The sequence below is a fragment of the Klebsiella sp. A-Nf5 genome, from assembly GCF_002810545.1.
GTDB lineage: Bacteria > Pseudomonadota > Gammaproteobacteria > Enterobacterales > Enterobacteriaceae > Klebsiella > Klebsiella variicola.
Window position 1 is genome coordinate 1 of sequence record NZ_PIOG01000026.1, and the last position, 166,789, is coordinate 166,789.

At 59.0% G+C, this 166,789-nt stretch carries 159 protein-coding genes, 5 tRNA genes and 1 pseudogene; 94 read left to right on the forward strand and 71 right to left on the reverse strand.

Annotated features, from left to right (window positions below; genetic code table 11):
• Window positions 1-214: iron-containing alcohol dehydrogenase (locus CWM53_RS01470; RefSeq protein WP_133124333.1), on the forward strand; the 214-nt coding region annotated here is incomplete at its 5' end.
• A 72-nt stretch (window positions 215-286) separates the two neighbouring features.
• Here CWM53_RS01470 and xni read toward each other — a convergent pair.
• Together xni and CWM53_RS01480 are read right to left on the reverse strand one after the other, a co-directional pair.
• A complete protein-coding gene (gene xni, locus CWM53_RS01475; protein ID WP_004142871.1) occupies window positions 287-1,042 on the reverse strand; it encodes a flap endonuclease Xni in 756 nt (251 codons plus the stop codon).
• A gap of 96 nt (window positions 1,043-1,138) precedes the next feature.
• Entirely contained in the window at window positions 1,139-3,082 is a 1,944-nt protein-coding gene (locus CWM53_RS01480; RefSeq protein WP_074387722.1) for a sigma-54-dependent Fis family transcriptional regulator, read from the reverse strand.
• A 77-nt stretch (window positions 3,083-3,159) separates the two neighbouring features.
• Here CWM53_RS01480 and CWM53_RS30725 point away from each other — a divergent pair, with 77 nt between their 5' ends.
• From CWM53_RS30725 to CWM53_RS01525, 9 genes are all read left to right on the forward strand, one after another.
• Window positions 3,160-3,276 (forward strand): hypothetical protein, encoded by a 117-nt coding sequence (locus tag CWM53_RS30725; protein WP_165784156.1) that lies wholly within the window; start codon window positions 3,160-3,162, stop codon window positions 3,274-3,276.
• 77 nt (window positions 3,277-3,353) lie between these two features.
• Window positions 3,354-4,526, forward strand: a complete 1,173-nt coding sequence (ssuD, locus tag CWM53_RS01485) for an FMNH2-dependent alkanesulfonate monooxygenase (RefSeq protein ID WP_022065017.1) — start codon at window positions 3,354-3,356, stop codon at window positions 4,524-4,526.
• A 46-nt stretch (window positions 4,527-4,572) separates the two neighbouring features.
• Complete coding sequence (locus tag CWM53_RS01490) at window positions 4,573-5,970, forward strand: FAD/NAD(P)-binding protein (RefSeq protein WP_074387724.1); 1,398 nt, start codon at window positions 4,573-4,575, stop codon at window positions 5,968-5,970.
• A gap of 73 nt (window positions 5,971-6,043) precedes the next feature.
• Complete coding sequence (locus CWM53_RS01495; protein ID WP_070612707.1) at window positions 6,044-7,450, forward strand: LLM class flavin-dependent oxidoreductase; 1,407 nt, start codon at window positions 6,044-6,046, stop codon at window positions 7,448-7,450.
• Window positions 7,447-8,469: a methionine ABC transporter ATP-binding protein gene (locus tag CWM53_RS01500; RefSeq protein ID WP_032733728.1), complete on the forward strand. Its 1,023-nt coding sequence runs from the start codon at window positions 7,447-7,449 to the stop codon at window positions 8,467-8,469. Before CWM53_RS01495 ends, CWM53_RS01500 begins: the two co-directional genes overlap by 4 nt.
• Complete coding sequence (locus CWM53_RS01505) at window positions 8,466-9,164, forward strand: methionine ABC transporter permease (RefSeq protein WP_008806263.1); 699 nt, start codon at window positions 8,466-8,468, stop codon at window positions 9,162-9,164. Before CWM53_RS01500 ends, CWM53_RS01505 begins: the two co-directional genes overlap by 4 nt.
• Window positions 9,161-10,039 (forward strand): MetQ/NlpA family ABC transporter substrate-binding protein, encoded by an 879-nt coding sequence (locus CWM53_RS01510; RefSeq protein WP_100675832.1) that lies wholly within the window; start codon window positions 9,161-9,163, stop codon window positions 10,037-10,039. The genes CWM53_RS01505 and CWM53_RS01510 overlap by 4 nt, the downstream gene beginning before the upstream one ends.
• A 193-nt stretch (window positions 10,040-10,232) precedes the next feature.
• The gene (locus CWM53_RS01520; RefSeq protein WP_074387726.1) at window positions 10,233-11,654 is read left to right on the forward strand and encodes an MFS transporter; all 1,422 of its coding nucleotides are present in this window, start codon (window positions 10,233-10,235) and stop codon (window positions 11,652-11,654) included.
• 10 nt (window positions 11,655-11,664) lie between these two features.
• On the forward strand, window positions 11,665-12,888 hold the full coding sequence (locus CWM53_RS01525) for an acyl-CoA dehydrogenase family protein (RefSeq protein WP_100730288.1): 1,224 nt from the start codon (window positions 11,665-11,667) through the stop codon (window positions 12,886-12,888).
• A gap of 45 nt (window positions 12,889-12,933) precedes the next feature.
• On the opposite strand, the gene CWM53_RS01530 is transcribed toward CWM53_RS01525, so the two are convergent.
• The 5 genes from CWM53_RS01530 to queF form a co-directional block, all read right to left on the reverse strand.
• A complete protein-coding gene (locus CWM53_RS01530) occupies window positions 12,934-13,875 on the reverse strand; it encodes an aliphatic sulfonate ABC transporter substrate-binding protein (protein ID WP_002915261.1) in 942 nt (313 codons plus the stop codon).
• Between the two features lie 138 nt (window positions 13,876-14,013).
• Window positions 14,014-15,381: an L-serine ammonia-lyase gene (locus CWM53_RS01535; RefSeq protein WP_100750714.1), complete on the reverse strand. Its 1,368-nt coding sequence runs from the start codon at window positions 15,379-15,381 to the stop codon at window positions 14,014-14,016.
• 65 nt (window positions 15,382-15,446) lie between these two features.
• Entirely contained in the window at window positions 15,447-16,736 is a 1,290-nt protein-coding gene (locus CWM53_RS01540) for an HAAAP family serine/threonine permease (protein WP_061153488.1), read from the reverse strand.
• 508 nt (window positions 16,737-17,244) lie between these two features.
• Entirely contained in the window at window positions 17,245-18,612 is a 1,368-nt protein-coding gene (ppnN, locus tag CWM53_RS01545) for a nucleotide 5'-monophosphate nucleosidase PpnN (RefSeq protein ID WP_074387729.1), read from the reverse strand.
• 111 nt (window positions 18,613-18,723) lie between these two features.
• A complete protein-coding gene (gene queF / locus CWM53_RS01550; protein WP_061153490.1) occupies window positions 18,724-19,569 on the reverse strand; it encodes an NADPH-dependent 7-cyano-7-deazaguanine reductase QueF in 846 nt (281 codons plus the stop codon).
• A 68-nt stretch (window positions 19,570-19,637) separates the two neighbouring features.
• Here queF and syd point away from each other — a divergent pair, with 68 nt between their 5' ends.
• From syd to CWM53_RS01590, 8 genes are all read left to right on the forward strand, one after another.
• Entirely contained in the window at window positions 19,638-20,183 is a 546-nt protein-coding gene (gene syd, locus CWM53_RS01555; protein WP_100730286.1) for a SecY-interacting protein, read from the forward strand.
• A gap of 631 nt (window positions 20,184-20,814) precedes the next feature.
• Window positions 20,815-21,144: a YqcC family protein gene (locus CWM53_RS01560; RefSeq protein WP_008806255.1), complete on the forward strand. Its 330-nt coding sequence runs from the start codon at window positions 20,815-20,817 to the stop codon at window positions 21,142-21,144.
• Window positions 21,144-21,938 carry a tRNA pseudouridine(65) synthase TruC gene (truC, locus tag CWM53_RS01565; RefSeq protein WP_008806254.1) on the forward strand — a complete coding sequence of 265 codons (795 nt, stop codon included), beginning with the start codon at window positions 21,144-21,146 and terminating at the stop codon, window positions 21,936-21,938. Before CWM53_RS01560 ends, truC begins: the two co-directional genes overlap by 1 nt.
• A gap of 4 nt (window positions 21,939-21,942) precedes the next feature.
• Window positions 21,943-22,386, forward strand: a complete 444-nt coding sequence (locus tag CWM53_RS01570; protein WP_008806253.1) for a flavodoxin — start codon at window positions 21,943-21,945, stop codon at window positions 22,384-22,386.
• A 471-nt stretch (window positions 22,387-22,857) separates the two neighbouring features.
• Complete coding sequence (locus CWM53_RS01575; RefSeq protein WP_061153492.1) at window positions 22,858-24,216, forward strand: MFS transporter; 1,359 nt, start codon at window positions 22,858-22,860, stop codon at window positions 24,214-24,216.
• Window positions 24,213-25,553 (forward strand): enolase C-terminal domain-like protein, encoded by a 1,341-nt coding sequence (locus CWM53_RS01580; protein WP_100631340.1) that lies wholly within the window; start codon window positions 24,213-24,215, stop codon window positions 25,551-25,553. The genes CWM53_RS01575 and CWM53_RS01580 overlap by 4 nt, the downstream gene beginning before the upstream one ends.
• 17 nt (window positions 25,554-25,570) lie before the next feature.
• Window positions 25,571-26,911, forward strand: coding sequence for a glucarate dehydratase (gudD, locus tag CWM53_RS01585; protein ID WP_074387731.1), 1,341 nt, complete (start codon window positions 25,571-25,573; stop codon window positions 26,909-26,911).
• 72 nt (window positions 26,912-26,983) lie between these two features.
• Window positions 26,984-28,123 carry a glycerate kinase gene (locus tag CWM53_RS01590; protein ID WP_032731169.1) on the forward strand — a complete coding sequence of 380 codons (1,140 nt, stop codon included), beginning with the start codon at window positions 26,984-26,986 and terminating at the stop codon, window positions 28,121-28,123.
• Window positions 28,124-28,352: 229 nt separating this feature from the next.
• On the opposite strand, the gene barA is transcribed toward CWM53_RS01590, so the two are convergent.
• Window positions 28,353-31,103, reverse strand: a complete 2,751-nt coding sequence (barA, locus tag CWM53_RS01595) for a two-component sensor histidine kinase BarA (protein ID WP_100631341.1) — start codon at window positions 31,101-31,103, stop codon at window positions 28,353-28,355.
• 112 nt (window positions 31,104-31,215) lie between these two features.
• Between barA and rlmD the strand changes: the two genes are divergently transcribed.
• The 5 genes from rlmD to eno all read left to right on the forward strand — a co-directional run bounded on the left by rlmD (window position 31,216) and on the right by eno (window position 39,380).
• Window positions 31,216-32,520 carry a 23S rRNA (uracil(1939)-C(5))-methyltransferase RlmD gene (gene rlmD, locus CWM53_RS01600; protein WP_100730285.1) on the forward strand — a complete coding sequence of 435 codons (1,305 nt, stop codon included), beginning with the start codon at window positions 31,216-31,218 and terminating at the stop codon, window positions 32,518-32,520.
• Window positions 32,521-32,641: 121 nt separating this feature from the next.
• Window positions 32,642-34,879: a GTP diphosphokinase gene (gene relA, locus CWM53_RS01605; protein ID WP_061153497.1), complete on the forward strand. Its 2,238-nt coding sequence runs from the start codon at window positions 32,642-32,644 to the stop codon at window positions 34,877-34,879.
• A gap of 412 nt (window positions 34,880-35,291) precedes the next feature.
• On the forward strand, window positions 35,292-36,083 hold the full coding sequence (mazG, locus tag CWM53_RS01615) for a nucleoside triphosphate pyrophosphohydrolase (RefSeq protein ID WP_100730283.1): 792 nt from the start codon (window positions 35,292-35,294) through the stop codon (window positions 36,081-36,083).
• Window positions 36,084-36,363: 280 nt separating this feature from the next.
• The gene (gene pyrG / locus CWM53_RS01620; RefSeq protein WP_008806244.1) at window positions 36,364-38,001 is read left to right on the forward strand and encodes a glutamine hydrolyzing CTP synthase; all 1,638 of its coding nucleotides are present in this window, start codon (window positions 36,364-36,366) and stop codon (window positions 37,999-38,001) included.
• 80 nt (window positions 38,002-38,081) lie between these two features.
• Window positions 38,082-39,380 carry a phosphopyruvate hydratase gene (gene eno / locus CWM53_RS01625; protein ID WP_061153500.1) on the forward strand — a complete coding sequence of 433 codons (1,299 nt, stop codon included), beginning with the start codon at window positions 38,082-38,084 and terminating at the stop codon, window positions 39,378-39,380.
• Window positions 39,381-39,443: 63 nt separating this feature from the next.
• Here eno and CWM53_RS01630 read toward each other — a convergent pair whose 3' ends face one another.
• Window positions 39,444-40,553 carry an SDR family oxidoreductase gene (locus CWM53_RS01630; protein WP_074387736.1) on the reverse strand — a complete coding sequence of 370 codons (1,110 nt, stop codon included), beginning with the start codon at window positions 40,551-40,553 and terminating at the stop codon, window positions 39,444-39,446.
• Window positions 40,554-41,029: 476 nt separating this feature from the next.
• On the opposite strand from CWM53_RS01630, the gene queE reads away from it, so the two are divergent.
• Window positions 41,030-41,701 (forward strand): 7-carboxy-7-deazaguanine synthase QueE, encoded by a 672-nt coding sequence (queE, locus tag CWM53_RS01635; protein WP_008806241.1) that lies wholly within the window; start codon window positions 41,030-41,032, stop codon window positions 41,699-41,701.
• Window positions 41,702-41,742: 41 nt separating this feature from the next.
• Here the strand turns inward: queE and queD are convergent, their stop codons facing one another.
• On the reverse strand, window positions 41,743-42,108 hold the full coding sequence (gene queD, locus CWM53_RS01640; protein WP_012967329.1) for a 6-carboxytetrahydropterin synthase QueD: 366 nt from the start codon (window positions 42,106-42,108) through the stop codon (window positions 41,743-41,745).
• 316 nt (window positions 42,109-42,424) lie between these two features.
• Here queD and cysJ point away from each other — a divergent pair, with 316 nt between their 5' ends.
• The 3 genes from cysJ to cysH all read left to right on the forward strand — a co-directional run bounded on the left by cysJ (window position 42,425) and on the right by cysH (window position 46,769).
• Complete coding sequence (cysJ, locus tag CWM53_RS01645) at window positions 42,425-44,224, forward strand: NADPH-dependent assimilatory sulfite reductase flavoprotein subunit (RefSeq protein ID WP_074387737.1); 1,800 nt, start codon at window positions 42,425-42,427, stop codon at window positions 44,222-44,224.
• Window positions 44,224-45,936, forward strand: a complete 1,713-nt coding sequence (cysI, locus tag CWM53_RS01650) for an assimilatory sulfite reductase (NADPH) hemoprotein subunit (RefSeq protein ID WP_061153512.1) — start codon at window positions 44,224-44,226, stop codon at window positions 45,934-45,936. The genes cysJ and cysI overlap by 1 nt, the downstream gene beginning before the upstream one ends.
• 98 nt (window positions 45,937-46,034) lie before the next feature.
• A complete protein-coding gene (gene cysH, locus CWM53_RS01655) occupies window positions 46,035-46,769 on the forward strand; it encodes a phosphoadenosine phosphosulfate reductase (protein WP_008806238.1) in 735 nt (244 codons plus the stop codon).
• 72 nt (window positions 46,770-46,841) lie between these two features.
• Here the strand turns inward: cysH and CWM53_RS01660 are convergent, their stop codons facing one another.
• Window positions 46,842-47,888 carry an aminopeptidase gene (locus tag CWM53_RS01660; protein ID WP_100730282.1) on the reverse strand — a complete coding sequence of 349 codons (1,047 nt, stop codon included), beginning with the start codon at window positions 47,886-47,888 and terminating at the stop codon, window positions 46,842-46,844.
• A 246-nt stretch (window positions 47,889-48,134) separates the two neighbouring features.
• Between CWM53_RS01660 and cysG the strand changes: the two genes are divergently transcribed.
• The 13 genes from cysG (at window position 48,135) to rpoS (ending at window position 59,365) form a co-directional block, all read left to right on the forward strand.
• Window positions 48,135-49,541, forward strand: coding sequence for a siroheme synthase CysG (gene cysG, locus CWM53_RS01665; RefSeq protein ID WP_165785004.1), 1,407 nt, complete (start codon window positions 48,135-48,137; stop codon window positions 49,539-49,541).
• A gap of 9 nt (window positions 49,542-49,550) precedes the next feature.
• Window positions 49,551-50,459, forward strand: coding sequence for a sulfate adenylyltransferase subunit CysD (gene cysD, locus CWM53_RS01670; protein ID WP_061153518.1), 909 nt, complete (start codon window positions 49,551-49,553; stop codon window positions 50,457-50,459).
• Window positions 50,460-50,468: 9 nt separating this feature from the next.
• The gene (gene cysN / locus CWM53_RS01675) at window positions 50,469-51,896 is read left to right on the forward strand and encodes a sulfate adenylyltransferase subunit CysN (protein ID WP_100730280.1); all 1,428 of its coding nucleotides are present in this window, start codon (window positions 50,469-50,471) and stop codon (window positions 51,894-51,896) included.
• Complete coding sequence (gene cysC / locus CWM53_RS01680) at window positions 51,896-52,501, forward strand: adenylyl-sulfate kinase (protein WP_002915158.1); 606 nt, start codon at window positions 51,896-51,898, stop codon at window positions 52,499-52,501. The genes cysN and cysC overlap by 1 nt, the downstream gene beginning before the upstream one ends.
• A gap of 50 nt (window positions 52,502-52,551) precedes the next feature.
• Window positions 52,552-52,878: a DUF3561 family protein gene (locus CWM53_RS01685; RefSeq protein WP_008806224.1), complete on the forward strand. Its 327-nt coding sequence runs from the start codon at window positions 52,552-52,554 to the stop codon at window positions 52,876-52,878.
• A 140-nt stretch (window positions 52,879-53,018) separates the two neighbouring features.
• Window positions 53,019-53,336, forward strand: coding sequence for a cell division protein FtsB (gene ftsB, locus CWM53_RS01690; protein ID WP_002915156.1), 318 nt, complete (start codon window positions 53,019-53,021; stop codon window positions 53,334-53,336).
• 19 nt (window positions 53,337-53,355) lie between these two features.
• A complete protein-coding gene (ispD, locus tag CWM53_RS01695; protein ID WP_074387742.1) occupies window positions 53,356-54,066 on the forward strand; it encodes a 2-C-methyl-D-erythritol 4-phosphate cytidylyltransferase in 711 nt (236 codons plus the stop codon).
• Window positions 54,066-54,545 carry a 2-C-methyl-D-erythritol 2,4-cyclodiphosphate synthase gene (ispF, locus tag CWM53_RS01700; RefSeq protein WP_008806222.1) on the forward strand — a complete coding sequence of 160 codons (480 nt, stop codon included), beginning with the start codon at window positions 54,066-54,068 and terminating at the stop codon, window positions 54,543-54,545. The genes ispD and ispF overlap by 1 nt, the downstream gene beginning before the upstream one ends.
• Window positions 54,542-55,591 carry a tRNA pseudouridine(13) synthase TruD gene (gene truD / locus CWM53_RS01705; RefSeq protein ID WP_012540736.1) on the forward strand — a complete coding sequence of 350 codons (1,050 nt, stop codon included), beginning with the start codon at window positions 54,542-54,544 and terminating at the stop codon, window positions 55,589-55,591. Before ispF ends, truD begins: the two co-directional genes overlap by 4 nt.
• Window positions 55,572-56,333: a 5'/3'-nucleotidase SurE gene (gene surE / locus CWM53_RS01710; RefSeq protein WP_012540737.1), complete on the forward strand. Its 762-nt coding sequence runs from the start codon at window positions 55,572-55,574 to the stop codon at window positions 56,331-56,333. The genes truD and surE overlap by 20 nt, the downstream gene beginning before the upstream one ends.
• Entirely contained in the window at window positions 56,327-56,953 is a 627-nt protein-coding gene (locus tag CWM53_RS01715) for a protein-L-isoaspartate(D-aspartate) O-methyltransferase (RefSeq protein ID WP_002915108.1), read from the forward strand. Before surE ends, CWM53_RS01715 begins: the two co-directional genes overlap by 7 nt.
• Before the next feature lie 125 nt (window positions 56,954-57,078).
• Window positions 57,079-58,215: a murein hydrolase activator NlpD gene (gene nlpD / locus CWM53_RS01720; RefSeq protein WP_100730279.1), complete on the forward strand. Its 1,137-nt coding sequence runs from the start codon at window positions 57,079-57,081 to the stop codon at window positions 58,213-58,215.
• Between the two features lie 157 nt (window positions 58,216-58,372).
• Window positions 58,373-59,365 carry an RNA polymerase sigma factor RpoS gene (rpoS, locus tag CWM53_RS01725; RefSeq protein ID WP_002915106.1) on the forward strand — a complete coding sequence of 331 codons (993 nt, stop codon included), beginning with the start codon at window positions 58,373-58,375 and terminating at the stop codon, window positions 59,363-59,365.
• 52 nt (window positions 59,366-59,417) lie between these two features.
• Here the strand turns inward: rpoS and CWM53_RS01730 are convergent, their stop codons facing one another.
• Together CWM53_RS01730 and CWM53_RS01735 are read right to left on the reverse strand one after the other, a co-directional pair.
• The gene (locus tag CWM53_RS01730; RefSeq protein WP_074387745.1) at window positions 59,418-59,795 is read right to left on the reverse strand and encodes a DUF4440 domain-containing protein; all 378 of its coding nucleotides are present in this window, start codon (window positions 59,793-59,795) and stop codon (window positions 59,418-59,420) included.
• Window positions 59,792-60,994 (reverse strand): MFS transporter, encoded by a 1,203-nt coding sequence (locus CWM53_RS01735; protein ID WP_100730278.1) that lies wholly within the window; start codon window positions 60,992-60,994, stop codon window positions 59,792-59,794. Before CWM53_RS01735 ends, CWM53_RS01730 begins: the two co-directional genes overlap by 4 nt.
• 108 nt (window positions 60,995-61,102) lie before the next feature.
• Between CWM53_RS01735 and CWM53_RS01740 the strand changes: the two genes are divergently transcribed.
• The gene (locus tag CWM53_RS01740; RefSeq protein ID WP_074387747.1) at window positions 61,103-61,990 is read left to right on the forward strand and encodes a LysR family transcriptional regulator; all 888 of its coding nucleotides are present in this window, start codon (window positions 61,103-61,105) and stop codon (window positions 61,988-61,990) included.
• A gap of 8 nt (window positions 61,991-61,998) precedes the next feature.
• Here the strand turns inward: CWM53_RS01740 and CWM53_RS01745 are convergent, their stop codons facing one another.
• Window positions 61,999-62,406, reverse strand: coding sequence for a MarR family winged helix-turn-helix transcriptional regulator (locus CWM53_RS01745; RefSeq protein ID WP_061153525.1), 408 nt, complete (start codon window positions 62,404-62,406; stop codon window positions 61,999-62,001).
• Window positions 62,407-62,580: 174 nt separating this feature from the next.
• On the opposite strand from CWM53_RS01745, the gene CWM53_RS01750 reads away from it, so the two are divergent.
• From CWM53_RS01750 to CWM53_RS01770, 4 genes are all read left to right on the forward strand, one after another.
• Window positions 62,581-63,174: a non-oxidative hydroxyarylic acid decarboxylases subunit B gene (locus CWM53_RS01750; protein WP_074387748.1), complete on the forward strand. Its 594-nt coding sequence runs from the start codon at window positions 62,581-62,583 to the stop codon at window positions 63,172-63,174.
• Entirely contained in the window at window positions 63,174-64,601 is a 1,428-nt protein-coding gene (locus CWM53_RS01755) for a non-oxidative hydroxyarylic acid decarboxylases subunit C (RefSeq protein WP_100730277.1), read from the forward strand. Before CWM53_RS01750 ends, CWM53_RS01755 begins: the two co-directional genes overlap by 1 nt.
• A 10-nt stretch (window positions 64,602-64,611) precedes the next feature.
• Window positions 64,612-64,848 (forward strand): non-oxidative hydroxyarylic acid decarboxylases subunit D, encoded by a 237-nt coding sequence (locus tag CWM53_RS01760; protein WP_061153527.1) that lies wholly within the window; start codon window positions 64,612-64,614, stop codon window positions 64,846-64,848.
• A 338-nt stretch (window positions 64,849-65,186) separates the two neighbouring features.
• Window positions 65,187-65,339, forward strand: coding sequence for a Hok/Gef family protein (locus CWM53_RS01770; RefSeq protein WP_002915097.1), 153 nt, complete (start codon window positions 65,187-65,189; stop codon window positions 65,337-65,339).
• A gap of 118 nt (window positions 65,340-65,457) precedes the next feature.
• Here CWM53_RS01770 and mutS read toward each other — a convergent pair whose 3' ends face one another.
• The 9 genes from mutS to CWM53_RS01815 all read right to left on the reverse strand — a co-directional run bounded on the left by mutS (window position 65,458) and on the right by CWM53_RS01815 (window position 75,888).
• The gene (mutS, locus tag CWM53_RS01775) at window positions 65,458-68,019 is read right to left on the reverse strand and encodes a DNA mismatch repair protein MutS (protein ID WP_012967342.1); all 2,562 of its coding nucleotides are present in this window, start codon (window positions 68,017-68,019) and stop codon (window positions 65,458-65,460) included.
• A 268-nt stretch (window positions 68,020-68,287) separates the two neighbouring features.
• On the reverse strand, window positions 68,288-68,635 hold the full coding sequence (locus CWM53_RS01780; protein ID WP_100730276.1) for a DUF1493 family protein: 348 nt from the start codon (window positions 68,633-68,635) through the stop codon (window positions 68,288-68,290).
• On the reverse strand, window positions 68,620-69,069 hold the full coding sequence (locus tag CWM53_RS01785) for an STM2901 family protein (RefSeq protein ID WP_004188736.1): 450 nt from the start codon (window positions 69,067-69,069) through the stop codon (window positions 68,620-68,622). Before CWM53_RS01785 ends, CWM53_RS01780 begins: the two co-directional genes overlap by 16 nt.
• Before the next feature lie 11 nt (window positions 69,070-69,080).
• Window positions 69,081-69,563, reverse strand: coding sequence for an Hcp family type VI secretion system effector (locus tag CWM53_RS01790; RefSeq protein WP_002915094.1), 483 nt, complete (start codon window positions 69,561-69,563; stop codon window positions 69,081-69,083).
• A 278-nt stretch (window positions 69,564-69,841) separates the two neighbouring features.
• On the reverse strand, window positions 69,842-70,621 hold the full coding sequence (locus CWM53_RS01795) for a heme ABC transporter ATP-binding protein (RefSeq protein WP_100730275.1): 780 nt from the start codon (window positions 70,619-70,621) through the stop codon (window positions 69,842-69,844).
• Window positions 70,618-71,607, reverse strand: coding sequence for a FecCD family ABC transporter permease (locus CWM53_RS01800; RefSeq protein ID WP_100675842.1), 990 nt, complete (start codon window positions 71,605-71,607; stop codon window positions 70,618-70,620). The genes CWM53_RS01795 and CWM53_RS01800 overlap by 4 nt, the downstream gene beginning before the upstream one ends.
• Complete coding sequence (locus CWM53_RS01805; RefSeq protein ID WP_100730274.1) at window positions 71,607-72,425, reverse strand: heme/hemin ABC transporter substrate-binding protein; 819 nt, start codon at window positions 72,423-72,425, stop codon at window positions 71,607-71,609. Before CWM53_RS01805 ends, CWM53_RS01800 begins: the two co-directional genes overlap by 1 nt.
• Entirely contained in the window at window positions 72,422-73,453 is a 1,032-nt protein-coding gene (locus CWM53_RS01810; RefSeq protein ID WP_100730273.1) for a hemin-degrading factor, read from the reverse strand. Before CWM53_RS01810 ends, CWM53_RS01805 begins: the two co-directional genes overlap by 4 nt.
• 71 nt (window positions 73,454-73,524) lie before the next feature.
• The gene (locus tag CWM53_RS01815; RefSeq protein ID WP_100631355.1) at window positions 73,525-75,888 is read right to left on the reverse strand and encodes a TonB-dependent receptor domain-containing protein; all 2,364 of its coding nucleotides are present in this window, start codon (window positions 75,886-75,888) and stop codon (window positions 73,525-73,527) included.
• A gap of 215 nt (window positions 75,889-76,103) precedes the next feature.
• Between CWM53_RS01815 and CWM53_RS01820 the strand changes: the two genes are divergently transcribed.
• Window positions 76,104-76,397 (forward strand): SelT/SelW/SelH family protein, encoded by a 294-nt coding sequence (locus tag CWM53_RS01820; RefSeq protein WP_100730272.1) that lies wholly within the window; start codon window positions 76,104-76,106, stop codon window positions 76,395-76,397.
• A gap of 77 nt (window positions 76,398-76,474) precedes the next feature.
• Entirely contained in the window at window positions 76,475-76,819 is a 345-nt protein-coding gene (locus CWM53_RS01825; RefSeq protein ID WP_168432539.1) for a nitrous oxide-stimulated promoter family protein, read from the forward strand.
• Between the two features lie 69 nt (window positions 76,820-76,888).
• Here CWM53_RS01825 and CWM53_RS01830 read toward each other — a convergent pair whose 3' ends face one another.
• The 9 genes from CWM53_RS01830 to CWM53_RS01870 form a co-directional block, all read right to left on the reverse strand.
• Window positions 76,889-77,743 carry a metal ABC transporter permease gene (locus tag CWM53_RS01830; protein WP_012540752.1) on the reverse strand — a complete coding sequence of 285 codons (855 nt, stop codon included), beginning with the start codon at window positions 77,741-77,743 and terminating at the stop codon, window positions 76,889-76,891.
• Complete coding sequence (sitC, locus tag CWM53_RS01835) at window positions 77,737-78,585, reverse strand: iron/manganese ABC transporter permease subunit SitC (protein WP_023319000.1); 849 nt, start codon at window positions 78,583-78,585, stop codon at window positions 77,737-77,739. Before sitC ends, CWM53_RS01830 begins: the two co-directional genes overlap by 7 nt.
• Window positions 78,582-79,403, reverse strand: a complete 822-nt coding sequence (locus tag CWM53_RS01840) for a manganese/iron ABC transporter ATP-binding protein (protein ID WP_100631359.1) — start codon at window positions 79,401-79,403, stop codon at window positions 78,582-78,584. Before CWM53_RS01840 ends, sitC begins: the two co-directional genes overlap by 4 nt.
• The gene (locus CWM53_RS01845) at window positions 79,400-80,317 is read right to left on the reverse strand and encodes a metal ABC transporter substrate-binding protein (RefSeq protein WP_100631360.1); all 918 of its coding nucleotides are present in this window, start codon (window positions 80,315-80,317) and stop codon (window positions 79,400-79,402) included. The genes CWM53_RS01840 and CWM53_RS01845 overlap by 4 nt, the downstream gene beginning before the upstream one ends.
• Window positions 80,318-80,498: 181 nt before the next feature.
• Window positions 80,499-81,461: a LacI family DNA-binding transcriptional regulator gene (locus tag CWM53_RS01850; protein ID WP_002915031.1), complete on the reverse strand. Its 963-nt coding sequence runs from the start codon at window positions 81,459-81,461 to the stop codon at window positions 80,499-80,501.
• Window positions 81,462-81,517: 56 nt separating this feature from the next.
• Window positions 81,518-82,432, reverse strand: a complete 915-nt coding sequence (locus tag CWM53_RS01855) for an ROK family protein (protein ID WP_012540756.1) — start codon at window positions 82,430-82,432, stop codon at window positions 81,518-81,520.
• 50 nt (window positions 82,433-82,482) lie between these two features.
• On the reverse strand, window positions 82,483-82,797 hold the full coding sequence (locus tag CWM53_RS01860) for a PTS lactose/cellobiose transporter subunit IIA (protein WP_100631361.1): 315 nt from the start codon (window positions 82,795-82,797) through the stop codon (window positions 82,483-82,485).
• Between the two features lie 23 nt (window positions 82,798-82,820).
• Window positions 82,821-84,143 carry a PTS sugar transporter subunit IIC gene (locus CWM53_RS01865; protein WP_100631362.1) on the reverse strand — a complete coding sequence of 441 codons (1,323 nt, stop codon included), beginning with the start codon at window positions 84,141-84,143 and terminating at the stop codon, window positions 82,821-82,823.
• A 9-nt stretch (window positions 84,144-84,152) separates the two neighbouring features.
• A complete protein-coding gene (locus tag CWM53_RS01870; RefSeq protein ID WP_002914979.1) occupies window positions 84,153-84,467 on the reverse strand; it encodes a PTS sugar transporter subunit IIB in 315 nt (104 codons plus the stop codon).
• A gap of 177 nt (window positions 84,468-84,644) precedes the next feature.
• Between CWM53_RS01870 and CWM53_RS01875 the strand changes: the two genes are divergently transcribed.
• From CWM53_RS01875 to CWM53_RS01895, 4 genes are all read left to right on the forward strand, one after another.
• Window positions 84,645-85,916, forward strand: coding sequence for a PTS sugar transporter subunit IIC (locus CWM53_RS01875; RefSeq protein ID WP_004151052.1), 1,272 nt, complete (start codon window positions 84,645-84,647; stop codon window positions 85,914-85,916).
• A gap of 262 nt (window positions 85,917-86,178) precedes the next feature.
• Window positions 86,179-87,516: a maltoporin gene (locus CWM53_RS01885; RefSeq protein ID WP_008806192.1), complete on the forward strand. Its 1,338-nt coding sequence runs from the start codon at window positions 86,179-86,181 to the stop codon at window positions 87,514-87,516.
• Window positions 87,517-87,528: 12 nt separating this feature from the next.
• Window positions 87,529-89,727: a CBM35 domain-containing protein gene (locus CWM53_RS01890; RefSeq protein ID WP_100730271.1), complete on the forward strand. Its 2,199-nt coding sequence runs from the start codon at window positions 87,529-87,531 to the stop codon at window positions 89,725-89,727.
• Window positions 89,728-89,777: 50 nt separating this feature from the next.
• Window positions 89,778-91,178, forward strand: coding sequence for a glycoside hydrolase family 1 protein (locus CWM53_RS01895; RefSeq protein ID WP_032731143.1), 1,401 nt, complete (start codon window positions 89,778-89,780; stop codon window positions 91,176-91,178).
• 53 nt (window positions 91,179-91,231) lie between these two features.
• On the opposite strand, the gene flhA is transcribed toward CWM53_RS01895, so the two are convergent.
• From flhA to hypA, 6 genes are all read right to left on the reverse strand, one after another.
• Entirely contained in the window at window positions 91,232-93,304 is a 2,073-nt protein-coding gene (flhA, locus tag CWM53_RS01900) for a formate hydrogenlyase transcriptional activator FlhA (RefSeq protein ID WP_061153546.1), read from the reverse strand.
• A gap of 184 nt (window positions 93,305-93,488) precedes the next feature.
• Window positions 93,489-94,499 (reverse strand): hydrogenase expression/formation protein HypE, encoded by a 1,011-nt coding sequence (hypE, locus tag CWM53_RS01905; protein WP_008806188.1) that lies wholly within the window; start codon window positions 94,497-94,499, stop codon window positions 93,489-93,491.
• A complete protein-coding gene (gene hypD / locus CWM53_RS01910) occupies window positions 94,496-95,617 on the reverse strand; it encodes a hydrogenase formation protein HypD (protein WP_100730270.1) in 1,122 nt (373 codons plus the stop codon). The genes hypE and hypD overlap by 4 nt, the downstream gene beginning before the upstream one ends.
• On the reverse strand, window positions 95,617-95,889 hold the full coding sequence (locus CWM53_RS01915) for a HypC/HybG/HupF family hydrogenase formation chaperone (RefSeq protein ID WP_022064696.1): 273 nt from the start codon (window positions 95,887-95,889) through the stop codon (window positions 95,617-95,619). Before CWM53_RS01915 ends, hypD begins: the two co-directional genes overlap by 1 nt.
• Window positions 95,880-96,752, reverse strand: coding sequence for a hydrogenase nickel incorporation protein HypB (hypB, locus tag CWM53_RS01920; protein ID WP_008806186.1), 873 nt, complete (start codon window positions 96,750-96,752; stop codon window positions 95,880-95,882). The genes CWM53_RS01915 and hypB overlap by 10 nt, the downstream gene beginning before the upstream one ends.
• Before the next feature lie 3 nt (window positions 96,753-96,755).
• A complete protein-coding gene (gene hypA / locus CWM53_RS01925) occupies window positions 96,756-97,100 on the reverse strand; it encodes a hydrogenase maturation nickel metallochaperone HypA (RefSeq protein WP_100730269.1) in 345 nt (114 codons plus the stop codon).
• A 209-nt stretch (window positions 97,101-97,309) separates the two neighbouring features.
• Between hypA and hycA the strand changes: the two genes are divergently transcribed.
• From hycA to hycI, 9 genes are all read left to right on the forward strand, one after another.
• Window positions 97,310-97,759, forward strand: a complete 450-nt coding sequence (gene hycA / locus CWM53_RS01930) for a formate hydrogenlyase regulator HycA (protein WP_004205645.1) — start codon at window positions 97,310-97,312, stop codon at window positions 97,757-97,759.
• Between the two features lie 82 nt (window positions 97,760-97,841).
• Complete coding sequence (locus CWM53_RS01940; RefSeq protein ID WP_061153550.1) at window positions 97,842-98,450, forward strand: 4Fe-4S dicluster domain-containing protein; 609 nt, start codon at window positions 97,842-97,844, stop codon at window positions 98,448-98,450.
• Window positions 98,447-100,273, forward strand: coding sequence for a formate hydrogenlyase subunit 3 (hycC, locus tag CWM53_RS01945; RefSeq protein ID WP_100730268.1), 1,827 nt, complete (start codon window positions 98,447-98,449; stop codon window positions 100,271-100,273). Before CWM53_RS01940 ends, hycC begins: the two co-directional genes overlap by 4 nt.
• 2 nt (window positions 100,274-100,275) lie before the next feature.
• Window positions 100,276-101,199 carry a respiratory chain complex I subunit 1 family protein gene (locus CWM53_RS01950; protein ID WP_100730267.1) on the forward strand — a complete coding sequence of 308 codons (924 nt, stop codon included), beginning with the start codon at window positions 100,276-100,278 and terminating at the stop codon, window positions 101,197-101,199.
• 16 nt (window positions 101,200-101,215) lie between these two features.
• Entirely contained in the window at window positions 101,216-102,925 is a 1,710-nt protein-coding gene (gene hycE, locus CWM53_RS01955; protein WP_100675853.1) for a formate hydrogenlyase subunit HycE, read from the forward strand.
• 9 nt (window positions 102,926-102,934) lie between these two features.
• Window positions 102,935-103,477: a formate hydrogenlyase complex iron-sulfur subunit gene (locus CWM53_RS01960; protein WP_023290793.1), complete on the forward strand. Its 543-nt coding sequence runs from the start codon at window positions 102,935-102,937 to the stop codon at window positions 103,475-103,477.
• Window positions 103,477-104,244, forward strand: coding sequence for an NADH-quinone oxidoreductase subunit B family protein (locus CWM53_RS01965; RefSeq protein ID WP_002914891.1), 768 nt, complete (start codon window positions 103,477-103,479; stop codon window positions 104,242-104,244). Before CWM53_RS01960 ends, CWM53_RS01965 begins: the two co-directional genes overlap by 1 nt.
• Window positions 104,241-104,651 carry a formate hydrogenlyase maturation HycH family protein gene (locus tag CWM53_RS01970; RefSeq protein ID WP_008806180.1) on the forward strand — a complete coding sequence of 137 codons (411 nt, stop codon included), beginning with the start codon at window positions 104,241-104,243 and terminating at the stop codon, window positions 104,649-104,651. Before CWM53_RS01965 ends, CWM53_RS01970 begins: the two co-directional genes overlap by 4 nt.
• Window positions 104,644-105,114 (forward strand): hydrogenase maturation peptidase HycI, encoded by a 471-nt coding sequence (gene hycI, locus CWM53_RS01975; protein WP_061153555.1) that lies wholly within the window; start codon window positions 104,644-104,646, stop codon window positions 105,112-105,114. The genes CWM53_RS01970 and hycI overlap by 8 nt, the downstream gene beginning before the upstream one ends.
• On the opposite strand, the gene CWM53_RS01980 is transcribed toward hycI, so the two are convergent.
• The 3 genes from CWM53_RS01980 to ascF form a co-directional block, all read right to left on the reverse strand.
• Window positions 105,111-105,419, reverse strand: a complete 309-nt coding sequence (locus CWM53_RS01980; RefSeq protein ID WP_074387766.1) for a SymE family type I addiction module toxin — start codon at window positions 105,417-105,419, stop codon at window positions 105,111-105,113. The two genes, hycI and CWM53_RS01980, sit on opposite strands and share 4 nt — an antisense overlap.
• A 180-nt stretch (window positions 105,420-105,599) precedes the next feature.
• Window positions 105,600-107,024: a 6-phospho-beta-glucosidase gene (locus CWM53_RS01985; protein WP_100730266.1), complete on the reverse strand. Its 1,425-nt coding sequence runs from the start codon at window positions 107,022-107,024 to the stop codon at window positions 105,600-105,602.
• A gap of 26 nt (window positions 107,025-107,050) precedes the next feature.
• A complete protein-coding gene (gene ascF, locus CWM53_RS01990) occupies window positions 107,051-108,493 on the reverse strand; it encodes a PTS cellobiose/arbutin/salicin transporter subunit IIBC (RefSeq protein ID WP_016161696.1) in 1,443 nt (480 codons plus the stop codon).
• A 267-nt stretch (window positions 108,494-108,760) separates the two neighbouring features.
• Here ascF and CWM53_RS02000 point away from each other — a divergent pair, with 267 nt between their 5' ends.
• The 5 genes from CWM53_RS02000 (at window position 108,761) to CWM53_RS02020 (ending at window position 115,536) form a co-directional block, all read left to right on the forward strand.
• The gene (locus CWM53_RS02000; RefSeq protein ID WP_016161695.1) at window positions 108,761-109,774 is read left to right on the forward strand and encodes a LacI family DNA-binding transcriptional regulator; all 1,014 of its coding nucleotides are present in this window, start codon (window positions 108,761-108,763) and stop codon (window positions 109,772-109,774) included.
• A 135-nt stretch (window positions 109,775-109,909) separates the two neighbouring features.
• Window positions 109,910-110,437 (forward strand): electron transport protein HydN, encoded by a 528-nt coding sequence (gene hydN / locus CWM53_RS02005; protein ID WP_008806174.1) that lies wholly within the window; start codon window positions 109,910-109,912, stop codon window positions 110,435-110,437.
• A gap of 8 nt (window positions 110,438-110,445) precedes the next feature.
• Window positions 110,446-112,680, forward strand: a complete 2,235-nt coding sequence (hypF, locus tag CWM53_RS02010; RefSeq protein ID WP_100750715.1) for a carbamoyltransferase HypF — start codon at window positions 110,446-110,448, stop codon at window positions 112,678-112,680.
• The gene (locus CWM53_RS02015; protein WP_008806172.1) at window positions 112,677-113,690 is read left to right on the forward strand and encodes a HoxN/HupN/NixA family nickel/cobalt transporter; all 1,014 of its coding nucleotides are present in this window, start codon (window positions 112,677-112,679) and stop codon (window positions 113,688-113,690) included. Before hypF ends, CWM53_RS02015 begins: the two co-directional genes overlap by 4 nt.
• Before the next feature lie 511 nt (window positions 113,691-114,201).
• The gene (locus CWM53_RS02020) at window positions 114,202-115,536 is read left to right on the forward strand and encodes an MFS transporter (RefSeq protein ID WP_074387770.1); all 1,335 of its coding nucleotides are present in this window, start codon (window positions 114,202-114,204) and stop codon (window positions 115,534-115,536) included.
• Window positions 115,537-115,575: 39 nt separating this feature from the next.
• Here CWM53_RS02020 and CWM53_RS02025 read toward each other — a convergent pair whose 3' ends face one another.
• Window positions 115,576-116,292 carry an IclR family transcriptional regulator gene (locus CWM53_RS02025; protein ID WP_100730265.1) on the reverse strand — a complete coding sequence of 239 codons (717 nt, stop codon included), beginning with the start codon at window positions 116,290-116,292 and terminating at the stop codon, window positions 115,576-115,578.
• A gap of 166 nt (window positions 116,293-116,458) precedes the next feature.
• Between CWM53_RS02025 and CWM53_RS02030 the strand changes: the two genes are divergently transcribed.
• Entirely contained in the window at window positions 116,459-117,154 is a 696-nt protein-coding gene (locus CWM53_RS02030) for a methyltransferase (protein WP_100675857.1), read from the forward strand.
• The gene (locus tag CWM53_RS02035; protein WP_100730264.1) at window positions 117,151-118,098 is read left to right on the forward strand and encodes a hydroxyacid dehydrogenase; all 948 of its coding nucleotides are present in this window, start codon (window positions 117,151-117,153) and stop codon (window positions 118,096-118,098) included. Before CWM53_RS02030 ends, CWM53_RS02035 begins: the two co-directional genes overlap by 4 nt.
• A 190-nt stretch (window positions 118,099-118,288) precedes the next feature.
• Here the strand turns inward: CWM53_RS02035 and norW are convergent, their stop codons facing one another.
• Window positions 118,289-119,422, reverse strand: coding sequence for an NADH:flavorubredoxin reductase NorW (gene norW / locus CWM53_RS02040; RefSeq protein WP_100730263.1), 1,134 nt, complete (start codon window positions 119,420-119,422; stop codon window positions 118,289-118,291).
• Window positions 119,419-120,867: an anaerobic nitric oxide reductase flavorubredoxin gene (gene norV / locus CWM53_RS02045; RefSeq protein WP_100730262.1), complete on the reverse strand. Its 1,449-nt coding sequence runs from the start codon at window positions 120,865-120,867 to the stop codon at window positions 119,419-119,421. The genes norW and norV overlap by 4 nt, the downstream gene beginning before the upstream one ends.
• A 187-nt stretch (window positions 120,868-121,054) precedes the next feature.
• On the opposite strand from norV, the gene norR reads away from it, so the two are divergent.
• Entirely contained in the window at window positions 121,055-122,605 is a 1,551-nt protein-coding gene (norR, locus tag CWM53_RS02055; protein ID WP_100631379.1) for a nitric oxide reductase transcriptional regulator NorR, read from the forward strand.
• Here the strand turns inward: norR and gutQ are convergent.
• The 7 genes from gutQ to CWM53_RS02090 all read right to left on the reverse strand — a co-directional run bounded on the left by gutQ (window position 122,568) and on the right by CWM53_RS02090 (window position 127,551).
• Window positions 122,568-123,533, reverse strand: coding sequence for an arabinose-5-phosphate isomerase GutQ (gutQ, locus tag CWM53_RS02060; RefSeq protein WP_047044133.1), 966 nt, complete (start codon window positions 123,531-123,533; stop codon window positions 122,568-122,570). The genes norR and gutQ overlap by 38 nt on opposite strands.
• Entirely contained in the window at window positions 123,526-124,299 is a 774-nt protein-coding gene (gene srlR, locus CWM53_RS02065) for a glucitol operon DNA-binding transcriptional repressor SrlR (RefSeq protein WP_100730261.1), read from the reverse strand. Before srlR ends, gutQ begins: the two co-directional genes overlap by 8 nt.
• Before the next feature lie 67 nt (window positions 124,300-124,366).
• Complete coding sequence (gutM, locus tag CWM53_RS02070; protein ID WP_074387776.1) at window positions 124,367-124,726, reverse strand: transcriptional regulator GutM; 360 nt, start codon at window positions 124,724-124,726, stop codon at window positions 124,367-124,369.
• A gap of 125 nt (window positions 124,727-124,851) precedes the next feature.
• A complete protein-coding gene (srlD, locus tag CWM53_RS02075; protein ID WP_008806161.1) occupies window positions 124,852-125,631 on the reverse strand; it encodes a sorbitol-6-phosphate dehydrogenase in 780 nt (259 codons plus the stop codon).
• 12 nt (window positions 125,632-125,643) lie between these two features.
• The gene (gene srlB, locus CWM53_RS02080; protein ID WP_074387777.1) at window positions 125,644-126,006 is read right to left on the reverse strand and encodes a PTS glucitol/sorbitol transporter subunit IIA; all 363 of its coding nucleotides are present in this window, start codon (window positions 126,004-126,006) and stop codon (window positions 125,644-125,646) included.
• Window positions 126,007-126,019: 13 nt separating this feature from the next.
• Complete coding sequence (locus CWM53_RS02085; RefSeq protein ID WP_074387778.1) at window positions 126,020-126,991, reverse strand: PTS glucitol/sorbitol transporter subunit IIB; 972 nt, start codon at window positions 126,989-126,991, stop codon at window positions 126,020-126,022.
• The gene (locus CWM53_RS02090) at window positions 126,988-127,551 is read right to left on the reverse strand and encodes a PTS glucitol/sorbitol transporter subunit IIC (protein WP_061153569.1); all 564 of its coding nucleotides are present in this window, start codon (window positions 127,549-127,551) and stop codon (window positions 126,988-126,990) included. Before CWM53_RS02090 ends, CWM53_RS02085 begins: the two co-directional genes overlap by 4 nt.
• Window positions 127,552-127,828: 277 nt before the next feature.
• On the opposite strand from CWM53_RS02090, the gene mltB reads away from it, so the two are divergent.
• The 20 genes from mltB (at window position 127,829) to CWM53_RS02205 (ending at window position 143,575) form a co-directional block, all read left to right on the forward strand.
• Window positions 127,829-128,908 (forward strand): lytic murein transglycosylase B, encoded by a 1,080-nt coding sequence (gene mltB, locus CWM53_RS02095; RefSeq protein WP_074387779.1) that lies wholly within the window; start codon window positions 127,829-127,831, stop codon window positions 128,906-128,908.
• A 479-nt stretch (window positions 128,909-129,387) separates the two neighbouring features.
• Window positions 129,388-130,098: a metal ABC transporter ATP-binding protein gene (locus tag CWM53_RS02110; protein ID WP_165785003.1), complete on the forward strand. Its 711-nt coding sequence runs from the start codon at window positions 129,388-129,390 to the stop codon at window positions 130,096-130,098.
• Window positions 130,095-130,958 carry a metal ABC transporter permease gene (locus tag CWM53_RS02115; protein WP_100631381.1) on the forward strand — a complete coding sequence of 288 codons (864 nt, stop codon included), beginning with the start codon at window positions 130,095-130,097 and terminating at the stop codon, window positions 130,956-130,958. The genes CWM53_RS02110 and CWM53_RS02115 overlap by 4 nt, the downstream gene beginning before the upstream one ends.
• A 7-nt stretch (window positions 130,959-130,965) precedes the next feature.
• On the forward strand, window positions 130,966-131,844 hold the full coding sequence (locus CWM53_RS02120; protein WP_074387781.1) for a metal ABC transporter substrate-binding protein: 879 nt from the start codon (window positions 130,966-130,968) through the stop codon (window positions 131,842-131,844).
• A 138-nt stretch (window positions 131,845-131,982) separates the two neighbouring features.
• Window positions 131,983-132,480, forward strand: coding sequence for a nicotinamide-nucleotide amidase (gene pncC, locus CWM53_RS02125; RefSeq protein ID WP_061153572.1), 498 nt, complete (start codon window positions 131,983-131,985; stop codon window positions 132,478-132,480).
• A gap of 90 nt (window positions 132,481-132,570) precedes the next feature.
• Window positions 132,571-133,629, forward strand: a complete 1,059-nt coding sequence (recA, locus tag CWM53_RS02130) for a recombinase RecA (RefSeq protein ID WP_004205686.1) — start codon at window positions 132,571-132,573, stop codon at window positions 133,627-133,629.
• A 70-nt stretch (window positions 133,630-133,699) separates the two neighbouring features.
• A complete protein-coding gene (gene recX, locus CWM53_RS02135) occupies window positions 133,700-134,200 on the forward strand; it encodes a recombination regulator RecX (RefSeq protein ID WP_074387782.1) in 501 nt (166 codons plus the stop codon).
• A 251-nt stretch (window positions 134,201-134,451) separates the two neighbouring features.
• Window positions 134,452-137,079 (forward strand): alanine--tRNA ligase, encoded by a 2,628-nt coding sequence (alaS, locus tag CWM53_RS02140; protein ID WP_074387783.1) that lies wholly within the window; start codon window positions 134,452-134,454, stop codon window positions 137,077-137,079.
• Window positions 137,080-137,442: 363 nt separating this feature from the next.
• On the forward strand, window positions 137,443-137,628 hold the full coding sequence (gene csrA / locus CWM53_RS02150; RefSeq protein ID WP_000906486.1) for a carbon storage regulator CsrA: 186 nt from the start codon (window positions 137,443-137,445) through the stop codon (window positions 137,626-137,628).
• A gap of 325 nt (window positions 137,629-137,953) precedes the next feature.
• Window positions 137,954-138,046, forward strand: a tRNA-Ser gene (locus CWM53_RS02155).
• 4 nt (window positions 138,047-138,050) lie between these two features.
• Window positions 138,051-138,127, forward strand: a tRNA-Arg gene (locus CWM53_RS02160).
• A 150-nt stretch (window positions 138,128-138,277) separates the two neighbouring features.
• Window positions 138,278-138,354, forward strand: a tRNA-Arg gene (locus CWM53_RS02165).
• Window positions 138,355-138,415: 61 nt separating this feature from the next.
• Window positions 138,416-138,492, forward strand: a tRNA-Arg gene (locus tag CWM53_RS02170).
• Between the two features lie 96 nt (window positions 138,493-138,588).
• A tRNA-Arg gene (locus CWM53_RS02175) sits at window positions 138,589-138,665 on the forward strand.
• A gap of 356 nt (window positions 138,666-139,021) precedes the next feature.
• Window positions 139,022-139,336 (forward strand): BON domain-containing protein, encoded by a 315-nt coding sequence (locus tag CWM53_RS02180; RefSeq protein ID WP_061153576.1) that lies wholly within the window; start codon window positions 139,022-139,024, stop codon window positions 139,334-139,336.
• A gap of 125 nt (window positions 139,337-139,461) precedes the next feature.
• Complete coding sequence (yqaB, locus tag CWM53_RS02185) at window positions 139,462-140,028, forward strand: fructose-1-phosphate/6-phosphogluconate phosphatase (protein ID WP_100632158.1); 567 nt, start codon at window positions 139,462-139,464, stop codon at window positions 140,026-140,028.
• Complete coding sequence (locus CWM53_RS02190; RefSeq protein WP_008806149.1) at window positions 140,025-140,453, forward strand: YqaA family protein; 429 nt, start codon at window positions 140,025-140,027, stop codon at window positions 140,451-140,453. The genes yqaB and CWM53_RS02190 overlap by 4 nt, the downstream gene beginning before the upstream one ends.
• Before the next feature lie 66 nt (window positions 140,454-140,519).
• Window positions 140,520-142,076, forward strand: a complete 1,557-nt coding sequence (gene gshA / locus CWM53_RS02195; RefSeq protein WP_100675864.1) for a glutamate--cysteine ligase — start codon at window positions 140,520-140,522, stop codon at window positions 142,074-142,076.
• Between the two features lie 163 nt (window positions 142,077-142,239).
• Entirely contained in the window at window positions 142,240-142,755 is a 516-nt protein-coding gene (luxS, locus tag CWM53_RS02200; protein WP_002914351.1) for an S-ribosylhomocysteine lyase, read from the forward strand.
• A 52-nt stretch (window positions 142,756-142,807) separates the two neighbouring features.
• Entirely contained in the window at window positions 142,808-143,575 is a 768-nt protein-coding gene (locus tag CWM53_RS02205; RefSeq protein ID WP_100632157.1) for an AraC family transcriptional regulator, read from the forward strand.
• Here the strand turns inward: CWM53_RS02205 and leuA are convergent.
• From leuA to CWM53_RS02275, 14 genes are all read right to left on the reverse strand, one after another.
• Complete coding sequence (gene leuA, locus CWM53_RS02210) at window positions 143,554-145,230, reverse strand: 2-isopropylmalate synthase (RefSeq protein WP_074387787.1); 1,677 nt, start codon at window positions 145,228-145,230, stop codon at window positions 143,554-143,556. The genes CWM53_RS02205 and leuA overlap by 22 nt on opposite strands.
• Before the next feature lie 136 nt (window positions 145,231-145,366).
• The gene (emrB, locus tag CWM53_RS02215; protein WP_061153580.1) at window positions 145,367-146,905 is read right to left on the reverse strand and encodes a multidrug efflux MFS transporter permease subunit EmrB; all 1,539 of its coding nucleotides are present in this window, start codon (window positions 146,903-146,905) and stop codon (window positions 145,367-145,369) included.
• A gap of 15 nt (window positions 146,906-146,920) precedes the next feature.
• Window positions 146,921-148,093, reverse strand: a complete 1,173-nt coding sequence (gene emrA / locus CWM53_RS02220) for a multidrug efflux MFS transporter periplasmic adaptor subunit EmrA (protein ID WP_100730386.1) — start codon at window positions 148,091-148,093, stop codon at window positions 146,921-146,923.
• Window positions 148,094-148,218: 125 nt separating this feature from the next.
• A complete protein-coding gene (gene mprA / locus CWM53_RS02225) occupies window positions 148,219-148,749 on the reverse strand; it encodes a transcriptional repressor MprA (RefSeq protein WP_002914337.1) in 531 nt (176 codons plus the stop codon).
• Window positions 148,750-148,839: 90 nt separating this feature from the next.
• Entirely contained in the window at window positions 148,840-149,175 is a 336-nt protein-coding gene (gene ygaH, locus CWM53_RS02230; protein WP_008806143.1) for an L-valine transporter subunit YgaH, read from the reverse strand.
• On the reverse strand, window positions 149,165-149,911 hold the full coding sequence (locus CWM53_RS02235) for an AzlC family ABC transporter permease (protein ID WP_074387788.1): 747 nt from the start codon (window positions 149,909-149,911) through the stop codon (window positions 149,165-149,167). The genes ygaH and CWM53_RS02235 overlap by 11 nt, the downstream gene beginning before the upstream one ends.
• Window positions 149,912-150,094: 183 nt before the next feature.
• Window positions 150,095-151,093, reverse strand: a complete 999-nt coding sequence (gene proX, locus CWM53_RS02240) for a glycine betaine/L-proline ABC transporter substrate-binding protein ProX (protein ID WP_100730385.1) — start codon at window positions 151,091-151,093, stop codon at window positions 150,095-150,097.
• Between the two features lie 71 nt (window positions 151,094-151,164).
• Window positions 151,165-152,232 carry a glycine betaine/L-proline ABC transporter permease ProW gene (gene proW, locus CWM53_RS02245; RefSeq protein WP_074387790.1) on the reverse strand — a complete coding sequence of 356 codons (1,068 nt, stop codon included), beginning with the start codon at window positions 152,230-152,232 and terminating at the stop codon, window positions 151,165-151,167.
• Window positions 152,225-153,427, reverse strand: coding sequence for a glycine betaine/L-proline ABC transporter ATP-binding protein ProV (gene proV, locus CWM53_RS02250; RefSeq protein ID WP_074387791.1), 1,203 nt, complete (start codon window positions 153,425-153,427; stop codon window positions 152,225-152,227). The genes proW and proV overlap by 8 nt, the downstream gene beginning before the upstream one ends.
• A 357-nt stretch (window positions 153,428-153,784) precedes the next feature.
• Complete coding sequence (gene nrdF, locus CWM53_RS02255; RefSeq protein ID WP_074387792.1) at window positions 153,785-154,747, reverse strand: class 1b ribonucleoside-diphosphate reductase subunit beta; 963 nt, start codon at window positions 154,745-154,747, stop codon at window positions 153,785-153,787.
• Between the two features lie 10 nt (window positions 154,748-154,757).
• Window positions 154,758-156,899, reverse strand: a complete 2,142-nt coding sequence (gene nrdE, locus CWM53_RS02260) for a class 1b ribonucleoside-diphosphate reductase subunit alpha (protein ID WP_074387793.1) — start codon at window positions 156,897-156,899, stop codon at window positions 154,758-154,760.
• Complete coding sequence (nrdI, locus tag CWM53_RS02265) at window positions 156,872-157,282, reverse strand: class Ib ribonucleoside-diphosphate reductase assembly flavoprotein NrdI (RefSeq protein WP_100632153.1); 411 nt, start codon at window positions 157,280-157,282, stop codon at window positions 156,872-156,874. The genes nrdE and nrdI overlap by 28 nt, the downstream gene beginning before the upstream one ends.
• A complete protein-coding gene (nrdH, locus tag CWM53_RS02270; RefSeq protein WP_061153588.1) occupies window positions 157,279-157,524 on the reverse strand; it encodes a glutaredoxin-like protein NrdH in 246 nt (81 codons plus the stop codon). Before nrdH ends, nrdI begins: the two co-directional genes overlap by 4 nt.
• Before the next feature lie 183 nt (window positions 157,525-157,707).
• Window positions 157,708-158,139: a carboxymuconolactone decarboxylase family protein gene (locus tag CWM53_RS02275; protein ID WP_080897708.1), complete on the reverse strand. Its 432-nt coding sequence runs from the start codon at window positions 158,137-158,139 to the stop codon at window positions 157,708-157,710.
• Between the two features lie 88 nt (window positions 158,140-158,227).
• Here CWM53_RS02275 and CWM53_RS02280 point away from each other — a divergent pair, with 88 nt between their 5' ends.
• Complete coding sequence (locus CWM53_RS02280; protein ID WP_100730384.1) at window positions 158,228-159,589, forward strand: PLP-dependent aminotransferase family protein; 1,362 nt, start codon at window positions 158,228-158,230, stop codon at window positions 159,587-159,589.
• Window positions 159,590-159,707: 118 nt separating this feature from the next.
• On the opposite strand, the gene CWM53_RS02285 is transcribed toward CWM53_RS02280, so the two are convergent.
• The gene (locus tag CWM53_RS02285) at window positions 159,708-160,055 is read right to left on the reverse strand and encodes a DUF883 domain-containing protein (RefSeq protein WP_002914293.1); all 348 of its coding nucleotides are present in this window, start codon (window positions 160,053-160,055) and stop codon (window positions 159,708-159,710) included.
• A gap of 149 nt (window positions 160,056-160,204) precedes the next feature.
• On the opposite strand from CWM53_RS02285, the gene CWM53_RS02290 reads away from it, so the two are divergent.
• Window positions 160,205-160,567, forward strand: coding sequence for a DUF2002 family protein (locus CWM53_RS02290; protein WP_100675867.1), 363 nt, complete (start codon window positions 160,205-160,207; stop codon window positions 160,565-160,567).
• A gap of 76 nt (window positions 160,568-160,643) precedes the next feature.
• On the opposite strand, the gene alaE is transcribed toward CWM53_RS02290, so the two are convergent.
• Window positions 160,644-161,093 (reverse strand): L-alanine exporter AlaE, encoded by a 450-nt coding sequence (gene alaE, locus CWM53_RS02295; RefSeq protein WP_008806131.1) that lies wholly within the window; start codon window positions 161,091-161,093, stop codon window positions 160,644-160,646.
• A 727-nt stretch (window positions 161,094-161,820) separates the two neighbouring features.
• On the opposite strand from alaE, the gene stpA reads away from it, so the two are divergent.
• Window positions 161,821-162,222 (forward strand): DNA-binding protein StpA, encoded by a 402-nt coding sequence (gene stpA, locus CWM53_RS02305; protein ID WP_074387825.1) that lies wholly within the window; start codon window positions 161,821-161,823, stop codon window positions 162,220-162,222.
• 79 nt (window positions 162,223-162,301) lie between these two features.
• Here stpA and CWM53_RS02310 read toward each other — a convergent pair whose 3' ends face one another.
• Window positions 162,302-162,481 (reverse strand): hypothetical protein, encoded by a 180-nt coding sequence (locus CWM53_RS02310; protein ID WP_061153592.1) that lies wholly within the window; start codon window positions 162,479-162,481, stop codon window positions 162,302-162,304.
• A 204-nt stretch (window positions 162,482-162,685) separates the two neighbouring features.
• Between CWM53_RS02310 and lpxO the strand changes: the two genes are divergently transcribed.
• The gene (gene lpxO, locus CWM53_RS02315; RefSeq protein ID WP_074387797.1) at window positions 162,686-163,588 is read left to right on the forward strand and encodes a lipid A hydroxylase LpxO; all 903 of its coding nucleotides are present in this window, start codon (window positions 162,686-162,688) and stop codon (window positions 163,586-163,588) included.
• On the opposite strand, the pseudogene CWM53_RS02320 reads toward lpxO, so the two are convergent.
• From CWM53_RS02320 to CWM53_RS02330, 3 genes and pseudogenes are all read right to left on the reverse strand, one after another.
• A pseudogene (locus tag CWM53_RS02320) lies at window positions 163,569-164,115 on the reverse strand (rhodanese family protein). The gene lpxO and the pseudogene CWM53_RS02320 sit on opposite strands and share 20 nt — an antisense overlap.
• Window positions 164,116-164,122: 7 nt before the next feature.
• The gene (locus tag CWM53_RS02325; RefSeq protein ID WP_002914277.1) at window positions 164,123-164,422 is read right to left on the reverse strand and encodes an ArsR/SmtB family transcription factor; all 300 of its coding nucleotides are present in this window, start codon (window positions 164,420-164,422) and stop codon (window positions 164,123-164,125) included.
• A 79-nt stretch (window positions 164,423-164,501) separates the two neighbouring features.
• Window positions 164,502-165,107: an FMN-dependent NADH-azoreductase gene (locus CWM53_RS02330; protein ID WP_100730383.1), complete on the reverse strand. Its 606-nt coding sequence runs from the start codon at window positions 165,105-165,107 to the stop codon at window positions 164,502-164,504.
• Between the two features lie 103 nt (window positions 165,108-165,210).
• On the opposite strand from CWM53_RS02330, the gene CWM53_RS02335 reads away from it, so the two are divergent.
• Window positions 165,211-166,128 carry a LysR family transcriptional regulator gene (locus CWM53_RS02335; RefSeq protein WP_074387800.1) on the forward strand — a complete coding sequence of 306 codons (918 nt, stop codon included), beginning with the start codon at window positions 165,211-165,213 and terminating at the stop codon, window positions 166,126-166,128.
• A gap of 59 nt (window positions 166,129-166,187) precedes the next feature.
• Window positions 166,188-166,784 (forward strand): undecaprenyl-diphosphatase, encoded by a 597-nt coding sequence (locus CWM53_RS02340; protein WP_074387801.1) that lies wholly within the window; start codon window positions 166,188-166,190, stop codon window positions 166,782-166,784.
• Window positions 166,785-166,789: the final 5 nt, after the last annotated feature.

Genomic DNA, 166,789 nt, shown 5'->3' on the forward strand with positions numbered 1-166,789 from the left:
GTTAAGCCTGACTGCCGCGCGCCAGGCGGCAGTGGAGGCGGTCTGCCAGCTAAACCGCGATGTCGGTATTCCCGGCCATCTACGCGAGGTGGGCGTCAGGAAAGAAGATATTCCGGCGCTGGCGCAGGCGGCGCTGGAGGATGTGTGTACCGGTGGTAACCCACGCGAGGCGCGCCTGGCCGATATCGTCGGGTTATATCAGGCAGCCTGGTGATTGCCAGGCCCGGGGGGGAAGCCGTCGGTGCCGGGAGCCGTTACCCTGCACCGGCACCTTTCTTAACGATGGTCAGCGCGTCAGCCGCAGCTGCTGCAGATTACCGTCCAGCTGGAGGTCGGTCTGCAGGCGGGCCACTTCCCGGCAGGTGAAGGCCATCTCCTGATGCGCGGCCAGTTTTTTGCGCCACTTCTCCGGGACCTCGGCCAGACGGGCGTACAGCCCCTCCAGGTCCTGAAACTCGTTCAACAGCTGGGCGGCGCTTTTGGGACCAATGCCCGCTACGCCCGGCACCTTCGAGCTGCTGATCCCCGCCAGCCCCCAGTAATCCGCCAGTTGCTCCGGAGTGACACCGAACTCGCTGGCGATAAAGGGCGCGTCCAGCCAGCGCTTCTGAAAGTAGTCGCGGATGCGGATGGTGGGTGACAGCAACTGACAGTAGCCTTTGTCAGTGGAGACGATGGTGGCCTGATGACCCGCCTGAGCTACCTTCACCGCCAGAGTGGCGGCGAGGTCGTCCGCTTCGCTGCCCGGCGAGGCCCAGCAGCGGATCCCCCGCTGTTCGAAGGCGGCCCGCAGCGCTGGCATCTCGGCCACCAGCGTTTCCGGCATCGGCGCGCGGCCGGCTTTGTACTCCGGCAGGCGCTGGTGGCGCCAGCCATGGGCGCGATCTTCATCATCAAACACCGCCACCGCGTGGGTGGGCTGACTGTGGACGATCAGCTGCTCCAGCGCATGCAGGCAGGTATCGACGCAGGGCGAACCCTGCACCGCATGGATGCGGCGGATCAGATTTAACGCGTCGACGATTAACAGATGAACAGCCACAGATACCCCCTTATTCTCAGCGTCTTTAGGGTAACATCGCCATCGGATCGAGGCTATCTGCGCCTGAACAATCAGGAAGATAACGCGCAAATTTCGCTAACTGACCGCCATCATCGGGCTGACGATACCGGGCGCGGGTTCGCCGTACCACACCGCTTCGCGCACCGAAACCGGTTTGGCGATAAGCCCAAGGGCGTAAAAGCGATCGGCAATAGTCTGCTGGGCGCGGATCACTGACAGATCCATCGGCCTTGGGCGATGGCTGCGGCGGGCGAGAGCCATGCTCAGTGACCGGGCGTCAATCCCCAGCTCTGCCGAGAGTAAGCGGGCCGCTTCGCCACGATGTGAGTCGATAAACTGCCCGGTGTGGGTCAGCTCCGTCAGCAGACGGCGCATGATATCGCCATGCTGAGCGAGGTAGTCCCGTCGCGAAAGATAAAACTGATGGTTGTTGACCCGTCCTTCGCCGCTGGCGACCACCCGCAGCTCGCCGGTGTGCTCGGCGTCGCTGAGCAGCGGGTCCCACATCATCCAGGCGTCAACCGCCAGGTAGTCGCTGGCGGTCAGCGGGTATTTCGGCGGGGTATAGACCACCCGCACGTCGTTCAGCCCCAGCCCGGCGTCTTCGAGGATCTGCAGCAGCAGCCAGTGGACATTCGACCCCTTATTGAGGGCGATGCGTTTGCCGCGCAGATCGCTGAGCTGGCGAATGTCGCTCTCCTGCGGGACGACCATCGCCACGCTGCGCGGCGCCGGCGGCTCCCATGCGACGTACATCAGTTCGCTATTGCTGGCCTGGGCAAACACCGGCGGCGCTTCCCCGGTGGTGCCGAAGTCGATCTCGTTGCAGGCGAGGGCGTGGAGGAGCTGCGGTCCGGCAGGAAACTCACTCCACAGCACGTTGACGCCGAGGCTGGCGAAGGCGGTTTCCAGACTCTGGCGGGCTTTCAGGATCCCGAGGCTGCCGAAGCGCTGGTAGCCAATGCGCAGTTCGCGATCGGCCCCGACCTCGCTGGCGAACGCCCGCGGCGGCGCAGGCGGGCGGCGGCGGCTTTTGATCAGCCCGAGGTTGGCAAGCTGGGTGCGCAAGGTATGCCGACTGATCCCCAACAGCGCGGCCGCCTGGCTCTGGTTATCATCGCAATGCACCATGGCGTGGCGAATCAGGGCGCTGGTGACTCGCTGCCACAGCGGCTCGCCGGGAAGCGCCAGCTGGTGGCGAATAAAGTCATCCAGTTCATGGTCGTTCGCTGGCGACGGGGCGTCGTTGAGCGTCGCCAGGCGCAGCTGGGCAGGACTGATCTCCTCTTCTTTACTGAGCAGTACTGCGTTATGCAGGGTGTTTTCCAGCTCGCGAATATTGCCCGGCCACGAATAGTCCATCAGCCGGGCCAGTGATTCCGGCGCCAGACGCAGGGTTGGCCGCCCGAGGCGCCGGGCGTAGAGTGATAAAAAGTGGTGCGCTAGCAGCGGGATATCCTGCCGACGCTGGCGCAGCGGCGGCAGCGGCACCACCGCGATATTCAGCCGATAGTAGAGATCCTCGCGAAAGCGGCGCTCACGGATCGCCTGGGCCAGGTCAACGTGGGTGGCGGCAATCACCCGGACATTCACTTTAATCGCTTTGCGTGAGCCGACGCGGGTAATTTCACGCTCCTGCAGCACCCGCAGCAGCTTGACCTGCAGCGGCAAGCTTAATTCGCCGATCTCGTCCAGCAGCAGCGTCCCCCCTTCCGCGGCTTCAAACCAGCCGGGCTGCCCCTGCTGTGCGCCGGTGAAGGCGCCTTTCTCATGGCCGAACAGCTCGGCTTCGGCGAGGCTCTCGGTCAGTGCGCCGCAGTTGACCGCCAGAAACGGTTGCTGGCGACGGGCGCTGTGATGATGGAGATAGCGCGCCACCACCTCCTTGCCGGTGCCGGTTTCGCCCACGATCAGCACGGTCGCCTCCGTTGGCGCGAGCTTGTCCAGCAGGCTCTGGAAAGCCTTCGACGCCGGGTCGATCAGCGCAGGAGCGGTGGAAGGGGATTCTGGGTTCAGCATAGCGGGCCTCCGATCATTGACGCTCTGAACTTATCCTGCGGCGGCAGCGGAAACCAGAGGGGGAAGGCCCGCGGCTGTTGCAAATGCGCCAGCGGATGCGCGGCGGCTGCGTGATTTGCAACAGCGTGGCGCGGCGAAGTTGTTTTCAGTGCCTTGATTTTAAAAGATTAATTTTTCATTCACCATTGGCATGATTATCGCTAACACTCATATAACCAAATTAAAACATCTCTTCGATAAATATCGGATATGGTTATATAGGAAATAGATAATGACGCAGCAAGCTCCCGACAAGATCAATGTCTTCTGGTTCTTACCGACTCATGGCGATGGCCGCTATCTGGGTACCACCGAGGGTGGACGCCCGGTCGATTTACCTTATCTGCAGCAGGTGGCGCTGGCGGCCGACAGCCTGGGCTACTACGGCGTGCTGATCCCCACCGGTAAAAGCTGTGAAGATTCGTGGCTGGTGGCCTCGGCGCTGGCGCCGTTGACCCGCCGTCTGCGCTATCTGGTGGCAGTCAGGCCGGGCCTGCAGCCGCCAACCCTGGCGGCGCGGATGGCGGCCACTCTCGACCGTTTATCGGAAGGTCGGCTGCTGATCAATGTCGTCACCGGCGGCGACCCGGTGGAAAACAAAGGCGACGGTATCTTCCTCAGCCACAGCGAGCGCTATCAGGTGACCCGCGAATTTCTCGATGTTTACACTCGCCTGCTGCGCGGGGAAAAAGTGGACTATCACGGCGAGCATATTCACGTGGAAGGCGCTGAAGTGCTGTTCCCGCCGGTGCAGGAGAATGGCCCGCCGCTCTATTTCGGCGGCTCTTCTGATGCGGCCATTGATGTGGCGGCCGAGCAGATCGACAGCTATCTGACGTGGGGCGAACCCCCGGAACTGGTGGCGGAGAAGCTGGCGGTGGTGCGCGAGCGCGCCGCGGCCCGCGGACGCACCCTGCAGTATGGCATTCGTCTGCACGTCATTGTGCGCGAAACGGAAGAAGAGGCATGGGCCGCCGCCGACCGGCTGATCGCCCATCTTGACGACGATACCATCGCCCAGGCGCAAAAGATCTTCGCCCGCATGGACTCGGCCGGCCAGGCGCGGATGAGCGCCCTGCATCAGGGATCGCGCGATAATTTGCGCATTGCGCCCAATTTGTGGGCCGGCGTCGGGCTGGTGCGCGGTGGCGCGGGTACCGCGCTGGTGGGTAATCCACAGCAGGTGGCGGAACGCATCCGCGAATATCAGGCGCTCGGCATCAGTAACTTTATCTTTTCCGGCTACCCGCATCTGGAAGAAGCGCACCGCTTTGCTGAGCTGGTGATGCCTCTGTTGCCGCTGGAAAACGCGGCCTCGTCGAAGGCGCGTAGCGTGAACACCGGTCCGTTTGGCGAAACCATCGGCGGCGATAAGCGCCCGGTGCGCCAGGTCAGCGCCAGCTAATGGCCCGGAGCGCGACCATGAGACAGCATACCGGAGGAGGGCAGCGATGAGCGCAGAACCGCATATCGTGATTATCGGCGGCGGCTTTAGCGGCGCGGCGGTGGCGATTGAGCTGCTGCGCCTGGCGCCGAACGGGGTGCGCGTGACGCTGCTGGAGCCGCGCCAGTCCCCCGGGGCCGGGGTGGCCTACTCCACTGCGGAGCCGACGCACCGGATTAACGTCCCGGCCGCTCGCATGCAGCTGGCCGGCGACGAAGAGGGCGCCTTCGATCATTGGTACCGCCATCAGCCTGCCTTTGGCGTCGATGTGCAAGCGCTGCGCCCGGACGGTTCCGTCTACCCTCAGCGCGGCCAGTTTGGTCGCTATGTGGCACAGCGTTTTGCCGACGCCGCGGTGGCCAGCGGCGGACGGCTTCGCCACCTGCGCGACCGGGCGCTCGCTTTTCATCAGGGGACGGTGACCACCGACGGCGGCCTGCAGCTTAAGGCCGATCTGCTGGTGCTGGCGATCAGTCATCCACCGCCTTCGCTGCCGCCGCAGGCCGAAGCCTGGCGCCATCATCCGGCGCTGATTGCCAACCCGTGGCAGCCCGGCGCGCTCGATGCCATCGCCCCGCACGCCCGGGTGGCGGTGATGGGCACCGGATTAACCATGGCCGATACGGTTGCGACGCTGGACCGGCTGGGCCACCGCGGCAGTATCGTCGCCTTTTCGCGCCACGGCCTGCTGTCGCGCGGCAACCTTAGCGGCGCAGGGGCAACCTGGCCCGGCGACTATCAGCAGGGCAGCCTGCGTCAGCGCCTGCGCCAGATCCGCCTCGACGTCGCCTGTGCGGCGCAGCAGGGCCTGAGCTGGCAGGTGGTGCTGGATGCGGTTCGTCAGCAGGGGCAGCGGATCTGGCAGGCGCTCAGCGTCGCCGATCGCCAGCGTTTTCTGCGCCATCTGCGCCATTACTGGGATGTCCACCGCTACCGCGTGGCGCCGCAGGTCGCCGAGGTACTGGAGGCGCGCCAGCACACGGGCAGTCTGCAGGTGCAGGCGGCCAGGCTACTGTCGATGAGCGGTGAAGGCGAGACGTTACGTCTGACGCTGTCACGGCGCGGCGGCGGCGTGCAGACGCTGAGCGTCGATCACCTGATCCTGACCACCGGACCCGCACACCGCGCCCTGACCGACAGCCAGCCATTTTTACAGGACCTCGCCCGCCGCGGTCTGATTCGCGCCGATGCCCTCGGCATGGGCCTGGAGGTGGACAGCCGTTCACGGGCAGTGGCTGAGCCGCACGTTGAGGCGCTGCCGGTGCTGGTGGCCGGTCCGGCCGCCCGCGGGCGTTTTGGCGAACTGATGGGCCTGCCGCAGGTAGCCGACCATGCCGCTGACGTGGCGGCGCAAGCGTTACTCACGCTCGGGATCCCGCAGGACTCCCGATGTCCTGCGTACTGAATTCCTCTCTTTCTTTTCCCTGATTCATTTTGCCGCGTGCGCCCCGGCGACGGGCCGCGCTATGGAGATTGCTATGTCATCACAACGTGAAATTCGTCTTAACGCTTTCGATATGAACTGCGTCGGCCATCAGTCGCCGGGCCTGTGGGCGCATCCCCGGGATCGCTCCTGGCAGTATAAAGATCTGGAGTACTGGGTGGATCTGGCGCGGCTGCTGGAGCGCGGCAAGTTCGACGGGCTGTTTATCGCCGACGTGCTGGGGATCTATGACGTGCTGGACGGCAGCGGCGACGCGGCGATCCGCCAGGCGACGCAGGTCCCGGTCAACGATCCGCTGGCTCTGATCACCCCGATGGCGCTGGTGACGGAGCATCTGGGCTTCGGCCTGACCGCCTCGTTGTCGTTTGAGCACCCTTACCCTTTCGCTCGTCGTCTGTCGACGCTCGACCATCTGACCAAAGGGCGGGTGGGCTGGAATATCGTCACCTCCTATCTGGAGAGCGGGGCGCGCAATATCGGCCAGCAAACCCAGACCGACCATGACACCCGCTATGACTATGCCGATGAGTATTTGCAGGTGATCTACAAACTGCTGGAGGGAAGCTGGGAGGACGGGGCGGTGCTGCGCGACAGAGAGCGTAAGATCTTCAGCGATCCGCGGAAAATCCATCCCATTAACCATCAGGGACAGTTCTTTTCCGTGCCGGGGATCCACCTCTGCGAGCCATCCCCGCAGCGCACGCCGGTGCTGTATCAGGCGGGGGCGTCCAGCCGCGGCAAACAGTTCGCCGCCGGCCATGCCGAATGCGTCTTCGTCGCTGCGCCGTCGAAGGTGCTGCTGAAGAAGACGGTGGCGGATATTCGCCGCCGGGCGGCTGAGGCGGGGCGCGATCCGCACAGCATCCTGATCTTCAACCTGCAGACGGTGATTGTCGGCGACACCGACCGCGAGGCGCAGGCGAAGTGGCAGGAATATAAGCAGTACGTCAGCTATGAAGGCGCGCTGGCGCTGCTCTCCGGCTGGACGGGGATCGATTTCGGCCAGTATCAGCCGGATCAGGTGCTGAAGTATCTGCACACCAACGCCATTCAGTCGGCGGTGGAGGCCTTTTCGACCGCTGATCCGAACCGCCAGTGGACGGTGCAGGCCCTGGCCGATTGGGCGGGGATCGGCGGCTTCGGTCCGCTGGTGGTTGGCAGCGCGCAAACCGTGGCGGACGAACTGCAGTCCTGGGTCGAAGAGACGGACGTCGATGGCTTTAACCTCGCCTATGCCGTCACTCACGAAACCTTCCGCGACGTCGTCGAGCTGCTGGTGCCTGAGCTGCAAAAGCGCGGCGTCTTTAAGCAGGAGTACCGCGAGGGGACCCTGCGCGAAAAACTGTTCGGCGCCGGCCCGCGTCTGGCCGCGCCTCACCCGGGCGCCAGCTACCGCCGCGATGCGCGCACGGCGGCATCGGTAGAGGAGAAGGTGACATGATCGCTATCGATGACCTGCATAAAAGTTATCGCACGGCGGATGGTCGGCTCAGCGCGGTGCTGAAAGGGCTGTCGCTGCAGGTGCCTGAGCGCTCCATCACCGCGGTGGTGGGGCCGAGCGGCGCCGGTAAATCAACCCTGGCGCGCTGCATCAGCCTGCTGGAGCAACCGGACAGCGGCAGCATTCGTATCAATGGCCAGGATCTGTCGGCGCTGTCCGGCGAGGCGCTGCGCCGGGAACGGCGGGCGATTGGCACCGTTTTCCAGTCTTCGGCGCTGTTGAGCCGCAGGACCGCCTGGGAGAATGTCGCCCTGCCGCTGGCGTGGCTGGGTGTGGTGGAGCGCGATATCAAGGCGCGGGTTGGCGAGCTGCTGGAGAGCGTCGGTCTGAGCCACAAAGCGGATGCCTGGCCGGCCCAGCTCTCAGGCGGCCAGCGCCAGCGGATCGGCATTGCCCGCGCGCTGGCGCTGCGCCCGTCCGTTCTGCTGGCGGATGAAGCCACCTCCGGCCTCGATCCTCAGGCCACGGCCTCGGTGCTGGCTTTGCTCAAGCGGCTGCGTGACGAGTACCAGCTGGCGATCGTCCTGATCACCCATGAAATGGACGCGGTGCGCACGGCGGCGGATGCGGTAGCGGAGATCCGCGACGGGACGATCGTCCAGTACGGGCGGATCGAAGATCTGCTGGCGCGTCCCGATTCTCTGCTCGGCCAGCAGCTGTTGCCGCTGACGCCGGCGGCAGCGGCCCACAGCGATCTGCTGTTGCGTCTGAGTTACCGCTGGGATGTGCCGGTGGCCACCGACTGGATCAGCCGCCTGAGCCAGCAGTGGGCGCTGCAGATCGATCTCCTTGGCGGTCACGTCGAGGTGATCAATGGTCGGCTGGCCGGTCGCCTGCAGGCCGGAGTGCGCTTTCAGGGCGAACGCCTGTCGCCCGCGCGACTGCAGGGCCTGCTGGCGCAGCTCGGCATTACGGCGGAGATCCTCGACAGCGCGCCATTGCTCAGGGAGGCGGTATGAAACCGACAGTCATCAGCCAGGATACCCCCTGGGGCGAAATCCCTTCGCTGCTGCTCCCCGCTTATGGCGAAACCTGGCTGATGGTGGCCATTGTGATGCTGTTTGTCGTCACGCTGGGAGGGCTGGTGGGGGTGGTGTTGTTTAACGCCTCGCCGCGGGGGTTATTTCCGCACGCGCTGCTGTACCGGCTGCTGAACTGGGTGGTCAATATGGGACGTTCGCTGCCATTTCTGGTGCTGATGGCCGCCATTATCCCGTTCACATACTGGCTGACCGGCACCACGATTGGCATCCCCGCCGCGGTGGTGCCGATGATCGCCGCCGGCGTCCCGTTCTTTGGCCGTCTGGTGGAGAACGCGCTGCGCGAGTTGCCGGCGGAGGTCACCGCAGTGGGCGTCGTCTGCGGCGGGTCGCGCTGGCAAATCATTGCCAGCGCGCAGCTCAGTGAAGCCTTGCCCGCGCTGGTGGCGGCGGTGACGCTAAACCTGGTCTCGATGATTGAGTATTCGGCTATCGCCGGGACCATCGGCGCTGGCGGCATCGGTTACCTGGCCGTGGTGTACGGCTATCAGCGCTTCGACAACCACATCATGATCGCGACGATCGTTGCCCTGATCGCCACGATCCAGTTGATTCAATTTTTGGGTGACCGTCTGGTCAACCGTTTACGCCACACGCAGGGGAACCTTGTATGACAACAGAGCAATTTGAGTTACGTAAAGCGCGGCGCTGGCCCTGGCTGGCGGCGCTGGCGGTGATTATCCTGCTCGCCATCGCCTTCTGGTGGTGGCGGGGACATTCCCAAAGCCAGCAGGTGGTCTTCGGCAGCACGTTAAAAATTCACTACGAGCCGGCGATGGCTGGAGAGCAGCGGATCATTGAGTATATTAATCAGCATATTGCGCCCGATTACGGTCTGAAACTGGAGGCGGTGGGAGTGCAGGATCCGGTCCAGGCTGACCGCGCGGTAGCGGAAGGACAGTATGCCGGGACGATCTATCAGCATCAGTGGTGGCTTAAACAGGTGGTGGACGCTAACGGCTTTGCGCTGTCGACCACGGTGCCGGTGTTCCAGTGGGCGTTCGGCATCTATTCCGACCGCTACTCGTCGGTACAGGCGTTACCCAACGGCGCGACCATCGTCGTGCCTGACGATGGCGCCAATCAGGGGCAGGCTCTGTGGCTGCTCCAGCGCATTGGGTTGATCTCGCTCGACCCGGCGGTGGAGCCGCGCACGGCGAAGCTGAAAAATATTGTCGGTAACCCGCATCAGTTTGTCTTTAAAGAGCTGGATCTGCTGACCATGCCGCGGGCGTTAAATTCGGTGGATGCCGCCATCGGCTATGTCTCGCAATTTGACGCCGGGAAAGTCCCGCGGGAGAAAGGCATATTATTCCCGCCGGCGCCGCGCACCTTTGCTTCGCAATTAGTGATTGGTACGCCGTATTTATCGCAGGAAAATATCGTCAAATTAAAACAGGCTTTTTCTGACCCACGGATCCAGACGTGGTTAAAAACCACCGATGACCCGCTGGTAAAAGACGTATTAGTTCCGGTGTCCACGGAATAAGCATCCTGCACGACGTCTATTTTCGTTGTTATTTATTTCCCTTGAGGATGCGCGAAAGCGCGTCCTTTTTGTGCCGGTAATATTTATTAACTTATTGATTATATTGATTTTTATATAATGATTTGTTGTTTTGATTCTCGCCGCGCGCGGTCTATAACCGCTAATGACCTGCACAAAATAATAAGGTGAAAAAATGAGTACATTTCCAGTGGATAATCCCGGTATCGCTTCGGTACCGGTCAGTAGCGTCGGGGATGTGGCGCGGCTAATTAATTCCGGCAAGGAACAAGCGAAATATGCGCGGATGATTGTCTTCCTCGCGCTGGGGGGCGTCTTTCTCGACGCGTATGACTTAACCACGCTCTCCTACGGTATTGATGACGTTGTGCGTGAATTCCAGCTCTCACCGCTGCTGACCGGCCTGGTGACCTCTTCCATTATGGTCGGGACCATCGTCGGCAATATTATCGGCGGCTGGCTGACCGATAAATATGGTCGCTATTCGGTCTTTATGGCCGATATGTTCTTTTTCGTGATTTCGGCTATCGCCGCCGGGCTGGCGCCGAACGTCTGGGTGTTGATTGGCGCCCGCTTCCTGATGGGCATCGGCGTCGGCATCGACCTGCCAGTGGCGATGTCCTATCTGGCCGAGTTTTCCCGCTTTGCCGGCAAAGGCAACAAAGCGGCTCGTCTCGCGGCGTGGTGCCCGATGTGGTACGCCGCCTCAACCGTCTGCTTTCTCATTATCTTCGGCCTCTATTTCCTGCTGCCGCAGGAGCATCTTGACTGGCTGTGGCGCGCCTCCCTGCTGTTCGGCGCCGTGCCGGCACTGTTGATTATTGCCGTCCGCAGTCGGTTTATGAACGAATCCCCGCTGTGGGCGGCGAACCAGGGCGATCTGACCTCTGCGGTGCGTATTTTACGCGATTCCTGGGGGATCCATGCCCATGAGGTCCCGGCGGCGAAACCCGCGCCAGCGCCGAAAGTGAGCTTCCGCGTGCTGTTCGAAAAACCCTACCGTGAGCGGACTATCGTCGCCGGGGTGATGAATATCTGTATCTCCTTCGAGTACACGGCGATTGCCTTTTTCCTGCCGTCAATTCTTGCCCAGTTCCTCGGGGCTGGCGTCTTCGAAACTATTTCGGCATCGCTGGGGCTGAACGCCCTGTTTGCTTTTACCGGCGGGCTGCTCGGTATGCATCTGGCGTGGAAATATCCTTCGCGTCATGTGGCGATAGCCGGCTTCGCCCTGCAGTTTGTGGCGCTGATTGTGCTGGCGCTGGTGGGGCAACCGCACGCGACGGCAGGCATCGTGCTGGCCATCGCGATGCTGGGGCTGTGGCTGTTCGCCGAAGGGTTTGGCCCGGGTGCGCAGCTGATGATCTACCCGGCGCTCTCCTATCCTACTGCCATTCGCGCCACCGGGGTCGGTTTCAGCCGGGCGCTCTCCGGGATCGGCAGCGCGCTGGCGCTGTTTATTCTGCCGCTGCTGCAGGCCTCGCTCGGCACGCAGATGTTCTGGGTGGTCTCGCTTGCCGCCATTATTCCCATTTTCTTCCTGCTGGCGGTCCGTCATGAACCGACGCGAGAAGATATCGACGCAATCCATGAATAAGGAACTGACAATGACCTTGCTCTCCACAGGCACCGATTATGACGCACTGGCGGCCACCTTCCGCCCGATATTCACCCGTATCGCCCAGGGCGCCGCGGAGCGCGAACAGCAGCGCACTCTGCCCGATGAGCCGATCCGCTGGCTGAAGGAAGCGGGCTTCGGCACGCTGCGTATCCCGCGCGAGAAGGGCGGCTGGGGCGCTTCGCTGCCGCAGCTCAGCGCGCTACTGATCGAGCTGGCGCAAGCGGACTCTAACCTGCCGCAGGCCCTGCGCGCGCACTTTGCCTTTGTGGAAGATCAACTGAATCAGCCGGATTCCGCCGGGCGCGACCGCTGGTTTCGTCGCTTCCTCGACGGTGAGCTGGTGGGCAGCTGCTGGACGGAGATCGGCGCGGTGAAGCTGGGAGAGGTGAACACCAGGGTGACGCCGACAGAGGGCGGCTGGCGACTCGACGGCGAGAAGTTTTACAGCACCGGCGCGTTATACGCCGACTGGATCGATGTGTTTGCCCGGCGCAGTGATACCGCCGGCGACGTGATTGCCCTGGTCAGTACCCAGCAGACCGGCGTGGTGCGGGAAGATGACTGGGATGGCTTTGGCCAGCGGTTGACCGGCAGCGGAACCACCCGCTTTACCGGCGCCAGGGTGGAAACCGAACATGTTTATGATTTTGCCCAGCGCTTTCGCTATCAGACCGCTTTCTACCAGCATGTGCTGCTGGCGACCCTCGCGGGCATTGGCCTGGCGGTTGAGCGGGATGCCGCGCAGGGCGTCAAACATCGCTCCCGGATGTACAGCCACGGCAACGCCGCCGTGCCGCGCGATGACGTTCAGGTTCTGCAGGTCGTTGGGCAGATCAGCAGCTGGGCATGGGCGACCCGGGCCGCGGTCCTGCAGGCCGCGGAATCGCTGCAGCAGGCCTATGTGGCGCACGTCAGCGACGACGAAGCGCTGATCGCCCGGCGTAACCAGCTGGCGGAAGTGGAAGCGGCGCAGGCGCAGGTGATCGCCAGCGACTGGATCCCGCGGGCGGCGACGGAGCTGTTTAATGCCCTCGGGGCGTCGGATACGCGAACTCGCCTTGCGCTGGATCGCCACTGGCGCAATGCGCGGACGGTCGCCTCGCATAATCCAGTGATTTATAAGGCACGTAATATCGGTAACTGGCTGGTGAACGGTGAAGCGCCCACCTTTATCTGGCAGATAGGCAATGGTGAGAAAACGGCGGGGTAAGCCTGTCGGCGACGGGAGGCGCAGTGCTTCCCGTCGTCAGGAAAATCAAGGTTTATCCAGCGACCAGGTGGCGCTGCGCACGTCGACTTTCACCGGCAGCAGGCCGATGCGCGTAAAGGTATCCGCCAGCGCCTGCTGTTCGTTATACACCGCCGGCGTCATGCGTTCGGCACCGTAGGGCAGGCGGGCCAGGGTCTTCAGCCAGATGGCTTTATCCAGTCCGGTTGAGGTCGACAGCAGCCCGGCGGCCTCGTCCTGATGGCTGTTCGCCCACGCGCTGAGTTTGCCTAGCTCATCGACCACCTGCTTTGCCGTCTCCGGATAGGTATCCGCAAACTTACGGCTGGCGAGATAGAAGGTGTAGTGCGGCACCAGCCCCTCGGCATTGCGGATCTGTCGGGCTTTCGCGTTGGTTTCCACTTCTGCGAGGAACGGATCCCAGATCACCCACGCATCAATCGCCCCGCGCTGGAAAGCGGCGCGGGCGTCCGCCGGCGGCAGATAGACCGGGGTGATGTCTTTATAGCTGAGGCCCGCTTTTTCCAGTGCGGCAACCAGCAGGTAGTTGACGTCAGACCCCTTGTTCAATCCCACGCGCTTGCCTTTCAAATCGGCCACGCTGTGGATTGCCGACTGTTCAGGCACCACAATCGCTTCCGTTTTCGGGTTAGCGGGGGAGTGGGCAAGGTAGACCAGATCGGCTTGCGCCGCCTGGGCAAAGGCCGGAGGCGCATCGCCGGTCGCGGCCAGATCGATACTACCGACGTTCAGCCCCTCCAGCATTTGCGGTCCGGCGGGGAATTCGACCCAGCGTACGGCAATGCCCTGTTTTTTCAGGCTCTCATCCAGCGTGCCGCGATACTTCAGCAGCGCGAAGATATTCGCTTTTTGATAACCGATGTTGACGGTTTCCGGCGCTTTGGCCAGCGCGGAGGTAGAGAGGGCGGCGAGGACCAGCAGCCATGCGGGGCGGAATCGGTTGGACATTGTCTGTTCTCCTTAGCGGTTTTGCGTAAGGTAACAAACAGCGCTTATAATCATTAAATAACTAAAATTTTATTGATATAACAAAAAGAGTTATTCAGGGCGATGACCCGACACGCCGAGGCGTGCCGGGTCGGGGGATTAATCGCAGGAGACGATCTTCATTGCCAGGCCACCGCGAGAGGTTTCCCGGTACTTGGCGTTCATGTCTTTACCGGTTTCGTACATGGTCTCGATCACTTTATCGAGGCAGACGCGCGGCTCGCTGGTCCGGCGCAACGCCATTCGCGCGGCGTTGACCGCTTTCACGGCGGCGATAGCGTTGCGTTCGATACACGGCACCTGCACCTGGCCGGCAACCGGGTCGCAGGTCAGGCCGAGGTTATGCTCCATGGCGATTTCTGCCGCGATGCACACCTGACCCGGGCTGCCGCCCAGCAGTTCTGCCAGACCGGCTGCCGCCATCGAGCAGGCGACGCCCACTTCGCCCTGGCAGCCGACTTCAGCGCCGGAGATGGAGGCGTTCATCTTATACAGCGAACCAATCGCGCTGGCGACCAGCATATAGCGGGCCAGGGAGTTGCTGTTCACCTTGCGGATAAACTTGTCGTAGTAGGCCAGCACCGCCGGCACGATACCGCAGGCGCCGTTGGTTGGCGCGGTAACGACCCGGCCGCCGGCGGCGTTCTCTTCGTTCACCGCCAGGGCGAACATATTAATCCAGTCCACCACCGCCATCGGATCGCTGTTGGTGGTGTCCTGGCTCACCAGCATGCGGCGCAGCGCGGCGGCCCGGCGCGGGACGCGCAGTTTGCCCGGCAGGACGCCTTCGGTGGTGATGCCGCGCTCGATACCGGCGCTCATCACTTCCCACACCGCGGCAAAGTGTTGCTCCAGCGCTTCTTTGCTGTGCAGCGCCAGTTCGTTCTGCATCATCAGGCCGGAGAGCGACAGCCCGGTTTCACGGCAGTGACGCTGCAGGTCGGCGGCGTTTTTATAAGGGTAAGGAACCGCAACCGGCGCATCGGCGATCTGGCCGAAGTGCGCTTCGTCGACGATAAAGCCGCCGCCGATAGAGTAATACGTCTGGCTGTAGAGCACCTTGCCACCGGCCAGGGCGGTAATGCGCATGCCGTTCTCATGCAGCGACAGGTTGTCGGCATGGAAATTCATGCACTGATCGACCGGGAAGTCCACTTCGTGCTGACCGTTGGCCAGCATCAGGCGGCCGTGAGTGTTAACGTCCTGAATAAAGCCTGCAATGGCGTCGATGTCGACGGTATCCGGCAGGTTGCCGGCGAGGCCCATGATAATCGCGATATCGGTATGGTGGCCTTTACCGGTCAGGGAGAGGGAGCCGTAGACGTCGACGACGACTTTGCTGACGTCGGCCAGCAGGCCGCGTGCAATCAGGTCGTCTGTAAATTGTTTGCCCGCTTTCATCGGTCCAACGGTATGGGAGCTGGAAGGGCCAATGCCGATTTTAAAGATATCGAATACGCTGATCATATGTATTCCCGTGCTGTCGGAAAGCGCGCCGCCGTTAAGCGGCGCGGGGGGAGGTATTGACTGAATTAGCTGAACAGCGAGTAGAAGATCGCGGAGATGGCAATCAGGCCCATAATCACCACGAAGACGTTGCTGATATGGCCGCTGTATTTACGCATAGCCGGTACTTTCTGAATCGCGTACATCGGCATCAGGAACAGGATCATCGCGATAATCGGGCCGCCGAGGGTCTCGATCATCCCGAGGATGCTTGGGTTCAGCGTCGCCACAATCCAGGTGGTCACCAGCATGAACAACGCGGTCAGCTTGTTCAGTTTGTTGATTTCGATCGATTTGCCTTTACCGCGCAGGGACTTAATCACCATGCCGTTAAAGCCTTCGCGGGCGCCCAGATAGTGGCCGAGGAAGGATTTAGTGATGGCAATCATCGCGATGATCGGCGCCATCCAGGCGATAACCGGCGCGTTAAAGTGGTTTGCCAGGTAAGACAGAATCGAGATGTTCTGCTCTTTCGCCGCCGCCAGGTCTGCCGGAGACAGGCTCAGGACGCAGCTGAAGACGAAGAACATGACGGTCAACACCATCATGATGTGAGCGCGAGCCAGGATGCTGGAGCATTTCTTCTCAGCGCCTTCGCCGTACTCTTCACGCTTAGCGACCGCGAAGGAGGAGATGATCGGCGAGTGGTTGAAGGAGAAGACCATCACCGGGATCGCCAGCCACAGGGTCATCAGCAGGCCTTTGCCGGTTGCGGAAGCGCCGCTCAGGGAGAGCGTCTCGAGCGCCGCGCCGTTCCACTGCGGGATCAGGTACAGCGCCAGAATCATCAGGGCGATAACGAACGGAAACACCAGGATGCTCATTGCCTTAACGATCATCTGCTCACCGAAACGCACGATGGTCATCATGCCGACGATCAGGATCAGCGACAGAATGGCCCGCGGCGGCGGCGTCATGTGCAGCTGGTGCGCCATGAAGGTTTCGACGGTGTTTGTGATCGCCACGCTGTACACCAGCAGGATCGGGTAGATAGCGAAGAAGTAGAGCAGGGTAATCAGTTTCCCGGCGCCTACGCCAAAGTGTTCTTCCACCACTTCGGTGATGTCTTCGCCCGGGTTTTTCCCGGAGAGGACGAAGCGAGTCATGCCGCGGTGAGCGAAGAAGGTCATCGGGAAGGCCAGAATCGCCATGATAATCAGGGGGATCATGCCGCCGACGCCGGCGTTGATCGGCAGGAACAAGACGCCCGCGCCGATCGCTGTACCGTACAGGCCCAGCATCCACATGGTGTCGGTTTTACGCCATCCGCTGCGGGTTTCGCCCGAAACGATGGTGCTGGTTTGAGTGGTTTCCATCTGTATCTCCTGGAGGAATCAACAAAATCTAATGAACAAATACAATTACGTAACATGAAATTCGTTTGATTACGGTTTTTTAGAAATTTTCTCCGTAATAATTGGGCCGGAAAGATACATTTATATGGTTAATGCATCAGTGATCGCGATCTCAAATGCAATAATCCACTTTCAATGTGCGTATTTTTAGTCCAACAGCCTGTTTCTGGTGATCAGCCAGCGATTTGTGGCGCGCAGGCTACCATTTGCAGCATATGAGATAAAAGCGGAGCGGCGTAATAACGAGGGATTTACTGTAAAAAAGAGAAGTAGTCGACGTTTTTGCGCTTAAAACCATTTTTTGCAGTGATAATTGTCGCAGTTTTTACAAACGCAAACGATTGGCTATGTAGAAATGATTCAGGTGACTGAATAATAACAGAAAGGTTTTTAGCGCGTTCTGGAAGTCAGAGGAAGAGAGCCCGCCGGGGGCAGGCTGCAGAAGATACCCCGGCGGGAGAGCGAGAAATCAGGCGATGATTTCGTAGCAAGGAATGTAGGCGGTGCCGCCCGGCAGTTTCATACGATGCTGGGCGACGAAGCCCTGCAGCAGATCGTCCATGCGGCGCATCATCTCCGGGTCGCCATGCAGCTTGTAAGGACCGTACTGCTCAATGGCCTGGATGCCCACCTCTTTGACGTTACCCGCGACAATCCCGGAGAAGGCGCGACGCAGGTCGGCGGCCAGCACTTCTACTGGCTGGTCCGGGGAGAGCTTGAGATTGGCCATGTTGTCATGGGTCGGTTCGAACGGCATCTGCAGGTCCGGCGAGATGCGAATCGACCAGTTGAAACTGTAGGCATCATCGGTTTCGCGGCGGCTCTCTTTCACCAGCGGCATCGCTTTTTTCATCTGCCGCGCCACTTCCGCCGGATCGTCGATGATGATCCGATAGTGACGACGGGCGGACTCGCCCAGAGTATGGGTGATAAACTCGTCCAGCACGCGGAAGTAGTCGGCGCTCTCTTTCGGTCCGGTGAGGATCAGCGGCAGCACCTGCGCTTTGTTCTCCGGATGCATCAGAATACCCAGCAGGTAGAGCAGCTCTTCGGCAGTACCGACGCCGCCCGGGAAGATAATGATCCCGTGGGCGATACGCACGAAGGCTTCCAGACGCTTTTCGATATCCGGCATGATGATCAGTTCGTTGACCAGCGGGTTCGGCGGTTCTGCGGCAATGATGGACGGTTCGGTCATGCCGATAAAGCGGCTGTCTTTGTAGCGCTGCTGCGCGTGGCCGACGGCGGCGCCTTTCATCGGGGCCTCCATCGCGCCAGGCCCGCAGCCGGTGCAGATGTTCAGTTCGCGCAGTCCCAACTGGGTACCGACGCGGCGGGCGTAGAGATATTCGTTTTCATTGATGGAGTGGCCGCCCCAGCAGACGATCATGTTCGGCGCTTCGCCGACGTGCAGCGCGCGGGCGTTGCGCAGGATCGAAAACACCAGGTTGGTGATATGGACCGAACTTTCAAGATCGAGGTTCGGGAAGCGAACGGTATTGTGGATCTGGCCGTAAACGAACAGGATATCGCGCAGCACGGCAAACAGGTTGGCCTGCAGGGAACGGATAATGCGCCCGTCAACGAAAGCTTCTTCCGGCGGGTTGATCAGTTCCAGCTTCACGCCACGTTCGCGACGCAGCACGTTAATATCGAAGTTTTCAAAACGGGAGAGCAGCTCCTTGCTGTTATCGGTCAGGCTCCCCGAGTTGAGCACAGCAAGCGAGCAGTTGCGAAAGAGTTGATACAGGTCACTGCTGGCGGTGCGCTTAAGCATATCCACTTCCAGCTGCGACAGCATATCCATTGAACCAAGCGGGCTAACATGTGTAATCAAGTGAACTCCTTACAGGACGCTTATGGTCTTCCTGTGATTACAATAGCCCTGCGAGCGGCGTTTCCACAACCTTGCGCGCGCCTAAACGCACGCAAATTGTGAAATTATTTATTATTGTCGGGCGAGGCGGCCAGTGGCGGGGGAAAAGTCGCCGTTGCTGCGCCAGGGGTTGATATCCAGACCGCCGCGTCGCGTATAGCGGGCGTAAACGGAAAGCGATTCCGGCTGGCAGAAACGGAGAATATCGTTAAAGATGCGCTCGACGCACTGCTCATGGAATTCGTTATGGTGGCGGAATGAGACCAGATAGCGCAGGAGCTGCTCACGGTCGATTTTCGCCCCCCGATACTGGATCTGCACCGAGCCCCAGTCCGGCTGGTGGGTGATCAGGCAGTTGGATTTCAGCAGATGGCTGACCAGCGTCTCTTCCACGATTTTGCCGCTGGCGGCGCCCTGCAGATAGTCGGCGCTGAACTGATAGTTATCGATCTCGATATCCTGATCGTCGATGCAGGCGCCGTGCAGATGGGCGATCGGCTGGCCTTCCAGTTCATCCAGCCGATACAGCGACACCTTGACCTCACCTTGCGCGCAGGCGCTGAGATCGCGAGTCAGCGTCTCTGCAACGTCCTGCCAGCTGGCGAAACGCGTCTGGTTAAAGCTGTTGAGGTACAGCTTAAAGCTTTTCGACTCCACCAGATTGACGCTGGTATCGGGTAGCTCGACGTGGCCGACAGCGACCTGCGGCAGACCTTTGGCGTTCAGCCAGGAGAGTTCGTACAGCGTCCAGATATCGGCGCCGTGAAACGGCAGGTTATCGGCATGCAGGCCCAGCGGATCGCGGTTAAGGCTGCGCGGAACACCCTGCAGTAGCGAGGCGTCATAAGTATCGCGGTAATCGGTTGATTTACCGAGCGTCAGGCCGGCCAGCGCCTGATGATTATCGTAAGAAGACATGTTTCACCATAGTAAAGCGGGTACACTATCTCTCCAGTGTATCCTGTCTAACGTGAAGAGAGAAACCGGTGGACCATCAGACCGCAGAAGCGCTGCGCGCTTTTACCCAACGTTATTGCGCCGCCTGGCAGCAGCAGCGTAACAGCCTGCCGCGTAGTGAAGAGCTTTACGGCGTCCCGTCGCCTTGCGTCGTTGATACCCAGGGTGAGGCCGTATTCTGGCAGCCGCAGCCGTTTTCGCTGGCGCAAAATATTAGCGCGGTTGAACGCGCCCTGGATATTGTGGTACAACAGCCGCTTCATTCTTATTATACCACTCAGTTTGCCGGCGACATGACCGGCCGGTTTGACGGCGAAGCGCTGACGCTGCTGCAGACCTGGAGTGAAGAGGATTTCCAGCGGGTGCAGGAAAACTTAATCGGGCACCTGGTGGTACAGAAGCGCTTGAAGCTGGCTCCGACGCTGTTTATCGCCACCCTCGAGAGTGAACGGGATGTTATTTCCGTCTGTAATCTCAGCGGCGAGGTGATCAAAGAGACCCTCGGTACCGCCAAACGCATCACGCTTTCCCCCTCGCTTGCGAGTTTCCTTAGCCACCTTGAGCCGGTTCTGTAATCCAGTCTACCTGGTCGTTTGTGAGAGATCTCTTACAAAACCTGTAAGAGATCGTCATCATTTAAGGCAAATTTAATCCCTTCATTTTTTTATAACTCATTGGTATTAAATCAGATCTTAATTTATTCGTCCTTTTGAGTGGGGACTAATCTTAAGAGATTGTCTCAAGAAGGGTTGTAAGACGAGGCAGAATCAGTGATCCTATGTCTGTCGACAGGGAGTCGCGAAATGAAGCGAACATCAGGATGATGGCGCTTCTGCAGGACCCGCCAGGATGGCGTTGCAAGGACAGGCTTCAGGATGAAGCAAGGATAACGCAGGATCGCGTAATGGACACCTCCAGGATGGAGAACGAGAGCCGCTCAGGATGAACGGTGGATCAGGAAGATCGGGACAAACTTATGGATAAGTCATTTCACATCGGGGTGGTGTGAAAGCAGGATGCACGAGTTTATGGATGAACATTGGTCAGGAGACCTCAGGAAAAGTTTTCAAGGACGAGCAGGGAGCACCAATGTAGCGGGAATGCTGCAAAACGAACCGGGAGCACTGTTTTTACAGTGCTCCCTTTTTTTATTTCTTTTGCGGATTTGCTATCCTGCGCCCGGTTTTTAACTCATCGAGGTTTCCCATGACTCTTCACGATAGCGTGCGCGATCGCCTGCGCGCCATTGAAGCCCTGCTGCGCGAAACAGAGCACTGGCAGGCGACGGCGCCGGACAGCAGCGCCTTCGCCAGCGATAAGCCGTTTTGCCTGGATACCCTGGAGCCGCTGGAGTGGCTGCAATGGGTGCTGATCCCGCGTATGCATCAGCTGCTGGAGAGCGGTCAGCCGCTGCCGCAAAATTTTGCCGTCGCGCCTTATTACGAGATGGCCCTGGATCAGGCCCACCCGGTTCGCGAATCCATGCTGGCGGAACTTCTGCTGTTAGATGCGCTGTTTGCCGGTGAGCAGGCCTGATGCTGGAGATTATCTACCAGGACGACTGGCTGGTGGCGGTCAACAAACCCTCGGGCTGGCTGGTACATCGCAGCTGGCTCGATCGCGACGAGAAAGTGGTGGTGATGCAGACCGTGCGCGATCAGATTGGCCAGCATGTCTTTACCGCCCATCGTCTCGACCGGCCCACCTCCGGCGTCCTGCTGATGGGGTTGTCGAGCGAAGCGGGCCGGCTGCTGGCGCAGCAATTTGAACAGCATCAGATCCAGAAGCGCTATCATGCGATCGTTCGCGGCTGGCTGATGGACGAAGCGCTGCTGGATTACCCGCTGGTGGAAGAGCTGGATAAAATCGCCGATAAATTTGCTCGTGAGGACAAAGATCCGCAGCCGGCGGTGACCCACTACCGCGGCCTGGCGACGGTGGAGATGCCGGTGGCAACCGGGCGTTATCCCACTACGCGCTACGGGCTGGTGGAACTGGAGCCGAAAACCGGCCGTAAGCACCAGCTGCGCCGCCATCTTGCCCATCTGCGTCATCCGATCCTTGGCGACAGCAAGCACGGCGATTTGCGGCAAAACCGCAGCGCCGCGGAACATTTTGGCTGTCACCGCCTGATGCTGCACGCCAGCGAGCTGTCGCTAACCCATCCGTTTACCGGCGAGCCGCTGACTCTGCGCGCCGGTTTTGACGAGGTCTGGATGCGCGCCCTGTCGCAGTTTGGCTGGCGCGGGCTTCTCCCGCTAAATGAAAGGGTTGAGTTTGCCGACGACTGCGGTCAGGATGAAGGGAATAAGGTCAATCCAGGGAGATAATAGCATGGCGGAAGTCGGAATTTTTGTCGGCACCATGTACGGCAACTCGCTGCTGGTCGCGGAAGAAGCGGAAGCGATCCTCAGCGGACTGGGACACAAGGCAACCGTGTATGAGGATCCGCAGGTCAACGACTGGGAATCCTATACTGGTAAATATGTGCTGGTGGTCACCTCCACCACCGGGCAGGGCGATCTGCCGGACAGCATTGTCCCGCTGTATGAGGGGATGAAAGATATGTATCAGCCCCATCTGCGCTACGGCATTATCGCGCTCGGCGACAGCACCTATGCTAACTTTTGCGGCGGTGGGCTGAAGTTCGACCAGCTGCTGCAGGAGCAGGGCGCGAAGCGCATCGGCGAGATGCTGAAGATTGACGCCAGCGAAGACCCGGAGCCGGAGAGCGTCTCCAATCCGTGGGTTGAGCAGTGGGCCACCCTGCTCGAATAAAAGCGCTGCCCTCTCCCTACGCAGAGGGCGCTCTTTCAATACGTCGCGGCCAGATACGCGGACGTCACAATGGTAGCGCTTTCCTGGCGCCACGCCTTTAGGCAAACGCCACAATATCCTTAGCAATATCATGGCTTAAGCCAGCCAGTTTCACCGGGTCAAGTGAGGTATTTCACACTCCGGCTCTTTTTGCTGCGCTTTGTGGCTCCAGCGGCGCTGGTTTTTCATTTCCGTGAACTTCCCCCCATTCTTTCAGGCATTCGCCACAAACCACCTGTAATAGCGGCGTAAAAGCTGTGTAGATGCACGGTGAGCCGCGGTGAGCCTCTTCATATACTGCTCCAGCCAGTGATAAATGCAGTGCCAGATATAACGACAACTATCAAAACACGACCACGTCATTCTGATTACCCTACAGGTTGTGCTGTTCAGAATGAACGTAGCTAAACGCTATGATTCAGGAGTACAACAATGAGTTCATTAAGTCAGGCGGCGACGGCGGCTGAAAAGCGCACCAACGCCCGCTACTGGATAGTGGTGATGCTGTTTATCGTCACTTCTTTTAACTATGGTGACCGGGCGACGCTGTCGATCGCCGGTTCGGAAATGGCCAAAGATATCGGCCTCGATCCTGTTGGCATGGGGTATGTGTTCTCCGCGTTCTCATGGGCTTATGTCATCGGCCAGATCCCGGGCGGCTGGCTGCTCGACCGCTTCGGTTCGAAGCGCGTCTATTTCTGGTCGATCTTCATTTGGTCGATGTTTACCCTGCTGCAGGGCTTCGTCGATATCTTCAGCGGCTTTGGCATTATCATCGCGCTGTTCACTTTGCGTTTCCTCGTCGGCCTTGCCGAGTCGCCGTCATTCCCCGGCAACAGCCGTATCGTCGCCGCCTGGTTCCCTGCGCAGGAGAGGGGGACGGCGGTATCGATTTTTAACTCCGCCCAGTACTTTGCCACCGTTATCTTCGCGCCGATCATGGGCTGGCTGACGCATGAGGTGGGTTGGTCGCACGTGTTCTTCTTTATGGGCGGCCTGGGGATCGTGATCAGCTTTGTATGGCTGAAAGTGATCCACGATCCGAACAACCATCCGGGCGTGAACCAGAAAGAGCTGGACTATATCGCCGAAGGCGGGGCGCTGATCAACATGGATCAGAAGAGCAGCGCACAGAAAGTGCCGTTTAGCGTCAAAATGGGGCAGATCAAACAGCTGATCGGATCGCGGATGATGATCGGCATCTATATCGGTCAGTACTGCATCAACGCCTTAACCTACTTCTTTATCACCTGGTTCCCGGTATATCTGGTGCAGGCGCGCGGTATGTCGATCCTCAAAGCCGGCTTTGTCGCGTCGATTCCGGCGGTGTGCGGCTTTGTCGGCGGGGTGCTGGGCGGGGTGATTTCCGACTGGTTAATGCGCCGCACCGGCTCGCTGAACATCGCGCGCAAAACGCCGATCGTGCTGGGGATGCTGCTCTCCATGACCATGCTGATGTGTAACTATGTCAATGTGGAGTGGATGGTGATCGGCTTTATGGCAATGGCCTTCTTCGGCAAAGGGATTGGCGCGCTCGGCTGGGCGGTGATGGCGGATACCGCGCCGAAAGAAATTAGCGGTCTCTCCGGCGGTCTGTTCAACATGTTCGGCAATATCTCCGGTATCGTCACTCCCATCGCCATCGGCTATATCGTTGGCACCACCGGCTCGTTCAACGGCGCGCTGATCTACGTCGGCATCCATGCCCTGGTGGCGGTGCTGAGCTACCTGGTGCTGGTGGGCGATATCAAACGCATCGAACTGAAACCTGTGGTGGGGCGCTCATCATGACGACCCAATCCAGCCCGATTATCACAGAGATGAAGGTCATTCCGGTGGCCGGGCACGACAGCATGCTGCTGAACATCGGCGGGGCGCACAACGCCTGGTTTACCCGCAATATCGTGGTATTGACCGATAACGCCGGCCACACCGGCGTTGGCGAAGCGCCCGGTGGGGAGGTTATCTACCAGACGCTGCTGGCGGCGATCCCGCAGGTGGTGGGCCAGGAGGTCGCCCGGCTCAATCGCGTGGTGCAGCAGGTGCATAAAGGCAATCAGGCGGCGGATTTCGATACCTTTGGCAAAGGGGCGTGGACCTTCGAACTGAAGGTTAACGCGGTGGCGGCGCTGGAAGCGGCGCTGCTCGACCTGCTCGGCCAGGTGCTGAAGGTGCCGGTCTGCGAGCTGCTGGGGCCGGGTAAGCAGCGTGATGCCGTCACCGTGCTGGGCTACCTGTTTTATATTGGCGATCGGCAGAAAACCGACCTTGGCTATCTGGACCATACGCCGGGCGATCATGAATGGTACCGCCTGCGTCATCAGCAGGCGTTGAGCAGCGAGGCGGTAGTGCGTCTGGCGGAAGCCGCCCAGGATCGCTACGGTTTCAAAGACTTTAAGCTGAAAGGCGGCGTGCTGCCCGGCGAGCAGGAGATCGACACCGCCCGGGCGCTGAAAAAGCGTTTCCCGGATGCGCGCATCACCGTCGACCCGAACGGCGCCTGGCTGCTGGATGAGGCCATCGCGCTGTGCAAAGGGCTGCAGGATGTCCTGACCTATGCCGAAGATCCGTGCGGCGCCGAGCAAGGCTTCTCCGGCCGGGAGGTGATGGCCGAGTTCCGTCGTGCCACCGGGCTGCCGGTCGCCACCAATATGATCGCCACCAACTGGCGCGAAATGGGTCATGCGGTGATGCTCAACGCCGTCGACATCCCGCTGGCGGACCCGCATTTCTGGACGCTCTCCGGCGCAGTACGGGTGGCGCAACTGTGTGACGACTGGGGGCTCACCTGGGGCTGCCATTCCAACAATCACTTTGATATTTCCCTGGCGATGTTTACCCACGTCGGCGCCGCCGCGCCGGGCAACCCCACCGCCATTGACACCCACTGGATCTGGCAGGAGGGCGACGCGCGCCTGACCAAAAATCCGCTGCAGATTATTCACGGCAAGATTGCCGTGCCAGACGCGCCGGGACTCGGCGTGGAACTTGACTGGGAGCAGGTGCGCAAAGCCCATGAGGCCTATAAAGCGCTGCCGGGCGGCGCGCGCAACGACGCAGGCCCGATGCAGTACCTGATCCCCGGCTGGACATTCGACCGCAAACGTCCCGTTTTCGGCCGCCACTAATTAAAAAGGATGATGCTATGACGACTTTCACTTCAACGCCCGTTGTTACGACCATGCAGGTGATCCCGGTTGCCGGCCATGACAGCATGCTGATGAACCTGAGCGGCGCGCACGCCCCGTACTTCACCCGCAATATTGTGATTATCAAAGATAACGCCGGGCATACCGGCGTCGGCGAAATCCCCGGTGGCGAAAAAATCCGCCAGACCCTGGAAGATGCCGCGCCGCTGGTGGTGGGCAAAACGCTGGGCGAGTACAAGAATGTGCTGGGCGCGGTGCGCAACCAGTTTGCAGACCGTGACGCCGGGGGCCGCGGCCTGCAGACCTTCGACCTGCGTACCACCATTCACGTGGTCACCGGGATTGAAGCGGCGCTGCTGGACCTGCTGGGCCAGCACCTTGGCGTCAATGTCGCTTCTCTGCTTGGCGATGGCCAGCAGCGCAGCGAAGTCGAAATGCTGGGCTATCTGTTTTTTGTCGGCAACCGCCACGCCACGCCGCTGGCCTATCAGAGCCAGCTGGATGAGCAGTGCGAATGGTATCGCCTGCGCCATGAAGAGGCGATGACGCCGGATGCGGTGGTCCGCCTGGCGGAAGCGGCGTATGAAAAATATGGCTTCAACGACTTTAAGCTGAAGGGCGGCGTGCTGGCCGGTTTTGAAGAAGCTGAGGCGATCAGCGCCCTGGCGAAACGCTTCCCGAATGCCCGCGTCACTCTCGACCCGAACGGCGCCTGGCTGCTGGAGGAAGCCATCCAGATTGGTAAACAGCTGAAGGGCGTGCTGGCCTATGCGGAAGACCCATGCGGCGCCGAACAAGGTTTCTCTGGCCGCGAAGTGATGGCCGAGTTCCGCCGCGCGACGGGCCTGCCGACCGCGACCAATATGATCGCCACCGACTGGCGACAGATGGGCCATACCTTGTCCCTGCAGTCGGTGGATATCCCGCTGGCGGACCCGCACTTCTGGACCATGCAGGGGTCGGTGCGTGTGGCGCAGATGTGCCATGAGTTCGGCCTGACCTGGGGATCGCACTCCAATAACCACTTCGACGTGTCGCTGGCGATGTTCACCCATGTCGCGGCAGCGGCGCCGGGCAAAATCACCGCGATTGATACCCACTGGATTTGGCAGGAGGGCAACCAGCGTCTGACCAAACAACCTTTTGAAATAAAAGGCGGTATGGTGCAGGTACCGAGTACCCCGGGCCTGGGGGTTGAGCTGGATATGGACCGCGTGATGCAGGCAAATGAGCTATATAAGAAACATGGTCTTGGCGCCCGCGACGATGCGATGGCGATGCAGTATCTGATCCCGGGCTGGACCTTTGACAACAAGCGTCCATGCATGGTGCGCTAAAAGGCCGCCGGCCTCTGCGGGGGCCGGCATTGCACGACAGCGCCAGGGGTTGGCTCAGAGTAAGGACAGCACATGAAAATAGTGATCGCACCGGATTCCTGGAAGGAGAGTCTGAGCGCGCTGGAAGTGGCCACGGCGATAGAGCAAGGCTTTCGCGAGATTTATCCTGACGCGGAGTACGTCAAGCTGCCGGTTGCCGACGGTGGTGAAGGGACGGTGGAAGCCATGGTGGCGGCGACCGGTGGGCATCAGGTTCCGCTGACGGTCACCGGGCCGCTGGGTGAACCGGTTGAGGCATTTTATGGGCTGTCCGGCGATCGCCAGTGCGCCTTTATCGAAATGGCGGCAGCCAGCGGGCTGGAGAGCGTCCCGCCGGCGCAGCGTAATCCGCTGCTGACCACTTCCTGGGGAACCGGGGAGCTGATCCGCCACGCGCTGGACGCCGGCGTGCGACAGATCATTATTGGCATTGGCGGCAGTGCGACCAATGACGGCGGCGCCGGGATGGCGCAGGCGCTGGGGGCGAAACTGTTGACCGCCGACGGCCAGCAAATCGCCTCCGGGGGCGGCGCGCTGGAGACGCTGGCGCGTATCGACCTTAGCGAACTCGATCCGCGGCTGGCAGATTGCCGGATTGAGGTGGCCTGCGACGTCACCAACCCGCTAACCGGCCCGCAGGGGGCCAGCGCGGTGTTCGGCCCGCAAAAAGGGGCGACGACGCAGATGATCGACCGCCTCGACAGCGGCCTGCTGCACTATGCCCGGATTATCGCCCGCGATTTAGATATCGATGTGCTGAGCCTGGAGGGCGGTGGCGCGGCGGGCGGCATGGGGGCGGCGCTGTATGCGTTTTGTGGCGCAACGCTGCGCCCGGGCATTGAGATCGTCACCGATGCGTTGCAGCTGGCGACGCGGGTGGCGGATGCCGATTTAGTGATCACCGGCGAAGGGCGAATCGATAGCCAGACGATCCACGGCAAGGTGCCGGTGGGGGTAGCGAAGGTGGCGAAGCGTTTTAACGTCCCGGTGATTGGGATTGCCGGTAGCCTTACCGCCGATGTCGGGGTGGTGCATCAGCACGGACTGGATGCGGTATTCAGCGTGTTATATACCATCTGTACCCTGGATGAAGCGCTGGCCAATGCCGCCGCCAACCTGCGGATGACGGCGCGTAACGTCGCCGCGGTTTTGCAGATGGGCGGTAAGCGGTAACCCGGCTGGCGCAGTGGTATTTGTAGCCCGGATAAGGTGCGTAGCACCGCGATCCGGGAACCGTCCCCGGTGGCGCTTACGCTTACCGGGGCTACCAACCGAGCACTGGACCGTAACACTGCGATCCGGGAACCATCCCCGGTGGCGCTTACGCTTACCGGGGCTACCAACCGAATACCGGACCGTAGGGCGTAGCCCGGATGAGGCGCGTAGCGCCGCTATCCGGGGTTTACACTCCCATCCGGCACGCTTCGCGGGCCACATTATCCATCTCGTCTAACAGCTCGAGCAGCTCCGGCTCCAGATCCTCGGCGGCGGTACCCGCCCGCAGCTGACTCTCCAGGGTATGACAGAGCTTTTTCAGCCGCGGCACGCCGCTGTAGCTGCAGCTGCCGTGCAGCTTGTGGATCAGATCCACCAGCCCTTCCGGCTGCTCGCCGACCAGCTGCTCTTCCACTTTATTACGCACCTCCGGCATAAAGGCGATCAGCATCTGCAACATTTCCCGCGCCAGATCCGGCTTCATGGCGGCCTGACGCAGCGCCAGCTGCCAGTCAAGCGTCAGGTTATGGTCGATGACCGGCTCTGCGGGCGGTAGCGCCGCCGGAGCGACGCTGTGCAGGCCGGGCTGATAGCGCAGCAGCAGGGCGTACAGTTTCTCTTCTTCAATCGGCTTCGCCAGATAATCGTTCATGCCGGCGCTCAACAGCTTCTCCCGCTGGCCCTCCAGGGCGTGCGCGGTGACTGCAATCACCGGGGTCTGCTGATGATGTGACAGATGATGAATCAGCTCGCAGGCGCGGATGCCGTCCATATCTGGCATCTGAATATCCATCAGGATCAGATCCATCTGCAGCCGCTTGGCCTGGTCCACGGCCTGCTGGCCGCTGTCGCAGAGGATCACCTGCTGCACAAGGTCGTCCAGCAGGGCGCCAATCAGCTTCAGGTTAGCCGGATTGTCGTCGACGGCCATCACGGTCATCGGCAGCTTATGGCTGTCGGCCTGCGTCAACGGCGCGGAAGCCGGCGCATGATTGGTGGCCACCAGCGCCGGCAGCAGACGGGTGGTAGTGAGCGGTTTCAACAGGCAGGCCGCGACGCCGTCGCGCTTCAGGGCTTCGGCGCTGACCTGGGCATGACATGGCAGAGCGAGCAGCACGTTGTCAGACATCGCACGGGCTTTGACTAATTTTTCCCGGTGCGGCGACAAATCGCGCATTGAGACCGGGATGCCGACCAGCAGAATGTCGTACTGCGCTTCCGCCAGCGAGGAGAAGGTAGGGCTGTAGATCACCTCCAGCGGCGTGGCGGCCAGCATCTCCAGCGTACATTGCGCCGCCGTCGCGTTGGCTTCCACATAGGCCAGACGTTTGCCCGTCAGCCCGTCGGTGTTCAGCATATCCGGAATGGCGTTTGGGTTGAGATCAAGGCTGATATGGAACCAGAAGGTGGAGCCGCGGTTCGGCTGACTGTGGAACGAAATATCGCCGCCCATCTCTTTGACCAGACGCTGGGTGATCACCAGCCCAAGCCCGGTGCCGCCGTGCCGGCGTGAAATGCTGGCATCGGCCTGACGGAAGGCCTGGAACAGTCGGGACTGGTCGCGCTCGGGGATGCCGATGCCGGTATCGTGGATCTGAATTTCGATCTGTACCCGCGAGTTGCTGATGGCCCGCTGCTCCACCAGCACGTCGATATTGCCGTGCTCGGTGAATTTAATCGCATTGCCCACGAGGTTGGTCACAATCTGCTGCAGACGGAGCGGGTCGCCAATGACGTTATCCGGCACATTGTTCTTAATGTTCAGCGTCAGCTCCAGCCCTTTATCGTGCGCGGAATGCGCCAGCAGGGTGACCACTTCATCAAGCGAGGTGCGCAGCAGGAACGGAATACTCTCCAGAATCAGCTTCCCGGCCTCCAGCTTGGAAAAGTCGAGCACGTCATTGATGATCGCCAGCAGATTATTGGCCGAACGTTCGATGGTGGTCAGGTGGTCGCGCTGCGTGGCGTTGAGATCGGTTTTCAGCGTCAGGCGGGTAAAGCCGATCACCCCATTGAGTGGGGTGCGCAGTTCGTGGGACATATTGGCCAGGAACTCAGACTTAATGCGCGCCGCCTCCTGGGCGCGCTTTTTCGCCAGGTCCAGCTCAACGTTCTGGATCTCCATCTGCTCAAGGGTTTCCCGCAGATCGGAGGTCGCCTGGTCGACGTTGTGCTGCATCTCCTCATGATACGCCGCCAGCGACATGGCCATCGAGTTAATGCCGTTTTTCAACATATCCAGTTCGCCGAGCATAAAACCCTCGACCCGGCTGTCCAGCTGTCCGCGGCGGATGCGGTCGACGGTGTTGACCATATTGCGGATAGGCCCGGTGACGTCGCGCATCAGGCGCCAGCCGAAGATTAGCGCGATGCCAATGCAGAACAGCATCATCACACTGGAGATGAAAATCTCTTTGTACTGCTGGAGGCGGACTGATTTCAGATCCAGCTCCAGCGCGACGTAGCCCAGCATATTGCCCGGCATTTTGGCGTCAGATTCGGGGGACTCATCGGGCGAATAGCTTTCCGAGACGATCGGCGTGCGCAGGATCATGATGTCGCCGTCGCGGATGACGCTGAGATGGCGGGGAAATGCCTCGCCTTTCGGGATCTGCAGTTCGCTGGGGTTGAGCTGGTAATTGGAGGTGACAAACAGCCGGTTATGCGAATCATACACCGAGATGGCCCGCACGATCTCCGAATGACGCCGATGCAGGACGCTGATCAGCTGGCCGATGGATTCGCGGTTTTGCAAATTCATGCCATATTCGCTGGAGACCGCCAGCGGCTCAATAATGCTGGCGCCGGCGTCCTCCAGCTGGCGTTGCAGGTCGTTATAACGATGAGCGACAAAGAAAATACTGAGCAACAGCCCAATCAGGACGGTTGGCGCCAGTATCAGAATCATCATGCGAGCACGCAGGCTGTAGTTGGTCATGCGGTTCCATTATGGGAGAATATAGACATCATCGTTCTGTGCGCGTCGGTGCGCTTCGCGGCACTGCCGCCCTGAACGAGCTCGTTTTATTTGATTGAGACAACTCTCTACGATGGCGCAATTCTACTCTGCAAAACGGCGTGTGACGACGCGCCAGATCATAACCGTTACAGTCAATGACCTCGATCCCTTTGGTCAGGGCGTTGCCCGCCACCAGGGAAAGGCGCTGTTCGTGAGCGGTGTGCTGCCGCAGGAGCAGGCCGAGGTGGTGCTGGTGGAAGACAAAAAACAGTATGCCCGCGCCCAGGTGAAACGCCGTCTAACCGACAGCCCGCAGCGCCAGGCGCCGCGCTGCCCGCATTTTGGCGTCTGCGGCGGCTGCCAACAACAGCATGCCAGCGTCGTGCTTCAGCAGCAAAGTAAACGCGCCGCGCTGGCGCGGCTGATGAAGCGTGAGGTGGATGAGGTTATCGCCGGCGTGCCGTGGGGCTACCGCCGTCGCGCGCGCTTAAGCTTGAATTATCAGCCAAAGACCCAACAATTGCAGATGGGTTTTCGCCAGGCCAACGCCAAAGCGATCGTCGACGTGGTGCAATGCCCTGTTTTGGTGCCCCAACTTGAGGCATTGCTGCCTGCCGTGCGCGAGTGCTTAAGCGCGCTGAGCGCATTACGCCACCTCGGCCACGTCGAGCTGGTGCAGGCGGACAACGGCCCGCTGATGGTGCTGCGCCATACCGCTGCCCTGCCAGCGGGCGACAGGGAAAAACTGGAACGCTTTTCGCAAACTCACGGTCTTTCCCTGTACCTCGCGCCGCAAAGCGAGATACTGGAACATATTCATGGCGAAGCGCCATGGTATACCTCAGACGGACTACGCTTAGTGTTCAGTCCGCGGGATTTTATCCAGGTCAACGACGGCGTGAATCAGCAGATGGTGCGTACTGCGCTGGAATGGCTGGATCTGCAGCCAGAGGACCGGGTACTGGATCTGTTCTGCGGAATGGGCAATTTTACCCTGCCGCTGGCGACTCGCGCCGCCCACGTGGTGGGGGTGGAAGGGGTGCCTGCGCTGGTAGAAAAGGGGCGGGAAAACGCCGCCCTCAATGGTTTATCAAATGTCACTTTCTTCCATGAGAATCTGGAAGAGGATGTCACCTGTCAGGCCTGGGCGAAGCACGGCTTTGATAAAGTGCTGCTGGACCCGGCCCGCGCCGGCGCGCCGGGCGTGATGCCGCATATTATAAAACTGGCACCGCGGCGGGTGGTGTATGTTTCCTGCAACCCGGCGACGCTGGCGCGAGACAGCGAAACCCTGTTGCAGGCTGGATATCAGATTCAACGCCTGGCGATGCTGGATATGTTCCCGCATACCGGTCATCTGGAATCAATGGTGTTGTTTGAGCGCAGGCTTACATAAGGTCATTCACAACGTCGCAGAAGAGCCACCCTGGCCGTCAATGCTGACGCGACCTGCAGGATGACATGTAGAAAGTTGAGGCTTGCCGACTTCGGCAGGCCGGTCCCTTAAGGAGAGGACAATGGTTGCGGTAAGAAGTGCACATCTTAATAAAGCTGGTGAATTTGACCCGAAGAAATGGATCGCGAGTCTGGGGATTTCCAGCCAGCAGTCGTGTGAGCGCTTAGCCGAAACCTGGGATTATTGTCGCGAAAAAACGCAAGGACACCCGCAGGCAGACCTGCTGTTGTGGCGTGGCGTCGAAATGGTGGAGATCCTGTCCACTCTGAGTATGGATCTCGATACGCTGCGCGCGGCGCTGTTATTCCCACTGGCGGACGGTGAAGTCGTCAGTGAAGAGGTCATGCAGGAGAGTGTGGGTAAATCGGTCGTGACCCTGATTCACGGGGTGCGGGACATGGCCGCTATCCGCCAGCTAAAAGCCACCCATACCGACTCGGTATCTTCCGAGCAGGTGGATAACATTCGCCGCATGTTGCTGGCGATGGTTGACGATTTCCGCTGCGTGGTTATCAAGCTTGCTGAGCGGATCGCGCATCTGCGCGAGGTCAAAGACGCGCCGGAAGATGAACGCGTGCTGGCGGCGAAAGAGTGCACCAATATCTATGCGCCGCTGGCGAACCGCTTAGGTATCGGCCAGCTGAAGTGGGAGCTGGAAGATTACTGCTTCCGTTATCTGCATCCGGCAGAATACAAGCGTATTGCTAAACTGCTCCACGAACGTCGTATCGACCGTGAGCATTACATCGACGAGTTCGTCGGCCACCTGCGCTCGGAGATGAAAGCCGAAGGCGTCAAGGCGGAAGTCTATGGCCGGCCGAAACACATCTACAGCATCTGGCGCAAAATGCAGAAAAAACACCTCGCGTTTGACGAGCTGTTTGACGTTCGCGCGGTGCGCATCGTGGCCGAGCGTTTGCAGGATTGTTACGCCGCACTAGGGATCGTCCATACCCACTATCGTCACCTGCCGGATGAATTCGATGACTACGTGGCCAACCCGAAACCCAACGGCTATCAGTCTATTCATACCGTGGTGCTGGGCCCGAGCGGCAAGACGGTGGAGATTCAAATTCGCACCCGGCAGATGCATGAAGATGCTGAGCTTGGAGTGGCCGCGCACTGGAAGTACAAAGAGGGCGCGGGAGCGGGCACCGGCGGTGGCCGTGGCTATGAGGATCGCATCGCCTGGCTGCGTAAGCTGATTGCCTGGCAGGAAGAGATGGCCGATTCTGGCGAAATGCTCGACGAAGTGCGCAGTCAGGTCTTCGACGATCGGGTCTATGTCTTTACGCCGAAAGGCGACGTGGTGGACCTGCCGGCGGGGTCGACGCCGCTCGACTTTGCCTACCATATCCACAGCGACGTCGGCCATCGTTGCATCGGCGCCAAAATTGGCGGCCGTATCGTGCCGTTCACCTACCAGCTGCAGATGGGCGATCAGATTGAAATTATTACTCAGAAGCAGCCGAACCCGAGCCGTGACTGGCTGAATCCTAACCTCGGTTACGTGACCACCAGCCGCGGACGCTCCAAGATCCACGCCTGGTTCCGTAAGCAGGACCGCGACAAGAACATTCTCGCCGGGCGGCAGATCCTCGACGACGAGCTGGAGCATCTGGGCATTGGCCTTAAGGATGCGGAAAAACACCTGCTGCCGCGCTACAACTTCAATGAGCTCGATGAACTGCTGGCCGCCATTGGCGGCGGCGATATCCGCCTCAACCAGATGGTCAATTTCCTGCAGGCGCAGTTCAATAAACCGAGCGCCGCTGAGCAGGATGCGGCCGCGCTGAAGCAGCTGCAGCAGAAAACCTACGCCCCACAGAACCGCACCAAGGATAATGGCCGGGTGGTGGTGGAAGGGGTTGGCAACCTGATGCACCATATTGCCCGCTGCTGCCAGCCGATCCCGGGCGATGAGATCGTCGGCTTTATCACCCAGGGGCGCGGGATTTCTGTGCATCGCGCCGACTGCGATCAGCTGGCTGAACTGCAGTCGCATGCCCCGGAGCGCATCGTCGATGCGGTATGGGGTGAAAGCTACTCGGCGGGCTACTCGCTGGTGGTCAGGGTGGAGGCGAACGATCGCAGCGGTTTACTGCGCGATATCACCACCATCCTCGCCAATGAGAAGGTGAACGTGCTGGGTGTCGCCAGCCGCAGCGATACCCGTCAGCAGCTGGCAACCATCGATATGACCATTGAGATTTACAACCTGCAGGTGCTGGGCCGGGTGCTCGGTAAGCTGAACCAGGTGCCTGATGTCATTGACGCGCGCCGTCTGCACGGCGGTTAAGTCCTCTCCAGGCCAGGTCAATGAATTACCGCCGGGGCAATGGCTGCTGAAACTGCCGGAGTTGGCGGCCTCAACATCGCTGAGACGTTCCCGGAAGGCCGGGGCAGCCCGCATGGATGCGGGCTGAGGGCCGTGTTTTGCACGGACGCTGCCTCGGCCCGACCCGAAGCCTGCAGGGATAAGTCGAAGGCACCACGCAGTGGCGATGTTGCTGGCCGGAGCCCGGGGGTACAGGGGGCGGCGGCGACTGGCCGCCCCCTGTGCGCTCCCTGTACCACAGGAGACATATGGCAGAACATTCACCGGGAGCGCAAAGTACGCTGGAGTCACACGTGAAAAACGCTTTTCCCGGGCTCAAAAGTTGCAAACCGATATCAATTTCTACCATTTTTTACATTTCCAGGATCCTCACATGACCCAAATCGACCGCCTGCTCGGCATTATGAAGCGCTTGCGCGACCCGGAAAACGGCTGCCCGTGGGATAAAGAGCAGACTTTCGCCACCATCGCCCCGTATACCCTCGAAGAAACCTATGAAGTACTGGACGCCATTTCGCGAGAGGATTTTGACGACCTGCGCGGTGAGCTGGGCGATCTGCTGTTCCAGGTGGTGTTCTATGCGCAAATGGCGCAGGAAGAGGAACGCTTTAACTTTGACGATATCTGCGCCGCCATCAGCGACAAGCTGGAGCGCCGCCATCCCCATATTTTCGCTGATGCTACCGCAGGAAACAGCAGCGAAGTCCTGGCGCGCTGGGAGCAGATCAAAAGCGCGGAGCGGGCGGAAAAAGCTCAGCATTCGGCGCTGGACGACATTCCGCATAGCCTGCCGGCGCTGATGCGCGCGCACAAAATTCAGCGCCGCTGCTCGGCGGTCGGTTTCGACTGGACCTCGCTGGGCCCGGTGCTCGACAAGGTGCATGAAGAAATTGATGAAGTGATGCATGAAGCGCAGCAGGCGGTAGTGGATGAAGCGAAACTGGAAGAGGAAGTCGGTGACCTGCTGTTCGCCACGGTGAATTTATCCCGTCATTTGGGCGTCAAAGCCGAGGTGGCGCTGCAGAAAGCGAACCTCAAATTTGAGCGTCGCTTCCGTGAAGTCGAGCGCATTGTCGCCGCCCGCGGCCTCGAAATGACCGGTGTCGACCTCGATACCATGGAAGAAGTGTGGCAGGAAGTAAAGCGCCAGGAAACTGATCTCTAACGAGTTTTCGTGATCAAGCGCGATTTGTGTGATTTTATAAATAACAAGCGCTTGATTTACGTCAAAAACATTTCGCCAAAAGCGTCTATTTTCTCTTTCCGTTATGTCGTTGAAACACCATGTAGCCTGCCTCTTCGAGTTGTTCGAGTCGCAACACAGGTGCAACTTGAAGAACGAAGGGGAGGGGAAGAATGAAAGTTTGTGGCGTCACGCATGTTCGGGTATACTACTTTCCCGTCCTGGTTATTCCATCGTTTTACCCTAACTTCTCAGGTTCAGCATGACAACGAACTATATTTTTGTGACCGGCGGGGTCGTATCCTCTCTGGGTAAAGGCATTGCCGCAGCCTCCCTGGCAGCCATTCTTGAAGCCCGTGGTCTCAACGTGACCATCATGAAACTGGATCCGTACATCAACGTCGATCCGGGTACCATGAGCCCAATCCAGCATGGGGAAGTGTTCGTTACTGAAGACGGCGCAGAAACCGATCTGGACCTGGGCCACTATGAGCGTTTCATCCGTACCAAGATGACGCGTCGCAACAACTTCACCACCGGCCGTATCTACTCTGATGTACTGCGTAAAGAGCGCCGTGGTGACTATCTGGGCGCGACCGTTCAGGTTATCCCGCACATCACCAACGCTATCAAAGAGCGCGTACTGGCGGGTGGCGAAGGCCATGACGTGGTGCTGGTGGAAATCGGCGGTACTGTAGGCGATATTGAATCCCTGCCGTTCCTCGAAGCCATTCGTCAGATGGCGGTAGAAATCGGCCGCGAGCATACCCTGTTTATGCACCTGACCCTGGTGCCGTACATGGCCGCCGCGGGCGAAGTCAAAACCAAGCCGACCCAGCACTCCGTGAAAGAGCTGCTCTCCATCGGTATTCAGCCAGATATCCTGATCTGCCGCTCAGACCGCGCAGTTCCGGCCAACGAACGTGCGAAAATTGCTTTGTTCTGTAACGTTCCGGAAAAGGCTGTGATTTCTCTGAAAGACGTCGATTCCATTTATAAAATTCCGGGCCTGTTGAAATCTCAGGGGCTGGACGATTATATTTGTAAACGATTCAGCTTAACTTGTCCGGAAGCAAACCTGGCCGAATGGGAACAGGTAATCTATGAAGAAGCCAATCCGGCAGGCGAAGTCACCATCGGTATGGTCGGTAAGTACATTGAACTGCCGGATGCCTACAAGTCGGTGATTGAAGCGCTGAAACACGGTGGTCTGAAAAACCGTGTGACCGTCAACATCAAGCTGATCGATTCGCAGGATGTGGAAACGCGCGGCGTCGAAATCCTCAAGGATTTAGATGCTATCCTTATCCCGGGCGGCTTCGGCTACCGCGGTGTGGAAGGTAAGATCGCCACCGCGCGCTATGCGCGTGAGAACAATATTCCTTATCTGGGCATCTGCCTGGGTATGCAGGTTGCGCTGATTGAGTTCGCGCGCAACGTAGCGGGTATGGAAAACGCCAACTCGACGGAATTTGTGCCAGACTGTAAATACCCGGTTGTGGCGCTGATTACCGAATGGCGTGACGAAGATGGCAACGTTGAAGTCCGCTCCGAGAAGAGCGATCTGGGCGGCACCATGCGCCTGGGTGCACAGCAGTGCCAGCTGGATGATGAATCTCTGGTGCGCCAGCTGTACGGCGAGCCGACCATCACCGAGCGCCATCGTCACCGCTACGAAGTCAACAACATGTTGTTGAAACCGATTGAAGCTGCTGGTCTGCGCGTTGCGGGCCGTTCCGGGGATGATCAGTTGGTCGAGATCATCGAAGTGCCGAACCATCCGTGGTTTGTTGCCTGCCAGTTCCACCCGGAGTTTACTTCGACGCCGCGTGATGGGCACCCGCTGTTTGCCGGCTTTGTGAAAGCCGCGAGCGAGTACCAGAAGCGTCAGGCGAAGTAAAAGAGTTAGAACGGCAATGCACCCAACTGGGTGCATTGTTTGTCTGGAGTTTTAGTTTAACTTGTACTGAGGAAAACCTAATGTCCAAAATCGTTAAAGTCATCGGTCGTGAAATCATCGACTCCCGTGGTAACCCGACTGTTGAAGCCGAAGTACACCTGGAAGGTGGTTTCGTCGGTATGGCAGCTGCTCCGTCAGGTGCTTCTACTGGTTCCCGCGAAGCGCTGGAACTGCGCGATGGCGACAAATCCCGTTTCCTGGGTAAAGGCGTAACCAAAGCTGTTGCTGCGGTAAACGGCCCGATCGCTCAGGCAATCCTGGGCAAAGATGCTAAAGATCAGGCTGGCATCGACAAGATCATGATCGACCTGGACGGTACTGAAAACAAATCTAACTTCGGTGCGAACGCTATCCTGGCTGTTTCTCTGGCAAACGCCAAAGCAGCTGCAGCGTCCAAAGGCCTGCCGCTGTACGCGCACATCGCGGAACTGAACGGCACTCCGGGCAAATACTCCATGCCGGTTCCGATGATGAACATCATCAACGGTGGTGAGCACGCTGACAACAACGTCGACATCCAGGAATTCATGATTCAGCCGGTTGGCGCGCCGACCCTGAAAGAAGCCGTACGCATGGGTTCTGAAGTGTTCCATCACCTGGCGAAAGTGCTGAAGTCCAAAGGCATGAACACTGCCGTTGGTGACGAAGGCGGCTACGCGCCGAACCTGGGTTCTAACGCCGAAGCACTGGCTGTTATCGCTGAAGCGGTTAAAGCAGCTGGCTACGAGCTGGGCAAAGATATCACCCTGGCGATGGACTGCGCAGCATCTGAATTCTACAAAGATGGTAAATACGTTCTGGCTGGCGAAGGCAACAAAGCGTTCACCTCTGAAGAGTTCACTCACTTCCTGGAAGATCTGACCAAACAGTACCCGATCGTCTCCATCGAAGATGGCCTGGACGAATCTGACTGGGACGGTTTCGCATACCAGACCAAAGTACTGGGCGACAAAATCCAGCTGGTTGGTGACGACCTGTTCGTAACCAACACCAAGATCCTGAAAGAAGGTATCGATAAAGGCATCGCTAACTCCATCCTGATCAAATTCAACCAGATCGGTTCTCTGACCGAAACTCTGGCTGCAATCAAGATGGCGAAAGACGCTGGCTACACCGCTGTCATCTCTCACCGTTCTGGTGAAACTGAAGACGCGACCATCGCTGACCTGGCTGTCGGTACCGCTGCAGGCCAGATCAAAACCGGTTCTATGAGCCGTTCTGACCGCGTTGCTAAATACAACCAGCTGATTCGTATCGAAGAAGCGCTGGGTGAGCAAGCGCCGTTCAACGGTCGTAAAGAGATCAAAGGCCAGGCTTAATCCTGTCTTTGTGAAATAAAAATGCCAGCCTCAGGGCTGGCATTTTTTTTACGCCGTCAGCCATCATTTAAAATCGACGGCCATTTGCTGGGGGATCGACAGCCCGCGGGTGGTCTCCACGCAGCGGTCGATGTAATCCGTAAAGCGCGGTGGTTTTGGCATTCCCATGCTCAACAGCTTGTCGTTGCTAAAGCGCACGTTCAGCGTGGCGAAGGCGCCATATAAACGCATGGCTTTCAGCATCAGACGTTCATTGCATGGCCCAAAGATCCCTTTCAGTTCACGACGCATTTTGACCAGCGTTTCATAGCTGACCTGGGCGTACTTATCCCCTACCGGGGCCTGCTCCAGGGCCTGGGCCATCGCCCGGTCGATTTCAGCAAACTTCACGCTATTCTCCTCCCCGGCAGAGATGTGCACCACCTCGCCGTGGGCCAGCGGCTGGTTAAGTAGCATCAGCAAGGCATCAGCACAGTAGTCCACCGGGATGACATCGATTCGGTCTTCCATGGAACATAAAAATTTCTGCAGCATCAGCCCCATGCTGAACACCCAGAAAATACTGCTGGAAGGCCGGCAGCCGTGATGAGTATGACCCACCACGATAGAAGGGCGGGCAATGACCAGCGGCAGCGTAGGGCAATGCTGCTGCATCAACTGCTCGATGGTCGATTTTGAGTGGGTGTATTCCACCAGGTGCTCAGCGCGTTCCCGAAACTCCGCGCTTTCGGCGACCAGTGAATCCGGCTCAGGTGAGCAGGACATGGCTGTGCCGACGTGCAGAAAGCGCTGTAGACCCTCAACCTGCGCCATCCGTTGCGCCAGGCGCAGCGTACCCTCAACGTTAACCTTCCAGATGAGCGGGTTGCTGCCAAACGAGGCGACAGCGGCGCAGTTGAGGACATGCGTCACCTGATCGAGGCGCGGATCGTTAAGAAAATGCTCCGGAGAGGCGAGATCGCCCAGCAGGATATGCTGCGGGTGAAGCATCGCCAGCTTCTCCTCGGCAATATTGAACTTACGCATGTTCTCTTTGACACGTTCGAGGCCAGCCTCGGGGCTATCAGCACGCACCAGCAGCAGCAGGTCTAACCGGGTTTCCTGATGGAGTATTTTCTCTAACGCGGCACCGCCCAGAAAACCCGTAACGCCGGTAATTAATAATGTGGTCATAAACGCTATCTCATTATGGTTGGTCTGCGGGATTCTAGGTGGGCAAAAGTAAACGACGATTAAATAAAAAAGGGGCCCGATCAGGGCTTTATTAAGACCAGTTTAAGGTTATTATCACCGGCGGATTGAATTAGACTCTCAGATCAGATAGATAATTCACTCTTTCATGTATCTGTTTGTACATTGCTGTATTTTAAGGTTTTTTTGTTTTTATCTCTGGACCTTTTATTTTATCCGGAATGACAGGGATAACATTTTCTGTTACATATTTTCCGCCCACGCGTCAGAATGCTATTTATTTTAATTCTTATCATGCTAATAAACTAAGCCAAAAGAAAAGATTGCTTTTTTAATCAATAATATTATTCCCGACACGGATATTGACGGAGGGGTAAAAAAGGGATCGCAGCGCAGGACAAGACCTGTGCGCTGAAATCTGCGATAATGGACGTTTATGACCCTAAACAGAGATGATTATGCAGTACCCGATTAACGAGATGTTCCAGACCCTGCAAGGCGAGGGTTACTTCACCGGCGTGCCTGCCATTTTTATTCGTCTGCAGGGATGCCCGGTAGGATGCGCGTGGTGTGACACCAAGCATACTTGGGACAAGCTGGCCGATCGGGAAGTGTCGTTGTTCAGCATTCTGGCGAAAACTAAAGAGAGTGATAAATGGGGTCCGGCAAGCAGCGAGGATCTGCTGGCGATTATTGGACGTCAGGGGTGGACTGCCCGCCACGTGGTCATTACCGGCGGTGAACCCTGCATTCATGATTTAACGCCGTTAACCTCGCTTCTGGAACAAAACGGCTTTAGCTGTCAGATTGAAACCAGCGGCACCCATGAAGTGCGATGCAGCCATAACACCTGGGTGACGGTATCCCCTAAGGTCAATATGCGTGGTGGGTATGATGTGTTGTCTCAGGCTCTGCAGCGGGCGGATGAGATCAAGCATCCGGTAGGGCGCGTCCGCGACATCGAAGCGCTGGACGAACTGCTGGAAACGCTGAGCGATGACAAACCGCGGATCATCGCCCTGCAGCCGATCAGTCAGAAAGAAGACGCGACGCGCCTGTGTATCGACACCTGCATCGCCCGCAACTGGCGCCTGTCCATGCAGACGCACAAGTATTTGAATATTGCCTGATAAAAAAGCCCGGCAGCGTACTGACCGGGCTTTTTTTTCGCTTACTCGCCGCGATAGATGCAGCCAGCGGTGCAGGTCTCTTTGACCATCACGGCGCTCAGCAGCGGTACCCGCGGTTTCATCTCATCCCAGATCCATTTGGCCAGCACTTCGCTGGTGGGGTTTTCCAGACCGGGGATATCGTTCAGATAATAGTGGTCCAGGCGATCGTATGTCGGCTTGAAGGCGGCCTTCAGCTCGGCAAAATCCATGATCCACCCGGTATGGGGATCGACTTCACCGGTGATCTCCAGACGCACCATAAAGGAGTGGCCATGCAGGCGACCGCATTTGTGCCCTTCCGGGACGTGCGGCAGGTGGTGGGCGGCTTCGAAGGTGAAATCTTTAAACAGCGTGGTGGACATCATTGACTCTCAACAGGACGAAAAAAACCGCCGTAGGGTACCGGAAAGCACATTTTTTCGCATTAACTAAAACGGCCCTGAACAGAAAATGGACACATTTATCTGGGTTATTTGAATTTAATGGTTATATTTCATGTGGTTATTTAATCGATTTTGTTGTTAATAACTACAACTAAAACAGGTTAGTCCATTTGGTTATTTATTATTTCCATCCCTTCTTTAATTGTTACTATCAGCACCGTTACCCTTCTATTCTCTTCTGTTTTTGTCGCGCTGACAGGGTGCGAATAACAGCTTTGCTTACTGGAACAAACGACGCATGACGACACAGGCCTCACCTTCCAACTTGCTGCCGCTCAACCCGGAGCAACTGGCGCGCCTTCAGGCGGCCACCACTGACTTCACGCCTACCCAGCTTGCCTGGGTGTCTGGCTATTTCTGGGGCGTGCTGAATCAGCAGTCCGGCGCGGCTGTGGCCGTTCCTGCCCAGGCCGCTGAGGTGCCCTCGATCACGCTGATTTCCGCCTCGCAAACCGGCAACGCCCGCCGCGTCGCCGAAGCGCTGCGCGACGATCTGCTGGCAGCGAAGCTGAACGTGAAGCTGGTGAATGCAGGCGATTATAAATTCAAACAAATTGCTGCGGAAAAACTGCTGGTGGTCGTGACGTCCACCCAGGGGGAAGGTGAGCCGCCGGAAGAAGCGGTCGCATTGCATAAGTTCCTGTTCTCGAAAAAAGCGCCGAAGCTGGACGGGACCGCGTTTGCTGTCTTTGGCCTCGGCGATACTTCTTATGAATTCTTCTGCCAGTCCGGCAAAGATTTCGACAGCAAGCTGGCCGAGCTCGGTGCGGAACGCCTGCTCGATCGCGTCGATGCCGACGTCGAATATCAGACCGCAGCTGCGGAATGGCGCGCACGCGTTGTTGAGGTGCTGAAGGCCCGTGCGCCAGTTGCCGCGCCCGCTCAGCTGGCCACCAGCGGCGGGGTGAACGACATCCATACCAGTCCGTACACCAAAGAGGCTCCGCTGTCGGCGACCCTGTCGGTCAACCAGAAAATCACTGGCCGCGATTCCGAAAAAGATGTGCGCCATATTGAAATTGACCTCGGTGATTCCGGTCTGCGCTATCAGCCGGGCGACGCGCTGGGCGTCTGGTATCAAAACGATCCTCAGCTGGTCAAAGAGCTGGTGGAGCTGCTGTGGCTGAAAGGTGACGAGCCGGTAACCGTTGATGGCAAAACTCTGCCGCTGGCGGAAGCGCTGGAGTGGCATTTTGAACTGACGGTTAACACCGCGACTATCGTCGAAAACTACGCCACCCTGACCCGCAGCGAATCGCTGCTGCCGCTGGTGGGAGATAAAGCTCAGCTGCAGCAGTATGCCGCTGCGACGCCGATCGTCGATATGGTCCGTTTCTCCCCGGCACAGCTGGACGCCGAGGCGTTAATCGGTCTGCTGCGTCCGCTGACGCCGCGCCTGTACTCGATTGCCTCCTCGCAGGCGGAAGCTGAAAGCGAAGTGCATGTCACCGTAGGCGTAGTGCGCTATGAAATTGAAGGTCGCGCCCGCGCTGGCGGTGCCTCCAGCTTCCTCGCCGACCGCGTGGAAGAAGATGGCGAAGTCCGCGTCTTTATTGAACACAACGACAACTTCCGTCTGCCGGCTAACCCGGAGACGCCGGTGATCATGATTGGCCCGGGCACCGGTATTGCGCCGTTCCGCGCCTTTATGCAGCAGCGCGCAGCGGACGGGGCACAAGGCAAGAACTGGTTATTCTTCGGCAACCCGCACTTCACTGAAGATTTCCTCTATCAGGTGGAGTGGCAGAGCTATGTGAAGGAAGGTCTGCTGACCCGTATCGATCTGGCCTGGTCCCGCGATCAACAACAAAAAATCTACGTGCAGGACAAACTGCGCGAGCAGGGAGCCGAGCTGTGGCGCTGGATCAATGATGGCGCCCACATTTATGTCTGCGGCGACGCCAATCGTATGGCGAAAGACGTGGAACATACTTTACTGGAAGTGATTGCCGAATACGGCGCGATGGACGCCGAAGCGGCGGACGAATTTTTAAGTGAGCTGCGCGTTGAGCGCCGTTATCAGCGAGATGTCTACTAATGAGCGAAAAACATCCGGGGCCTTTAGTGGTCGAAGGTAAACTGACCGATGCCGAGCGCATGAAGCTTGAGAGCAACTACCTGCGCGGCACCATTGCGGAAGATTTAAACGACGGTCTGACCGGCGGTTTTAAAGGTGATAACTTCCTGCTGATCCGTTTCCACGGCATGTACCAGCAGGACGATCGCGATATCCGCGCGGAACGCGCCGCCCAGAAGCTGGAGCCGCGTCATGCGATGCTGCTGCGCTGCCGTCTGCCGGGCGGGGTGATCACCACTACCCAGTGGAAGGCGATCGATAAGTTTGCCGCTGACAACACCATTTACGGCAGTATTCGCCTGACCAACCGGCAGACGTTCCAGTTCCACGGTATTCTGAAAAAGAACGTGAAGCCGGTGCATCAGATGCTGCACTCGGTGGGGCTGGACGCGCTGGCCACCGCCAACGATATGAACCGTAACGTGCTGTGCACCTCCAACCCGCATGAGTCGCAGCTGCACGCTGAGGCCTACGAGTGGGCGAAAAAGATCTCCGAGCATCTTCTGCCGCGCACTCGCGCTTATGCCGAGATCTGGCTGGATCAGAAAAAGGTCGCGACTACCGACGAAGAGCCGATCCTCGGTCAAACCTATCTGCCGCGTAAGTTTAAAACGACGGTGGTGATCCCGCCGCAGAACGATATCGATCTGCACGCTAATGACATGAACTTCGTGGCGATCGCCGAAAACGGCAAGCTGGTGGGCTTTAACCTGCTGGTGGGCGGCGGTCTCTCTATCGAACACGGCAACAAGAAAACCTACGCCCGCACGGCGAGCGAATTCGGCTATCTGCCTCTGGAGCATACTCTGGCGGTGGCGGAAGCGGTCGTGACTACCCAGCGCGACTGGGGCAACCGTACCGACCGTAAGAATGCGAAAACCAAGTACACCCTTGAGCGCGTTGGCGTCGAAACCTTCAAGGCGGAAGTGGAGCGCCGGGCCGGCATTAAGTTTGAGCCGATCCGTCCGTACGAATTCACCGGCCGCGGCGACCGCATCGGCTGGGTGAAAGGGATTGATGACAAATGGCACCTGACGCTGTTTATTGAAAACGGCCGCATTCTCGATTATCCGGGGCGCCCGCTAAAGACTGGCCTGCTGGAGATTGCTAAGATCCATAAAGGCGAATTCCGCATCACTGCCAACCAGAACCTGATCATCGCCAGCGTACCGGAAGATCAGAAGGCGCGGATCGAGAAGCTGGCGCGGGATCATGGTCTGATGAATGCCGTTACTCCGCAGCGCGAAAACTCGATGGCCTGCGTCTCCTTCCCGACCTGCCCGCTGGCGATGGCGGAAGCTGAGCGTTTCCTGCCGTCGTTTATCGACAAGGTGGAAGGGGTGATGAACAAGCACGGCGTGAGCGATGAGCATATCGTCACCCGCGTCACCGGCTGCCCGAATGGCTGTGGTCGCGCGATGCTGGCGGAAGTGGGGCTGGTGGGCAAAGCGCCAGGCCGCTACAACCTGCACCTTGGCGGTAACCGCAGCGGCACCCGCATCCCGCGGATGTACCGTGAGAATATCACCGAGTCGGAAATTCTCGACTCGCTAGACGAACTGGTAGGGCGCTGGGCGAAAGAGCGTGAAGCGGGTGAAGGCTTCGGCGACTTTACGGTGCGTGCGGGCATCATTCGCCCGGTGCTCGACCCAGCCCGCGATTTCTGGGAATAACATCCTGGTGCCCGGTGGCGCTTAGCGACCCGGGCCTGTAAAACCCGTAGGCCGGGCAAACGCAGTGCCGCCCGGCATAACAGGCAAACGAGGTTTATATGTCCGTACTCGATCTAAACGCGCTTAATGCATTGCCGAAAGTGGAACGTATCCTGGCGCTGGCGGAGACCAATGCGAAGCTGGAGAAGCTCAGCGCCGAAGAACGCGTAGCGTGGGCGCTGGAAAATCTGCCTGGCGAGTATGCTTTGTCTTCCAGCTTTGGCATTCAGGCGGCGGTGAGTCTGCACCTGGTCAACCAGCTGCGCCCGGATATTCCGGTGATCCTCACCGATACCGGCTATCTGTTTCCGGAAACCTATCAGTTTATCGATGAGTTAACCGACAAGCTCAAGCTGAACCTGAAGGTCTATCGGGCGCAGGAGAGCGCCGCCTGGCAGGAGGCGCGCTACGGTAAGCTGTGGGAGCAGGGTGTTGAGGGCATTGAGAAATACAATGAGATCAACAAAGTGGAGCCAATGAACCGGGCGCTGAAAGAGCTTAACACCCAGACCTGGTTCGCTGGTCTGCGCCGCGAGCAGTCCGGTAGCCGGGCGACCTTACCGGTGCTGGCTATCCAGCGCGGGGTGTTCAAGGTGCTGCCGATTATCGACTGGGATAACCGGACGGTATATCAGTACCTGCAAAAGCACGGGCTGAAATACCACCCGCTGTGGGATCAGGGCTATCTGTCGGTAGGCGATACCCACACCACCCGCAAATGGGAGCCAGGCATGGCAGAAGAAGAGACCCGGTTCTTCGGGCTTAAACGCGAGTGCGGATTGCACGAGGGTTAAGCTGTTAGCGCTTTCTTCGGGTGATAATTCAAGAAGAACACGCGGGTGATACCGCGCGTTCTTTTGTGCGTATCAGCTTTTCTTCTCCACCTTCGCCAGCTCTTTCACCAGCGGCAGCATCACTTTCACTACCTCGCGGCTGCGGCGTTCTATGCGTCCCGGCAGCGCGTGGTCGAGATACTGCTGATTATCAATCTGCACGCTATGCCAGCTGGTGCCGTCCGGGAAGTCACGGGATTTCTGGCGCTGCTGATAGCCATCCTTTTTGCCGAGTGACCAGTTGGTTGCCTCTACCGACAGCACCGGGATCCCCGCGCTGTCGAAGACGCTGGCATCGTTACAGCAGGCAGTGCCTTTCGGGAATTCTGGGTTCAGTCCTGGATTGGTCGCTGCGACAATCCCTTTACTGCGGGCGATAGCCAGCGCGCGGTCGCGGGTAAGCTTGCGCACCGAGGCCGGCGTGCGGCGGCCACTGTTGAAGTAAAGCTTATCGCCCACCACCAGATTATCGAGGTTGATCACCAGCAGGGTATTTTTCTTTTCCGCCTCACTCATGCGCTGCAGCAGATTTTGCGCCCCGAGACGACCTTCCTCTTCACCGCTGGTGGCGATAAAGCGAATGCCATAGCGGGTGGGGATATTCTTTAAATGATCCGCCAGCTCCAGCATCACGCCGAGCCCCATCGCGTTGTCGTCGATTCCCTGCAGCGTCAGGCCGCCAAGGTTGTTCTCCACGTCTTTATCGCTCTGCGGCGCGTAGGTATCGAGGTGCGCCATAATAATGATTTGCTGGCGGGACTGGCCTTCATGGGCGGCGATCACCGTACTGCCGGTGGCGTTATGCCAGTTCTTACGCTGATTGTTATCGGTATAGATGTAGCGGGTATTGAAGCTGCGCACGTCGCTCTGATAACCCATCTGGGCGAACTGCTGGCGGAGGTACTCGGCTGACAACATCTCGGCTGGCGTTCCGGTCATTCGTCCCGGGAAGACGGTGGCGATATGACGGGCCTGGCTACTGGCGGTGTCGCCCAGCGCGCTGAATGCGGGGGCGGCGGCGAAAACAAAACCGGTGCCGAGCGCCAGAGGAAGCAGACGGCGGCACAACGCGGAAAACATAAGGGGTCCTTACACGAACAAGACAATTTGACGCGTATAGTATGAAACTGTGACCGCGGTTAAACAATTTCAATTGCTCTTAAATAGCGGAAAAATAGCGCGTTAAGCACTTTTTGATATTTGTATTTCCACAGCGTTATTCCTTTGTGTCACAACTCATTCCATTTCGTAATTTCATTTGCTCTTAGGCGCACCCTATAGTCGCAGTATCGCTGATTGTAAGAGAGTTGTTGCGCCGTGGATTACTTGCCCCTTTTTGCCGAACTGAAACAAAGGCCCGTGCTGGTGATCGGCGGCGGTGAGATTGCTGAACGCAAGATTAAATTCCTGCTGCGCGCCCAGGCGCAGGTGCAGGTGGTCGCCGGGACGCTCTCTCCGGCGCTGGCCGAACTGGCGGCGCGTCAGGCGCTTAGCTGGCGGGCGACGGAATTTAGCGAGTCGCTGGTGGATGATGTCTTTCTGGTGATTGCGGCCACGGAGGACGAGGCGCTTAACCAGCGGGTGTTTGCGGCGGCTAACGCGCGCTACCGGTTGGTCAACGTGGTGGATAACCAGGCGCTGTGCTCGTTTGTCTTCCCTTCTATCGTCGACCGTTCGCCGCTGCTGGTGGCGATCTCCTCCAGCGGCAAAGCGCCAGTACTGTCGCGCATTCTGCGCGAGAAAATTGAAGCGCTGCTGCCGACAAACCTCGGGCGGCTGGCGGAATCGGCGAGCTACTGGCGTAACCATCTGAAAACCCGTCTGACGACCACCGAAGCGCGTCGTCGCTTCTGGGAACGCGTCTTCACCGGCCGCTTTGCCAGCCTGATGGTGGCAGGCAATCATGCGGAGGCGGAAAAGGCGCTGCAGGATGAGCTGGATAAGCCCGAACGCGAGACGGGAGAAATTATTCTGGTGGGCGCCGGGCCGGGCGATGCCGGGCTGCTGACCCTTCGTGGTCTGCAGGCGATCCAGCAGGCGGACGTGGTTTTCCACGACCATCTGGTGACCCAGCCGGTTCTCGAGCTGGTGCGCCGCGATGCCGAGTTAATCTGTGTCGGCAAACGCGCCGGCGAGCACTCGGTGCCGCAGCATGAAACCAATCAGCTGCTGGTGGAGGCGGCGAAGGCAGGGAAAACCGTCGTGCGTCTGAAGGGCGGGGATCCGTTTATTTTTGGCCGCGGCGCAGAAGAGCTGCAGGCTGCCGCCGAAGCGGGGATCCCGTTCCAGGTGGTGCCTGGCGTCACTGCCGCCGCCGGGGCGACGGCCTACGCCGGTATTCCGCTGACCCATCGCGATTATGCGCAAAGCGCCGTCTTTGTCACCGGCCACTATAAGCCGGACAGCGCCCCCTTCGACTGGTCGCTGCTGGCGAAGAGCCAACAAACGCTGGCGATCTACATGGGCACCATGAAGGCAGCAGAAATCAGCGCTCAGCTGATCGCCCACGGTCGCGACAGCACTACGCCGGTCGCGGTGATTTCCCGCGGTACCCGCGACGATCAGCAGACGATAACCGGCACATTGCAACAACTCGAACACCTGGCGAAAGACGCCCCGATGCCCGCCCTGCTGGTGGTGGGCGAAGTGGTGCAGCTGCATCAGCAGCTCGCCTGGTTTCAACATACATCATCCGCCGAGGGGTTTAACTCTTCGGTGGTCAATCTGGCTTAAGGAACGGTTATGGACCAAAAACGACTCACTCACCTGCGGCAACTGGAGGCGGAAAGCATCCATATTATTCGTGAGGTGGCCGCCGAATTTTCTAACCCGGTGATGATGTACTCCATCGGGAAAGATTCCAGCGTAATGCTGCATCTGGCGCGCAAAGCGTTTTATCCGGGAACCTTGCCGTTCCCGCTGCTGCACGTCGATACCGGCTGGAAATTCCGTGAGATGTATGAGTTCCGTGACCATACCGCCAAAGCCTACGGCTGTGAGCTGCTGGTGCATAAAAACCCGGAAGGGGTGGCGATGGGCATCAACCCGTTCGTCCACGGCAGCGCTAAGCATACCGATATCATGAAAACGGAAGGTCTGAAGCAGGCGCTGAACAAATACGGCTTTGACGCCGCGTTCGGCGGCGCGCGTCGCGATGAAGAGAAATCCCGCGCGAAAGAGCGCATCTACTCCTTCCGCGACCGCTTCCACCGCTGGGACCCGAAAAATCAGCGTCCGGAGCTGTGGCACAACTACAACGGCCAGATTAACAAAGGCGAAAGCATCCGCGTCTTCCCGCTCTCCAACTGGACCGAGCTGGATATCTGGCAGTACATCTATCTGGAAAATATTGAAATCGTGCCGCTGTATCTGGCCGCTGAGCGCCCGGTGCTGGAGCGCGACGGTATGCTGATGATGATCGATGATGACCGTATCGATCTGCAGCCGGGCGAAGTGATTGAAAAACGGATGGTGCGTTTCCGTACCCTTGGCTGCTGGCCGCTGACCGGCGCAGTGGAGTCTGAAGCGCAGACGCTGCCGGAAATTATTGAAGAGATGCTGGTATCAACCACCAGTGAACGTCAGGGCCGCGTGATTGACCGCGACCAGGCCGGCTCGATGGAGCTGAAGAAACGTCAGGGGTATTTCTAAGGAGCCGCCATGAACACGACAATTGCCCAACAAATTGCTAATGAAGGCGGCGTAGAAGCTTACCTGCACGCGCAACAGCACAAGAGCCTGCTGCGTTTTCTGACCTGCGGCAGCGTAGATGACGGCAAAAGCACCTTAATTGGCCGTTTGCTGCACGATACGCGCCAGATCTATGAAGACCAGCTGTCGTCTCTGCACAACGACAGTAAGCGTCACGGTACCCAGGGCGAAAAGCTGGACCTGGCGCTGCTGGTGGACGGCCTGCAGGCTGAGCGCGAGCAGGGCATCACCATCGATGTCGCCTATCGCTACTTCTCGACCGAAAAACGCAAATTTATCATCGCCGACACCCCGGGGCACGAGCAGTACACGCGCAATATGGCCACCGGCGCGTCAACCTGCGACCTGGCGATCCTGCTGATCGATGCGCGTAAAGGCGTGCTCGACCAGACCCGCCGTCACAGCTTTATCTCTACGCTGCTGGGCATTAAACACCTGGTGGTGGCGGTCAACAAAATGGATCTCGTCGAGTTTAGCGAAGCGCGCTTCAACGAGATCCGTGAAGATTATCTGACCTTTGCCGAGCAGCTGCCGGGCAACCTCGATATCCGCTTTGTACCGCTGTCGGCGCTGGAAGGCGATAACGTCGCCAGCCAGAGCGCGAACATCCCGTGGTACAGCGGTCCGACCCTGCTGGAAGTCCTCGAAACCGTGGAGATCCAGCGGGTGGTCGAGAGCCAGCCGCTGCGCTTCCCGGTGCAGTATGTTAACCGTCCGAACCTCGATTTCCGCGGCTTCTCCGGCACGGTCGCCTCCGGTACGGTTACCGTTGGCCAGCGTCTGAAGGTGCTGCCGTCGGGCGTCGAATCGAGCGTGGCGCGTATCGTCACCTTCGACGGCGACCTGCAGGAAGCTGCCGCCGGCGAAGCCATTACCATTGTGCTGAAAGATGAAATCGACATCAGCCGCGGCGACCTGCTGGTTGACGCGCAAGCCTCGCTGCCGGCGGTGCAAAGCGCCAGCATCGACGTGGTGTGGATGGCCGAGCAGCCGCTGACCCCGGGGCAGAGCTACGACATTAAAATCGCCGGGAAGAAGACCCGCGCTCGCGTCGACGCTATCCGCTACCAGGTCGATATTAACAACCTGACCCAACGTGAAGTCGAGTCTCTACCGCTGAACGGCATTGGGCTGGTGGAGCTGACCTTTGACGAACCTTTAGTGCTGGATCCGTATCAGCAAAACCCGGTGACCGGCGGGCTTATCTTTATCGATCGCCTGACCAACGTCACCGTGGGCGCCGGGATGGTCAACGAGCCGCACCTGCAGGCGTCGACCTCGGCATCGCAGTACAGCGCCTTTGAGCTGGAGCTGAACCAGCTGATCCGTAAACACTTCCCGCACTGGGACGCCCGCGACCTGCTGGGAGGCAAATAATGGCCCAGCATGACGAAAACGTCGTCTGGCATGCCCATCCTGTGACCCAGCAGCAGCGGGAACAGCATCACGGCCATCGCGGCGTGGTGCTGTGGTTTACCGGCCTTTCGGGGTCGGGTAAATCCACTGTCGCCGGGGCGCTGGAGGAGGCGCTGCATGAGCGCGGCGTCAGCACCTATCTGTTGGACGGCGACAATGTGCGCCATGGCCTGTGCAGCGATCTGGGATTCAGTGATGAGGATCGTAAAGAGAACATTCGCCGCGTCGGCGAAGTGGCCAGGCTGATGGTCGATGCCGGTCTGGTGGTATTGACGGCATTTATATCACCACACCGCGCGGAACGGCAGATGGTGCGCGAGCGCCTGGGGGAGGGACGCTTCATCGAAGTGTTCGTCGATACCCCGCTGGCCATCTGCGAGGCGCGGGATCCGAAAGGATTGTACAAGAAGGCGCGGGCAGGGGAATTACGCAATTTCACCGGCATAGACTCGGTCTATGAGGCACCGGAAAAGGCGGAAATTCATCTGGATGGTGAACAATTGGTAACAAATTTGGTGCACCAACTATTAGACCTGCTGCAACAGAGCGATATTATCAGATCCTGAAACGGCAGCGGCATCGAGGGGTGCCGGTTGCCCGGTCTACAGGATTCGATATGCGCAATACCCAGAACCTCAGTATTATTCGTTCAGAACCGCCTCCGGCGATCGGCGACGAGACCACCTGGTCTCTGTCGGGCGCTGCCGTGGGCTTTATTTCATGGCTGCTGGCGCTGGGTATTCCCTTCCTTCTCTATGGCAGTAATACGCTCTTCTTCCTCCTTTACACCTGGCCGTTCTTCCTGGCGTTGATGCCGGTGGCGGTAGTGGTCGGTATTGCGCTGCACTCTCTGCTCAATGGCAAGCTGCTCTATAGCGCCAGCGCGACCATCCTGACCGTCGGGCTGATGTTTGCGCTACTCTTCCTCTGGCTGTTGGGATAACCCGTTTCTGGTATGAATCAAGCATGGGTATCGGCAGCAAAAATATGGTACAGTCCCCGCGTTACGCGGCATCGTCCGCGCGCCCTGGTAGCGTACCCGGGCGAGTTTTGGGATGATGATGCCGTTTGTCAGGGGGCAGGATGGGTAAACTAACGCTGCTATTATTAGCTTTGCTGGTCTGGCTACAGTATTCGCTGTGGTTCGGTAAAAACGGCCTGCACGACTACACGCGGGTTAACGACGACGTCACCGCCCAGCAGGCGACTAACGCCAAATTAAAAGCACGCAACGATCAGCTATTTGCCGAAATTGACGACCTCAACGGCGGGCAGGAAGCGATCGAGGAGCGCGCGCGCAATGAACTCAGTATGACCCGCCCGGGCGAAACCTTCTATCGTCTGGTACCGGATGCGTCTAAACGCAACCAGGCATCGGGGCAACAGCAGAACAATCGATAACCAGGCCCAGGATAACAACATGGCAGCCACTTTTCCGGGCGTTTGCGCCGTGGTGCCGGCAGCCGGTTTTGGCCGCCGCATGCAAACGGAATGCCCGAAACAATATCTCTCAATCGGTAACAAAACGATTCTCGAACATGCGGTCGCTGCGCTGCTGGCGGATGCGCGCGTCCAGCGCGTGGTGATTGCCGTCAGCCCCGGCGATCGGCGCTTCAGCCAGCTACCGCTGGCGCAGCACCCGCAAATTACCGTCGTGGATGGCGGCGCCGAGCGCGCCGATTCCGTGCTCGCGGGCCTGAAGGCGTTGCCGGAGGCGCAGTGGGTGCTGGTGCATGACGCCGCGCGCCCCTGCCTGCATCAGGACGACCTCAGCCGCCTGCTGGCGCTCAGCGAAACCAGCCGTGTCGGGGGGATCCTCGCGGCGCCGGTGCGCGACACCATGAAGCGCGCCGAGCCGGGCAAAACCGCTATCGCCCATACCGTCGATCGCAATGACCTGTGGCATGCGCTGACGCCGCAATTTTTCCCTCGCGAGCTGCTGGTGGATTGCCTCACCCGGGCGCTGAACGAGGGGGCGACCATCACGGATGAAGCCTCGGCGCTGGAGTACTGCGGCTTCCATCCGCAGCTGGTCGCCGGTCGCGCGGATAATATTAAAGTGACGCGCCCGGAAGACCTGGCGCTGGCTGAATTTTACCTCACCCGTTCCCGACACCAGGAGAAAGCTTAATGCGAATTGGACATGGTTTTGACGTACACGCTTTTGGCGGTGAAGGCCCAATCATTATTGGCGGGGTACGCATTCCTTATGAAAAAGGGCTGCTGGCCCACTCCGACGGCGACGTCGCGCTGCATGCGCTGACCGACGCGCTGCTGGGCGCCGCGGCGCTCGGCGATATCGGCAAACTGTTCCCCGATACCGATCCGGCGTTTAAAGGCGCCGATAGCCGCGAACTGCTGCGCGAAGCGTGGCGTCGTATTCAGGCCAAAGGCTATACGCTCGGCAACGTCGACGTCACCATTATCGCCCAGGCGCCGAAGATGCTGCCGCATATTCCGCAGATGCGCGTCTTTATCGCTGAAGATCTCGGCTGCCATATGGACGACGTCAACGTGAAAGCGACCACCACCGAGAAGCTGGGCTTCACCGGCCGTGGGGAAGGGATCGCCTGCGAAGCGGTCGCGCTGCTGCGTAAGGCCGAAAAATGATCGCCTTTGACCAACTGACCTGGCTGCACGGCAAGCCGCAGAGCAGCGGGCTGCTGAAAGCCAATCCGGAAGACTTTCTGGTGGTGGAGGATCTGGGCTTTGCGCCGGACGGCGAAGGCGAACATGTGCTGGTGCGGATCCTGAAAAACGGCTGCAATACGCGCTTTGTCGCCGACGCGCTGGCGAAATTCCTCAAGATCCACGCTCGTGAAGTGAGCTTCGCCGGGCAAAAGGATAAGCACGCCGTCACCGAGCAGTGGCTGTGCGCGCGGGTGCCCGGCAAAGAGATGCCGGACCTGAGCAAATTTCAGCTCGAGGGCTGCCAGGTACTGGAATATGCCCGCCATAAGCGTAAGCTGCGTTTAGGCGCGCTGAAAGGCAACCAGTTTACCGTGATCCTGCGTGAGATTAGCCATCGCCAGGACGTGGAGACGCGTCTGCAGGCCATCGCTGAACGGGGCGTACCGAACTATTTCGGCGCGCAGCGCTTTGGCATTGGCGGCAGTAATCTGCAGGGCGCGTTGCGCTGGGCGGAAAGCGACGCGCCGGTGCGCGATCGCAATAAGCGCAGTTTTTGGTTGTCGGCGGCCCGCAGTGCGTTGTTTAATCAGCAAGTCAGTATTAGATTAAAAAAAACGGAATTTAATCAGGTTGTTGATGGCGATGCGCTACAATTAGCGGGGCGTGGGAGCTGGTTTGTCGTCACACCGGAAGAACTCGAGGTTTCGCAGGCGCGGGTGCACAACCGCGAACTGATGATCACGGCTGCGCTGCCGGGCAGCGGCGACTGGGGAAGCCAGCGCGACGCTCTGGCCGCCGAGCAGGCCGCCATCGCCGAAGAAACTTCGCTGCAGGCGCTGTTGGTGCGGGAGAAAGTCGAGGCGGCGCGCCGGGCGATGCTTCTCTATCCGCAGCAGCTTAGCTGGAACTGGTGGGATGACGTAACCGTTGAACTGCGTTTCTGGCTGCCGGCGGGCAGCTTCGCCACCAGCGTGGTCAGGGAGCTTATCAATACAACGGGTGACTATGCGAATATTGCTGAGTAACGATGACGGGATCCATGCGCCGGGGATACAGACCCTGGCGAAGGCCTTAAGGGAGTTTGCCGAGGTCCAGGTTGTTGCACCCGATCGTAACCGCAGCGGAGCCTCGAATTCGCTGACGCTGGAATCATCCCTGCGTACGTTTACCTTTGAAAATGGCGACATCGCCGTCCAGATGGGCACCCCGACCGACTGTGTCTATCTCGGCGTGAACGCGCTGATGCGCCCACGTCCGGACATCGTTGTTTCCGGCATTAACGCGGGTCCCAACCTGGGCGATGACGTCATCTATTCCGGCACCGTGGCCGCAGCGATGGAAGGCCGTCATCTGGGGTTCCCCGCGCTGGCTGTGTCGCTGAACGGCTATCAACATTACGATACCGCCGCGGCGGTAACCTGCACCATTCTGCGCGCCTTAAGCCGCGAGCCGCTGCGTACCGGGCGGATCCTTAACATCAACGTGCCGGATCTCCCGCTTGATCAAATCAAGGGCATTCGCGTGACCCGCTGCGGCAACCGCCATCCGGCCGACCAGGTGATCCCGCAAAAAGATCCGCGCGGCAACACCCTGTACTGGATTGGCCCGCCGGGCGATAAGCGCGATGCCGGGCCGGGCACCGATTTTGCGGCAGTGGATGAAGGCTATGTTTCCGTGACGCCATTGCACGTCGATTTAACCGCCCATCAGGCGCATGAGGTAGTCAGCGATTGGCTGGAACGTGTCGGGGTTGACGGGCAATGGTAAGTAAACGTGTTGAAAGTTTGTTGAATCAACTGCGCACGCAGGGCATCGTCGATGAGCGTGTCCTCGAGGCGATCGCGCTTGTCCCGCGCGAAAAATTTGTTGATGAAGCCTTTGAACATAAAGCGTGGGAAAACACCGCGCTGCCGATTGGCCAGGGGCAGACCATCTCCCAGCCTTACATGGTGGCGCGGATGACCGAGCTGCTGACGCTGACGCCGGAGTCGCGCGTGCTGGAGATCGGCACTGGTTCCGGCTACCAGACGGCCATCCTGGCGCACCTGGTGCATCACGTTTGCTCGGTGGAGCGGATTAAGAGTTTACAGTGGCAGGCGCGTCGTCGCCTGAAACAACTTGATTTACATAATGTTTCAACCCGTCATGGCGATGGGTGGCAAGGTTGGCAGGCACGGGCGCCGTTTGATGCCATTATTGTGACGGCGGCGCCGCCGGAGATTCCAACCGCGCTGCTGGCGCAGCTGGATGACGATGGCGTGCTGGTGCTGCCGGTTGGCGAAGAGCATCAGTTTCTCAAACGGATCCGTCGCCGGGGCAACGAATTTATCATTGATACCGTCGAGGCCGTTCGCTTTGTTCCCCTGGTGAAGGGGGAGCTGGCCTGAGACCCGGATTATTCCAGGTTTTTTTTGCCTGACTTTAGGCGTAGGGTGGACACATTTTTCAGTGTCCTGGCCGGGCGCCGCCCGGTAAGCAAGATATTGGCAGTTAACATATTCCTGGGGGATAAATGAGCGCGGGAAGCACCAAATTTACCGTCAGCCGTATTGCGGCTCTTTCACTGGTTTCACTCTGGCTGGCCGGGTGTACCAACACCAATAATCCGCCAGCGCCGGTTAGCTCTGCCGGCGGTGCCGCCTCTTCCAGCACCAACTCCGGCATGCTGATTACGCCGCCATCCTCCGGCGTCAAGTCTGCTCCTCAGGCGCAGCCGATTCAGCCGGTACAGACCCAAACCATTCAGCCGCAGCCGACGCCGATGGCGCAGGAGCCGGTGCAGACGGTGAACGGTAAGATCGTTTACAACCGCAAATATGGCGATATTCCGAAAGGTAGCTATACCGGCGGCAGTACCTATACGGTAAGACGGGGAGACACGCTGTTCTATATCGCGTGGGTCACCGGCAACGATTTCCGCGACCTGGCGCAACGCAACAATGTCCCGGCCCCGTACGCGCTGAACGTGGGTCAGGTGCTGCAGGTCGGCAACGCCTCAGGCCAGCCGATCACCGGTGAAAACGCCGTTTCTCAGGCCAGCGCAAGGGCGAGCGGCGGTGCGACAGCCACCACAACTTCTGCACAAAAATCGACCGCGGTGGTTGCTTCACAACCGACTATTACGTATTCTGAATCTTCAGGTGAACAGAGTGCTACCAAGATGTTGCCTAATAATAAACCCGCGACCACGACCACAACGGTTGTCGCGCCGGTGACGGCACCAACAACGGTGAGCACAACCCAGCCGACTGCAAGCAGTACGTCAACCAGTTCGCCGATCTCATCATGGCGCTGGCCGACTGATGGCAAGGTTATCGAGAACTTTAGCGGCGCGGAAGGCGGCAATAAAGGTATCGACATTGCAGGCAGTAAGGGACAGGCTATTGTCGCGACCGCCGATGGGCGCGTCGTCTATGCCGGTAACGCACTGCGCGGCTACGGTAATCTTATTATCATCAAACACAACGATGATTACCTGAGTGCCTACGCTCATAACGATACCATGCTGGTTCGGGAGCAACAGGAAGTCAAAGCGGGGCAGAAAATCGCTACCATGGGTAGCACCGGAACCAGCTCAACAAGATTACATTTTGAAATTCGTTACAAGGGGAAATCCGTCAACCCGCTGCAGTACTTACCGCAGCGATAATTTGGCAAAGTACGGATAAGCGAAGCATCAGCTAACAGGCGCCAGGGCGGTGTCTACGCCACTCTCGCAGAGAGGGCAGGGGAAATCGTCCAGGCGTCGTTTGTTGATGTGCCGTGGAAGGTGCTTTGCTCAGGGATCACGGGTAGGAGCCACCTTTATGAGTCAGAATACGCTGAAAGTTCATGATTTAAATGAAGACGCGGAATTTGATGAGAACGGAATTGAGGTTTTCGACGAGAAGGCCTTAGTAGAAGAGGAACCCAGTGATAGCGATCTGGCTGAGGAAGAGCTACTGTCGCAAGGCGCAACACAACGCGTACTTGACGCCACTCAGCTTTATCTTGGAGAGATTGGTTATTCCCCACTGCTGACCGCGGAAGAGGAAGTCTATTTCGCGCGTCGCGCACTGCGTGGTGATGTCGCTTCACGCCGTCGCATGATTGAAAGCAACCTGCGTCTGGTGGTGAAGATTGCCCGTCGTTACAGCAATCGTGGTCTGGCGCTGCTGGATCTGATTGAAGAAGGTAACCTCGGCCTGATCCGCGCCGTTGAGAAGTTTGACCCGGAACGTGGGTTCCGTTTTTCGACCTATGCGACCTGGTGGATCCGCCAGACCATTGAACGGGCGATCATGAACCAAACCCGTACGATCCGTTTGCCGATCCATATTGTTAAAGAGCTGAACGTCTATCTGCGTACCGCGCGCGAGTTGTCCCATAAGCTGGACCACGAGCCGAGTGCGGAAGAGATTGCCGAACAGCTGGACAAACCGGTCGATGACGTCAGCCGTATGCTGCGTCTGAACGAGCGCATCACCTCCGTGGATACTCCGCTGGGTGGCGATTCAGAAAAAGCGCTGCTGGATATTCTGGCCGATGAGAAAGAGAACGGCCCGGAAGACACCACGCAGGACGATGATATGAAGCAAAGCATCGTCAAATGGCTGTTCGAACTGAACGCCAAGCAGCGTGAAGTTCTGGCGCGTCGTTTCGGTCTGCTGGGTTATGAAGCAGCCACGCTGGAAGATGTGGGCCGTGAAATTGGCCTCACCCGCGAGCGTGTGCGGCAGATCCAGGTGGAAGGTCTGCGTCGCCTGCGGGAAATTCTGCAGGGGCAGGGGCTGAATATCGAAGCGCTCTTCCGCGAATAAGATCTTTTCTCTCAAAAAGGCCCCCTCGACAGTCGGGGCCTTTTTCTTTGCGCTAGCCGAGGCGGGTTTCCTGCAGATGACGCCAGATAATTTTCCCTTCCGCTTGCTGAAAAATCGCCGTCGACCAGCGTACGTTCTCACTGCCATCCGCCAGCGTTTGGCTTTCACGGTATAGCACTGCGGCGCCGTCGTGCCACTCGCTAATGATTTTCGCCTGGTCCACCACGATGTGTAATCCCGGACGGGTTGCGCCCGCATGGTGGAAAAAACGGCTCACCGCCGGGTAGTCCATCTTCTCGCCGCCCGGAGGGATCATGGTGAATTCGGCGGCAAAACGTGTCATCAGTGCCTCAGCGCTTCCTTCCCCCTGGCTTAACCAGCGTTCGATAAGGATATGGGCGTCGAGGACTTCCTGCAGATAAGGGTTCATGACTTCTCCAGAGTGGTGTGCAGGCGATGGATAATCGCCCGATTATTCAGCCGCAGGCAAAACAGCAGCGGCAACAGGGTGATGGCGGCGGCGCTAATAAACACGATTTGCCAGGCGTAGGCCGGCGGAAATCCCCTCAGCAGCAGGGCGAGCAGCGCGCTGCCGGCAAAGAAGCTGAGCTGGCGGTTCAGATTCCACAGCGCGCTGGCGTCAGGCATCTCTTCGGCAGGCGTATGCAGGAAGGCGCTGCTTTGCGCGGTGCTGCTGCATAAGCTGCCTCCTCCGCCCATCAGCGTAAAGGCCAGAATCAACAGCGCCAGCGGGCTGTGCGCATCGATCTTCAGCAGCAGCAGGATCCCCGCCGCCTGTAGCAAGCAGCCAACCATCACCAGCGGTCGTGGCCCGAAGCGGTTGAAATATCTGCCGGTAAACGTGATGGCGGCGAACGAGGCCAGCGACCAGGGCACCATCAGGGCACCGATGGCCCCCGGCGCCATCCCGGTGACGCGTTGCAGGTAGAACATCCCGACCACGTTGACGCCAATAAACATCCCCGGTACGCAGAGGTAGATCAGCATCGCGAAGCGCAGCAGAGGATCGGCCAGCAACGACAGCGGAAGAAAGCGAGTTGGGCGAACCGGGCCGGGGCTGTCGTTCAGCCATCGCACCGCCAGCACAAAGGTTAGCAGAGCCACAGGCAGGCTGGCGAAAAAGACCCAGCGCCAGCTGAAGGCCTGGACTAACAGGCCGCCGATTGCCGGCGAGCAGGCTGGTGCCAGCAGGCCGACCAGCATCACCGCCGCCGACAGTTTCGCCCGCTCATGCGGCTGAAACAGCGGCCACGTCAATGCCTGGCCAAGGGGGATTAACAGCCCGCCGCCCATCCCCTGCAGCGTCCGCCAGAAAATCAGCTCGCCGAGACTGCTGGCAAGCCCTGCCGCCAGCGCGCCGAGGCTGAACAGCCCCAGCGAGAGTAAAAACAGTCGTTTCGCCCCCCAGCGCTGACTAAGCCAGGCACTGAACGGTACGACGACCGTCAGACCGAGAATATAAGCATTGCTGACCCACGCCAGCTGAGAGACGGAAACCGTCAGCGCGCGGCTGATGGCCGGGAAGGCGATGCTGGCGATAAACATATTGATTAAATCGAGAAAAAAGCCGAACAGAAAAACGGTGGCAACGCGGTGGCGATAGGTCATGGTTCACTCCCTCAGACAGGCGGCTACTGTAAACCCGGTTCTGCGGGGGATAAATGGGGTGAATCGGGATATACTGTCTGAATATTTTTGACAATCATCCGGACGACAATGCTTAATCTTCAGCGTGTGACCATGTTTATCGCCGTGGTGGATGCCGGCAGCTTCACCCTGGCCGCTGCGGCGCTGGGGCAGACCAAGGCGGTGGTCAGTTTTAACGTACGGCAGCTGGAAAATGAACTGGGGGTGACCCTGCTGCTGCGCTCAACGCGTCGTCTGCGCCTCACCGACGCCGGGGCGCTGTTCTATCAGCGCGGGGTGGCGCTGCTGAAAGCGGCGGAAAATCTGCAGGATGAGGTGCGGGCCAGCCATACCGGCTTAAGTGGAGAGCTGCGGATCACCACCACGCCGGAGTATGGCGCGCAGGTCATCATTCCGGCGCTGGCCGCGTTTGCCCGTCGTCACCCGGCGCTGCGGGTGCGCCACGTTTCGTCCTCCCATCATGCGGACCTCATTTCAGAACGATTTGATGTGGCGATACGCCTCGGTACGCTGGCCGATTCCCGCTACCGGGCGACGCGGATAGCCAGTTTCGCGATCCTGCCCGTCGCCTCTCCGGCCTGGCTGGCAAGCCATCCGGTGCAGACGCTGTCCGATCTGGCGCAAGCCGACTGGATTATTCATGAGCGTCTGTCGGCGCCGCTGCGCTGGCAGCTGCGAACGGATCAACAGACAGAGGTGGATTTCGCCATTGCCAGCGCGCCGCGCTTTTCAGCCGACAGCGCTACGGCGCTGATGAGCTTTGCTCTGGCCGGGTGCGGCATCGCCTTGCTGCCGGCATGGCTGGTAGCCAAAAAAGTGGCGCAGCGGGAGCTGGTGCCGCTCCTGCCGGAATACCATTTCCCACAGCAAGGCGTGTATGCCCTTTATCCCGATGCGCAGCATATGCCGACCCGGGTGCGGGCGTTTATCGATTTCCTGCGTGAGAAGGTCGTTTAATTGACCGCTCAGGGCGCCATCATTTTGCGCACCAGCCGGGAGAACTGTTCGCGTTCGTCATCGCTCAGGCGGCCGAGAAACTCGTCATCGATCTCATTGCCCTGCGGAATCGAACGATTAAGCAACGCCTCGCCTTGTTCGGTCAGATAGACAAAACGGCGGCGTTTATCGGCGGGATCGTGCTCACGGCGCACCAGGCCGCGCGCCTCCATCCGGCTGAGCATCTCCGCCAGCGTGGCCTTGGTACTGACCGCCGCTTCAATCAGCACGACCTGCTCGATACCCGGCTGCTCCGCTACCGAGCGCATCACCGCGTACTGAGGTTTAGTCAGATCCGGTAACGCTTGCTGCCAGCGGGCGGTATGTTGTTGAAAAAGCTGGCGCAGCAGGTGAAATGCTTCGTTTCGTAACTCCATGAATACTCCGTAACAAAACTGTCACCTCTATGATAGCCGTTCGTACGCCATTTTATACCCTTTCTGCGTTTTTGATTAAAAATGCGCACGTATACGAACGATCTTGTCATCGCCGTCCGGAGAGGATAATTTAAATATAAAGTTCGTGTACGAACAATTTGAGTGAGGTCTGGAATGAAACTGATTATTGGGATGACGGGGGCCACCGGGGCTCCGCTTGGGGTGGCATTGCTGCAGGCGCTACGTGATATGCCGGAGGTGGAAACCCACCTGGTGATGTCGAAATGGGCCAAAACCACCATCGAGCTGGAAACGCCCTGGACAGCGCGCGAAGTGGCCGCGTTGGCGGACTTTTCCCACAGCCCGGCTGACCAGGCCGCCACCATTTCATCCGGTTCATTTCGTACCGACGGCATGATCGTTATTCCCTGCAGTATGAAAACGCTGGCAGGCATTCGCGCGGGTTATGCCGAAGGGCTGGTGGGCCGCGCGGCGGACGTGGTGCTCAAAGAGGGGCGCAAGCTGGTGCTAGTCCCGCGGGAAATGCCGCTGAGCACGATCCATCTGGAGAACATGCTGGCGCTGTCGCGCATGGGCGTGGCGATGGTGCCGCCGATGCCGGCTTACTACAACCACCCGGAGACGGTTGACGATATCACCAATCATATCGTCACCCGGGTGCTGGATCAGTTTGGCCTCGACTATCACAAAGCGCGCCGCTGGAGCGGCTTACGCACGGCAGAACAATTTGCACAGGAGATCGAATAATGGCTTTTGATGATTTGCGCAGCTTTTTGCAGGCGCTGGATGACCAGGGACAACTGCTAAAAATCAGTGAAGAGGTAAACGCCGAGCCCGATCTGGCGGCGGCCGCCAATGCGACCGGACGCATCGGCGACGGCGCCCCGGCACTGTGGTTCGATAATATTCGTGGCTTTACTGACGCCCGCGTGACGATGAACACCATCGGTTCGTGGCAGAACCATGCCATCTCGCTGGGCCTGCCGCCTAACACGCCGGTGAAAAAGCAGATTGATGAATTCATTCGCCGCTGGGATAAATTCCCGGTGACGCCAGAGCGCCGCGCCAACCCGGCGTGGGCGGAAAACACCGTTGATGGCGACGATATCAACCTGTTCGATATTCTGCCGCTGTTCCGCCTCAACGATGGTGACGGCGGTTTCTACCTCGACAAAGCCTGTGTCGTATCACGCGACCCGCGTGATCCTGACAACTTCGGTAAGCAAAACGTCGGTATCTACCGCATGGAAGTGAAAGGCAAGCGCAAGCTCGGCCTGCAGCCGGTGCCGATGCATGATATCGCGCTGCATCTGCATAAAGCGGAAGAGCGTGGGGAAGATCTGCCGATTGCCATCACCCTCGGTAACGACCCGATTATTACCCTGATGGGCGCCACGCCGCTGAAATACGATCAGTCGGAATATGAAATGGCTGGCGCGCTGCGCGAGAGCCCGTATCCCATCGCTACCGCGCCGCTGACCGGCTTTGATGTACCCTGGGGGTCGGAAGTGATCCTCGAAGGGGTCATTGAAGGGCGTAAGCGTGAGATCGAGGGGCCGTTCGGTGAGTTTACCGGTCACTACTCCGGTGGTCGTAACATGACGGTAGTGCGTATCGACAAAGTCTCGTATCGCAGCAAACCGATTTTTGAATCGCTCTATCTCGGTATGCCGTGGACCGAAATTGACTATCTGATGGGGCCGGCGACCTGTGTGCCGCTGTATCAGCAGCTGAAGGCCGAGTTTCCGGAAGTGCAGGCGGTCAACGCCATGTACACCCATGGTCTGCTGGCGATCATCTCCACCAAAAAACGCTATGGCGGTTTTGCCCGCGCGGTGGGCCTGCGGGCGATGACTACTCCGCACGGCCTCGGCTATGTGAAGATGGTGATCATGGTTGATGAAGATGTTGACCCGTTCAACCTGCCGCAGGTGATGTGGGCGCTCTCCTCGAAGGTTAACCCGGCGGGTGACCTGGTGCAGTTGCCGAACATGTCGGTCCTTGAACTTGACCCAGGCTCCAGCCCGGCGGGCATCACCGACAAACTGATTATCGACGCCACCACCCCGGTTGCGCCGGACCTTCGCGGCCACTACAGCCAGCCGGTGCAGGATCTGCCGGAAACCAAAGCCTGGGCTGAAAAACTGACCGCTATGCTGGCCAACCGTAAATAAGGAGAAAAAGATGATTTGTCCACGTTGCGCCGATGAAAAGATTGAAGTGATGGCGACGTCGCCGGTGAAAGGGGTCTGGACCGTGTATCAGTGCCAGCACTGTCTTTATACCTGGCGAAATACCGAGCCGCTGCGCCGCACCAGTCGCGAACACTATCCGGAAGCGTTCCGGATGACGCAGAAAGATATTGATGAGGCGCCGCAGGTACCACACGTACCGCCGTTATTGCCGGAAGATAAGCGTTAATAAAACGGGCCCGCTAAGTCGGGCCTTTTTTATATTTAGTACAATTATGGAAGCTATTTTTTCATTAAATTAAAAAATTACGTGAGGGGTTAATATGCTGGGATGACTTTGCGAGCCTGCTTCCAGATTATTATAAAATCCGTCTGATTAATTCCTTGCAGATAAATTTCACGCCCTGACGAGTATAGAATAGCGGCGGGTGCTTGAGGCTGTCTGGCCTTGAGCATTACCAGGACCCCAGACAGACGAAAGCCCCAGGAGATATTTCTATCAACTGAGGCTAGCGAATGAACATCGACAATTCAGATGTTAGTCTCTTCTTTGCAGGGAGGCAAGATATGCTGACAAAATATGCCCTTGTGGCAATCATCGTACTCTGTATTACGGTACTGGGATTTACGCTGTTGGTGCACAGCTCACTATGCGAGCTGAGTATTAAAGAGCGTAATATTGAGTTTAAAGCTGTTCTCGCTTACGAATCGAAGAAGTAGCATCCACGCGGGGGCAACCCCGCGTATGGGTTGTCAGGACGCATCCTCTAGCACCCATTTTTAGTTTGTTAAAACGGCAGCGCTGAGCGGCGCTGCCGTTTTTCACCTTAATGGGTGGCTAAACCAGGCTTTTCAGACGGTAGATCCACTCCAGCGCCTGACGCGGGGTCAGGGAGTCGGGATCAAGATTCTCCAGTGCTTCAACCGCAGGCGAGGTCTCTTCCGGGGCGGCGAGCAGCGACATCTGCGTGCCGTCGACCTGGGTCGCCGCCGCGTTGGGCGAGATGCTCTCCAGCTCGCGCAGTTTCTGCCGCGCGCGCTTGATCACCTCTTTCGGCACCCCGGCCAGCGCGGCGACCGCCAGGCCATAGCTCTTGCTGGCCGCGCCGTCCTGCACGCTGTGCATAAAGGCGATGGTATCGCCGTGCTCCAGCGCGTCGAGGTGGACGTTGGCGACGCCTTCCATTTTCTCCGGCAGCTGAGTGAGCTCGAAGTAGTGGGTGGCGAACAGCGTCAGCGCCTTGATTTTGTTGGCCAGATTTTCCGCACAGGCCCACGCCAGCGATAGCCCGTCGTAGGTGGACGTGCCGCGGCCAATCTCATCCATCAGCACCAGGCTGTGTTCGGTGGCGTTGTGCAGAATATTGGCGGTTTCCGTCATCTCCACCATAAAGGTCGAGCGGCCGCTGGCCAGGTCATCCGCCGCGCCGACGCGGGTAAAGATGCGATCGATGGGTCCGATCTCCACCTTCTGCGCCGGGACGTAGCTGCCGATATAGGCCAGCAGCGCAATCAGCGCGGTCTGGCGCATATAGGTACTTTTACCGCCCATGTTCGGCCCGGTGATGATCAGCATCCGCCGCTGCGGCGCTAGCTGCAGCGGGTTGGCGATAAACGGCTCTTTCAGCACCTGCTCGACCACCGGATGGCGGCCTTCGCTGATGCGAATACCTGGCTTATCGCTAAAGGTCGGGCAGCAGTAGTTCAGGGTTTCCGCGCGCTCCGCCAGGTTGACCAGCACGTCCAGCTCGGCCAGCGCGCTGGCGCTGGTTTGCAGGTCGGCGAGATGCGGCAGCAGCAGGTCGAACAGTTCGTCATAAAGCTGTTTTTCCAGTGCCAGCGCTTTGCCCTTGGAGGTCAGCACCTTATCTTCGTATTCCTTCAGCTCAGGAATAATGTAGCGTTCGGCGTTCTTCAGCGTCTGGCGGCGCACGTAGTGGATCGGCGCGAGGTGGCTCTGGCCGCGGCTGATCTGGATGTAGTAGCCGTGGACGGCGTTGTAGCCGACTTTCAGGGTATCGAGGCCCAGCCGCTCGCGCTCGCGGATCTCCAGTTTATCGAGATAATCGGTGGCGCCATCGGCCAGCGCACGCCACTCGTCCAGCTCTTCGCTATAGCCCGGGGCGATGACTCCGCCGTCACGGACCAGCACCGGCGGCGCGTCAATCACCGCGCGCTCCAGCAGTTCGCGCAGTTCGGTGAACTCGCCCATTTTCTCGCGCAATTTTTGCACCGGCTGACGGTCAACGTCGGCCAGCAGCTCACGCAGCAGCGGCAACTGCTGCAGGGCATGACGCATGCGGGCTAAATCGCGTGGACGGGCGGTACGCAGCGCCAGACGCGCCAGAATACGTTCCAGATCGCCGACCTGGCGCAGCACCGGCTGCAGCTCGGTATAGCGCTCCTGTAGCGCGCCGATGGTCTGCTGGCGCTCCACCAGCACGGCGGTATCGCGGACCGGCATATGCAGCCAGCGCTTGAGCATCCGGCTGCCCATCGGCGTCACCGTACAGTCGAGTACCGAGGCCAGGGTGTTGTCGGTGCCGCCGGCCAGATTCTGGGTGATCTCGAGGTTACGGCGGGTGGCGGCATCCATAATGATGCTGTCCTGCTGGCGTTCCATGGTGATGGAACGGATGTGCGGCAGCGAGGTGCGCTGAGTGTCTTTGACATACTGCAGCAGGCAGCCGGCGGCGCACAGGCCGCGTGGGGCGTTTTCCACGCCGAAGCCGACCAGATCGCGGGTGCCGAACTGCAGGTTAAGCTGCTGGCGCGCGGTGTCGATTTCAAATTCCCACAGCGGGCGACGGCGCAGACCGCGGCGGCCCTCGATCAGCGACGATTCGGCAAAATCTTCCGCATACAGCAGTTCCGCCGGATTAGTACGCTGCAGCTCTGCCGCCATGGTTTCACGGTCGGCCGGTTCACTCAGGCGAAAGCGCCCGGAGCTGATATCCAGCGTCGCGTAGCCAAAGCCTTTGCTGTCCTGCCAGATAGCGGCCAGCAGGTTGTCCTGGCGCTCCTGCAGCAGCGCTTCATCGCTGATGGTGCCCGGCGTAACGATACGCACCACTTTACGCTCGACCGGTCCCTTGGTGGTGGCCGGGTCGCCAATCTGCTCGCAAATGGCCACCGACTCGCCCTGATTGACCAGTTTGGCGAGGTAGTTCTCCACGGCGTGGTGGGGGATGCCGGCCATCGGAATAGGTTCGCCCGCGGAGGCACCGCGCTTGGTCAGCGAGATATCGAGCAGCTGTGACGCGCGTTTCGCATCGTCATAAAACAGCTCGTAAAAATCCCCCATCCGGTAAAACAGTAGAATGTCAGGATGTTGCGCCTTCAGCTTGAGATACTGCTGCATCATGGGCGTGTGGGCGTCGAGATTGTCAATTGTGCTCATGGGGTGTTATCCAGATCCCTGATTTGAAATGGCTGCGATTTTGTAGTTGTCGTCGTTATCACATGGATGAGACATAATAACGGAGATGGGCAGGTGAGGGAAACCGACGAAAGCACGCGGCGCGATCCGGATTCCAGTTGCAGAGGGGGCGGGGTACCGTCACAGTAATTGAACCGCCGCCACGCGATCGTCTTCATACATTACGTTCGCCGTCGATGTTGTTCTGCCTTCTGGCCGTAGACCTCGTTACGACAACGGCTTGTGGTTGCTAGTCGTAAAGCCATTTACCTGCTTTTGCTGATTCGGCAAACATTTTGATAGTTAAAGGTTTACGCGTTTTTTCTACATCTTCTAGTTTTACTTTAAACCACCGAGTTAGCATTGGAGTATTCTCCCAAGGGAAATAACACGACCATTTAACACTGGAAAGATCAACATTAAATTTTTGTTCAAATTTATTTAAAGCGTCATGCAGATCGTCGCCGGGAGCATCAAATAAGTCATAATCAAGTTCCAATGGGATTTCTTTCCAATTTTTATCTAAACGGGTTGAGATCTCATCTTTAAACAAGTCTAAAACCTGATCTTGAATGCTTTTCATTAAAAGGATGTCCATTGTATACGGTCTTTGGGGCGAGCTATTAGGTTGTATTTTTCCTGAGTTTTTCTTGAAACTTGATAAATTGAGTTTACAAGTCCTATCCAACCTAACCACGGAACATAACGGGCGATAACAGCAGCAAGACTATTCGTTTTTCTCATTCTTACACCAACGGGTGTAGGAACCCTAATACCAAATGGAGTTTTTGCATTTCTCAGAAGCATCCTTCCATATTTAGAAACAACACTTGTTCCTTTTATTGCCTCTCCTGGCTTTGTTCTGGTTTTTAGCCAAGGTTGCCCGGCGAGGATAGCGGCACCAGATTCAATACCAATGCCAAGTTCGTCACAAAATTGTTCAAGAAAAATGACATCAAAAAGTTCACCAGCCGAAAGATTGGATTGTCCGTGATAGAAATAGGTTCCATTTAGTTCTTCTGTCGTATCCATTTGCTCATCTATTATGCTGTTTGTCTTTCATTCCAGGCATCGGTGAAAATTATATTTCCGTCACAATGTTTCCAGGTGATCTTCTCATATCTAAGTTCGACAGATTCAAGATGGTTGTTGTTCTTGTCTTCTGGGGAAGCCATTGTAGGAGATATTGATACGATTCGGACGCCTTCAAGTAGCATATTGAAGTATTCCACTTCTTGACCAGCATCGCTGATTTTATACCATTTGATTTCAGCAGATTTCAGGTTCTGACCAGTAGCTACTGCTTTGTAGAGGTATGGACTGGAATAGTCGAATTCTTTAACGATGATCATTGGTGAGTGCTGACGAGTGCCGGTAGGCTTGCCAGTGGCATTATCAGTGGGAATGGAGAGATTGTGATGAAACCCTTTAAATTCGATGCTGAACTCCCTGTCTGCAACATCACAACCACCTTTGATTAGTGCCCCACCGTCGTCGTATATCCACATATTACCTGGAATAGCCATGCTTCTTCTTCCCTCTATTATCATTAGTAAGAAAACAGTGTATCGAGTTGATTAAGCGCAGTAAATAATCAATGTGTCGTTTTTGGATTAATACGGGAAATATCTTCTCTGTAATGACGGTTTATATTTAAAAATAGCTGTCGTAAATATTTCATTGGGTTATTACGCCATTGGTATAGATTTTAAATATAAATGACCCTCAATAATATAATGCAGGCAATTATTGCCAGAAAGCGTAAGCGCGGCGCGATCCGGATTCCAGTTGCGCCGCGCGGGGGTTATGGCGCCAGATAAACCTGGGGGGCCGCGTTGTCCGGGTGCTGGACGAGGCGGACATCCGCCCCGTACCAGCGATGGATAACCGGCTGCTGGATCACCTCCTGCGGCGTGCCCTGGGCGACGAGATTTCCCTGGTGGAGCAGCAGAATGCGGTCGGCCCACAGGGCGGCGAGGTTAAGGTCATGCAGCACCACGCAGACATGCAGTTGCCCGCCGGCGGTGAGCCGTTTGAGCAAACGCAGCAGGTGCTGCTGATAGTAAAGATCCAGCGCCGAGGTGGGCTCATCAAGAAACAGCCAGCCCTGCGGCGCGCCGTCGCGCCACAGCTGCGCCAGACAGCGGGCCAGCTGCACCCGCTGCTGCTCGCCGCCGGAGAGGCCGGGATAGCGGCGACCGGCAAGGCCATCGCAGCCGGTGACGGCCATCACCGCCGCCAGCACCGCCGGATCTGCCGTCGCGCCCCACGGTGCGCGTCCCATGGCAATGACCGTTTCCACCGTCCAGTCGGCCTGCAGGGCCGTTCGCTGCAGCATGACCGCCCGCCGGCGCGACAGCGCCTCGGGGGACCAGGCCTCCAGCGGCTTGCCTGCAAGGCGGCGGGTGCCGCTGTCCGGGGTCAGATAGCCGGTCAACAGCCGCAGCAGAGTGGATTTCCCGGCGCCGTTCGGCCCGATAAGCGCCATCATCTCGCCGCCGCGCAGTGTGACGGAGACGTTGTCGATGATCTGCCGCTGGCCGAGGCGAAGCGCCAGCCCCTGCGCGCAGTATTCGTTATTCATGCCTGGTTCTCCCGACAAAAGACCAGCCACAGAAACCAGGGGGCGCCCAGCAGGCTGGTGAGCAGACCGACCGGTATCTCCGCCGGCGCCGCCACGGTGCGGGCCAGGGTGTCGGCCAGCAGAAGCAGGATCGCGCCGGCCAGCAGCGAGCCGGGGATCAGTCCGCGATGGTCCGGTCCCAGCCACAGGCGCATCAGGTGCGGCACCACCAGGCCGATAAAGCCGATGACTCCGCTGATGGCCACCGCGGCGGCCACCAGCACCGCGCTGCACAGCAGCAGCCAGCGCTGTAGCGCCTGCACGTTGACCCCGAGATAGTGCGCCTCTTCATCGCCAAGCTGCAGCAGATTGAGGCGGGACGCTATCCACCATACCGCCAGCGCCGCCGGGATAATCAAGGTCGCGGCCACCAGCAGCGTCGGCCATTCGGCCTGGCCCAGACTGCCCATTCCCCACAGCGACAGCTGGCGCAGCTGGGCGTCATTGCTCAGCCAGGACAGGACGCCGACCAGCGCGCCGCACAGCGCGTTGATGGCGATCCCCACCAGCAGCAGGCGCGACAGCGAACCCTCCTCCGCCCGGCTGAGGATGAAAATCACCACCATCACCGCCAGGCTGCCAATAAACGCCGCCAGCATTGGCATATACAGAGCGATCAGCCCCGTAGCGGAGAACGGAAGCACCAGCCAGCTGGCCACCGCCAGCGCGGCGCCGCTGCTGATGCCCAGCAGGCCCGGGTCGGCAAGCGGGTTGCGAAACAGCCCCTGCATCACGCAACCGGAGAGGGCCAGCGCCGCGCCCACCAGCAGGGCCAGCAGCACCCGCGGCAGACGGATGGTCAGCCAGATGTGGCGCAGCATCTCATCCCCGGAAGGCAGCAGGTTGACCAGCGGCAAGCGCATGGCGCCGAGGGTGGTGGCAAACAGCGTCAGGGAGACCAGCAGCAGCGTCATCAACAGCAAACGGCGGGTGAGGGCAGGGCGCATCAGGGCAACTGCTCCGCTTTGTTTCGCAGCGTGATTATCGCCCGCGGTGTGCGCGGCCCGAAGCCGAGCAGGGCCATGTCGTCGATCGTCAGCAGCTGTTTATGACGCCCCGCCGGGGTCTGTGCCAGGCCGGGCAGTTTCCACAGCCCGGCTTCACCGCCCATCCCTTTGAGACCATCGGCGGAGATCACCACCAGATCCGCCTGGCTGGCGGCGACTCCTTCCTGCGACATGGCGCGATAGTGGTCGAAGCCCTGCATCGCGTTCTGCAGCCCGGCGGCGCGAATGGCGCCATCGGCCGCGGTGTGCTGTCCGGCCACCAGGGTATTCATTCCGCCGTGGCTGAGAATAAACAGCACCCGCTTAGCAACCGGCTGCGTTGGAATGGCGGCGATCTGCTGCTGAAGCTGCTGGCGCAGCGCGTCGCCCGCCGTCGTTTTGCCTAACGCTTCGGCAATGACGGCCACTTTGTTATCGATCGCGGACAGACTTTCGCCGCCCGGTACGTTAACCACCTTTACCCCGCTCTCCTGTACTTTGTGTAAGACCAGCGAGGGCTGCGCCTGGGCGCTCGCTAACACCAGCTGCGGGCGTAACGCGAGGATCCCCTCGGCGTTCAGCTGCCGCAGGTAGCCGACGTCCGGCAGCTTTTGCGCCGCCGGAGGCCAGCTGCTGGTGCTGTCCCGCGCCACCAGGCTCTGTTCCGCGTCAAGGGCATAGACGATCTCAGTGACATCTCCGCCGAGGGTGACGAGCCGCTCAACGGCAGCGTGGCTCAGCAGCGGGAAAGCGATGAAGAGCAGTAACCAGCGCATCATGCGGGCAGTCCTTCACGGGTCAGACGATCTACCTGCTGGCGCCATTGCGCCTGCTCGGGGTGGCCCTCGCTGCGCTGGCCATAGAGCTGGGCAATCTGGGTGCCGTCTTTGGCGAACAGTTCGACGCTGGTGACGTGTCCGTCCGAGGTCGGCTTGCGGGTCACCCACACTTCATCGAGGCTCTCTTCGCGCAGATGCAGGGTAAAAGTGGTATTGAAGATATTTAGCCAGCCGCGCATGGGGGCCAGCTTTTCCAGGGCGCCGGTGAAGATCTGCACGCAGCCGCGATTGCCGACGAAGATCATGATTTCATTGCCCTCCTGGCGCACCGTCTCCAGCAGCGACGGTAGCGCATGGCGATCCACGCGGCAGGCGAGGTCGTCGCTCACCAGACGGAAGGCCTGCTGGCGGGAAAGCTGATATTTACACAGCAGACCAAAGAACTGGTGAACGTCGGTCATCGCGCGCCAGTCGTTCTCCAGCGCGGCACCGTCGGCGGTGTCGGCATATTTCACCGGCTCCAGCGGGCGCAGGGCCAGCGGTGCCGGCGCCGCCACCCGATGTTCCTCGATCAGGGTGTCCCAGGCCGCCATGTCGGTCTGCGTGGTCGCATAGACTTTCAGCAGGGCGTCGCCATGGTGGTCGAAAAACTGGATGCTCTGACGACCATTATCGTTCAGATGGAAGGCGCTGGCCCACTGGCTGAGGAACAGGCGCAGATCGAGCGCGCGCGGGTTCAGCACCAGCCCGGCGTGGCCGCTGAGGTGCTGGTGCGTGAACTGGCCCACCTGCTCATGCACGGCATACTCGTTGCGGCAGATGCATTTGGTTTCGCCGACGCGCTCCAGGGCGGCAATCAGCGCCCGGGCGTCATCGCTCAGGCGCACGGCATCGTGGCCGAGGCGGGCGGCGGTCAGCTCGGCTTCGCTGATCCCCATTTCCGCGGCGATATCGCGGGCATATTTAGCGGTACTGCCCGCTTTGGTGGCCTGGTAGCGCTGCCACAGGTCGGGGTGTGCATTTGGCATAATCATATCCTTCTCGACGATGAATATCCCCGGCCGGTGGGCCGGGGGCAGGTGCGTTATTATTCGGGCAATCAGAAGTCGACGTTGACGCCCAGCTGCCAGGTGCGGCCCGGCATCACCGCCAGCGCTTTATCGTTGGCGTCCTGGTTGGTGCCGGTCTCGATATTGCGGCTGCTCAGGTAATCCCAGTATTTACGATCGGTGAGGTTGTAGACCCCGCCATTGAGGCGCACGTTTTTTGCCACCTGCCAGTACGCGGTCCAGTCCAGCATGCCGTAGCCCGGCACGCGCATATAGTCGCTGCTGGCATCGGTGATGGCGGACCCGCTGTTGCTGTAGCTTTCGCGGTTGGTGGTGGTCGCCTGTTTCCCTTTGACAAAGGTCGCCGTCAGGGCGGTGCCGTAGCGTTTCGCCGGATCGTCCCATGCCACGCCGACGATGGCTTTCATCGGCGCCACGCTGTCGAGGTCGACGTATTTATCACCGCTGTAGCTGGATTTCGATTTCCCTTCGCTATAGCCGAGGGCGAGGGTGGTGCTCAGGCCGTTCACCTGCTCAAACCAGGTGCCAAAGTTAAATTTGGTGCTGATCTCACCGCCGTAGATATAGGCTTTATCGCGGTTTTCCGCCTGATAAATGGTGTAGATGTTCGACGGCACATTCGTGAACTGGCCCGGATTATTGGCGCGGGTATAGCGGGTATAGGCGATAAAGTTCTTATAGCTGTTGTAGAACAGCGCCGTGCGCACGGTGATGCCTTCGGTGACTTCGCCCTTCAGCCCCCACTCGAGATTATCGCTGGTTTCCGTCTTCAGATCGGTATTGCCGATCAGGGCATACTGTTGGCTACCGGCGTAGCTGGAGCCGAGGTTCCAGGAGCCATACAGCTGGCTGGCGTTGGGGAACTGCGCGCCGCGCTGGTACTGCAGGTAGGTCATCAGGCGTGGGGTGAGGTCGTACTGGAAGGTCAACGATGGCAGGACCTGGGTATCGCTGTTTTTGCCGTACAGATTCGCCACCGACGATTCGCTCAGCACGCTGCTGTTGGCGGCAAGGTCGGACAGATTTTCCGGCTTAGTCGATTGATGCACCACGCGCACGCCGGGAATAATGGCGAAGTTGTGGCTATCAAGGTCGAAGTTGATCTTATCCTGGACAAAGCCGCCGAGAGTGTAGCTGCGGCTGTCTGCCTCCGGCTGCATGATCTCGCTGTAAACGCTGGGGATCGGCGACTGGCTAAACGGCCGCTGAGTTTTGGTCGTGCTGGCGTTGAAGCCGGCGCTCAGATCGTGGCGGCCCAGGGTTTTCGCCAGCGCGGTCTGCAGGCCCCAGGTGTCGGTGTCATAGTTGGAGTTCACCGTCTGCATTCTGCGGGTGACGCTGTCCGGCATATAAGTCCAGTCATGGGCTTCGGTATGCTGGTAGTAGATTTTCGTGGAGACGCTGTCGAGGTAGTCGTTCATCGGCGTCCAGTCATCCTTCAGGCTCAGGCCCCAGCGCCGGGTCTGGCTGGTCTGGTTGGCGGTGCCGATGGTGCTGTTGCCGCTGGAGTCCCAGGTATCGTAGTGGGTGTGGTTGGTTTTATGGTAATAGTCGAAGGTGCTGGTCAGTTTGTGTTCATCGTTAGGCTGCCAGATCCCGGAGGCCAGAAAAGCATCGGAGTGCCAGTTCGCCGGGTAGGCGTCGACGGTGCCGCTGTTGTTTTCGGTTTCCTGACCGTCACGGCGGCTGTAGACCAAAATGCCGCGCAGGAACTCATCGCCGCCGGCGACGGTCACCCCGTTGTGCCAGCTGCGATCCGCAGAGTCGTAACCGCTGCGGTAGCCGAAGGCGCTGGTCTTGCCCGGGCGCAGGTAATCATCCGCCGATTTCGGGCGGAAGGAGACATTCCCCCCGATAGCGCTGTTGGCCGTTTCCGTCGAGGTGGCGCCGGACTGGATATCCACGCTGCCGTACATATACGGGTCGATATAATCGCGGCCGATGCCGAAGGTGTTGAGCCCGGCGCGGCCGACGTAGCCGCGGCCGGTGGCGTTGGGTTGGGCTATACCGTCCACGTCGATGCCGACGCGGTTGCTCTCCATGCCGCGGATGTTGTAGCCGGTGTAGCCTCCGCGGTCGAAGCCGCTTTTGCCGTTGCCGGAGCCGCCGCTGGCCCCGGTGGCGCTGATGAGCGGCTCATAGCGCATGATAGAGCCAAAATCGTTAGCGCCTTTATCCTCCAGCTCCTGGGCGCTGATGCTGTGTTCGCTACCGGCTTTCTGCACCGGTGCGGGGGCGGTGACGGTCATTTGTTCCGAGGTGTCATCCACCGCCTCGCCGCTAACGGCGGAAGTGTCTGCTGCGATGGCAGAAGTCTGATAAATTGCTGCAAGCAAAGAGGTCACCAGCAGGCGTTTTTTACACCATGCTGCTGACGGAGTCGATTTGTACATAGTCGCCACGCCTTGATCGTTATTAGTATCGGCTCACGCGTTACTTCCAGAGTTGCAGGTTGCTCCGTCTTTTCCGTTGCGGATGGGGTCTTACTCCATTTGTTGATTGCGAATGGTAATGATAGGTATTATCGTTTGCAACAAAATAATCATGTGTTTTTCATTTAAACTGCACTTTGTTTACAATTTGCCCTTTCAGACTTAGCGAGACGACGATGAACTCAAAAGCGGCCATCACCATCACCTACTGTTCCCAGTGCAACTGGATGCTGCGCGCCAGCTGGATGGCGCAGGAGCTGTTACATACCTTCAGCACCGATATCGCCTCGGTGACGCTGGTGCCGGGGACCGGCGGGATCTTCACGATCGATATCGACGGCCAGCAGATCTGGGAGCGCAAGCAGGATGGCGGTTTTCCGGATGCGGCCGAGCTGAAACGCCGGGTGCGCGATGTCTGCTTCCCGGATAAAGCGTTGAGGCATGTGGATAAACCAGCTAACCCGACATAATCGCCAGGGGAAATGAGCTGCGAGGTCTTATTTAAAGGTGTATTATTTATGCATCTTTTTTTGTGGGAAGGAATTTGATAGTGGGTAAACGCATCGAACGGGAAAAACTGACGATTCAGCGGATGATTGCCCTCTACCAGCGGCGCTGTCCCGAGGCGCTGGCCAATAATGATCACTATCAGGCGCTGAACGTCTACGCCGACAAGCGCCTTGATAAGTGTGTGTTTGGCGAGAATAAACCGGCCTGCAAGCAGTGTCCGGTGCACTGCTACCAGCCGGCGAAGCGCGAAGAGATGAAGCAGATTATGCGCTGGGCCGGGCCGCGGATGCTCTGGCGCCACCCGATCCTGACTATTCGCCATCTGCTGGACGACAGGCGGCCGGTGCCGGCGCTGCCGGAAAAATACCGACCGAAAAAATAGCGGCCTTTCCCGGGTCAGCGCGGCGCGCAGCCGGGCGACAAGTCGTGCTTTTGTAGCCCCGGTAAGGCGTTAGCCGCCACCGGGGATGGTTGCTGAAGCCCTCTGTTTCTGACTATCCCGGATCGTGCTTGCCACAAAGGCGACCACGAACAGCGCGGAAAACAGCACCACGATAGTCGGCGCCGGCGCGCTATCGAGATAAAACGCCAGCCACACCCCTCCCGCCGAGCAGCCGATGGCCACCGCTACCGCCAGCAGCAGGGCGTGGATAAAGCGCCGCACCAGCAGGAGCGCGATCGCCCCTGGAGCAATCAGCAGCGAAATCGACAGAATAATCCCCACCGACTGCAGCGTCGCGACGATGGTCAGGGCGATCATACACAGCAGGCCGTAGTGCAACAGTCCGCCGCGCAGGCCGCTGGCTTTGGCCTGCGTCGGGTCAAAGGCGTGCAGCAAAAAATCCCGCCATTTGAGACCGATAATCAGCGCAATCACCAGCGCAATAGCCGCCGTCTGACCAATATCGCGAAGGGATATTCCCAGCATATCGCCGAACAGGATATGGTCGAGATGAACATCGGACTGGATCGCCACGTACAGCACCAGTCCGGCGCCAAACATGCCGGAGAAGACAATCCCCATGATGGTATCGCGCTTGAGTCGGCTGTTATCGTCGAGAAAACCGGTCGTCACGGCGCACAGCAGCCCGGCGATAAACGCGCCGATGGCGAAGGGGATGCCGATAATGTAGGCCAGCACCACGCCCGGAAAGACCGCGTGGCTCATGGCGTCGCCCATCAGCGCCCAGCCTTTGAGCACCAGAAACACCGACAGTAGCGCGCAGGGCACGGCCACGATGATCGATACCGCTATCGCATTGACCATAAAAGGAAACTGGAACGGGGCCAGGAACAGGTTCAGCATGCGGCCTCCCTGGCGCGGCGGCGGTTAGCCAGCAGGCCGTGCTTCGGCGCGAAGATAAAGGTGATAAGGAACAACAGCGTTTGCGCGACCACGATAATGCCGCCGGTGGCACCGTCGAGATAGTAGCTGAGCCAGGCGCCGAAGAAACTGGTCAGGCTGCCGATAGCCACGGCGATGGCCAGCAGGCGCGGAAAGCGGTCGGTTAACAGCCACGCAGTGGCCCCGGGAGTCACCACCAGGCAGATGACCAGAAAGGCGCCGACGGTCTGCAGCGCCGCCACGGTGCAGGCGGCCAGCAGGGTAAAGAACAGCAGCTTCAGGCCGCGGGTGTTCAGGCCAATCGAGCGGGCGTGGTTTTCATCGAAGAAGGTCACCATCAGATCTTTCCACTTCAGCAGCAGGATCGCCATTGAGATAAAGCCGATCGCCGCCAGCTGGATAATATCCTCCGGGGCGATGGCCAGAATATTGCCGAGAATAATAGTCTGAATATTCACCGACGTCGGATTCAGCGACACCATAAACAGCCCGATCCCGAAGAAGGAGGAGAAGATCAGGCCGATAATGGCATCCTCTTTCAGCCGCGAGCGCTGCTGCAAAAACAGCATGCTGCCCGCCGCCAGGCCGCCGGAGAGAAACGCGCCGAGCGCGAAAGGCAGGCCGAGCATATAGGCCCCGGCGACGCCGGGCACAATCGAGTGGGAGAGGGCGTCGCCAATCAACGACCAGCCCTTCAGCATCAGGTAGCAGGAGAGAAACGCGCAGACGCCGCCCACCAGCGCCGACACCCACATCGCATTGAGCATATAGTGATAGCCAAACGGCTCCAGCAGCCAGCTCATCGTGGGCCTCCCGCCGCGCGCCGGCTGATAAACGGCCGCTCGTCATCGGTGATAATCTGCGCTTCCCCGCCGGTCAGCGCGACGTGGCGCAGCACGCCGCTGAAAGCCCGCTCCAGATTCTCGGCGGTGAAGGTGGTTTCTGTCGGGCCGCTGGCCAGCACGGTGCCTTTCACCATCACCGTGTAATCACAAAATTCGCTCACTGACCCGAGGTTGTGGGTGGAGACCAGCATGGTACAGCCCTCATCGCGGAGTTCGCGCAGCAGGCTGATGATCCGCGCTTCGGTCTGCACATCGACGCCGGTGAAAGGCTCATCCAGCAGGATCACCTGGCCCTGCTGAGCGATAGCGCGGGCAAGGAAGACGCGCTTTTTCTGCCCGCCGGAGAGCTCGCCAATCTGCCGATGGCGGAACTCGCTCATGCCCACGCGGGCCAGCGCGGCATCGACAATGTCGCGATCGCGCGGCTTTGCCCGCCGCAGCCAGCCCATATGGCCGTAACGGCCCATCATCACCACATCCTCTACCAGCACCGGGAAGGACCAGTCCACCTCTTCCGACTGCGGGACATAAGCGACCAGGTTCTGGCGCAGCGCGCGGTTGACCGGCTGGCCGAGTATGGCGATCTCGCCGTGGCCGACGCGCACAAAGCCCATCAGCGCTTTAAACAGTGTGGATTTACCCGAGCCGTTAACGCCCACCAGTGCGGCAATGGAGCCGCGTGGTACGCTGAACGAGGCGTCGCGCAGGGCGGTGTGGCCGTTGCGCCAGGTGACGGTGAGCTGGTCGACATACAGTCCCGCTTGCGCTGCATTCATGGCTGCTTCCTCATCCCGTCCTGGATACCGTTGACGATGGTTTCGGTGGTGACGCGCAGCAGGTCGAGCCAGGTCGGCACCGGGCCGTCGGCGGCGCTCAGCGAATCGACATAGAGTACGCCGCCGTAGTGGGCCCCGGCTTCGCGCGCCACCTGACGCGCCGGTTTATCGGAGATGGTGCTTTCGCTGAAGATAGTCGGGATGCGTTCTTTCTTCATGGTGTCGATAACTTTGCGCACTTGTTGCGGAGTGCCCTGCTGGTCAGCATTGATCGGCCACAGATACAGTTCGCGAAGTCCATAGTCGCGGGCCAGATAGGAGAAGGCCCCCTCGCTGGTGACCAGCCAGCGCTTATCCGCCGGTAGTTGCGCCAGTCTGGCCTGCAGCGGCGCCATCGTCTGGCGGATCTTCTCCTTATAGGCCTCGGCGTTACGGCGATAGGTGTCGGCGTGAGGCGGATCATACTTCACCAGCGCATCGCGAATGTTATCGACATAGATCAGGGCGTTATCTGCCGACATCCAGGCATGGGGATTGGGCTTCCCACTATAGGGGCCCGCGCTGATGCCCATCGGCTGGATCCCTTCGCTGACCACTACCTCCGGAACGCCCTGTAAGTGCTGATAAAAACGGGCAAACCACCGTTCGAGATTAAGCCCATTGCTGAGGATCAGCTGTGCTCCCTGCGCGCGTTTGATATCGCCCGGCGTGGGCTGGTAATCGTGGATCTCCGCGCCCGGTTTGGTGATGGAGCTGACAACGGCGGCGTCGCCGGCCACGTTCTGCGCCATATCGGCGATAATCGTGAAAGTAGTGATAACCCTGAATTTCTCCTGCGCGGTGGCCGGCGTCGCGGCCAGCAGAGCCAGCGCGCTGGCCAGCAGCAATGATTTCAGCGGTGTCAGGTGTTGCATAGGATCCCTCGCAATGGTGTGGTTAATTTCCCAGCGTTTATAGCCATTGCTATGTTATATAGCACAAGCTATTTACAAATGAAAATAATTCTTATTTGCATGCGTGGGTAATAATGAGCCGGGAAACGAAAGCGACAAGAAAGGGGGAGGCAAGGCTGGCCCGGCGCGAACCGGGCGAAGATCAAGAGATATCGGCGACCGACTGGCGCGGGATCAGGCGGCCAGCCAGCGAGCGGCCCTCGGCGGTGAAGGTTGGCCGGTCGTCAATCAGGCTGCGAATACGCTGAATACAGTTATCCAGCAGCGCCTCCAGTGGCCAGGAGATGCAGGTCAGCGGCGGGTAGAGCAGCGAGGCGAGCGGGGAGTCCTCAAGGCTCAGCAGGGAGACCTCCTGCGGGACGGCGATGGTGAATTCGCGTAACAGACGCATCGCCTCAGCCGCGTAGCGGTCGCGTTTAACGATAATGACTGAGTATTTACTGAAGCTGTTAATTAAGGTCAGCAGCGCCTGCTCGACGTCATCGTTGGCCGTCAGCACCAGCTGGCGGTTAAAAGGAATGGAGTAGTTTTGCAGGACGTTGCGGTAGCCTTCCAGCATCTGACGGCTGGCATCGTCGCTATCGCTGTCCACCAGCAGGGCGATGTTGCGGTGTCCCTTGCCAATCACATAGCGACAGGCGCTTTCGGTAGCGAAGGCGAAGTCATAGCCCTGGCTGTTGCTCCCGGCGACGCCGAAGCGGTCAAAGGCGATAACGTTGCGCGGCGCGTCGGCGGCAACGGCGCCCAGCACCACCACCGCCACGCACTGGCGCTGCAGATCGTCGATCACCGCCGCCTGCTCTACCGGATCGCTGACATACTGGACCAGCAGGCTTTTATTCAGCCCTTTCAGCGCCTGAGAGAGCAGCGGCAGCAGACGCGCGCCGTGGCTTTCGTCCTGCGCGGAAATCACCAGACCAACGTGGCTGGATGTCTGACTGGCGAGGTTTTGCGCGGCAAAGCTCGGGCGATAGTTGAGTTCTTCAACGGCTCGCAGCACAGCTTCCCGGCTCTCTTCGCGCACGCCCCGGGTGCCGGTCAGCACGCGGGAAACCGTCGCTCTTGAGACATTCGCTAATCTTGAAACATCATCAATCGTTGGCATGGCTTTTTCTGTCTGAACATTTTCGCCTAGCTTAACATACCTGCTGAAAAAAGTGTCTACCGCTGCCCGTCCGCGGCGCCGGGCAGACGGGGCAGCCAGGCCGCGCCGCGCACGCCGCTGGCGTCGCCGAAGCGGGCCGGTTTGATCTGCGTGCGGCAGGTGTCGGAGAAGATCCACGGCACGATGGCGGCAGGCAGATCGCGATAGATCTGGCTGACGTTGGACAGACCGCCGCCCAGCACAATCACCTGCGGGTCGAGAATATTGATCACCGACGCCAGGCTACGGGCAAAGGCATCGATAAAGTGTCGCCAGTGGGCCAGCGCGCGCGGATCGCCGTTTTGCGCCGCGGCGACAATGGCTTCCGCACGGGCTTGTTCCCCATAGCGGCGGGCGAAGCCGGTGCCGGAGAGAAAGCTTTCGATGCAGTTCGTTTTGCCGCAGTAGCAGGGCTGCGGCGGACCATCGCGCTCAGGAGTATAGCCCGGCAGCGGATTATGCCCCCACTCCCCGGCGATAGCGTTGGGGCCGCTGAGCAGCTGTTGATGAACGGCGATCCCGCCGCCGCAGCCGGTACCGATAATCACCCCGAAGACGGTGGAGGCCCCGGCGCCGGCGCCATCCACCGCCTCCGAAAGGGTGAAGCAGTCGGCATCGTTTGCCATCCACACCGGCTGGCCAAGCTGCTGCATGATATCCCGGCGCAGATCGTGGCCGTTGAGCACCAGGCAGTTGCAGTTTTTAATGCGCCCGCTTTGCGGATCGATAGCCCCGGGCAGGCCGATCCCCAGGGTGAATGGCTGCGGGCTGACCGCGCGAATGTCGGCAATCAGGGTCAGCAGCTGACGCATAAAGGCGTCATAGCTCTCTTTGTGGGTCGGCCGACGCAGGCGCTGGACGCATTCGCCCGCCGGATCCAGCAGAACGGCTTCCATTTTGGTGCCGCCAATATCTATTCCAAGATGTAACATAGTGACCTCGGGGAATCAGGCCCGGCCAGCGCGCCTGGCCGGGGAACGCGCTAGGCGTGAAGCGGTTGCGCGCGGTAAATCGCTATCAGTTCGGCAATCAGCTCTTTCGCCAGAATGGAGGTCATCAGGTGATCCTGAGCATGGACCATTACCAGCGTCATTTTGGTTTTTCCCTCGCCTTCGTCAGCTTCGATAAGCTGGGTCTGCACAAGGTGCGCCTCGCGGGAATAGTGAGCCGCTTCCTGCATTTTGGCGTCGGCGGTGGCGAAATCACCCGCTTTGGCGGCCTGCAGCGCTTCGTAGCACAGGCTGCGTGACTGACCGGCGTTGATGATGATCCCCATCACCTGTTCTTCTAATTCCATGATTATCCTCTGAATCGTTAGCGTTAAGCGGTTTGCGCCGCGTTGTCAGCCTGGCCGACGGCGTTTTCACGCTCCTGGGCCAGCAGCTGTTTTTCGTAAGCTTTGAGAAATGGCAGGTACATCACCATGGCGGTGGCCATACAGATGAGGCACAGGATCACCGGGCTAAAGCTCCAGTTCGCCGCCCATGAGGCGCCGATGGGGGCCGGCGTTGTCCACGGCGTCATCGATACTACGCGGCTGACGAGATCCAGCTTCAGCGCAAAGTACGCCAGGGTCGCGTTGACCATCGGCACCAGCACGAACGGCAGGAAAAACAGTGGGTTCATGATGATCGGCGCGCCGAAGAGGATCGGTTCGTTAATATTGAATACCCCCGGCACGACCCCCATCCGGCCAATCGTCCGCAGATGCACGGCCTTGCTGCGCAACAGCATCAGCGCCAGCGGCAGGGTGGAGCCGACGCCGCCGATCAGCAGATAGTGATCCCAGAAGCCCTGGACATAGATGTGCGGGATAGCGGTACCTGCCGCCATGGCCGCCTGATTGACCGACAGGTTGGCCATCCAGAACGGGTTCATGATCCCGGTGACGATCAGCGCGCCGTGGATCCCGGCGAACCACAGCACCTGACAGACCAGCACTGACAGCAGGATCGCCGGCAGCGTATCGGAGGCGGCGACCAGCGGTTTGACCAGCGACATGATCGCTTCCGGAATGATCATCCCCAGCTGAGCCTCGATAAACAGGTTCAGCGGATGCAGGGTCAGAATGATCGCCAGCACCGGGATCAGGATTTCAAACGAACGCGCCACACCGGCAGGCACTTCCGGCGGCAGGCGAATGGTGATGTTATGCCGCTTGAGGAAGGCGTACAGCTCGGTGGAATAGATGGCCACCAGAATGGCGGTGAAGATCCCCTGACCGGAGAAGTAGGCCGTAGAGATCTGGCCATCTTTCAGCGGCGCGGCTACCAGCAGAAACGACATCAGCGACAGCATCCCGGCGGTCAATGAGTCCAGGTGATGGTGCTTGGCGAGGCTGGCGGCGATCCCGACGGCGATAAACAGGGTCATCACCCCCATGCTGAAGTTGAACGGCAGCATCAGCGCTTCGCGATGATCGAGCGAAAATTTCAGCCAGGCGCGGGCAAAGCCCCACGTCGTATCCGGAGAAAACGGCGGGAAGATAAATACCAGCAAAAATGAGCCGACGATCATAAAGGGCAGGGCGGTAATAAAGCCGTCGCGGATCGAGGTCACGTATTTTTGCTGGCCGATCGCGCCGGCCAGCGGCGTGATCTGCCGTTCGATCACATCGATCAATTTAGCGTACAGAGAGCTCATGATCTTTCCTTAGTTCTTGTTTTCGATGAGGGAAAGGGCGAAATCAAGGACCGCGGCGCCTTTTTGCATGCCGTAGTCCATCATATTGATGGGTTCGACGCGGATACCGTATTTATCCGCCTGTTTTTGCAGATCCTGCTGCATGTATTTCACCTGCGGCCCCAGCAGCACCACCTGATAATGGCCAACCTGTTCGGCGAACTCCGCTACGCCATAGGCATTGATCTCTACCGGCAGACCCCGCTGTTCGGCTTCGGCAATCATTTTTTTCATCAGCAGGCTGGTGGACATGCCTGCCGAACAACACAACATTATTTTTTTCATAAGTACCGCTCCTGATGAGGTTGGATGTGCGGACTATAGTCAAAATGGATGCATTACGGAAATCGCTTTCCGTTTGTGGATTTATTAATTGTGACCATGATCACCTATGGCAGGCTTTCACTTTCCGGTGTTGTGGGCGATCATCCCGGCGAGACAACCATTCGCAAAGGTAGGAGTATGAACATTCAGTTAATGAATGTGGCCGTGGACATCATCGAGCAGCGGCTGGCGCCGCTGGCGAATGTTCTGACGCGCAACAACCACATTACGGCGATGCGCGATAGCTTTGCGCTGGCGATGCCCTTTGTGATTGTTGGCAGCCTGTTGGTGCCCATTTTGTTTCCGCCCGTTTCCATCGACGGCGCCTCGCGTTTCGGCCAGGTCTATTTGCTACTGCGGCCTATCCTGCTGCCGACCTTTCAGCTAACCATTGGCCTGGTGGCGCTGATTGTGGCCTTCGGCGCCAGCGCCAGTCTCGCCAAGCAGTACCGTCTGCCGGAACGGCTCTGCGGTTTAACCGGGTGCCTGGCTTTTCTGCTGTTTATCGGCTTTCGCGAGACTGCGGTGAGCAATGTTTATCTCGGCGGCATGGGGATATTTACCGCCCTGATATCCAGCACCTATTCCATTGAGATAATTCGCTTTTTCTACAAAAAAGGCTGGTGTATTCGCTTGCCTGATGAAGTGCCGCTGATGACCCGCAATGGCTTTCAACTGCTGATCCCGCTGCTGGTGGTGATGCTGTCGATAAGCGTGATGAATGCCATACTGCTACAGACCACCGGACGCATCGTACCGGAGTTAATTAGCGAAGCAGTGCGGCCGCTGGTGCTGGCGTCCGACACGCTGATGGCGGTGCTGATCTCTTTATTTATCTGTAACTTACTCTGGTTTATCGGTATCCACGGCGCGCTGATCATCACCGGGATCATGAACCCCTTCTGGATGACCTATCTGTTTGAAAATCAGCAGGCGCTGGCGGCGGGTTCGCCAACGCTGCCGCATATTTATCTGCAGGGATTCTGGGATTTTTACCTGCTGATCGGCGGTATTGGCTCCACTTTGCCGCTGGTGCTGATGGCGATGCGCAGCCGCTCGCGGCAGCTGAAAAGCGTGGCAAAAATTGGCCTGCTGCCGTCGCTGTTTAATATCAACGAGCCAATACTGTTTGGTTTTCCGGTGATCATGAACCCGGTTTTTTTACTGCCGTTTCTCTTTGTTCCGCTGATAAATGCCTGTATCGCATGGTATTTAACTCAGCTTGGTATCCTCGACCGCGCGGTGGCGATGCTGCCATGGTCGATGCCTTCCCCGCTGGGGGCAGCATGGTCGGCGAACGGTAGCTGGAAAAATTTGTGCATGAGCCTGTTCGCGATGTTTAACGCCTGGATGCTCTATCGCCCCTTCTTCAAAGTGTACGAACGCCAGCTCGCGGAAACCGAACGCTGACCCCCTCGCCGTCGGCGGCTTATCCCCCGGCGGCACTCATTCACCTGCTCCTCCTTCCGCTCTGCTGCCGGCTCCCGGCGGCATTCTTGTTATTTTATGTGATCAGTCTCACGAATATATTCGTCGCGGAGCGAATTTTGTGAACCAGATAGGCAATTATGGAAAGCGCTTTCCATTAACGGATGTACATTTCCATTTTTGATCCGTAAATTTCCCCTCCGTTATCGGTTCGTGTTAACAAACATAACGTGGGAAAAAAATAATGATAAAGCTGAAACATTCAATACCTCTGGCTCTCCTCTCGCTGGCAGGGGCCAGCAGCCTGGCCTGCGCCGATCCGAAGTATGATTTTGCGCTGCATGGCTATATCCGCTCCGGGATCCTGGCGAACTCCGATGGCAACCGCGCGGACTCCGTCGGCCTGATGCCGGACGGTAAGTGGCGACTGGGCAACGAAGAAGACACCAAGATCGAACTGATCCCCACCGTGACGCTGACGGCGGACAGCGGCGTGGTGGCGAAAGTGCAGGCCAACCTCACTCATCAGTCGAAATGCACCTCCGACTGGAACTGTCAGGATGACGATGGCCATGACGTACAGTTTCGCGAAGGGTTCGCCGAGCTGAGCAATCTGGATTTTGCGCCGGAGATGACCTTCTGGGCCGGTAAGCGCTACAGCAGCTCCAACACCTCCAGCCATCAGTTCGACTGGGAGTACATTCAGTACAACGGCACCGGCGGCGGCTTCGACAACATGGATCTCGGCTTCGCCCGCTTCGACGCCGGGGTGTACGCCTTTTCACCCACCGATGAAACCAAAGCCTACCCGGTGGATAAGGGAGATCAGGGCTACCCGGATGACTATTCCCTCAACCTGTGGCTGAAAAAGATCGCGGGGACAGGCTTCGATCTGGAGCTGATCGGCCACCATATGAACCGTAACGAAAACCACCCGACTTCCGCCGAGAAGGGCTATGGCGTGACCGGTATTTATAACTTTGACGGTTTCTATGGCCTGACCGGAGGCTACTCCCGCCTTGCATTGCAGTACGGGAAAGGGCTGGCGGCGGGTGACTCGCTGGGTAAAAACGGCTGGGGCTGGGCCAACCTGGAAAACACCCAGTCCTGGCGAGTGGTGCTGGATAGCGTGGCCTCGATGGGCGATCTGGAGATCTCGACCTTCGCTTTCTGGCAGAAAGATAAAAACTACCGCTGGTGGACGGAAGATGACCATGGCTGGGGACGCTCGATGTGGGTCGCCGGTATCCGCCCTTATCATCAGATCACCCGCAACTTTGCCATGCAGTACGAGCTGGGCTACGAATACCTGGATGACAAAAACTACAAAGGGGTAAACGGCAAAGGTAAAGGCGGCCTGACCAAAGTCACCGTTGCGCCAACCCTGACCTTTGACTCCGGTTTCTGGGCACGCCCGCAGCTGCGCTTCTTCGTCACCTACGCGAAGTGGGATAAAGGTGTCTCCGATGCGTTAGACGGCAACTACAACTGGGATACCAATACCATCACCGCCGGCGGGTATTCCCGCAGTGGCTCTACCGACACCGTTAACTTCGGCGTACAGGCCGAGGTCTGGTTCTAAGGAGAGACAACGATGAAGCCGATGAAAAACCTGCTGCTCATGGGGCTGCTGTCCGCGCTGGGGGCCGGCGGGGCGCTGGCCGCCGAGCGCTCGCACTTTACGCACTTTATCACTCGCGACGGCGCCACCCTCAAGGACGGCGACAAGGTGTTTCGTTTCGCCGGGATCCACGCGCCGGAGCTGCACCGCATTGAAGACGACGCCCGCGGCCCCTGCAGAGCAGACCCGCGCGGCTGGGGACAATATTTTAAATGGCCAACGGCGCAGGAGCAGCAAAACTGGATCCAGGCGATGGTGCAAACCGGGGCGAAAGCCCAGCGCGTCTACGTGCTGTCGGTGCAGCAGGAATTTGATAAAGCCTGCGGGCGCGAGACCCATATTCTGGCGCCGGAAACGGCGGACGGCATGCCGCGGCTGAATGAGAAAGCCATGCGGGTGTATGACAACATGATTGCCGAAGCGGATAAACAGGGATTGCGTCTGATCCTGCCGTTTATCGACCACTGGTGGTGGTGGGGCGGGCGCGAGCAGCTGGCGGCGTTCTACCATGAAAAAGCGGAAGACTTTTATCGGACCGATAGCAAGACCTTCAAAGCCTATCTGGATGTGATCCGCCAGGTTATCACCCGGACAAATACTGTCACCGGCCGCGCCTATTATGATGAAAAGGCGATCATGGCCTGGGAAACCGGTAACGAGCTGGAGGATACCAACGCCGATTTCCTGCATCAGACCGCGGCGTGGATTAAAAAATGGGCCCCTCATCAGCTGGTGGTAGATGGTACCTATAAGAAAATCAATTCCTTTGCGCTGACCGACCCCAATGTAGATATCGTCAGCAATCACTATTACACCAATGCCGATAATAACCATCCCGGGCAGGTGACGCAGGATCTGCGCGCCGTCGGCGGGCAAAAAGTCTATCTCGTCGGCGAGTTTGGCCTGCTGCCGGCGGATCAACTGAACGCCATTATGCAGTCGATCGTTCACAGCGACGTCAACGGGGCGCAAGCCGCCGGCGGGCTTATCTGGGGCTTCCGCGGCCATCGTCACGACGGCGGCTTCTACTGGCATAAGGAGTCGACCGGGCACTACAGTTACCACCTGCCGGGGTTTGCCAAAGAAGGCGAAGCGAACCAGGAGCAGGCGGTGGTCGATCTGGTGCGCACGGCCGCGGCGCAGATGGCCGGGCAGCAGACGATGGCGCCGCTGCCGAAGCCGGACGCGCCTTTGCTGCGCGAGACCACCTCGCCCTTCGCGATCAACTGGATGGGAGCCGCGGTGGGACGCAGCTACGATGTCGAACGCGCCGCCTCGCCGACCGGGCCGTGGACGGTGGTGGGCCGGGATATCTCCGATGGCGTTAACGAATGGAATCCGGAAACCATGGTTCTGTTCCGCGACGATTATCGTCAGCTTCAGCTCGGGCATACGTATTACTACCGGGTGACGGCGAAAAACGAGAGCGGTCATTCGGCTCCTTCCAATGTGATTAGCGTGCAGCATAGCGAGGAGAATCAGCCGCCGGTTGTCACGCTGGAACCGGCCCTAACCACCACGCAGGACCGGGGCGTCGAGCTTACGGCCAGCTGGCAGGACGATGGCCTGCCGTCGCGAGAGGTTAAGGTGGGCTGGCAGCACGCCGGCGATGGCCAGGTGCATTTTTGCCATGCCGATCGGGCTCAAACCCGGGCCTGGTTTACGGCGCCAGGTACCTATGCGCTGACGTTCACGGCGGACGATGGGCTGCTGAAAAGCAGCAAAACCGTGACCGTGACCGTGACGGTGGGCGAGGCGGCGGGGAAAGCGCCGGCGGATTTCTGTCGTTATCACGGCGAAGTCTATGGCGTGGCTGAGGGGCGCCTGACGGTAATGAAGAGTGAAAAAGACGCGCTGACAGTTGGCGAGGACGGCTTCCTCGGCCCATTCGCCAGCGAGGGGGATAAGATCAGCTGGCAGGTGCAGGCGCCGTGGAGCGGTCAGTTCCTGCTTAATGTGACCTTCAACGGTAAATGGGGCGGTAAGCAGAACTCGTTTGTCGTCAACGGGGGCGCCCCGCAGGCCGTGGCCTTCCCGCAGACGGATGAGCAGGGCCAGCAGCTACGGATACCGGTGACGCTTAACGCGGGGACCAATCAGGTTGACTTCGGCCGCTTCGCCGGCGACTGGGGCTATATGTTCATTAAATCGATCGAAGTGGTCGCTGAGTAGTACGTTCAGGCTGCGCCAGACGGGCGCAGCCTTTTTTCGAAGGAGAGGTTATGCAGCAGTATCAGTTTCCGCAAGGGTTTCTGTGGGGAGCGGCGGCGTCCGGCCCGCAAACGGAAGGGGTCACCAATAAGCGCCATCGTTCCATCTGGGATAGCTGGTTTGCCGAACAACCGGAGCGATTTTATCAGCAGGTAGGGCCGCAAACCGTATGTGATACTTATCATCAGTATCCGCAGGACGTGGCGCTAATGAAACAGACCGGCTTCAACTCGTTTCGCACCTCAATTCAGTGGTCACGACTGATCGCTGATTTGGAAACCGGTGCGCCGGACCCGGACGCGGTGCGTTTTTATCACGCCTATCTCGATGAGATGATCGCCAACGGCATTGAGCCGATGATCAATCTCTACCACTTTGATATGCCGGAAGCGCTGCAGAAACAGTACGGCGGCTTTGAATCGGCGCACGTGGCCGAGCTGTTTGCCCGCTTTGCCCGTACCGCCTTTAGCCTGTTTGGCCATAAGGTTAAATACTGGATAACCTTCAACGAGCCGATTGTGCCGGTTGAGGGGGGCTACCTGTACGACTTCCACTATCCGTGTAAGAAAGATGGCCGGCTGGCGGCGCAGGTGGCGTTTAACATTATGCTGGCGCACGCCAAAGCGGTAACGGCTTATCGTGAACTGGCGCTGGTGGGCGAGATCGGCGTGGTGCTCAACCTGACCCCGAGCTATACCCTCACCGACAGCGACGCGGATAAAAAAGCCGCCGGGTATGCCGACCTGTTTTTTAACCGCAGCTTCCTTGACCCGCTGGTAAAACATGAATTCCCCAAAGCGCTGTGCGAGATCCTCGCCGCCCACGACTGCCTGCCGACGACCAGCAAAGACGACGTGGCGTTGATCCTCAGCGCGGATATCGATTTTCTTGGGGTGAACTATTACGTGCCGCGGCGGGTAAAAGCGCGTGAGGGCGAATATGATCTCGATTATTTCACCCCGGAATACTATTTCGAAAACGCGGTGAACCCGCAGGGCCGCTTTAACCCCTATCGTGATAACAACGAGATCCTGCCGCAGGCGATCTATGACATTGCCGCCAATATTCGCGATAACTACGGCAACATTAAGTGGTATCTCGCGGAAATCGGCATCGCGATGGATCGACAATCAGAGGGAGAGCCCGGGGCGGACGGGGTGATAGACGATAATTTCCGCATCCAGCTGATGGAGGAGCATCTGGTGCAGCTGCACCGCGCCATTGCCGACGGCGCGAACTGCTTTGGCGTACACCAGTGGACGTTTATCGACAACTGGTCGTGGATCAATGCCTTCAAACGACGCTACGGCTTCTGGCGACTGGATCTGGAGACCGGCGAGCGACAGATAAAACGCAATGCGCTGTGGTTTGCCGAACTGGCGACCAGCAACGGTTTTACCAGCGATAAATAGCGCGCTGCGCCAGCGCTCCCTCTCACCGGCGCGGAAAGGGGGAGCACGCGAGATTACACCAGTTCGTCTTTATTAATACCCAGCCGCTTCATGCGCGACAGGAGCGTGGTGCGCTTCAGCCCCAGCCGCTGGGCGGCGCCTTTCGGCCCGGCCACCACGCCGTTGCTTTCCTTCAGCACCCGGACGATCAACTGATATTCATCCTCACCTTCCTCAGGCAGGACCGCCGGCGTCCGCGGGGCTTCCACGATATCCAGCTCCGGCAGGGAGAGCTGCAGCACGTTGCCGCGGGTGAGTAACACCGCCCGTTCAATGACGTTTTCCAGCTCGCGCACGTTGCCCGGCCACTCCATCCGCGTCAGGGTGCGCAGGGTTTCCGCCGGAATGCTGTCGATGTTGCGCCCCATGCGGCGGGCGATTTTAAAGGTAAAGGCCTTCACCAGCAGCGGGATATCGTCGGGACGTTCGCGCAGCGGCGGCAGGTGGATGGGGAATACGTTGAGCCGATAGTAGAGATCGCTGCGGAATTCCCTGTCGATAACCATCTGCTTGAGATCGCGGTTGGTAGCAGCGATCAGCCGGACGTCGGTCTGGATCAGCTTGTTGCTCCCCAGACGTTCGAACTCCTGCTCCTGGAGGACGCGCAGCAGTTTAGGCTGCAGCTCCAGCGGCATATCGCCCACTTCATCAAGGAACAGGGAGCTTTTGTCCGCCAGCTCGAAGCGGCCGATACGCTGGGCGCTGGCCCCGGTGAACGCCCCGCGTTCGTGGCCGAACAGATCGCTCTCCAGCAGCCCGGCGGGCATCGCGGCGCAGTTCATCTTCACCATCCGTCGACCGTTACGCCCGCTGAGGTTGTGGATGGCGCGGGCGATAAGCTCTTTACCGGTGCCGGTTTCACCGAGGATCAGCACGGTGCTGTCGCTGTGCGCCACCATCTCGACCTGCTTGAGCACATTGTTCATCGCCTCGCTGCGGCCGATGATCTCGCCGAATTCGCTTTCGACATTATTGAGCTGCTCGGTGAGGGCGAGGTTCTCATCCACCAGCCGCTCTTTCAGGCGCTGAATTTCGCGGTAGGCGAGGGCGTTATCGATAGCGATCGACACCCGCTCGGCGATCTGCCGCAGTAGCTTGAGATTGGTGGTGGTGAAGACCTGTTCGTCGCACTGCGCCAGCTTTAGCACCCCGAGCAGGGTATTGCCGGACATCAGCGGCAGCAGGCACAGGGTCTGGATCTTATTGCCCCACATCTCGAAGAGCATTTTCTCATACGGCGCGAGGGTGTCATGCTCGTGCAGGTTGAGCAGCAGCATCTCTTTGCTTTTGAATACGCGCTCGGTGAGGGTACCGGCTTCATCCACCTCGCTCTGGTCGTGGACCGGATGGCTGGCGTCAAGATAATGCGTGGAATAGATGTTGAGCTTCCCTTTGCGGTCGCTGCGCAGCACCACGCTGATGGCGTCGATCCGGAAGTAGCGATGGATCTCTTTCGCCACCTCGCTGACCAGCTCGTCGATATCCAGGCGTGAGAGCACCGCGTTGGTGATCGCCACCAGGATGCGAAAGTTGTCGCGCTCGTGGCACAGCAGATCGTAATCGACGTTATTGCTGACCCGGTTCTGAATTTGCTCGGTGACGACGGCGACGATCTGCGTGAAGGTATGCAGCCGCTGGAACTCTTTCTCGCTCCACGGCCGGTTGTCACGGCGCAGAAATTCACAGCCGCCGAAGATCCGCCCATCAGCCGCCAGCGGCAGCAGCGAGTAGTACCCGAACGGACGATAGAGCCCGCTGCGGATAAGCTGCGGCCAGGTGTCGGCAAAGGTCTCGTGGTCGCAATGCAGGGCATCCGGCCGGGAGAGTAAGCGGCGCACCGGACCGTGGGCGAGCACGGTTTCGTCCTCGTAGCTCACCGGATGGCCGGCTTCATCGCAGGCATACCTGGCCGCGCGGTGGTTACCCGCGTTCCACAGGATGATGGCCGCCTCGTCGGCGAGCGCTGACTGTTGCACCAGGCGGGTGAGAGTTTCGCTCAGCGCGGCCAGATCGGGCTGCTGTAATAAAAGCCGGGTGATATCGAACAGCCCCTGCTGGCCGAGATCGCTCATCGGTGTATACGACATTGCTTACGTCCAAAACGCGCCGACAACGTGGCGCATAAGAAAATGATGGTACAAATAATAGTATGTTAATAAAGCGGTTATTGCCGCTTTAACCCCGGCTCGCGCTGCGCTTAGCCGGGCTACGTGCGCGCAGTTTTGTAGCCCGGATAAGGCGCCAGCCGCTATCCGGGACCCGACGCCGTCGTTAACAAATTCTCGGCAGCGGCTCGGCGTGGGGAAGATCGAGCGTCCGCTTCACGCCGTACAGCCCAACGGAACGCACGCCCGGGCGGTCGACCACTTCGCCGATTATCGCCGCATCGCGTCCCAGTGGGTGAGACCGCAAATGCGCTAGCACGTTTTCCGCGGCCTCGCGGGCGACGGCGAGCACCAGTTTGCCTTCATTGGCGAAGTTCAGGGCGTCCAGCCCAAGCAGTTCGCAGACGCCGCGCACCGTATCGTTGACCGGCAGCGTTGCCTCCTGCAGTTCGATGCCGCAGCCGCTGGCGGCGGCGAACTCATGGGCGACGGCATTGACCCCGCCGCGGGTGGCGTCGCGCAGAGCTTTCACTCCACTCAGTGGCCGCAGGGTCTGGATAAGCGGCGTCAGCACCGCGCAATCGCTGGACAGCGCGCCGTCCAGCCCCATCTGCTCGCGCAGGTTAAGGATGGTGGCGCCATGATCCCCCAGCGTGCCGCTGACCAGCAGCACATCACCGGCGCTAATCTGCTGCGTCCCCCAGCGAACGTCCGCCGGGATGGCGCCGATGCCGGCGGTGTTAATAAACAGCTTATCCGCCGCGCCGCGCGGCACCACTTTAGTGTCGCCGGTGACGATGGCGATCCCTGCCGCCCGGGCGGTGTCGGCCATGCTGGCGACCACCGCTTCCAGGGTGGCCATCTCCAGCCCCTCTTCGAGAATAAAGCCGCAGGAAAGATAGCGGGGGATGGCGCCGCTGACCGCCACATCGTTGGCGGTACCGCAGACGGCCAGCTTGCCGATATTGCCGCCGGGAAAGAACAGCGGGTCAATCACGTAGCTGTCGGTGGAGAAGGCGAGTCGGTCCCCCTGGGCGGCGAGCGCCGCCAGATCGAGGCGCGCCTGATCCTCCTGCTCCGCCAGCCAGGGGTTGGCGAAGGCCTGCATAAACAGGTCGCCGATCAGCTGCTGCATTGCCTGACCGCCGCTACCGTGGGCTAACTGGACGCTTTTCATGCTTCATTTTCCTGACTGCGATATTGATACCAGGCGGCGCAGGCCCCTTCTGAGGAGACCATCAGCGCGCCAAAGGCGCTTTGCGGATTGCAGGTGCTGGCGAAGAGCGGGCACTGGTGCGGTTTACAGCGGCCGGTCAGCACCTCGCCGCAGCGGGCGCGGGGGTCGTCGCACACGCGCTGCGGCGCCGGGCGGAAATGCGCCTCGGCATCGAAGCGCTGATAGGCTGGCGTAAGCTGCACGCCGGAGTCGCTGATGACCCCCAGGCCGCGCCATTCGCTGTCGCCATCCAGGCGAAAGACGTCGGCCATCGCCGCCTGCGCCAGCGGGTTGCCGGCATCCGGCACCACGCGACGGTACTGATTTTCCACGTCGCTGCGCTGCGCTATTGTCTGCTCAACCAGCATCACCGCGCCTTGCAGTAGATCAAGCGGTTCGAAACCAGCGACCACTAAAGGACGATGATAGTCGCTGGCAATAAAGCCGTAGGCCTCGGTGCCGATCACCATACTGACGTGGCCCGGGGCGAGAAAGGCGTCGATACCGTTGTCCGGCTGATCCAGCAGGCTGCGCAGGGTCGGCAGCAGGGTGATGTGCTGGCAGAAAAAGTAGAAGTTATCGACGTTGCGCTCCCGCGCCTGACGCAGGGTGAGGGCGGTGGCGGGCATGGTGGTTTCGAAACCGAGGCCGAAAAAGACCACCTCACGCTGCGGGTTTTGCTGCGCCAGCCGCAGGGCGTCCATCGGCGAGTAAACGATGCGGACATCGGCGCCGCGGGATTTCGCCTGCAGCAGCGAGCCGTTTTTACCTGGCACGCGCATGGCGTCGCCGAAGGTACAGAAGATCACCCCCGGGCGGCTGGCGATCTCAATGCAGGCGTCGATACGCCCCATCGGCAGGACGCATACCGGGCAGCCGGGCCCATGAATAAATTCAATATTCTCCGGCAACAGCTGGTCGAGACCGAACTTAAAAATGGCATGGGTATGGCCGCCGCAGACCTCCATAATGCGCAGCGGTCGCGCGGCGGTGTGCGGCAGCAGATGGGCACGCTGCTGAAGATGGGCCACCAGCTGCATGACCTGCTCGGGGGCGCGGTATTCGTCAACGTAACGCATTATCGCTCCTCGCCGTACAGCAGGGCGCCGACGTCCGGCTCCACGTCAAACATATTTTGCAGCGCCTCGAGAGTGTCGCGCGCTTCGGCTTCATTGATCACGCTCATGGCGAACCCAACGTGCACCAGCACCCACTGGCCGAGACGCGTCTGACCCTGCTCGTCAACGGCGCCCACCAGCGTCAGGTCGACGTCGCGCTGAATGCCACAGACTTCCACCTTCGCCAGCACGCCGTCGATGGCGCAAATTTGTCCCGGAATGCCTATGCACATCGCTGCGTCTCCAGCCAGGTGAGCCACTGCTCCATGCCTTCGCCGCTGGTGGCCGAGAGGAGGATAATTTCAATATGCGGATTGACCTCGCGGGCGCAGGCCAGGCACTTCTCAACGTCGAAATTGAGATACGGCAGCAGGTCGACTTTGTTGAGCAGCATCAGGCTGGCGGCGGCAAACATATGTGGATATTTCAGCGGCTTGTCTTCGCCTTCGGTGACCGACAGCACCGCCACCTTATGGCGTTCGCCGAGATCAAAGCTGGCCGGGCAGACCAGGTTGCCGACGTTTTCGATAAACAGAATGCCGTGGTCAGCCAGCGGCAGGCGCGGGGCGGCGTCGGCGATCATCTGGGCGTCGAGATGGCAGCCTTTCCCGGTATTGACCTGAATCGCCGGGGTGCCGGTGGCGCGAATGCGGGCGGCGTCATTGACCGTTTGCTGGTCACCTTCAATCACCGCGCAGTCGGCACGTCCTTTCAGCCGGGTGAGGGTTTCGGTCAGCAGGGTGGTTTTGCCGGAGCCGGGGCTGGAAACCAGATTCAGCACCAGCTGCTGTTTCGCCGCAAAGCGTGCGCGGTTGCGCGCCGCCAGACGGTTGTTTTTATCCAGCACGTCGATCTCCACTTCCAGCATCCGCCGCTGGCTCTGCCCCGGGGCGTGAGTCCCAGCCTCGCCATGGCCGTAATGCAGGTCGCCCTCTGGCGTGCGGGTGGGGGCGAAGTGATCGGTTTTGACACCGGTGATGGTCATCGTCTGGCGTGGGGCGGGCGCGAAGGGGGCGCTGCGGAACGCGGAATGCGGGTTTCGTTCGTCTCCTTCAATATAGAGGTTGCCTTCGCCACAGCCGCATGTTGTACACATAGTTTACTCCAGTTCTAAACGCTGAATCTGTAAGCCGTTGTCCGCCACGATCTGTAGCTGGTCGTTATTGCAGAGCGGGCAGCGGCGGACGTGCTGCGAGACAAGATGGACGTACTGCTGGCAGCGTTCGCACCAGCATTCAGCCTGTTGTTCGGCGATATGCAGTTCGCACCCCTCCGCCAGCGTGCCCCGGCAGACCAGCTCAAAGCAGAAGGTCAGGGCGCTGGCTTCCACGCAGGAAAATGCGCCGACCTTGAGCCACACGCCGGTCACCCGTCGCGCGCCGGCCTGCTGCGCCTGTTGTTCAATAATTTCCAGCGCCCGCTGGCTGAGGGTGATTTCGTGCATAGTCGCCTCCGTATCGCAATGCGCCTTATATGCAATAACGATGCCAGGATGAAATCGTCGTGGCCGTCAATGTCGATGTCGACGCCCCGGGGCTGTCATCGACATGTCGCGTCGGCAGGGATGAATACAAAAACATAGTTAAATCAATTAAATAAAAAGTGGCATGAAAAATGCTTAGAGGGTGCATCTCATGCAACGGAGAAACCGATATGACTATTTGGGAAATAAGTGAAAAGGCGGATTACATCGCCGACCGTCACCGGCAGCAGCAGGAGCAGTGGCACATCTACTGTAACTCGCTGGTTCAGGGGATCACCCTGTCGAAGGCCCGCCTGCATCATGCGATGAGCTGCGCGCCGGATAAAGAGCTGTGCTTCGTGCTGTTCGGCCATTTTCAGGTGTTTGTCGCGCTGGCGGAAGGCTTTAACAGCCACACCATCGAATACTACGTCGAAAACAAAGGCGGCGGTGATAAGTACCTGATTGCTCAGGCCACGCTGGCGGCGGATGGCACGGTGGACGGACGGATCAGCAACCGCTCCCGCGACCAGGTGCTGGAGCACTATCTGGCGATTATCGCCACCGTCTATGACCGTCTGTATGACGCCATGGAGCAAGACCAACCGGTGGATTTAAGCCATCTGGCCCTGACCCACTGATCGCGAGGTGTCGACACGTGTCGAAAATGACACCTGCGCAACCTGATTTCGTCAAAAATGACTTTCACCCGAGGATGACCCGGTGAACCGTTTTGTAATTGCTGACTCCACTGTCTGTATTGGCTGCCGCACCTGCGAAGCCGCCTGCTCTGAGACGCATCGCCAGCACGGCCTGCAGGCTATGCCGCGGCTGCAGGTGATGCGTAATGAAAAAGAATCGGCACCGCAGATGTGCCACCACTGCGAAGATGCCCCCTGCGCCGCCGTCTGCCCGGTTAACGCCATCCAGCGCGTCGATGGCGCCGTCCAGCTCAACGAGAGCCTGTGCGTAAGCTGCAAACTGTGCGGCATTGCCTGCCCGTTCGGCGCCATTGAATTTTCCGGCAGCCGCCCGCTGGATATACCGGCGAATGCCAATACCCGGCTGGCCCCCCCTGCGCCGCCGGCGCCGGCCCGCGTCAGCTCGCTGCTCGACTGGGTGCCCGGCGTGCGCGCCATTGCCGTGAAATGCGACCTCTGCCACTTCGATGAGCAGGGCCCGGCCTGCGTGCGGACCTGCCCGACCAACGCGCTGCTGTTGGTGGATAGCCGTGATATCGCCCAGGCCAGCAAGCGTAAACGCCAACTGACCTTTAATACCGACCTTGGCGACTTGTCGCTGTTCCAGGCGCAACAGGGGGAGAGGGAATGAGTGTAATGGGATTAGTCAATCAGGCGGTGACGTGGTACGCCGCCAGCGCCGTGCTGGCCTTTGTGTTTGCCATGCATAAACCGCTCAGCGGCGCCATTGCCGGGATCGGCGGCGCAGTGGCCAGCGCCATGCTGGTGGTTGCCGGCGGCGCAGTGCTATTGATGCCGGAACGGATCCACGGCGGCATGCTGCAGTTTCTGCATCTGACGATGCGGGTGGGCGGTGTCAATGCGCTGTGGCTGCTGGCCATCGGCCTGTCGGCGCTGCCGGTGTCGCTGTTTAACATTAGCTGGCATCGCCATCCGCAGGTGAAGGCCAACGGCCTGCTGGTCAACCTGCTGTTGGCCGCCGCCACCTGCGCGGTGGTGGTGACCAATATCGGTTCGCTGGTGGTGATGGCGGAGATCATGGCGCTCTGCGCGGCGTTTCTCACCGGCTGCGCCGCCTCCGGTAAGCTGTGGTTTGCCCTGGGCCGTCTCGGCACATTGCTGATGGCCTGGACCTGCTGGCTGGTATGGTCGACCTACGGCACCCTTGAGCTGGCGCAGATCAACCTCCAGGCGGTGGATATGATGCAGAACCCGCTGCTCTGGCTGCCGGGGCTGGTGGGGTTCGCCCTGCTGGCCGGGGCGATCCCGCTGCACGGCTGGGCGCCGCAGGCTCACGCCGGGGCCAGTGCGCCGGCCGCCGCGCTGTTTTCCACCGTGGTAATGAAGGTCGGTCTGTACGGCATGCTGACCGTCTCGCTGGCCGGCGGCGTGCCGCCGCTGTGGTGGGGCGTCATGCTGCTGGCGCTGGGGATGATCACCGCCTTCATCGGCGGGCTGTATGCCCTGATGGAGCATAACATTCAGCGTCTGCTGGCCTATCACACCCTGGAGAACATCGGCATTATCCTGCTGGGTCTGGGCGCCTTCGTCACCGGCGTGGCGACCCGCAACAGCACGCTGATGGTGCTGGGCTTTATCGGCGGTATGTATCACCTGATTAACCACAGCCTGTTCAAAACCACGCTATTTCTTGGCGCCGGGGCGGTGTGGTTCCGCACCGGCCATCGCGATATCGAGAAGCTGGGCGGCATCGGTAAAAAAATGCCGTTGATCTCCCTCGCCATGCTGGTGGGGCTGATGGCAATGGCGGCCCTGCCGCCGTTGAACGGCTTCGCCGGCGAGTGGGTTATCTATCAGTCCTTCTTCAAAATGAGCACCGGCGATCTGTTTATTGGCCGTCTGCTGGGGCCGCTGCTGGCCGTCGGCCTGGCGATCACCGGCGCACTGGCGGTGATGTGTATGGCGAAAGTCTATGGCGTGACCTTCCTCGGCGCGCCGCGGACGAAAGAGGCGGAAAACGCCACCTGCGCTCCCTGGCTGATGACCCTGAGCGTGGTGCTGGCGGCGGTCTTCTGCCTCGTTGGCGGCATCGCCGCACCGTGGCTGCTGCCGCTGGTGAGCGGCGCCTTCCCGGTGCAGGCCCAGGTGTCGAGCGTGGTATCGCAGCCGATGATCGCGCTGCTGCTTATCGCCTGCCCGCTGCTGCCGTTCCTGCTGATGATCTTCTTTAAAGGCGATCGCCTGGCGGCGCGCTCGCGCGGCGCGGCGTGGGTCTGCGGTTATGACCATGAGCAGTCGATGGTGGTGACGGCCCACGGCTTCGCCATGCCGGTGAAAGAAGCCTTTGCGCCGCTGCTGAAGCTGCGCCACTGGCTAAACCCGGTGCGTCTGGTGCCGGGCTGGCAATCGGCCTCGGCGCCAGCGCTGCTGCGCGGGATCGCGCTGGTTGAGCTGGCGGTGCTGGTGGTGATTGTCATTTCGCGAGGAGCCTGAGAATGAGTTTGTTAATTGCATTGCTACAGGCGCTGGTGCTGTTTGCCGTCGCGCCGCTGTTGTCCGGGATCGTTCGCGTCGCCCGCGCGCGGCTGCATAACCGCCGCGGACCGGGGGTACTGCAGGAGTATCGCGATATCCTGAAACTGCTGGGCCGTCAGAGCGTCGGTCCTGACGCCTCGGGCTGGGTGTTCCGCCTGACGCCGTACGTCATGGTCGGCGTGATGCTGACCATCGCCACCGCGCTGCCGGTGGTGACGGTGGACTCTCCGCTGCCGGTGCTCGGGGATCTCATCACCCTGATCTACCTGTTCGCCATCGCCCGTTTCTTCTTTGCCATTTCTGGTCTGGACACCGGCAGCCCGTTTACCGCGCTGGGCAGTAGTCGCGAAGCGATGCTCGGCGTGCTGGTGGAGCCGATCCTGCTGCTGGGCCTGTGGGTGGCGGCGCAGGTCGCCGGCTCGACCCATATCAGCACCATCACCGATACCCTTTACCACTGGCCGGCGGCGCGCAGCATTCCACTGATTCTGGCGCTGTGCGCCTGCGCCTTCGCCACCTTTATTGAGATGGGCAAACTGCCGTTCGATCTGGCGGAAGCGGAGCAGGAGCTGCAGGAGGGCCCGCTATCGGAATACAGCGGCAGCGGCTTTGGCATCCTGAAGTGGGGCATCAGCCTCAAACAGCTGGTGGTGCTGCAGATGTTTGTCGGGGTCTTTTTCCCGTGGGGCCAGATGACCAGCTTCAGCGTCGGCGGCCTGCTGTTGGCGCTGGTGGTCGCCGTCGTCAAGCTGGTGATCGGGGTGCTGATTATCGCGTTGTTTGAAAACAGCATGGCGCGTCTGCGTTTTTGTGCCACCTCCCGCGTCACCTGGGCCGGGTTTGGTTTTGCCTTTTTAGCTTTCGTCTCCTTGCTGGTGGCGTGATTAAGAGAGTTTGAGCATGTCTGAAGAAAAAATCGGTCAACACTATCTTGCGGCGCTGCACCAGGCCTTTCCGGGCGTGGTGCTGGACGAAGCCTGGCAGACCAAAGACCAGTTAACCCTCACCGTGAAGGTCAACTACCTGCCGGAAGTGGTGGAGTTTCTCTACTACCAGCAGGGCGGCTGGCTGTCGGTGCTGTTCGGCAACGATGAACGTAAGCTGAACGGCCACTACGCGGTCTATTACGTGCTGTCGATGGAGCAGGGCACCAAATGCTGGATCACCGTGCGCGTGGAAGTGGATGCCAACAAACCGGAATACCCGTCGGTGACGCCGCGCGTCCCGGCGGCGGTGTGGGGCGAGCGCGAAGTGCGCGATATGTACGGCCTGGTGCCGGTCGGCCTGCCGGACGAACGTCGTCTGGTGCTACCGGACGACTGGCCGGACGAACTCTATCCGCTGCGCAAAGACAGCATGGACTATCGCCAGCGTCCGGCGCCGACCACCGACGCGGAAACCTACGAGTTCATTAACGAGCTCGGCAGCAAGAAAAACAACGTGGTGCCGATCGGCCCGCTGCATGTCACCTCAGATGAACCTGGCCATTTCCGCCTGTTCGTTGACGGCGAGAACATTATCGACGCCGACTACCGCCTGTTCTACGTCCATCGCGGGATGGAAAAGCTGGCGGAAACCCGCATGGGTTATAACGAAGTGACCTTCCTGTCGGACCGGGTGTGCGGCATCTGCGGCTTCGCCCACAGTACCGCTTACACCACCTCGGTAGAGAATGCGATGGGCATCGTGGTGCCGGAGCGGGCGCAGATGATCCGCGCCATTCTGCTGGAGGTGGAACGCCTGCACTCGCACCTGCTGAACCTCGGTCTGGCCTGCCACTTTACCGGCTTTGACTCTGGCTTTATGCAGTTCTTCCGCGTGCGCGAAACCTCAATGAAGATGGCGGAAATTCTCACCGGCGCACGTAAAACCTACGGCCTGAACCTGATCGGCGGGATCCGCCGCGACCTGCTGAAAGAGGACATGATCCAGACCCGTCAGCTGGCGCAGCAGATGCGCCGAGACGTGCAGGAGCTGGTGGATATGCTGCTCAGCACGCCGAATATGGAACAGCGTACCGTCGGTATTGGCCGTCTGGATCCGGAAATCGCCCGCGACTTTAGTAACGTCGGCCCGATGGTGCGCGCCAGCGGCCACGCCCGCGACACCCGCGCCGACCACCCGTTTGTCGGTTATGGCCTGCTGCCGATGGAAGTCCACAGCGAGCAGGGCTGCGACGTGATATCTCGCCTCAAGGTGCGGATCAACGAGGTTTATACCGCGCTGAATATGATTGATTTCGGTCTCGATAACCTGCCGGGCGGCCCGCTGATGGTGGAAGGGTTCACCTATATTCCGCACCGCTTCGCACTGGGCTTCTCCGAGGCGCCGCGCGGCGACGATATCCACTGGAGCATGACCGGCGACAACCAGAAACTGTACCGCTGGCGCTGCCGGGCGGCGACCTACGCCAACTGGCCGACCCTGCGCTATATGCTGCGCGGCAACACCGTTTCCGATGCGCCGCTGATCATCGGCAGCCTCGACCCGTGCTACTCCTGTACCGACCGCATGACCGTTGTCGATGTACGTAAGAAGAAGAGCAAAGTGGTGCCGTACAAAGAGCTGGAGCGCTACAGCATCGAGCGTAAAAACTCGCCGCTGAAATAAGGAATCGCCATGTTTACCTTTATTAAAAAAGTTATTAAGACCGGCACCGCGACGCACGCCTACCCGCTGGAGCCGATGCCGGTGGACAAAAACTTCCGCGGCAAGCCGGAGCACAATCCGCAGCAGTGTATCGGCTGCGCGGCCTGCGTGAATGCCTGCCCGTCGAACGCCCTGACGGTCGAGACCGATCTGGCCACTAACCAGCTGGCGTGGCAGTTCAACCTCGGGCGCTGCATCTTCTGCGGCCGCTGTGAAGAGGTGTGCCCGACGGCGGCGATTAAGCTGTCGCCGGAGTATGAGCTGGCGGTGTGGAAGAAAGAGGATTTCCTCCAGCAGTCGCGCTTTGCTATCTGCCACTGCAGGGAGTGCCAGCGTCCGTTCGCGGTGCAGAAGGAGATCGACTACGCCATCGCGCTGCTCAAGCATAACGGCGATACCCGCGCCGAGCTGCACCGTGAAAGCTTCGAAACCTGCCCGGAATGCAAGCGCCAGAAATGCCTGGTGCCGTCCGATCGTATTGAACTAACCCGCCATATGAGGGAGGCCAGCTGATGAGTACTTTACTTGGCCCGCGCGATGAAAACGGCATTCCCGTGCCGATGACGGTGGATGAATCCATCGCCAGCATGAAGGCCTCGCTGCTGAAGAAAATTAAACGTTCGGCCTACGTCTACCGCGTCGACTGCGGCGGCTGCAACGGTTGCGAAATTGAAATCTTCGCCACCCTTTCGCCGCTGTTCGACGCTGAACGCTTCGGGATTAAAGTGGTGCCTTCGCCGCGCCATGCCGATATCCTGCTGTTTACCGGGGCGGTGACCCGCGCCATGCGCTCCCCGGCGCTGCGCGCCTGGCAGTCGGCGCCGGATCCGAAGATCTGTATCTCCTACGGCGCCTGCGGCAACAGCGGCGGCATCTTCCACGACCTGTACTGTGTCTGGGGCGGTACCGATAAAATCGTACCGGTCGATGTCTATATTCCGGGCTGCCCGCCGACGCCCGCCGCCACCCTGTACGGCTTCGCCATGGCGCTCGGCCTGCTGGAGCAGAAAATCCATGCTCGTCTGCCAGGCGAACTCGACGAACAGCCGACCGAGCTGCTGCATGCCGATATGGTGCAACCCCTGCGGGTGCGCATCGATCGCGAAGCGCGGCGTCTGGCGGGCTATCGCTATGGCCGGCAGATTGCTGACGACTATATGCGTCTGCTTGGCCAGGGCGACAGTCAGGTGCTGCGCTGGCTGGAGGCGGAGAAAGATCCGCGTCTGACCGAGATCGTCACCCATCTCAACCAGGTGGTCGAGGGGGCGCGTATCCGATGAGCGAGACGGTGGTGTTCAGTCAGCTGAGCCGTAAATTTATTGATGAGAACGACGCCACGCCGGATCAGGCGCAGCAGGTGGTCTATTACAGCCTGGCGATTGGCCACCACCTCGGCGTCATCGACTGTCTGGAGGCGGCGTTAAGCTGCCCGTGGGACGCGTATCTGGCATGGATCGCCACCCTTGAAGCCGGGAGCGCCGCGCGGCGCAAAATGGAGGGCGTGCCGAAGTATGGCGAAATCGTCATCGACAGCAGCCATGTGGCGATGCTGGCCAACGCCTTTGATAAAGCGCAGTCCGCGCAGACCCCGCAGCAGCAGGCGTGGAGCAAAACGATGCTCAGCATGCTGCATGATATTCACCAGGAGAGCGCCATCTACCTGATGGTGAGGAGATTACGTGACTGACGTTTTACTCTGTGTCGGCAACAGTATGATGGGCGACGACGGCGCCGGCCCGCTGCTGGCGGAGATGTGCGCGGCGAACCCGGCCGGCCAGTGGGTGGTCATCGACGGCGGCAGCGCGCCGGAAAACGACATCGTGGCGATCCGCGAATTACGCCCCGAACGCCTGCTGATTGTCGATGCCACCGATATGGGCCTCAACCCCGGCGACATTCGCGTCATCGATCCCGACGATATCGCCGAGATGTTTATGATGACCACCCATAACATGCCGCTCAACTATCTGGTCGATCAGCTGAAAGAGGACGTCGGCGAGGTGATCTTCCTCGGCATTCAGCCAGATATCGTCGGTTTTTATTATCCGATGACCCAGCCGGTAAAAGAGGCCGTTGCTCGGGTGTACCAGCAGCTGGCAGGCTGGCAGGGCCAGGGCGGCTTTGCCCGGCTGGAGGCTGAAGACGATTAACCCAGCGGCGAACCGGGCTCTCCGCCGGCGCACGACTGACCGGCCGGGAGCCCCGTTCCCGGCGGCGCCAGCTCAAGATTCTCTATCACTAATTTCCCGGGCGACACCGAGACTCTGACCTGCGTGCCGACCGGAAACCCCGCCTGCTCCAGCCAGTCGCCGTTCAGGCTCAGGGCTGCGTGGCGGGTGTAGCGCCGTGTCTCCCGTGTTTTGCGGTCCTCATGGCGTTTTCTGACATATCCCACGGTTAACTGGCGAATGGCCCTGGCTATCCCTCTGGCTGCGGTAGGGTGCTGTGCGCTCATGATGTGCTCCTTGCTGAAAATACCCCTGTAAAAGTACTGTATAAAATACCAGTTATTGTGAACAGGAGGCAAACCAGAAACTGGAATCAGGCTCGAGAAAAAAGCATGTAATGGATGCAACAGAAAGCAGACGCCCATCCCCGTTTATCGCGGGAAATGGGCGCGTGTGGGCGAGGGGGCTTAGTCGAGATCGGCGCCGTTGCTGGCTATCACCTTCTGGTACCAGAAGAATGACTTTTTACGCTTACGCGCCAGCGTGCCGTTGCCGGCATCGTCGCGATCGACATAGACAAAGCCGTAGCGCTTGCTCATCTCGCCGGTTGACGCTGAGACCAGATCGATGCAGCCCCAGCTGGTGTAGCCCAGCACCGGAATGCCGTCGCCGATAGCGTCGCGCATGGCCCTGATGTGCTCGCGCAGGTAGCTGATGCGATAGTCGTCATTGATGTCGCCATTGGCGTCGATCTCATCGCGAGCGCCAAGCCCGTTTTCCACCAGGAACAGTGGTTTCTGATAGCGGTCATACATCATGTTCATGGTGATGCGCAGGCCCAGCGGGTCGATGCCCCAGCCCCACTCGCTGGCCGGGATGTGCGGGTTCTTCAGCGACTTGACGATGTTGGCGGCATTGGTGTTGCTGGCGTTCATCTCCGCCGAGGCGCAGCGCGACGCGTAGTAGCTAAAGGAGACGAAATCGACGGTGTTTTTTAGGATCTCGTCATCGCCCGGCTGTTTCGCAATCGTGACCCCTTTTTCCCGGAACACCCGCGCGGCCCACACCGGATAGGCGCCGCGCGCCTGGACGTCGATAAAGAACAGATTTTCGCGGTCCTTCTCCAGCGCCATCCACACATCTTCCGGCTTGCAGGAGTAAGGATAGAAATTGCCGCCCGCCAGCATGCAGCCGACCTGGTTCTGCGGGTTAATCTCATGGGCGATTTTTGTCGCCAGCGCGCTGGCCACCAGCTCGTGATGCGCGGCCTGGTACTTCACCTGCTCCTGATTTTCTCCCTCTTCAAACACCAGCCCGGCGCCGGAGTAGGGGCTGTGCAGCATGATATTGATTTCATTGAAGGTCAGCCAGTACTTCACCAGCCCGTCAAAGGCCTCAAAACAGGTGCGGGCGTAGTGGCTGAAAAAATCCACCATTTTGCGGTTACGCCAGGAGCCGTACTCCATCACCAGGTGCATCGGCACGTCGAAATGACACAGCGTGACCAGCGGCTCAATACCGTGCTTTTTGCATTCCTCAAACAGTGAGCGGTAGAAGGCGATGCCCTGCGGATTCGGCTGTTGCTCGTCGCCGTGCGGGAACAGGCGGCTCCAGGCGATGGAGGTGCGGAAGACGCTGAACCCCATCTCGGCCATCAGGGCAATATCTTCTTTATAGCGATGGTAAAAATCGATCGCCTCATGGCTGGGGTAAAACTCGTCTTCACGCAGCGTAAAGCGCTTCTCCAGGCCTAATTTTACCGGCAGGCGGTGGGCGCCGTGGGGAAGGGTATCCACGGTGGTCAGCCCCTTGCCGCCTTCAAAATAAGCGCCTTCAGACTGGTTGGCGGCCAGTGCGCCGCCCCATAAAAATCCCTGTGGGAAACTCGCCATGCATTACCTCATTATTAATTGTGTGTTCAGGCGTGGGATGCCTGGGCCCGGGCCTGGCGCGCTCTGGCGTCGGCAGCGGCCTGTTCAACGGGAATATCTTCAAAGCCGAGGATCAGCGTCAGGGCAAACGACAGCACCACCGACAGCGCCATCACGCCAAATACCCAGACGATAGTCATCGGATTGGCTGGATCGAAAAACTGCACGCTGGTAAACAGCCCAGGCGCCGCCATCGAATGGCTGGCCAGACCGGCGATTCCCGCCACCGCGCCGCAGATAAAGCCGCTGATTAAGCTGGCGATCAGCGGGCGCTTCAGGCGCACCGCCACGCCATACAGCGCCGGTTCGGAAATCCCGGCCAGAATCGCCGATGCCGCGGCGGCCAGCGCCGTCTGGCGCAGCTCCGGGTTTTTGGTTTTCCACGCCACCGCCAGCGACGATCCGCCCAGCGACAGGTTGGCGCCGATCTCCGATGGCATCACCATGCCCTCTTTGCCGGTTTCGGCGATGGTCTGAATGATGGTTGGCGTAAAGACGCGGTGCATCCCGGTCATCACCAGCAGTGGCCACAGCCCGCCCATGATCGCCACCGACAGCCAGCCGAGATAGCTGTGGATCGTATACACCAGCGCGGAAATGGCGCTACCGATCCAGATGCCCAGCGGGCCAATCAGCAGGATCGCCAGCGGGGCGGCGATCAGCACGATCAGCATCGGCTTAAGGAAGTTTTTCGTCACCGCCGGGGTAATGCGATCCACCCAGCGCTCGATATACGACAGGCACCAGGTCATCACCAGCGCCGGGATCACCGTGTAGGTGTATTTCACCGCGGTAACCGGAATAAAGGCAAATTCAACGTGTTCGCCCTGGGCGGCTTTGGCCATCAATTCGATAAACCCGGGATGCACCAGCACCCCGGCGATGGCGATAGCCAGCGACATATTGGTTTTGAATTTCACCGCCGCGGAGGCGGCCACCATCAGCGGCAGGAAGAAAAATGCGCCATCGCCGATAAGCGTCAGGAGGGTCAGCGTCGGCGAGCCTTTCGGCAACGCGCCGCTCATCTCGAGGATCATCGCCAGCAGCTTGACCATCGATCCGCCGATAATCGCCGGGATCAGCGGCGACATGGTACCGATCAGCGCGTCCAGGATCCCGGCGCCGATGCGTTTCAGGGTCAGCGGCGCTTTGCCCTGCGGCTCAGCCGGACGCAGGTCGCCAGGCAGCAGATTCACCACCTCGCGGTAGGCCTGGGAAACGGTATTGCCGATGATCACCTGGCACTGGTTATCGCTGCGCACAACGCCAAGTACCCCGGTCAGGCCTTTCAGGGTGGGGCTATCGACCTTTTCGTCGTCTTTGACCACGAAGCGCAGACGGGTCATGCAGTGGGTCACGGCGGCGACGTTATCGACTCCGCCGATTGCCGCGACTATCTGTTGCGCCAGGGCTGCATAATTTTTCGACATCGGATTTTATCCTGTTTATCAATAGGGTACTGATCTGCTACCGCGCCGCATCGCCGGGCGATACCATGTTTATATAGGAAACCGGTTCCACAAAATCATGGTGAGTTTCATTTGATTGCACAAGAAATAAAAAAAGATGATCTCAATTTTGTGATTTTGATCGCGAAGCGTCGCCGTGAGCCGGATCGCGGTGGTGAACAGGGGAATGCTGTAAAAGCGGGAAACGTGCAGTACACTGCCTGCAACTTTTGCAACAGGAAGAATCACATGGCAACGATGCTGGAGGTCGCAAAGCGCGCGGGGGTATCGAAGGCAACCGTTTCGCGGGTACTGTCGGGCAACGGCTATGTCAGTCAGGAGACCAAAGACCGGGTGTTTAAGGCAGTGGCGGAGAGCGGCTATCGGCCTAATCTGCTGGCGCGCAACCTGGCGACCAAAACGACGCAAACCCTGGGCCTGGTGGTGACCAACACCCTGTATCATGGCGTCTATTTCAGCGAGCTGCTGTATCACGTGGCGCGGATGACAGAGGACAAGGGACGACAGCTGATCCTGGCCGACGGCAAGCACAGCGCGCAAGAGGAGCGGGAGGCGATCCAGTACCTGCTGGACCTGCGCTGCGATGCGATCATCATCTACCCGCGCTTTCTCACCGTTGACGAGATGGACGAGATCGTTGAGAACCACTCGCAGCCGATCATGGTGCTTAACCGCCGCCTGCGCCGCCACGCCAGCCACTGCGTCTGGTCCGATCAAAAAGCCTCGGCGATGCGGGTGGTGGAGCGGCTGATCGCGCTTGGCCATCGCGATATCGCTTTTATTACCGGCTCCCTTGACTCACCCACCGGCGTCGAACGCCTTGCCGGCTACAAAGACGCGCTGGCTGGCCACGGCATCGCCCTGAACGAGGCGCTCATCGCGGAGGGGCGCTGGACGCCGGAAACCGGCGCGGCGGCGGTGGAGAGCCTGCGTCAGCGCGGGGTGACCTACAGCGCGCTGGTGGCGAGCAATGACGATATGGCTATCGGGGCGATGAAGCAGCTTCACCAGCTGGGCGTAAAGGTACCGGATCAGGTCTCGGTGGTGGGGTTTGACGATATTGTGCTGGCACCGTATATGGTGCCGTCGCTCGCCAGCGTTCGGGTACCGGTGACGGAGATGATTAAAGAGAGCATCAATCGGCTGATATTTATGCTGGATGGTGGGGAATTCAACTTTCAGCAGAGCTTCCCCGGGGCGCTAATTGAGCGTGATTCACTGGTGGCGGGTCCCTGTGCCTGACGTCGTCAGCTGTCATCGTCACTACTGACGATGACAGCAAATATTCGATTTAATTCTCTTAACTATCAATAATATAAAAACTGGAACGTATTATGCATACTCCGGCGCCTAACCTTCTTACTGCTGGAGAAATGGATGAACCGTTTCATTATCGCCGATGCGAGCAAATGTATCGGCTGTCGCACTTGCGAAGTGGCCTGCGTGGTGTCCCATCAGGAACATCAGGATTGCGCCGCCCTGACGCCTCACACCTTTCAACCGCGTATTCACGTGATCAAAGGGGTCAATGTCTCCACGGCGACCGCCTGCCGTCAGTGTGAAGACGCCCCCTGCGCCAACGTCTGCCCGAACGGCGCCATCAGCCGCGATAAAGGCTTTGTCCATGTGATGCAGGAGCGCTGCATCGGCTGCAAAACCTGCGTTGTTGCCTGCCCGTACGGGGCGATGGAGGTGGTGGTGCGCCCGGTGATCCGCCATAGCGGTGCCGGACTGAACGTCGTGGCGGAAAAAGCCGAAGCCAACAAGTGCGACCTCTGCTTCCACCGCGAGAGCGGCCCGGCCTGCATGGAAGTCTGCCCGACGCACGCCCTGGTGTGCGTTGACCGCAACAAGCTGGAGCAGATGAATATCGAGAAACGTCGCCGTACGGCGCTGGCCTGGTAAGTCGTGGCATGAACGGGGTGCAAATCCGCATTCGCGGTAAAGTGCAGGGGGTGGGGTTCCGCCCCTTTGTCTGGCAGCTGGCCCGGAGGCAGGCCCGCTGCGGCGATGTCTGTAATGACGGTGACGGCGTCCTCGTGCGGCTGGCCGGGGGCGACGATGGTTTTACTGCCGCCCTGGCTGACCACTGCCCGCCGCTGGCGCGTATCGACAGCACCGACTGCACCCCTTATTGCTGGACGGCCACGCCGCAGGATTTCACCATCCGCGAGAGCGGGGCGGGACGCATGCGCACCCAGATCGTGCCCGATGCGGCGACCTGTCCGGCGTGCCTTGCGGAGATGAATGATCCCCGGGCGCGCCGCTACCGCTACCCCTTTATCAACTGCACCCACTGCGGGCCGCGGTTGACCATTATCCGCGCCATGCCCTACGACCGGCCTTTCACCGCAATGGCGCCGTTCCCGCTCTGTTCCCCTTGTGAGGCGGAATTCCGCAATCCTGCGGATCGCCGTTTTCACGCCCAGCCGGTGGCCTGCCCCGACTGCGGGCCGCGCCTGGAATGGCGGGCAGAGGGGGAAACGCTGAACAGCGAGGCGGCGCTGCAGGCGGCCATCACGCGGCTGGCGGCAGGCGACATCGTGGCGATAAAAGGTATCGGCGGCTTTCATTTGGCCTGCGATGCCGGTAATCCCGCTGCCGTTGCCACGCTGCGGGCGAGGAAACACCGTCCGGCGAAACCGCTGGCGGTGATGTTGCCGTCAGCGACGGGCTTACCCGACGACGCCGCGGCGCTGATGGGCTCCCCGGCGGCGCCCATCGTACTGATTGCTAAAGCGCAGGTCTCAGGCCTGTGTGACGAGATTGCGCCAGGGCTTGCGGAAGTTGGGGTGATGCTGCCGTCTAATCCGCTGCAGCATTTGCTTCTGCAGGCTCTGGCGCGCCCCATCGTCATGACCTCCGGCAACCTTAGCGGCCGTCCGCCGGCGTTAAGTAATGCTCAGGCGCTCAACGATTTAGCCGACATTGCCGACGGCTTTCTTTTGCATAATCGCGACATCGTGCAGCGGCTGGATGATTCGCTGGTGCGGTCAAGCGGTGAAATGCTGCGCCGCGCCCGGGGCTACGTCCCGGATGCGCTGCCGCTGCCGCCGGGGCTACGAGACATCCCGCCGCTGCTGGCTCTCGGCGCGGATATGAAAAATACCTTCTGCCTGGCGCGCGGCAGCGAAGCGGTGCTGAGCCAGCACTTTGGCGATCTTGGCGAGGAAGGCGTTGAACAGCAGTGGCGCAGCACCCTGCAACTGATGCAAAGCATTTACGCGTTTGTGCCGCAGCGGGTGGTGGTTGATGCCCATCCCGGCTATCGCTCAACGCAGTGGGCGGCGTCCCTGTCGCTGCCGGTGGAGACAGTGCTGCATCACCATGCTCATGCCGCGGCGTGCCTGGCCGAGCACCGCTGGCCGCTTGACGGCGGCGACGTTATCGCCCTGACCCTCGACGGCATCGGCATGGGGGAGAACGGCGCGCTGTGGGGCGGGGAGTGCCTGCGGGTTAACTATCGCCAGTGCGAACATCTTGGCGGGTTGCCGGCCGTCGCGCTGCCGGGCGGTGACCTGGCGGCGCGCCAGCCGTGGCGAAATCTGCTGGCCCACTGTCTGGCCTTTGTCCCTGACTGGCAGGATTATCCGCAGACCTCCCCCCTGCGCCAGCGCAACTGGCCGCTGCTGGCGCAGGCCATCGATCGCGGCATTAACGCGCCGCGCGCCTCGTCCTGCGGACGGCTGTTTGACGCCGTCGCCTGCGCGCTGGATTGCGCGCCGGAGAGTCTGAGCTATGAAGGCGAAGCGGCCTGTCGGCTGGAGGCGCTGGCCGCCAGTTGCCCCGGCGTCAGCCACCCGGTTACGCTGCCGTGGCGCGACGACGCGCTGGACATGGCGACCTTCTGGCGACAGTGGCTGAACTGGCAGGCGACCCCGGCGCAGAAAGCCTGGGCCTTCCATGACGCCCTGGCCTGTGGGCTGGCGGCGATGGCCCGCGACTGCGCCACCGCCCGCGGCATCGACACGATGGTCTGCAGCGGCGGGGTGCTGCATAACCGCCTGCTGGCGGCGCGATTGACCTTTTATCTGGCGGATTTTACTCTGCTGTTTGCGCAGCAGTTGCCGGCCGGCGACGGCGCAATCGCATATGGTCAGGCGGTGATCGCCGCCGCCCGCGGGCAGGCTCAAGGAACACAACAATGATAATGACAGTTTTACGCCAGCAGCCGCGCGCTGCGGGACTGGTGCTGGGGTTGATCGCGGCAAACTTACTGGCCTGGTGCTGGGCGCTGCAGGCCTTTGGCGACAGCGGCGCGCTGATGGCCGCCAGCCTGCTGGCCTGGGGCTACGGCCTGCGCCACGCGGTCGATGCCGACCATATCGCGGCGATTGATAACGTGACCCGTAAGATGATGCAGCAGGGGCGGCGGCCTTTCGCCGTCGGGGCCTGGTTCTCGCTGGGCCACTCATCGATTGTGGTATTGGCCTCGGCGGCGATTGCCGCGACCGCCACGGCCTTCAGCGCGCAGATGAGCTGGCTGCACGACACCGGTAGCGTCATCGGCACCGCCGTGTCGGCCCTGTTTTTACTGGCGATGGCCTTTATCAACCTGGTGATTTTACGCAGCGTGTGGCGCAGCTTTCGGGCGTGGAAGCGCGGTGAGAAAGTGAGCGACGAAATCGTCAGCGGCGGCGGGGTGATGAGCTGGCTGTTTGGCAAAACCTTCCGTCTGGTCAGCCGCAGCTGGCAGATGTACCTGGTCGGCTTCCTGTTCGGCCTCGGTTTTGACACCGCTACCGAAATCGGTGTGCTGGGTATCTCCGCCGCCGGCGCGTCGAGCGGGATTTCCGTCTGGTCGATTATGGTCTTCCCGGCGCTGTTCGCCAGCGGTATGGCGCTGGTGGATACCCTCGATAACGTGCTGATGGTCGGCGCCTACGGCTGGGCATTCAGCAAACCGCAGCGCAAGCTTTATTACAATATGACCATCACCGGCACCTCGGTGGTAGTGGCGCTGTTTATTGGCGGCCTGGAGGCGCTGGGTCTGCTGATGGATAAGTTTGCGCTCAGTGGCGGGATATGGCGCTGGGTGGGGATGTTAAACGATAACCTTGGCGATGCCGGATTTGTGGTGGTCGGGTTGTTTGTCGCCTGTTGGGCGCTGTCGGTGCTTAACTACCGCTGGCGCGGCTACGACAATCTGGCGCGTTAGCCTGGATATTTTCCCGGCTTGCGCTGCGCTTAGCCGGGCTACCCGACCTGCCCGGCGGCGCTGCTCTGCGCAGGCTGACCCAGGTCCTGGCGAGGCATCGCTCTGCGTCAATAATCTCAATTACTTAACTCATTGAAAAATTATTATTTTTTATCAAATCTTCATTTTCCCTCGTTTTAACGACCCGAAGTATCTGTGATTCACCTCTTATTTACATAATTTAAACCACTCGTTAACTGGATAAAAACCCGACAGCCTCGTTATAGTAGTTTTGTAAAATAAAACTTGGTTGTACAGAGTGCAACAAAGCGAGATGTTCATGGAGATCGTTACCGCGCCGCACCTTGCGGCCAGAAACGTGTGGCTTGTGTTACCTGGTGAAGCAACATGACAACCCAGGCAGACCATCCTCATCTCCGGGCGCGGCAAAACGGGCGCATCAGGCTGAAGTCACTTATTTCGTCACTACATCGTTTTCCTGATAAACATAATGAAACCCTGCGAGGAAACCATGACCGATCAATTACCGAACCGCGCGACCGATAACGACGCGCTGGAAAAAGAGACCATGCGGCGGGTTATCTGGCGCATCCTGCCTTTCCTGGTTGTCAGCTACCTGGTGTCGATTATTGACCGGGGCAATATTGGTATGGCTGCGCTGCAGATGAATGAGGATCTGGGCCTGAGTAAGGCGGCTTTTGGCTTCGCCAGCAGTTTGTATTTTGTGGCCTATTTTATCTTTGAGGTGCCCAGCAACCTGGCGATGCAGAAGGTGGGGGCCCGCTTGTGGATCCCGCGCATTATGATCAGTTGGGGAGTGGTATCGATGTGTATGGCGCTGGTGCAAAACACCACCTCCCTTTACATCGTACGTTTTTTGCTGGGTGCTGCCGAAGCGGGCTTTTTTCCTGGCGTGGTGCTCTATCTTACCTGGTGGATCCCGTCACGCTACCGTGCGCGCATCATTGCCTCTTTTATGGTGGCCATTCCGCTGGCTAACTTTATCGGCTCACCGCTTTCTGGGCTGATCCTGATGTTGGATGGCTGGTTAGGGCTGCGCGGCTGGCATCTGTTATTCATTATTGAAGGGTTGCCGGCGGTACTGCTGGGGATTGCCGCTTTCTTTATTTTGCGCGACCGCCCGCATCAGGCTGCCTGGTTAAACGACCGGCAGAAAGCGTGGCTGGAAAACACGCTTCAGGCGGAGCGCCAACAGCAGACACAGATCGGCCACACCACCACATGGCAACTGTTGAAGCATCGCCAAATCTGGATCATGGCGCTGATTTACGCCGGCGCGTCATCTGCCGGCACCACGCTTAGCGTCTGGTCTCCACAGCTGCTGAAGTCGTTCCATCTTGATAACCTGACCACCGGGCTGCTGAATGCCATCCCCTATGGACTGGCGTCGGTGCTGATGATTGTCTGGGGACGCAGTTCGGACCGGAAAAATGAACGCCGCTGGCACACGGCGCTTACCCTCTTTATGATTGCGGCTGGCGTGTTCGCGGCGTTTATCAATCTGTCGCTTCCGGCCACCATTATGATCCTCAGTACCATACTGATTGGCGCTTATGCGGCGAAGGGCCCATTCTGGGCGCTGGCATCGGGCTGGATGAGCAGCACGTCAGCTGCCGCCGGGCTGGCGGCCATCGGCGCGATCGCCAACCTGATTGGCGGCGCGGTGATGGTGAATGCCTATGGCATTATTAGCGAACGGACAGGAAGCCATACGCTGGCGATGCTGCCGCTGGCCGCCTTGTGTCTGGCAGGCGGCATTGCGGTGCTGGCCATGGGACGGCGTTACTCGCAGACTGCCAGGCAGGAAAAACAGGTGACCCATTAATAAGCAAAGGCGGGATTTTTCCCGCCTTCTTAGCCAATCTTACTCTTTCAGACCGTAAAACCTTTCGCAGAATGGCTTGCTGGCGCCTAGCTTGAGCGACAGGCGGTTGGCCGTCTCCTGCATGAGCTGGCTGATGCCGCTCTCTTTACGATCTTCCGTCAGACGCGATGCCGGCCCGGTCAGGGCCAGCGCCGCGATCAGCTTATCGTGGACGCCAAACACTGGCATTGCGAAGGCCGCGGTGTGCGGGTCGCGCGCGCCGGAGGTATAAAACGGCAGCGTCGGTTCGTCTTCCTGCAACGATTCACCCAATCCCCAGTGGCGTAAAACTTTGCTGATAGCGGAACCATCCAGCGGGAACTGGCTGCCGGGCAGGTTGCTGTGGCGTAATCCCTGGGAGGCTTCGGCGCGGAACAGACACAGGCGTTGCCCCCCCTCAATCACATACCAGCTCGCGCTTTCGCTGGAGGCCTGTGACAGCGCCTGCAATTCCGGCTGTACGACTCTGGCAAGTTCAAATGATTGCTCATAGAGCTTGCCGAGAAAGAGCAGACGGTGGCCGAGCGTATAGGTGCCATCGTCGTGCCGGATGATGTAGTTCATTCGCTCAAGCGAATTTATCAGGCGATAAACGGTTGTTTTGTGATATCCCGAAAGCTGGGCCAGCTCCGTTAACGTCAGACTGTCATTACCGGGACGGAAGCAATCAAGTAAAGCCAGCGCCTTTTCAACGGCAATTACACCTTCATTCCCCATCATGTTCTCCTTTTTGCCGAACAAAATTGTACCTGAATTTTGTGAGTAACTTCGTGTTTACATCACAAACAACTTCGCAACACTGGCGAAAAGCGAAGCAATGCTCGTATAGTTGTTTTATATAGTACACATTAGTTGTATCTGGTAAAACAAATGGAGAGTAACCATGCCTGTTTCACAACAGAAACTCATCAACTTTGATATTGCGCGTGTTGACGCGGAAGAGGTCCGCCAGGCCGCCGAATTTCAGGCCGCCATTCTGGCTGACGTGGCCGGACGCCGTGGCACATTACATGGCCGCATCAAGCCGCTGGCACCGCATATGGCGGTTGCCGGGCCGGCGATTACCGTAGAGGTCCGTCCGGGGGATAACCTGGCTATTCACGCCGCAATGGCCGTCGCCAAACCTGGCGATGTGCTGGTCATCGACGGGAAGGGCGATCTCTCCTGCGCGCTGCTGGGAGAGATCATGGCGACGCAGGCCCAGGCCAGCGGTATCGCAGGGATCATCATCGACGGCGCCGTTCGCGATGCGGAAACCTTAAGTAAACAACGCTTTCCGGTTTTCGCCGCCGGCCTGAATCCGTGCGGCCCCACCAAGTTCATTCCAGGCAGGGTCAATCATGCTATTTCAGTCGGTGGCGCCGCCGTGCAGGCAGGTGACTTAGTGGTAGGAGATATTGACGGCGTGGTCGTTATCCCGCGCGATGAAGTCCGCACCATCATCGAACTGGCGAAAGGCAAACTGGCGATGGAATCAAAACGTCTGGTTGCTATCCGCGACGGCGACCTTCGTCCGCACTGGCTGGAGAGCGCTCTCCGTCAGGCAGGGATGCTGAGCGAAGGGGAGACACTGCCATGAGCGCTAAAAATGTCATACTGATTACCGGCAGCGATTTGGCTGCAGCAGCGCTGGGGATGCTGGAAGATTACGAGCTTGTCTTTGCCGGCCGCCAGCCAACAGAATCTCAGCTGATAGCCCTGTGCCAGCAGCACAATCCGCAGGCGATACTGGTGCGCTATGGCAAAATCACGGCCGCCGTCATGGATGCCGCCCCGGCATTGAAGGTGATTGCCAAACATGGCAGCGGTATTGATGTCATTGACGTTGAGGCGGCCACCGCGCGCGGCATAATGGTTCGCGCGGCGACGGGGGCCAATGCCGCCGCGGTTTCCGAACACACCTGGGCGTTAATTCTGGCCTGTGCCAAGTCGGTCATTCCTCTTGACCGCCGCCTGCGTGAAGGGCACTGGGATAAATCAACGCATAAATCGCTCGAACTTGAGGGCAGAACGCTGGGACTGGTCGGCCTCGGCGCCATTGGTAGCCGTGTGGCGAAAATTGCGGATGCCTTTGGTATGAAGGTTCTGGCTTACGATCCCTATGCGAAAACGGTTCCGCCGGAATGTGAACGTGTTGACGAACTTAAAGACCTGCTGATGCAGGCCGATGTACTGTCGCTTCATTGTCCCTTGACGCAACACAACAGAGGAATGATCAATGCCGCCACGCTGGCGCAGTGTAAGCCGGGCGCTATCCTGGTGAATACTGCGCGCGGCGGGTTGATTGACGATGTGGCGCTGGCCGCAGCATTAAAAGCGGGGACCTTGCGTTGTGCGGCGCTCGACAGCTTTCACAGTGAACCACTCACCACGCCGCATATCTGGCAGGCGATTGATAATGTCATTCTGTCTCCGCATGTGGGTGGCGTTAGCGATGCCTCTTACGTGAAAATGGGGACCGCCGCCGCAGCCAACATTCTGCAGGTGCTGCAGGAGTCGGCTCAGACAGAAACAACGTATTAAGAGTTAACCGAACCTGCGCTCCCGGTTAATTTTTCTGCACTCTGTTTTCCGTGGCGCAGGGTGCGCACAGGGGGCGGCCAGTCGCCGCCCCTGCCCCGGCGGGGGCCTACAGTATATGAGCTTACGGGCGGCCTCCGTAGGCCGGGTAAGCGTAGCGCCACCCGGCAAAACAGGGCTGCCTGGACGGCAATCAACTTACCAGCTGCCTGAGCAGCGCAAAGGCTTCTTTCATCTTGTCTTCGCTGACCACAAAGGCACGCAGTTGATTCTCTGCATCCAGGCCTTTCGCCACCAGCCCCTCTTTGGCGGCCACGATATTCCACGTCAGATCGTCGCGGAGGGTGTCGCCGGCCAGATGCAGCGGCAGGTCCGGGGTCTTCACTTTCACCAGCATCGGCGGCAAGGTGAGCTCGCCCGTCTGCGCCAGCAGGTTTTTACTCAGGCACAGCGCGCTGAGTAAAATCGGCTGCAGGAACGGCAGCACCATGCCGTTGATTTCCGCGCAGTCGCCGAGGGCGTAAATCGCCGTGTCGCTGGTTTGCAGCTGGCTATTGACCACCACGCCACGGTTAATTTGCAATCCGGCGTAGCGCGCCAGCGACGTTTCCGGGCGCAGACCGGCTGCGGCCACCACCGCATCCACGGTTATCGCGCGCTGGCGATCTAGGCTGACGCAGATGCCGTCGGCGGTTTGCTCCAGCCCTTCCAGCTGCGATTTCAGCATCAGATGTACGCCCATCTCGGTAAGCCGATGCTGCAGGCGGCTGCTGGCCTCCGGCGGCATCAGCGCCGCCAGCACGCTGGCGGAGTTATCGACCACCGTTACCGCTTTACCGGCGCGACAGAAATCCATCGCCAGTTCACAGCCAATCAGGCCGCCGCCGACGATCAGCACCCGCCTGGCGTCGCGAAGCTGGCTCTGCGCCGCGCCGTATTCGCGCTGGCTGTTCAGCGTCAGCATCAGCTCGCGTCCCGGTACCGGGGGGATAAACGGCGTCGCGCCGGTGGCCAGCACCAGTTTGTCGTAGCGCCACTGGTTATCCTGGCTCTTCACTAACCGGTTTTCGGCGTCGATATCGCTCACCCAGGTGTGGGGAAACAGGCGCAGAGTGTACTGCTCGGCGAACTCGCCCGCGCTTTGCAGGGTGAGATCGTCGGCGTTCTGCCCGCGGCTGATGACATGGCTGAGGTCCGGTTTGTTGTACTCATCCATGCTATCGGCGGCGATGAGGGTCAGCGGGATTTGCGTATCCTGCTTACGGATATTTTTCACCAGCTGGCGGGCCGCGAAGCCCGAGCCGATGATGACGATGCCATCACTCATTTTGCCTCCGTCGCCAGAACGTCAAAGACATCTTTGCCAAGAGAACACTCAGGGCAGAGGAAATTGTCCGGCACTTCACTCCACGGCGTACCCGGCTGGACATCCTGGTTGGGTTCGCCTTTCGCCGGATCATAGACCCACTGGCACACGCTGCACTGCATCATGGGACCGAGGTCAGCGGCCGCGGCGGCGGCACAGGCACAGTCCTGTTGTTCCGGCGTTGTCGCTGCTTCAGCAACCGGCAGCGGAGAGAGGGCCCACTGGCGGGCGATGTCACGACCGTGTTGGCGGCACAGTTCCAGTGCGTCGATATCCGGGCGCCATTTGGCTTTCAGGCTCAGTGACATCTCAAAGCCGGCATCCTGCAGGCGGGTGGACAAGCGGTCTACCGCGCCGCCGCTCCAGCCGTGTGAGCCAAAGGCGCTGGCGCGTTTATTGCGAAAACGCAGCCCGGTCATCTCTTCCACCAGCCCGGCGATTTTCGGCATCATCACGTTGTTCATGGTGGAGGTGCCCACCAGCACACCTTTCGAGCGGAAAACGTTGGTGAGAATGTCGTTTTTGTCGCTGCGGGCGACGTTGAAGATTTTTACCGCCACCCGCGGGTCAACTTCGGTGATCCCCTGGGCAATGGCGTCCGCCATCATACGGGTGTTGTTGGACATGGTGTCGTAGAAAATCGTGATGCGATCTTCCTGATAATCCGCCGCCCACTCGAGGTATTTCTCGACGATTTGCGTCGGGTTATCGCGCCAGACCACGCCGTGGGAGGTGGCAATCATCTCCACCGGCAGGTTGAAGCCGAGGATTTCAGTAATTTTCGGCGTCACCAGGCGGCTGAAGGGCGTCAGGATGTTGGCGTAGTAGCGTTGGCACTGTTCGTACAGTTCAATCTGGTCCACTTCATCGTTGAACAGGTGTTCGTCGCAGTAGTGCTGGCCGAAGGCGTCATTGCTGAACAGCACCGCATCGCCGGTCAGGTAGGTCATCATGCTGTCAGGCCAGTGCAGCATCGGTGTTTCCACGAAGATCAGCTGTTTACCATTACCGATATCGAGAGTATCGCCGGTTTTCACCACGTGGAAGTTCCACTCCGGATGATGATGGTGGCCGTTGATCGAGTCGATGGCGTTGGCGGTGCAGTAGATCGGCGTATCCGGGATCTGCATCATCAGCTCAGTCAGCGCGCCGGCATGGTCCTCTTCGGCGTGGTTAATGACGATATAGTCGAGGTCGGCGAGATCGATTTCGCGGCGCAGGTTCTGTACGAACTCGCGGCTGAATTTATGATCGACGGTATCGATCAGCACGTTTTTCTCTTCGCGGATGAGATAGCTGTTGTAGCTGCTGCCGCGCAGCGTTTTATATTCGGTACCGTGGAAATTACGCACTTCCCAGTCACGTTGGCCAACCCAAAGAATGTTATTTTTAACCGCAATAGACATAGCAACCTCAATCAATACAGTGTGTTTAAATTCAGTTGACTGGCTTATATCAAGTTACATGCCAACTTTTTAATTCATTGATAATTATCTATTTTTAATTTTTTCTGATTTTGGTTGCTGTCAAAATGACAATGGCTAAAATAGTCGATATGACAATGCGTGTTGTCAAAATGACAATGGAGCGGCAATGAGTTTTTCCGTCGACGAGCTGGCGAGAATCGCCATTGATTTACAAAGCGATATTGGTCACAGCGACCGTTTTTCGCGCCTGATTACCACCCTGCGGCAAATCCTCGGCTGCGATGCCTCGGCGTTGTTGCGCTATGAGGCGCATCAGTTTGTGCCGCTGGCGATCGATGGCCTGGCGCAGGATGTACTTGGCCGGCGCTTTGCGCTGGAAGGGCACCCGCGGCTGGAGGCGATTGCGCGCGCTGGGGATGTGGTGCGCTTCCCGGCGGATAGCGACCTGCCCGACCCCTATGACGGCCTGATCCCCGGCCAGGAGAGCCTGAAGGTTCACGCCTGCGTTGGCCTGCCGCTGTTTGCCGGGCAGACGCTGATTGGCGCGCTGACCCTTGATGGGATGGATGCCGACCGGTTTGACAGCTTCAGCGATGAAGAGCTGCGGCTGATTGCCGCGCTGGTGGCTGGCGCCTTGAATAACGCGCTGCTCATCGCCCGCCTTGAGGCGCAAAACGTGTTGCCGGTGCAACCGGTGAATGACGCGCAGCCTGAGCGTCAGGAGATTATCGGCCTCTCGGCGCTTATGCTGCAGCTGAAAAAAGAGATCGATATCGTCGCCGCCTCGGATTTAAACGTGCTGATTAGCGGCGAAACCGGCACCGGTAAAGAGCTGGTGGCGAAGGCGGTGCATCAGGGCTCTCCGCGGGCGGCCAACCCGCTGGTCTATCTCAACTGCGCGGCGCTGCCGGAAAGCGTGGCGGAGAGCGAGCTGTTCGGCCATGTGAAAGGGGCATTTACCGGGGCTATCAGCAACCGTAGCGGTAAATTTGAGATGGCGGATAACGGCACCCTGTTCCTTGATGAAATTGGCGAACTGTCGCTGGCGTTGCAGGCGAAGCTGCTGCGCGTGCTGCAGTATGGCGATATTCAGCGCGTCGGCGATGACCGCAGTCTGCGAGTCGATGTGCGGGTGCTGGCGGCGACGAACCGCGATCTGCGCCAGGAGGTGGTGGAAGGGCGCTTTCGCGCCGACCTGTACCATCGGCTGAGCGTCTTTCCGCTGTCGGTACCGGCGCTACGCGAGCGGGACAGCGATGTGGTGCTGCTGGCGGGCTATTTCTGCGAGCAGTGCCGCCTGCGAATGGGGCTGGCGCGGGTGATACTCAGCGAAGCGGCGCGCGGCAGGCTGCAGCAGTGGTCCTGGCCGGGCAACGTGCGCGAACTGGAGCATGCTATTCATCGGGCGGTGGTGCTGGCGCGGGCCACCCAGGCCGGCGATGAAGTGGTGCTGGAGCCGCAGCATTTCCAGTTTGCGGTGACGGCGCCGATGTTGCCGACTGAGACGGCGGTAGCGGCGCCGGCGACGGAAAACGTCAATCTGCGCGAGGCGACCGACTCTTTTCAGCGGGAAGCGATTAGCCGCGCGCTGGAGGCGAACCAGCGCAACTGGGCGGCGACCGCCCGTGCGCTGGAACTGGACGTCGCCAACCTGCATCGGCTGGCGAAACGTCTGGGACTTAAAGGATCCCTGCCTGGTAAAAATTCTGCAGGTTGATGGCGCCGACCAGTTGGCCGTTTTCATCCACGACCGGCGCGGCGCTGATTTTGTGTTTCATCAGCCGCTCTTTGGCTTCCACCGCGCGGCTTTCCGCCTGCAGCGTCACGCCGTTGCGGGTCATCGCTTGAGTGACGCCATCGTTGAGCGTACCACCAGCAACCAGCCAGCGGCGCAGGTCGCCGTCGGTGAAAACGCCCTGCACGCGGTTGGCTTCATCGCAGACCGCCACCAGGCCAAGTCCGGTTCGGCTGAGTTCAAGCATGGCGTCCATGACGTTAGCCTCGGTATTAACACGCGGCACTTCTTCGTCGCGGCGCATCAGGTGATGCACTTTGTTCAGCAGACGCGCGCCGAGGGCGCCCGCCGGATGGGAACGGGCGAAATCTTCTTCATTGAAACCGCGCGCCTGCATCACCGCCATCGCCAGCGCATCGCCCAGCATCAGCGTGTTAACAGTGCTGGAGGTCGGCGCCAGGTGCATCGGACAGGCCTCGCGCTCCACGGCGATATCCAGCACCGCTTTCGCTGCCAGCGCCAGCGGCGAGGTGGATTTGCCGGTCATCGCCAGCAGCGGAATGGATTTCTCTTCCAGCCGCGGCACGATGAGATCCAGCTCTTTCGCGCTACCGGAGTAGGAGATAAACAGCATCACGTCGCGGCTGTCGAGCATGCCGAGATCGCCGTGCAGGGCTTCCGCCGGATGGACGAAAAAGGCCGGGGTGCCGGTGCTGGCGAAGGTTGCCGCCAGCTTTTTACCGATGTGGCCGGATTTACCGATACCGGAGACAATCAGTTTGCCCTCGCAGTGGATGATGGTTTCCGCTGCGCGGATGAAGTCGTCGCCCAGGCGTTCCGGCAGGCGGCTCGCCTCCTGCAGCTCAAGCATCAGGGTCTGGCGTCCGGCCTCTAACAAAAAGTTACTCATGATGTTCTCCAGTAATAATGACTTCAATACCTTTGGCTTCCAGCGCCCGCTGGAATTCAGGGTCAATATCGGCATCGGTAATCAATTTATCCATGCGCTCAAGGCCGCAGACGATATTGGGACTTTTACGGCCAAACTTGGATGAGTCGGCCATCAGGATCACTTCGCGGGCGGCGTTGCACATCGCCTTACTGACGGTATACACCTCGTTAAAGGTGGTAACGCCTGCCACCAGATCAATGCCATCGGTGCCCATAAACAGTTTGTCGAAGCTGAATTGTTCGAAAGCGTTTTCCGCCAGCTGGCCGTGGAATGAAGCCGATTTTTTACGGAAGGTGCCGCCCGGCATCAGGATGGTCTGCTCGTTATCGAACTCGGAAAGCGCGTTGACGATATGCAGGCTGTTGGTCATCACCGTGATGTTATTGAAGCGGCTCAGCAGCGGCACCATCTGCAGCACGGTGCTGCCGGCGTCGAGGATGATTGAATCGCCATCGTGGATGTAGCGCACGGCGGCCTCGGCAATCTGCGCTTTCTTGTGGGTGTTGATCAGCGTCTTGTGGTCGATAGGCGGGTCGGCCTCGTCTTTATTCAACACTACGCCGCCGTAGGTGCGGATGACGGTCCCGGCATTCTCCAGTATCACCAGATCCTTGCGGATAGTGGTGCCGGTGGTGTCGAAGTGTTGCGCCAGCTCTTCGACCGAGCATTTGCCCTGTGATTGCAGGTGCTCGAGAATGGCTGCCTGGCGCTGACGTGGTTTCATAGGCGTTGTATCCTGCGTTTAAGTTTCGAAGTGATAATTTCGCAAGATATTAACTTTCACAACGAAATTATGCATGTTTCGGATTAAGCGCTAATGATAGTGCATTCTGACAGAGCGGATCATTGGGAAAGATCACATCAGGCTGCAATTCCTTGAGATGTTTACCGGTAAGCGTGGGGATTTTTTGCGGGCTGGCGAAGACGGTGAGTCCCTTCATCAATAGCGTGTCGCAAATACGATCGTTTTCATCGACGGCGATAGCGACAATCGCACGTGGTTTAAAGCGCCCGGAGGAACGGCCGACGCCAACGCGGCCCTGCTGGCAAAGGCTATCAAAGGCGCGATTGAAGCGGCGAATTTGCCAGCCGCCGAAAGCCAGCTGAGTCAGCCAGGCGATAGCGGCGACGGTGATTAATGCGGTAACCATAATGTCTCCTGAAGGTGGGGTACCGGGAACAACCCGGGTACCGTTTTTTTGTCGGGTGGCGGCTAACGCCTTACCCGACCTTCCGTTTTGTAGCCCGGATAAGCGCAGCGCCATCCGGGAACCTTTTAAAACATCACCTGGCCGCCGGTGACGTTAATTGACTGACCCGTGCAGTACGACGCCTGTGGGCTGGCGTAAAACATCAACACGTTCAGCACATCCTGGTAATCGCAGCCGCGTTTCAACGGCACCTTATCGATGTAGTACTGCTCGACTTCGCTCTCATCGATACCGAGCTTGGTGGCATATTGCGGCAGCAGCGACTGGAACATCGGCGATTTCAACAGATTGCCGAGCATCAGCGAATGGACGGTAATACCGTACTCCGCCAGATCCAGCGCCAGCGACTGGGTCAGCCCGACGCCGCCGAACTTCGCCGCGCTGTAGCCGGAGTTGTGCTTACTACCGACTTTGCCGGACTTCGAGTTGATCTGAATGATGCGTCCCTTAATGCCGTCGCGGATCATCAGCCGCGAGAACTCGCGGGCGCAGAGGAAATAGCCCACCAGGTTCACCTGCAGCGAGCGGTCGAAATCCCCCAACGCGAAGTCGCTAATAAACGCCGCTTTGGCAATCCCGGCGCTGTACACCAGCAGGTCGACGCGCGTGAAAATCTCATCCACCCCGTGAGCCAGGGCAGTGACGCTGGCTTCGCTGGTGGCGTCGGCGCCGAAGCCGTATGCCGTGCCTTCGCCATATTCAGCGTTGATCTCCTGGGCGACGCGGCTGGCTTTTTCACTTTGAATATCGACCACCGCCACGCGGTAGCCCTCGGCGGCCAGACCGCGGCACAGAAACTCTCCTAAGGTTTGTCCGCCACCAATGACAACAGCAACCTGATTCATCTTTCTCTCCTTCTAAGCAACAAATTTCAGTACGCAGCCGGTCGCGATAGCATCCGGCACCGGGCCGGCGACGTGAACGGTTCCGGGAAACTCCGCTTCACGATGGCCGTCGAAGCGCAGGGTGATATGGCCAAGCTCACGCAGGTTTTTTTCGGCGACCTCGCCGACGGCGGTCACCGGATAACGCCTGTCACCGAGCTGCAGCTCTGCGCCCGGTACCAGGGGGCCGGCAAGCTCGCCGTGGTTGTGAATAAAGCAATACTCTTCGATATCCGCCGGGGCGCCCTCGCGGAAGGTGATCAGCATCTGCTCTTCCAGCGCCATCGTCGCGCAGGCGCCGATGCGGGTAATGGTGGTGTGGTAAATGACGGTCATCTTCAGGAACCTCTTACTGGTAAATAAATCCGGAAACGAACCACGCGATCAGCACCGTTGGCGCGCCGGTGAGGAAGCGGCTGACCAGCACCGACGGCACGCCAACGCGCACGGTATCCTGACGGGCTTCGGCCAGCGACAGGCCTACCGGGATAAAATCACAGGCGGCCTGGGCGTTAATGGCAAACAGCGCGGGCAGGGCGAGGTGCGGTGGAATGTTGCCAAGGCCGATCTGGACGCCGATCAGCACGCCGATGACCTGGGCGATAACGGCGCCGGGGCCGAGAAACGGCGACAGCAGCGGGAAGGAGCAGATCAGCGCCAGGGTCACCAGCCCCAGCGGATGGCTGGCAAGCGGCGCCAGGCCGTGGGCAATCCAGTCGCCGATGCCGGAGGCCATGATGATGCCGATCAGCGCCGAGACGAAGGCCATAAACGGCAGAATGGTTTTCAGCACCGTGTCGATGGTGTCGCGCCCGGCCTGGAACAGCACCGCCACCACCGATCCCATCCCCATGCCGACCTTAGCCAGCAGGCCGTCGCTCTGTTCGGTAATCTTCTTGCTGGCGTCATAATCGCGGCCTGCGGCAGGGAGTGGTTGCGCTGTCGTCTCGCCGCTATCTTCCAACAGTTTGATGTTCTCTTCTTTCACCCCGGAGACGTAAATATCCTCGACGATATACTGCGCCAGCGGCCCCGATTTGCCGGTGGCATGGATATTCACCGTAGGGATACGGCGCTTGGGATAGAGCCCGCAGCGCAGGGTACCGCCGCAGTCAATAATGGCGATGCCGATGTCGCTCTCCGCCGGTTCCCCCTCTTTAAAACCGTCCACCGCCTGCCAGCCAGTCAAGCTGGCGATGCGGTCAACGATCGCCGGGCGGGTGCCGGCGGTGATATAGACGATCTTTTTGCCTTCGACGACGTCGAGCTCAAGCGGGCCGCCCCAGCCGCCGGTGCCTTTCTCAATACGAATGCGGGTCATGATGTCGCTCCTGACAGATGCACTTTCCGGGCAAGCTGAATTGCCATTTTTCTCTCGAAAATAGAGGTGGTCAGGTCGGTGACCCAGCCGCGGAAGAAGTTGGTCACCAGCCCAACCAGCAGATAGCTCACCGCCAGGGGACCAAGCGGCAGGCCAAGCGTGGTGAGGCCGTTGGCGATGCCGAGATAAACAAACAGCTCGCCGGGGTTGATATGTGGAAAGAGACCGTTCATCGAGTGGCAGCTATAGGACGCCGCCGCGTAATAGCTGGGCTTGTACTTCTCTGGCATAAAGCGGCCGAGACTTAAGGTCATTGGGTTACAAAAAACGAAGGTGCCGATGCAGGGCAACAGCAGATAGCGGGAGATCGGATTTCCGGCGCAGCGCTGCGCCAGTTTTTCGATCCGCTGCTGGCCGATAAAGTTGATCAGCGCGTTCATGATCACCAGCAGGCTGATCAGTAAGGGGAGGATCCCGGTCACCATGCCGGTAAATACCTCGCCGCCTTTCTGAAACAGGCCGATAAACCACTCCGCGCCGTGGGTAACGACGTCAATCATTGTTCTCTCCTTCAGCGTGTTATTTTTCTTGCTAACTGCAGGCTGATTTTAATCACTTTGAAAGGTTTTAAAGTGTTAAATAGATCGCAAAATGAAAGATAAATATTTTATTTTGAAAGTTTGGCGGTAAAAGGATGAAACGATCAGGCGCATGACAGCATGCCGGGAAGGGGGCGGTGAAGGACTATTTTGTCTACAAACGGATTGCCGCTTTCTTGTTGGTCGTCGCATGCTTTACCATAATTATCCCTTGCTGAATTTGTTAAACGGAATTCCCATGTTGAAGCGTCGCTATCTGGCTTTACTTCCCCTTTGTGTGCTCCTCGCTGCCTGCAGCAGCAAACCCAAGACCCCCGCGGAAACGGAGATGGCGAGTGGAACCGGCGGCTTTTTGCTGGAACCGCAGCATAACGTGATGCAGATGGGCGGCGACTTCGCCAACAACCCGGCGGCGGCGCAGTTCATTGATAAGATGGTGGCGAAGCACGGCTTCGACAGGCAGCAGCTGCAGGAGATCCTGTCGCAGGCTAAGCGCCTGGATTACGTCCTGCGGCTGATGGATCGTCAGGCGCCGACCGGCCTGCCGCCGACCGGGCCGACCGGCGCCTGGCTGCGTTACAAGAAACAGTTTATTACCCCGGATAATGTGCAGAACGGCGTGGTGTTCTGGAACCAGTATCAGGATGCGCTGAACCGCGCTTATCAGGTTTATGGCGTGCCGCCGGAAATCATCGTCGGCATTATCGGCGTGGAGACTCGCTGGGGCCGGGTGATGGGCAAAACCCGTATCCTTGATGCACTGGCGACCCTGTCGTTTAGCTACCCACGCCGCGCCGAATACTTCTCATCGGAGCTGGAAACCTTCCTGTTAATGGCGCGCAGCGAAAGCGACGACCCGCTGGATCTGAAAGGCTCTTTCGCCGGGGCGATGGGCTACGGCCAGTTTATGCCGTCGTCCTATAAGCAGTATGCGGTCGATTTTAACGGTGACGGCCATATCAACCTGTGGGACCCGGTGGATGCCATCGGCAGCGTGGCCAACTACTTCAAACAGCATGGCTGGGTGAGCGGCGATCTGGTGGCGGTGCAGGCGCTGGGCCAGGCGCCGGGGCTGGAGAATGGTTTCAAAACCAAATACAGCATTTCGCAGCTGGCGGCGGCGGGGCTGACCCCGACCCAGCCGCTGGGTAACCATCAGCAGGCCAGTCTGCTGCGGCTGGATGTCGGCACCGGCTATGAGTACTGGTACGGGCTGCCGAACTTCTACACCATCACCCGCTACAACCACAGCACCCACTACGCGATGGCCGTCTGGCAGCTGGGCCTGGCGGTTTCGCAGGCCCGTGGCGGGTACTGATCCTTTCATCCGACTGACTGATTCCGCGCCTCCCCGGATAGCGGCGCGTAGCGCCTTATCCGGGCTACGATGTGGTATCCGGTTGGTAGCTCCGGTAGGCGCAGCGCGACCGGGGGAGAGTTCAATGACAGCTTGTCGCCCTTCGGCAACACTGCGGCTACGTTACTGACAGATTTCGAGCCTCCCCGGATAGCGGCGCGTAGCGCCTTATCCGGGCTACGGTCTGGTATCCGGTTGGTAGCCCCGGTAAGCGTAGCGCGACCGGGGGAGGAGGCCGCGCTTAACCTCCCGTTTTTTCCCGCCCGCATGCCTCTTGTTGACCTTTGTTACATTTCTGCCCACTGACACTGATTTACATTCTTTTTTCGCCTCTGTATTGTTATGTTATAACATTAAAAGAGGTGAAATATGTTCACATCAGTTTTTATGGCCTCCGGCGTGACGCGCGCGACCATCGCAGGCGTGCTGCTGGTGGTGCTATGGTTAGCGACCTGGTGGGCGGTGGCGCTGCCATGATTGAGCTGGAACAGCTGGTCGCTGGCTATGACGGGGTGGCGATCACCCCTCCGCTGAGCGGGATGATATGCCCCGGCAGCCTGACGGCAATCGTTGGCCTCAATGGCTGCGGAAAATCAACCTTGCTAAAAACGCTCGCCGGGTTTCTTCCGCCAGTCAGTGGCCGCCTGCGCTGGGAGGGGAAACGGCCGGTGATTGGCTGGCTGGCGCAGCGCCATGCCCTCGAGTCGCAGTTTCCTCTCAATGTGCAGGATGTGGTGAGTCAGGGCGCATGGCCCGGCGTGTCGCTGCTACGCGGTCTGGGCGGCGATACCCGGCGACGTATCAGCGCGGTGCTGGAGCGGGTCGGGCTGGCGGGTCTGGCGAAATCGCCGATTGAGGCGCTCTCCGGCGGCCAGTTTCAGCGCATGCTGTTTGCCCGGGTGATGGTGCAGCAAGCGCCGCTGGTGATGCTCGACGAGCCTTTCACCGGCATCGACGAAGCGACCTGCCGCGAACTGATGGAATTGATCCTCGAGATGCATCAGCAGGGGCAGACCATCCTGGCGGTGCTGCATGATAACCAGCGGGTGGCCGACTTTTTCCCCGAGACGCTGCTGCTGACCGCCCAACGCGCCTGCTGGGGCGTCACCCGGGCGGTACTTCCGGCTTTCAGTCATGCGAGGTCGGCATGATCTGGCACACCTTCTTTCAGCCCTTTATTGAATTTGGTTTTATGCGCCGGGCTCTCGTGGTGTGTCTGGCGCTGTCGCTGAGCACCACCATGCTGGGCGTCTTCCTGCTGCTGCGGCGCATGAGCCTGATGGGCGATGCGCTGTCGCACGCCATTCTCCCCGGGGTGGCGGTGGGGTATCTGCTGAGCGGCATGTCGCTGCTGGCCATGACCCTGGGCGGCTTCATCGCCGGCATCGTGGTGGCGCTGGTGGCCGGGTGGGTGAGCCGGCGGACACCGTTAAAAGAGGACGCCAGCTTTGCCGGATTTTATCTGGGATCGCTGGCCCTGGGCGTCACCCTGGTGTCGCTACGCGGCTCCAGCGTCGACCTCCTGCATCTGTTGTTTGGCTCTATTCTGGCGGTCGATCGTGATGCGGCGCTGTTTGTCAGCGGCGTCGCCAGTCTGACGCTGCTGTGCATTGCGCTGTGCTACCGCGGTCTGGTCAGCGAGGCGTTCGACAGCGCCTGGCTGCAGGTGAATAACCCCCGACTTCCCGCGCTGCTGCATGGACTGTTTCTGGCGCTGCTGGTGCTTAACCTGGTGGCGGGGTTTCAGGTGCTCGGCACGCTGATGGCGGTAGGGGTGATGATGCTTCCGGCGGTTGCCGCGCGCTGCTGGGCGCGAACGCTGCCGGGCATTCTGCTGCTGGCGGCGCTCTCCGGCGCACTCTGCGCCTGGCTGGGATTAAGTCTCTCCTGGGCGGTCGGTCTTCCCGCCGGGCCCGCCATCGTGCTGACCGCCAGCGCGCTGTTTTTTATTTCACTGTTTTTTGGCACGCATAGCCGGCTGCTGGTCGGCTGGCGCAAATTGATGGGGTAAGGAAATGATGAAACGTAGTGCAATGGTTGTGGCGCTGGCATTGGGGCTGATGGCGCAGGGGGCGATGGCAAAAACGCTGAACGTGGTAAGCAGTTTTTCGGTGCTGGGTGATATGGTGCAGCAGGTCGGCGGCGAGCATGTCCATGTGGATACGCTGGTCGGCCCGGACGGCGATCCACATACCTTCGAACCTTCGCCGAAGGATAGTGCGCTGCTCAGCAAGGCCGACGTGGTGGTGGTCAACGGCCTGGGGCTGGAAGGGTGGCTGGATCGCCTGATTAAGGCCTCTGGTTTCAAGGGCGAGCTGGTGGTGGCGTCGAAAGGCGTCAAGACCCATACCCTTGATGAGGATGGTAAAACGGTGACCGATCCCCACGCCTGGAACAGCGCGGCGAACGGCGCGTTGTATGCGCAGAATATCCTCGATGGTCTGGTGAAAGCCGACCCGGAAGATAAAGCGGCGTTGACCAGCAGCGGCAAGCGCTATATCGACCAGTTGACGAACATCGACGGCTGGGCGAAAGCGCAGTTCAGCGCCATTCCGTTGGCAAAGCGCAAGGTCCTGACCAGTCATGACGCCTTCGGCTATTTTGGCCGGGCTTATCAGGTGACCTTCCTCGCGCCGCAGGGACTCTCTTCAGAGAGTGAGGCCAGCGCGGCGCAGGTGGCGGCGCTGATTAAGCAAATCAAAGCGGATGGCGTGCATACCTGGTTTATGGAGAACCAGCTTGACCCGCGGCTGGTGAAGCAAATCGCCAACGCGACGGGCGCTCAGCCGGGGGGCGAACTCTATCCGGAGGCGCTCTCCGCACCGGGTGGCGTCGCGGATAGCTATGTGAAAATGATGCGTCATAACGTGGCGCTGATCGCCGCCAGCATGAAGTAATCGTGCGATTTATCATCCCGGCGTCGCCGGGATGACTCATTTTGGATGTCCCCTCGTAAATTCCACACCTCGTCCCCATATCTCTGTGGAAAGTGCTATCTTTGATGGCCTCTTTATCCAGACCAAAGCGGGGCGATAATGACCGATTCAGAATTAATGCAGCTTAGCGAGAAGGTGGGCCGGGCGCTGAAGGCGCGCGGTGCGACGGTGACCACGGCGGAATCCTGCACCGGCGGCTGGATAGCGAAAGCGCTCACCGATATTGCCGGTAGCTCAGCGTGGTTTGAACGCGGCTTTGTGACCTACAGCAACGAAGCCAAATCGCAAATGATCGGCGTCAGCGAAGCGACGCTGCGGGACAACGGCGCAGTGAGCGAGCCGGTGGTGGTCGAGATGGCGATTGGTGCGCTGCGCGCGGCGCGCGCGGATTATGCCATCTCAGTTAGCGGCGTCGCCGGGCCGGATGGCGGCAGTGACGAAAAGCCGGTCGGCACGGTGTGGTTTGGTGTCGCCAGCGTGAGCGGGCAAGGGGTGACGCGGCGGGAATGCTTTGCCGGAGACCGCGAAGCGGTGCGTCGTCAGGCGACGGCCTATGCGCTAAATCTGCTCTGGCAACAATTTCTACAAAACACTTGATACTGTATGACCATACAGTATAATTGCTTCAACTGAACAAATATTAACGGCGAAGCGAACACGCTTCACCCTGCATGATTAGGAGTAACAATGGCGATCGACGAAAACAAACAGAAAGCGTTGGCGGCTGCACTGGGCCAGATCGAAAAGCAATTCGGTAAAGGCTCCATCATGCGCCTGGGTGAAGACCGTTCTATGGACGTAGAAACCATCTCCACCGGCTCGCTTTCTCTGGATATTGCGCTTGGCGCCGGCGGTCTGCCAATGGGCCGTATCGTCGAGATCTACGGGCCGGAATCCTCCGGTAAAACCACCCTGACGCTGCAGGTTATCGCCGCAGCGCAGCGTGAAGGTAAAACCTGTGCGTTCATCGATGCCGAACACGCACTGGACCCGGTCTATGCGCGCAAACTGGGCGTGGATATCGACAACCTGCTGTGTTCTCAGCCGGACACCGGTGAACAGGCGCTGGAAATCTGTGACGCGCTGGCGCGCTCTGGCGCGGTTGACGTTATCGTCGTCGACTCCGTGGCGGCGCTGACGCCGAAAGCGGAAATCGAAGGCGAAATCGGCGATTCTCACATGGGGCTCGCGGCGCGTATGATGAGCCAGGCGATGCGTAAGCTGGCGGGTAACCTGAAGCAGTCCAACACGCTGCTGATCTTTATCAACCAGATCCGTATGAAAATCGGCGTAATGTTCGGTAACCCGGAAACCACCACCGGCGGTAACGCGCTGAAGTTCTACGCCTCCGTGCGTCTGGACATCCGCCGCATCGGCGCGGTGAAAGAGGGCGACAACGTCGTCGGCAGCGAAACCCGCGTCAAAGTGGTGAAAAACAAAATCGCCGCGCCGTTCAAACAGGCTGAATTCCAGATCCTCTACGGTGAAGGCATCAACTTCTTCGGCGAGCTGGTTGACCTTGGCGTGAAAGAGAAGCTGATTGAGAAAGCGGGCGCCTGGTACAGCTACAACGGCGACAAAATTGGTCAGGGTAAAGCGAACGCGATCACCTGGCTGAAAGAGAACCCGGCGGCGGCGAAAGAAATTGAGAAGAAAGTTCGCGAACTGCTGCTCAACAACCAGGACTCTACGCCGGACTTCGCCGTTGACGGCAACGACGCAGAAGAAACGGAACAAGATTTCTGATATCGTCTAACAGAGTGATAAAGGGCTGCTTATGCGGCCCTTTTGCATTTCTTAGATTATTGAGGTGCCTGTGACTGAACCTTCATCACGCCGCTCCGGCTACGCCCGCCTGCTGGACCGCGCTATTCGCATTCTGGCCATGCGCGACCACAGCGAACAGGAGCTGAGGCGCAAACTGGCTGCTCCGGTAATGAGCAAAAATGGCCCCGAGGCGCTGGACGTCACCCCCGAAGAGCTGGAGCAGGTGGTTGCCTGGTGTATTGAAAACCGCTATCTCGACGATAATCGTTTTGTCGGCCAGTTCATCGCCAGCCGGAGCCGCAAAGGCTATGGCCCGGCGCGTATTCGCCAGGAGCTCAGCCAGAAAGGGATTGCCCGCCAGGACGTTGAACAGGCGATGCGCGAATGCGATATCGACTGGGTGAGTCTTGCCAGGGAGCAGGCGCAGCGTAAATACGGCGAACCGTTACCTTCCGCCTTTACTGAAAAAGTGAAAGTTCAGCGATTCCTGCTCTACCGCGGCTACCTGATGGAAGATATCCAGGAAATCTGGCGAAATTTTGCAGATTGACCCATCGGGGATTTTACTTCGCCGTAAAGAAAACTTATCTTATTCCCACTTTATTCCGTCGGGCCGCTGGTTGTGACAGTACAGACAGCGTCCAGGGCGATTATTCCTTATACACAAAATCATTCAAGCTGCATCAGGGCGGCAAGAGAGAACATCTTCTGGAACGCACGTCAGTTCGGTGCCGGGAGAGCAAGCGCAGCCAGGACAGAGGCGACTTGAAGGATGACGTGTAGCTTGATTTCAGGATAATTATGAGCAAGAGCACCGCTGAGATCCGTCAGGCGTTTCTCGACTTTTTCCATAGTAAGGGACATCAGGTAGTTGCCAGCAGCTCCCTGGTGCCGCACAACGATCCAACCCTGCTGTTTACCAACGCCGGGATGAACCAGTTCAAGGATGTCTTCCTTGGCCTCGACAAACGTAATTATTCGCGCGCGACCACCGCGCAGCGTTGCGTGCGTGCGGGTGGTAAACACAACGATCTGGAAAACGTCGGTTACACCGCGCGTCACCACACCTTCTTTGAAATGCTGGGCAACTTCAGCTTCGGCGATTATTTCAAGCAGGATGCCATCAAATACGCATGGGAACTGCTGACCGGTGAAAACTGGTTCGCCCTGCCGAAAGAGAAGCTGTGGGTTACCGTTTACGAGACCGATGACGAAGCGTTCGACATCTGGGCTAACGAAGTGGGCGTTCCGCGCGAGCGGATTATCCGCATCGGCGACAACAAAGGCGCGGCGTTTGCTTCTGATAACTTCTGGCAGATGGGCGACACGGGTCCGTGCGGTCCGTGCACCGAAATCTTCTTTGACCATGGCGATCACATCTGGGGTGGCCCTCCGGGAAGCCCGGAAGAAGACGGCGACCGTTACATCGAGATCTGGAACATCGTCTTCATGCAGTTCAACCGTCAGGCTGACGGTACCATGGAGCCGCTGCCGAAGCCGTCCGTTGATACCGGTATGGGGCTGGAGCGTATTGCCGCCGTGCTGCAGCACGTTAACTCCAACTATGATATCGACCTGTTCCGCGATCTGATCGCCAGCGTGGCGAAAGTCACCGGCGCGACCGACCTGACGAACAAGTCGCTGCGCGTGATTGCCGACCACATTCGCTCCTGTGCGTTCCTGATCGCTGACGGCGTGATCCCATCGAATGAAAACCGCGGCTACGTGCTGCGTCGCATCATTCGCCGTGCGATCCGTCACGGCAACATGCTGGGCGCGAAGGACACCTTCTTCTGGAAACTGGTTGCCCCGCTGATCGCCGTGATGGGTTCCGCAGGTGAAGAACTGAAACAGCAGCAGGCTCAGGTTGAGCAGGTGCTGAAAACCGAAGAAGAGCAGTTTGCCCGCACTCTGGAGCGCGGACTGGCGCTGCTGGATGAGGAGCTGTCGAAGCTGAAAGGCGACACGCTGGATGGCGAAACGGCCTTCCGTCTGTACGACACCTACGGCTTCCCGGTCGACCTGACGGCGGACGTGTGCCGCGAACGCAACATTAAAGTTGACGAAGCCGGCTTTGAAGCCGCCATGGAAGAGCAGCGCCGCCGCGCGCGCGAGTCCAGCGGTTTCGGCGCTGACTATAACGCGATGATCCGCGTTGATGGCGCCTCTGAATTTAAAGGTTACGACCATCTGGAGCTGAACGGCAAAGTCACCGCGCTGTTTATCGACGGTAAAGCGGTGGATAGCGTCAGCGCCGGCCAGGAAGCGGTGGTGATCCTCGATCAGACCCCGTTCTATGCAGAATCCGGCGGCCAGGTGGGCGATAAAGGCGAACTGAAAGGCGCGGGTTTCTCCTTCGCCGTCAGCGACACGCAGAAGTACGGCCAGGCCATTGGTCATATCGGTAAAGTCGCCAGCGGCTCCCTGAAAGTGGGTGACGCGGTGCAGGCCGATGTGGATGAGGCTCGCCGTCAGCGTATTCGTCTGAACCACTCCGCGACGCATCTGATGCACGCGGCGCTGCGTCAGGTGCTCGGCACCCATGTGGCGCAGAAAGGATCGCTGGTTAACGATAAAGCGCTGCGCTTTGACTTCTCGCATTTCGAAGCGATGAAGCCGGAAGAAATTCGTGCAGTCGAAGATCTGGTGAACGCGCAGATCCGTCGTAACCTGGCTATCGAAACCAATATCATGGATATCGATGCCGCGCGCGCATCCGGCGCCATGGCGCTGTTCGGCGAGAAATACGATGATCGCGTCCGCGTGCTGCAGATGGGCGACTTCTCCACCGAACTGTGCGGCGGGACTCACGCGGCGCGTACCGGTGATATCGGCCTGTTCCGCATCACCTCTGAGTCCGGTACCGCCGCTGGCGTGCGCCGTATCGAAGCGGTAACCGGCGAAGGCGCGATAGCCATGCTGCACGCGCAGAGCGATCAGCTCAGCGATATCGCACAGCTGTTGAAGGGTGACAGCCACAATCTCGGCGAGAAAGTTCGCGCCGCGCTGGAGCGTACCCGTCAACTGGAAAAAGAGCTGCAGCAGCTGAAAGAGCAGGCTGCGGCGCAGGAGAGCGCAAACCTCTCCAGCAAAGCGGAAGAGATTAACGGCGTTAAGCTGCTGGTCAGCGAGCTGGCCGGCGTGGAGCCGAAGATGCTGCGTACCATGGTTGACGATCTGAAGAACCAGCTGGGTTCGACGGTTGTGGTGTTGGCTACGGTTGCAGACGGTAAAGTTTCCCTGATTGCCGGTGTGTCTAAGGATGTGACAGATCGCGTGAAAGCAGGGGAGCTGGTTGGTATGGTCGCTCAGCAGGTGGGCGGTAAAGGGGGCGGTCGTCCGGATATGGCGCAGGCCGGTGGTACCGATGCGTCTGCTCTCCCTGCAGCGTTAGCCAGTGTGAAAGGCTGGGTCAGCGCAAAACTGTAATAACTATAAACGCCTATACCCTAAATAATTCGGGTTGCAGGAAGGCGGCGACGTAGCGAATCCCCAGGAGCTTACTCAAGTAAGTGACTGGGGTGAGTGAGGAAAGCCAACACACATGCAACGTGAAGTATGACGGGTATAGGTGCCGTAACCTCGGGGGAACGGCACCTTGCGTCATAAGTACTGATAACGATAAAGTCGGGTTGAAATTGTGTATATCGGCTAAACTTAGGTTTAACAGAATGTGATGCCATGACTGCTTATACCGCAAGGTATTTGTCATCGCTTACTTTTTGGCGTTATATGATGGATAATGCCGGGATACGAGAGACCCGACTCTTTTAATCTTTCAAGGAGCAAAGAATGCTGATTCTGACTCGTCGAGTTGGTGAGACCCTCATGATTGGAGATGAGGTCACTGTGACAGTTTTAGGGGTGAAGGGTAACCAGGTTCGTATTGGCGTAAACGCCCCTAAAGAAGTATCTGTTCACCGTGAAGAGATCTACCAGCGTATTCAGGCTGAAAAATCCCAGCAGTCCAGTTACTAAGGTTTCCGCGCCTCGCTGTTCAGTGAGGCGCATCCCTTCCCGCCGTTATTTTTGCCTTTTTCACTTTTTCCCCCTGCGCAATATCGGTTTTCATTACCCTTTGCCGCTTTGGCTGTTTGGCGTTATGTCAGCGCCAGGTCTGATTTCCTGTTGATAAATTGCCCTTTTTGCCGTTTTTGCACGCGAATTGCGTGCGAAGTGTGCAAACGAAAAAAGGTCTCGAAAAAGTGTTTGACTTATAAGTACCAGAAAGTAATATGTGCGCCATCGCAGCGACGAAGAGCAGAAACAAGTTCTTCAAAGCACTCGAAAGAGGCGTGTGTGTGGTGAGGTGGCCGAGAGGCTGAAGGCGCTCCCCTGCTAAGGGAGTATGCGGTCAAAAGCTGCATCCGGGGTTCGAATCCCCGCCTCACCGCCATTTTGCATCCGTAGCTCAGCTGGATAGAGTACTCGGCTACGAACCGAGCGGTCGGAGGTTCGAATCCTCCCGGATGCACCATCTTCTTTCTGAATTAAGAGAGAAGAACGCTGTGAAAGCAGCGGCCCGCAGTGCGAGGCATAATCGAGTCACTCTACCGATTAGGCCATCATACTCAGTGTGGCATGTGTTAGTTGTGACACTGACGCGTAGTAAAGCAAGTTTCCCGATGCATCCGTAGCTCAGCTGGATAGAGTACTCGGCTACGAACCGAGCGGTCGGAGGTTCGAATCCTCCCGGATGCACCATTCTTTGATAAGAATGGCAAATCGCGAAATTTGATATCAGAATTACAGCAGTAATCCCGATGCATCCGTAGCTCAGCTGGATAGAGTACTCGGCTACGAACCGAGCGGTCGGAGGTTCGAATCCTCCCGGATGCACCATATTCTCCTTAGTAACAGCAACATTGTTGTTATCTGGTTTGCGAAACCATCGTAAGTGCCAGGAGAGTCACCCCGCAGTAAAATAGCTTTCCCGATGCATCCGTAGCTCAGCTGGATAGAGTACTCGGCTACGAACCGAGCGGTCGGAGGTTCGAATCCTCCCGGATGCACCATATTCTCCTTAATAACAGCGACGATGTTGTTTTATGGTCTGCGAAATCATCGCCAGCACCAGGGGGGATAACGTTGCGTAAGCAACGGCCCGAAGGGCGAGGCGTAGCCGAGTCATCCTCCCGGATGCACCATATTCTCCTTAATAACAGCGACGATGTTGTTTTACGGTCTGCGAAATTATCGCCAGCACCCTTTCGAATACACCATCCTCACTCTTCTCTCTCCATTCCGATTACCTCGTTTTCCATCACCGATTTCATCCTGACTTTTTTTATTGGCAAGCCGCGCTTTCCACTATAATTTATCCTTGTATATCAGCGTTATCAGGCTGAGATAAATGCAAGGAGAGAAATCCATGAAATGGTTCAAAGCAATACCTGCTTTTTGCGCGACGCTGCTGGTGGCGACGGCCCTTACTGGCTGTGCCGGTTCGTCCACCAAAGAAAGCACCGGCGGTTACATTGACGATACCGTGGTGACCACTAAGGTGAAAACGGCGCTCTTTAATGATAAAGAAATCAAGTCCTCAGAAATCAGCGTCCAGACCTTTAAAGGCCGCGTGCAGTTGAGCGGGTTTGTCTCCTCTGCTGATAGCGCTAAACGTGCGGTAGAAGTCACCCGTCGGGTGCAGGGCGTGCGAATGGTCGAGAACGATCTGCGTATTAAATAAGACCGGCTTTCTGGTTTTATGCCTGAAGGCGCCTGAGGGCGCCTTTGTCGTTTAAGCCGCTGGCCGCGACAACGACGGGCTTTTGCGATAGAGTAACCATTCATTAACCGGTTGGTGAGAAGACAATGTACGAAGGTTACGCAGGACTGATCTTTGATATGGATGGCACCATTCTCGATACCGAGCCGACGCATCGTCAGGCATGGAACGAGGTGTTGGGCCGCTACGGTATGCGTTTCGACGAACAGGCGATGGTCGCGCTCAATGGCTCACCAACCTGGCGGATTGCCCAGGCGATTATTGAACTCAACCAGGCGGATCTCGATCCACATCGCCTGGCGCAGGAAAAAACCCAGGCGGTTAAGGCGATGCTGCTGGACAGCGTACGCCCATTGCCGCTGATTGAGGTGGTCAAGGCGTGGCATGGCCGTCGCCCGATGTCGGTGGGTACCGGCAGCGAAAGCGCCGTCGCCGAGGCACTGCTGGCGCACCTGGGCCTGCGTCATTACTTCACCGCGGTGGTGGCGGCCGATCATGTGGTCAACCATAAACCCGCGCCCGATACCTTCCTGCTGTGCGCCGAGCGCATGGGCGTCGCGCCGGAAAAATGCGTGGTCTTCGAAGATGCCGACTTTGGTCTGCAGGCGGCGAAGCGCGCAGGCATGGACGCTGTTGACGTGCGTTTGCTGTGAGCGACGCGCTGTCACTCACCTCGCTGTTTGCCAGTAGCTTTTTAAGCGCCACGCTGCTTCCCGGTAATTCGGAGGTTGTGCTGGTGGCTATGCTACTTGCAGGGGTCAGTCATCCATGGTGGTTAGTATTAATAGCAACAATCGGCAATAGCCTTGGAGGGGTAACTAACGTTATTCTGGGGCGCTTGTTTCCGCTGCGCAAAACCTCGCGCTGGCAGGAGCGGGCGGCCGGCTGGCTTAAGCGCTACGGCGCGGTCACGCTCTTACTGAGCTGGGCGCCGGTTGTCGGTGATTTACTGTGTTTGCTGGCGGGATGGATGCGCATTTCCTGGGGACCGGTACTCTTTTTCTTATGCCTTGGTAAGGCGCTGCGCTATATCGTTATTGCGGCAGCGACGCTTCAGGGCATGACGTGGTGGCACTAATTGGACTGATAGTTCATCCATTACAATTATGCTTATTCAAACGATTTCGACAGGCGGGAGGTCAAATTGATCCCGGACGTATCACAGGCGCTGGCCTGGCTGGAAAAACATCCGCAGGCTCTGCAAGGTATTCAACGTGGTCTGGAGCGGGAAACGCTGCGCGTTAACGCCGACGGCACCCTTGCAACGACCGGTCACCCTCTGGCGTTAGGCTCAGCGCTGACGCATAAATGGATTACCACCGATTTTGCCGAAGCTTTACTCGAGTTCATTACGCCGGTAGATGGCGATATTGAGCATATGCTGACCTTTATGCGCGATGTCCATCGCTATACCGCGCGTCAGCTGGGCGACGAGCGGATGTGGCCGCTGAGTATGCCATGCTATATCGCTCCCGGTCAGGATATTGAGCTGGCGCAGTACGGCACCTCAAACGTGGGGCGTCTGAAAACGCTGTATCGCGAGGGGCTGAAGAACCGCTATGGCGCGCTGATGCAGACTATCTCCGGCGTGCACTATAACTTCTCGCTGCCGATGGCGTTCTGGCAGGCGAAGTGCGGCGTGGAAGACGTCGAAAGCGGTAAAGAAGCTATCTCGGCGGGCTATTTCCGCTCGATTCGTAACTACTATCGCTTTGGCTGGGTGATCCCTTATCTGTTCGGCGCTTCGCCGGCGATTTGCTCTTCGTTCCTGCAAGGGAAACCGACGACGCTGCCTTTTGAGGAAGCGGGTAACGGTATGTACTACCTGCCGTACGCCACCTCGCTGCGCCTCAGCGACCTCGGTTATACCAATAAGTCGCAAAGCAATCTCGGAATTACGTTTAACGATCTGCACGAGTATGTGGCAGGATTGAAGCGGGCGATTAAAACGCCGTCGGAAGAGTACGCTAAAATCGGGCTGCAGAAAGACGGCAAGTATCTGCAGATCAACAGCAATATCCTGCAGATTGAAAACGAACTCTATGCGCCGATCCGTCCGAAACGCGTGACCCGTCGGGGCGAAACCCCGTCCGATGCGCTGCTGCGCGGCGGCATTGAGTACATTGAAGTGCGTTCGCTGGATATCAACCCGTTCTCGCCGATCGGCGTTGACGCCCAGCAGGTGCGTTTCCTCGATCTGTTTATGGTCTGGTGCGCGCTGGCCGACGCGCCGGAGATGAGCAGCGATGAGCTGCTGTGCACCCGCACCAACTGGAATCGGGTGATTCTGGAAGGGCGTAAGCCGGGCTTAACGCTGGGGATTGGCTGCGAAAGCGCGCAGTTCCCGTTGGCTGAGGTGGGCAAAGATCTGTTCCGCGATTTACGCCGCGTGGCGCAGACCCTTGACAGTATCCACGGTGGCCAGGCATATCAGCAGGTCTGCGACGAGCTGCTGGCCTGCTTTGACGATCCGGAATTAACCTTCTCAGCCCGCATTCTGCGTTCTATGATTGAAGAAGGGATTGGCGGCACTGGCCGTGCATTGGCGGATCGCTATCGGACGCAGCTGCGTGAAGAGCCGCTGGAGATCCTGAGCGAAGCCGATTTCATCGCCGAGCGCGAGGCATCGGTGGCGCGGCAGAAGAAAGTGGAAGCGGAAGACAGTGAGCCGTTTGAAGCGCTGCTGGCACGACACGCGTAGCCGCTGACGATACAAAAGAAAAAGGCCACATCAATGTGGCCAAACTTTCATCTCTGATTCAGGGATGATGATGATAATAAATGCGCGTCTTTCATATACTGAGACTCGCGGCTGAACAAAGAGTTCATTTTATTTTAAAAAAAATCACTCCCGGAGGTGACGAATGCCGTTGTTAGATAGTTTCACAGTCGACCATACCCGAATGGAAGCCCCAGCGGTGCGTGTCGCGAAGAAAATGAACACGCCGCATGGCGATGAAATCACCGTTTTCGATCTGCGCTTCTGCGTGCCGAACCAGGAAGTGATGCCGGAGCGCGGTATCCACACTCTGGAGCACCTGTTCGCGGGCTTTATGCGCGATCACCTGAACGGGAATGGCGTGGAAATTATCGACATTTCGCCGATGGGCTGCCGCACCGGGTTCTATATGAGCCTGATTGGTACGCCAGATGAGCAGCGCGTCGCTGACGCCTGGAAAGCGGCGATGGCCGATGTACTGAAGGTAAAAGATCAGAACCAGATCCCGGAGCTGAACGTTTACCAGTGCGGAACCTACACGATGCACTCGCTGGAAGAGGCCCAGGACATCGCTCGTCATATCATTGAGCGCGATGTGCGCATCAACAGCAACGACGAACTGGCGCTGCCGAAAGAAAAACTGCAGGAACTGCACATCTAGTGCTTCCGCCACGGCCCGACGCCTGTCGCCGGGCCGCTCTCCTGACGCCGCCATGACCACCACCACGACGTTCTCCTTTCAGCACCGCCCGCTGGTGCCTTTTGCCCATGATTACGCCCACGGTGACCAGGAAGACTGGCATCAGCACGACTGCGCCCAGCTGCTGCATATTTTAAGCGGCGTGGTGCGGGTCGCGACGCCGGCAGGTTACTGGGTGGTGCCGCCCGGGCGCGGCGTCTGGCTGCCGGCGGGAACGCCGCACGCGCTGCGTATGACCGGCAACGTGGCGGCGCGCACCCTGTTTATCGATCCGCTGGCGCGCGCCGATCTCCCGGCGGGCTGCCAGATCGTACAGATCACGCCGCTGCTGCGGGAACTGATCGTCTCATCCCTGGGACTGGCCGAGCGCTATGCCCCCGCCAGCCGTGACGAACGGATTTATGAGCTGATCCTCGATGAGATCCGCGGGATGGCGATCCTGCCGTTTGGCCTGCCGGAACCACAAAGCGACACGCTGCGTCGGCTATGTCAGCAGGTGCGTGAGACGCCGGGCGATGTCTGGAGCAGCGGCCAGGCGGCGAAGGCGTGCAGCATGAGCGAGCGAACCCTTAACCGCCATTTTCAGCAGCAGACTAGCCTGACGTGGAGCGAGTGGGTGCGCCGGGCGAAGCTAATGGAAGCGCTGACTCGCCTGGCGCAGGGTCACTCCGTGCTGCGGGTGGCGCTGGAGCTGGGCTACGGCAGCCACAGCGCCTTCAGCGCCATGTTTCGTCGGGTGATGGGCGTTGCTCCCAGCGACTATTTTCGCCCTCCGACCTGATCGGCGACGCTGATCGCATTGCACAATGCCTGCAGCGAAGCGCGCGCCACGTCATTATCAATACCTACCCCCCAGTAGCTTTCACCTTGCGGAAAAACGCAGCGGATATAGGCGACCGACCGACTGTCGCTGCGCGCGCCAAGGGTATGCTCATGGTAGTCCTTGATCATAAACGGCTGTCTGAGCAGTGCGCTGAGGCCGCTGGCGGCGGCCGACAGCAGGCCGTTGCCCTGGCCCTGCAGGCGTCGGGTTTCGCCGTGGTGACGCAGCGTCGCCTGCAGCGAAAGCTGACCATCCTGTTGGCTGGCGCTCTGATAATCGAGCAGCGTCAGCGCAGGCTGCGCCAGCAGGCCGTAGCGCGTGCGGAACAGCTGCCACAGCGCGTGGTGGGTCATCTCTTTGCCGTCGCTATCGGTCGCCTGCTGTACATGCTGACTGAAGTCCTGCTGCAGCCCGCGGGGCAGCTTGAGACCATGATTTTGTTCGATAAGCCAGGCGCTGCCGCTTTTCCCCGACTGGCTGTTGACGCGGATCACCGCCTCATAGCTACAGCCGATATCCTGTGGGTCAATGGGCAGGTAGGGCATCTGCCATGGATCACCAGGATGACGGGCATCAAACCCTTTTTTGATTGCATCCTGATGGGAGCCGGAGAAGGCGGTGTAAGCCAGACTTCCCGCCCACGGGTGGCGCGGGTGAACGGGGATCTGGTTGCAGTTTTCCACCACCTCCACCACCCGGTTCATCTGCTCGAAGCGAAGCTGGGGGTCGATGCCCTGGCTGTAGAGGTTCATGGCCAGCGTGACCAGGCAGACGTTGCCAGTGCGTTCGCCATTGCCAAACAGGCAGCCTTCCACCCGATCGGCGCCAGCCATCACCGCCAGCTCGGCGCTGGCGACACCGGTCCCGCGGTCGTTATGCGGGTGCACGCTGATGCAGACCTCGCCGCGGCGGGAGAAGTGGCGGCAAAAATACTCGATCTGATCGGCATACACGTTGGGGGTGTTCACTTCTACCGTCGCCGGCAGATTGACGATCATCGGCCGTTCGGCGCAGGGCTGCCAGACGTCCGCCACCGCCTCGCAAATCTCAAGCGCAAACTCGGGTTCGGTAAAGCAGAAGGTCTCTGGTGAGTATTCGTATTGCCAGCGGGTCTCCGGCTGTTGTTCGCACTGCTGGCGGATAAGCCGGGTGGCACGGGTCGCCAGGGCGATCACTTCGGCTTTATCCATCCCAAAGACCAGCTCGCGAAACAGCGGCGCGGTGGCATTGTAGAGGTGGACGGTGGCCTGGCGGGCGCCGCGCAGCGCCTCAAAGGTGCGCAGGATCAACGGATCCCGCGCCTGGGTCAGCACCTGGATGGTGACATCTTCCGGGATGCGCTGCTCGTCGATCAGCTGGCGGACGAAGTTGAAATCGGTTTGCGAAGCGGAAGGGAAGGCGACCTCAATCTCTTTAAAGCCGCACTCCAGCAGCAGATCCCAGAACTGCAGTTTGCGGGCGCTGTCCATGGGCTCCGCCAGCGCCTGGTTGCCGTCGCGCAGGTCGGTCGACAGCCAGCGCGGGGCGTGGCTGATTTGCCGGTCGGGCCAGCGGCGGTCGGGCAGGGCAATCGGCGGATAGGGACGGTACTTTTCAGCAGGATGGCTCAGCATAGTATTCTCCTTAATGGTCAGCCTTTATCCTGCCCGAGCGTCGGGTGGCGGGCTCTCGCAAACGAGACAGAAACTAGCGAGAATTGGACAATCTGACGCCATAAAAAAGGGACCCGCAGGTCCCTTAGTCTGATACTTAGTGTGCGCCCCCACCGCCGCCGCCGGCGCTGAATGGCGGCCTGGCGAACCACACCAGGCTGAGCAGAAGAATAAAGATCCCCGCCGAAACCCAGAAGATTTCGTTGGCGGAGATAATCAACCCCTGGTTGGTTATCTGCTGTGCTATCCAGCCGGAAGCCTGCTGCTGGGTCATTCCCATGCCCTGCAGCTGATCGTACATCTGCTGGGCGTTGGGGTTGAACGGCGTCACCGACTCGGTGAGCTGCGCATGGTGCAGCGCCTCACGGTTGGTCCACATGGTGGTGGTGATCGAGGTACCGATGGAACCGGCAAGCGTTCGGGTAAAGTTCGACAAGCTCGACGCCGCCGCCAGCCGCTCCGGCGGCAGGCCGGAGAGGGTGATGGTGGTCAATGGCATGAAGAAGCAGGCTACCGCGAAGCCCTGGATAAACTGCGGCCACGCCGAAGCACCAAAGTCCATACCCGGTTCAAAGGTCCACGCGCGCCAGTAGAAGCACACCGCATACATAATAAAGCTGAAGGTCACCAGCCGCCGCATATCGAGCTTATGCGCAAAGCGGCCGATGATTGGCGACAGAATAACCGGGATCACCCCCACCGGCGCCGACGCCAGACCGGCCCAGGTGGCGGTGTAGCCGTAGACCTCCTGCAACAGTTGCGGCAGCAGCACGATGGCGCCGAAGTAGAGCATATAGGCCAGGCTGATACACAAACAGCCGATGGTGAAGTTGCGTGACTTAAACAGCGAGAGGTCGACTATCGGGTTATCGTCGGTCAGCTCCCAGACAATCAGGAAACTTATCGCCACCACCGCCACGATGGTCAGGATGATAATCTCGTTGGAAGCGAACCAGTCGAGCTCTTTACCGCGGTCGAGCATCACCTGCAGGCTACCGATACCGATGATCAGCAGGGCGAGACCCACGCCGTCGATGCGCCGTTGTTCGGTGCGGGTTTCACGGTTGCGCAGGGTTTGCAGGGTCATGATCACCACCGCCACGCCAATCGGCACGTTGATGAAGAAGATCCAGCCCCAGTGATAGTTATCGCTGATATAGCCGCCGAGAATCGGGCCACAGATCGGCGCGACGATCACGGTCATTGACCACAGGGCCAGCGCAATCGACCGCTTCGCCGGCGGGTAGTTGCTGAGCAACAGGCTCTGCGACAGCGGGATCAGCGGACCGGCGACGATCCCCTGAATGACGCGGAAGAAAATCAGCATCGTCAGGCTGTTCGACACCCCGCAGGCCCAGGAGGCGATAGCGAATGCCACCGTCGACCAGACGAAGAGCTTCACCTCGCCGACGCGTTTCGCCAGCCAGCCGGTAATGGGGATGGAGATGGCGTTGGCCACCCCGAACGAGGTGATGACCCAGGTTCCCTGGCTCAGCGACGAGCCAAGGTTACCGGCAATGGTCGGAATTGCCACGTTGGCGATAGTGGAGTCCAGCACCTGCATGAACGTCGCCAGCGACAGCGCAATGGTCATAATGACCAGTTGCGCGCCTTCGAGCGGTTTTTGCTGTTGCATTACGCTCACCCCGAATTATCCGGCGTTGGCCTGGATGATACCGTCGATCAGTTTATTGACCGGCTCAAGCGCGATTTCGCGGGCATTGCTCTCGTAGACCGGGGAGCTTCGCACCTGGCTGGCCAGCATTTCGCCATCGCGATCGGTGGTGTTGACTTCCACCAGCGTGGAGAGGCCGATGCGCAGCGGGTGTTCCGCCAGCTGTTTTTCATCCAGCTCGATGCGGACTGGCAGGCGCTGTACCACTTTGATCCAGTTACCGGTGGCGTTCTGCGCCGGCAGCAGGGAGAAGGCGCTGCCGGTACCCATATCCAGGCCGACCACTTTGCCGGTGTATTTCACGTCATCGCCATAGATGTCGCTGATCACGGTGGCCGGCTGGCCGATGCGCATGTGCGCCAGCTGGGTCTCTTTAAAGTTGGCGTCGATCCACAGGTTGGTCGCCGGGACCACCGCCATCAGCGGCGTGGTGGTGCCAATCTGCGCCCCAGGCTGTACCGAGCGACGGGAAACGTAGCCGCTAATCGGGCTGACGATTTGCGTACGCTGCAGGGCCAGCCAGGCGTTACGCACTTCGGTGGCCGCCTGCAGCACCGCCGGCTGCTGTTCCAGTTTGGTACCCAGCACGATCGCCTGGTTGGCGTTGTATTGCTGGATTGCCACGTCGAGTTCGGCCTGCGCGCTGGCGACGGTATCGCGAGCGTGCTGCAGCTCTTCGCGGCCGATCAGGTTCGCGGCGCCCAGCGGAATGCGGCGGTTCAGGTCAGCCTGGGCCTGGGCAAGGGCGGTTTTTTTGACGTCGATGTTCGCCTGCAATTGCTTGCTGTTGATCATCTGCTGGCGGGTCTGACGGACGCTGGCGGCCAGCTGCGTTTTGGCTTTCTCAAACGCCTGCTGGGCATCGGTCTGATCGAGCGTCACCAGCGGATCGCCTTTCTGCACGTAGTCCGTGTTGTCCGCCCAGACTTTGGTCACGCTGCCCGAGACCTGGGCCATAATTTGTACCTGGTTCCCTGCCACGTAGGCATCGTCGGTCTCTTCGTAGTGACGCAGTACCAGAAACCAGTAAATCCCATATGCCACGGCAATAATAATGAAGAGCAATGTCAGCAACAGGAGTGCGCCTTTGCGCTTTCCTTTTTTGCTGCTTGGTTGCTGCGGGGTTTGGCTCTCCGCATTTGCGCTCATGTTATTCTCCACGATCTTATTATTTCACATCGGCTGAGCCGACCTGTTTATCAGAAAGGCCAGCAGAGATCTGCTGGCCTGGCTGTTTTCCTTGCAACGTAAAAATGGGTTGAGCGACGCCGCCCTTAGCGTAGAGAGTCCGCCAGCACGCCTTCTTCTTCCATCTGGTCAAGGCGGCTCAGGAGTTTGCGGGTGATATGTTCGAGCTGATCTTTTTCGCTGGTGCTGAGTGAAGACCACAGCTGATGCAGGCAGTTATGCTGCGGTGGCAGGACTTCACGCAAAAACTGATGGCCCTTTTCGGTCAGCTGCAGATGCAGACAGCGGCGATCGTTATCGCTCTCGCGGCGTTCAATCCAGCCGCGTTTTTCCAGCTCATCAGCGATACGGGTGGCGTTGGTCCGCGACGAGCCCAGCGCGCAGCTTAGCTCGGACGGCTGAATGCTGTGGTTTTCCTGCGATTCCAGCGTAATCAGCGCCATAAATAATGTCTCGTTAATTCCCTGCGCTTTGAGCATTTTATTGCGGTTTTCCAGCAGCTTACCTTGCATGTGCATGCAAAGACGAGTTAACAGGATCTCCTGGAACGGGAAATCTTCATGGCGGCTGGCGCGGAATTTGAGCATTTGCTCAATGGGAGTAAACGAACTATCCATTTGGGTATGACCTCATTAATTACAGCCGATATAATAACTATTGTGACAAATAAATCAAATGAATTATTGACTAAAATTGATACGTAAGGCTTAGAGTCCGCTGGTGATTTTCCATGCCAGACCATAGGCCAACGCCGACAGCAGCGTCGGGACAATAATGCTGCGGGTTTTCCAGAAGGCGGCCCCCAGCACCAGGAAGCCGATCAGCGTCGGCGCCAGACGATGGGCATCGGCGAGGATCTCCGGCACGCTGGAGACCACCAGCAGCGCGCAAATCGAGGCGATGCCAATGGTATCCAGCAGCACGCTGACCGGGCCACGGCGAGCAGGCCGGGCATGGCCCGCGCGCAGACGCAGGGGAAGATAGCGAAACAGATAATTCACGCTGCCGACAATCACCCCGAGTAGAAGGACTTCACTGTTCATCCGGCATCCCCTTAAGCATGGCCTGGACCAGCGCCGTCAGACACCCGCAGACAATCCCGGCGAGGATCGCCGCCGGAATGGAAAATAACAGAATGCCGCCCAGCGCGCCTGCCAGGGCTGCCGTGACGCAGAGTGACTGCTGGCGCTGGAATGAGGCCAGCAGGAAGCTCATAAACAGCGCCGGCAGCATAAAGCCGAGCGCGGCCTCCACCGCGGGATAATCCACCAGCAGGCCGTTACCGGACCAGGCGCCGGCCAGCGTGCCGCACACCCACGATGCCCAGGAAGTAAAAGCGAGACCGAGCATCCAGTTTTCGCTCCAGCGGCGGTTATCGCGAACCAGCCTGGCGGTGGCCGCGGCGAAAACCTCATCGGTCAGGCCGAAGGCCCAGAGGGCGGTTTTCTTTTTATCCAGCGTCGAGCGAATGCGGCTGCGCAATGAGGGGCCATACAGCACATGACGGACATCCATCGCCATCACCGTCAGGGCCGCGACCCACAGTGAACTGCCGGCGGCCAGCATGGCGGTGATCACAAACTGGCTGGCGCCGGCGTAAATAATGCAGGAGAAAAACAGGCTTTCCAGCGGGGTGAATCCCAGCCGGGTGGCGTTCAGTCCGAAGGCGAAAGCCACCGGCAGGTAGCTGATAACGATGGGGAGACTGTCTTTGATGCCTTCGCCGACGGTGGCGACACGTTCAGGTAAGGCACAGGTTAAGGGCGCGGGGTTTTCCATATGAATAACTTATCGCTGGATCCATGTGAAGGTGACAAATTGACCGATGGGTCCACCTTAACAGAGCGCGACGCGCCTTAACACTATGGAAATTCCTGGAATCCGCTTTTCCATACTCTGTGCTGCGAGCAAGGAGGGGAAGGGAGCCCGGATAAGACGGAGCGCCTTATCCGGGAGACTGGGTTACTGCTGCGCAGCGAGCGCCGCTTTCACCCAGCTGTCGAACAGCGGCTGGTGGGCTTTGATCCAGCCATCGACATGGCCGTTAATGTCGGCTTCGGAAGCATGGCCTTCATGCATCATCGCATTCTGGGCGTTGATGTCGGTAATCGGCAGCTTCATGACACTAAACAGGGTGGCGGCGGCTGGGTTTTTCTCTGCCCACGCTTTGTTGGCGACAATGTGCATGGTGTTCACCGGGAAGCCATAGTTGGCGCCGTTGGCCAGTTTGGTGTCGATGTCTTTCTGTTTGCCTGGCAGGGAGGAGAACGGCACCTGCAGCCAGACGACGTCTTTGCCAGGTTTCAGCACGTCGCTGACCCAGTACGGCGTCCAGGTGTAGTAGAGCACCGGTTTACCCTCTTTATAGCGGGCGATGGTGTCAGCCATCATCGCCGCGTAGTTGCCCTGGTTATGGGTGACGGTTTTGCTCAGGCCATAGGCGTCAATCTGGTGGTTAATCACCGCTTCGCAGCCCCAGCCTGGTGTACAGCCGGTGAGATCCGCTTTACCGTCGTTATTGGTATCAAACAGTTTGGCGATCTGCGGATCTTTAAGCTGATCGATGGAGGTGATGTGGTACTGCTCGGCGGTTTTTTTGTCGATCAGATAGCCCTGGGCGGCGCCTGAGACATACACCCCTTTACGATAGAATTTGTTATCACCGCCCGCCGCGGCGTACATGTCATCGTGCAGCGGCTGCCAGTTGGTGGCGATAAAGGTGGTATCGCCGGCGGCAATGGAGGTGTAGGCGACGTTATAGTCCACTTCGCTGGGTTTCTCAACGGTGTAGCCTAGCTTCTCCAGTGCGCGGCTGACCAGCAGGGTCTGGAAGGTCTCTTCCGAAATGGTGCTCTGGGCAGGCTTTACGGTAATCCCTTTGCCCGGCAGGTCGGCGGCGAAGGCGCTGGTGGCGATCAGGGTGGCAAAGGCGGCGGTGGCCATCATCGTGCGATGTCGCATGGTGGTTCCTCTTATTGTTTAATGGGGGAGGCCGGCCCCCCGGCATCGGCTGTTGCCGGGGGGCAGCGCGGTTATCGACAGAAAGGGCGAGTGATAAGCCCCAGTGGGCCGGTGGTGTACCAGCGGCGGTTGCCGCGACTGCGGGCGTCGCGACCGACGGCCTGGGTGAGGCGGTCAAGAATAATCGCGAGGATCACGATCCCCACGCCGCCGACGGTAGCCAGACCCATATCCAGGCGGCCAATGCCGCGCAGCACCATCTGGCCGAGACCGCCGACGGCGATCATCGAGGCGATTACCACCATCGACAGGGCCAGCATCAGCGTCTGGTTTACCCCGGCCATGATGGTGGGCATCGCCAGCGGTAGCTGAACCTTAAACAACAGCTGGCGCGGGCTGGCGCCAAACGAGCGCGACGCTTCGATCAGATCCGCGGGCACCTGGTTTATCCCGAGAATGGTCAGGCGGACGATCGGCGGCAGGGCGAAGATAATCGTCACTACCACGCCGGGCACGTTGCCGATGCCGAACAGCATCACGATCGGCACCAGATAGACGAACGCCGGTGTGGTCTGCATGGCATCGAGCAGTGGGCGGATAATTTTCGCCGCCCGCGGACTGCGCGCCAGCCAGATCCCCAGCGGCAGGCCGATAACCATGCAGAACAGCAGGGCGGTGAGGACCAGCGCCAGGGTGACCATTGCCTGCGACCAGGCACCGATGGCGCCGATGGCAATCAGCGAAACCAGGGTGGCGACCCCCATGCCGAGGCTGGAGATCTGCCAGGCGATCAGCGCGAAGATAATTATCGCCACCGGCGCCGGCATCCCCAACAGCAGCTGCTGGAAGGCGCTGAGGATATAGTCGATCGGCACGCGGATCCCCTGGAACAGCGGGCGGAAGTGCAGCACGATCCAGTCGATGGCGTGGGTGACCCAGCTGTCGAGTGGGATCAGCGTCTTATGGAACGGGTCCATGATATTGAACTGTTCCGGCTGCGGCGCGGGCGCGCTGTGCAGCCAGTCGGCGCCGCCACCGTTGGCCGGCGCGGCAGTGGCGGTTCCACCCCAGGCATCGGCAGCCTGCGTGGCGCTGTCGGTTGCCGGGGCGCTGTCCCACGGATTGGTTTGATCAGCCATGATTCACCCCCTCGCGATCTAAAGCCTGGAGCAACATTCGTTTGGAAATGATGCCAATGTATTGTTGTTCTTCATCCACCACCGGGACGGCGCACGGGGCGTGGCCGACATGGGAGAGCAGATCGCTGAGCGGCGTTTGCGCCTCCACCGCCAGCGGGGCGTCAATCAGCGCCGTCTCGATCCCCTCGCCGGTGCTGAGCGCCGTCTTCAGAGAATCGATTGAGACAATCCCGACAAAGCGATTTCCGCGTTCGATGACATAGCCATATTCCCGGTCTTCATCCTGTAATAATTTCAGCGCCGAACGGGGGCCAAAACCTGGGGTTTTACGAATCAATCCAACCGGGCTGCGACGGGCAATATCTTTGGCGCTAAAGACCTGGCTAATATCCACGCCGCGGAAGAAGGTGCGCACATAATCATTGGCCGGATTATTCAGTATTTCATCCGGAGTACCGACCTGGACCACTTCGCCATTTTGCATAATGGCAATGCGATCGCCAATTCGCATGGCTTCATCAAGGTCATGAGAAATAAAGACAATAGTGCGTTGATGCTTAGCCTGTAATTTGATGAGCTCATCCTGCATTTCGGTGCGAATGAGCGGGTCGAGCGCGGAGAAGGCTTCATCCATTAACAGAATATCGGGATTGATGGCCAGGGCGCGGGCTAAACCGACGCGCTGACGCATCCCGCCGGAGAGTTCATCCGGCCAGGCATGGGCATAATTCTCCAGCCCCACCTGACGCAGCGCCTCCCGGGCTTTTTGCTCTCGTTCGGCGGTCGGGACGCCGGCAAGCGCCATACCAAACGCCGTGTTGTCGAGCACGCTCATGTGTGGCATAAGCGCAAAGGACTGAAAAACCATCGCAATTTTCTTGCGACGCACCTCGCGCAGCTCGGCGTCCGACATTTTGGCGATATCGACTCCGTCAATCAGCACCTGGCCGCGGGTGGGTTCAATCAGGCGATTGAGAAGGCGAACCATGGTGGATTTCCCCGAGCCGGAGAGCCCCATGATGACGAATATCTCGCCTTCTTCAATGGCCAGACTGGCGTCTTTGACGCCAAGCGACAGCCCCGTTTTTTCCAGTATTTGCGCTTTGTTGAGTCCTTTCTCAATATATTTGAAAGCCCGGTTAGGGTGCTCGCCAAATATCTTATAAAGATTTTTAATTTCTAATTTAATTGCCATGCAATAGAGAAGTTCCTGTTATTTGTTTATTGCGATACGATACCCAATGGTGATAATGATCTTTTTACACCCTAACATACTCAGATTCTGTGACAACCCTCAATAGTAAACTCTCGGCAAAATGGCGTGAGGGGCATGGTGGCGCAGCCCCCGTGATATAAGGGCTGAGCGGTAATTTGTTGCAGGTAATATTTTTTGATTATCTCTGGATAATTCGACTGGAATGGGTGGGTTTTCTGCTAAATATGACGGAGTGATGACGGTTATGCCATGGAGAGAATATTTGGCAGATGAACCCACTTTTCTGCGAAATAGATCACCAGGAATCAGCACACCATATTCCTGGTGAAAGCAGGGTTAAAAATCCCAGTCGTCGTCGGCGGTCTCTTCCGTTTTACCTATCACGTACGAGGAGCCGGAGCCGGAGAAAAAGTCGTGGTTTTCATCGGCGTTAGGTGACAGCGCGGCGAGGATCGCCGGGTTAACCGCCGCCATCTCCGCCGGGAACAGCGCTTCATAGCCGAGGTTCATCAGCGCTTTGTTGGCGTTGTAGCCCAGGAAAGCGCTGACGTCGTCAAACCAGCCGCTCTCGCCGTACAGTTCCCGGCTGTAGGCCAGCTCGTTGTCGTAAAGATCCATCAGCAGATCGAGGGCGAAATTTTTCAATTCTTCGCGCTTTCCGGGGCTGACGATCTCCAGTCCTTTCTGATACTTGTAGCCAATGTAATAGCCATGTACCGCTTCATCGCGAATGATCAGACGGATCAGATCCGCGGTATTGGTCAGTTTTCCCCGGCTGGAGAAGTGCATTGGCAGCCAGAAGCCGGAATAGAAGAGAAAGGATTCGAGGAACACGCTGGCGATTTTTTTCTTCAGCGGCTCGTCGGCCTGATAGTAGCCCAGCATCAGCTGCGCTTTACGTTGCAGGGGTTCGCAGCTTTCACTCCATGCGAAGGCGGCATCCACCTCTTTGCTGTGGCACAGCGTGGAAAAAATGGAGCTGTAAGAGCGGGCATGAACCGCTTCCATAAAGCTGATGTTCGACAGTACCGCCTCCTCATGCGGGGTCAGGGCGTCCGCCATCAGCGCCGGGGCGCCGACGGTGTTCTGAATGGTGTCGAGCAGCGTCAGCCCGGTGAAGACGCGAATGGTCAACTGCTGCTCCGCCGCGCTGAGGGTTTGCCAGGCGGGAATGTCGTTCGATAGCGGCACTTTCTCCGGCAGCCAGAAGTTGCTGGTGAGACGATTCCAGACCTCAAGATCTTTGTCGTCATCAATGCGGTTCCAGTTGATAGCGCTGATGCGCGTTAAATGAGTCATCCTGTTCTCCTTACAGTGCGCAGGACACGCAGCCTTCAATTTCAGTGCCTTCCAGCGCCAGCTGGCGCAGACGGATGTAGTAGAGGGTCTTAATGCCTTTCTTCCAGGCGTAGATTTGCGCCTTGTTGATATCGCGAGTGGTGGCGGTATCCGGGAAGAACAACGTCAACGACAGCCCCTGATCGACGTGGCGCGTCGCCTCGGCGTAGGTATCAATGATCTTCTGGGGCCCTATCTCGTACGCATCCTGATAGAGGGCCAGATTGTCGTTATTCATAAACGGCGCGGGGTAGTACACCCGTCCGGTCTTCCCCTCTTTGCGGATCTCAATCTTCGAGACGATCGGATGAATGCTGGAGGTGGCATGGTTGATGTACGAGATCGACCCGGTGGGCGGCACCGCCTGCAGATAGCGGTTATAGATGCCATAGCGCATGACATCGTCGCGCAGCTGGCGCCAGCTTTCCCGGTCGGGCAGGGAGATACCGGCGCGGGCGAACAGTGCGCGCACCCGTTCGGTTTTCGGCTGCCACTCCTCCTGCAGATATTTGTCAAAGTACGCCCCGCTGGCGTAGCGCGACTGTTCGAAGCCGGCGAAGCGCTGGCCGCGCTCGCGGGCCAGCAGCATTGAGGTGTGCAGGGCATGCCAGGTCACGGTGTAGAAATAGATATTGGTGAAGTCCAGCCCCTCCGGACTGCCGTAGGCAATCCCTTCCCGCGCCAGGTAACCGTGAAGATTCATCTGACCCAGGCCGATGGCGTGGGAGGCCGCATTGCCGGCCGCCACCGAGGGAACCGACTGTATGTCGCTCATATCGGACACCGCGGTCAGGGCGCGCACCGCGGTGGCGATAGTGCGGGCAAAATCCGGCGAGTCCATGGTATGGGCGATGTTCAGCGAGCCGAGGTTACAGGAGATATCTTCTCCGGTATGGGCGTAACTGAGGTTCTCATCATAGGTGGATGGCGTACTGACCTGCAGAATTTCGGAACACAGATTGCTCATGGTGATCCGTCCGGCCACCGGATTGGCACGATTGACGGTATCTTCAAACATGATGTACGGATAGCCGGATTCAAACTGGATCTCCGCCAGGCGCTGGAACAGATCGCGAGCGCGGATCCAGCGCTTGCGGACCCGTTCATCGGCCACCAGCTGCGGATAGAGATCGCCGATGGCGCAGTCGGCGAAGGGTTTACCGTACAGCCGCTCGACGTCATATGGCGAGAACAGGGCCATCTGCGCGTCTTCTTTTGCCAGCTGGAAGGTGATATCGGGGATCACGACCCCCAGCGACAAGGTTTTGATGCGGATTTTCTCATCGGCATTCTCACGCCGGGTATCGAGGAAGCGCAAAATATCGGGATGGTGCGCATGCAGCCAGACCGCTCCCGCCCCCTGGCGGGCGCCAAGCTGGTTGGCATAGGAGAAGGCGTCCTCCAGCATCTTCATCACCGGCACCACCCCGGAGGACTGATTTTCGATGCGCTTGATCGGCGCCCCGGCCTCGCGCAGGTTGGAGAGTAAAAAGGCCACACCGCCGCCGCGCTTCGACAGCTGCAGCGCCGAGTTAACCGCCCGGCCGATGGACTCCATATTATCTTCAATGCGCAGCAGGAAGCAGGAGATCAGCTCCCCGCGCTGCTGTTTTCCGGCGTTGAGGAAGGTGGGGGTCGCGGGCTGGAAGCGGCCGCTGAGCATCTCTTCCATTAACTGCCGCGCCTGCTGGTCATCTCCCTGGGCCAGCGTCAGCGCCACCATTACGCAGCGATCGGCAAAATCCTCGAGGTAGTGCTTGCCGTCAAAGGTCTTCAGCGCGTAGCTGGTATAGAACTTCCAGGCGCCGAGGAAGGTCTGAAAGCGAAACGCGGCGCGCCGGGCATGGGCGAACAATGCCAGCACAAACGCGCGGTCATAGCCGGCCAGCACCAGCGGATCGTAATAGCCCTCGCGGACGAGCCAGGTGAGTTTATCGTCCTGGCTGGCAAAGGTGAGGGTCTTGGGCCGGACCTGGGCGGTCATAAAGGCCTCCACCGCCTGGCGATCTTTCTCAAACGGGATGCGGCCCTCGCTGTCGTACAAATTCAGCATCGCGTTGAGGGCGTGAAAATCCGCCGCGGCGGTTATACGTTCTGCGGTTGTCGTTGCCAAAATTCGCTGACTCCTTTACGCACGTTGTCGATATCGTCGGGGGTTCCCATCAGCTCGAAGCGGTAGAGATAGGGCACAGCGCATTTTTGCGCGATGACATCCCCGGCACGCCCCCAGGCGTCGCCAAAGTTGCGATTGCCAGCGGCAATCACCCCGCGGATCAGCTGGCGGTTATGCACGTCGTTTAAAAAGCGGATCGCCTGACGCGGTACCGCGCCGGCCGTACCGCCGCCGCCATAGCTGGGAACGATGAGAATATAGGGTTCGTCTACCTGCAGATGTTCACGCTCGTTCAGCGGAATGCGCACCGCCGGCAGCCCCAGGCGCTGCACAAAGCGATGGGTATTCTCCGAACGACTGGAGAAGTAGACGATGAGGCTCATGCGCTGGCCGCCGTGACGGAGGGGCGCAGGCGATTGATCATATCCGGGCGGAAGCCGCTCCAGCGCAGGTCACCAGCGATCACCACTGGCAACTGGCGAAATCCCTGCTCGCGCAGGGTGTCGGCGGCATCCGGCTGCTGGTCGACGTTCACCATTTCAAAGGCCAGTCCCCGGCTTTCCATGGCTCGCCGTGTGGCATGGCACTGCACGCAGTCATTTCGAGTGTAAATAATAATGCGCATGATTCGTATTTCCATTTAAGATAACAGCACGGCGCTAAACGCAGCGTCGAACGTTGTGGGTCATTCGATAAGGAAATACTAGATGTAGTTATTTAAAAGTTCAACCACTCAATATATAGCGTTTTTAGTCAGAAGATCCCCCGCCAGGACAATTCGGCGGAGGAGGGGGAAGGCTGTGCGGAACTACAGACGCATGGCGACGGCGAGACGGTTAAAGGCGTTCATCAGGCTGATGGCTAAGGTCAGATCGCTTATCTGACGCGGGGTAAAATGTTCGCGCAGCGGCAGGTAAACGTCATCTTCCGCATGGCTGACGGCAATGTCGGTGACCGACTCGGCCCACGCCAGCGCTGCGCGTTCGGCAGGTGTGAAGTGAGCGCTTACCCGCCAGCCCGCCAGGGCATCCAGTTTGCTTTGCGCCATACCGCCTTTGCGCAGCGCCTGGCTGTGCTTCTCAAGGCAGAAGGCGCAGCCGTTGATCTGCGAGACGCGTAAATAAACTAGCTCCACCAGGGCGCTGCCCAGTTCGCTTTTCTCCAGCGCGATGCTGGCCTGTACCAGCCCTTTATAGACTTCCGGGCTCAGTTCACTGAATGGCTGACGTAATTGGCTCATGGTGTTCTCCTCTCTAAGACGGCAGCCAAAATAGCACTATAATGGACTGCAAAAGATAGCCATATTGTGATGAAAAAAGCAGACCATAATGGAAGCGACCCACCTCCCTCTCTATCAGCGTATTGCCCGCCAGCTGAAATCGGCGATTGAACGTGGCGAACTGACCCCGGGCAGCCGTCTGCCCGCCAGCCGGGTGTTTGCTCAGGAGCAGGGTGTCTCCCGGGCGACTATCGAAAACGCCTGGGGTGAACTGGTCGCCCAGGGGTGGCTCGAGCGGCGTGGGCAGGCGGGGACTTTTGTCAGCGAGCGGCTCAGTCCGCGCCAGCTGGCGCCGGTTACGCCAGCGCAATCAGTCGCCTCGACGGACCCGTTGCCCTTTCAGATGGGGCTGCCGGCGCTGGATCTCTTTCCGCGCGGGTTGTGGGCGCGAGTGATGGGGCGTCGGCTGCGGACGCAGTCGCGGTTCGACCTTGCCCCCGGCGATCCCGGCGGCGACCCGCTTCTGCGCCAGGCGATCGTGGACTATCTGCGCCTGTCGCGCAGTATTGACTGCCAGCCGGAGCAGGTGCTGATTACCGGCAACTATACTACCTCCATGGATCTTATCCTGCGTACGCTGGCGCAGCCGGGACAGCATATGTGGATGGAGGATCCCGGGTATCCCTTTATCCGCCCGGTCGTTGAGGCCAGGCAGCTGGTGGTGGATGCGATCCCGGTGGACGACGAAGGAATGAATGTTGGCTGGGGCCTGCGTCATCATCCTCAAGCGCGGTTTGCCCTGCTCACCCCGGCGCACCAGAGTCCGCTGGGGGTCGCGCTGTCGCTTCCCCGGCGTCGCCAACTGCTGGCGTGGGCGACAGCGCGCGACGCATGGATTATTGAGGACGATTACGATAGCGAGTTTCGCTATCACGGCAAACCGCTGCCGCCAGTGAAAAGCCTCGATGCGCCGCAGCGGGTTATCTACGCGGGCACTTTCAGTAAGTCGATGTTTCCGGCGCTGCGCACCGCCTGGCTGGTGGTGCCGACCCCGCTGGTGGCGCGTTTTCATCAGACGGCGGAGCGCCAGCCCTGCACCGTTCCTACTCTGTGGCAGCAGACGCTGGCGGATTTTATCCAGCAGGGACATTTCTGGCGTCATCTGAAAAAAATGCGCACCAACTATAGCCAGCGCCGACAGTGGCTCGAGTCGGCCCTGCAGGCGCAGGGCTTTCGGGTCACGCCGCAGCAGGGCGGTATTCAGCTGGTCATGCCGGTCAGCGGCAACGATCGCCTGTTGGCCCGGCAGGCGGTTGAGGCCGGGCTGGCGGTGCAGGCGCTGAGCGACTGGCGTCTTCGCCATGCAGGCGAGGGGGGATTACTGATGAGTTTTACCAATATTCGCTCAGCGGCGATGGCCGACGAACTGGCCCGGCGGCTCAGAGAGGCGATCGCGAACGATGGTGCATAAAAAACCCCTGCGGCCAGAGGCGCGCAGGGGCTGACGCGTATTTGTTATCTTCATTAGATTCCGTGAAGCTCGCGGGCTTCCGCTCGCCAGGCGCGCGCGGAAGCTGACGCTGTCTCTATTATCGACGTAAATTGAGCAATACGCCAATAAATACCCCGACGGCGGCGGCGGCGCCGACGCTGTGCCACGGTTTATTGCGCACGTAGGTATCGGCGCAGCCCAGCGCATCACAGGCTGCCTGGCGGGCATCCAACGCCGCCTGCTGCACCCGGTTGTGACCGTTGAGGCGGGCACGGGTCTCTTTTAGCAGCGACTGTGCTTTAACGCGCGCCGCTTCCGCTTCCTCTTTCGCGTCACTGCCCCACGATTTCAGCACCTCTTCCAGCGTATCCGCTAATTGACTGACATCGTTATGGATATCCTCAGCATTCTCGTCAAAATTGTTGCGGTTCACATGGTTAGCCATCGTTATCTCCCTTAATTCCATCGAGTGAGTAAGTGTAGGACAAGATTTTGAATTATGCTTACTGCTGTGGTTTCTGGAATTTTCCGAAAGCACTGCGCTTAACGAATAAGGTAAGGTCAATGTGCGGTAAAAGATAACGAGGAATCAGTATGTATTTAAGACCCGATGAGGTGGCGCGTGTTCTTGAAAAAGCCGGCTTCACCATGGATGTTGTGACGCAAAAAGCGTACGGCTATCGCCGAGGCGATAATTATGTTTATGTGAACCGCGAAGCGCGCATGGGGCGGACAGCGTTAATTATTCATCCAGCGCTAAAAGAGCGTAGCAATATGTTGGCCGAACCGGCCTCAGATATCAAAACCTGCGACCATTATGAACAATTTCCGCTGTATTTAGCCGGAGATGCGCAGCAGCATTATGGTATTCCGCATGGATTTAGCTCACGGATGGCGCTTGAGCGTTTTCTGAATGGACTATTTGGCGAAGCCCAGCCGGTGATGTCGACAAATTAATACGGTGGTTGAGGACCGGGGCGGAGCAGGCTGACGAGAGAGCGACTGGCAGGGCCAGTCGCTGGAATGGCGTCGGTCAGGCTTTCGCCTGCTGGTAAGGGGCCACGCGGAACAGGCGGCGACAATAGTCGAGGAAGTAACCGTAAGCGGCGCCCATCATCATCGATACTGCCAGGTTTGAGCTCACCGCAGCGACAATCTGGTGCCAGTCTGCACCCACACTCCACAAAATCGCGACATACACTGGCGACTGAAAAGTGACGTAGGCCAGCACGTCGGCCATATTTTTCATCCAGCCGGCCGGGCTAATGCGCCGGGCCTGACGCATCGCAAAGTCGCGATAAAAACCATAGGGCACGGCAATAATAATGTTGACCGGGATTGCCACCAGGCGCGACGATAACGACTGCTCAAACGTCATACCAGAGAGAAAAATTTCGATCATCATGTTGACGACGGTGCAGTAAACCACCATCGCAAAGGTGTCTGCAACCGCATGCCGCAAGCGGGAGTGCGCAGAGAACATCGGAGTGCTCCTCGAAAATGAAGTCAATAACGCCGAAAAATGCGCGTTGGTATAGCGTTTTTGGGCTGCCTGTTTTGATGTGCGTAGAGTATATCTCTGCATTAAAAGTGGCAACTAGCTATAAATTTTTATTTATTGCCTTTTTGTCGATAAAATACTCTGCAATGGTTCATTTTCTGTCCGTTACGCTACTTTTATTCCCATTTCTAATAAAATTATTATTTTTCAGTTGCTTATGGTTTGTTTTTCTATCGTCTCTGGTCAGCGAGTTGACGCCTGACTGCCCGCTGTGGCGCAAAATCACGTTAGACTGTGACTGATGTCGTGTTTAGAATTTTTTATGCCATTAGTCGCATTTTTGTGGTGTAAAACTCTGAATCGGTGTGTGTCGTTTTATTCTGAATACCTGATTAACTATTCAGTGTGCCGTGAGGGGTATATCGGCGCGGTCACTGATGAACAGAAGGTAAGTCGCTGACCATAAAGATAATATCCTCAATGAGATATATTTTATTGTGCGCGATTGCGCTGTTTTTATTTATTCATTCTCTCTTTTGGGGATATTGATGAAAAAGGCAAGGCGCTTTGCCAATATAGTCATTAGGATAACAACTACTTTCTACGTAATATATTTTTATGGATAACCGAAGGCTGGAAATAAATAAGCGTTTCTATTACACTTGCCGCGTTGTATCTTTTAATTGGTTATCTGGGATTTTTTAATTTTATGTCTTTAATGTTACACAAACTGAATAATATCCGTTCACTCCGTGCCCTGTCCCGTGAATTCTCCATTGACGTGCTTGAAGAGATGCTGGAAAAGCTCAGGATCGTCACTGAAGAAAAACGTACGCAACAGCAGCTGGCGGCGCAGCAGCAGGCTGAATATCAGGAAAAAGTGAATACCTGGCTTGAGCTGATGCGCGCCGACGGTATTTCTCCTGACGACCTCGTGGCGGATATTCAGCCGCCGATGGCGGCAGGGAAAAAGCGGCAACCGCGCCCGGCGAAATATCGTTATACCGATCATACTGGCGCAGAAAAAACCTGGACCGGTCAGGGAAGAATGCCGAAGCCGATTGCTCAGGCGGTCGCTCAGGGGAAATCGCTGGACAGTTTTCTCATTTAAAGCCGATCCGGCCAGTGTCATGACGGTGGGGGGAGACCCACCGTTCAGTCTGGCCTTGTGAATCAGCGGGAGGGGGGCTTCAGCAGACGCCGAAGTCGCCTTCTTCCTGATAGGGCGTCACCTCGTCTGACTTCAGCGTATAGCGCTCACCCTGCTCTTGCGCGGCCTGAACCACCACCAGCTGTTCTCCCTGCACTTCAACCACTTTCAGTTTTGGCCCACCCGCACGCGGTTGTACCAGATCGTCGACAGAAAACATCATTCACTCCTCACGGTTAACATCCTGGATGAACCTCAAACATAGCTCAACGGCCGGCCACTGAACACCGGCTGTGTTGTTTTTTGTTAAAACAATTTGGTGGTATATGTATTAGTGTTGTTAATGTTTTGCTGGCGCCAAACCGCTGCTGACAAGGGGGACGGCGAAGGTAGGGTTACCACCGAATTGGTCAGGAAAGACATTATGAAGTATATCATTCTATTAATTATTGTTATTGCTGTGCTGTACGTCCATTACCGCGGGCGGGTGCGCTATCGTTTCTGGCGACAGCTCTCCGATCATTCAACATTTACTGCTCCGCTGAATGGATTTATGTATTTATTTTCCCGCGTGCCGAATACGCCATATCTGCGCCCGGAGATGTTTCCCGAGCTGGCGATATTGCAGCAGAACTGGCAAGTTATTCGCGACGAAGGGATCCACCTGCAGCAACTGGAGCAGATTAAAGCGGCCGATAAATATAACGATGCCGGATTTAACTCATTTTTTAAAACCGGCTGGAAACGCTTTTATCTGAAATGGTATGAGGATGCCCATCCCTCCGCCAGCCAGCTCTGTCCATACACCACCGCGCTGCTGCGCGATATCCCGTCGGTGAAAGCGGCCATGTTCGCCACCCTGCCGGACGGCAGCCGTCTGCCGCGCCACCGCGATCCCTACGCTGGTTCGCTGCGCTTTCATCTCGGCCTGGCGACGCCGAACGATGACCGCTGCTTTATTGAGGTGGATGGCCAGCGCTACAGCTGGCGCGATGGGGAAGGGGTGCTGTTTGATGAGACCTATATTCACTATGCGGAAAATACCAGCGGTGAGAATCGGCTGATTCTGTTCTGTGATATTGAACGGCCGATGCGCTACCGCTGGGCGCAACAGGTTAACCACTGGCTGGGACGTCATCTGATGAGCGCCGCCTCGGCGCCCAACGATACCGGCGATCGCATTGGCGGGATTAACCGGGCGTTTCGCTATATCTACCAGATACGTATTGTCGGCAAGCGGCTGAAAAAATGGAATAAGACGGTCTATTACATCGTTAAATGGCTGCTCTTTGGCGGCATTGCCTGGCTTATCTGGAGTGCGTTTTAACCCTCCTGACGCCGGTTCCAGGGCATGATCGCCAGCAGGCGCGCCATGCCGCAAAAGCCGGTCACCCCGGCGAAGGTGAGCCCGGCGCCGACCGCGCCGCTGAGCAGAAAGAAGCCGCTGCTCACGGTATAGCCCAGCAGTACACCGAGTAAAATCAGGACGCCAGCGGCAATTTGTACCTGGCGCATCAGCGGCAGCGGCTGGGATTTATCCTCCTCAACCGGGAACCCTGCGGCCCTCCAGCCCTGAATCCCCCCGGCCAGCAGGCTTGCCTGCGCCGGTGCGGCGGCGGCGGCCAGGCGAATCGCGTTATTCTGCGTCCGGGAACCCGCCTGGCAGTGAAAAATGACCGTCTCTCCGGCCCGGGCATTGAGGGTCGCACCGTTGGTCAGGCTGGCGAGCGGCACCAGCTCGGCATCGGGAATATGTTCGCGCGCGTATTCATCCGCATCACGGATATCAATCAGTCTGGCGCCCTGGGCAATCAGCGCCCGGGCTTCGGCAGGGGTTAAGGTGGCGATAGTCATAGGATCCTCACGGGCAATAGAGCGTTTTCAGCGTGTTGATCACCTGCTGTACCGCAGGGTGGGTGATGAAATAGTGGATACGCTGGGCATCGCGCTCGCTGTCGATCAGCCCCTCGTCACGCATCCGCGCGAGGTGCTGCGAGGTCGCGGAAGGACTCAGGCCGGTGGCGCGGGCCAGTTCACCGGCGCTGGCGCGCGGCGCATCGCACAGCATGCACAGGATCAGCAATCGGTGAGGATTGCTCATGGCTTTCATCAGCGCGGCGGCTTCTCCGGCGCGGGCCTGCAGGTCTTCAGGTGTGGTCATGTATTTTAGCTTTCTCTAAATTTAGATAACTCTAAAATAAAAACATCGCCTGCGCCAGCGCTATTTATTTATTCGTGACTCAGGCCGGAACGGCGAGCTGGGCAATCTGCGCCCGGGCGCTGGCGATCCCTGCGTCGCGACCATGCGGACGATTATCCAGCCCTTCGGCATAGATAAATTCCACTTCGCCGATCCCCATCAGCCCCAGTACCGCGCGCAGATAAGGCGTGATGGCATCGGTGGTCTCTCCCTGGTGAATACCGCCGCGGCTGCTGACGACCACCGCCCGAACACCCTCGACCAGCCCTTGCGGCCAGCTGTCGGTGTAGCGAAAGGTTTCCCGCGCCCGCGCCACGAGGTCGAACCATTTCTTCAGATCGGTCGGGACGTTGAGGTTATACATCGGCGCGCCGATCACCAGCAGGTCGCTGGCTTTTAACTCGGCGATAAGCTGGTCGGAGAGCGCAACCGCCGCGCGGATGGTCGGCTGCGGATCCACTGCCCCGCGCAGGGCGGCGAACAGGGGGTGATCCAGCGTTGGCAGCGCCATGGCGCTGAGATCGTGTTCCGTGAGCCGATCGCGGTGTCCCGCCGCCTGGCGCGCCGCGAGAAATTCATTAATCAGCTGATTGGTCAAGGATGTTTCGCCATTAATGCTGGATTTTAACACCAGAACGTTTGCCATAAGGGATGCCTCAAGTGAAGGATGGAGGCAGAGACTAGCACTGTCTTTTTTCTCTCTGGAGTGACATTATTTTCCTCTATTGTATCCCATAAGGAACCAATCTGTGCGCGACGATCTGAACGCGATCCCGGTGTTTGTCACCGTGGTCGAGAGCGGTAACTTTGCCAGCGCGGCGACGATCCTCCACGTGACGCGTTCGGCGGTGGGTAAAACCATTGCCCGGCTGGAAGCGCGCCTCGGCGTGGCGTTATTCCAGCGGACAACCCGTCGGCAACTGCTGACGGAAGAGGGGGAGCAATTCTACCACCAGTGCCGGGAAGCGCTGGCGCGCATCCGCGAGGCCGAAGAGGCGATCCAGCGCGGGAAGGGCGAGGTGCAGGGGCGGCTGCGGATCTCGTTACCGGTGCTGTTTGGTCAGCGCTGCGTGGCACCGCTGCTGTTCCGCCTGAGCCAGCGCTATCCGTTACTGAAGCTCGAGCTCCACTACAGCGACCGGCAGGTCAATCTGCTGGAGGAGGGGGTTGATCTTGCGGTGCGTATCGGAAACCTGGCCGATACCGGGTCGCTGCGGGCGCGGGCGCTGGGGGAGCATGGCATGGTGCTGTGCGCGGCGGCGGATTACCTGCGACGCCAGCCGCCGCCGCAGACGATCGCCGGGCTGAGCGAGCACCGCACCCTCGGCTATCTGCACAACGGCCAACTGCAAAAATGGCAACTGTACGACCCGCAGCAGGGTGAAGTGCGCTTCAGTCCGGAGACGGGGCTGGTACAGGATGATTTTGCCGCCATCGCGGCGGCGGTGCAGCAGGGGATGGGCATCGCCTGGCTGCCGGACTGGCTGGTGGCCAAGGGGCTTGCCGATGGGGCGCTACAGCAGGTTCTGGCATCCAGTGCCTATGCGCGTTTCGCCATCCACGCGGTGTGGCCGGAGGGGCCGTGGCTGCCGCAAAAAACGCGGGTGGCGATCGATGCTCTGCGGGAAGGACTGCGCCTTGCTAAAAGCACACCGTCCAGCGGTTAAGGGTATCTTAAGGCGTCCGGGCGATAATGACAGAAAGATGACGACTGAGAGCTATCGCTATGAACGCCCTGGAAACCCTGAATCAATCTGTTTTTTTTGCGCTTAACGCGCAGCCTGGCGCCGCGGAGAGTCTGCTGTCGCTGGCGCGTGTTTGTGCCAGCGGTATCGTGTTTATGATGCCGGCGATCGCGCTCGGTCTGTGGTTTCTCGGTGGTCGCGAGGGGCACCGCCAGGCGCTGTTTATGACCCTGTCCGTGGTCATTTCCCTCGGGTTGGGGATGGTGTGCGGGACGCTCTGGTTCCATCCGCGGCCGTTTATGATCCCCCTCGGCCATACCTGGATAAGCCATCCGGCGGATAATAGCTTCCCCAGCGATCACGGTACGGTGATGTTCAGCGCCGCGTTTGCGCTGTTGTCGCTACGCCTGCGGGCGCTTGGCCTGCTGGTGCTGCTGGCTGCGCTGCCGGTGGCCTGGTCGCGCATCTATCTTGGGGTACATTTTCCGCTGGATATGGTGGGCGCGGCCCTGGTCTCCATCGGCGGGGTCATCGTGGCGAAGCGGGTCTGGCAGGCGGTCGGCCCACGGCTGGTGCTGCTGTGCGAGGCCGTCAGCCGGCGGATGTTCTCCTGGCTGCCGGCGCGCTTTACGCCGTAGCCTCA

What these genes read in the sequence shown, in the direction of transcription:
- hypB (WP_008806186.1), bottom strand. Translation starts at nt 96,752, where the DNA reads ATGTGTACAACATGCGGCTGTGGCGAAGGCAACCTCTATATTGAAGGA.
- CWM53_RS02285 (WP_002914293.1), bottom strand. Translation starts at nt 160,055, where the DNA reads ATGGCTAACCATGTGAACCGCAACAATTTTGACGAGAATGCTGAGGAT.
- hypA (WP_100730269.1), bottom strand. Translation starts at nt 97,100, where the DNA reads ATGCACGAAATCACCCTCAGCCAGCGGGCGCTGGAAATTATTGAACAA.
- CWM53_RS01660 (WP_100730282.1), bottom strand. Translation starts at nt 47,888, where the DNA reads ATGTTTTCCGCGTTGTGCCGCCGTCTGCTTCCTCTGGCGCTCGGCACC.
- CWM53_RS01715 (WP_002915108.1), top strand. Translation starts at nt 56,327, where the DNA reads ATGGTAAGTAAACGTGTTGAAAGTTTGTTGAATCAACTGCGCACGCAG.
- CWM53_RS01745 (WP_061153525.1), bottom strand. Translation starts at nt 62,406, where the DNA reads ATGGAGTTACGAAACGAAGCATTTCACCTGCTGCGCCAGCTTTTTCAA.
- CWM53_RS01965 (WP_002914891.1), top strand. Translation starts at nt 103,477, where the DNA reads ATGAGTACTTTACTTGGCCCGCGCGATGAAAACGGCATTCCCGTGCCG.
- CWM53_RS02000 (WP_016161695.1), top strand. Translation starts at nt 108,761, where the DNA reads ATGGCAACGATGCTGGAGGTCGCAAAGCGCGCGGGGGTATCGAAGGCA.
- CWM53_RS02110 (WP_165785003.1), top strand. Translation starts at nt 129,388, where the DNA reads ATGGTTAGCGACCTGGTGGGCGGTGGCGCTGCCATGATTGAGCTGGAA.
- CWM53_RS01820 (WP_100730272.1), top strand. Translation starts at nt 76,104, where the DNA reads ATGAACTCAAAAGCGGCCATCACCATCACCTACTGTTCCCAGTGCAAC.
- CWM53_RS01730 (WP_074387745.1), bottom strand. Translation starts at nt 59,795, where the DNA reads ATGAACCCTTATCTGCAGGAAGTCCTCGACGCCCATATCCTTATCGAA.
- CWM53_RS01580 (WP_100631340.1), top strand. Translation starts at nt 24,213, where the DNA reads ATGACGACCCAATCCAGCCCGATTATCACAGAGATGAAGGTCATTCCG.
- cysN (WP_100730280.1), top strand. Translation starts at nt 50,469, where the DNA reads ATGAACACGACAATTGCCCAACAAATTGCTAATGAAGGCGGCGTAGAA.
- CWM53_RS01535 (WP_100750714.1), bottom strand. Translation starts at nt 15,381, where the DNA reads ATGATCAGCGTATTCGATATCTTTAAAATCGGCATTGGCCCTTCCAGC.
- CWM53_RS01740 (WP_074387747.1), top strand. Translation starts at nt 61,103, where the DNA reads ATGCTTAATCTTCAGCGTGTGACCATGTTTATCGCCGTGGTGGATGCC.
- nrdI (WP_100632153.1), bottom strand. Translation starts at nt 157,282, where the DNA reads ATGAGCCTCATCGTCTACTTCTCCAGTCGTTCGGAGAATACCCATCGC.
- CWM53_RS01735 (WP_100730278.1), bottom strand. Translation starts at nt 60,994, where the DNA reads ATGACCTATCGCCACCGCGTTGCCACCGTTTTTCTGTTCGGCTTTTTT.
- CWM53_RS01950 (WP_100730267.1), top strand. Translation starts at nt 100,276, where the DNA reads ATGAGTTTGTTAATTGCATTGCTACAGGCGCTGGTGCTGTTTGCCGTC.
- hypD (WP_100730270.1), bottom strand. Translation starts at nt 95,617, where the DNA reads ATGCGTTACGTTGACGAATACCGCGCCCCCGAGCAGGTCATGCAGCTG.
- gutQ (WP_047044133.1), bottom strand. Translation starts at nt 123,533, where the DNA reads ATGAGTAACTTTTTGTTAGAGGCCGGACGCCAGACCCTGATGCTTGAG.
- mutS (WP_012967342.1), bottom strand. Translation starts at nt 68,019, where the DNA reads ATGAGCACAATTGACAATCTCGACGCCCACACGCCCATGATGCAGCAG.
- yqaB (WP_100632158.1), top strand. Translation starts at nt 139,462, where the DNA reads ATGTACGAAGGTTACGCAGGACTGATCTTTGATATGGATGGCACCATT.
- cysH (WP_008806238.1), top strand. Translation starts at nt 46,035, where the DNA reads ATGTCCGTACTCGATCTAAACGCGCTTAATGCATTGCCGAAAGTGGAA.
- proX (WP_100730385.1), bottom strand. Translation starts at nt 151,093, where the DNA reads ATGCGACATCGCACGATGATGGCCACCGCCGCCTTTGCCACCCTGATC.
- CWM53_RS01770 (WP_002915097.1), top strand. Translation starts at nt 65,187, where the DNA reads ATGCTGACAAAATATGCCCTTGTGGCAATCATCGTACTCTGTATTACG.
- CWM53_RS01855 (WP_012540756.1), bottom strand. Translation starts at nt 82,432, where the DNA reads ATGTTACATCTTGGAATAGATATTGGCGGCACCAAAATGGAAGCCGTT.
- CWM53_RS02205 (WP_100632157.1), top strand. Translation starts at nt 142,808, where the DNA reads ATGACCACCACCACGACGTTCTCCTTTCAGCACCGCCCGCTGGTGCCT.
- mprA (WP_002914337.1), bottom strand. Translation starts at nt 148,749, where the DNA reads ATGGATAGTTCGTTTACTCCCATTGAGCAAATGCTCAAATTCCGCGCC.
- eno (WP_061153500.1), top strand. Translation starts at nt 38,082, where the DNA reads ATGTCCAAAATCGTTAAAGTCATCGGTCGTGAAATCATCGACTCCCGT.
- ispD (WP_074387742.1), top strand. Translation starts at nt 53,356, where the DNA reads ATGGCAGCCACTTTTCCGGGCGTTTGCGCCGTGGTGCCGGCAGCCGGT.
- CWM53_RS01850 (WP_002915031.1), bottom strand. Translation starts at nt 81,461, where the DNA reads ATGCCAACGATTGATGATGTTTCAAGATTAGCGAATGTCTCAAGAGCG.
- CWM53_RS01530 (WP_002915261.1), bottom strand. Translation starts at nt 13,875, where the DNA reads ATGTCCAACCGATTCCGCCCCGCATGGCTGCTGGTCCTCGCCGCCCTC.
- hycE (WP_100675853.1), top strand. Translation starts at nt 101,216, where the DNA reads ATGTCTGAAGAAAAAATCGGTCAACACTATCTTGCGGCGCTGCACCAG.
- nrdF (WP_074387792.1), bottom strand. Translation starts at nt 154,747, where the DNA reads ATGACTCATTTAACGCGCATCAGCGCTATCAACTGGAACCGCATTGAT.
- CWM53_RS01560 (WP_008806255.1), top strand. Translation starts at nt 20,815, where the DNA reads ATGACTCTTCACGATAGCGTGCGCGATCGCCTGCGCGCCATTGAAGCC.
- rlmD (WP_100730285.1), top strand. Translation starts at nt 31,216, where the DNA reads ATGGCGCAATTCTACTCTGCAAAACGGCGTGTGACGACGCGCCAGATC.
- CWM53_RS01755 (WP_100730277.1), top strand. Translation starts at nt 63,174, where the DNA reads ATGGCTTTTGATGATTTGCGCAGCTTTTTGCAGGCGCTGGATGACCAG.
- flhA (WP_061153546.1), bottom strand. Translation starts at nt 93,304, where the DNA reads ATGTCGTATACACCGATGAGCGATCTCGGCCAGCAGGGGCTGTTCGAT.
- CWM53_RS01830 (WP_012540752.1), bottom strand. Translation starts at nt 77,743, where the DNA reads ATGCTGAACCTGTTCCTGGCCCCGTTCCAGTTTCCTTTTATGGTCAAT.
- hydN (WP_008806174.1), top strand. Translation starts at nt 109,910, where the DNA reads ATGAACCGTTTCATTATCGCCGATGCGAGCAAATGTATCGGCTGTCGC.
- CWM53_RS02275 (WP_080897708.1), bottom strand. Translation starts at nt 158,139, where the DNA reads ATGAGCCAATTACGTCAGCCATTCAGTGAACTGAGCCCGGAAGTCTAT.
- ispF (WP_008806222.1), top strand. Translation starts at nt 54,066, where the DNA reads ATGCGAATTGGACATGGTTTTGACGTACACGCTTTTGGCGGTGAAGGC.
- CWM53_RS02235 (WP_074387788.1), bottom strand. Translation starts at nt 149,911, where the DNA reads ATGGAAAACCCCGCGCCCTTAACCTGTGCCTTACCTGAACGTGTCGCC.
- stpA (WP_074387825.1), top strand. Translation starts at nt 161,821, where the DNA reads ATGTCTTTAATGTTACACAAACTGAATAATATCCGTTCACTCCGTGCC.
- barA (WP_100631341.1), bottom strand. Translation starts at nt 31,103, where the DNA reads ATGACCAACTACAGCCTGCGTGCTCGCATGATGATTCTGATACTGGCG.
- CWM53_RS01540 (WP_061153488.1), bottom strand. Translation starts at nt 16,736, where the DNA reads ATGGAAACCACTCAAACCAGCACCATCGTTTCGGGCGAAACCCGCAGC.
- cysJ (WP_074387737.1), top strand. Translation starts at nt 42,425, where the DNA reads ATGACGACACAGGCCTCACCTTCCAACTTGCTGCCGCTCAACCCGGAG.
- ygaH (WP_008806143.1), bottom strand. Translation starts at nt 149,175, where the DNA reads ATGAACAGTGAAGTCCTTCTACTCGGGGTGATTGTCGGCAGCGTGAAT.
- CWM53_RS01865 (WP_100631362.1), bottom strand. Translation starts at nt 84,143, where the DNA reads ATGAGCTCTCTGTACGCTAAATTGATCGATGTGATCGAACGGCAGATC.
- CWM53_RS02090 (WP_061153569.1), bottom strand. Translation starts at nt 127,551, where the DNA reads ATGATTGACGTCGTTACCCACGGCGCGGAGTGGTTTATCGGCCTGTTT.
- alaE (WP_008806131.1), bottom strand. Translation starts at nt 161,093, where the DNA reads ATGTTCTCTGCGCACTCCCGCTTGCGGCATGCGGTTGCAGACACCTTT.
- CWM53_RS01570 (WP_008806253.1), top strand. Translation starts at nt 21,943, where the DNA reads ATGGCGGAAGTCGGAATTTTTGTCGGCACCATGTACGGCAACTCGCTG.
- ftsB (WP_002915156.1), top strand. Translation starts at nt 53,019, where the DNA reads ATGGGTAAACTAACGCTGCTATTATTAGCTTTGCTGGTCTGGCTACAG.
- mazG (WP_100730283.1), top strand. Translation starts at nt 35,292, where the DNA reads ATGACCCAAATCGACCGCCTGCTCGGCATTATGAAGCGCTTGCGCGAC.
- CWM53_RS02115 (WP_100631381.1), top strand. Translation starts at nt 130,095, where the DNA reads ATGATCTGGCACACCTTCTTTCAGCCCTTTATTGAATTTGGTTTTATG.
- norW (WP_100730263.1), bottom strand. Translation starts at nt 119,422, where the DNA reads ATGAGTGATGGCATCGTCATCATCGGCTCGGGCTTCGCGGCCCGCCAG.
- CWM53_RS01505 (WP_008806263.1), top strand. Translation starts at nt 8,466, where the DNA reads ATGAAACCGACAGTCATCAGCCAGGATACCCCCTGGGGCGAAATCCCT.
- gudD (WP_074387731.1), top strand. Translation starts at nt 25,571, where the DNA reads ATGACGACTTTCACTTCAACGCCCGTTGTTACGACCATGCAGGTGATC.
- CWM53_RS01750 (WP_074387748.1), top strand. Translation starts at nt 62,581, where the DNA reads ATGAAACTGATTATTGGGATGACGGGGGCCACCGGGGCTCCGCTTGGG.
- CWM53_RS01510 (WP_100675832.1), top strand. Translation starts at nt 9,161, where the DNA reads ATGACAACAGAGCAATTTGAGTTACGTAAAGCGCGGCGCTGGCCCTGG.
- CWM53_RS01840 (WP_100631359.1), bottom strand. Translation starts at nt 79,403, where the DNA reads ATGAATGCAGCGCAAGCGGGACTGTATGTCGACCAGCTCACCGTCACC.
- gutM (WP_074387776.1), bottom strand. Translation starts at nt 124,726, where the DNA reads ATGGTTACCGCATTAATCACCGTCGCCGCTATCGCCTGGCTGACTCAG.
- cysI (WP_061153512.1), top strand. Translation starts at nt 44,224, where the DNA reads ATGAGCGAAAAACATCCGGGGCCTTTAGTGGTCGAAGGTAAACTGACC.
- CWM53_RS01780 (WP_100730276.1), bottom strand. Translation starts at nt 68,635, where the DNA reads ATGGACATCCTTTTAATGAAAAGCATTCAAGATCAGGTTTTAGACTTG.
- hypF (WP_100750715.1), top strand. Translation starts at nt 110,446, where the DNA reads ATGAACGGGGTGCAAATCCGCATTCGCGGTAAAGTGCAGGGGGTGGGG.
- CWM53_RS01630 (WP_074387736.1), bottom strand. Translation starts at nt 40,553, where the DNA reads ATGACCACATTATTAATTACCGGCGTTACGGGTTTTCTGGGCGGTGCC.
- CWM53_RS01520 (WP_074387726.1), top strand. Translation starts at nt 10,233, where the DNA reads ATGAGTACATTTCCAGTGGATAATCCCGGTATCGCTTCGGTACCGGTC.
- queD (WP_012967329.1), bottom strand. Translation starts at nt 42,108, where the DNA reads ATGATGTCCACCACGCTGTTTAAAGATTTCACCTTCGAAGCCGCCCAC.
- emrA (WP_100730386.1), bottom strand. Translation starts at nt 148,093, where the DNA reads ATGAGCGCAAATGCGGAGAGCCAAACCCCGCAGCAACCAAGCAGCAAA.
- hycA (WP_004205645.1), top strand. Translation starts at nt 97,310, where the DNA reads ATGACTATTTGGGAAATAAGTGAAAAGGCGGATTACATCGCCGACCGT.
- norV (WP_100730262.1), bottom strand. Translation starts at nt 120,867, where the DNA reads ATGTCTATTGCGGTTAAAAATAACATTCTTTGGGTTGGCCAACGTGAC.
- CWM53_RS02030 (WP_100675857.1), top strand. Translation starts at nt 116,459, where the DNA reads ATGCCTGTTTCACAACAGAAACTCATCAACTTTGATATTGCGCGTGTT.
- CWM53_RS01495 (WP_070612707.1), top strand. Translation starts at nt 6,044, where the DNA reads ATGTCATCACAACGTGAAATTCGTCTTAACGCTTTCGATATGAACTGC.
- rpoS (WP_002915106.1), top strand. Translation starts at nt 58,373, where the DNA reads ATGAGTCAGAATACGCTGAAAGTTCATGATTTAAATGAAGACGCGGAA.
- CWM53_RS01500 (WP_032733728.1), top strand. Translation starts at nt 7,447, where the DNA reads ATGATCGCTATCGATGACCTGCATAAAAGTTATCGCACGGCGGATGGT.
- CWM53_RS01980 (WP_074387766.1), bottom strand. Translation starts at nt 105,419, where the DNA reads ATGAGCGCACAGCACCCTACCGCAGCCAGAGGGATAGCCAGGGCCATT.
- CWM53_RS01525 (WP_100730288.1), top strand. Translation starts at nt 11,665, where the DNA reads ATGACCTTGCTCTCCACAGGCACCGATTATGACGCACTGGCGGCCACC.
- srlD (WP_008806161.1), bottom strand. Translation starts at nt 125,631, where the DNA reads ATGAATCAGGTTGCTGTTGTCATTGGTGGCGGACAAACCTTAGGAGAG.
- pncC (WP_061153572.1), top strand. Translation starts at nt 131,983, where the DNA reads ATGACCGATTCAGAATTAATGCAGCTTAGCGAGAAGGTGGGCCGGGCG.
- proW (WP_074387790.1), bottom strand. Translation starts at nt 152,232, where the DNA reads ATGGCTGATCAAACCAATCCGTGGGACAGCGCCCCGGCAACCGACAGC.
- CWM53_RS01845 (WP_100631360.1), bottom strand. Translation starts at nt 80,317, where the DNA reads ATGCAACACCTGACACCGCTGAAATCATTGCTGCTGGCCAGCGCGCTG.
- CWM53_RS01685 (WP_008806224.1), top strand. Translation starts at nt 52,552, where the DNA reads ATGCGCAATACCCAGAACCTCAGTATTATTCGTTCAGAACCGCCTCCG.
- truD (WP_012540736.1), top strand. Translation starts at nt 54,542, where the DNA reads ATGATCGCCTTTGACCAACTGACCTGGCTGCACGGCAAGCCGCAGAGC.
- CWM53_RS01490 (WP_074387724.1), top strand. Translation starts at nt 4,573, where the DNA reads ATGAGCGCAGAACCGCATATCGTGATTATCGGCGGCGGCTTTAGCGGC.
- ssuD (WP_022065017.1), top strand. Translation starts at nt 3,354, where the DNA reads ATGACGCAGCAAGCTCCCGACAAGATCAATGTCTTCTGGTTCTTACCG.
- queF (WP_061153490.1), bottom strand. Translation starts at nt 19,569, where the DNA reads ATGTCTTCTTACGATAATCATCAGGCGCTGGCCGGCCTGACGCTCGGT.
- norR (WP_100631379.1), top strand. Translation starts at nt 121,055, where the DNA reads ATGAGTTTTTCCGTCGACGAGCTGGCGAGAATCGCCATTGATTTACAA.
- hypE (WP_008806188.1), bottom strand. Translation starts at nt 94,499, where the DNA reads ATGAAAAGCGTCCAGTTAGCCCACGGTAGCGGCGGTCAGGCAATGCAG.
- CWM53_RS01575 (WP_061153492.1), top strand. Translation starts at nt 22,858, where the DNA reads ATGAGTTCATTAAGTCAGGCGGCGACGGCGGCTGAAAAGCGCACCAAC.
- CWM53_RS01970 (WP_008806180.1), top strand. Translation starts at nt 104,241, where the DNA reads ATGAGCGAGACGGTGGTGTTCAGTCAGCTGAGCCGTAAATTTATTGAT.
- csrA (WP_000906486.1), top strand. Translation starts at nt 137,443, where the DNA reads ATGCTGATTCTGACTCGTCGAGTTGGTGAGACCCTCATGATTGGAGAT.
- CWM53_RS02180 (WP_061153576.1), top strand. Translation starts at nt 139,022, where the DNA reads ATGAAATGGTTCAAAGCAATACCTGCTTTTTGCGCGACGCTGCTGGTG.
- leuA (WP_074387787.1), bottom strand. Translation starts at nt 145,230, where the DNA reads ATGCTGAGCCATCCTGCTGAAAAGTACCGTCCCTATCCGCCGATTGCC.
- CWM53_RS01915 (WP_022064696.1), bottom strand. Translation starts at nt 95,889, where the DNA reads ATGTGCATAGGCATTCCGGGACAAATTTGCGCCATCGACGGCGTGCTG.
- CWM53_RS01480 (WP_074387722.1), bottom strand. Translation starts at nt 3,082, where the DNA reads ATGCTGAACCCAGAATCCCCTTCCACCGCTCCTGCGCTGATCGACCCG.
- CWM53_RS01800 (WP_100675842.1), bottom strand. Translation starts at nt 71,607, where the DNA reads ATGCGCCCTGCCCTCACCCGCCGTTTGCTGTTGATGACGCTGCTGCTG.
- queE (WP_008806241.1), top strand. Translation starts at nt 41,030, where the DNA reads ATGCAGTACCCGATTAACGAGATGTTCCAGACCCTGCAAGGCGAGGGT.
- srlB (WP_074387777.1), bottom strand. Translation starts at nt 126,006, where the DNA reads ATGACCGTCATTTACCACACCACCATTACCCGCATCGGCGCCTGCGCG.
- CWM53_RS01790 (WP_002915094.1), bottom strand. Translation starts at nt 69,563, where the DNA reads ATGGCTATTCCAGGTAATATGTGGATATACGACGACGGTGGGGCACTA.
- pyrG (WP_008806244.1), top strand. Translation starts at nt 36,364, where the DNA reads ATGACAACGAACTATATTTTTGTGACCGGCGGGGTCGTATCCTCTCTG.
- CWM53_RS02035 (WP_100730264.1), top strand. Translation starts at nt 117,151, where the DNA reads ATGAGCGCTAAAAATGTCATACTGATTACCGGCAGCGATTTGGCTGCA.
- CWM53_RS02015 (WP_008806172.1), top strand. Translation starts at nt 112,677, where the DNA reads ATGATAATGACAGTTTTACGCCAGCAGCCGCGCGCTGCGGGACTGGTG.
- CWM53_RS01985 (WP_100730266.1), bottom strand. Translation starts at nt 107,024, where the DNA reads ATGGCGAGTTTCCCACAGGGATTTTTATGGGGCGGCGCACTGGCCGCC.
- srlR (WP_100730261.1), bottom strand. Translation starts at nt 124,299, where the DNA reads ATGAAACCACGTCAGCGCCAGGCAGCCATTCTCGAGCACCTGCAATCA.
- truC (WP_008806254.1), top strand. Translation starts at nt 21,144, where the DNA reads ATGCTGGAGATTATCTACCAGGACGACTGGCTGGTGGCGGTCAACAAA.
- CWM53_RS01890 (WP_100730271.1), top strand. Translation starts at nt 87,529, where the DNA reads ATGAAGCCGATGAAAAACCTGCTGCTCATGGGGCTGCTGTCCGCGCTG.
- CWM53_RS02340 (WP_074387801.1), top strand. Translation starts at nt 166,188, where the DNA reads ATGAACGCCCTGGAAACCCTGAATCAATCTGTTTTTTTTGCGCTTAAC.
- emrB (WP_061153580.1), bottom strand. Translation starts at nt 146,905, where the DNA reads ATGCAACAGCAAAAACCGCTCGAAGGCGCGCAACTGGTCATTATGACC.
- CWM53_RS01590 (WP_032731169.1), top strand. Translation starts at nt 26,984, where the DNA reads ATGAAAATAGTGATCGCACCGGATTCCTGGAAGGAGAGTCTGAGCGCG.
- CWM53_RS01860 (WP_100631361.1), bottom strand. Translation starts at nt 82,797, where the DNA reads ATGGAATTAGAAGAACAGGTGATGGGGATCATCATCAACGCCGGTCAG.
- hycC (WP_100730268.1), top strand. Translation starts at nt 98,447, where the DNA reads ATGAGTGTAATGGGATTAGTCAATCAGGCGGTGACGTGGTACGCCGCC.
- CWM53_RS01960 (WP_023290793.1), top strand. Translation starts at nt 102,935, where the DNA reads ATGTTTACCTTTATTAAAAAAGTTATTAAGACCGGCACCGCGACGCAC.
- CWM53_RS01870 (WP_002914979.1), bottom strand. Translation starts at nt 84,467, where the DNA reads ATGAAAAAAATAATGTTGTGTTGTTCGGCAGGCATGTCCACCAGCCTG.
- CWM53_RS02330 (WP_100730383.1), bottom strand. Translation starts at nt 165,107, where the DNA reads ATGGCAAACGTTCTGGTGTTAAAATCCAGCATTAATGGCGAAACATCC.
- CWM53_RS01895 (WP_032731143.1), top strand. Translation starts at nt 89,778, where the DNA reads ATGCAGCAGTATCAGTTTCCGCAAGGGTTTCTGTGGGGAGCGGCGGCG.
- CWM53_RS02290 (WP_100675867.1), top strand. Translation starts at nt 160,205, where the DNA reads ATGTATTTAAGACCCGATGAGGTGGCGCGTGTTCTTGAAAAAGCCGGC.
- surE (WP_012540737.1), top strand. Translation starts at nt 55,572, where the DNA reads ATGCGAATATTGCTGAGTAACGATGACGGGATCCATGCGCCGGGGATA.
- nrdH (WP_061153588.1), bottom strand. Translation starts at nt 157,524, where the DNA reads ATGCGCATTATTATTTACACTCGAAATGACTGCGTGCAGTGCCATGCC.
- CWM53_RS01785 (WP_004188736.1), bottom strand. Translation starts at nt 69,069, where the DNA reads ATGGATACGACAGAAGAACTAAATGGAACCTATTTCTATCACGGACAA.
- alaS (WP_074387783.1), top strand. Translation starts at nt 134,452, where the DNA reads ATGAGCAAGAGCACCGCTGAGATCCGTCAGGCGTTTCTCGACTTTTTC.
- ascF (WP_016161696.1), bottom strand. Translation starts at nt 108,493, where the DNA reads ATGTCGAAAAATTATGCAGCCCTGGCGCAACAGATAGTCGCGGCAATC.
- CWM53_RS02120 (WP_074387781.1), top strand. Translation starts at nt 130,966, where the DNA reads ATGAAACGTAGTGCAATGGTTGTGGCGCTGGCATTGGGGCTGATGGCG.
- proV (WP_074387791.1), bottom strand. Translation starts at nt 153,427, where the DNA reads ATGGCAATTAAATTAGAAATTAAAAATCTTTATAAGATATTTGGCGAG.
- CWM53_RS02325 (WP_002914277.1), bottom strand. Translation starts at nt 164,422, where the DNA reads ATGACCACACCTGAAGACCTGCAGGCCCGCGCCGGAGAAGCCGCCGCG.
- cysC (WP_002915158.1), top strand. Translation starts at nt 51,896, where the DNA reads ATGGCCCAGCATGACGAAAACGTCGTCTGGCATGCCCATCCTGTGACC.
- CWM53_RS01805 (WP_100730274.1), bottom strand. Translation starts at nt 72,425, where the DNA reads ATGATGCGCTGGTTACTGCTCTTCATCGCTTTCCCGCTGCTGAGCCAC.
- CWM53_RS01885 (WP_008806192.1), top strand. Translation starts at nt 86,179, where the DNA reads ATGATAAAGCTGAAACATTCAATACCTCTGGCTCTCCTCTCGCTGGCA.
- luxS (WP_002914351.1), top strand. Translation starts at nt 142,240, where the DNA reads ATGCCGTTGTTAGATAGTTTCACAGTCGACCATACCCGAATGGAAGCC.
- CWM53_RS02020 (WP_074387770.1), top strand. Translation starts at nt 114,202, where the DNA reads ATGACCGATCAATTACCGAACCGCGCGACCGATAACGACGCGCTGGAA.
- CWM53_RS01795 (WP_100730275.1), bottom strand. Translation starts at nt 70,621, where the DNA reads ATGAATAACGAATACTGCGCGCAGGGGCTGGCGCTTCGCCTCGGCCAG.
- nlpD (WP_100730279.1), top strand. Translation starts at nt 57,079, where the DNA reads ATGAGCGCGGGAAGCACCAAATTTACCGTCAGCCGTATTGCGGCTCTT.
- mltB (WP_074387779.1), top strand. Translation starts at nt 127,829, where the DNA reads ATGTTGAAGCGTCGCTATCTGGCTTTACTTCCCCTTTGTGTGCTCCTC.
- CWM53_RS02280 (WP_100730384.1), top strand. Translation starts at nt 158,228, where the DNA reads ATGGAAGCGACCCACCTCCCTCTCTATCAGCGTATTGCCCGCCAGCTG.
- CWM53_RS02085 (WP_074387778.1), bottom strand. Translation starts at nt 126,991, where the DNA reads ATGACCCGCATTCGTATTGAGAAAGGCACCGGCGGCTGGGGCGGCCCG.
- CWM53_RS01815 (WP_100631355.1), bottom strand. Translation starts at nt 75,888, where the DNA reads ATGTACAAATCGACTCCGTCAGCAGCATGGTGTAAAAAACGCCTGCTG.
- relA (WP_061153497.1), top strand. Translation starts at nt 32,642, where the DNA reads ATGGTTGCGGTAAGAAGTGCACATCTTAATAAAGCTGGTGAATTTGAC.
- recA (WP_004205686.1), top strand. Translation starts at nt 132,571, where the DNA reads ATGGCGATCGACGAAAACAAACAGAAAGCGTTGGCGGCTGCACTGGGC.
- CWM53_RS02025 (WP_100730265.1), bottom strand. Translation starts at nt 116,292, where the DNA reads ATGGGGAATGAAGGTGTAATTGCCGTTGAAAAGGCGCTGGCTTTACTT.
- CWM53_RS02310 (WP_061153592.1), bottom strand. Translation starts at nt 162,481, where the DNA reads ATGTTTTCTGTCGACGATCTGGTACAACCGCGTGCGGGTGGGCCAAAA.
- sitC (WP_023319000.1), bottom strand. Translation starts at nt 78,585, where the DNA reads ATGAGCTGGCTGCTGGAGCCGTTTGGCTATCACTATATGCTCAATGCG.
- lpxO (WP_074387797.1), top strand. Translation starts at nt 162,686, where the DNA reads ATGAAGTATATCATTCTATTAATTATTGTTATTGCTGTGCTGTACGTC.
- CWM53_RS01875 (WP_004151052.1), top strand. Translation starts at nt 84,645, where the DNA reads ATGAACATTCAGTTAATGAATGTGGCCGTGGACATCATCGAGCAGCGG.
- cysD (WP_061153518.1), top strand. Translation starts at nt 49,551, where the DNA reads ATGGACCAAAAACGACTCACTCACCTGCGGCAACTGGAGGCGGAAAGC.
- CWM53_RS01760 (WP_061153527.1), top strand. Translation starts at nt 64,612, where the DNA reads ATGATTTGTCCACGTTGCGCCGATGAAAAGATTGAAGTGATGGCGACG.
- CWM53_RS01810 (WP_100730273.1), bottom strand. Translation starts at nt 73,453, where the DNA reads ATGCCAAATGCACACCCCGACCTGTGGCAGCGCTACCAGGCCACCAAA.